Origin of the sequence: Streptomyces sp. NBC_01017 (genome assembly GCF_045162795.1) — a bacterium.
GTDB lineage: Bacteria > Actinomycetota > Actinomycetes > Streptomycetales > Streptomycetaceae > Streptomyces > Streptomyces machairae.
The window spans coordinates 3,273,931-3,504,616 of the sequence record NZ_CP108683.1 but is presented as its reverse complement, the minus strand read 5'-3'; the positions used below and the strand labels follow the sequence as shown (position 1 = coordinate 3,504,616).

Below are 230,686 nucleotides of genomic sequence, written 5' to 3'. Positions count from 1 at the left end.
CCAGGACCACGTCCGCCCGCGAGGTGACACGCGCCACCGCTTCCTCGCCGGATTCGACGACGACGAGCTCGAAAGCTTCCGGATTCGCCTCGGCAACCCTGACGCCGTCGGCGGCGACTGAGACGTGGTGACCCGTGCCGAGATGCCGGAGGAGGTGCCCGTTCTCGTGCGGTTCCAAGCGGAACGTCTCCTGGACGACCCAGCCTCCGGGCTGGTCGGCGGAGGCGCGCAGGCAGCCGTCCCCGGCGACGGAGAGATAGCGGCCGTCGGGGGCACGCAGCGTCAGCACGCCCTCGCCCCAGTCGACGAGCGCGAGTTCGGTGCCGGTCGGGCCGCAGGTCAGCGGGGGCAGGTCGGTACGGCCGGCGAGCAGGGCCGGGTCGAGGGCGCCCTCGGCGCCGCGCCCCTCGTCGTCGGCCTCGGCCTCGGGGACGCGCAGGAAGGTTCCGGCCGAGGTCTTCAGCAGGACGCGGTCGACGCCCTCCGCGAACTCCACCCGCTCCGCGCCGAACCGCTCGTACAGGCCCTCCAGCGGGGTGGAGCGGTGGATGAGCGTGCCGCTGTACCAGTCGAGCTTGCACTCGTCGGCGAGCAGGCCGACCACGGCGATCCGGGTGTCCGGTGCGAGCGGCAGCAGTCCGCCGCTGTTCTTGAGCAGGACGACCGACTGCTCGGCGGCCTCCTGGGCCAGGGCGCGGTGGGCCGGGGTGTCGAAGTCCCGGGTGAGCGCGTGCGGGTCGTACTCCGGGTCGAACTCACCGAGGCGGAAGCGGACCGAGAGCTGGCGGCGGACCGCCGTGTCGAGGTCCGCCTCGGTCAGCAGGCCCCGGTCCAGGGCCCCGCGGACCCGCGCCGTGATCTTCGAACTGTCGGTGCCGTGGTCGGTGAAGCTGTCCACACCGGCGAGGATCGCGGCCGCCGTGGCCTCCTCGTGGGTGTCGAAGTAGTGCTCGGAGTCGACCAGGTTGGACGGCGCACCGGCGTCCGAGCAGATCAGGAGGTCCTCGTCGGTCCAGGTGCGCAGGTGCTCGCGCAGGTACGGCGAGACATGGTTGGGGCGGCCGTTGACCAGGTTGTACGCCGGCATCACCCCGGCCGTCGCGCCCGCCTCGACCGTCTCGCGGAAGGCCCGCAGGTCGTATTCGTGCAGGACGCGGGGGCGCACCGACGAGGATGTGACGTCGCGGCCCGTCTCGTTGTTGTGGGCCAGCCAGTGCTTGAGGACGGGGGCGGTGCGCCAGTACGTCGGGTGGTCGCCGCGCAGCCCGCGGGTGTACGCGGTGGCGATGGCCGAGGTGAGCTTCGGGTCCTCGGAGTAGCCCTCCTCGTTCCGGCCCCACAGGGGGTGGCGCAGGAGATTGACGGTGGGGGACCAGACGTTGAGGCCGACCCGGTCGTCGCGGGCGCGCATGGCGCGGGTCTCCTTCGACACCGCTTCGCCGACCCGGCGTACGAGATCGGTGTTCCAGGTCGCGCCGAGGCCGACCGCCTGGGGAAAGACGGTGGCCGGGCCCATCCACGCCACGCCGTGCAGGGCCTCCTGCCCGGTGCGGAACGCGGCGATGCCGAGGCGCTCCACGGCGGGCGTGAACTGGTGCAGAAATCCGATCTTCTCGTCGAGGGTGAGCCGCGACAGGAGGTCGTCGATGCGCTTCGCGAACGGCAGTCGCCGATCACGGAAAGGTGGCGTAGGCGGCGTTTGTGCGGTCACGTGGGGTTCCCCTTGCGATGGAGCGGCGAGGCGCTTTCGAAGCGCTTCGATGCTCAATCGGCTCAGGGGCGAGTGTCAAGACATCGACACCCTTGCTTCAAGCAATGCATAAGGAAAGGTCCCTTCCTGCACCTCGTAGGAATCTTGGAAGCCACCCTTGTGCACCCCTGGGTGTTCACTTAACCTCGCAGCAACATCGAAGCGCTTCGACGACGAGGTCAGGTCGGATCTCGCCGGATCTCGTCGCAGTGGTCGGAGGACCGCTTCAGCTCAGCCAGTTCCACTTACGACACCGCAGCCGACGGCCCACCGCCGGGTGTCCAGGTGCGCCACGAAGGGTTGACGCAATGACGCCGAACGCCGACTCAGCCTCCTCCGGACCCAGCCGGAGAGGCTTCCTCGCCTCCACGGCGGTCGCCACCGCAGCGGTGGCCGGCGGGATGCCGCTGCTCGCCGCCTGCGGCGGTTCGGACAGCGGTTCGCGTGAGGGGGCCACGTCCGGCAAGGACGCGAAGAAGCTGCTGCCGACGTACGTGGCCGGCACGGTCGCCCAGCCGGACCTTCCGTCGAAGAACGGTTCGGCGGCCGGCTACACCGGCAAGGTCGACCTCGCTGCCCTTGCCACCTCGGTCCCGGAGAAGCTCGGCACCGGCGCCCCCTTCAAGGTCATGGCCCCGTTCTGGGGCTCCCCGCCGAAGCCCGGCAACCCCTACTACAAGGCGCTGGACGCCGCGGCGGGCACCAAGGTCACCTGGCAGAACCAGGACGGCAACACCTACGGCGAGAAGCTCGGCGCCGTCCTGGCCTCCAGCTCCATACCCGACATGGTGGTCGTGCCGAGCTGGGAACTGGTCGGCAAGATCTCGAACGCGGTCACCGCGAAGTTCATGGACCTCGGCCCCTACCTGGCGGGCGACAAGGTCAAGAAGTACCCGAACCTGGCGGCCATCCCCTCCGACGCCTGGCGCATGGGCATCTTCGGCGGCGCCCTGCGCGGCATCCCGATGCCGGCCGCGACTGCGTCCTTCATCGTGCCCTTCTACCGCAAGGACATCTTCGACAAGAAGGGCTACTCGGTCCCCAAGTCACCCGAAGAGTTCCTCAGTTGGGCCAAGGAGGCCACCAGCGCCAAGGCCAAGGTGTACGCCTGCGGTGACATGAACTGGACCGCATGGGGCATCTTCGGCGTCCGCCCCTCCGGGACGCTCGGCTGGGACATCGGGGACGACGGCAAGCTGACGTACCGCGTCGAGCAGCCCGAGTACCTGGAAGCCCTGGAGTGGACCCGCAAGCTGTTCGACGCGGGCGTGGTCCATCCCGACGACAAGGCGCGCTCGGGCGACGCGGGCAACCGTTTCACCGCCGGCCAGATCATCGTCTTCAACAACGACATGTCCTCCTGGTACGGGAAGACCACCGAACAGGCCGCGTCCAACCCGGACTTCGAGATCGAGGGCATGGACATCTTCGGCGCGGACGGTGGCAACCCGAAGCTGACCGCGGCCCAGCCCGCCGGCATCTGGTCGCTGATCCGCAAGGGCGCCTCGAGGACGACGATCGAGAACGCGCTGGCCGCCGCCGACTTCGCGGCAGCGCCCTACGGCACCAAGGAGCGGATGCTCGTCGACTACGGCGTCGAGGGCACCCACTACACGGTCAAGGACGGCGTCCCGGTCAAGAACGACCTGGGCAACTCCCAGGTGGTCAACGCCTGGGTGATGCTGGCCGCACCGGCCGCCTACTACGCCCACCCCGACTTCCCCGACGTCGCCCGCAAGCAGGTCGAGTGGCAGCAGCGGATGGGCGCCTTCATGAAGAAGACGTCCACGTACGGCATGAACATCGTCGAGCCGACCCGCTACGCCAGTCTCTCCAGCCAGTTCGAGCAGCTGGAGATCGACTACGTGCGCGGCAACCGGAAACTGTCGGACGTGCAGGCGGCCATCTCCACCTGGAAGTCCTCCGGCGGCGACAAGCTGCGCGACTGGTACAAGGAGCTCATCGACAAGAACGGCAGCGGCAACTGATGTCTCTCACGGCCGGGAGCAGGCCCGACGGGACTCGTCCTCCCGCGGCCGTCGAGGAGCCGACGGCCGCGGTCGCCACCGCCGTCGTCCTCCCGCGGCCGTCGAGGAGCCGACGGCCGCGGTCGCCACCGCCGCGGTGAAGGAGCGGGTGCCGCGCGGGGCGAGCAAGGCCGGCAAGGTTCCCTTCCGGATCCGGCTGCGCCGCGATCGCGCGCTCATCCTGATGACGCTGCCCGTCATCGTCCTGCTCCTGCTCTTCAACTACGTCCCGCTGCTGGGCAACGTCGTCGCCTTCCAGGACTACGACCCGTACGTCTCCGGCAACGGCGTCACGGCGATCTTCCACAGCCCCTGGGTCGGGGTGGAGCAGTTCTCGCGGATGGTCGACGACCCGCTGTTCTGGGACGCCACGAAGAACACCCTCGTCCTGTTCGTGCTCCAACTGGTGCTGTTCTTCCCGGTCCCGATCGCCCTCGCGCTGCTCATCAACAGCGTGGTGCGGCCCCGGGTGCGGGCCGTGGCGCAGGCGATCATGTATCTGCCGCACTTCTTCTCCTGGGTCCTCGTCGTCACCGTGTTCCAGCAGATCCTCGGCGGCGCGGGCATCATCGCGCAGACCCTTGAGGACCACGGGTGGAGCGGTTTCGACCTGATGACCGACGCGGATCTCTTCAAGTACCTGGTCACCGCGCAGGCCGTGTGGAAGGACGCCGGCTGGGGGATCATCGTCTTCCTCGCCGCCCTGTCCGCCGTCAGCACCGACCTGTACGAGGCCGCCGCCATGGACGGCGCCGGGCGCCGGCGGCGCATGTGGCACGTGACGCTGCCCGCGCTGCGTCCGGTGATCGCGCTGCTGCTGGTCCTGCGGGTGGGCGACGCGCTGAGCGTCGGCTTCGAGCAGTTCCTGCTCCAGCGCTACGCCGTCGGTGCGGGGGCCAGCGAGGTCCTGGACACGTACGTGTGGAACATGGGTATCCAGAACGGCGACTTCAGCTACGCGGCCGCGGTCGGCCTCGCCAAGGGAGTCATCGGAGTGTGCCTCGTCCTGGGCGCGAACAAGTTCGCGCACCTGCTGGGCGAGCAGGGGGTGTACAAGAAGTGAGCCTCAACACGCAGCTCATCCGCAGCCTCAGGGCTCCCGCCCGCCCCGTGTGGGAGGAGCCGCCCAGCAAGGCCGGACTCACCTTGAAGAGCGGCTTCCTCGCGCTGTGCTGCCTGGGGGTGCTCGGTCCGCTGTGGATCGTGATCGTCACCAGCCTCTCCCCGAAGCCGGTGATCGACCGGGTCGGCGGCCTCGTCGTGATCCCCCAGGGCATCACCTTCGTCAACTACACGGAGCTGCTCGGCGGTGGCCAGGTGAGCCGGGCCATCATGGTCTCGGTCGGTGTCACCCTCTTCGGCACGCTGTTCTCGATGACCGTGTCGGTGCTCGCGGCGTACGGTCTGTCGCGGCCAGGGAGTCTGGGTCATCGGTTCTTCCTGATGACCATGATGGCGACGATGTTCTTCGGGGCCGGGCTCATCCCGACGTATCTGCTGGTGCAGTCGCTGGGTCTCACGGACACCTATCTGTCGCTGGTCCTGCCGAGCGCGGTCAGCGTCTTCAACATCCTCGTCCTGCGGGCCTTCTTCATGGGGATCTCCCCCGAACTGACCGAGTCCGCCCGTATCGACGGGGCGAGTGATGTGCGGATTCTGCTGACCATCGTCCTGCCGCTGTCGCGGGCGGTGCTGGCCGTGATCTCGCTTTTCTACGCGGTCGGCTACTGGAGTGCCTGGTTCAACGCGTCCATCTACCTCAGCGACCCGCAGATGATGCCGCTGCAGAACGTGCTCATCCAGTTGGTCCAGAAGAACACCGAGGCTCCGACCGGCCTTCAGCAGGCGGTCCGCACCGGTGAACTCTCCGCCCTGGGACTGCAGATGGCCGTCATGGTCCTCGCGCTGATCCCCGTCGCCGTCGCGTCCCCGTTCGTCCAGCGCCACTTCAAGAAGGGCATGTTGACCGGCGCGGTCAAGGGCTGACGACCGCACCGCAAAGTCGTCGTGCCGCAGGACCACCGGTTGTTCGCTGTCCCTCAGGTAGGCGTCCCCGCCCCCTTTGCCAGAACGAGGTTTGCCATGCGCACGTCCCAGCCCAGCAGACGCACCGTCCTCGCCGGCACCGCGGCCGCCGCCGCGCTCACCGCCGTGCCGTCCATCGCCGTGCAGGCGTCCGCCGCCGAGCCCGACGCCGCTGCCGCCGGCCAGGCGTACCGCTGGCGCAACGCCGTCATGGGCGGCACCGGCTTCGTCACCGGCGTGCTCTTCCACCCCTCCGTCCGCGGCCTCGCCTACGCCCGCACCGACATCGGCGGCGCCTACCGCTGGGACGACCGCGCCGCCCGCTGGACCCCGCTGACCGACCACCTCGGCTGGGACGACTGGAACCTCCTCGGCGTCGAGGCCATCGCCGTCGACCCCGCCCACCCCGACCGCGTCTACCTCGCCCTGGGCACCTACGCCCAGTCCTGGGCCGGCAACGGGGCGGTGTTGCGCTCGGCGGACCGCGGGGCCACCTGGCAGCGCGCCGACCTCACCGTGAAGCTCGGCGCCAACGAGGACGGGCGGGGCACGGGGGAGCGGCTGCTCGTCGACCCGCGGGACAGTGACACCCTGTGGCTGGGCACCCGGCACGACGGGCTGCTCAAGTCCACCGACCGGGGCGCCACTTGGGCGGCCGTGACCGGATTCCCGGGTTCCCCGAGTGCCACCGGACAGGGCGTCACCCTCCTCGTCGCCGCCGGCCGCACCCTCTACGCCGGCTGGGGCGACGGCGACGGCACGGCGGCGACCAAGAACCTGTACCGGACCGCCGACGGCACCAAGTGGGAGGCCGTCCCCGGTCAGCCCACCGGCACCGCCGCCAAGGTCCCGATCCGCGCCGCGTACGACCGCCACACCCACGAGCTGTACGTGACGTACGCCGACGCGCCCGGCCCCAACGGTCAGTCCGACGGCAGCGCGCACAAGCTGTGCACGCTCAACGGGAAGTGGACCGACGTCACGCCCGTGAAGCCCGGCGGGACCACGGGTGACGGGTCGGCCGACACCTTCGGCTACGGCGGCGTCGCCGTCGACGCCCGGCGGCCCGACACGGTCGTGGTGTCCACCAACAACCGCTGGGCCGACATCGACACCGTGTACCGAACCACCGACGGCGGTCGCACATGGACGTCGTTGAAGGACACGGCCGTCCTGGACGTCTCCGAGACGCCGTACCTCAAGTGGGGTGCCGACAAGCCCAAGTTCGGCTGGTGGATCCAGACGGTCGCCGTCGACCCGTACGACGCGAAGCACATCGTCCACGGCACCGGCGCCACCCTCTACGGCACGCGCGACCTGGTGCACTGGGCCCCGCAGATCCGGGGACTGGAGGAGACGTCCGTCCGTCAGCTGATCTCGCCGCCGGCCGGGAGGGCGCACCTGATCAGCGGCAACGGGGACATCGGTGTGATGTACCACGAGTCCCTCGCCGCGTCCCCGTCGCGCGGCATGGCCGCCAATCCGGTGTTCGGGACCTCCACCGGGCTCGCGCAGGCCGCGGCCAGACCGTCGTACGTCGTCCGTACCGGCTGGGGCGACAACGGCAACGGCGCCCACTCGAACGACGGCGGGCAGACCTGGGCGCCCTTCAGGGCCCAGCCCGCCATCGCCAAGGACGCGCCGGGGCCGATCGCCGCCAACGCCGACGGCAGCGTGCTGCTGTGGTCCTTCGTGCACTGGGACGGCACCCCCTACCCGGCCCAGCGCTCCGCCGACAACGGCGCCACCTGGTCCGAGGTCATCTCCTTCCCGAAGGGGGCCACCCCGGTCGCGGACCCCGTCGACCCGACGGCCTTCTACGCCTTCGACACCGCCACCGGCACCCTCCACGCCAGCACCGACGGCGGCCTCACCTTCGCCGCGCGGGCCGGCGGGCTGAACTCGGGTGACAAGGAGTTCCAGCTGGCCGTGGCACCCGGCTGGTCCGGTGACCTGTGGCTGAGCCTCAAGTGGAACGGGTTGTACCGCTCCACCGACGGCGGCACGACCTTCACCAAGGCCGACAGCTGCCGGGCCTCGTACACCCTCGGCTTCGGCAAGGCCGCCCGAGGCGCCTCCTACCCGGCGCTCTACATGGTCGGCTCCACCGAGAGCGGCACCGCAGTGCACCGCTCCGACGACGAGGCGAAGACCTGGGTGCGGATCAACGACGACCTGCATCAATGGGGCTGGATCGGAGCGGCCGTCACCGGCGACCCGCGCCTCCACGGCCGCGTCTACCTCGCCACCAACGGGCGGGGCGTCCAGTACGGGGAGCCGGTCTGATGCCCGACCTGAACGACGCCACCCGCGGCCGCCTTCTCTTCGGCGGCGACTACAACCCGGAGCAGTGGCCCGAGGAGACCTGGCACGAGGACGTCCGCCTGATGAAGGACGCCGGCGTCAACTCGGTCACCCTCGGCGTCTTCTCCTGGGCCGAACTCGAACCACGCCCAGGGGCAAGGGAGTTCGGTCGGCTGGACCGGCTGATGGACCTGATGCACGAGGGCGGCATCGGCGTCGTCCTCGCCACCCCCACCTCCTCGCCCCCGCCCTGGATGGGCCGGCTGCACCCCGAGACCCTCCCGCGCGACGAGGACGGCCGGACCGAGTGGTGGGGCTCCCGCCAGCACTTCTCCCACTCCAGCGCGACGTACCGCCGCTACGCCGCCGCCATCACCGAGGACCTCGCCGCCCGCTACGCCGGCCACCCGGCCCTGCGGATGTGGCACATCAACAACGAGTACTGCACCTACGACTGGGGCCCCGAGGCCGAGGCCGCCTTCCGCCGCTGGCTCCAGGACGGATACGGCACGCTCGACGCCCTCAACGAGGCCTGGGGCACCGCCTTCTGGAGCCAGGGATACGGCGACTGGTACGAGGTGCTGCCGCCGCGCCACGCGCACTACATGAAGAACCCCACGCAGGTTCTCGACTTCAAGCGGTTCACGTCCGACGCGCTGCTGGAGTGCTACCTCGCCGAGCGCGACATCGTCGCCCGGCACAGCCCGGACATCCCGGTGACGACCAACTTCATGCCGTTCTGGCAGGGGCAGGACGCCTGGCTCTGGGCCGAGCGGGAGGACGTCGTCTCGGTCGACACCTACCCGGATCCGCGCGATCCGTTCGGCGGGCAGTACGGCGCGCTCATCCATGACATGACCCGCTCGCAGGCCCGCGGCGGCCCCTGGATGGTCATGGAGCAGGCGGCCGGACCGGTCAACTGGCGCGGCGTCAACCACCCCAAGCCCGCGGGCCTCAACCGCCTGTGGTCCCTCCAGGCCGTGGCCCGCGGCGCCGACGCCGTCTGCTACTTCCAGTGGCGGCAGTCCCGGCAGGGCTCGGAGAAGTTCCACTCCGGGATGGTCAGCCACGCGGGTGAGCACGGCCGTACCTACCAGGAGGTCAAGCGGATCGGCGCCGAGCTCGCCCGGCTCGGCGGGAAGGTGGCGGGCAATCGGGTCGACGCCGCGGACGTCGCCGTACTCCTCGACTGGAACGCCTGGTGGGCGAGCCGGCAGGACGGCCGGCTGTCCTGCGAGGTCGACTACCCGCAGGTCGTCCGCGCCTGGCACCGCGCCCTCTGGGAGGCCCACACCGTCACGGACTTCGCCCACCCCGAGCACGACCTGTCCGCCTACAAACTGGTCGTCGTCCCCCAGCTGTACCTGATGACGGACGTGGCCATCGACCACCTCGTCGCGTACGTCGAGAACGGCGGCACCCTCGTCGCCGGCTTCCTGACCGGCGTCGCCGACGAGGACGACCGCGTCCGCCCGGGCGGCATGGACGTACGGCTGCGCAAGCTGTTCGGCATCCGCACGCTGCACGAATGGTGGCCGCTCGACGCGGGGGAGAAGGCCGCTGTCGAGGGCTTCCACGGCACCCTGTGGTCCGAGGAGATCGAGGCGGCGGACGACGTGGCCGCCGTGACGCCCTACAAGGGGGGCGAGCTGGACGGACTGCCCGCCGTCCTGCGCAAGGGCCGTGCCTGGTACGTCTCCACCCTCCCCGAGCCGCACGCCCTGCGCACACTGCTCGCCGACATCGCGACGGGGGCGGGTGTACGACCGACCCTCGCCGGACTTCCGGCAGGTGTGGAGGCGGTACGGCGGGGCGGGCTGCTGTTCCTTCTGAACCACGGGCGCGACCCGGTCACCGTCCCCGTGCCCGGCCGCCACCACGACCTGCTGACCGGCGCGGACACCGCCGACTCGGTGGAGCTGGGGCGGTACGGGGTCGCCGTACTGGAGGCCGTCTCATGAGCGGACCCGTGGACGGCACCTGGGAGCCCGCCCCCGCCACCCGCTGGGAGGACGCCTTCCTGAGCGGGAACGGCCGACACGGCGTCATGGTGTTCGGCGATCCGAACGCCGACCGGGTCATCGTCAACCACCACACCCTGGTCCGCCCCAACGGCGGCGAACACGCCCGTCCCCCCGCCCTCGCCGCCGAGCTGCCGCACCTTCAGGACCGGCTGCTCGCCGGTGACGTCACCGCAGCCGAGCGCTTCACCGACGGGCGTGAGCTCCAATGGGTGCAGCCCTTCCACCCCGCGTTCCAGGTGCGGCTGCGCCGCCCGGCCGCCGAGGAGCGCGGGGACTACCGCCGCGAGGCCGACTTCACCACCGGCGTCTGCACGGCCGCGCACGGCGGTTGGCGGAGCCGGGTGTTCGTCTCCCGCGCCGACGACGTCATCGTCCAGTACGTCACCGAGCCCGGCCCCACGGTCGATGTCACCCTGGATCACCAACTTCCGGGTGTCCCATACGACTTGGCGGTCGGACACAGTGCCGTCCGCACTCCCGAGGGCGCGCTCCTCACCCTGCGCGCCCGCTATCCCGGAAGCGACCGCGCGTACACGGGCGTCACCCTCGCCGTGGTCACGGGCGGAAGCACCCGCACCTCGCTGCCGGGCCTGCGCATCGAGAAGGCCCGCTCCTTGCTGCTCCTCACCCGCGTCCGGCGCCACACCGGCGAGCTGGACGCGCTCGTCGAGACACACGCGCTGCGCGCCCTGCTGCCCGAAGGCGACGAGGACCCGTACGACCGGCTCCTCACCCGCCACGCCGACCTGCACCGCCCGGCCTACCTCCGCGCCGGCCTCGACCTCGGCGCCGACGCGGCCGAACGAGCCCTGCCCGGCTCGGACCTGGTGAGCCGCCCGAAGAGCCCCGCCCTCCTGGAGCGCCTCTTCGCGGCCGGCCGCTACCACCTGATGTCCGCCGCCGGAATGCTGCCGCCCCGGCTGACCGGCCTGTGGACCGGCGACTGGAACACGGCCTGGTCGGGCGCGTTCACCACCGACGCCAACCTCAATCTCCAGACCGCGTCGGCCGCCGCGGCAGCACTCCCCGAGGTGACCGAGGCCCATGCCGCCCTCGTCCACGGCCAGTTGGACCACTGGCGGGACAACGCCCGCGCGATCTTCGGCACCCGTGGCGTCATGGCTCCCGCCCACACCGACGGCGAGTCCGGCCACATCCACCACTTCAGCCGCGCATACCCCCTGCACCTGTGGACCGCGGGTGCCGACTGGCTGCTCAAGCCGCTCGTCGACCACGACGAGACCCACGGCGCACGCGACCCGCGCACCGCCGCCGCCCTCGCCGAAGTCGCCCGGTTCTACGAGGACTTCCTCACCCGCACCGACAGCGACGGCCACCTGATCGTCGTCCCCTCCTACTCACCCGAGAACCGCCCGGCGAACGCGAGCTGGGGCGCGATCAACGCGGCCATGGACCTCTCGGCAGCCCGGCACGCCCTGCGCACGGCCGCTCGCTACCACCCGGGCACCCCCGAGGCCGGCCGCTGGCGCGCCCTCGCCGACCGCCTCCCCCCGCACCGGATCAACGCCGACGGTGCCCTCGCCGAATGGGCCTGGCCGGGCCTGGAGGACTCGTACGACCACCGCCACCTCAGCCACCTCTACGGAGTCTGGCCCCTCGACGAGATCACCCCGTACGACACCCCGGACCTCGCGACGGCCGCCCACCGTGCCCTCCAACTGCGCGGCGCGGAGAACGACTCGGCGCACGGCCATCTCCACCACGCCCTCATCGCGGCCCGCCTCAGGGACGGCGAGCGGGTCGCCCACGCCCTCGACCAGGTCCTGGACGGCGACTTCTTCCACGCCTCCCTGATGAGCGCCCACTACCCGAACCGCAACGTGTACAACGCGGACGCCGCGCACACCCTGCCCGCCGTACTGATCGAGATGCTCGTGCAGTCGACCCCGAGCCGGCTGGTCCTGCTGCCGGCCCTGCCGGCCGCCCTCCCCGAGGGGCGACTTCGAGGCGTACGCACCCGGTTCGGCGCGGAGGTCGACCTGACCTGGGCGCCCGGCGGGGCGACCGCCGTCCTGAAACCGTCTCGCACCCTCCGCATCGAACTCCGGACTTCCTCCGGCGACGCCCAACCGCTCGACCTCGTCGCCGGAGAAGACCACGTCCTCGGCTTCGGGGCGTGGTAACCCCCGCAACTCCCCCCACCCATGGAAAGGGACACCATGGCAAAGAGCGCACTGCGCAAGATCACCATGGCCGTGCTGGCCCCGGCGATGGCCCTCGGCGCCACCGTCGGGCTCGCCTCCGCCCCCGCCTCGGCCGCCGTCTGGAACTCCTGCGACCAGTGGGGCAACACCAGCCTGAACGGCTACACGCTCTACAACAACATCTGGGGCTCCGGCGCCGGCAGCCAGTGCATCTGGGCCAACTCCGGTACCAACTGGGGCGTCTGGGCCAATCACCCGGGCACCGGCGGCATCAAGTCCTACCCCAACTCCAAGAAGGTGATCAACAAGACGATCGCCTCCCTCGGCTCGCTCACCAGCAGCTACAACGTCTCCGTCCCGTCGTCCGGCGCGTACAACACGTCGTACGACATCTGGGACACCGACTACGACTACGAGATCATGCTCTGGGTCAACTACAACGGCGCCGTCGGCCCGCTCGGCACCTCGCAGGGCAATGCCACGCTCGGCGGTCACACCTGGACCGTCTACAAGGGCAGCAACGGCGCGAACGAGGTCTTCTCGTTCCTGCGGACGTCCGACTCCACCTCGGGCAGCGTGGACATCAAGCCGATCCTCAGCTGGATCGCCAACACCAAGGGCTGGATGTCCAGCAGCGAGACCATCGGTGACGTCCAGTTCGGCTACGAGATCACCTCGTCGTCCGGCGGGCTCGACTTCGCCACGAACAACCTGACCGTCAGCAGCAGCTGACCCGTCAGCAGGGCCGGGGCCGGTCCGCGTCCCGCCTCAGGCGCGGTCGACCTCGGCCCGCAGCGCGTTGTAGTCCGCGAAGGCGTCCTCCACCTCGGCGCGGGTCAGGCCGTAGCGGGCCAGGTCGTAGCGGTGCGGTCGGGCGCCCTTCGGGCGGGCGACGGCGCCGGCCAGGCGGGCGGCCTCGGCGTCGGTCCAGCGTGCGCCGACGGCGTCGTAGAGCTTGGGGGCACCCGTGGCGGGCTCGGCGCCGAGCCAGGAGTACGGGGCGTCGACCACCGCCTCGCGGGGGAGGGCGGCACGGGCCGCGAGGCCGCGTCGCATGGCACGGCTCAGCAGACCGGACCAGGTGGCGCCGATGCCGTGCAGGTCGAGCGGGCGGGTGCTGACGGCCATGCCGTGCTCGATCAGGCTGCAGAAGGAGGCCACGGCGGTGACCGGATCGCGGTGGCACCACACGGTCGTGGCGTCCGGGAACACCGTGCGCAGCGCGTCGAGGTTGCCCAGGTGCAGCGGGGACTTGAGGATCCAGCGGCGCCGCGGACGGCCGTACTGCAGGACCTGGAACACCTGCTTGAGGTACCGGTAGTCGTCGGTGAAGTCCCGCGCGCGGTACCACTGCACGTACTCCGGTATCAGCACCTGTGACAGCGGCATCAGGGCGTGCGGCAGGGCGAAGGTGCACTCCTCGGGGCCCTCGGCGGCCATCGCGTGGATGTCGCGGAAGCGCGGTGCGAACAGGTTGGTTCCCTGGACCATGCGGCGGCCTGCCGTGACCGCCTTCCGGCGCTCACGGGGCGACGGCTCCAGGCCGGGGGCGAGGAGTTCCCACAGCAAGGGACCGCGGTGCTCGGCCGAGAGCGACAGCACGGAGTGCGTGACGGTGGTCGCGGTACGCGGCAGGCCCACGACGAACACCGGCTTCTCGATCGGCTCCCGCCCGATCTCCGGGTGCTCGGCGATCAGCCCCCGTACCCGCGCCCGATTCGCGAGATGCCGGCGCACGAAGACCTGAGCGGACTGCCAGCCGACCGGCGTGAGGTTCTCGGCCCTCGCCCACCAGCCCAGCAGCAGCCGGAAGTCGTCGACGAACTGCCGGTCCCCCTTGGCCTCTCCCGTCTCCACGACGATCCGGTCGAAGATCCGGTCGGGACCGCGACGGGATCCGAACCCCGGCCGCAGCAGCTGGTTGGCGAGAGTGAGGGCGAGGGGAGGCGAGGACACGCGGCGACTCTATCCCGCCGAACTGGCTTGCTGGACAGGGAAGTTGGTCAGGTGGCCAGGCGGCCGAGGGGCAAAGGGGGTGACCGGAAGACCTCCACCGTCCGGCCACCCCCTCCGACACGGCTACTGAGCCACAGGCAGCCGTGCCCCGTCCCGCTGGAACAGCGGGATGCGGTCCAGCGGGGCGTCGACCGTCACGGTCGCACCGCCCTCGTACGTCTCCCCGGTCCACGCATCCGTCCAGACCGCACCCGCCGGGAGATACGTCGTCCATGTCGTCGCGCCCGCCGTCAGCACCGGGGCGACCAGCAGATCGCGGCCGAAGAGATAGGCGTCGTCGACCGACCAGGCCGCCGGGTCGTCCGGGAACTCCAGGAACAGCGGCCGCATCACCGGCAGGCCCTCCTCGTGGGCCTCGCGCATGACCTCCAGGACGTACGGCTTCAGGCGCTCGCGCAGCCGCAGGTACTTCTCCAGGATCGGGCCGGCCTCCTCGCCGTACGACCACACCTCGTTCGGGCCGCCGGTCATCTCCGGGCCCAGCGGCGTGCCCGGGTCGCGGAAGCCGTGCAGACGCATCAGCGGGGACAGCGCGCCGAACTGGAACCAGCGGACCATGACCTCGCGGTACGCCGGGTCGTCCGGGTCGCCGCCATGGAAGCCGCCGATGTCCGTGTTCCACCAGGGGATGCCGGACAGCGCGGTGTTGAGTCCGGCCGCGAGCTGGCGGCGCAGGGTCGGGAAGTCGGTGCCGATGTCCCCCGACCACAGGGCGGCGCCGTAGCGCTGACTGCCCGCCCAGGCCGAACGGTTGAGGGTGATGACCTCCTCGCCCTGTGCCCGCAGGCCCTCGTGGAAGGTGCGGGAGTTCTCGGCCGGGTAGCTGTTGCCGACCTCCAGGCCCGGCCCCGTCCAGTAGCGCAGGTTCTCCTGGAAGCCCGGCTTCAGCTCCGGCTCGCAGGCGTCCAGCCAGAAGGCCGTGATGCCGTACGGGACGAGGTAGTTGTCGCGCACCTTCGACCACACGAACTCACGCGCGTCCGGGTTCGTGGCGTCGTAGAACGCCACCTGGACCGTGGAGGCCACCTCCTTGTCGGGCCAGTCGGCGTGTGCCATCGGGCCGTACTGGGTGCCGATGAAGTATCCGCGCTGCTCCATCAAGGCGTGGTTCTCGCTCAGCGGCGACACCGACGGCCAGACGCTGACCACCAACTTGACGCCCAGTTCGGCCAGTTCACGGACCATGGCCGCCGGGTCGGGCCACTCCGCGGGGTCGAACTTCCAGTCGCCGAGGTGCGTCCAGTGGAAGAAGTCGCAGACGATCGCCGACAGGGGCAGGCCCCGGCGCTTGTACTCCCGCGCCACCGCGAGGAGTTCGTCCTGCGTGCGATAGCGCAGCTTGCACTGCCAGAAGCCCGCCGCCCACTCGGGCAGCATCGGCGTACGGCCCGTCGCCGCGCTGTAGCGCCGCTGGCCGTCGGCCGGGCTGCCCGCGGTGATCCAGTAGTCGATCTGGCGGGCCGAGTCGGCGACCCACCGGGTGCCGTTGTGCGCGAGCTCCACGCGGCCGATCGCCGGGTTGTTCCACAGCAGGGTGTAGCCCCGGCTGGACGACAGCACCGGGATGCCGACCTCGGCGTTGCGCTGGACGAGGTCGAGGACCAGGCCCTTCTGGTCGAGGCGGCCGTGCTGGTGCTGGCCGAGGCCGTACAGCTTCTCGTCGTCGTACGCGGCGAAGCGCTGCTCCAGGCGGTGGTGGCCGTTGCCCACGGCGGTGTAGAGGCGCGGGCCGGGCCACCAGAAGTGGGCGCGCTCCTCGGCGAGCACCTCCTCGCCGTCCGAGGTGCGCAGGAACCGGACCAGGCCCTCGGCGTCGACCTCGACGGTCAGGGCGCCGACGGTCAGCGTGCCCAGCCCGTCCTCGATCTTGACGGCGGACTCGGTGGGCGGGGCGGACTCCAGGAGCGCGCCCGGCAGTCCTTCGAGGACCGGGCCGCCGAGCCGGGCACGCACCCGGACCGCGTCCGGACCCCACGGCTCGACGCGTACGGTCTCCTGGCGGCCGCTCCACTCCAGCGCGCCGTCCCGCTCGCGGAACGTGCCGACGGTCGGGGAGGACTGCGCGAGGCTGACCGTGCCTGGCTGGGGCTGGTTTTCGGCAGGCTGATTCACGAGGTGTGCTCCTCAGGAGGGCAGCGAATGCAGACATGGGGGTGCCCGGCGAGGGCACGGCGGTGCAGCGGTCGGTGGGGGTGGCGGCGGTGAGGTGTCAGTGGGCGGCGGCCGGCGCCGGGCCCGTGCTCGCCCGGACCGTCAACTCGGGCGCGATCAGCAGCACCTCGTCGCTGCCGCGTCCGTCGAGCTTGGCGACCAGCTGTTCCACGGCGTGCCGGCCCATCTCCTGCGCGGGGATGGAGACCGACGTCAGCCGCACCGAGGCCTGGGTGGCCACCTGGTCGGGACAGATGCCGACCACCGACACGTCCTCGGGCACGGCACGGCCCTGCTGGCGCAGCAGCGCGAGCAGCGGCTCGACCGCCGACTCGTTCTGCACGACGAACCCGGTGGTGCCCGGGCGTTCGTCGAGGATGCGGGCGAGGGTGACGGCCATCGCGTCGTACCCGCCGTCGCAGGGCCGGTGCAGCAGCCGCAGCCCCAACTCCTGGGAACGCAGCCGCAGTCCGTCGAGCGTGCGCTCCGCGAAACCGGTGTGCCGTTCATAGACGGCCGGCGCCTCGCCGATGACAGCGATGTCGCGGTGCCCCAGCTTCGCCAGATGCTCCACGCACAGCGCGCCGGTCGCCTTGAAGTCGAGGTCGACGCAGGTCAGCCCGGAGGTGTCGGCGGGCAGCCCGATCAGCACGGACGGCTGGTGGGTGCCGCGCAGCAGCGGCAGCCGCTCGTCGTCCAGCTGGACGTCCATCAGGATCATCGCGTCGGCGAGTCCGCTGCCGGTGACGCGGCGCACCGCGTCGGGGCCCTCCTCGCCGGTCAGCAAAAGGACGTCGTAGCCGTGCGTGCGGGCCGTGGTGGCCACCGCGATGGCGATCTCCATCATCACCGGCACATACATGTCGGTGCGCAGCGGGATCATCAGCGCGATGATGTTGGACCTGCTGCTGGCCAGGGCACGAGCGCCCGCGTTCGGGTGGTAGCCGAGTTCGCGGATGCTCTGCTCGACCCGGTGCCGGGTGGTCGTGGAGATGGACCGCTTGCCACTGAGGACATAGCTCACCGTGCTCGCCGAGACTCCGGCGTGCTGGGCGACCTCGGCGAGGGTGACCATCCAGCTCTCCAAGCTCTTGTGAAGCGCTTCGACAGTGCGCCGATGCGTGCAGGGGCGGGTGTGAGGGTGATTTGACACTAGCTCTGGCGAGGCCGGGTGTCCATAGGTTGTCGAAGCGCTTCGACAGCTTTTCTCTCCAGGGGCACCGTCCCCCGGACGGCCCTGCCGTCGCAACACCGCTGACCGCGCCCGTTCTCCGGGCGCCGACCGCCTGGACACCGAGGCGTACTCCGTCAACATCGGCTGAACGGACGCGCGCAGGGTGGTGGCCCCGCCCGTAATCGGGTACATACGATCGGGTAGCACCCGTCGGTAACCAATACGGCCCATGATCCCGATTCACGGCGAGGTGAGCCCCATGTCCGCAGCACCCACGAAGCCCACTGTCACTGAGCGTGAGGCACGTCAGGTGGCGGAGGAGGCCCGGCAGCAGGACTGGCGCAAGCCCAGCTTCGCCAAGGAACTGTTCCTGGGCCGCTTCCGCCTCGACCTCATCCACCCCCACCCCATGCCCACCGACGAGGCCGCCCAGCGCGGCGAGGAGTTCCTCGCCAAGCTCCGCGACTTCGTCGAGACGAAGGTCGACGGCGCCCTCATCGAGCGCGAGTCGCGCATCCCCGACGACGTGATCGACGGGCTGAAGGAAATCGGCGCCTTCGGCATGAAGATCGACACCAAGTACGGCGGGCTCGGCCTCGGCCAGGTCTACTACAACAAGGCCCTCACCCTGGCCGGCTCGGCGTCCCCCGCGATCGGCGTGCTGCTCTCCGCCCATCAGTCGATCGGCGTACCGCAGCCGCTCAAGTTGTTCGGCACCCCCGAACAGAAGGAGCGGTTCCTGCCGCGCTGCGCCCGCACCGACATCAGCGCCTTCCTGCTGACCGAGCCCGACGTGGGCTCCGACCCGGCGCGCCTGGCCACCTCCGCCGTTCCCGACGGGGACGACTACGTCCTCGACGGGGTCAAGCTGTGGACGACCAACGGCGTGGTCGCCGACCTCCTCGTCGTCATGGCCCGGGTGCCGAAGTCCGAGGGCCACAAGGGCGGCATCACCGCCTTCGTCGTGGAGACCAACTCGCCCGGCATCACCGTCGAGAACCGCAACGCCTTCATGGGCCTGCGCGGCATCGAGAACGGCGTCACCCGCTTCCACCAGGTCCGCGTCCCCGCCGCCAACCGCATCGGCCCCGAAGGCTCGGGCCTGAAGATCGCCCTCACGACCCTGAACACCGGGCGGCTCTCGCTCCCCGCGTCCTGCGTCGCCGCCGGCAAGTGGTGCCTGAAGATCGCCCGCGAGTGGTCCGCGGCCCGCGAGCAGTGGGGCAAGCCGCTCGCCCACCACGAGGCCGTCGGCTCGAAGATCTCCTTCATCGCGGCCACCACCTTCGCCCTGGAGGCCGTCACCGACCTGGCCTCGCAGATGGCCGACGAGGACCGCAACGACATCCGTATCGAAGGCGCCCTCGCCAAGCTCTACGCCTCCGAGATGGCCTGGACGATCGCCGACGAACTCATCCAGATCCGCGGCGGCCGCGGCTTCGAGACGGCCGAGTCGCTCAGGGCCCGCGGCGAGCGCCCGGTCGCGGCCGAGCAGGTCCTGCGCGACCTGCGCATCAACCGCATCTTCGAGGGCTCGACGGAGATCATGCACCTCCTGATCGCCCGCGAGGCCGTCGACGCCCACCTGTCGGTCGCCGGTGACCTCATCGACCCCGACAAGTCCCTCCAGGACAAGGCGAAGGCGGGTGCGAACGCCGGCGTCTTCTACGCCAAGTGGCTGCCGAAGCTGGTCGCCGGCCAGGGACAACTGCCGTATTCGTACGGTGAGTTCAAACGCGGCGTCGACCTCTCCCCGCACCTTCGCTACGTCGAACGCACGTCCCGCAAACTCGCCCGCTCCACCTTCTACGGCATGTCCCGCTGGCAGGGCCGCATGGAGACCAAGCAGGGCTTCCTGGGCCGTGTCGTCGACATCGGCGCCGAGCTGTTCGCCATGAGCGCGGTGTGCGTGCGTGCCGAGCACCTGCGCGGCCAGGGCGAGCACGGCCGGGAGGCCTACCAGCTCGCCGACGCCTTCTGCCAGCAGGCCCGCCTGCGGATCGAGGAGCTCTTCGGGCGCCTGTGGTCCAACACCGACGACCTGGACCGGAAGGTCGTCAAGGGCGTGATGTCGGGCACGTACGAGTGGCTGGAGCAGGGCATCGTCGACCCGTCGGACGACGGCGCCCCCTGGATCGCCGACGCGACGCCGGGCCCGAGCGAGCGGGAGAACGTGCACCGTCCGATCAGGTGACCGACGGCCCGAGAGGGCCCGGGAGTCCGTGAGGGGTCACTGCCCGCAGTGACCCCTCACCATCCTGTTACCTGCCGGATGGGGATGCCCTGTCCTCCCTGTCGGTCCTTCCGGCCACAATGGGGGAATGAGCGACAGTCCAGCCCCACTCGCCGACCCGCATCTGGTCTACGACCCCGTAGCGGGCGACGGCCCGAAGGACGTGGTGATCCTCGGCTCCACCGGCTCGATCGGCACCCAGGCCATCGACCTCGTGCTGCGCAACCCCGACCGGTTCCGGGTCACCGCCCTGTCCGCCAACGGCGGCCGGGTCGCCCTCCTCGCCGAGCAGGCGTACCGGCTGAAGGCGCGGACCGTCGCGGTAGCCCGCGAGGACGTCGTACCGGCGCTGCGGGAGGCCCTGCAGGCCCAGTACGGCACGGGGGAGCCGCTCCCCGAGATCCTCGCGGGCCCCGAGGCGGCCACCCAGGTCGCCGCCTCCGACTGCCACACCGTCCTGAACGGCATCACCGGCTCCATCGGCCTCGCCCCCACCCTCGCCGCCCTGGAGGCGGGCCGCACACTCGCGCTCGCCAACAAGGAGTCCCTGATCGTCGGCGGCCCGCTGGTCAAGGCGCTCGCCAAGCCCGGGCAGATCATCCCGGTCGACTCCGAGCACGCGGCCCTGTTCCAGGCGCTGGCGTCCGGGACGAGGGCAGACGTACGGAAGCTGGTCGTCACGGCGTCCGGGGGGCCGTTCCGGGGCCGCACGAAGGCGGACCTGGCTCAAGTGACCGTCGAGGACGCCCTCGCCCACCCCACCTGGGCCATGGGCCCGGTGATCACGATCAACTCCGCGACCCTCGTCAACAAGGGCCTGGAGGTCATCGAGGCGCACCTCCTCTACGACATTTCCTTCGACCGCATTGAGGTGGTCGTGCATCCCCAGTCGTATGTTCACTCGATGGTTGAGTTCACCGACGGATCCACGATCGCCCAGGCGACGCCCCCCGACATGCGCGGGCCGATCGCCATCGGCCTCGGCTGGCCGGAGCGCATCCCCGACGCCGCGCCGACGTTCGACTGGAGCAAGGCGTCGACGTGGGAGTTCTTCCCCCTCGACAACGACGCGTTCCCCTCGGTCAACCTGGCGCGTCAGGTGGGCGAGCTCGCGGGCACGGCACCGGCGGTGTTCAATGCGGCAAACGAGGAGTGCGTGGAGGCCTTCCGGGCCGGCGCGCTGCCGTTCAACGGGATCATGGAGACCGTGACCCGGGTGGTGGAGGAGCACGGCACCCCGCGCGCGGGAACTTCGCTCACCGTCGCGGACGTCCTCGAAGCGGAGACCTGGGCCCGCAGGCGGGCACAGGAACTGGCGGCACACACGGCGGAGGCCCGTGCATGACGACCCTGATGTTCATCCTCGGCATAGTGCTGTTCGCGGTCGGGCTGCTCGCCTCGATCGCCTGGCACGAGCTGGGCCACCTGTCCACGGCCAAGCTGTTCGGCATCCGCGTGCCGCAGTACATGGTCGGCTTCGGCCCCACCATCTGGTCGCGGAACAAGGGCGAGACCGAGTACGGCATCAAGGCGATCCCGTTCGGTGGCTACATCCGCATGATCGGCATGTTCCCGCCGGGACCGGACGGCCGCCTGGAGGCCCGCTCCACATCCCCCTGGCGCGGCATGATCGAGGACGCCCGCTCGGCCGCGTTCGAAGAGCTCAAGCCGGGTGACGAGAACCGCCTCTTCTACACGCGCAAGCCGTGGAAGCGGGTCATCGTGATGTTCGCGGGCCCCTTCATGAACCTCATCCTCGCGGTGGCCCTGTTCCTCACCGTGCTGATGGGCTTCGGCATCCAGCAGCAGACGACCACCGTGAGCTCGGTCTCCCCGTGCGTCATCGCCCAGACCCAGAACCGCGACGAGTGCAAGGCCTCCGACCCCAAGTCCCCGGCCGCCGCCGCGGGCATGAAGGCCGGCGACAAGATCGTCTCCTTCGGCGGGGTACCGACCGAGGAGTGGAACTCCCTCTCCGACCTCATCCGCAACAGCGCCGGCAAGGAGGTGCCGATCGTCGTCGACCGCAAGGGCGAGCAAGTGACCCTGCACGCGAAGATCGCCACCAACTGGGTCGTGAAGAAGGACGCGAGCGGGGCCTACGTCAAGGACGACTACGTCCAGGCCGGCTTCCTCGGCTTCAGCGCCGCCACCGGCGTCGTCAAACAGGACTTCGGCGACTCGGTGACCTGGATGTCCGACCGGGTCGGCGAGGCCGTCGACTCACTCATCGCCCTGCCCTCCAAGGTCCCCGCCCTGTGGGACGCGGCCTTCGGCGACGGCGAGCGCGAACCGGACTCCCCGATGGGCATCGTGGGCGCGGCGCGGGTGAGCGGCGAGATCGCGACGCTGGACATCCCGGCGTCGCAGCAGCTGGCCACGTTCGTCTTCCTCCTGGCCGGCTTCAACCTCTCCCTGTTCCTCTTCAACATGCTCCCGCTGCTGCCGCTCGACGGCGGCCACATCGCGGGCGCCCTGTGGGAGTCGCTGCGCCGCAACGCGGCCAAGGTGCTGCGCCGCCCGGACCCCGGTCCGTTCGATGTGGCGAAGCTGATGCCGGTGGCCTACGTGGTGGCCGGAATCTTCGTCTGCTTCACGCTGCTCGTGCTCGTGGCGGACGTGGTTAACCCAGTCAGAATCTCCTAGTCACATGGAGTTCGAGGCGGCCCGGGATCGTATGTCCCGGGCCGCCTTCCATTGAGTGGGTTTACGGGCCATGGGGGTCCCCCCGCCGAGTGCATTCGAGGTGGGGGAGTGCTGGGGTGAGGGGCGGTGCCGTAATCTCGAAGCCTGGAGCCCGCTGCTGACGGGACCGGATCTTGATCCACGACTTGGGGTTGCACAGCAGATGACTGCGATTTCTCTCGGCATGCCGTCCGTTCCGACCAGGCTCGCCGAGCGGCGGCGGAGCCGCCAGATCCAGGTCGGTACCGTGGCGGTCGGCGGAGACGCGCCGGTCTCGGTCCAGTCGATGACGACGACGCGTACGTCCGACATCGGCGCCACTCTCCAGCAGATCGCGGAGCTCACGGCCTCCGGCTGCCAGATCGTGCGCGTGGCCTGCCCGACGCAGGACGACGCGGACGCCCTCGCGACGATCGCCCGCAAGTCCCAGATCCCGGTGATCGCGGACATCCACTTCCAGCCGAAGTACGTGTTCGCGGCGATCGAGGCCGGCTGTGCGGCGGTCCGCGTGAACCCCGGCAACATCAAGCAGTTCGACGACAAGGTCAAGGAGATCGCGCGGGCCGCGAAGGACCACGGCACGCCGATCCGCATCGGCGTGAACGCCGGCTCGCTGGACCGCCGGCTGCTCCAGAAGTACGGCAAGGCGACGCCCGAGGCGCTCGCCGAGTCCGCCCTGTGGGAGGCGTCCCTCTTCGAGGAGCACGACTTCCGGGACATCAAGATCTCGGTGAAGCACAACGACCCGGTCGTGATGGTCGAGGCGTACCGGCAGCTGGCCGCCCAGTGCGACTACCCCCTCCACCTCGGCGTGACCGAGGCGGGCCCGGCGTTCCAGGGCACGATCAAGTCGGCCGTGGCCTTCGGCGCCCTGCTGTCCCAGGGCATCGGCGACACCATCCGCGTGTCCCTCTCGGCCCCGCCGGCCGAGGAGGTCAAGGTGGGCATCCAGATCCTGGAGTCCCTGAACCTCAAGCAGCGCGGCCTGGAGATCGTCTCCTGCCCGTCCTGCGGCCGCGCCCAGGTCGACGTCTACAAGCTCGCCGAGGAGGTCACGGCAGGCCTCACGGGCATGGACGTCCCGCTCCGCGTGGCCGTCATGGGCTGCGTCGTGAACGGCCCCGGCGAGGCCCGCGAGGCCGACCTCGGCGTCGCATCCGGCAACGGCAAGGGCCAGATCTTCGTCAAGGGCGAGGTCATCAAGACCGTCCCCGAGTCCAAGATCGTCGAGACCCTCATCGAGGAGGCCATGAAGCTGGCCGAACAGATGGAGGCGGACGGCGTGGCGAGCGGCGAGCCGTCGGTCGCGGTGGCGGGCTGAGAGGTTTCTCGCCCTGAACGGGCCTCGTCCTCAAACGCCGGACGGGCTTTTGGGGGCCGCAGGCCCCACGGGCGCGGGGAACTGCGCGGCCAGCCCCCACCCACCCGCAGTCGCCATTCTCCCCAGCGCCCCGAGCTCATAGGCGCCCGGCCCAGCGGCGCAGCCAAGCGGCGGCGCGGCAAAGCTTCCGCAGGTACAGTGCGGGGACCAGCAGAACCCCAGCGTGAGGCCCCGTACGTGTTGACCCAGACCACCTCACGGGTGCTCGAACCGAGCGACCTGGACGCCGCGCTCGCCGTCCTCGACCGCGAGCCGGTCGCGAACGCCTTTGTGACGTCCCGCGTCCAGATCGCCGGCCTCGACCCGTGGCGCCTCGGCGGCGAGATGTGGGGCTGGTACGAGGGCGGCATGCTCACCTCCCTGTGCTACGCGGGCGCCAACCTCGTCCCGATCTGCGCGGGTCCACGCGCGGTACGGGCCTTCGCCGACCGGGCCCGGCGGGCGGGCCGCCGCTGCTCCTCCATCGTCGGCCCCGCCGAGTCCACCGCCCAGCTGTGGCGCCTGCTGGAACCCAACTGGGGCCCGGCCCGGGACGTCCGTGCCCACCAGCCCCTCATGATCACCGACCGCTTGCCGACCGACATCACCCCGGATCCGTACGTCCGCCGCATCCGCAAGGACGAGATGGAGACGATCATGCCGGCGTGCGTGGCGATGTTCACCGAGGAGGTCGGCGTCTCCCCGATGGCCGGCGACGGCGGCCTCCTCTACCAGGCCCGGGTCGCCGAACTCGTCGGCTCCGGCCGCTCCTTCGCCCGCCTCGACCACACCGGCAAGGTCGTCTTCAAGGCCGAGATCGGCGCCGCCACGAACAGGGCCTGCCAGATCCAGGGCGTCTGGGTGGCCCCCGAGTACCGGGGCCAGGGCCTGGCGGCCCCCGGCATGGCAGCGGTACTGCGCTACGCCCTGGCCGACGTCGCCCCGGTGGTGAGCCTCTACGTGAACGACTTCAACACGGCGGCGAGACGGACGTACCACAGGGTGGGCTTCCAGGAGACCGGCGCCTTCATGAGCGTCCTGTTCTGACGACGTTCCCTTGCGGCGGAGGGCGCTGCAACGCCCCCAGGGGCGCGGGGCCCATCGATGTGCGGCTCCGCCGCGTGGGGGCGAGCAACCACGGATGCCGCACCCGGAATTCAGCGCGAAGCCCCCTGTAGGCTCCCCACATGCGCCTTCCCGGTCACGCACACCGCCGCCAACCAGACGACATCGTGATCGGCCCCCTGGACCTCGCCACCCACGTCGACGAAGCCCTCGCAGTCCAAGCCGTGGCGTTCGGCCTCGGCCCCGACGAGGTGGCCGTACGCCGCCAGATCGTCCTGCGCCACATGACCTACCCGGGCGCAAGGGCCCTCGGCGCCACCAGCGGCGGGCGCCTCATCGGATTCGTCTACGGCATGCCGAACGACCGCACCCACTGGTGGTCCACCATCGTGGAGCCCTACCTGCGGGCCACCGGCTACGACGACTGGCTCGACAACTCCTTCGTCATCACGGAACTCCACGTCCACCCGGGCTACCAGAACCGCGGCGTCGGCCGCCGCCTGATCACCACGATCACGGACGGCGCCCTCGAACCCCGCTCGATCCTCTCGGCGATCGACGTGGAAAGCCCCGCCCGCGGCCTCTACCGCTCCCTCGGCTATCAGGACCTCGCCCGCCAGGTCCTCTTCCCCAGCGCCCCGAAGCCGTACGCCGTGATGGGCGCCCCGCTCCCGCTCCGCCGCCGTTAACCGATTTCCACCGCCCCGTCCCGCCCGGCTAACCTCCTGCCATAACCCTTACCCAGCAGGAGTACGGAAACCATGGCGAACGCACCGGTCCAGCGCATGTCCCAGTTGATGGCGAAGACGCTGCGCGACGACCCGGCGGACGCCGAGGTCCTCAGTCACAAGCTGCTCGTCCGCGCCGGCTACGTCCGCCGCACCGCGGCCGGCATCTGGTCGTGGCTGCCCCTCGGCAAGCGGGTCCTCGCCAACGTGGAGCGCATCGTCCGCGAGGAGATGGACGCCATCGGCGCCCAGGAAGTGCTGCTCCCCGCCCTGCTGCCGCGTGAGCCGTACGACGCGACGGGCCGCTGGGACGAGTACGGCCAGGAGCTGTTCCGTCTGAAGGACCGCAAGGGCGGCGACTACCTGCTCGGTCCGACCCACGAGGAGATCTTCACCCTGCTGGTGAAGGACCAGGCGTCCTCCTACAAGGACCTGCCGGTCATCCTCTACCAGATCCAGCACAAGTACCGCGACGAGGCCCGCCCGCGGGCCGGCATCCTGCGCGGCCGTGAGTTCCTGATGAAGGACTCGTACTCCTTCGACACCGACGACGAGGGCCTCGGCCAGTCCTACGCCCTGCACCGCCAGGCCTACCAGCGCGTCTTCGAGCGCCTCGGCCTCGACTACCGCATCTGCGCCGCCACCGCCGGCGCCATGGGCGGCTCGAAGTCCGAGGAGTTCCTCGCCCCGGCCGAGGCCGGCGAGGACACCTTCGCCGACTGCCCGAACTGCGACTTCGCGGCGAACACCGAGGCCATCACGTACGCGCTGAAGCCCGTGGACGCCGAAGGCGTGCCCGCCCTCGAAGAGATCCCGACCCCCGACACCCCCACCATCGAGACCCTCGCCGCCCACCTCGGCGTCCAGGCCGCCGACACCCTGAAGAACCTTCTCGTGAAGGTCGACGGCGAGATCGTCGCCGTCGGTGTCCCCGGTCACCGCGAGGTCGACATGGGCAAGGTCGAGGCGCACTTCGCCCCGGCCGTCGTCGAGATGGTCACCGAGGCGGACTTCGCCGGGCGCCCGGACCTGGTCCGCGGCTACGTCGGCCCGCAGGGCCTGGGCGAGAAGGTCAAGTACCTCGCCGACCCGCGCGTGGCCCCCGGTACCTCCTGGATCACCGGCGCCAACAAGGAGGGCACGCACGCGAAGAACGTCGTCGCGGGCCGTGACTTCGAGGTCGACGAGTACGTCGACGTCGTGGTCGTCCAGGAGGGCGACCCCTGCCCGAACTGCGGCACCGGCCTCAAGCTCGACCGCGCCATCGAGATCGGCCACATCTTCCAGCTGGGCCGCAAGTACGCGGACGCGCTGAAGCTCGACGTCCTCGGCCAGAACGGCAAGCCGGTCCGCGTGACCATGGGCTCCTACGGCATCGGCGTCTCCCGCGCCGTCGCGGCCCTCGCCGAGCAGACCGCCGACGACAAGGGGCTGTGCTGGCCCGCCGAGGTCGCCCCGGCCGACGTGCACGTGGTCGCCGCCGGCAAGGCCCTGCAGACCGAACTCGCCCTCGACGTCTCCGAGAAGCTGTCCGCGGCCGGCCTGCGTGTCCTGTGCGACGACCGCGCGGGCGTCTCGCCGGGCGTGAAGTTCACGGACTCGGAGCTGATCGGCGTACCGCAGATCCTGGTCGCCGGCCGGCGCGCGGCCGAGGGCGTCGTCGAGCTCAAGGACCGCAGGACCGGCGAGCGCGAGGAACTGACGGTCGACGAGGCGATCGCCCGCCTCACCGCGTAAGGGCTCTCCGCGGCAGTCCTCCGTGCGGCTCAAGGCGCCGCACGGAGGACGGTGCGCCCTGCCTGGCGTACCCGGGCCGGCTCAGAGCCAGCCGGCGAACTCCAGCAACAACTCCGCGTCCTGGGCCCGCCCGACCCGCCGAGCCCGCACGCCCGACTCCACGGCCCGGAACAACGTCCACCCCCGCAGCCGCTCCTGATCCACGTCCAGCGACTCCGCAAGCCGCTTGACCCGCCGCCGGGTCGTCGCGGCCCCCGACGGCGAGGCGATCAGATCCTCCACCCGGTCCCGCACCAACCGCGCCAGATCGAACGCACACTCACCGATCACCGGGTCCGGCCCCACCGCAAGCCACGGCATCCGCTCCCCGGCCAGCACCTTGCTCTGCCGGAACGTCCCGTGCAGCAACCGCCGCTCGGGCGGCGCGGCCAGCAACTCCTCGCGGGCGGCGAGCGCGGCGTCGACCAGCGGAATCACCTCGGCATCGGCGGCCGCGGTCGCCCGCATCGCGTCGGCCTGCCGGCCGGTCCGCTCGGCGACCGTCTCGAAGGGGTGATCGCCGGGTGGCTCGACCCACAGCCGCCGCAGCGTACCCGCCGCCTCCAGCAGCGCCTTCGCCTCGGGCAACGACCGCACCGACACATCCGGATGCAGCCGCTCCAGCAACAGCACACCCTCGACAGCGGGCTCGTCGAGCAGGTGCACGGCCCCCACGCCTCCCCAGTGCGCCAGCGCCGCCCGCTCGCTCCGCGGACGGGCCCGCGGCGGGGCCAGCTTCAGCACGGCGGGGGTTCCGTCAGCGCGCCGCACCAGCACCACCAGGCTGCTGCGCCCGCCCGGCATCTGCACCCGCTCAACGGTCAACTCGCGTAGCGCGACGGCCTGGTGGGCCGCCTCCGGCAGCTTCACCAACCAGTCGTCACCGTCCGGTGCCGTCTCACCGAGCGCCTTGACCAGACGCTGCGGCGGTTCGAAAGCCATGCGCGAGTAGTTCCCTTCAGATGCGGGTCATGCCGAGGGCATCGGCGAGGCGGACGTCGTGGCCGCCCGCTCGGCGAGCCCAGGGAAGGCTACGCTCTCGCCCCGCCAGCGCACCGCCCGCACCGCCGCCTCCCGCAGCGCCTCGGCCGCGGTACCCCGCAGCTCACCCTCGGCCGCCCGCACCAGGTCGGAGTACACCGCGGCCATCCGGTCCTCCAGCCCGGCGGCGAACCGCACGGCCGCGGGTGCGTCCGACACCGGGAACGGCAGCGCGTACGCGGGGCTCGCCGCGACCGGCTCGGAACCGAGGTCGCGCACCTCGCGCGCCAGCGCGTCCCGCCGCGCCCGGTGCGCGTCGTAGGCCGCGCGGGCCTGAGAACGCTGCTCCTGGCTGATCCGGCCGCCGACGACGCCGTACCCGTACACCGCCGCGTGCTCGGCGGCGAGCGCCGCCTGCAGGGCCTTCAGCTGCTCCTTCTTGCCGGACTCGCTCACTTGGCCCCCTCGTTCAGCAGATACGCGTGTGCCGCCCCCGCCGCGGCCACCGAGGCCAGCAGCCGCGCCAGTTCGCCCGGTACGTCCAGCAACGCCTTGGCCCGCCGGTCCGCGAGCGCCCGTTCCGCGGCGGCGAGCTCGGCGAGGGCCGCCCTCTCGTCGAGGGGGACGACGGCCGACGGCGACCCGGAAGGCGACGGCGAAGCGGAAGATGCCGGCGACCCGGAGGGCGACGCGCTGTCCGATGCCTTTCGGCCACCCCCGAACGCCTCCGCGTGCCGTACGGCCGCCGCCCGCAACGGCCCCAGCAGTTCCGTGAGCACGGGATGGGCGGCGAGCACCGCGTCGTAGCGCTCGACCAGCCCCGCGCTGTCCCCGGCCGCACGCGCGCGTGCCCGCTCGGCGACCGACGGGCTGCCGCTGGTGCCGCCGTCCGAGTCGTCGGAGCCGGGGGAGCAGCCCACCAGCAGCGCGGCTCCGGCGGCCGAGGCGAGCAGGGTTCTTCTGCGCGGTCCTGAGGCGGAGCGCGGCGGCGGGGGGTACGGCACGGCAGACGTCCTCGGGGAACTCGTACGGAAGGCGGCTGTGAAAGCGGTTACAGAAGTCAGCGGGCCGCAGGCCCGTGATCACCGTACCCGCGCAAGCGGACGGCACCACTCATCGGCACCGCTCGTTCGCAGGTGGACGGCAACAGTCCTCGCGACCCGATACCCTTTGACCAGACACGCGCCCCATCCCACAACAGCACACGCGGCCGAGGAGTCACCCGGATGAGCACCACCCAGAGCGAGAGGCTGCGAGAACTACTGGAACCGCTCGTCAGCTCTCAGGGCCTGGACCTCGAAGAGATCGCAGTGGACTCCGTCGGACGCAAGCGTGTGCTGCGCGTCGTCGTGGACTCTGACACCGGTGCCGACCTGGACCGGATCGCCGATGTGAGCCGCGCGCTCTCGGCGAAGCTCGACGAGACGGACGCGATGGGCGAGGGGGAGTACACCCTCGAGGTCGGAACCCCCGGCGCGGAGCGCCCCCTCACGGAACACCGGCACTACGTGCGCGCCGTCGACCGGCTCGTGAAGTTCCAACTGGCCGAGGGCGGCGAGCTGGTGGCCCGGATCCTGGACGTCGACGACGAGGGCCTCGACCTCGAAGTGCCGGGAGTGAAGGGCCGCAAGGCCACCTCCCGCAGACTCGGCTTCGCGGACATCGACAAGGCGCGCGTGCAGGTCGAGTTCAATCGCAAGGACAGCAAGGACGAGAAGGAAGAGGAGGCGTAGCCGTGGACATCGACATGAGCGCCCTGCGGGGCTTGGTACGGGAGAAGGAGATCTCCTTCGACCTGCTGGTCGAGGCGATCGAGTCGGCCCTCCTCATCGCCTACCACCGCACCGATGGAAGCCGCCGCCACGCGCGCGTGGAGCTGAACCGGGAGACCGGCCATGTGACCGTGTGGGCGAAGGAGGACCCCGAGGACCTCGAGGAGGGCCAGGAGGCCCGCGAGTTCGACGACACCCCGTCCGGCTTCGGCCGTATCGCCGCCACCACCGCCAAGCAGGTCATCCTGCAGCGGCTGCGCGACGCCGAGGACGACGCGACGCTCGGCGAGTACGCCGGCCGCGAGGGCGACATCGTCACCGGCGTGGTCCAGCAGGGCCGCGACCCGAAGAACGTCCTCGTGGACATCGGCAAGCTGGAGGCCATCCTGCCGGTGCAGGAGCAGGTCCCGGGCGAGACGTATCCGCACGGCATGCGCATCCGGTCGTACGTCGTACGAGTGGCCAAGGGCGTCCGCGGCCCGTCCGTGACCCTCTCGCGCACGCACCCGAACCTGGTGAAGAAGCTCTTCGCCCTGGAGGTGCCGGAGATCGCCGACGGATCCGTCGAGATCGCCGCCATCGCCCGCGAGGCCGGTCACCGCACGAAGATCGCCGTCCGGTCCACCCGCAGCGGCCTGAACGCCAAGGGTGCCTGCATCGGCCCCATGGGCGGCCGGGTGCGCAATGTGATGGGCGAGCTGAACGGCGAGAAGATCGACATCGTCGACTGGTCGGACGACCCGGCCGAGATGGTGGCGAACGCGCTGTCGCCGGCCCGGGTCTCCAAGGTGGAGGTCGTGGACATGGCGGCCCGCTCCGCGCGCGTGACGGTGCCCGACTACCAGCTGTCACTGGCGATCGGCAAGGAAGGGCAGAACGCCCGGCTGGCGGCCCGGCTGACCGGCTGGCGGATCGACATCCGGCCGGACACCGAGCAGGCCGGGGAATAGATCCAGGCCGCAGGTCGCTCAGATCACGTCACGTTATCGCCCGGCAACTGTTCGAATCCTGCCCCAAAGGGGTGAGGTCGCTACGGGGAGGTAGACTTAAGAGTGTCTGGCCGGACACGCGTCCGCGCATGCCCTGAACGCACCTGTGTGGGGTGCCGGGAGCGAGCGGCCAAGGCTGATCTGCTGCGGATCGTGGCGATCAAGGGCGAGTGCGCCCCTGATCCTCGCGGTACGCTGCCCGGCCGGGGTGCGTACGTACACCCCGCTCTGGTCTGTCTTGACCAGGCGGTGCGCCGCCGGGCGTTCACGCGGGCGTTGCGCGCCCCGGGAGCGCTCGACACAAAGGCGTTGCGCCAGTACGTCGAGCAGACAACAGTTGCTGAGCAGGCAACACCGTAAGAAGCGTCGTGCGGGACCCCCGCGCGGCCCAGGTACCCCGCGAGTTGGAAGTAGGTCGAGATTGCGATGAGCACTCGATGAGCACGCGATGAGTACGCCCATGAAGTAGCGACGGTCCGGACGCAACCCGGACCTAAAAGGAGCGAAGTGGCTAAGGTCCGGGTATACGAACTCGCCAAGGAGTTCGGGGTTGAGAGCAAGGTCGTCATGGCCAAGCTCCAAGAACTCGGTGAATTCGTCCGTTCGGCGTCTTCGACCATCGAAGCGCCCGTTGTCCGCAAACTGACGGACGCCCTCCAGCAGGGCAACGGAGGCGGCAAGTCCGCCCCCGCCCGCAAGGCTGCCCCGGCGAAGCCGGCAGCCCCCTCTCCCGCGCAGGCCGCCCGTCCGGCCGCCCCGCGCCCGCCGGCCCCCAAGCCGGCCGCCGCCGAGAAGCCCGCGGCTCCCGCCGCCCCGGCTGCTCCCGGCCCCCGTCCCACCCCGGGCCCGAAGCCCGCGCCGCGGCCCGCCCCGGCGTCCCCGGCTCCGACCGCGCCCGAGTTCACGGCGCCTCCGGCGGCTCCTGCCGCCCCCGCCGCCTCTCAGGGCCAGGGCCAGGCCCAGGCCCAGGGTTCCGGCCCGCGTCCGGGCGCCCCGCGTCCGGCCGGCCAGGCGCCGCGCCCCGGCGCTCCGCGTCCGGCCGGCCAGGGCCAGGGTGGCCAGGGCCGTGGTGAGCGCGGCGACCGCGGCGACCGTCCGGGCGCTCCGCGTCCGGGTGGTGGCGCCCAGCGTCCCGGCGGTCGTCCGGCCGGTCCCCGTCCGGGCAACAACCCGTTCACCTCTGGTGGCTCCACCGGCATGGCGCGCCCGCAGGCGCCCCGTCCGGGCGGTGCCCCGCGTCCGGGCGGCCCCGGTGCCCCCGGCGGTGCCCCGCGTCCGCAGGGCCAGGGCCAGGGCGGTCCCCGTCCCCAGGCTCCGGGCGGCGCACGTCCCACGCCGGGCGGCATGCCCCGTCCGCAGGGCGGCGGCGCGCGTCCCGGCGGCGGTCCCGGCGGTCCTCGTCCCGGTGGCGGCGGTCCCGGCGGTCCGCGTCCCAACCCCGGCATGATGCCGCAGCGTCCTGCTGCCGGCCCGCGTCCCGGCGGCGGTGGCCCCGGTGGCCGCGGTCCCGGTGGCGGCGGTCGTCCCGGTGGCGGTGGCGGCGGTCGTCCGGGTGGCGGCGGCGGCTTCGCCGGTCGTCCCGGTGGCGGCGGTGGCGGCGGCTTCGCCGGTCGTCCCGGCGGTCCCGGTGGCGGCGGTGGCGGTTTCGCCGGTCGTCCCGGTGGTCCCGGCGGTGGCGGCGGTGGCCGTCCCGGCTTCGGTGGCCGTCCCGGCGGTCCCGGTGGCCGTGGTGGCACGCAGGGCGCCTTCGGTCGTCCCGGCGGTCCCGCTCGTCGTGGCCGTAAGTCGAAGCGGCAGAGGCGCCAGGAGTACGAGGCCATGCAGGCCCCGTCGGTCGGCGGCGTGATGCTGCCTCGCGGCAACGGACAGTCCGTCCGCCTGTCGCGCGGTGCGTCCCTCACCGACTTCGCGGAGAAGATCAACGCCAACCCGGCGTCGCTCGTCGCCGTGATGATGAACCTCGGCGAGATGGTCACTGCCACGCAGTCCGTCTCCGACGAGACCCTCCAGCTGCTCGCCGGCGAGATGAACTACGTCATCGAGATCGTCAGCCCGGAGGAGGAGGACCGCGAGCTGCTCGAGTCCTTCGACATCGAGTTCGGCGAGGACGAGGGCGGCGAGGAATTCCTCATGCCGCGTCCGCCGGTCGTGACCGTCATGGGTCACGTCGACCACGGTAAGACCCGACTGCTGGACACGATCCGCAAGACGAACGTCGTCGCGGGCGAGGCCGGCGGTATCACGCAGCACATCGGTGCGTACCAGGTCGCCACCCAGGTCAACGACGAAGAGCGCAGGATCACCTTCATCGACACCCCGGGTCACGAGGCGTTCACCGCCATGCGTGCCCGTGGTGCGAAGTCGACCGACATCGCGATCCTGGTCGTCGCGGCCAACGACGGCGTCATGCCGCAGACGGTCGAGGCGCTCAACCACGCCAAGGCGGCCGACGTCCCGATCGTCGTCGCGGTCAACAAGATCGACGTCGAGGGCGCGGACCCGACCAAGGTGCGCGGTCAGCTGACCGAGTACGGCCTGGTGGCCGAGGAGTACGGCGGCGACACGATGTTCGTCGACATCTCCGCCAAGCAGGGCCTCAACATCGAGAGCCTGCTGGAGGCCGTGGTCCTCACCGCGGACGCCTCGCTCGACCTGCGGGCCAACCCGGAGCAGGACGCGCAGGGTATTGCGATCGAGTCCCACCTCGACCGCGGCCGCGGTGCCGTCTCGACGGTCCTGGTCCAGCGCGGCACGCTGCGCATCGGCGACACGATGGTCGTCGGCGACGCGTACGGCCGTGTCCGGGCGATGCTCGACGACAACGGCAACAACGTCGAGGAAGCGGGTCCGTCGACCCCCGTCCTGGTCCTGGGTCTCACCAACGTCCCGGGCGCCGGCGACAACTTCCTCGTCGTCGACGAGGACCGCACGGCGCGTCAGATCGCCGAGAAGCGCGCGGCGCGTGAGCGCAACGCCAACTTCGCCCGCCGGGGTGTCCGGTTCTCCCTGGAGAACCTGGACGAGGCCCTCAAGGCCGGTCTGGTGCAGGAACTCAACCTCATCATCAAGGGCGACGCGTCCGGTTCGGTGGAGGCTCTCGAGTCCTCGCTGCTCCAGCTCGACGTCGGCGAAGAGGTCGACATCCGCGTCCTGCACCGCGGTGTGGGTGCGGTCACCGAGTCCGACATCGACCTGGCGACCGGCTCCGACGCCATCGTCATCGGCTTCAACGTCCGCGCTGCGGGCCGCGCGGCGCAGATGGCGGAGCGCGAGGGCGTCGACGTCCGGTACTACTCGGTGATCTACCAGGCCATCGAGGAGATCGAGGCGGCCCTCAAGGGCATGCTCAAGCCGGAGTACGAGGAGGTCGAGCTCGGCACGGCGGAGATCCGCGAGGTCTTCAAGTCGTCCAAGCTGGGCAACATCGCCGGTGTCCTGGTCCGCTCGGGCGAGGTCAAGCGCAACACCAAGGCGCGCCTCGTCCGCGACGGCAAGGTCATCGCGGAGAGCCTCAACATCTCCGGTCTGCGTCGCTTCAAGGACGACGTCACCGAGATCCGCGAAGGGTTCGAGGGCGGTATCAACCTCGGCAACTTCAACGACATCAAGGTCGACGACGTCATCGCGACGTACGAGATGCGCGAGAAGCCGCGGGCGTAACAGCCGACGGTTTGTGCTGGCCGGCGGGACTTCGGTTCCGTCGGCCAGCGCGCCGTTTGCCGACCGGCATCGAAGGCGGACGGCGACGGTCTACGGAGCGTAATATCCGTCGATCGTCCCGGCCCCTTCGTTGTACGGTTCTGATGTCCCTGCCCCACGGATGGCAGGGCCATCGATCCCGTACCGGCGGGTGAACCGGTTACACACATGTATGTGGGGACGCTGTCCTTCGACCTCCTCCTCGGCGACGTACGTTCGCTGAAGGAGAAGCGCTCCGTCGTCCGCCCGATCGTCGCCGAACTCCAGCGCAAGTACGCGGTGAGTGCGGCCGAGGCGGACCACATGGACCTCCATCGGCGGGCCGGAATCGGCCTCGCCATGGTGTCCGGCGACGCCGGGCATCTCGCCGACGTACTGGACCGGTGTGAACGGCTGGTCGCCGGCCGTCCGGAAGTGGAACTGCTGTCGGTACGGCGGCGTTTCCACGGTGACCACGACGACTGACGACCATCAGCCAAAGAACGCAGAAGAAGAAAGAACGGGAGACGGACCAGTGGCCGACAACGCGCGGGCGAAAAAGCTGGCGGACCTCATCCGAGAGGTGGTGGCCCAGAAGCTGCAGCGCGGGATCAAGGACCCGCGGCTCGGTTCGCACGTCACCATCACGGACACCCGCGTCACGGGTGACCTGCGGGAGGCGACGGTCTTCTACACGGTGTACGGCGACGACGAGGAGCGGGCCGCCGCGGCCGCCGGACTGGAGAGCGCCAAGGGCGTCCTCCGCTCGGCCGTCGGAGCGGCCGCGGGCGTGAAGTTCACGCCGACCCTCACCTTCGTCGCCGACGCCCTCCCGGACACCGCCCGGACCATCGAGGACCTCCTCGACAAGGCCCGGCAGTCCGACGAGAAGGTGCGTGAGGTGTCCGCGGGCGCGAAGTACGCCGGTGAGGCCGACCCGTACCGCAAGCCGGGTGCCGACGACGAGTCGGACGCTGCCGAGACGGACGGCGACACCGCGGAATGACGCAGAAGCACACCACGCCCGACGGCCTTGTCATCGTCGACAAGCCGTCGGGCTTCACTTCGCACGACGTGGTCGCCAAGATGCGCGGCATCGCCCGCACCCGCCGCGTCGGGCACGCCGGCACCCTCGACCCCATGGCGACGGGTGTCCTCGTCCTCGGCGTCGAGAAGGCGACCAAGCTGCTCGGTCATCTGGCCCTGACCGAGAAGGAGTACCTCGGCACCGTCCGCCTCGGCCAGACCACGATCACCGACGACGCCGAGGGCGAGATCACGGCCTCGGTCGACGCCTCGAAGGTCACCCGCGAGGGCATCGACGCCGGGATCGCCAAGCTGAGCGGCGACATCATGCAGGTCCCCTCCAAGGTCAGCGCCATCAAGATCGACGGCGTGCGCTCCTACAAGCGGGCGCGTGACGGCGAGGACTTCGAGATTCCGGCGCGGCCGGTCACCGTCTCGTCCTTCTCGGTCCACGACGTGCGCGACGCCGTCGCCGACGACGGCACCGCCGTCCTCGACCTGATCGTGTCGGTTGTCTGCTCCTCGGGCACCTACATCCGCGCCCTGGCCCGCGACCTCGGCGCCGGCCTGGGCGTCGGCGGCCACCTCACGGCACTGCGCCGCACCCGCGTCGGCCCGTACAAGCTGGACTCCGCCAAGACGCTGGAGCAGCTGCAGCAGGAGCTGACGGTGATGCCGATCGCCGAGGCCGCCACGGCCGCGTTCCCGCGTTGGGACGTCGACGCCAGGCGTGCCCGGCTGCTGACGAACGGGGTCCGCCTCGACATGCCCGACGAGTACGCGGGCGCCGGCCCCGTCGCCGTCTTCGCCCCCGAGGGCCGCTTCCTCGCGCTCGTGGAGCATCACAAGGGCAAGGCCAAGAGCCTGGCCGTCTTCGGCTGAGGCGCCCGGCTCACGGGCGCCGCCTGCCGGTGTCTGCCCGTGGAGCGGCGGTCACGGGGTAGTCCTCTGCCCGCCGCTCCACGGTCCCCCTCGGTTCCCCCACCCCTAGGGTGTATCCAACGACCCCTGCCTGTTCACCCGTCCGTGCAGGCGCTCGGAGTGAACCGAGGGAGCGGAAGGGGGCGCGTTCGCCGAGCGATCTTTCCCGCTGATCACTTCGCGCCTACCGTCGAAAAAACAGGGCGTGGGCGCATGGGCGTGTGGACGCACGGGCGGGGAGGTTCGACGATGGCGGGACGAGGCCCGGCGGCGGGCGGCGACCGCCGGACGGCGGAGGGGACGCGGACGGCGGGAGACGCGTGGGACACGCGTCAGGCGCGCGGCGTTCGGGACCTGGGGGAGGCATCGGGTCCCTGGAGCACCTCGGACGACTTGCCCGGCATCGGCCTGACCGGGACGGACACCGGCACACAAGGCCCGGACGGCAGCGGGTCCTGCTCCGGCGAACGCCAGGACGGTGCCGGGTTGGGCGCCCGCCCCCGTGACGAAGCCCTGGTCCGCATTCACGACGCGGCCGGCCGGCCCCGCGGCCTCGGGTTCGTGGCCGACCACCACGGCACGGTCGTCACCAGCCACGAGGTCGTCGACGGTTCGGCCGGGCTGGTCCTGTACTCCGCCGAGGGCGACCGAAGCTGTGCGGTGGATACGACCGCGGTGACCCTGTTGCCCGCCCTGGACCTGGCTCTCGTACGCACCGCCGGGCTGGGCGTGGAGCCGTTGCCGGTGACCGTGCGGGAGCAGATCGAGACCGGCGCGTACGTCCGGATCGCCGCCGGGGGCTGGCGGGAAGCCAGGGTGCTGGGCGCCGTGGCAGTGACGTACACGGCGACGGACCGTCTCCATCTCCTCGACGGCGCCCTGGAGTTGGCGATCGGCACGGCCGGCCGGGACGCGTTGAGGCTGGGCGGAGGGGCGGCCGGAGGGCCTGTGCTCGACGCCGGGACCGGCGCCGTCGTGGGCGTTCTCGGCGCGGCACTGCAGTCCGGCCACCGCGACGCCGTCTTCGCGGTACCGCTGCTCCCGCAGGCCGGCGGCCGCGCGTGGGCAGGGGTGACCGGCGTCCCGTCCGACGGCGCGCTGGCCGAGCTGCTCGCGGAGAACGCGGCGACGGTGCCGGCGTACGGGGCCGACCTCAACCTGGCGGGCGTACTGGAGCTGACGGCCACATCGGTCGGGCAGGACGGTCCGGCCGGGGCGCCGGCGGGCCATGTGGGCCGGGAGGGCGCCGGGGGAGCGGGGGCGGTGGCCCCGGTCGAACGGGCCTCGACGGCGAGGGAGTTCAGCGCCTTCGCCGAGAGCCGGGCCTCCGTACTGGGCCTGGTCGGGCGTCCCGGCAGCGGCCGTACGACGGAACTCGCGGCCCTGGCCGCCCGCCGCAGCCGCGGACCGCAACCGGCTCCCACGCTGTGGCTGCGCGGCGCCGACCTGAGGCACGACGACACCTCGGTGGCCGACGCCGCGCGGCGAGCGCTGAACCGGGCAGCCCGGATCGTGGCGGCGTCGGTGTCGGTATCGGGATCTGCATCGGTATGGGCATCGGTGTCGGTGTCGGCGCCCGCGGCCGGCCAGTACTCCGCCGACCCCGGCATCCTGGGCGACACGAGCCCCGAACGGCTGGCCCAGCTCGCCCGCGCCACCGGCCGCCCCCTCCTGCTCCTCCTGGACAGCCCCGAGGAGATGCCCCCCGTCCTCGCCCACGGCCTCACGGAGTGGACCGAGGGCACGGCGGAGTGGCTGCGGGAGACGGGGGCTCGGCTGGTGGTGGCGTGCCGGGCGGAGTACTGGGAGGGGGCTGGTGCCGAGTTCCCGGAGGAGCTGCTGTACGGCTCCGGTGAGCGGTCGGAGCGCGGGACCTCCGGGCGGTTTCCGCCGTGCGTACGGCTCGACGACCTCACCCCTGACGAGGCCCACCGGGCCCGCGCCGGCTACGGCATCCCGGACGGCGTTCTCGCCCCACCCGATGCCCGACACCCCCTCACGCTCCGCCTCCTCTCCGAGGTGCGCGCCGCCCTGCCCGACGCCCCCGCCGTCCCGGTCGACCGCGACGACGTCCTCTCCGCCCACCTCGACCTCATGTGCCTGCGCATCGCCGTCCGCCTAGCCGTCGAGAACGGGCTGCGCGGCACCGCCGTACGCCGCCTGGCCGCCAAGGTCTCCGGCCAGGTCCACGAGGCCGCCCGCCGCAGCCTCGGGCCGGGCCAGGGGGAGCTGGACCGGGAGTCGTTCGAGGCGGTGTTCCCCTGGGGGCAAGCCCCCGCGCGGCTCGGCGGCGCCACCGGCTGGGCCTCGGCCGTCCTCACCGAAGGCCTCCTCGTCCCGGCCGGCAACGGCTATCGCTTCGCCCACGAGGAAGTCGCCGACTGGATCCAGGGCATGCACCTCGACCTGGACGAGGCCCTGTACGCCCTGGTCCACCGGAGCCGAACCCACCCCGACGCCGCGCACCCCCTCCCCGTACCGCACCACCGCATCGGCCCCGTCGTCCAAGCCCTCCTGCTGCTCCCACGGCACCACGGACACCGTCAACTAGCCCTCCGGCTGGAGGAGTTGGCCGATGCGCTGGATGCCGACCGGCACTGCTGGTGGGCCGCCCGGCTCATCACCGAGACCCTGCTGCGCGTCCCGGACGCGACGCCTTACCAGGACGTACTGCGCCTCCTCACCAACCGGATCGTCGCCCGGCGCGGGCGCGACCTCGCCGTGCCGCCCGAGTTCGGCCCCGACTTCTGGACCGCGCTGCCCCTCCCGGACGGGGAGCGTCTCGACCTCTTGCGCCGCCTCGTCCTCGCCGACGGCCCGCCGAGCGACTCCGAGGAGGCGCTCGACCCCGCGCAACCCCGGCATCCCCGGTACCTGGACGCGGTGGCCCGGCTCCTCGCCGCCGACCCCGCCGCCGTGCAACCCCACCTCACCCGCTGGTTCGACGACGACCGTCCGCTGCCCGCGACCCCCCACGCGACCGTCGCCCACGCCGCCCAGGCCCTGTTGCACACGCACCGCCACCGCGCCCTCGACGACCTCACCGAGACGCTCGTCGACAGCGCGCACCGCAAAGCCGACGAACTGCTCGCCGTACTGTCCGAGGAGGAACCGTCCGCGATCTGCCGGGCCGTCGACCGCTGGGCGCACGACGAGCGGCCCGCGCGACGCGTCGCGGCGGCGGCGTACGGACTGCGCGTCGCTCCTCACGTGCGCACCGAGGCCGACCGCGAGCTGCTCCGCTATGCCGCCCTCGCCCTGCTCACCCGGCCGGACGACTGCACCTTGCACGGCAGCGCGCTCGCCGTCCTCGTCCGGGACCCACGCACGCGTGCCCTCCACCTGCCGCAGGCGCTGGCGCACTTCGCGGCAGCCGACCCGCAGTTCCCGCCGGGCGCCCTGGTCGCCGCCCTCGCGACCCACCCCGAACAGGTCCTCGAAGCCTTCCGGGCGCGGCTGTGCCGACCCGATGCCGAAGAGGCGCTGCGCACCCTCGCCGACGTCACCACCCCGGACCTCGCCCGCCGGGTCGCCGCCCTCGTACGGGAAGCGGTCCAGTGGTGCCCCGAGACCGCCGCGGACGTGGCCGCGTACGTCGACCGGCGCCTCGAGGACGGCCCCAGTGCCCGCACCGTCCTCTTCCCGCTGGTCACCGGCCTGCTGGACGGCGGCACGGAACAGGTGCGGGTCGCCCTGGCCGCCGTACTCGCCACTCCGGGCACGCCCGACTCGCGGACCCTGCGGCGCGAGTTCCTGGACTTCCTCCTCGCCAACGAACACGCCCCCGCCGTCCTCGACGCCCTCCTGCACGCCACCGTCCGGTGCCGCGGCGACCGCCCGGGCGACGGCCTGCGCGACCTCGTCCACCACATCGGCATGCTGCTGGTCCGGACCCAGGACGGCGCAGCCCGTTTCGACCGGGGCCTGGTCGACCTGGGCCGCCGCGTCCCCGGCTTCGCCGCCCAGGTCGCGGCCTGGCTGACCGACACCCCGCAGGACTGGACGGCGGTGGTGGGCCCGAGCACCCGCCGGATGATCGAGAACCTGGCAGGCGTCCGAGTCCCCGCATGAATCCCGGGTTGTCACGTGCAGCCGGTCACAGCACCCATGCCGATGCGGGCCGGAAGGGCCCGGCATGGCACCCTTAGACCTGCGTAAGACCGTATGAGCGAAGACGGACACGGGTTCGACGACTTTGCGACAAGGAGCAGGCACAGTGCAGCGCTGGCGTGGCTTGGAGGACATCCCCCAGGACTGGGGGCGCAGCGTCGTCACCATCGGCTCCTATGACGGAGTCCACCGCGGGCACCAGCTGATCATCCGGCATGCCGTGGACCGCGCGCGTGAGCTGGGCGTCCCCGCGGTCGTCGTCACCTTCGACCCGCACCCCAGCGAGGTCGTCCGCCCCGGCAGCCACCCGCCCCTGCTCGCCCCGCACCACCGCCGCGCCGACCTGATGGCCGAGCTGGGCGTGGACGCGGTGCTGATCCTCCCCTTCACCACCGAGTTCTCGAAGCTGTCGCCGGCCGACTTCGTCGTCAAGGTCCTGGTCGACAAGCTGCACGCCAAGGCGGTCGTCGAGGGCCCGAACTTCCGCTTCGGACACCGTGCCGCGGGCAACGTCGAGTTCCTCGCCGAGCAGGGCAAGATCTACGACTACGAGGTCGAGGTCGTCGACCTGTACGTGACCGGCGAGGCCGGCGGCGGCGAGCCCTTCTCCTCCACTCTGACCCGGCGGCTGGTCGCCCAGGGCGACGTCGAGGGCGCCGCCGAGATCCTGGGCCGCCCGCACCGCGTCGAGGGCGTGGTCGTGCGCGGGGCACAGCGCGGCCGGGAGCTGGGCTTCCCCACCGCCAACGTGGAGACGCTGCCGCACACCGCCATCCCCGCCGACGGCGTCTACGCGGGCTGGCTGCACGCCCAGGGCGAGGTGATGCCGGCGGCGATCTCCGTCGGCACGAACCCGCAGTTCGACGGGACCGAGCGCACGGTGGAGGCGTACGCGATCGACCGCGTCGGCCTGGACCTGTACGGCCTGCACGTGGCCGTCGACTTCCTCGCCTTCGTCCGCGGCCAGGCGAAGTTCGAGTCACTGGACGGCCTGCTGGAGCAGATGGCCGAGGACGTCAAGCGCTGCCGCGAGCTGGTGGCTGCCGCCGAGTAGCCACGCCTGCGACGCCGAAGGGCGGCCGGTACCTCAGGGGTACCGGCCGCCCTTCGTCGTGCACGGGCTACTGCTGCGTCCAGCCGGGCGGTACGGCGCCCTGCTGCGGCTGCTGACCCTGCTGGCCCTGCTGCGGGTCCTGCGGCGGCGGCGCCTGCTGCTGCCACCCCTGGCCCGGCTCGGGCTGCTGCGGGTGCTGCCCCCAGCCCTGACCCGGCTGCGGGGCACCGCCCTGCTGGGGGTACGGCTGCTGGGGCTGCTGCTGCGGGGGCGGGTAGCCGCCCTGCTGCGGGTGCTGCTGGTGCTGCTGGTACTGCATGTTCGGGTTGCCGAAGCCCTGCTGCGTGCGCGCGATGTCCTCGGCGATGAGCGCGGCGAGGTCGAAGTAGGCCTCGCGGGTCTTGGGACGCATCATGTCGAGGTCCACCTCGGCGCCCGCCGACAGGTGCTCGTCGAAGGGGATCACGACGACACCGCGGCAGCGGGTCTCGAAGTGCGCGACGATGTCCTCCACCTTGATCATCTTGCCCGTCTCGCGGACACCCGAGATCACGGTGACCGACCGCTGGACGAGATCGGCGAACCCGTTGGCCGACAGCCAGTCGAGCGTGGTCGAGGCGCTGCTCGCGCCGTCCACCGAGGGCGTGGAGATGATGATCAACTGGTCGGCCAGGTCCAGCACGCCGCGCATCGCGCTGTAGAGCAGACCGGTACCCGAGTCCGTGAGGATGATCGGGTACTGCCGCCCCAGCACGTCCAGCGCGCTGCGGTAGTCCTGGTCGTTGAAGGTGGTGGAGACCGCCGGGTCCACGTCGTTGGCGATGATCTCCAGGCCCGAGGGCGCCTGCGAGGTGAAGCGGCGGATGTCCATGTAACTGTTGAGCTGCGGGATCGCCTGCACCAGGTCACGGATCGTCGCGCCCGTCTCGCGCCGCACGCGACGCCCGAGGGTGCCGGCGTCCGGGTTGGCGTCGATCGCCAGGATCTTGTCCTGCCGCTCGGTGGCGAGGGTGGCGCCCAGCGACATGGTCGTCGTGGTCTTGCCGACACCGCCCTTGAGGCTGATCACCGCGATCCGGTAGCAGGACATCACCGGCGTACGGATCAGACCCAGCTTCCGCTCCCGCTCCGCCTGCTCCTTCTTCGCGCCGAGCTTGAAGCGGGACGGGCCCTGGTTGTTCTTGCGCGCCTTGGGCTGGTTGCGCAGCAGTCGGTCCGACGACAGCTCCACTGCGGCGTTGTAGCCGAGCGGGGTGCCGGGCGCGGCTTGCTGCTGCTGCGGAGCGCCGGGGCCGGCCTGGGGGCCGGGTGGGGCGGTCCAGCCCTGGTTGCCCTGGTTGCCCGGCTGGCCGTAGGCGGCGGGGTTCTGCTGCGGCTGCGGTTGCGGCTGCTGCGGGGCCTGCTGCTGAGGCTGGGCCGGGGGCTGCTGCTGCGGCGCGGGCTGCTGCGGCGCGGGCTGTTGGGGCTGGGGCGCCTGCGGGTAGCCGTAGCCGCCTTGCTGGGGCGGGTAGCCGTAGCCGGGCTGCGCGGGGTGTTGCGGCTGCTGCGGGTAGCCGTATCCGTCGGCCTGCGGTTGCGGCTGCTGCTGCGGCTGCGCGGGCTGCGGCTGCCCCGGCTGCGGCTGGCCTGCGTGCGGGGGCTGCTGCGGGTAGCCGTAACCGGCGGCCTGCGGGTGTCCGGGATGCGGCTGTCCGGGCTGGTGCGCCTGCCGCGGGTCGGCGGGGGCGGGCTGTCCGCCCTGCGCCGGGTATCCGGGCTGGGCCTGCGGCTGGGCCGGGCCGAACGAGCCCTGCGCGGGGGGCTGGTGCGGGGGCTGACCGGGGTGGCCGGGCTGACCGGGATGGCCGGCCTGGTCCGGGAGCGGCTGGGCGGCCGGGGCCTGCTGCGGGTAGCCGTAACCGGCGGCCTGCGCGGCGGCGGCGGCCTGCTGGTCCGGCTGTCCGGCCTGCGGCGGCATTCCCGGGGCGTGCTGCGCGGGCGTGAAGCCCTGGGGCAGCGGAGGGAGCGCCTGGTTGGCGTGGGGCTGGGCCTGCGGCTGCTCCGCGGCCTGGCCCGTGGGCTGGGCCTGCGGCGGCATGGGGGGCTGGCCGGTCGGCTGCGCCTGGGGCTGCTGTACCTGAGGCTGCTGTACCTGAGCCGCGGGCGGCTGTTCGGGTGCGGTGGGCGCGGATGCGGCGGCCTGTGCCTCGGCCTCTGCGTCCGGCTCCGCTTCCGGCGTCGCCGGGGGCTCGTGCTGGGGCGCGGCCTGGGTGGGGGAGTCGGCGTCGGCCTGGACGTGCTCCGGCTCGTCGTCCTCCGCGGCGGGCGCGGATCCGGTGGAGTCCGCCGACTCCGCCTCGTCGGTCCGCTCCTCGTCCGCCTCTACGTCGTCGTCGGCATCGCCGAACAGGCGCGCGGCCTCGGCGTCCGCGGCGGCGTGGTTGAGCTCTGCCTCCGGCTCCGCCACGGGCTCCGCCACCGGCTGTGCGGGAGCGGGCTGCTCGGGTGCGGGCGCCGCCGGGACGCCGGCCGCCGGGGTGGCCGTCGAGGACGGTCCGCCCTGGGCGTCGGTGTCGACCGGCCGCAGCACGGGGAAGCCGGGGGCGCCGGGGGGCGGGGCGGGCGTGTGCTGCGGGGGTGCGGTGGGCGGCTGGGCAGGCGTCGAGGGCTGAGGCGCGGCGGGGGGCTGGGCAGGCGTGTGCTGTTGGGGCACGCCGAAGCCGCCGGACGTGTCCTGGCCTTGCTGCGGGACGCCGAAGCCACCCGAGGTGTCCTGACTCTGACCCTGCTGGGGTACGCCGAATCCGCCGGACGGGTCGTGACCTTGCTGCGGGACGCCGAAGCCACCCGAGGTGTCCTGACTCTGACCCTGCTGGGGTACGCCGAATCCGCCGGAGGTGTCCTGGCCTTGGCCCTGCTGGGGCGCACCGGCGCCCGTCTGCTGGGGGTAGCCGTATCCGCCGGCTGCGGGGTCACCCGGTGCCGACTGCTGTGGGGGCACACCGAATCCGCCGGAGGTGTCCTGGCCTTGGCCCTGCTGGGGCGCACCGGCGCCCGTCTGCTGGGGGTAGCCGTATCCGCCGGCTGCGGGGTCACCCGGTGCCGACTGCTGTGGGGGCACGCCGAAGCCACCCGACGGGTCCTGCCCCTGACCCTGCTGCGGATAGCCGTATCCGCCGGCCGCGGGGCCACCCGGCGCGGACTGCTGCTGCGGAAAGCCGTAGCCACCCGTGGCGGGGCCGCCCTGCTGGTGCGGGTCGGGCGTGCCCTGAGCCGGAGTCTGCTGGGCGGGCTGGGCCGGCTGCGCGGGCGGCTGAGGGGTGCCCTGGGCCGGTGGCTGCGCCGGTCCGGGAGCGTAGGGAGCGGGACCGCCGGGCGGACCCGCGGGCGATCCGACGGGCGCACCGGTCGGCGGTGGTGGCGATGGCGGACCGGAATCCTGCTGGCCACCGGCCGAGGAACCGCTTTGCGTACTTTGGGCGTACCAGGCGGGAGGTGTGTAGACGATTTCGAACTCGCCGGTGAGATCCACCTCGTGATCGTCCCCGTCCGAGGAAGGGCTCCCGCCGTTGTACTCGGACCGATCCCTGTTCACTGCTTGCCTCCTGGTCAGCCACTGCTGCTGAGCTGGTCGTCGTCGCGGCCGGGCGGACCGAGTGGCGAGTCCCACTCGACTGCGATCGTCACCGCACCACCAGAAGCCTAATCACTCGCATGGCGGGACGGAAAAGCCCCCATGGGCGCGGACGCTATAGCGCCGGGTGCGTGGGCGGAAGAGCCTCATGGGTGCGGACGGAAACCCCCCTGGGCGTAGCCCTGTTGGGCCCCGCCCAGGGGACGACGACCTGTCAGTCCATACGGCGGGCCACGCCGAGCAGGCCCGTCTCCGCGTCGGTGGGGTCGGTCATGACGAACTTCTGGTGCTTACGAGTGCACCACAGAGCGACGCCGTCGTGCAGGGTCGGCAGGTGCTGGAGCTGGTCCTCCGGGATCCCCAGCGTGTCCCGCACGGCCTCGGTCTCGTACGGCGAGATGCGCTGGATCCCGACCAGATGGGCCTGGGACAGCCAGCGCGGCGCGTGCTCACTGACGAAGGGCAGCACCGTCACCACGGCCTGCCACGGCACGGACGTCACACGACCGCGAGGCGGACGAATGCCGCAGTCCCGGAACAACACGACCGGACTGGACACCGACGGCCCTTGCGCGGGGACCCGGCCCACCGGATACACCGTCACACACTGCTGGCCGCCGCCCGCCGCCTGGGCCAACTGCTGCCAGGCCTGCGGACGTCCGGTCTCCACGCCCACCCGCGCTCCCGTCGCGGCGGCGCGCAGCGCCAGCACCTGGGCGAGCCACAGGCCACCCACGAGCACGACGTCGAAGGGAGTCGGACGGGACAGCCCGAGAACGGCCGGCTGCGACTCCGGGTCGGTGCCGATGATCACGCCGTCGTCACCGAGCGGCATGCTGATCGCCGCGAGTTCGTCGGCGCTGACGACATGGCGGTTGCGGCGCGGCCCGCGCAGCCCGAAACCGGGGCTGAAGATGCGCCGCTGCTGCTGTGTCTCCGGCTGCCGGATGATCGGGATCAGACCGGTGTCGGTGGGGGAGGCCACGTGTGCCGGAGTGCGTACGGGGGCCCGGCCCTGCTGCCCCGGGGGCATGGTCGCGGGGTGGGACATCAGTACGTACCTCCGAGCGGCAGAGTGGCGAGGGCTCCGGGGACCTGCTCCCGGTCGAGACGGACCAGACCGACCTTCGCGGTACTGGCGGCCCGCTCCAACTCGCGCCCCACCTGGCCGAGTTCACTGTCACCGCGGGCGGTGACACGGACGTGCCCGGTGAGGGAGACGCCCCGGTTGCCGGCCTTGCTGAGGGTCATGCTGAACGTCGTGGCGAGCAGGGGCAGCGAAGTGAGCCGCGTGACCAGCTCGGGCAGCGCCACACCGCCGCTCCCCAACTGCGGCCAGCGGGACACCCAGTACGTGGTGTGCCACCGGTCGTCGACCCGCCAGGTACGGACCGCCTCGACCGTACGGCGCTGGGAGGCCCGCCCGTCCTGCCCGTGCTGCGCGTTGGCGCGCGGGTTCAGGCAGCTGGACGTCGCGAGCGCCTGCACCAGCTCGGTCTCGTCCAGGATCGTCGCCTTGAAGCCGGCCCCGGCCAGCCGGCTCGCCAGCTGGTCCGCCACGCGCAGCAGCGAGCGCTGCGCACCGGGAACGCCGTCGCCGCGGGCCTGAACGGCCTCCGGGCACAGCTCCGGGTCGAGCTTGAGGGCGACCCAGGTGAGCCGGAGCGCGGGGGAACCGGCCTGTGCCTGGAGGGGGCCGTAGGAGCGCGCGGCGAGCGACTGCTGCGGCAGGTGCGGCGCGGGCGCCGGCTGGGTGTGCTGCACGACCTGCACGGAGGCGAGCCGGATCCCGTCGACCTCCAGGGCGTCCTGGATCAGCCGCAGCGGCAGCTGCCGTCCGGCGGCTGCGGGGCGCAGCGGTTCGTCGGCCGGCTGCACGAAGAGGACGGCGGTCAGGAAGGTCCCGTCGCCGATCATGCCGATGGAACGGTCGTCACGGGACACGAACGAATACGTCCGCAGGGCGGGGTCGCACTCCACGACCGGCGCCAGCATGGCGTCCGTCCCGGGCGGCACGGGCTGCTTGGCGTCGCGCCGACGCTGCCTGAGCGCGCGAGTCGTCTCGTACCACTCGGGCAGCGGACGGCGGCCCCGGCGCAGCACGGCCAGAAGTAGCAACAGCGCCGCAACGGCACCGGCCGGAGCCAGCAGCCAGGACGCGTCGGCGGCCCAGGCGGCCAGCATGACCGCCGCCGCGAGCTCCACCAGGATGAGCTGCTGCAGCCGTACCGGACCGAGGCCGCCCGGGCGGGGCAGCGTGCGCGGCGACGCGGCGACGGGCGCGGCCGGAGCAGCGGACGTACGTCTGCCGCCCGGACCTCCCTGTTGCTGCGGTGCGCGGCGTCCGCGCCGAGTGCTCGTAGCGCTGGTCATCCCCCGGGACATCCCTTTCGCGAAGTAGTGGCCGTCGGTCGGGCGGGATCCGCTGTCCGGGATCCCCGCGACGGGCCAAGGGCACCGATGGCCCACACCATCCATGCGGGTGGCTCACGGTACCCGCTGCACAACACCAGGCGACACAGGGGACACCCAAACCCCAGGTGGTCAGCCTGTCATGGACCGGCCCCGCATGGTGGAGCGCTGTGGTGAAGCTCTGTGAAGATGCGGGGGCGGCCGTACACCTGATGGATCGGGGTCGCGTGGCGCAAGGCATAGTAGGTGCCTGCGCGGGTGCCTGCGTGGCTGAACGGGCCTTGCGAGGCGGCCGAATCGGCCTTGCAGGACAGCCGAACCGGCCTTGTGGGACCGGCCTTTCGAGCGCGATCGAGCACCACTGACGCGCTTGAGCACACAACCGCGATCGAATCTCACATCACGATCAAGCATCACAAACGGGAGAAACGGGGACCATGGCAAAGCAGCGTCGGGATGAGCTCGCCGCCTACACGTTCGCTCGCAAGCGCACCGTCGCAGCGTTCCTGGCGCCGTCGCCGGGCGGATCCGAAGAGGGCGCACCGCGTCCCGTTCGTACCGTGATGCCCTCTCTCGCGGTGGGCGTGGTGCTGGTGATCGGCTTCATCGCGTGGGGCGTCATCAAGCCCGCGGCACCCAAGGGCTGGGACACGCCGGGCGAGTACATCATCGTCGACAGCGACTCCACCACGCGCTACGTCGTGCTGAACGACGAGGCGTCGAACGGCGACAAGACCAAGACGCTGCACCCGGTCCTCAACTACGCCTCCGCCAAGCTCCTTCTCGACAAGGGCAAGGGCAGCGTCATCGAGGTCCCCGGCAAGGAGATCGACAAGAGCGGCATCCCGCACGGCGCGACCCTCGGTATCCCGTACGCCCCCGACCGGCTGCCCGCCAAGGACGACGCGGAGCAGGAGAAGACCTGGGCGGTGTGCGAGCGGCCGGCCCCGGGGTCGGCCGATGCCATCGACCGCGCGGTCTTCGTCCTCGACGCCGACGACGCCAAGTCGGTCAACGACGCGGGGAAGGTAGGCACCGGCAAGGCCCTGTACGTCGTCGACTCCAGGACCAAGCAGGAATACCTGATCGACGGCAAGGGGACCCGCTTCCTGCTGGGCCGCCCGGGCCTCGACCAACCGACCATGGAGAAGCTGCGCGCCGCGGTCATCGGTGGTGAGGCAGAGCCGCAGTCGGTGAGCCAGGAGTGGCTGAGCACCTTCAACGACGGCGGTGTCCTCACGTTCCCGACGGTCCCCGGCGCCGGGAACGCCACCTCGGTCCAAGGGCTCCCCGCGGAGGCGAACATGGTGGGCAGCGTGCTCAAGGCGAACGACGCGGGAGGCGAGCGGTACTACGTCGTCCTCAAGGACGAGATCGCGGCCATCACGCCCCTCGTGGCCGACCTGCTCAAGCTGGCGACCGGGGCGGACGCCCGCGAGGACATCGTGGTCAGCACCTCGGACATCATCGATGCCAACGGCGGCCGGGCGGACACCTTCTACCAGGACAAGGGCTGGCCCCAGACCGTTCTGCGGCAGGCCAACGCCACCGACGCGGCGAGCGGCGAGGCCCGCACCACCTCGTGCAGCGTCTACAAGGGCGGCATCGGCGCGGACAAGAAGCCGCAACTCGCGGCCTGGGCCGGAACGGCGTACCCGAAGAAGGTCGTCGCCGACTCGCTGGGCGCCTACGTCTCGTCCGGCTCGGGCCTCCTCTTCCAGGAGGTCAAGGTTACGGCGGCCGGCGGCGGCGCGGTGTACCTGCTGACCGACACGGGCCTTCGGTACTCACTGCCGGCGAACAACGACAGCGGCGCGAAGGCAAGCGGCAGCGGTGCGTCCGCGGCGGCGGCGAGCGGGGCGTCGCAGGGCGATGCGAGCGAGACGGACAAGGCGCGCACGCGGTTGGGCTACGAGGACGTCTCCAACATGGCGATCGTGCCGCAGACGTGGGCGACGTTCATCCCGAAGGGGCCGATGCTGGACACGGGGAGTGCGGCGCAGCCGCAGAGCCAGTGACGGGGCCGGGGGGTCCCGATGCTTGAGGTCCCGGGTGCTTGAGGTCCCCCGGCTTGAGATCCCGGGGGGCTTGAGATCCCCAGGGCTTGGGTGCTTGAGATCCCGGGGGCTTGGGTGCTTGAGGGCCGTCTGCCGACGGCCCTCGGGCGGACGGCCAACGGGCCAGCGGGCAAACGCACTTGAGAGTAAGACGGTGTGACGGTCACGAGATGATCGCCCAAGTGTGTGAGCCGTGTAACTGATTGGTCTTGCCTGTGGTTGAGTGACAGGCTGACGATAGAGTGTTTGCAGCGCTCAAGCGTGCGAAGCTCCTCCGGGTACCCGTGCTGGTTTCCCGGATAAACGACGACATGGGGGAAGGTTCATCATGGCCGGCCAGTTCCGGGTAACAGAGGACGAACTCACCAAGCTCTCCGGCGACATCAGCACCGCGAACGGTCAGCTGCAGGGCGAGATCCGCCGCCTCAACGGAGTGATCGACCAGATCGCCGGCGGCTGGAAGGGCCAGGCGGCCCAGTCCTACCGCCAGCTGCAGGATCGTTGGAATGCGGACGCGAAGAGGATGAGTGACATCCTCAACGACATCAAGGAAGCCGTGGACTCCACGCGGAGCAACTACTCCGCCTCGGAAGAGCAGCAGAACGCGGAGATCAGCAAGATCATGTCCGACTTCGGCTGATAGAGCCGTTTCAGTCGGTCCATCTCTGCTGTTCAAGACTCCACAGACTTCCTCCGATTCTTCCTGAAAGGGAATGACGATGTCGATCCTCGTCAATTACGCAACCATCACCAATGCGTCCACCGACGTGAAGTCCACCGCCGGTCGCATCAAGCAGCAGCTCGACGACCTCGAGGCCGCGGTCAAGCGTGTCGCCAGCACCTGGGAAGGTGAGGCGCAGGAGGGCTACCAGCGCAAGCAGCGCGAGTGGGACAAGACCGCCCAGGACCTGCACGCGACCCTGCTGAAGATCTCGACGGCCCTGCAGAGCGCCGCCGAGAGCTACCAGGCCACCGAGAAGAGCAACGCCAACACGTGGGGCTGAGCCCGGCGGCGGCCCAAGGGGCATGAGGTGAAGAGAATCGGCCCAGCCGACGCCACGGCGTTCGCTGGGCCGACCTCTGCTTCGGGGTCGTACACAGCTTCTCCGGAACCGGAAGAGCCGGCTGCCGGAAAGCACACAGCAAATCCCGCGAACATTCACATTTACGTTCACATTCACCGCAACACCCGTGACACACACATGACCCAGCTTCGAAGGAAGCAAGGAAGCCCTGGGGGCCTGAACATGAGGGGCCTGAACGTGGCGGACCGCACAGCCCGCACGCGTAGCCGCACCAGTGGAACCCGCGCACTGCAGCGGGTTTTCGGCGTGCTTGCGGTGACGGGGGTGTGCGTGGCGTCGGCGCCGCCCGCGCTGTCGGCACCGACGGACACGACGACGCCCACCCGCCTCGCGGACTCGCGAGACTCCGCCTCCGGCGGCTCCGGCTCCTCCGACGCCCCCGAGTTCGGCCTGTCGGCCAGCACGGAATGCGCCTTCGGCGGCAACGTCATCAAGTCCACGCCCTGGTCACTCCAGCGGATCCTCCTGGACCAGCTGTGGGAACAGGCGACGGGCAAGGACGTCAAGGTCGCGGTGATCGACACGGGCGTCGACAGCTCGAACAAGCAGCTGAGCAGTGCCGTATCAGGCGGCAAGTCCTACGTCGGCGGTTCCGCCACCAAGGACATCGAGGGCCACGGCACGCGGGTCGCCGGCATCATCGGCGCCCGCCCGCTCAAGGGCACGGGCTTCGTTGGTATCGCGCCGGAGGCCGAGATCCTCTCCTACCGCTACACGGGCGGAGAGGGGGAGAAGCAGGGCAACTCGGGGACGATGTCCCAGGCGATCGCCGCCGCGGTGACCGCGGGCGCGAAGATCATCAACATTTCCTCGGACACCGCGAACAAGGAAGACAACGACGGTCTGCGGCGCGCCGTGGCCAACGCGGTGAAAGCCGGAGCCCTGATCGTGGCAGCCGCCGGCAACGACGGAGCCGACGGCAAGCCCGCGAACACCTACCCGGCCGCCTACCCGGGCGTCCTGGCGGTGGCGGCCTCCGACCGCAACGACGAACGCGCCTTCTTCTCACAGGCGGGCGACATGGTAGACGTCGCGGCACCTGGCGTCGGCATGGTCTCCACGGTTCCGGAGGGCGGCCAGTGCACGGCCGACGGCACGAGCTTCGCGGCCCCGTACGTCGCGGGCGTCGCGGCCCTCCTGAAGCAGAAGAACCCGGACTGGACCGCGGCCCAGATCGCCACCCGCATCGAGGAAACGGCCCAGCGTCCGGGACGGGGTCCCAACCAGTACATCGGCTGGGGCGTGGTCGACCCGGTAGCGGCGTTGTCGGATACATCGACACCAGGGAACTCGCCGGAGCCGGATCCGCCGGTGCAGGCCGGGGCTGGTGGAGTCATCCCCATGGCTGTGACGATGGGTGAGAGCGAGGCGGAGCGCGAACGCCGGGTGGCGATTTACGTGTTGGGCACAGGGCTCGCTCTTGCGCTGGTGGTTGCGGGGAGCGGGGTTGCTGTGCGGGACTGGCGTAGTCGGAGGGTCGGACGGGCCGGTGCGTCGGCCGGCCGACTTGACCGACTTGGGCGATGACTGGGCACCGAGTGGGTGCTGACAACTTGAGGAACAGGGGAGAGGACAACGGGGTATGAGTAACGGGATGCGGGTTGACCTGAGCGCGATGGATGAGGTCATCCGGAAGCTCTGGACGTTGCTGGACGATATGGATAAGGCCGGGCAGACGTCTCGGTATAACACGGAGATCCCGATGGATGCGTTCGGGAACACGTGCCTCTTCAGGGAGGCCGGTGATCTGCACGCGGCCCACGGGACCATGAAGACCGATCTTGAAACTGCGATCAAGAGCCTGCATGGGCTGATCGACAAGTTCGGCACGAGTACCTCCAAGGTCAAGGACAAGTACACCGAGCAGGAGTACGCGAACAAGAACCAAATGGGTGGTGACACGGGGAGCTCGAGCGGCTCGTTTGCAAGGTAGTCCGATCGAGAATCACCTGTTAGAGGGAGGAGTTCAAAATGGCCGGTGAAAAAGACCTGCCCAAGCCCGAGATCGTGAATGACACCTGCGTTGCGGACCCTGAGCGACCTCAGACCAAGACTCAGTTCATCGACTACTCGTTGAAAGAACTCAAGCAGATGCTTGAGGGAACTAACCCCGGGGCTATCGAGGAGGTTGGCCGTCACTGGGGCAAGGTCAACGAAATTCTCTCCGGTGGCGAAGGCGGTGGCATCGCAGCGCTGCTCGACAAGGCAGTCGACAATGTTCTGGAGCACTGGGAGGGGGATGCTGCTCGGAGCTTTGAGAAGAAGGCTCGTGAAATCTCCCAGAGCATCAGGAATGCCGCCTGGCACGCTGATCTCAACAGCGGTCAGATGGCTGACGCCGGGTCGCAGCTGCGGAGGTTCAAGGCGCAGCTGGACGAGATTGAAGAGCCCAGTGGCTGGGCCAAGGTCGGTGACGCTCTCAGTGACTGGAAGTGGGACAACGGGGAAGCAGTAGCTGGCGATCTCCAGGACCGCAAGCTGACCACCAAGGAAGTTGCGGAGATCAACGAGGGCAAGATCGGAGCGAGCCGGGAGGCTCAACTCAACGGTGTTGCCGTCATGGAGAACCTTGCCGCTCAGTACATCCGGGTTAAGGGAAACCTGGATCGAAATCGAGTGGTTACCGACGACAAGGGCAACATCAAGGACCCTAACCGCGACGTGGAGTACCCGCCGCCTGTCACGCCCCCTACCGGCGGGGCATCGCGGCCAGGGGCGTCCGGCTCGGCTCCTAAGCCATGGAGCGCAGGTCCGACCGCTAATGTGAAGCCCGCTCCCGCGGTACCCCGCGACCAGGGCATCACGGGCGGTACGCAGCTCCCCACGGCTAAGACCAAGGTGGACAGCATCACTCCCGGCCTGACGGGGCCTGGTCCTTCCGGGAGCACGGGCGTAGGCGGTGGCGGTGGCGGTCTTGGCACCGGCGGCGCACAGGGTCCGGGCATCATGGCACCTGGCGGAGGCTCTGGCTTCGGCCGTGGATCCGCAGCCGGGCGTGGGGGCATCGGAGCCATGGGCGGTCGCGGTGGTATGACTGGAGGCGGCGCGGCAGCAGGTCGTGGCGCCGGTGGCCGAGCCGGTATGGGCGGTATGGGTGGCGGTGGTGCCGGTGCGGCCGGCCGGGGTGGCGCTGGTGCCGGCGGTCGTGGTGCTCTGGCGAAGGCCCGTGGCGGCGTTGTCGGCGCGGCCAAGGGAATTGCCGGCAAGGGTGCTGGCGGCGGCGCGGGCCTGCACGGCAGCCGCGGTGGAACCCAGCGTGGCGGCATGGCCGGCGGTATGGGTGGCATGGGCGGTCGCAATGGACGTCGGCCCGAGGACGAGAACAGCAGGGGTGACCGTCCCGACTATCTGGTCGAGGACGAGGAAACCTGGATCTCGGAAGAAGATCGAAACCGCAACGTACCGCGGACCATCGAGTAGGCACACGAGGCGAGCCGCACGGAGAGCGTGCGGCTCGCTTGTATGAAGACTGGCGTAACCAGTCGTGGTTGAGTGAGGAGCAAAGCAGTGAGTTTCAAGCGAGTCCGGTCTGCGGCGGGAGTCGTAGCGCTGACAGGAGCTTTGCTCCTCACTACCGCACCAACCGCGTCGGCGGACTACGTCAGAGACCAACAGTGGGTCTTGAACGCGTTCGCGGTAGAGGATGTTTGGGCTGAATCCCAGGGGCAGGGCGTTACCGTTGCGGTTGTCGACTCCGGAGTCGACGCCAGCCACCCTGACCTGACGGGCCAGGTCCTCGAAGGGAAAGACTTCACCGGCGGCGATAACGCTCAGGAGGACAAGCTCGGACACGGGACGGGTATGGCTAGCATTATTGCTGGCCACGGCCATGGTTCGGGAAACTCCTCCGGCATGGTAGGGCTCGCGCCAAAGGCGAAGATCCTACCCCTGCGCGCCCTCCAGACGGAGAAAGACCCACTCCATGACGAGACCTGGGCTGCAGCGGTTCGATATGCAGTGGACCAAGGTGCGAAGGTCATCAATCTCTCCTTCGCCAATGATGGCGGCAAGACACTGAGCGATGGTCGGGCAGCAATCGCTTATGCGCAAGCTCACGACGTTGTTGTTGTTGCGGGTGCAGGTAATGACGGATCCATCGCCGTTGACGAGCCAGCCGCGCTACCTGGTGTTGTCGCCGTTGGCGCTATCGATAAGGACGCTAATCGCTGGGACGGCTCAAACACTGGAAAGGGACTGGCCCTCATGGCCCCCGGTGTTGAGGTTCTCGCAGCAGATCCGACTCGGTCGCAGCAGTACAATTTGTCAAACGGTACTTCGGATGCCACAGCCTATGTATCTGCCGCAGCGGCCCTTGTCCGATCCAAGTACCCCGACCTCACGGCAGGCCAAGTAATCAACCGCCTGATCAAGACAGCCACCTTCGCACACCACAAGGGGTTGAAGGCACCCGACGAGGAGTACGGCTACGGGATCGTCCGCCCCTACTCGGCGCTCACGATGGACCTCCCCGCCGGCCCCAAGAAGAACCCCCTCGGCCAACTCACCTCCTCCACCTCGACCTCCAGCGAGGCGGCCAACGGGACCGACAAGTCGACGCAGGCCAAAAAGAAGAAGAAGTCCTCCTCCAGCAGCCTTCTCCTTGTCGCCGGTGGCGTCGCAGTCGTCGTGGTCATCGGCGCCATCGCCTTCGTGGTACTCCGCAACCGTCGCAACGGAGGCAACGGAGGCCCCGGCTCTGGCGGTGGAGGGTCGCAGTACCCCGGCTACCCGTCAGCCCAGCAGCCGTACCCGGGTCCCGCTTCGAACCAGGGATACCCTGCCTCGCCGGAGCAGGCCCCGCAGCATCCCGGCCCCTACAGTCAGCAGCCCCCGCAGCAGGGGCATTGAGAGGCAAGCCTTCCTCGTCTGTGGCAGCCAGAGGCGCATCCGGTTTTCCCAAGAGGCTGCGCCTACCGCAGGGGTGGAACCTCGGCACCCACGTGGGAATTCTGCTGAACCTGCTGGGGTACCGTGACGAAGACCGTGCATCGAAATGGTTGGGGCGCGGTGAGGTATGCCCGGACTCTGCGGCTGTGTGTCGCGTCGGCATGTCGATTCCGCAGTGACCTGGTTGTCAAGAAGGAGAAGGGGTTCCCATCGATGGGTGCCATCGTCGTCGTAGTTGGCGTTCTCGGCCTTGGAGCCGTAGTCGGCGCCGTAGTCGTCTTCGTAGTGCTACGCAGTCGCCGCCACTCGGGTCCTGGCCAGGTGAACCACGGCGTCGGAGCTTCACCCCAGCACATGGGATACCCGCCGCAGCAGCCGGCCTACCCGCCTGCTCAGCCGCCTTACCCCTCGGCTCCCCAGCAGGGGCAGCCCACTCCTCCTGGGCAGGCGCCTCAGTACCCCAACCCCTACACGCAACAACCCCCGCATCACGGGCAGTAGACAGGGCGGAGCCCGTCCTCATTTGACAAGGGCTGCGGCCGAGCTGACTCAGCAGTAGGCCCTGGCCCTGACGCGAGGACGCCGCCGCACTCGGCCGAGTTGCTTTTCACCGCGCGTACCAATGATGTTCGGTTCGTTCTCCAAGAGCCCTCCAAGAGCCCAACAGTCCCCGCCTGTTCGACAGCGGCCGGGCCCGCTGTGCGCAGGCCTGGGCACGTAGCGGGTCCTCTCTCTGAGTGCGCGGGGTGCGCGAGTACCATCAGCGCCCCGATCCGCAGAGTCTCCGTGAGCGTACGGACGTGACTCCTTCGAGTGCGACAAGGACAGTAAGGGACGATTTCGGGTGAGCAGGACCGAGCGCGGCCGGGAGACGGTTGAGCGGGCGAGAGCGCTGGTGCCGGCGGGTGAGGTACTACGTGCCGATCACGGGGTCTCATTGGCCGAGAGAGCACCGATGCCCGGCTGCTTCCGCCGCCCGCGCGCTCTGCGATCCGAGCGCCGCACGCTCGGGAGCTGGGCCATGCTCCCCGTGTTCTGGTTCGCACGACTCTACGAGATCACCTGGAACCCGATCGAGGCGGTCGTCGAAGCGTTCACGGAGCGTGAGCCGAAGAAGCCGGGCAAACCGTTTCACGGCGGCTGGAACAGCATGGCCGGCCATCTGGCCCGCGCCGTGCTGCCTCGGACCAAGAACAGCAGGGCTGTGATGTTGCAGGTCACTGACCGCCGGCTGCAGATTGTCTACGTGTCACAGGCCCGTTCCTTCACTGGCAATCCCGGTCCGGCCGAGGTGGGATGGGCCACGGATCTTCACAACGTGACCTGCATCCGTGACCGGAGCGATGTGGTGGGCGGCGACCACGAGATCGGCTTTGTCGACGGTTCGTGGTGCTCGATCCACTTCGGCGGCAAGGGCTGGAGCCGGATGTCGGACGCGTTCCCGCTCAGATTGAGTCACCTCGACCCGCTTCCGTATCAGAGATGAGCGGACCGTTGTGGGCTGTGACGTGAAGTGAACCCGCCCGGGACCGGCTCGATCGGTCCCGGGCGGTGCTGTCCTCGACGGGTGAGGGAGCGTCAGGAAGGCGGGCCCGCGATCCGGATTGCTATCCGAAGTCCGCCCTCACGTGATCGACAGCGCTACGTCCCCGCTCGTCGCTGTCGCCCGGGGATGGGACGGCCCCGGCTCCGCTGGACACCGTCAGATCGTGTGCGGTCTTCGACAACAACGAGACGTAGAAGGGGAGATCGGGCAGGGAGGGTGTGGTGAGGCTCAGGACGAGGAGTCGTTGCATCCGGGGGAGCGGGAGGTACACGTCCGCCCTGGCCAGTGGCAGGGAGGGAGCCGTTGCATCGGAGGGGTCAGACTGCCACTCGATGCCGCACAGGACGAGAACACCTGGCCCGGCCGGGACCCGGAACTCCTCGACCGTGTTGTTGTCGTTCACGGAGAGCGCCTCGAACAGGCCTCGCACCGACAGTTCCGCGTCAGGTTCGTCCAGCGGGTCGAGGCGGGCCAGCAGTGACGCGGTGGTGAGGCGGCCGTCCGGGGCCTCGTCCAGGCAGAAGCCGGCGTAGAAGGAGTTCTCGGCGAGCGCGTGGTCGGCCATCTCGCGGTAGGAGTGGAAGGTGACCTCGCGCTGAAAGTCGGTGCCGTGCGGCCAGACCTCCTCGGCGATGGACCAGAGTTGCTCCTGGCGCTCCTCGTCGTCCAGGTCGAGTCCCAGTGAGTGAAACCCACCGGGAACGTCCAAGTGCAGCTCGGTGGTGAGGGCGGACATCAAAGCGTCTTCCTGTGGGCTGGCCGCAGACTCACACCGCGACGCAGATCGGTAGATACGTCCAGGGCGAGGTGGTGCCTGTGTGCCAGGCGGGTCAGCACACTGACCGGGGTCCCCCGGAACTCACGGGGATGCAGTGCGACGCCCTTCAGGCGTGCGCCGTCAGGCATGGGGGCCAGTGTGACGAAGTGGTAGATCGTCGTGCGCCAGCCGAATTGCTGTCGCTCGATCTCCCCGGCGAGCCGGGCGAACTCCCGGTCCAGGTGCGCCTCGTGCCTGGCTGAGTTGCGAGAGAGGCGGAGCGCCAGCTTGCCGGGCGAGAGGAACCGGGCGGGAGCGTTGAGCAGCCGCATCAGATCGTCCTCATGGCCATCTCCGAAGATGACCATGAGCAGCCAGACGAGTTTGGCAACGAATTCCACCGGGATGAGCACCCACTGCAGCACGAACCACAGCAGAAGTCCCAGTCTCGAAGGGAACGGAAGGACCGGGTCCGCGACCGACTCGGAGTGCGGCGTGGCTGCCATGGCTATTCTCCCGTCACGCTGTCGTAAATGCCGCTGACAGTGCCCGGCACCTGCATCGCAAGCTGTGGGCCCTTCGACCACCACGACGTCGGGTCCACGGTTCCGTCGGCACGTATCGCTGCTTGCAGGGAATCAAGGTTCCTGAGCCCTGGAGTGTTGGCGACGATGGTGTTCAGCCCGGTCTCGCCCATCGAGGCACCCATGTTCTTGGCCACCGAGTTCTCCCAGGCGAGCTTCACCTTGTTCGCGGCGCCTTGTGCCTCGAAGATCTGGCCCTCGGCGCCGCGGAGGATGCGGTTCCCCGCTCGGCCGAAGTCTTCCGCTGTTGCGACTCCGTCATCCACGAGCTTGCCCAGCCGAGCGGCCCTTGCCGCGCCGTCGACGGACGTCACCAGCTCTCCCGCCTTCTCCGCGCGCACCACGACCTTCGCCGTGCCGGTGATGGCTGTCTTGGCGAAACCGGCGCCCGGAACGATGCCTAGGGCGTCGCCCGCCAGGTCCATCAGCCCAATATCCGCACCGCCGATCTTGGCTGCACCATGAGCCAGGAGCGCACCCGCCGAAAAGCCCGCACTCGCCAGCGCGAGAGCCCCGGACAGCGGCGGACACCACAGGGTCAGCAGTGCCAGGACACCGAGGACGGCGGAGATGTTGCTCAGCCAGTCACCGATGCTCTTCAGGAGGTCCTTGTGCCGGGCGCACCACTCCTGGATGGCGTGTCCGAGCTTCTGGAACTGGTCGCCAAGTCGCTCCCAGAACCCCGGATCGGGGGCGTTCTCGGTCGCCTTGCGTAGCTGACCCGCGACGCCCCGGGCCTGGGACTGGTGCTCCTCGAGCAGCCGCTCAGCGCTTTTGATGATTTCCTCGAGCTCGCGCTCGGCCTGGTCAAGTCGTACGGAGGCTGTCGACAGGTCGCCATCGGCCTGCTGCAGCCGGGCGCTCGCCGCGTCGATCTTTGCTTGGGCGTCCTGCAGAGCGGGGCCGGTGAAGTACTGGCCACTGAGGCGGAACGCGGGATCGGAGGCTGCCTGGTTGTAGCGGCTCGTCGCCGTGTCCTTGGCCTTTTCCGCGGAGCCGACCTGCCCCTTGGCCTCCTTGGCCTGCGACTCGTACGTTCGGGCTGTGTTCTGGTAGTCGGCCAGCGCCGCACGCCACTTCGTCAGCTCCGACGACGCCGTACTCATCGCCTCTTGGCTGTCCTTCAGATAGCGGGGGAGTTCCCCGACCTTCTTCGAGAACGCGGAGGCCGCATCTCCAGCCCAAGTGACGTTCCCCGTCAGGCGCTTGATGCTGTTCTGCGCGTTGTCGAGTGCGGCTGCCGCCTTCTTGGTGCGGGCGGCCAGCGAATCCACGTTGCCGGGGTTGCCCGGTGCCGGATCGAACCCGAGGGCGGGGTACGAGTCACTGCTCACTGCGCGCCACCCTTCCCGGCGAAGCCGTCACGCAGGGCCGTCTCGACGTCCCGGTAGGTGTCGCGGGTCTTCTTCAGTCCGTCCTCGATGGACTGCGTACCCTCGGCGATCTTCGTGATCGCGTCGTCCCAGCTGTCGTGGAACTCGTCGCAGCCGTTGTCGAGTTCCTTGCTCCCCGTGGTCTTCGGACCGGTGTCACGCAGAGCGTTGAGCGCGGAACGCATCTCGTCCTGACTCCGGTGGAGTTCCCTGACCAATGTGTCCAGCTCGGATATGTCTACTTTGAAGCCCGCTCCCATGGCGCCGGCATCCCCCTGTCTTGCAAAGGTGCAGGTCAACTGCTGTCCACCACAAGCTATCCAACGGGTCTGTGAGAGCAGGACGGGGGTTTGCCCGTTCGCAGAACCTTCACGACCCCATGTGAACGGGTACGAGAGTCGCGGCCGAAGCGGACAACTACCTATGCAGCACTGCAACGTTGCACCTCGCCGCCGCAGGACCCGCAGGACCCGCAGGGCGGTGCGCCTCTGCGTTAGCGAACGCCACACGGTGTCTCGTGATTGAACGGAGAAGGTGCTTGAGGGGGCGGGAGTTGCTCCTCAATAGCCACAGCAACAGCGGTGGGAGGGTGCGACGTACGGTCCAAACTCACGTCACACGAAGAACATCACCAACAAGCTGACGACAAACCCCACCACCCCCACCGCGATCATCACGAACACGGTGCCGAGCAGGCGCCGGCTCGCGGCCTCCCGCGCGCGGCGGAAGTCGGAGGGGCCGCCGAAGGCGAAGCCGGTGGTGATGCCGAGGATTCCCATGCCGAGGGGGACGAGGGCGCCGAACCACCATGCGCATCCGACGGCGATGGCGCCGACCCAGCCGTGGTCCTGCTGGTAGGAGGTGTCGCCGGTCTTGAGGGCGTCGAGGACGTCGCCGCGCTGGTACAGGGCGTCGCTTCTGAGTTCGGCGTTGAGGTCCTTGGTGGTGCCGTCGGCGGTGGTGAAAGTGCCGTAGCACCACTTGGTCTTGGTCCGCTTCCGCGAACTGCTGGAGGTGCTCGACGAGCTCGAGCGGTACTTGTAGTCGACGGTGCAGGTCTCGACGGTGAGCTTGCCCTGTGTGGAGGTGGCGTACGAGTACGGGCCGAGGTAGGCGCCGAGGGCCAGGAGGACGACGCTTACGAGGATGAGGACCGCGCCGATGAGGCGGCCGAGGCCCGCGCGCCCTTCCGGGGCGGCGTTCGTCGGTGCGTTCCCGTGCAGCTGTGCCATTGGGGGTGACTCCTCAGAGTGCGGAAGAGTGCGGAAGGGTGCGAGTGCGGGCATCACAGGGCGAATGCGCACACGAGTGCTGTAAGGACGCCCAGGGCGAACAGACCGCCCAGGAGGGGACCGGTGATGGTCCGGGCCGGCAAGGAGCTCCATGAGGCCGCGAAGCCGGGGCCGTTGCGGGAGCCGAAGCCGGTGAGGAGGCAGTGGATGCCGAATGACAGCAAGGAGAGGCAGAGCGCGAGAATCGCGGCGTCGTCTCCGGGGTCCCGGTCCTGCGGCTGCTCGAAAGTGCCGTCCACTTGTACGACCGGGATTTTCGCACCGGATTCGAAACGCGACGAAGTGTCCACTTCTACATTTTGGTAAGTGGACCCATCTTGTTGAGCCGTCCAGTTTCCGGTGCAGTTGAACCGGAGTTCTGTCGAACGTCGATGCGTGCCGTAGTGGGTCTCCGTGTGTGTCTCACATGAAGAAATCGTGAGGGTCCCCTCAGTGCCGTCACCGGCCAGTTCACTGCGCAGTTCCGGAATGGTCACCGCGGCGACGGCCACGGCCGCGAGAAGCAGTCCCAATCCGAGGAGCCTTCCCGCCCACTGGGCCCCTGTACTGCTGTAACGCGGCTGAGCTGTCACCACTTTGGGCGTCCCTTTGAATTCCTTGACGATCTCTTGACCGGTCGACTTTCGGGTCGTGCGCGAGGAGTCTAAGCTATCCGTCTGTCGTGCAATATGACGTACAGCAAGGGGAGTTCGGGGGAGCGTCATGACGTTCGAAACCTTTGGCGTGGACACGGATGTGCTCCGGCAACAAGGGCAGCGATTCGCCACTCTCGGGGGTGATTTCGCGACCGCGTCCAAGCGGCTTCAGGGTGCCCTTGAAGGCATCGGGGAGCCTTGGGCGGATGCGGATTTCGGAGAAATCTTCGGGCAGGTCTACACGCCGATTCGTGACGGAATCTTCACGTCGATGGACAGCCTCGCGGAGCGGCTTCACCAGATCGGGCAGAACCTGCAGGACAACGCACGTGACTACGACGCATCGGACGCGTCGAACAGCGGCCTGCTGGACAGGATCTCCGGTCAACTCTAGGCGCATTCGGGACTATTGACATGTCGCTCACACTTCCCGGCGAGCTCGTCTGGGTGCTCGACCTCCTCGGCTACAGCTGGCCCGAGGCCGATGAGGAAGCGCTGCATCAGGTCGCCGAGGCCTGGCGGGCTTTCGGCAAGGAGCTGGAAGAGATCCAGGCGCAGGGCGAGGGCTTCGCCCGCACCGTCGTCTCCAGCAGTTTCGGTACCGCGATCGAGGGGTTCAGCAAGGACTGGGGCGCGTACACGGGAGCGAACGGCGAGGATCGCTACATCCCTGACGCGAGAACCGCGTGCGACGTGATCGCCCTGGCCTTCGACGTGGCCGCGGTGGCGGTCCTCACGGCGAAGTTGGCCGTGATCGTGCAGCTCATCGCCCTCGCGATGGAGATCATCGCCGCGCAGGCGGCGGCCCCCTTCACCTTCGGGCTGTCGGAGGTCGGCGCGCTGGGCGCCACGCAGGCCACGCGATTGATCGTCCGGGAGCTGCTGGACCGCCTCAAGAAGGAGGTCATGGAGGCGATCACCAAGGCCATGGAGCACGCCACCATGGACGCCCTCAAGAAGGTGGCCAAGAAGGTCGTCAAGGAGCAGGTCAAGCAGTTCGTCCAGGAGCGGGTGGTCGACGCCGCCAAGGACAAGGCCCGCGAGGCCGCCGTCGGAATGGCGCAGAACCTCGGTCAGCAGGGCATCGAGGCCTACTTCGACGCACGGTCCGGCATCGATCTCGGAGAGACGGCGGACGTCGCCAAGACGGCGGTCGGCGACTATGTGGACGGCCTCAAGAACGAGGTCACCGGAGGAGAGGGGTCGGCACTCGCCGGCTACGCGGATCCGGCCACGTATGTGGACCACGCGAAGGAGACCGTCAGCGGGGCGGTCGGGGATCGGGCGCAGCACGGGGTCGATGCGTTGGCCCGGCATGGGGCCGGCGCCGGGGACGCCGACACCACGTCGGTGTCCGATGGGGCGGCGGCCAGTACCGTTGCGATCAGTACCGCCGCGGCGGGCTCCGCTTCCACTGGTGCTTCCGGTTCCACCGGTACTTCTGCTGCCACCGGTACTTCAGGGTCCCCCAACCCGTCGGGGCATGCGGATGACTGGGCTCGCAACGAGTTCGGATGACGTGTCGCGGACATCACCGCTCGTAGCGAGCGGCGACCACGAGATCGGCTTCGTCGACGGCTCGTGGTGCTCGGTCCGCTTCGGCGGCCAGGGCTGGAGCCGTATGGCCTCGGCGTTCCCGGTCCGGTTGAGCCACCTCGAATCGGTTCCGCGCCGAGGATGAGCAAAGAAATGATCGTGAACCGGTGCCGCATCTGCGAAAACTACGAAGCGGGCACGGCGCAGAGGCAGGATGAATTCGGCGAATTGGCGAATTCGGGGCATAGGTAATCGATCCATGGTGAATGATCAAGTTCGTAAACCCAGTAGCCTCTCGAAGACCAACAAGCTCCCGCTCTCGTCGAGTTGAAACCGAACACCAGGTTGCTGCGCCGACCGTGTGTTGAAGCGTTCGCAGATGCGTTGGTAGGTTCACGCCGGTCGAGACACGCCGACCCTCCCCGATGAGGTATCCCTTGGACAGCGCCGCGAACAATTCCGACAAGCGCGTAGATGACTCCGAGTTTCTGGAGATGACCCAGCAGGACGCCGCGCAGGCCAAGATCCTGCGGCAGTCCCTGGAACATCTCGCCTCGGGGCTGGGAGGCGCTGCGCTCAAGGAGATGGCTCAGGAGGTCCTCTCCGGACGTATGGGGCTGCGCGAGGCGGCCGATGTGTCGGCGTACGCCGAGGAGGCGGTGCAGCAGTCGGCGCCGCTGGCCGAGAAGTGGGCCTCCATGTCCGACAGTGAGCGTGAGGCGCTCGCCGCTGACGGGGAGCGCCGGCTCGAGGAGGAACGGCGGCAGCTCGATGACGAGCGGCGTACGGAGTCGGAGAACCGTTCGGGCACGAAATCGCGTCACGACGGGCGCGGCTGGTCCTTGTACTGATGGTCCTTGTACCGATCCTTGTACTGATCGGTCCTGGCGTTGAGCGGTCGTACTGATGGCGACCGGCCGTGCCCGGCGGCCGGACCGTCGATCCATGAGCTGATGCAGGCGATGGGGGAGATGTGAGCTTTCGAGTAGAACCCGGTGCGATCGACGGCTTCTCGAAGCTGGTGGGACGCGCCGCGGACGGCAGTGCGCAGGCTGTCTCGTACACCGGCACCCATGCGCAGATCGAGAAGTCGGTCGGCGGTGAGGCCTGGGATCTGGTCGCGGGTGACCACGATCAGTATGTGAGCGAGGCCAAGAAGGCTCTGGAGAAGGTCAAGAGCCTGCTGGAGTCGTCGGAGAAGGAGCTGACCGGCACCGCCAAGTACTACCGGGAAACGGACAGCGGCGAGGCGGCCAAACTTGACGCCACCTACCCCGGTTCCAAGGTGTCGGACGGCGGTTCCGGGGGTGACCCACAGGACTTCTCCGACGCCAGCGATGCCGCGGACACGCTGAAGCCGCCCGGTGATCCCAGTAACCCCATCGTCAAGTACGCGTCGGGCCACGCGGACGAGTACAAGATGAACCCCGTGCAGAAGACGCTCGGCAGCGTCCTCGACCTGGGCAGCCCCTCGGCGATGGCCGTGGAGGCGTCCAAGCTGCTGTTCGACTTCGACCCCTTCGGCGTCTGCACGAACTGGGTTTTCGGGGACTGGAACAAGTACAACGACTGTTCCGACGTATGGGGCAACCTCGCGTCCTTCTGCGACTCGGTGTCCGCGAATGTGCGCAAGGGCACCCAGAACGTGGGTCTGAGTTGGGACGGCAATGCCGCGAACGCCGCCAGCGTGTATTTCGACGAGTTCACCAAGAAGCTCGACGAGATCAAGGAGACCTTCAAGTCCCTGCAGCAGTGTTATGCGCAGGCGGCGCAGATGGCGTTCCAGTTCGCGGAGTTCCTGAAGTCGTTCCTGGTGATGTTCTGCGATCTGCTCGTCATCTGGCTGGTCAACCTGCTCGCGGCGCAGGCAGTCAACGCCATTCCCGTCGGCGGACAGGCCGCATCGATCGCCATGTTCGCCCTGGCCGCGGCACAGGCCATCCGGCTCATGCAGATGTGGGCTGAGGCGGCCAAGACGTTCGACACCTTCGCGTCGGCGTTGGCCGCGCTCGGGGTGGTCATGTCGGCGGCCGTCAACGGGTTCTCGGCGGCGGACGGGTTTCCGCAGGTGGGTACCGGTGGTTACGACCATGCCGCGGTATGAGGGGTATGAGGGGTATGAGCGGCATGGGCGCCAGGAGCAGCAGGAATAGCAGGAGTAGCAGGAGTAGAAGGAGAGAGCGGTCCTCGTCATGAGTTTCTTCGGTGGGAGCAGCGACCTCGAACTCTTCCTCTCTCGGAGCCAGGTCCTGAGCGTCAGTTCGGTGCCCGTCTGCCTGGGCGCCATGGTCTTCTTCATCACGGAGGAGGGCTGGCACTTCAGCCTGCTCCTGTGTTGTGTCCTGCCGCTGATCGCCGCCTATTTGGGCGTCCGGGGCAAGCGGGAGATCCGCGCGGGCCTGGCCGCGGCAGGGCTCGCTCTCGCCGTCGCCACGCTGCCGTTGTCGTTCGTATTGGCCTCGCTTGAGGGGGCGTAGCGCGAACTCTTCGGCGTCTGGGGTGGGTTGATGCCCTGTCACGTCATCCCGTTGGACCACTCCGGCGGGCCACCGGTCGTCACCGCTAAGCTGCACTGCCATGACTACGGGTAGTGGTGGAGCGGCCAACGGGCCTGAAGGGACGGGCGGGCAGCCGCTTTCCAGCGGTTCTTCCGGGGTGAGCGCGGACGACCTGCGGGCGCAGTTCGATGCCCAGGGCCGATCGGGGCTCGTGGAGGAGCGGCGGCGTGACGCGCGGCAGGCGCGAGGGATGTACGCGGTGTTCGCCGGGTTGGTTGCCGTCGTCTGCCTTGCCCTGATGGTCGTACGCCTCGGTCAGGGTGACGCGTTGGGAGTCTGGGTCGCCACGTACGGCGTGGGAGTGGCCCTCGGCGGATGGGGCTTCGTGCTCGCGCGGGCGGGTCATACGCGCTGGGCGATGATGGTCGCGTGCATCGGAGCAGCGCTCGCGGGCCTCGGCGACAGCCCGGCGTTTCGCTGAGGCAGATAGGCCGGCGTGAGTCGACATCGGCTCGCGCCAGGACCGGACCAGGCTACCGACCGGGGCCGGGGCACCAGGTGATGGCCCGGACCGGTGCCTGATGCGATGTCACACCTGGCGGCGCCTGCTGCCGATGAGGTAGGCGAGGCCCCAGGCGGCGGCCGCGGCGAGCAGCAGGCCGAGCGGGGAGAACCAGTCGACTCCGTCGGTGGCTTCGTCCGTCCACCAGGCTTTGGCCGGCCAGAAGGGCTCGTACCTCACCAGGTCCCAGACAGCACCGGGCGACTCCGCGTCGGCGAAGACGAGCGGGATGGCGTTGGTGTAGCCGAAGAACGCGCCGAGCGCGGCGATGATGGCACCACTGATCCAAGCGCCGTTGTTGCGGTGAGCCACCGTGCCGATCAGAAAGCCGACTATCGCTCCGTTGATCAGCGCGTGACCCAGGTAGAGGGTGTTGGCCGTCGTGACCGACTGGTCTTTGTACGTGGCCAGGATGAGACCGCTGTAGAGCATCGACACGATGACCGACACGAAGAAGCCGAGGAAGACCGCGCCCACCGGATGACCGCCTGCGTTCGGCCGCCGCCCGAAGGGGGGCGCTGCCTGGAACTGCGGTGCCTGGTGCATCGGATACGCGGATTGCATCGGTTGCATCGGCTGCATCGACGGCTGTCCCGGAGCCGGGGGAGCCCCGGGGTACATCGGTGCCTGGCCGGGGGCGGGCGGCGGTCCGAACCCCTGAGGCTGCTGCTGCGGGGGCGGCGGGGCGGGCTGAGCGTATGGGTTGGTGGAGTCCTGAGGGGGTTGCGGCGGCTGCGGTGGCGGCTGGAACGGTGGCTGGCTCATTGAAATCCCACTGAGTGAATAGGCAAGAACAGCAAGTTATCAGTGAGATCAGGAGGGGGCCGTCGGGGCTGGGGAGGGCGGCGTGAAGGGCGCTCGAGGAGCAGCACGGAGAGCGGCGAGCTGCTGCCAGAACGCTCCCTGCAGGGTGTTACCAGTCCCCGCTGCATTCGCTGAGCTCGTAGGCGTTCTCCTGATCCAAACACCGGTGCGGGGTATAGGCGAGCGGTTCATGCAGTTTGACCTGCACGAACCGACCTTCATTTAGTGCTCGCCCCGACTGCCTCCGAAAATCTTGGCGACTGGGCATCCTTGTCTTCCTCTTCGGCCTGATCCTCGTAGGTGTGGGCTATGCGGAAGGCCCCGACAAGGTGTCCGGCGGCACGGAAGGGACAATCACCTTCGAGCGCTGCCGCAAGGACACCTACGAGGATGACGTGGAGTGCTTCGGCAGCTTCCGTTCCGATGAGGGCAAGGTCCGCTACGGCGTGGAGGACTTCGAGCCCGGTGCGGACGTCGGCAAGGGCGAGAAGGTCGAGGCAGTGGCATACGACTCGGCGTGGTTTGCTCGGGGTTCCTTCGCGTCGTTCTACGTCGAGGCCGCGAAGAGCTGGTGCGTGGCTGCGTCGATGTTCGGCATCGCGACGTTTCCGCTGAGCAGCGCCTTCCGCTCCGGGCAACGGCTCATGCGGCGCGGGACGCTCATCACAGGCCTCAGCCTGCTCTTCGGCGGGCTGCTGGGCTGCGGTCTCTGTGCCCTCGTGAACTCCTGGCTCTTTTAGCGACCGCGGTGCGCGACCACATCGCCGCTACCGATGGCAGGCCGAGCGGATCCCGAAGGCCGAGCCCGGGATGTCGTGGCGAACGGTGTGGGTGTGGGTGGCGGTGGCCAACTGGTCCTGGTAGTCCGCTCCGGCTCGACGCGGAATCGGACCGGAGGGTGCGGGTCCAGGACGAAGAAGCGCCGGGAGAAGCGCCCTTGCCGGCGGGGGCTTTGCATACGCTCGAGTTGTACGACTGGGACCCGGCGGCCCGGCAAAGCGGGGAAGGCGCCGCAGCGTTCGCCGCGGAGCGTTTTGCCGGACCTGATCGCCTTCGGCACGTGCAGCTTCGGTGAGCTGCGGTCAATCGAAGTCGTGGAGGCTGCTTGTCCAGAGGCCACCAGCCGCACCTGCCTCATCGATGCCGGACAAGGCGATCTCCAAGTACTCCCGGACAGCTTCTCGTTCAAGTCGGCTGGCCGCGCTGGCGAGCATGCACCTGCTCACGAGATAGACCTGGAGCAGATCGATGAAGGTGGTAAGGCTGCTTGCAACGAGTCCGGGCTCAACCTCCGCCTCGTCCTCGTAGTCATCCTCGTCGTATTCAGCGGCTGGAAATTCGTAGTCCTCGGAGAGCCAGAACACCCGGCCTGTGTCTCCGTGGAGGCAGAGGTGGCCGCCCATCCACATACCGATCTCGTAGTAGGCCCCCGGAAGTGCTTCTGCGGGGAGGTCGTGAGCGACTTCGGGCAGACCCTGCTCGTCCAGTGCTACGAGTCTGAACTCGGCCCCGTCGAAGGCGGGCAGTCCGACCTCGGTGAGGACGCGGCGGGCGTCGGCGTCCTCCATGCCGTCGGGCAGTTGTTCGGCCGGGAGACGTCGCACGACACCTGGCTCGAAGAGCTCTGGATCAAATGGATCGGGTGTCACCCGCCTCAGACTTTCCACAGCGCAGACAGGGCTGGTGTCGAGAAACATGGGCTCGCCGTGAACCTTGCTGAGCCCCTCGAAGGTTGACGGGGCGCTGGGACGGACCGCGAACAACCCGCCCAGGCCGGCGACCACCACGTCCTCGCCGACGGTGATCTGCCCCGAGATGAACGGGGGTTCCACGTCGTTGTACTCCGCCATCTCGGTCCAGGACGGAGTGACACCACGCTCCTGGTCCGGAAGCCACAGCGGCTCCCGCTCTCCGTCTGCGGGTACTTCGCTGGGCCAGGGCCCGGCGACGGGCCGGCCTGTCTCTGCGTCCCATACCCGATACCTTCGGTCCCACAGGCCCTGCGCGATCACCACGTTCTCGCACTGCCAGGCGTCCCCGGGGGCAAGACGCAGCGACTCCAGGGGCCCGGGCCGGACGAACGACGCCCGCGTCCCGCCGGGCGGGCGCCAGTGCGTCCATCGGACCCGCCAGGGCATTTCCTGCCCCGAACGTTCAATGGCATCGGCTGTTTCCATGTCACCCCGGGCTGTGCACACCAGGTGCAACCACGAGGCCCATTCCCCCTGCGGCAGGGAATCGACGCCGCACATCCAGAGATTGGCGGCATCGCCGGCCGGACAGTTCTCGTCGATCCAATGATTCGAATCGGTGCACATGGCTGCGTCGATGAGAGCCATCTGGTCGAGGTGTGCCGCGAGCGCGCCGTCCCTCTGAATCTCGCTGAACACGCCGGCTTGCACCGCGTGCATGGCCAGACCATGCGCTACGAACTTCGCGACCGACTCGACCGTGTCCGTGGCTCTGCCCACGCGATCCGTCAACCAGTTCCGCAGCCATTCCACGAGCCGACTGCTCACCACACGCAGAGTCTCGGCCTCGGTGCTCCGGCGAAAGGCTTCCGCGACGCGCTCGTCGCGGAAGGACACCATGCCGTCGTCGACGACGACCGCGTCGCCTGAGGTCTCCAACAGTGAGGCTGGTCCAGCCGTGCGCCCCTGCAATGAGGCGAGGATTCGATGGAGTTCACCCCACACCGCAACGGGGGTGCGACGGGTTTCTGCCAATGCAAGGGAGTGAAGGGCGATATCAGTCGTGTCCACGACTTGAGGCGTAGCGTGTTCGAGGACGATGATCGAGTTGTAGGTCCACTCCACGTCGTCCGGATCCCGTTCGATGAGGACCTTCATCCCGCCCCCGACGGCAATGTCGCTTGCCAGGTGCTTCACGATCCTCTCGACCTGGGCGGATCGGCGGGTTCTCCCCGCCCTCTGGGCGTTACTGACAATGAGCAGACCGCCACTCGCACTGGACTCCTCCAGGGCAAGGCCCCAGTCGGCTCGGCGTTCCGCGGGCATCCCCACACCCGCAGCCGCCATCACCTGCACCACGAGTTCCTCGGCGGTGAGCCCCGCGGCATCCACGAGGAGCGATCCGGGCACGGCTTCCCGAATCCGCAGCAAGACTTCCGTCCGTCCGGAACCGGCCGGACCGACAAGCTCCGCCACCCTCTGCGTTCCGGTGTCCCACCAGGAGAGCAGGTCAGCGAAGGCCTGCTCACGAGAGACCGGCTCAGGGAGAGGCATCTGATTCATGATGACTGACCTTCACTTGCGGCTGCAGATGCATTTTGATTATTTATCTGCTTGGCGACGGTTGCCCAGAGCTTTTCTGCGTTTTGAACTCGTGCCCTTATTTCCTGGTCGCGTTCCTTCTCGGGATCTGTTTTAGGGAACTTCCTGTTGACTTTGGACTGGATTGCCCGTTTTTCTTGCTCACTCAGTGCGTCTTTCTGATCCAGCCCGAGTTCGTTACGTCGTGCCGCTTGGAGTTGCTCCCTGTGGTTGGCTCGCAGGGTGTCGACGGGCTGGTCCGCCCGGTAGGTGGTGCTGTAGTAGACAGGTACTCCGGCAAGGCGTTGGCCGAGCAGATTTGAACAGTTTCCGCTCCTGAGTCCGCCCTTCTTGTCGCCGCACGGCTCGCGTTCAGTGTACAAGGCTGTGATCTTGTACTGCGGGCCATGTGCTTTCTTCACATCGTCGATCCAGTCGGCGAGGTGACTTTCTGAGTGCTTGCCTGCGGCTCCTGATTTGGGAGGGTATGAAGAGTCGACCACGTATTCGGTTCCGTGGGGGCCTTCTATTTCCACCACGGCGTAGTTGCGTTGGCTGAAGTCGGGAATATGCTCTGGTGGATGATCGAGCTTGAGCCTTTTCATCACGGCCTTGGCGCGAGCGCCGATTTCCTTGTGCTTCGCCAGCCCTTCAGATTCTTTGCCATTGCTCACCGGGCTGCTGTTCACGCCGTACTGTTCGTGGGCCGAGTGGCTAAGTCGTGCCAGGGTGGATATGACCAACATCTGTTCCCCGCGGTTCAGCGACGAGAAGCCGGGCAGGGCCGTGTTCAAGCCGTCCGCCGTGAAAACCCTGGGTCGGTGAGCGGCTGCATGGGAGTCGGTGGTCTCTCCAGCGGCGACCCGTAGGACTTGTGCAAGTTGTCCGTTGTCGGCCCACTGCCGCAACTGTTGGTCGACTGCGCCGTGCTGCAGTCGGAAGACGGGGTTGGTTTCACGCACTCGCGCCTGTGCGTCATCCGGTGGGAGAGTGCTGCGCGCTGTCGTGGGGGACTCACGTTCAAGGCGCGGATGTCCGTCGTCCTCGTGCGGAGTGAGAGCCGGGGACGGTCCGGCCGGGTCCGCGGCCGGACGCCGGGGTGTCTCTGTCGACGTGTCAGAGCCGGTTGGCGGGGGTCCACTGCTGTCGCTGCGAGAGGGATTACTCGGCGTGACGGGCTGGCGATTGGCGTCCAGCGGGATCGCGAAGACGCCCTTGCTCCCGTTGTGCAGGGGGTTCGGGCTCGTGCGCCCTGTTTGGGCGTCGACGTAGGTGACGCGGCCGTTGTGGTTGACGGCGTTCCAGGCGTGGGGGCGGCCGTTGGCGTCCTGGGTGATGATGACGGCCTGGGAGCCGTGGCCGCTGTTGCGGAGGGTGTTCTCCAGGCGGTTGAAGGCGTCGCGGCCGTTGCCGAGGTCGGTGAAGCGGGCGCCGAGGGTGTTCTCGATGCGGTCCCGGCCGGCCTTCTCACCGCGGTCCGACGGGGTGCCGTCGGGGTTTGGGTCAGGGGTGCGGGCAGCGGCGGCCGTGGGGTTGCCGGCGTAGGTGTCGACCGTGGACAGGGCTACATCTACGCAGTTGTTGTTGCGGCCGGGGCTGTCGGCGCCGTCGCCGTTGATGTGCTGGACCCAAGGGCCGTCCGTCGGGTTCGGGGGCCGGCTGGGGTCGCCGTTCTCGTCCCGGGGGACCGAGTTCTCCAGCGCGTCCTGCTCGGCGGGGGTGGGGTGCGTGACGCCACCGGGTGGGGTGGTGTCACGGGTTGCCGTGGCCGGGAGCGGGTCCGGTCGTGACGGGTCCTGGGGAGAACTGTCGTCGGGGTTCTGGGTGGTCGTGGGGTCGGGGCTTTCCGAGGTGCCGGGATCCGACTTCTCGGATGGGCCGGAGTCCGGGTTCTCGGTCTGGGTGGGGTCCTCGTCCTTGGAGTGGGTGGGGTCTGCGGTGTCGGACTGGTGGGTGTCCGGGTTCTCGGACGGGCTTGGGTCCGCGTTGTCGGACGGGGTGCCGTCCGTCGTCTCGGCGGTGGAGTCCGACTCGGTGGTCTGGTGGTCCTGGTTTCCCTCGGGGGAGTCGTGTGTCTCTTGCTGGGCGGAGTTGGTCCCGTCCTGGGAGGTCTGCGCGTCCTGCTGAGTCGTCTCAGGGCTGGGCTGCGCGTTCTCGGGGCTCTGGTCGGAGTTGTCCGTCCCCTCCTGAGAGGTGTCGGTTCCCTGGTCGGAGTCCGTCGCGCCCGGCTGGCTGGTGTCGATCGGGTTCCGGTCGGCGTCCAGCGGGATGTGCCAGACGTGCTCCGCCTGGTCGATGTGGAGGGGCTGGTCGCTGACCTCACCGCTCTGAGTGTCGATCCAGACGATGTTGCCGTCGTGGTTGACGACGTTGAATGCGTGGCCGCCGCCGCCCGGCCAGTCGACCTGGACGATGGCCGCTGAGCCGGGTCCGGCCTGCTGGAGGGTGGAGGCGATGTTGTTGGCGGTGTTGGGGTCACCGCCGGCGCCCGCGTAGGTGTGGGCGGCGCCGGTCCAGCGGATCTGGTTGTCGTTCGCGTTGTCCTCGGGCGTGAACGGGTTGTGGTTGCCGTTCTCGTCGAGGTCGACGGTTCGCGGCGCCGAGACCTGGGGGTTTCCGTACCAGGTCTCCAGGAACGAGCGTGAGCAGTCAGCGCAGTTGTTGCTGCGACCCGGGACCGTGTTGCCGCCGTCGTTCTGGAGCTGAGTCCAGGGGCCGAAGGGGTCGGGGAAGCGTTCCGGGGTGCCGTCCTCGCTGTGCGGGACCGCGTCGGCCAGGGCCTGCTGATCGGCGGGATCGGGCTGAGACAGGCCACCCGGGTGGTGGTCCAGGTCGGCTCGGATGTCGTCCAGGCTGTCCTGCTGCGGGTGTTGGTTCTGGGAGTCGCCGGGGTTGGCCTGGGGCGAGCCCGGGGGCTGGGGTGTGGCGGAGTCCGCGTGCGACGGTGAGTCGGAGGCGGGCGGCGTAGTGACGACGGTGTGGATCGGGACCGCTGTCACGTCCTGATCGTTCTGCTTTTGCTGCTGCGAGTCGGGAGGTGTGTTCTCCGACTTGTGCGGTTGCGCGGCAGGCTGCTGCGGAGTGCTGGGGGTGTTCGGCGTGTTCCCCGCCGGCTGGTGAGGCGGCCTGGAGGGCGTGGCGGGCGAACCGGTACCCGGCTGGTTCTGAGTGCCGGGCGTGCCAGGAGTGGCGTGGCCCGGCTGCGTCGAGGAGTTCGGGTTGCTGTTGCTCGGCGTCGAGGAACCCGGACTGCCGCTGCTCGGTGTGGAGGTGTGCGGCGTACTGCTGCTCGGCGTCGACGAGCGCTCGGGCCCGCCGCCGGTTGACGTGGACGGCGTCGTCGTGGGCGTGCCGGTGGACGGCGATGCGGCCCTGGGGGGCGTCGACTGGGCCGGGTTCTGGTTCGGCGTCGTCGTGCTCGGGTTGTGGCCCGGAGTTTGGGTACGGGTGCCGCTGTTCGAGTCGGCGTTGCTGCGAGGTGTGCTGCCGTCGCTCGGGTTGGTGTTCGCGGGGTTGTTGCGGGGAGGAGTGCGGTCGCCCGGAGTCGTGTTCGTGGGGTTGTTGCGGGACGTGTTGCCGTCGCCCGGAGTCGTGTTCCCGGAGTTGCTGCGAGGTGTGCTGCCGTCGCCCGGAGAGGTGTTCCCGGGGCCGCCGCGCGGTGGAGTACGGTCGCCCGGCGTCGTACCGGGAGTGTTCCGCGGCGTGCTGCCCTCGCCCGGGGTCGTGTTCCCGGAGTTGCTGCGAGGTGTGCTGCCGTCGCCCGGAGAGGTGTTCCCGGGGCCGCTGCGCGGTGGAGTACGGTCGCCCGGCGTCGTACCGGGAGTGTTCCGCGGCGTGCTGCCCTCGCCCGAGGTCGTACTCCCGGGGCGCTGGGCCGGTATTCGACCATCCGGCGTGCCCTGGGTACCCGGCGTACGCCCGTCACCCGCGCCCGGAACACGTCCGTCCGGCGTTGAGGCAGGCCTACTCCCCGGCGTTGCGGCAGACGCACTCCCCGGCGTTGCGGTAGACGTACTGCCCGGCGTTGCGGCAGACGCACTCCCCGGCGTTGCGGCAGGCGTACCGCCCGGCGTCGCAGCAGGCGTACTCCGAGGCGCCGTGGAAGGCGTGGCGCTCGGAGTGGAGGCAGGCCCCGTCCCCGTGGCGGAAGGTGTGCCAGGTGTGCCGGCGGAGGGAGTCCTCGCCGGGGCGGAGTTGGCGTTCGGGCTTGTGGCGGACGGCGTGCTGGTGCCGCCGGAGGCGCCCGGGCTGTGGTGCCCACCCGGAGACGCACCCCCGGTGGAAGGCGCCGTGGGCGACGTCGGCATGGCCGAGCCGCCGTCCGAACGGCTGCCGGAACTGGAGGGAGACGAGTCGGCTGCCGGCGCCGGTGCGGCGTTGGACTGGGTGGGAGCGGTGGCGGCCAGGCCGTCGATCTGGGTGCCGATCGAGCCGCTCCCCGGCGAGGAGGACGCACCGCTGGACGAAGGGGAACCGGACGAGGGCGTGGACTGCGGGCTCGGCGACGACAGGCCGGATACGCCGGAACCGCCGCCGGAGTGGGAAGGCCCGGACGTGCTCGGCGTGCCGGACGAACCGTTGGAGCCGGGGGAGTTGGACGACGCCCCGCTGGGCGAGGGGTCGTCGAAGTCCGACAGGGACGACCCGGACGGAGACACCGTCGGCCGCGAGTACGGCGTGTCCGAGGAGGACGGATTCTGCCCGGGGCCGGAGTTGGAATCGGATCCCGAGCCGGAGTCGGGGCCCGGCCCCACATTCGGTCCGCCGATGTCGTTGCCGCCGGTGTCGGCCGATATCCCGCTGCCTATGTTCGTACCCGGCCCGTTGCCGTTGCTCGAACGCGACGACGTCGAGGAGTCCGACGAGCCGGAATCCGACGAAGAGTTGGAGTTGGAGTTGGAGCTCCCCGAGCCGGAGTCCCCGTTCCCGCTGCTGCCGGCCCCGTTCCCGCTGCTGCCGTCACCACTCCCGTCGGCACCGGCACCGCTGTTGCTGCCCGGCGTCCCGGACGGCCCGTTGTACCCGTCGATACGGCTGTCGATCGCGTGGTGGAAGCGATCGCCCGCCTTCTTGCCCATGCTGTCGCGCACGCCCTCGGCGAACGTCTGCGGGCTCTGCTTCAGGGCGTCGAGGCCCGCAGTGCCGCCGGCCTTGAGGGTGGCGCCGACGTCGTAGCCCTCCTGGGCGCCGAAGCCGACGTTCACCGTCTGGCGGATGAGGTCGGTGATGATCGCCTCGATCGCAGAGATCGCCGGCTCTTTCATGGTCTCGATGAGAGCCTCGAGCAGCGCCTTTTTGAGCTCGTCGAGGATACGGCGCACGAGGAGGCGGGCCGCCTGGGTGGCGCCCAGCGCAGCGACCTGGGACAGACCGAAGGTGAAGGGAGTGGCGACCTGTGCGGCGATGATCTGGATGGCAAGGGCGATCAGCTGGGCGATCACCGCCCACTTGGCGAACTCGACGAGGTAGGCGCAGGTCTCCATCACGTTCGCGATGAGGAAGGCGGCCTCGCCGGCGTTCCGGAGGTAGCCGTCGCCGCCCCCGCCGTCGAACTTCTCGTACGTCTTCGTGAACTTGTCGATGGACTCGCCGGCGTTGTTGGCGGTCACCGTGCGGGCGCTGGTGTTCGCCTTGGTGTGCAGGTCGGTGACGTCCTCACCGAACTTGCGCCACAGAGCGGCTGAGTCTCTGAGCTTGTCCTCGTCTGCCGTAGGCCAGTTGTAGCCCAGCATCTGGAGAACCCACTCGAGTTCGTCCGGCAGCATCATCGACACAGCAGTAAGCACCCCCGTCAGACAACACGGCCGTACAACTCCCTCACCCGTGAGGGAAAATCACACAGGAGTACAGCCGTCCGCAAAGTTTACGGACTCACCGGCCGGCAACTTCAGGGGGTTGCTGTCACAAGTCCGTTTCAGGTCGCCGCTGTTGCCGGAAGCGAGCGGCAGGGCGGCTGACGGTTCATTGCGTACGGCCCTGGGTGCGCTGTCGGTGTCCCTTGACGTCCGGTCGGCCGACGTGGCCCTCGGCGCGTTCGGACTCGCCGAGCCAGATGTGCGGGACGTACCGCTGGACCGCCGAGACGAGTTCCTGTCGGCAGGGAGCGGGGAAGGGGAGGCGGTGGCGCAGGCGGGGCAGGTCGGGGTGCAAAGGCTCCTCGTCGCGGACGAGGGTCCACAGGACGGGGTCGTCCCGGTCGATCGGGCCGGTGGGGAACAGCTCGAGGGAGTAGACCTTCTGGCTTCGGCCGAACCTGCTCCAGTACAGGCCGACTCCGGCGAGGCCCTGCCAGGGGATGACGTTGCGGAGCTTTCCGTTCTCGACCCACAGGCCTGTGGCGTCGACGAGGATCCGGCTGCGACGGTTCGCCCAGTTGGCGATGAACAGGAATACGCCGAGCGCACCGAGCAGCAGCATGAACACGAGGCCCACGTAACCCGCCGGGTTGGACTCCCCCTTCTGGTTCCCGGTAGCAACCACGACCGCGCCGACGACGCCGACCGCGCCCATCGCGATGAGCAGGACGGAGCACGGGAGGCCGGTCATGGCGCCGCGACGGCCGGTCCGTACGACCATGGCGTCGGGCGCGGGGGAGGGCGTGTGCGAAGGCAACATGGTGCGTGAGCTTAGCGAATTGACCTACGCTGCCTCCCCATGACGACGCACGGCCGGGAACTCGGCGGGGAACAGGTACAGACGCAGCTGCGAGGCGACGAGGGCGATCCGGTCCCGCCCGGGGTGGACGAGTTTCCGGCGAGCTTCCAGAGGCAGGCGGATCCGGGGGTCGCGAGCCAGCGGTCGCAACAGGCGCGGAGCGCTCGCGGTGGGCTCATGGCCGCCGGGGCGCTGGTGGCGCTGGTCTGTCTCTTCGTGATCCTGGGACGCCTCAACAGCGGTACACAGGCGGGTGTGGGGACCGTGGTGTACGCCGTGAGCCTCGCTTCCGCCGGCCTCAGTGTGGAGTTGGCACGGCGCGCCCGCACCCGCCTGGCCATGATGGCGATCATTCTGGCGGCGGCGGGCGCGTCGCTGGCGGACGCGATGCCCTGACTCGCTGGACATGCCGGTCAGCGAGCTGCGGGGCCGACTCAGGCCGTACGGACCAGTCGGATCGGACCTCGGTGAATCACCATCAGACCTTGGTGAAACACAACGTGTAGTCGAAGCCCCGGCTGTTGCGGTACTGGATGCCGTAGTCGTACTTCGCCGAGCACTCCTGGTCCTGTCCGGGGAGCAGGGCCCCCGTCTTGTACTCGGCCTCGGGCGAGCCACAGTCGACGACTGTCGGCAGCGGTTCGCCCTGAGGGTCCGCGACCTTCACGCAGTCGCCGATCTCGGGGTCGTGCGTCTTGTCCTCCTCGGCGGCCGCGGATGCCGAAGCCTCCGCCTTCGCCTTGCCGCCGGTGGGGCTGGTGTTGTAGTCCCAGACGTAGTAGCCCAGCCCACCGAAGATCGCTATGACGACGACGGCAGCCTTTACCATCCGCAGCACACCTCCCGGCTGCGGGCGCTGAGGCCCGCGCGGCGGCTGCGGCTGCTGCGGCGGATAGCCGTACGGCTGCTGAGGCTGACCGTATGGCTGCTGCGGTTGTCCGTACGGCTGTTGCGGCTGGCCGTACGGCTGATTCGGATACTGCGGTGGAGGCGTCGACATGCCCGGATACCCCGTAGTTGACTGAACGTTGAATGAACTGGTGAAGATCAACATGAAGTTGACCGGGCGCAGGCTATCCCCCGGCGTCGGCCCGGCCGCCACCGGGTCAGAAGTAACTGATCAGGAAAGTCACCCCGGTGCCGACGAGCCCCACTCCGATCATCCCGAGCACGGCCGACCGCGTCACTCCCCGCCCCGCCGCCTCCCAAGCGGCGTCGAACGAGATACGGCTCGCCCCGAACGGAGCGAACCCGGTGGCGAGGCAGAACACCCCGAGCCCGGTGAACACCCAGCCGCCGAAGGACGCGGCGAACCAGCGCCAAGCCCGGTCCATCCCGGCCTGGACGTAGTCGGCACCCGTCCCGCCATCCGAAACCGGCGGCTCCGTCTGCTGCACGGACAACTTGGTGCCCTGCGCGTACCGTTGCCTGACCTGCACCGCCGCGTTGGTGTCCGTGCTCCTGCCGCCCTCGGCGACGAACGTGCCCTCGCAGCGGACGGGACGGCGGTTCTTACGGCTGCTGCGGGAGGCGTTGTTCGGGTAGCTCGCCTCGCATTGCTGCACCGTGAGGGTGCCCTGGGTGCCCGCCCAACCGGCCGCGTACGCCCCCTCGTACGCACCGAATCCGCTCAGGCCGAGACCCGCGATCAGAAACACCAGGCCGCCCGCGCGCCCGAGGCGCCCGAAGGCTCTGCCGACGAGGCCGGCGAGGGAACGGTCGACGCCGGTGCCGCTTCCTGTGCCTTGCGTCCGAGCCATGACAATGCGGTCCTTCCGATGCGGTCCTTCTTCTCTACGGCCGATGGGGGCCCCAGCATGGCATCCCTGTGTGACGGGAGATACTTCAGGTGTCGAGAGGCGACGAGAGGCAGCGACATGACGAGGCAACCCGAGAACTCACCCGACCCGCAGGGCTCTTCGCAGGAGCGCGGCGTGCTCGACGAGGCACTCGAACCCGAACAGATCCGTTCCCTGAACTCCGCCCTGCGCAAGCTGTCCGAGACTGACGCCGGCGGCAAGGACCTGCAGGAGGCGGCCAAGAAGCTACTCTCCGGCCGCCTCGCCCTGCGCGACGCCATGGACGACCCCGCGGTGTCACGAGCCCTGGGCGGAGGCATGGCCTCCCTGCGCGGTCAGTGGGAGTCGCTCTCGGAGGACGAGCGCGACCAGATCAGGCACGGCGAGCCGCTCACCGGCGGTGACCCCGCCGCCGGGCCGTCGGAGCCGAAGCGGGCGCAGGGCGAGGATTCCCAGTCCGGGAAGAAGAACCAGGGGCGGCACAGCGGCGGGTTCTCGCTGTACTGATCACGCCCGAGACGTACGTTCACGCCCGGGCCGTACGTGTCATGCCTGGCGCTGCTTCCGGTACAGCGCGATGGCCGCCTCAGTCGGATAGTTGGGCACGGTGACGGTCTCACCGGTCTCCTTGGAGACCACGATCTTGCTGCCGCCGGGCGGAGCCGGCTGAGGCCGCCCGGCGGCGTCCGTGACGGGCGGGAACACCGCGTACACCAGGTAGCCGATGTCGAACTCCTCGACGCGCAGCTCGGCGGGACTGCCATCCGGCAGCTTGGGCTGCGCATAGCGGCCGCGCACGATGGCGAGGGCCTGGTCGGAGGTGGTGGGCGCTGCCGGGTGGTCCGAAGTCACGGTCGCTCTCCTTGTTGTCTCGTTTGCCGCGGTGGGGATCTGCCAAGAGGACCGGGCCGGTCAGAACAGCCCGTGCCACATCTGCTCGACGATCAGCGACCACCAGGTGTCCGCGTTGCCCAGCGCGGACGCGTCCACCGCCGCCAACTGCTCCTGCAGCGCCGCCACTTCCGCGCCGGCCGCGACCGGGTCCAGACCCTGCAGCCGCTGCCGTGCGTCGGTGAGCAGCGCCAGGGAGCGCGCGAAGGCGGCAACCGAGACGTTGACGTAGCGAGCCGCGGCGGTGACCGGGTCCACCGCCCAGAGCGCGCCGAGGCCGTCCGGCTGCCCCGAGCCCGGCAGGACCTGCACGGCGATGACCGCGACACCGTCGAAGCCGATCCGGACCAGGTGCGCCAGGGCGCCGATCTTCTCCTCGCCGGCCGGGCTGCGCCGCTCGCGCAGATTCGTGGCGACGTCGGTGAACAGGCCGCCGGCCGGAGGGGCGTCGGACCGGTCGGCGGTGAAGAACAGCGGCAGGTCGGCGGGCAGCCCGGCCCAGGTCAGCGTCGCCCCGGCAGCCTCGGGAAGCGCGCTGGCGGTGACGTCGTCGGCGTCGAAGCGACGGACGCCGTCCTCGCCGAAGACCTCCACGAGATGGCGGCCCAGAGCCACGTCACGCATCGGCTCCGCGGGCGTCACCTGCGCGGGAACCGGCAGGCGGTGCGGACGGGGCGGCGGCTGCTGGCCGGCGATCCGATGCATCGTCTCGACCTGCTCGACCAACGCCGCGATGCCCTCCGCACGTGCCTCGGTGCGAGCCCCGTAGCTCTGTGAGCAGGAGAGCTGGGCGTTGCGGAAGGTGTTGAGGAGCTCGGCCGTGTAGCCGCCCGGGAGCAGGCTGGGACGCAAATCGGTATGGATGGCCACGACGTTCTCGGCGGGTACGTTCATCCGCCGCAGCTCGCCCCACGCCTGGTACTCCGCGGGGGGCAGGCCCGGGGCGGAGGTGCGGAAGAGTGTGGTCTCCTCGCCGTTCGCCGGGTCGGTGTACGTGAAGACAGCGGTGTTTCCGGGACCGGTCACCGGACGGGCACCGTCCCCGGACGCGCCCGCGCCCTGTCCCGCCGCTCCGTGCTTCTGCCGGTACATCTGCACAACCTCGTCGACCGGCACCGACGGCCAGATCGTCAGTTCGCCGGTACGACGGTCCACGACCCCGCACGCGTTGCCGATGTCGGCTGGCGGCCGCCGCTCCCCGGTCTCCGGGTCACGCTCGGGCTCCGCAGGCGCCGCCCACACGACCCAGCCAAGGTCGAACTCCTGCGTCCGGACCTCGCGGCGCGGCTCCGCGGGGCCTTCCGGGTTGAGCCAACGGTCGGCGATGGCGAGCGCCTGCTCCTGGCTGGTCACGGGAGGCTCCTTCGAAGTCATCGGTTGTGGCTGCCTACGAGGCTATCCCCGCGCCCGCCGCGCGAATACGGAGGGCCTTCGCCCCGTGCCCGGTGGCGAGGACCAGGATGCCGTCGGGCGACAGGTCGGCTGCGGTGAAGGGCGTGTCGGCGATCAGCGCGGCCACGACGGAACGATCCGCCCGGTCCCAGACCCGCAGGTAGTCGGTGCCGCGGCTCAGGCCCAGCGGGGTAGCGGCACGATCATCCTCCGACGGGCGAAGAATCTGCTCGGGATCGGCGTCACCGAGGTGATCAGACCGTACGAGGTCATGGACCAGCACCGCGGAACCGGACTCATCGCCGGGCGCACCGACCGGCCGCGCTCCAGGTGTCCCCGCGGGTACGACCAGTACGGCGACCGGGGCGGCAGATCCGTCAGGGCGAGGCAGGCTGCCTACGGTCACGGCGCTGACGCCGGGCAGAGACAGGCTCCACAGCGTCTGCCACGGCAGTTCCAGCCCGAGCCGCTGGTGTATCGCCTCGGCGTACTCGGGCAGGCCGTCCTCGACGAACGCGGTCTCCAGCAGGGCTGCGCGCAGCATGGCGGGCGCCTCGGTGCGGGTCAGAAGGGGTGCCGTACGCAGGTACGTGCGGGCGGGGGCGCCCAGCTCCTCGGTCGGTACCGCCTCGATGGCGGCGCGCAGCGGCACCGGATCGGCGTGGACGAACAGCCCCGGGTCGGTGAGGAGCTGAGGCAGGAGACCCGCTTCCAGCGTGTGGCCCGCGATGTTGTCGCGTACGTAGGGGTCGGCCTTCCCCCAGTCCTGCTCGGGCACGGCCTCCAGCAGAGCCATCGCGATCTGGCTCTGGGCGGCGGCAACGTTCGGCAGGCCGGCGCGGATCTCGTCGCTGATGGCCGGGTGCAGCAGCCGTAGCAACGTACGCCCGTCCACCTGCTCGTCGTCCGCCGCGTCCGCGTCCTGTTCCTCGGGCTGCACGAACGGCCCGGCGAGCAGCATCCCGCCCGCGATGGCCTGGCTCATGTCCTGCCCGGCGACCGCGCTCGCCAGCCGCGCCCACAGTTGGATCGGCAGACCGTCGGCCTCGGCCAGGGCCAGCGGTGCCAGCAGGAGCCGCAGCGTCCGCGAGTCGGTGCCGAGCCGCCTGGCGTGCAGGTCCAGGGCCTCACCGACAGACGTCGGCAGGAACCTCTCGTCGGCCGGGTCGAAGCCCTCCGGAGCCATCAGGATGCAGTTGACGGCGAGTTGGACGACCAGCGGACTGGTCCCGGCCCGGCGGCCGATGGCCGCTCCCAGGGCGAGACGGGCGGCGGGATCCACGGTGAACGGAAGCTCGGGTGCTCCGAACTCCGGGCTCAGCGCCGCCTGTGCGTGCCGCAGCAGGCCCTCGGGGTCGGCCCACTCCGGCTCGTCGAGATCGATGATCTGCACGGTGCCGGACGGCAGGCCCTCGGCCAGCTCGGCGGCCAGCGGACGCGGCACCTCGGCCAGCAGCCGGACCGTCTCCGTGGCGGCCAGGGGGGAGAGCACCTCCCGTACCAGTCGTGCGGGTTCGCCCGCCGTCCGCACCGGACCGGCACGGTCGACGTCCGGTACGACGACGGTCACCGGCTCGTCGAGTGCGGCCAGTTCGGCGTACGCGCCCTCGACACTGGTGGCGTTCAGCTCGAAGTGATCGGCGAGCAGCCACAGGACCTGGGCCGCGGTCAACCCCTCGGGGGCCGGTACGGCCGGGGCCGGCAGGTCCGGCGGCACCGTCGACGGGTCCATGTCGTCGAGCGGCAGCCGCTTGCGGTACTCCGGCTCGCACAGCATCAGGAACCCGGTGAGCAGCCGCGAACGCCCGCTTCCGGAGCCGCCCGTGAGCAGGACCACGCGCGGAGCGCCGGGCGCGGCACCGCGCCAGGAGGTGAGCGCGCGCAACGCGGCGGTCCGGCCGCCTATGTGGGGGTGTGGTGCGTGGTGCTCGGTCGTGCCGGTCATGGGTCCCCGTCCTCCGTCGTCGCGGACGCATTTTCGTAGGACCTTGATCTTAGGCGCCGGGCCGGTCCCACGGTCGGGCCCGTTCTCGACCGCCAACGCAGGCGGCGTACCCCCCGAAGCCGACCTACTCCGCCGCCACCCCACCATTACGCGGCGTGGCCTCCAGATCGAACTCCCCGTCCCGCGCCCCCAGCACGAACGCCCGCCACTCCGCCTCGGTGTACCGCAGCACGGTGCCGGGGTCCAGGGACGAGCGCATGGCCACCGCGCCCGCCGGCAGGTACGCGATCTCGACCCGCTCCTCGTGCGCCTCGGTACCGGGCGCGCACTGCCACTCGGCCCCGGAGATGTCGAGGGCGTACAGCTCGTCCCGCTCCCGCTCCTTGCGCGCCTTGACGTCCTCGGACTGAGTCCCGACCTCGTTGTTGCGTGCCTCGGTCATGCCGCTGGGCCTCTTCCTGACGTGCGAACGACGTACGTGACTCAGCCTACTTGCGTCGGAGGCCCCGCACGTGCCTGTCGAGGATCAGAGGTCCTGGCGGGGCCGCAGGTTGCTGTGCACGACACCGGTCGGCACCTGCACCTGACCGTCGTACTCGGACATCGTCCGCTGCCAGATGGCGTCCTGCTCGGCCTCGTTCTTCTCGTGCGCCACGCCCATCTTGGTGAAGGCGACGCCCATGCCGGCGATGCGCTCCGCCAGGCTGGCCATCGACTCGTACATGCCGTCGCGCAGGCCCTCGTAGACGACGCCGAACTTCTCGCCGATGTCGTCGTCACCCCACGGCGGGGTGTCGCCCTTCTCGAGCGCGGTCAGCCCGGTCTGCAGGGACTTGACGGCCTTGGCGAAGTCCACGCCGACGCCGAACATGTGAAAGCCCTCGGTCTTGAGGACCTCAGGGTCGGAGTCCATGTAGTCCGACGACACAACTGCCCCCCGTGGCTCGTCTTTTCTGTCGCAACGCCACTCTAACGGGGACACCCGTCCGAGACCCAGCCCTCACGTGGGCAACGGAGAGGGGCGGCACCCACATGGGTACCGCCCCTCCCGATCGACCGACCGTCCCTCAGAACCGGTTCGGCACCCACCCCGTCTGAATCAGCTGCCCACCCCGACGGCGCGTGTGGAAGTGCCCACGCCCGGGCGGCAGTTGTGTCGCGGTGATGTTGCCGAGCAGTGCGCCCTCCGCACGGTCGCCGGAGAGCACGACGCCCTGGGCGCCGAGTTCGCGCATCCGCTGCATCACGGGCTCGTACAGCGACCGGCTCGCACCGCCCGAGGAGCGCGCGATGATGACGCGCAGGCCGATGTCACGGGCGAACGGCAGGTACTCCAGGAGCGGGGCCAGCGGGTTCACGCCGGTCGCCACCAGGTCGTAGTCGTCGACGATGACGAACGCGTCCGGGCTGTTGTACCAACTGCGGTTGCGCAGCTGCTCGGGTGTGACGTCCGGGCCGGGCATACGGCGGTGCATCGAGCCGGCCAGGCCCTCCAGCGTCTCCGTCAGGGCCGGCGCCGAGGCGCAGTACCGCGACAGGTGCGAGTCGGGCACGCCTTCCAGGTGGGCGCGCCGGTAGTCACCCATGACGATCTTCGCCTTGTCCGGCGAGTAGCGCTCGGTGATCTGCTTGACGAGCATTCGGAGCAGCGCGGACTTACCGGACTCGCTCTCACCGAACACGATGAACAGCGGGTCCGTCTCGAAGTCGACGAAGACCGGCGACAGCGACGACTCGTCGATGCCGATGGCGACACCGCGGTCCGGGTGCTCGAAGCCCTTGGGCAGCCCGTCCGCCGGCATCATCGTGGGCAGCAGACGGACGGACGGGGCCTGCTGGCCCTGCCAGTTGTCGTTGATGCCGCGCACGAGGATCGACGTCGCCTCCGACAGGTCCTCCGTCTCCGAGGAGCCGTCGACACGGGGCAGGCCCGCCATGAAGTGCAGCTTGTCCGAGGTCAGACCGCGGCCCGGCACGGTGGCGGGGACGTTCTGCGCGACCTTGCGGTCGATCTCGGACTCCGTCGGGTCACCGAGCCGCAGCTCGATGCGGTTCTGCAGCATGTCCTTGAGCGCGGGCCGCACCTCGGTGTAGCGGCTCGCCGTCAGGATCACGTGCACACCGAAGCCGAGGCCACGCGTGGCGATCTCGGTGACGGTCGCCTCGAGCATCTCGTAGTCGGTCTTGAAGGTGGCCCAGCCGTCGATGACGAGGAAGACGTCGCCCCAGATCTGGTCCGGCAGCTGGCCCGAGTTCCGGCGCTGACGGTAGGTCTGGATCGAGTCGACGTTGTTGGTGCGGAAGTACTCCTCACGCGCGTTGAGGATGCCCTCGACCTCGCTGACCGTACGGCGCACCTTCTCGGCGTCGAGACGGTTGGCGACGCCGCCGACATGCGCCAGCTCCTCCATCGAGATCAGACCGCCACCACCGAAGTCCAGGCAGTAGAACTGCACTTCGGACGGCGTGTGGGTGAGGGCGAACGACGAGATGAGCGAGCGCAGCAGCGTCGACTTGCCGGACTGCGGACCGCCGACGAACAGACCGTGACCGGCACCGCCCGCGAAGTCCCGGTACAGCACGTCACGCCGCTGCTCGAACGGCTTGTCCACCAGGCCGACCGGCACGTTGAGGCGGCCGAGCGCCGTGTAGTCGGGCGCGGTGAGGCCGCGGTCCTGGGTGACGGCGAGCTGCGGGAGCAGCTGCTCCAGTGAGGGCGCCTCGTCGAGCGGGGGCAGCCACACCTGGTGGGCGGGCGGCCCCTGGTTGATCATCCGGCTGACGAGGACGTCCAGCACGGTGTCGGCGAGCGCGTCGTCCACCCGGTTGTCGGGCTCCGGCTCCTCGATCACCGGCTGCGGGGGCAGCGCCACGTGCTCCGCCGAGAACAGCGCGGGACGCAGCTGCGTCGAGCGGTGCACGCGGGACGGGCCCTCACCGTGGTACGCCCCCGACACGTACGCCGCCTTGAAGCGGACCATGGTGTCGGTGTCGTACCGCAGATAGCCGGAGCCGGGGATCGACGGCAGGTGGTAGGCGTCCGGAACACCGATCGCCGTACGGGACTCGGCGGCGGAGAAGGTCCGCAGACCGATCCGGTACGACAGGTAGGTGTCCAGGCCGCGCAGCTTGCCCTCCTCCAGGCGCTGCGAGGCCAGCAGCAGGTGCACGCCCAGCGAACGGCCGATGCGGCCGATCTGGATGAACATGTCGATGAAGTCCGGCTTGGCCGTCAGGAGTTCGGAGAACTCGTCGAGCACGATGACCAGCGAGGCCATCGGCTCCAGCGCGGCGCCCGCAGCCCGGGCCTTCTCGTAGTCGTGCAGGTTGGCGTAGTTGCCCGCCGAGCGCAGCAGTTCCTGGCGGCGCTGCGTCTCACCCATGATCGAGTCGCGCATACGGTCGACGAGGGTGAGGTCGTCCGCGAGGTTGGTGATCACGGCCGCGGTGTGCGGCATGTCCGCCATACCGGCGAAGGTGGCGCCACCCTTGAAGTCCGCGAGGATGAAGTTCAGCGTCTCCGAGGAGTGCGTCACCGCGAGACCGAGCACCAGCGTACGCAGCACCTCGGACTTGCCGGAGCCGGTCGCTCCGACGCACAGGCCGTGCGGGCCCATGCCCTCCTGCGAGGCCTCCTTGAGGTCCAGCATGACCGGCTCGCCGTTCTCGCCGACACCGATCGGCACACGCAGCCGCTCGTGCAGCGTGCGGGGCCGCCAGGTGCGGGAGACGTCGACGGTGCCCGCGTCGCCGATGCCCATGAGGTCCGTGAAGTCCAGGTTGGACAGCAGCGGTTCGCCCTCTTCCGCGGAACCGACCCGGAACGGGGCCAGCTGCCGCGACAGGGACTCGGCCTGCGCCGGGTTGAGCAGGTCGGGCTTGCCGGTGTACGCGGACTCGTGGCCGACGAACAGCCGCATCCGCTCCGGCTTCACATAGACCGTCAGACCGGCGCGCAGCTCCTCCTCCAGCTCGCCGGGAGCGATCTCCAGGAAGGTGACGCCCTGGAGGCCCTCGCTGCTGGCGAGTTCGGAGTCCGGCGGGACGGTGCCGCCGTCGAGCACCACGATCAGGTGCGGCTGGTCGTAGACCGGGGTCGCCTCACGGTTCCAGCGGGGCCTGTCGTCCAGCTGGTCCGCGAGCGCCTCCTCCAGCTCACCGAGGTCGTCGAAGAGGAGCCGGGACGAGCCCGCGCCGTCCTTGCTCTTCGGGTGCTGGCTGTGCGGCAGCCACTTGATCCAGTCCCAGTCGGCCGCCGCGGAGGGATGCGCCACCACGGCGATCATCAGGTCCTCGGGCGAGTGCAGCGTCGCCAGCTGCGACAGGGACGCGCGGGCGTTGCCGTAGACCGTGTCCGTCTCACCGCAGACCGTCACGTGGTAGAAGGCACGCAGCGAGATGGCGACCGGCAGGTCCGACAGGCTGCCGTGCGCGTCGAGGAAGGCCTTCATGGCCGCCGCGGTCAGCGGCTCCAGCTCCTCCTTGGGAGCCGTCTCCGGCGCCACGAGCGGGGTGTTCAGCTGCTGGATGCCGCGACCGATCCGCACGGAGGCGAAGTCCGCGTCCGTCGGGCGCCGCTCCCACAGCCGCTTGCCGTCCGCCGCGACCGCCCACAGCTGCTCCGGGTCGGGGTGCTGGAAGAGCTGGCTCTGGCGCTGCAGCTCCGCGGTCTTGTGTACGTCCTTGCGGACCTGCTCCAGGTAGCGGAAGTAGTCACGCCGGTCCTGAGCCATCCCCGCGCCGCCGCCCTGCTGACGGGACTTGGCGAACTGGGCGATGGCCATGGCCAGCGTCGAGGCGAGCATCAGCCCGCCGACGACCCTCATGTACGAGGGGAGACCCGGCATGAAGAAGAAGCCGACCGAACCCACCATGCCCATCATGGGCAGCAGGTTCATCAGCATGCTCTCGTCGCCCTCGCGAGGGATCTCAGGAGGCGTCTCGAGTTTGACCTCGCCCTCCGGGACGGCCGGGGGCACTATCCGCGGTGGTCGTTTGATGATGACGACGCTCACCGAATGCACTCATCCTTCGCGATTGATACGTGATACGTCCTGGCACCGACGCCCCCGTGTACCGCGACGTGTTCTCGTTCGCGTAGGCGTCGTTCGCGTAGACAGCGATCCTACTGATGCGCCGCGTGCCCGAGGGAGGGAGGCGGATGGAGATGCGGCGCAGGTCCTGGGAGGAATGGGGGAGGTAGGTCCTTCCCCGGGTACCGCAACGGATATGGTGGCGCTCCGCGTCGTACGAGCGGCGCGAGGAAGCCTTGTCTAGCAGGGGGAACACCAGGTGAGCACGGGGACTTCGACAGGTTTCTGCCGAATCACCATCGCAGCGCCGGACAGCCGTGTAGATGTCGCGCTGCCGGAGGACCTGCCGATCCAGGACCTCTTTCCTGAGATCATCAGGCTCTCGGGCCTGGTCCAGTCCGATACCAGTCCATCTGGTTACCACCTTGTGACCCGCGAGGGTCAAGTGCTCGACGCGAGCCGTTCATTGCTCGAGCACCGGGTCAGGGACGGTGAGGTGCTGCTGCTGCGGACCTTCGCCGACTCGCTGCCGCCGGCCGTGCACGACGACGTGGTGGACGCGATCGCCGCCGCGGTCAAGCAGGACCTGCGCAGCTGGAACGACAACCTGATGCGCCTCGCCGGTCTGGTCGCCGGATCGCTGCTGCTGGTCATGCTCGGCTTCGTCTTCTGGTTCGCGGACCCGATCCGGCACGACATGCACGGCCTGCAGGGCATCCTCGCCGGCGTGACCGCGCTCGCCCTGACGGCTCTCGCCGGCGTACGGGCCCGGGTCTACGAGGACCGCGGTTCCGCCGTCGCACTCGGTATCTCGGCGCTGCCGCACGCGCTCATCGCGGGCTCCGGCGTCCTTCCGCAGGACGCGGGTGAGGGCCCCGGAAGGCTCCAGTTCCTCGTCGGCTGCGTCGCCGTGCTGCTGTTCTCCGTCGTACTGATCATGCTGCTGCCGCAGGGCGACGCCCCGTTCGTGGCCGCCGCGCTCGCCTCCGCGATCGGCACGCTCGCCGTGTTCTGCGGCGTGCTCACAGAGTCCCAGCCGCGGGAGATCGCCGCCGGTACAGCAGTCGTCGCCCTGGCAGTCGTCGGCTTCCTGCCCGGCTGGTCGGCCCGCTTCGCCAAGCTGCCGATCGGTTTCCGCAACCCCGAGGACCTCGCCCGGTCCCGTCGCGAGGGCCACGAGGGCGACCTCGAGGCCGTGGACGTCCAGCGCATCGTCGCCCAGACCAGCCGTGGCCACGAACTGCTGCTCGGCCTGGTCGGCGGCTGCGCCGCGGTCATCATCGGCGCCGGCGGTGCGGTGCTCGGCTTCAGTGACAGCGGCTGGGCCCAGCTGCTGGCCCTGTGCGCCGGCCTCGCCGCGATGCTGCGGGCCCGTCTGTTCCGCTACACCGCCCAGGTCACCTGCCTCTTCGTGGCCGGTGTCGTCACGCTCGGACTGTTGGTCCTCGGCCTCGCGATCTCGCCGCCGGCCGACGTCATCATGGAGCTGCTCCAGGGCAACTCCGGCCCGGTCGACGTCCGCACCCTGTGGCTCGGCGCCTCCGTCGGCGCGGGTGTGCTGCTGCTGATCGCGATCGCCCTGATCGTTCCGCAGAAGGGGCTCTCCCCCTTCTGGGGCCGCATGCTGGACCTCGCCGACTCACTGGTGCTGCTCTCCCTGGTCCCGATCTGCCTGGCCGTCCTCGACGTCTACGGCAAGGTCCGCGGCGGCGTCTGACCGGCAGCGGGGCCGGGAGGCCGCCTGTCAGGAGCGTGCCCGTGTGCTGGTACGCTGTGTGACGGCCGTTTGTGTACGCGCCTCCGGGTCCACCTGGGGGACGCGCCCAGCGGATCCCCGCCTCCCGAGTCACGGAAGCTCCCCTGAGAAGTGGACCAGGGGCACTCGGTGGCAATCAGAGACTACGAGGAGTACACGTGTCGCTCGACACCGCCACGAAGAAGCAGATCATCGCCGAGTTCGGTACCAAGGAGGGCGACACCGGCTCCCCCGAGGTCCAGGTCGCCATGCTCTCGCGTCGCATCTCGGACCTGACCGAGCACCTCAAGACCCACAAGCACGACCACCACTCCCGCCGTGGCCTGCTGATCCTCGTCGGTCAGCGCCGCCGCCTTCTCCAGTACCTGGCGAAGAAGGACATCCAGCGCTTCCGTACGCTGGTCGACCGCCTGGGCATCCGCCGCGGTGCGGCGGGCGCCAAGTAAGACGCCGTGAAGGGAGCGGTTCCCACTCTTAGGGGGCCGCTCCCTTTGCTGTACGTGCGGAGTGTCACCGCCCCTTTGTAGTGTGGTAGCACAACGCAATACCACGAGGAGAAGTGCGCCTCGCCGCCGCCGGTCCTCGGTAGTGGCCCCCGGGCAATGCGAACCCCGGGTGCTTCGATCGAAGACCGGCCCGCACTAGATGGAGCGCTTCTCCGCGCACGTCCCCTCGCCACACGGGCGAATCGGGACAAAAGACGCAACGTAGACGAAAAGTAACGGAGAAAACGCTAGTGGAGAACGAGACCCACTACGCCGAGGCCGTCATCGACAACGGCTCCTTCGGCACCCGCACCATCCGCTTCGAGACGGGCCGCCTGGCCAAGCAGGCCGCCGGCTCCGCCGTGGCGTACCTGGACGACGACACCATGGTGCTGTCGGCCACCACCGCCTCCAAGAACCCCAAGGACCAGCTCGACTTCTTCCCCCTGACGGTGGACGTCGAGGAGCGGATGTACGCCGCCGGCAAGATCCCCGGCAGCTTCTTCCGCCGTGAGGGCCGTCCCTCCGAGGACGCCATCCTCACCTGCCGCCTCATCGACCGCCCGCTGCGCCCGTCCTTCAAGAAGGGCCTTCGCAACGAGATCCAGGTCGTCGCCACGATCATGGCGCTCAACCCCGACCACCTGTACGACGTCGTGGCGATCAACGCCGCGTCCGCGTCCACGCAGCTGGCCGGCCTGCCCTTCTCCGGCCCGATCGGCGGCGTCCGCGTCGCGCTGATCCGCGGCCAGTGGGTGGCGTTCCCGACGCACAGCGAGCTCGAGGACGCCGTCTTCGACATGGTCGTCGCGGGCCGCACCCTGGAGGACGGCGACGTCGCGATCATGATGGTCGAGGCCGAGGCCACCGAGGGGACCATCAAGCTGGTCCAGGGTGGCGCCGAGGCCCCGACCGAGGAGGTCGTCGCCGCCGGTCTGGACGCCGCGAAGCCCTTCATCAAGGTGCTCTGCAAGGCCCAGGCCGACCTCGCCTCCAAGGCCGCCAAGCCGACCGGCGAGTTCCCGATCTTCCTCGACCACCAGGACGACGTCCTGGAGGCGCTCTCCGCCGCCGTCCGCCCGGAGCTCGCCTCCGCGCTGACCATCGCCGGCAAGCAGGAGCGCGAGTCCGAGCTGGACCGCGTCAAGGCGCTCGCCGCCGAGAAGCTCCTGCCGGAGTTCGAGGGCCGCGAGAAGGAGATCTCCGCCGCGTACCGCTCGCTCACCAAGCAGCTGGTCCGCGAGCGCGTGATCAAGGAGAAGAAGCGCATCGACGGCCGCGGTGTCACCGACATCCGCACGCTGGCCGCCGAGGTCGAGGCCATCCCGCGCGTGCACGGCTCCGCCGTGTTCGAGCGTGGCGAGACCCAGATCCTGGGCGTCACCACGCTGAACATGCTCCGTATGGAGCAGCAGCTGGACACGCTGTCGCCGGTGACGCGCAAGCGCTACATGCACAACTACAACTTCCCGCCGTACTCCACCGGCGAGACCGGCCGCGTCGGCTCCCCGAAGCGCCGGGAGATCGGCCACGGTGCGCTCGCCGAGCGCGCCCTCGTGCCGGTCCTGCCGACGCGCGAGGAGTTCCCCTACGCGATCCGCCAGGTCTCCGAGGCGCTGAGCTCCAACGGCTCGACGTCCATGGGCTCGGTCTGCGCCTCCACCATGTCGCTGCTGAACGCCGGTGTGCCGCTGAAGGCCCCCGTCGCCGGTATCGCCATGGGCCTGATCTCCCAGGAGATCGAGGGCGAGACGCACTACGTCACCCTCACCGACATCCTCGGTGCGGAGGACGCCTTCGGCGACATGGACTTCAAGGTCGCCGGCACCAAGGAGTTCGTGACCGCCCTCCAGCTCGACACCAAGCTGGACGGCATCCCCGCCTCCGTCCTGGCCGCCGCCCTCAAGCAGGCCCGTGACGCCCGCCTCCACATCCTCGACGTGATGATGGAAGCGATCGACACGCCGGACGAGATGTCCCCGAACGCCCCGCGGATCATCACCGTCAAGATCCCCGTGGACAAGATCGGCGAGGTCATCGGCCCCAAGGGCAAGATGATCAACCAGATCCAGGAGGACACCGGCGCCGACATCACGATCGAGGACGACGGCACCATCTACATCGGCGCGGTCGACGGCCCCTCCGCCGAGGCCGCCCGCACCACGATCAACTCGATCGCCAACCCGACCATGCCGGAGGTCGGCGAGCGCTACCTGGGCACGGTCGTGAAGACGACCACCTTCGGTGCGTTCGTGTCGCTGCTCCCGGGCAAGGACGGTCTGCTGCACATCTCGCAGATCCGCAAGCTGGCCGGCGGCAAGCGCGTGGAGAACGTCGAAGACGTGCTCGGCGTGGGCGCCAAGGTCCAGGTCGAGATCGCCGAGATCGACTCCCGCGGCAAGCTGTCGCTCGTCCCGGTCATCGAGGGCGAAGAAGGCTCCGACGAGGACAAGAAGGACGACACCGACCAGTGACGTCGAGTAGCTCCACGGCGACGGCCCGCACCTCTTCGGAGGCGCGGGCCGTCGCCCGTACCCAAACCCTGATCAAGGGCACCAACGGCATCGGCACGGTCCGCAAGACCACCCTCCCGGGCGGCCTGCGCATCGTCACCGAGACCCTGCCCTCGGTCCGCTCGGCGACCTTCGGCATCTGGGCGCACGTCGGCTCCCGCGACGAGACCCCGGCTCTGAACGGCGCCACGCACTACCTGGAGCACCTGCTCTTCAAGGGCACCACCCGCAGGTCGGCCCTGGACATCTCCTCCGCCATCGACGCCGTCGGCGGCGAGATGAACGCCTTCACGGCGAAGGAGTACACGTGCTACTACGCGCGCGTGCTCGACACCGACCTGCCGCTCGCCATGGACGTCGTCTGCGACATGCTGACGGGCTCCCTCATCGTCGAAGAGGACGTCAACGTCGAGCGGGGCGCGATCCTCGAAGAGATCGCCATGACCGAGGACGACCCGGGCGACTGTGTGCACGACCTGTTCGCGCACACCATGTTCGGCGACAACCCCCTCGGCCGCCCGGTCCTCGGCACGGTCGACACGGTCAACGCCCTCACCGCCGACCGCATCCGCCGCTTCTACAAGAAGCACTACGACCCGACCCACCTGGTCGTGGCGGCCGCGGGCAACATCGACCACAACAAGGTCGTACGACAGGTCCGCGCGGCCTTCGAGAAGGCCGGCGCCTTCAAGAACGGTGACGCCGCGCCCATCGGCCCGCGCGACGGACGGCGCACCATCCGCGCCGCGGGCCGGGTCGGCCTGATCGGCCGCAAGACCGAACAGGCCCATGTCGTCCTCGGCATGCCCGGCCTGGCCCGCACGGACGAGCGCCGCTGGGCGCTGGGCGTCCTCAACACCGCCCTCGGCGGCGGCATGTCGTCCCGCCTGTTCCAGGAGGTCCGCGAGAAGCGCGGCCTGGCCTACAGCGTGTACTCGTACACCTCGGGCTTCGCCGACTGCGGCCTGTTCGGCGTGTACGCGGGCTGCCGGCCCTCGCAGGTCCACGACGTGCTGAAGATCTGCCGCGACGAACTCGACCAGGTCGCCGAACACGGCCTGTCCGACGACGAGATCGACCGTGCCATCGGCCAGCTCCGCGGCTCCACCGTCCTCGGCCTGGAGGACACCGGTGCGCTGATGAACCGCATCGGCAAGAGCGAGCTGTGCTGGGGCGAGCAGATGTCCGTCGACGACATGCTGTCCCGGATCGCGGCCGTGACGCCGGACGACGTCCGCGCGGTTGCCCGCGAGGTCCTCGGACAGCGGCCCTCGCTGTCGGTCATCGGCCCGCTGAAGGACAAACAGGCGACCCGGCTGAACGACGCCGTCGCCTGACCGTCCGCCCACGGAACATCCGACGCGGAACATCCGACGTAAGGAAGCAAGAAAGATGAGCAAGCTGCGCGTGGCGGTCCTCGGTGCCAAGGGCCGCATCGGGTCCGAGGCGGTACGGGCGGTGGAGGCCGCCGAGGACATGGAGCTGGTCGCGGCCCTGAGCCGGGGCGACAAGCTGGAGGCGCTGGCGGAGAGCGGAGCCCAGGTCGCCGTCGAACTGACCACGCCGGACTCGGTGATGGACAACCTCGACTACTGCGTACGGCACGGCATCCACGCCGTCGTCGGTACGACGGGCTGGACCGACGAGCGTCTCGCGCAGCTGAAGGCCTGGCTGGCCGAGTCCCCGCAGACCGGCGTGCTCATCGCGCCGAACTTCTCCATCGGGGCCGTCCTGACGATGAAGTTCGCGCAGATCGCCGCGCCCTACTTCGAGTCGGTCGAGGTCGTCGAGCTGCACCACCCGAAGAAGGTCGACGCCCCGAGCGGTACGGCCACGCGCACGGCCCAGCTCATCGCCGAGGCCCGCCGCGCCGCCGGCACGGCCCCCGCGCCGGACGCCACGGAGACGGCCCTCGACGGCGCGCGAGGTGCCAGCGTCGACGGGATCCCGGTGCACGCGGTCCGCCTGCGCGGCCTGCTGGCCCACCAGGAGGTCCTGCTCGGCGGCGAGGGCGAGACCCTGACCGTCCGCCACGACTCCCTCCACCACAGCAGCTTCATGCCGGGCATCCTGCTCGGCGCCCGCCGCGTGGTGACCACTCCGGGCCTGACTTTCGGCCTGGAGCACTTCCTGGACCTGGGCTGAGGCTCGCAGATGCGCGCGAAGATCTCCTACGTCATAACGGCCGCCGTCCTGGTCGTCTACTTCGTCCTGGTCGGCAGCCGTGGCGTGCTGCTCATCCAGTCCGGCACGGTCCTCACCGTCACCTTCGGTGTGGCGGTGCTGATCCTGCCGGTGATCGGCCTGTGGTTCCTGTGGAAGAACACCCAGTTCGTCCGCCGGGCCAACGCGCTGGCCGCCGAACTCGACGCCGAAGGCGCCCTGCCCGTCGACGAACTGAAGCGCACCCCCAGCGGCCGTATCGACCGTGACTCGGCCGACGAGGTCTTCGCCAGGCGCAGGGCCGAGACGGAAGCCGCCCCCAACGACTGGCGCAGCTGGTTCCGTCTCGCCGTGGCCTACCACGACGCCCGCGACACTCCGCGCGCCCGCAAGGCGATGCAACGCGCCATCGCCCTTCACGACGGCAGGACCGTCGAGGCCTGAGTCCTACGACGACCGCTCGGCCGTAAGCCGAAGGGGCCGGTCCGCACTGCTTGCGGACCGGCCCCTTCGCGTACCCGGCTCGATCAGCCGTGCGTGTTCTCCGCGGCCCAGGCCTCCACGGCGTCCGTGGCCCGGTTGAACGCCGCGACCCGGGCCATGAAGTCCGCGTTGTGCGTGGTCATCAGCGTCGGCATGTCATCCGCCGCACGGTCCCGCCGTACGAGCATCAGTGCCTGTCCCTGCACCGTGCGCGGCAGCCCCAGCCAGCGCACCGGCTGCTGCACCGTCCGCACGGCGACGACCTGCTGCCAGGGCACCGTACGCGTGGCGAAGAACCTCACCTGGCGCAGCCCGCTCGCGCTCACCCACACGCCCATCCGCAGCAGCCTCAGGGCACCCGCGATGACGGCCAGCGCGATGCCGAAGACGACCGCGGCCCCGGTCACCGTGCCCGTCAGGGCGATGATGACCGCGGCGAACAGCACGTACGAGGCGAGCAGCAGCCACAGCGCGGCCACGCCCACGCGCCACGGCCCGGGCCGGTAGGGGCGCCGCCAGCGGTCGAGGTCGTCGAACGGCAGCGCGACATCGTCGGCTGTCTCGAATGCGCGGTCGGCCGTCAGGAAGGGCAGGGGCACGGCTGGTCCTCACTCGTTCCATGCATGGGCTGTGCCCGGTGAGGCTATCGACCTGTGTCCCCACTCACCACCCTTGGGGGTCCGATGGAGTCAGCGCCCCTGGGAGGCCTGGGACTGCTGAGTCTGCGCCCCGGTATCGGTGGACAGCGCGGGCGTGCCCACCACCAGCGAGCCGGCGAGCCCGGCGACGATGGTGAGCCCCAGCAGCCATCGCCCGGCCATCTGGCCGACGGACGCCCGCTCACGGGGTGGGGGAGTGACATTGCTGCGGAACCTGTCGGCCTCGGCGAGAAAGGCGAACGGAACGGGCTCACGCCGACGGAACATGGAGGGTGCGTCCCCCTTCGGGATCGAACGAATCACTTTCATCAACACAGACGAGCGAGTGCCCCAAAAGGTGCCCGGTTTCACCGACTTCCTTCCGTCACGACCTTCCTTCGGTCACGACGGCGAACGTCCCGTTTGATGGGACGTAGAGTGGCGTCGCCAAGAGACGAGATGGGAAGGACCCTCCGAACCGTGACCCCCACCCCCGACGACGATTTCAAGATCGATCTGCGCAGCGATGTCACCGTCGAACTGGTCAAACACAGCGCGGCCGACTCCGACGTGCTGTTCGCGGCCCGGGTGTCGACCGTCGGGGAGCAGTCCCTGGATGAGTTGAACAAGGACCCGGAGCGTTCGAAGGGCCTGATCAACTACCTCATGCGGGACCGGCACGGCAGCCCGTTCGAGCACAACTCCATGACGTTCTTCATCAGCGCCCCGATCTTCGTCTTCCGCGAGTTCATGCGGCACCGCGTCGGGTGGTCGTACAACGAGGAGTCCGGCCGCTACAGGGAGCTGCAGCCGGTGTTCTACGTGCCGGGCACCTCGCGCAAGCTCGTGCAGCAGGGCCGCCCGGGCAAGTACGTCTTCGTCGAGGGCACCCCGGAGCAGCACGACTTCGTGCAGCACGCCATGGAGGAGTCGTACCGCGAGGCGTACCGCACCTACCAGGAGATGCTCGCCCAGGGCGTCGCCCGTGAGGTCGCCCGCGCGGTCCTCCCGGTCGGTCTGTTCTCCTCGATGTACGCCACCTGCAACGCCCGCTCGCTGATGCACTTCCTCGGCCTGCGCACCCAGCACGAGCTGGCCAAGGTCCCGTCCTTCCCGCAGCGGGAGATCGAGATGGTCGGCGAGAAGATGGAGGCGGCGTGGGCCGAGCTCATGCCGCTCACCCACGCGGCGTTCAATGCGAACGGCCGTGTGGCGCCGTAAGGCACTGTCCGTATTGCGGCATTTAGAGATGTTCATCTAGCCTGATCAAACGGACCCGGCACTGCTTGAACCCCCGAGCAGGCAGTGCCGGGCTCCTTATTTGTCCTGACTTTCCCGTACCCCCCTAGGGCAGACCAGGCCGTGCGCAACGAGTAGCGTGTAACCCATGGCTCCGACCTCCACTCCGCAGACCCCCTTCGGGCGGGTCCTCACCGCCATGATCACGCCCTTCACGGCGGACGGCGCACTTGATCTCGACGGCGCGCAGCGGCTCGCCACGCACCTGGTGGACGCAGGCAACGACGGCCTGATCATCAACGGCACCACCGGCGAGTCGCCCACCACCAGCAACGCGGAGAAATCGGACCTGGTACGAGCGGTAGTGGAGGCCGTCGGCGACCGAGCCCACGTCGTGGCCGGCGTCGGCACCAACGACACCCGCCACAGCCTCGAGCTGGCCCGAGCGGCGGAGAAGGTGGGCGCACACGGCCTCCTGGTCGTCACGCCCTACTACAACAAGCCCCCGCAGGAGGGCCTGTACCGGCACTTCAAGGCCATCGCCGACGTCACCGAGCTGCCCGTCATGCTCTACGACATCCCCGGCCGCAGCGGCGTCCCGATCAGCACCGAGACGATCGTCCGCCTCGCCGAGCACCCGCGGATCGTCGCCAACAAGGACGCCAAGGGTGACCTCGGCCGCGCGAGCTGGGCCATCGCGCGCTCCGGCCTCGCCTGGTACTCGGGCGACGACATGCTGAACCTGCCGCTGCTCTCCGTGGGCGCGGTCGGCTTCGTGTCCGTCGTCGGCCATGTGGTCACCCCCGACCTGCGCGCGCTCGTAGAGGCGTACATCTCGGGCGACGTCCAGAAGGCCACGGAGATCCACCAGAAGCTGCTCCCGGTCTACACCGGCATGTTCCGCACCCAGGGCGTCATGACCACCAAGGCCGCGCTCACCCTCCAGGGCCTGCCCGCGGGGCCGCTGCGCGCACCGATGGCCGAGTGCTCACCCGAGGAGATCGAACAGCTCAAGATCGATCTTGCCGCGGGCGGGGTACAGCTCTAACACCAGACTTCGCGCTCCAGGCGCGCACAACAGACTCCACAACTGAATACGCAGGCCACCGGTGCCTGCACCCCACAACGACAACTGCTTCTGCACGAACGTCACGCGCGCCACGTGCCCAACCGGTACGTGGCGTGCGTGGTGAGGAGAGTCTTTTGAGTCATCCGCATCCTGAACTCGGCACGCCCCCGCCGCTCCCCGAGGGTGGCCTGCGCGTCACCCCACTCGGCGGCCTCGGCGAGATCGGCCGAAACATGACGGTCTTCGAATACGGCGGCCGCCTACTGATCGTCGACTGCGGAGTGCTCTTCCCTGAGGAGGAGCAGCCCGGAATCGACCTGATCCTGCCGGACTTCTCGTCCATCCGGGACCGCCTCGACGACATCGAGGGCATCGTCCTCACGCACGGTCACGAGGACCACATCGGCGGCGTCCCGTTCCTGCTCCGCGAGAAGCCGGACATCCCGCTGATCGGCTCCAAGCTGACCCTCGCGCTCATCGAGGCGAAGCTCCAGGAGCACCGCATCCGCCCGTACACCCTTGAGGTGGTGGAGGGGAACCGCGAACGCATCGGTCCCTTCGACTGCGAGTTCGTCGCGGTCAACCACTCCATTCCGGACGCCCTCGCGGTCGCCATCCGCACGCCTGCCGGTATGGCGGTCCACACGGGCGACTTCAAGATGGACCAGCTCCCGCTGGACAACCGTCTGACCGACCTGCACGCGTTCGCACGGCTGAGCGAGGAAGGCATCGACCTCCTCCTCTCCGACTCCACGAACGCGGAGGTCCCGGGCTTCGTCCCGCCGGAGCGGGACATCTCCAACGTCCTGCGCCAGGTCTTCGCGAACGCCCGCAAGCGGATCATCGTGGCGAGCTTCGCCAGCCACATCCACCGCATCCAGCAGATCCTGGACGCGGCCCACGAGTACGGCCGCAGGGTCGCCTTCGTCGGCCGCTCGATGGTCCGCAACATGGGCATCGCCAGGGACCTCGGCTACCTGAAGGTCCCCCCGGGCCTGGTGGTGGACATCAAGACACTGGACGACCTCCCCGACCACGAGGTCGTGCTGGTCTGCACGGGTTCCCAGGGCGAACCGATGGCGGCCCTGTCCCGCATGGCCAACCGGGACCACCAGATCCGGATCGTCCAGGGCGACACGGTGATCCTGGCGTCCTCCCTGATCCCCGGCAACGAGAACGCGGTCTACCGCGTGATCAACGGCCTGACCCGCTGGGGCGCCAACGTCGTCCACAAGGGCAACGCCAAGGTGCACGTCTCGGGCCACGCGTCCGCCGGCGAGCTCCTGTACTTCTACAACATCTGCCGCCCGAAGAACCTGATGCCGGTGCACGGCGAATGGCGCCACCTGCGCGCCAACGCCGAACTGGGCGCCCTGACCGGTGTCCCGCACGACCGCATCGTCATCGCCGAGGACGGCATCGCCGTCGACCTCATCGAGGGCAAGGCGAAGATCTCCGGCAAGGTCCAGGCCGGGTACGTGTACGTCGACGGCCTCTCGGTCGGCGACGTGGGCGAGCCGGCGCTCAAGGACCGCAAGATCCTGGGTGACGAGGGCATCATCTCCGTCTTCGTGGTGATGGACTCGTCCACCGGCAAGATCACGGGTGGCCCGCACATCCAGGCCCGCGGCTCCGGCATCGAGGACTCCGCCTTCGGCGAGGTCATCCCGAAGATCACGGAGACGCTGGAGCGGTCGGCCCAGGACGGCGTGGTCGAACCCCACCAGCTGCAGCAGCTCGTGCGCCGCACCCTGGGCAAGTGGGTCTCCGACACCTACCGTCGCAGGCCGATGATCCTCCCTGTCGTCGTGGAGGTCTGACGGTCCGTCGGACGCTGAACGGTGCGAACCCGGAGCGGGGCGCCTCGATTTGCATCGGGGCGCCCCGCTCCAGTACGTTTACGGCTCCGCCCGAACGGGAACCCGGCCACTTCGTGTCCCGGAACCAGTCCCCGGAGGGGGCGGGAATTCCGACTCAGAACTTCTGATAAAGTCGGAGTCGCCGGAAAGGGAAACGCGAGAGCGGAAACCTGGAAAGCACCGAGGAGATCGGATCGAGAAAAGGTCTGATAGAGTCGGAAACGCAAGACCGAAGGGAAGCGCCCGGAGGAAAGCCCGAGAGGGTGAGTACAAAGGAAGCGTCCGTTCCTTGAGAACTCAACAGCGTGCCAAAAATCAACGCCAGATATGTTGATACCCCGTCTACCGGAAACATTAGTTCCCGGTGGCGAGGTTCCTTTGAAATAAACACAGCGAGGACGCTGTGAACGGTCGGGCTTATTCCGCCTGGCTGTTCCGCTCTCGTGTGTGTCGTCCCGATTACGGGAAAACATTCACGGAGAGTTTGATCCTGGCTCAGGACGAACGCTGGCGGCGTGCTTAACACATGCAAGTCGAACGATGAACCACTTCGGTGGGGATTAGTGGCGAACGGGTGAGTAACACGTGGGCAATCTGCCCTTCACTCTGGGACAAGCCCTGGAAACGGGGTCTAATACCGGATACCACCTTCACTGGCATCTGTGAAGGTTGAAAGCTCCGGCGGTGAAGGATGAGCCCGCGGCCTATCAGCTTGTTGGTGAGGTAATGGCTCACCAAGGCGACGACGGGTAGCCGGCCTGAGAGGGCGACCGGCCACACTGGGACTGAGACACGGCCCAGACTCCTACGGGAGGCAGCAGTGGGGAATATTGCACAATGGGCGAAAGCCTGATGCAGCGACGCCGCGTGAGGGATGACGGCCTTCGGGTTGTAAACCTCTTTCAGCAGGGAAGAAGCGAAAGTGACGGTACCTGCAGAAGAAGCGCCGGCTAACTACGTGCCAGCAGCCGCGGTAATACGTAGGGCGCAAGCGTTGTCCGGAATTATTGGGCGTAAAGAGCTCGTAGGCGGCTTGTCACGTCGGGTGTGAAAGCCCGGGGCTTAACCCCGGGTCTGCATTCGATACGGGCTAGCTAGAGTGTGGTAGGGGAGATCGGAATTCCTGGTGTAGCGGTGAAATGCGCAGATATCAGGAGGAACACCGGTGGCGAAGGCGGATCTCTGGGCCATTACTGACGCTGAGGAGCGAAAGCGTGGGGAGCGAACAGGATTAGATACCCTGGTAGTCCACGCCGTAAACGGTGGGAACTAGGTGTTGGCGACATTCCACGTCGTCGGTGCCGCAGCTAACGCATTAAGTTCCCCGCCTGGGGAGTACGGCCGCAAGGCTAAAACTCAAAGGAATTGACGGGGGCCCGCACAAGCAGCGGAGCATGTGGCTTAATTCGACGCAACGCGAAGAACCTTACCAAGGCTTGACATACACCGGAAAGCATTAGAGATAGTGCCCCCCTTGTGGTCGGTGTACAGGTGGTGCATGGCTGTCGTCAGCTCGTGTCGTGAGATGTTGGGTTAAGTCCCGCAACGAGCGCAACCCTTGTTCTGTGTTGCCAGCATGCCCTTCGGGGTGATGGGGACTCACAGGAGACCGCCGGGGTCAACTCGGAGGAAGGTGGGGACGACGTCAAGTCATCATGCCCCTTATGTCTTGGGCTGCACACGTGCTACAATGGCAGGTACAATGAGCTGCGATACCGTGAGGTGGAGCGAATCTCAAAAAGCCTGTCTCAGTTCGGATTGGGGTCTGCAACTCGACCCCATGAAGTCGGAGTTGCTAGTAATCGCAGATCAGCATTGCTGCGGTGAATACGTTCCCGGGCCTTGTACACACCGCCCGTCACGTCACGAAAGTCGGTAACACCCGAAGCCGGTGGCCCAACCCCTTGTGGGAGGGAGCTGTCGAAGGTGGGACTGGCGATTGGGACGAAGTCGTAACAAGGTAGCCGTACCGGAAGGTGCGGCTGGATCACCTCCTTTCTAAGGAGCACTTCTTACCGAGTCCTTCGGGACGAGGTCAGAGGCCACTACGCAGGCAAACGTTCTGCGGTGGTTGCTCATGGGTGGAACGTTGATTATTCGGCCGGGTTTCCGGGTCGGAGGCTGCAAGTACTGCTCGCAAGAGCGTGGAAAGCATGATCTCCGGACGGGATCTGGTCGGGCACGCTGTTGGGTGTCTGAAGTAACGGCCGCAAGGTTGTGCTTCGGTTGCCGGCGCCGGTGAAGCACCACTGAGGTGGTGTGTGACGGTGTACTGGTCGTTGTTTGAGAACTGCACAGTGGACGCGAGCATCTGTGGCCAAGTTTTTAAGGGCGCACGGTGGATGCCTTGGCACCAGGAACCGATGAAGGACGTGGGAGGCCACGATAGTCCCCGGGGAGTCGTCAACCAGGCTTTGATCCGGGGGTTTCCGAATGGGGAAACCCGGCAGTCGTCATGGGCTGTCACCCGCTGCTGAACACATAGGCAGTGTGGAGGGAACGCGGGGAAGTGAAACATCTCAGTACCCGCAGGAAGAGAAAACAACCGTGATTCCGGGAGTAGTGGCGAGCGAAACTGGATGAGGCTAAACCGTATACGTGTGAGACCCGGCAGGGGTTGCGTATACGGGGTTGTGGGATCTCTCTTCTGTTGTCTGCCGGCGACAGGACGAGTCAGAAACCGTTGATGTAGGCGAAGGACATGCGAAAGGTCCGGCGTAGAGGGTAAGACCCCCGTAGTCGAAACATCAGCGGCTCGTTTGAGAGACACCCAAGTAGCACGGGGCCCGAGAAATCCCGTGTGAATCTGGCGGGACCACCCGCTAAGCCTAAATATTCCCTGGTGACCGATAGCGGATAGTACCGTGAGGGAATGGTGAAAAGTACCCCGGGAGGGGAGTGAAATAGTACCTGAAACCGTGTGCCTACAAGCCGTGGGAGCGTCGGAATGTGCTTGCACATTCTCGTGACTGCGTGCCTTTTGAAGAATGAGCCTGCGAGTTTGCGGTGTGTTGCGAGGTTAACCCGTGTGGGGAAGCCGTAGCGAAAGCGAGTCCGAATAGGGCGATTCAGTAGCGCGCTCAAGACCCGAAGCGGAGTGATCTAGCCATGGGCAGGTTGAAGCGGAGGTAAGACTTCGTGGAGGACCGAACCCACCAGGGTTGAAAACCTGGGGGATGACCTGTGGTTAGGGGTGAAAGGCCAATCAAACTCCGTGATAGCTGGTTCTCCCCGAAATGCATTTAGGTGCAGCGTCGTGTGTTTCTTGCCGGAGGTAGAGCACTGGATAGGCGATGGGCCCTACCGGGTTACTGACCTTAGCCAAACTCCGAATGCCGGTAAGTGAGAGCGCGGCAGTGAGACTGTGGGGGATAAGCTCCATGGTCGAGAGGGAAACAGCCCAGAGCATCGACTAAGGCCCCTAAGCGTACGCTAAGTGGGAAAGGATGTGGAGTCGCAGAGACAACCAGGAGGTTGGCTTAGAAGCAGCCACCCTTGAAAGAGTGCGTAATAGCTCACTGGTCTAGTGATTCCGCGCCGACAATGTAGCGGGGCTCAAGCGTACCGCCGAAGTCGTGTCATTGCAGCAAATAGCCCCAACGGGTGCTGTGATGGGTAGGGGAGCGTCGTGTGCCGGGTGAAGCCGCGCCGGAAGGCAGTGGTGGACGGTTCACGAGTGAGAATGCAGGCATGAGTAGCGATTCACACGTGAGAAACGTGTGCGCCGATTGACTAAGGGTTCCTGGGTCAAGCTGATCTGCCCAGGGTAAGTCGGGACCTAAGGCGAGGCCGACAGGCGTAGTCGATGGATAACCGGTTGATATTCCGGTACCCGCTGTGAAGCGTCAAACATTGAACCAGGCGATGCTAAGTCCGTGAAGCCGCCCTGGAGCCTTCGGGCAAAGGGGAGTGGTGGAGCCGACGGACCAGACCTGTAGTAGGTGAGTGATGGGGTGACGCAGGAAGGTAGTCCAGCCCGGGCGGTGGTTGTCCCGGGGTAAGGGTGTAGGCCGTGCGGTAGGTAAATCCGTCGCACACAAGGCTGAGACCTGATGCCGAGCCGATTGTGGTGAAGTGGATGATCCTATGCTGTCGAGAAAAGCCTCTAGCGAGTTTCATGGCGGCCCGTACCCTAAACCGACTCAGGTGGTCAGGTAGAGAATACCGAGGCGTTCGGGTGAACTATGGTTAAGGAACTCGGCAAAATGCCCCCGTAACTTCGGGAGAAGGGGGGCCATCACTGGTGAGGGAACTTGCTTCCTGAGCTGGGGGTGGCCGCAGAGACCAGCGAGAAGCGACTGTTTACTAAAAACACAGGTCCGTGCGAAGCCGTAAGGCGATGTATACGGACTGACGCCTGCCCGGTGCTGGAACGTTAAGGGGACCGGTTAGTCAGGATTCGTCCTGGCGAAGCTGAGAACTTAAGCGCCAGTAAACGGCGGTGGTAACTATAACCATCCTAAGGTAGCGAAATTCCTTGTCGGGTAAGTTCCGACCTGCACGAATGGCGTAACGACTTCTCGACTGTCTCAACCATAGGCCCGGTGAAATTGCACTACGAGTAAAGATGCTCGTTTCGCGCAGCAGGACGGAAAGACCCCGGGACCTTTACTACAGTTTGATATTGGTGTTCGGTTCGGCTTGTGTAGGATAGGTGGGAGACTGTGAACTCTGGACGCCAGTTCAGGGGGAGTCATCGTTGAAATACCACTCTGGTCGTGCTGGATGTCTAACCTGGGTCCGTGATCCGGATCAGGGACAGTGTCTGATGGGTAGTTTAACTGGGGCGGTTGCCTCCTAAAGAGTAACGGAGGCGCCCAAAGGTTCCCTCAGCCTGGTTGGCAATCAGGTGTTGAGTGTAAGTGCACAAGGGAGCTTGACTGTGAGACCGACGGGTCGAGCAGGGACGAAAGTCGGGACTAGTGATCCGGCGGTGGCTTGTGGAAGCGCCGTCGCTCAACGGATAAAAGGTACCCCGGGGATAACAGGCTGATCTTCCCCAAGAGTCCATATCGACGGGATGGTTTGGCACCTCGATGTCGGCTCGTCGCATCCTGGGGCTGGAGTCGGTCCCAAGGGTTGGGCTGTTCGCCCATTAAAGCGGTACGCGAGCTGGGTTTAGAACGTCGTGAGACAGTTCGGTCCCTATCCGCTGCGCGCGCAGGAATATTGAGAAGGGCTGTCCCTAGTACGAGAGGACCGGGACGGACGAACCTCTGGTGTGCCAGTTGTTCTGCCAAGGGCATGGCTGGTTGGCTACGTTCGGGAGGGATAACCGCTGAAAGCATCTAAGCGGGAAGCCTGCTTCGAGATGAGTATTCCCACCCACTTGATGGGGTAAGGCTCCCAGTAGACGACTGGGTTGATAGGCCGGATCTGGAAGCACGGTAACGTGTGGAGGTGACCGGTACTAATAGGCCGAGGGCTTGTCCATAGATGCTCGCGTCCACTGTGTTGGTTCTGAAACCACGAACAGCCCCGTATGGCCACATGCGGTGCGGCTGACAGTTTCATAGTGTTTCGGTGGTTATAGCGTGAGGGAAACGCCCGGTTACATTTCGAACCCGGAAGCTAAGCCTTACAGCGCCGATGGTACTGCAGGGGGGACCCTGTGGGAGAGTAGGACGCCGCCGAACTCCTTTTAATAGGGTTGGACCCGGAACTTCGGTTCTGGGTCCAACCCTTTTTTGTTGCGCGTCACCTGAAGTTCACGTTTCGCAACCAACATCCCACACATGGGTACTGCTGCAATGCTCAGGGCCGCCGGCGTCGGAGTCGGCGACGAGGTTGTCGTACCGGCGTTCGGGAACGTCGAAGTCGCCGAGGCCGTGGTCCTGGCGGGGGCGCTGCCAGTGTTCGCCGACATAGATCCGGTGACGTACTGCCTGGACGCCGGCGCTGTCGAGGCGGTCGTCACCTCGCGGACGGCTGCTGTCGTCGCCGTACATCGTTTTGGCCGGTGGGCCGACATCGCGCGGCTGCACGAGATCGGGCAGCGGCATGGGCTGCTGGTGCTGGAGCAGGGGGAGTCCGAGGTTCCGTACGACGAGATCGCTCAGCGTCGGCAGCGGGCCGCTTACCTGGACGCGAAGTTGAAGGGTGTTCAGACGCCCGATGGCGGTGACGGACACACCTATCAGCAGTACGTCGTGCGTGTGCCGGGGAACGGGCGGCCGGACCGCGACGCATTCGCCCGGGCAGTGCGGGCCAGGGGAGTTGAGTGCCGGGTGCCGGTGAAGACGGCCGTGCACAGGCTGCCGGAGTACCGGCGGTGTGTGTCTCTGCCGGAGACCGAGCGGGCCGCTGACGAAACGTTGGCCCTGCCCGTCGACGCGTCTCTGACCAAGAAGGACATGCAGCGGATCGTGTCCGCCTGCAATGCGCTCGGCGGACTTCTCCAGCCCGCCTTCTGAGCGGGTTGGGAGCACGGGTGTGTTCGGGGTATGATCTATTCCGTTGCCGCGAGGGAAACTTCGCAAATGGTGACAGGCCCCTATAGCTCAGTCGGTAGAGCGTCTCCATGGTAAGGAGAAGGTCAACGGTTCGATTCCGTTTGGGGGCTCAAGACTGAAGGCCCCGCCCAATTGGGCGGGGCCTTTTGCATGTCCTTTCCCGTGTCCTCCTCGGTCCCTAGTCCTTGTGAAGGCCAGGGACGCGCATGGCAAGGATGGCCATGTCGTCGGACGGGGCGTCAGAGGCGAAGCGTTCGACCGCGCGCATGATGCGGGCCGCCACCGCGCCGGCCGTCAGGCCCGTGCAGGTGGTGAGGACGTCGGTGAGGCCGTCGTCGCCCAGCATGCGGCTGCCCTCGCGGCGTTCGGTGACGCCGTCCGTGACGCACAGGAGGACGTCACCGGGATCGAGGGTGACCGTCTGCTCGTAGAGCTCCAGGTCGTCCATGACACCGAGGAGCGGCTGTGGTTCGGCCGCCGGCTCTACCGTGCCGTCCTGGCGCAGGCGGAGGGGGAGCGGGTGGCCGGCGCAGACCACCTTCAGCTCGGCGCTGCCGTCCTCCTGCGGCCTCAACTCGCCGTAGAGGAGCGTCAGGAAGCGGCTGCGGGCGCCCTCGTCGAGGATCGCGGAGTTCAGGCGCTCCAGCACCGCCGGGCCGCTGAGGCCCTCGCGGGCAAGAAGTCGTAGGGCGTGCCGGGCCAGGCCTGTGACCGCCGCCGCGTTCGGGCCCGTACCGCAGACGTCGCCGATGGCGAAGCCGTAGGCGCCATCGCTGATCGGGAAGAGGTCGTAGAAGTCGCCGCCGACCTCGTTGCCCTCGCCGGCCGCGCGGTAGATGACCTCGACCTCGACGCCGTCGATCTCAGGCAGCTCGGGCGGCAGGAGGCTGCGCTGGAGGGACTGGCTGATGGCGGTGCGCTCGGAGTAGAGGCGGGCGTTGTCCAGGGCCAGCGCGGCCCTTCGCGAGAGGTCCTCCGCCAACTCCAGGATTTCCTGGCGGAAGTGCTCGTCCGTCGGCTTGCCGAGCGTCAGCATGCCGATGACCCGGTTGCGGGCCACCAGCGGTAGTACGACCGTCTCGCCGCCCACCGCGGAGGCCGTGGCCAAGGTGGGGCCGATGCCGATGCCCGAGCTGACCCGGTGCGGGGGCTCGCCGAGGCCCAGGCTGCGCATGGAGGTGCGCAGGGCCGCCTGGTGGGCCGCCTGGGCAGGGGCCGACCAGACGCGGGCGCCTGGGGTGGGGACGGGGTCGGGAGGGGAGATCTTCGACAGCAGTGACTTAATGCCGTCGATGAGCTCCTCGTCCTCGTGCAGGACGTATGACAGGTACGGCTCCGAGGCCTGGTCGGCGATCGTGTAGACCGCGCACCAGGTGGCGAGGGTGGGGACCGTCATCTGGGCCATCAGGGCCAGGGTCTGGTCGCGGTCCAGGGTTCCGGCGAGCAGGTCGGAGGCCTCGACGAGGAAGCTGAGCGAGCCGCGGCGCAGGCGTTCCAGTTCGCCCAGCCGGGCCGACTCCACGGCCAGGGCGATGCGGTCGGCGGCGAACTGGAGGCGCAGTGCCTCCTCGTTGGAGTATCTCGCGGGGGCCTCGGCGGCGACGCCGAGGGAGCCGGTGAGGCGGCCCTCGACCTTCAGGGGCACGGTGACGACCGAGCGCATGCCGGTGCCCCTGAGCAGCGGGACGGCGCCGGGGACCATCGTGAGGTCCTCGTGGACCGCCGGCATGCGGGCCGAGCCGTAGCGGCCGGGGCCCGCCTCGACGGGCACGCGCGCGAAGCGCTGGCGGGCGGAGGGCAGGCCGGTGGAGGCGCGGACCTCCAACTCCGTTTCGTCGTCCGTCGCCAGGAGCAGGAACGCGGAGTCGCCGTCGAGCATGTCGCGGGCGCGCTCCACCGTGCGCTGGAGGAGGCCGTCGAGGTCGTCCGGGGCGGGTGAGCCGATGAACACCTCGAACGGGTCGGTGCTCTGGGCGTCGTTGCCGGTGTCGGAGGCCGGGATGCGCAACGGCGTCTGCAGAACAGCCCGTTCGTGGTCCCGGACGAGGAGGCAGACCGTTGACGGTTCGCCTCCCGTGTCACGGACGCGGAGGTGCGAGGCGTACACCGGCGTGACGCGGCCGTTGGCGCCCCTTATGCCGTAGCTGCCCTCCCAGCGGGAGAGTTGGAGTGCTTCGGCGATGCCGGTGCTCGTGCCCGGTGTGTGCGGCCAGGCGGCGAGGTCGGTGAGGGGCTTTCCGGTGACCTGCTCGGCCGCATAGCCGAAGAGGTCCTCGGCGTCCTCGTTCCAGGACGCGATGGCGCCCGTACGGTCGATCTGGACCACCGCGACGCGGACGCGGCCGTCGGCGAGGGGGAGGAGGTCGGAGGGCAGGGACGGGCCCGCCGCGCGGGTGCCCACCGGGCGCTCGGGGAGGTCCAGTTGGAACCAGACCTGCTTGTGCGTGGGCGTGTACTCGACGCCCCAGTGGCCGGCCAGGGCCGCGCACAGCTGGAGGCCCCGGCCACCCTCGCGGTCGGGGCTGCCCATGTTGACGGGCGAACCCTGGAGGGGGATCTCCCGCTCCGGATACCGGTCGGCCACCTCGACGCGTACGCCGTCGTCACTGCGCAGACACAGAACGTCCGCGGACGTGCCCGCGTGCACGACGGCGTTCGTCACCAATTCACTGGTGAGGACTACGGCGTCGTCGACGATGTCGGCGAAGCCCCAGCCCTGGAGTGTGTCGCGGACGAAGGAGCGGGCGCTCGCCACCGATCGCCCGACGGGGTCGAAGCTGGCTGCCGCGCGCGCGGTGATCACAGAACTCCTCGTCCGGTTGTCGACGTGCAAGGCCCCGTGGCCGGCCGGCTCGCGCCGCTGATGCGGCATCTGCGCGCCCGTCGGCCGCTCCGGGGATTGTCCCCCCGGGATCAGTCCGGTGGTCATGTCCGGCTGCCCCTCCGATGCCCGCTCGTTGCTCCTCCTGCCACCGCCCAGGCCGGACGGACCGGCGCGGCTGGACAGCCGCATGCAAGGTTACTTACCTTCGCCGTCCATGCGGATGCCGGTCTGCAGTGTTTCCGTCCGGAGGGTGTGCGGACGATGTGCGAAGCTGCCGAACTGTTATGGCCGGGTTCGGCGGGGGTGAAACACTGGGCAAGCTTCTTGTGAAGGTCCGGGCAGGCCGAGTGTCGTTCGCGTATCGCGGGCAGCAGCACGTGGTGTGGCCTGGTATATCCGGCAGGAGTACCCAGCAGTAACGAGAACGCCGAACAGTAGAACCCGAGCACAGCAGTAACGGTCGACCCCTGCGGGAGGGACACAGTGGAGTCTGGCGCAGCGACGCGGGGCACTAAGACGCGCGCGAAAGGCGGACAGTCCCTGAGGAACGAGCGCAAAACGCGAGGCGGGACCACTGCGGTGGACACGGCTGCCCTGAACCGGCTGCTGACGGCCCTTGTGTCGATGCGCGACGGGAACTTCCGAAAGCGGCTCACGGTGTCCGGGGACGGCGTGATGTCGGAGATTGCGGCTGTCTTCAACGAGGTGGCCGACCGCAATCTCCATCTGACGGGTGAGTTGGCGCGGGTGCGGCGCATGGTCGGCCGCGAGGGCAAGCTCACGGAACGGCTGGAGACGGGCGCCTGTGAGGGCTCCTGGGCGGCCGCCGTCGACAACTCCAACGCCTTGGTCGACGACCTCGTACGGCCCGTCTCCGAGGTCGGGCGGGTGCTGTCCGCGGTGGCCGACGGTGATCTGTCGCCGCGTATGGAGCTGCGGACGCAGGCCCAGGACGGGACCGGGCACCCCCTGCGGGGTGAGTTCCTCAAGGTCGGACGGACTGTAAACAACCTTGTCGATCAGCTGTCGACGTTCACCGACGAGGTCACTCGCGTGGCCAGCGAGGTGGGCACCGAGGGCAAGCTCGGCGGGCAGGCACGCGTGCGTGGCATGTCGGGTTCGTGGAAGGACCTCACGGACTCCGTCAACACCATGGCGTACCGGCTGACGGCCCAGGTGAGGGACATCGCGCTGGTGACCACCGCGGTCGCCAAGGGGGATCTGTCCCGTAAGGTCACGGTTCACGTGGCCGGCGAGATGCTCGAACTGAAGAACACCGTCAACACGATGGTGGACCAGCTGTCGTCGTTCTCCTCCGAGGTGACGCGAGTCGCGCGCGAGGTGGGCACCGAGGGTGAGCTGGGCGGTCAGGCGCAGGTGCCTGGTGTGGCCGGTGTGTGGAAGGACCTCACCGATTCGGTGAATCTCATGGCCGGCAACCTGACGGCGCAGGTGCGAGGAATCGCACAGGTGACGACGGCGGTCGCCAACGGTGATCTGTCGCAGAAGGTGACCGTGTCGGCACGCGGCGAGGTCGCGCAGCTCGCTGACACGATCAACCAGATGACCGAGACGCTGCGGATCTTCGCGGACGAGGTCACGCGCGTGGCGAACGAGGTCGGCGCCGAGGGCCGGCTGGGCGGCCAGGCGAACGTGCCGGGTGCGGCGGGCACCTGGAAGGACCTCACGGACTCCGTCAACACCGTGTTCCGGAATCTGACCATTCAGGTGAGGGACATTGCGGCGGTCACCACGGCTGTGGCCAACGGTGACCTGTCGCAGAAGGTCACCGTCGACGTGGCCGGCGAGATGCTCGAGCTGAAGAACACCGTCAACGGCATGGTCGACCAGCTGTCGTCGTTCGGTTCCGAGGTCACGCGTGTCGCGCGTGAGGTCGGCGTGGAGGGTGAGCTCGGCGGTCAGGCCCAGGTGCCAGGGGCCGCGGGGACCTGGAAGGACCTGACTGACTCCGTCAACACGGCGTTCCGCAACCTCACCGGACAGGTGAGGAACATCGCTCAGGTGACCACGGCTGTGGCCAACGGTGACCTGTCGCAGAAGGTCACCGTGGACGTCTCCGGCGAGATGCTCCAGCTGAAGAACACCGTGAACACGATGGTGGACCAGCTGTCGTCCTTCGCCGACCAGGTCACGCGTATGGCCCGGGACGTGGGCACCGAGGGCCGGCTGGGCGGCCAGGCGGTCGTACCTGGGGTGGCCGGTACGTGGAAGGAGCTCACGGACTCCGTCAACGGAATGGCAGGAAACCTGACAGCCCAGGTGCGCAACATCGCCCAGGTGACCACGGCGGTGGCCCGGGGCGACCTGTCCCAGAAGATCGACGTCGACGCGCGCGGCGAGATCCTGGAGCTGAAGAACACCATCAACACGATGGTCGACCAGCTGTCGTCCTTCGCCGACCAGGTGACCCTGGTCGCGCGCGAGGTGGGCACCGAGGGCCGGCTGGGCGGACAGGCACAGGTGCCCGGCGTCGCCGGTGTGTGGCGTGACCTCACCGACTCCGTGAACGGCATGGCCTCCAACCTGACCGGCCAGGTGCGCAACATCGCGCAGGTCGCCACGGCGGTGGCCCGGGGTGACCTGTCCCAGAAGATCACCGTGGACGCGCGCGGGGAGATTCTGGAGCTGAAGAACACCCTGAACACGATGGTGGACCAGCTGTCGTCCTTCGCCGAAGAGGTCACGCGTGTGGCCCGTGAGGTGGGCACAGAGGGCATCCTCGGAGGTCAGGCCGAGGTGCAGGGTGTCTCCGGCACCTGGAAGGACCTCACGCAGTCCGTGAACTTCATGGCGAACAACCTGACGATCCAGGTGCGCAACATCGCCGAGGTCACGACCGCGGTCGCCAAGGGCGACCTGTCGAAGAAGATCACCGTCGATGCCAAGGGCGAGATCCTCGAGCTCGTCACCACCGTGAACACGATGGTGGACCAGCTGTCGTCCTTCGCCGAGCAGGTCACGCGTGTGGCCCGTGAGGTGGGCACGGACGGCATCCTCGGAGGCCAGGCGCACGTGCCGGGCGCCACGGGCATCTGGAAGGACCTCAGCAACAACGTCAACCTGATGGCGAACAACCTGACCGTCCAGGTGCGGAACATCTCCCAGGTCGCGGCGGCTGTCGCCAACGGTGACCTGACGCGGACGGTGACCATCGAGGCGCGCGGTGAGGTCGCACAGCTCGCGGACACCTTCAACACCATGGTGAAGACGCTGAGTTCGTTCGCCGACCAGGTCACCAAGGTGGCCCGTGAGGTGGGCACGGACGGCATCCTCGGTGGTCAGGCGCATGTGCCGGGTGTGGCCGGTACCTGGAAGGACCTCACCGAGTCCGTGAACCAGATGGCGTCCAACCTGACCGGGCAGGTGCGCAACATCGCCATGGTCACGACCGCCATCGCCAAGGGTGACCTGACCAAGAAGATCGACATTGATGCCCGAGGCGAGATCCTCGAGCTCAAGACGACCATCAACACGATGGTCGACCAGCTGTCGTCCTTCGCCGAGGAGGTCACCCGAGTCGCCCGCGAGGTGGGCACCGAAGGACAGCTCGGCGGCCAGGCACGCGTGCGTGACGTCGACGGCACCTGGCGGGACCTCACCGAGTCCGTGAACGAAATGGCAGGAAACCTTACTCGGCAGGTGCGTGCCATCGCGCGCGTGGCGACCGCGGTGACCCGCGGTGACCTGAACCTGAAGATCGACGTCGACGCGTCCGGCGAGATCCAGGAACTCCAGGACTACATCAACAAGATGATCGCCAACCTGCGCGACACCACGATCGCCAACAAGGAGCAGGACTGGCTCAAGGGCAACCTCGCCCGGATCTCGGCACTGATGCAGGGCCGCCGCGATCTGGCGGACGTCGCCTCGCTGATCATGAGCGAGCTGACGCCGGTGGTGACTGCGCAGCACGGTGCGTTCTTCGTCGCCATGCCGCTGCTCGACGGCAAGGACCTGGCGGCCGAGAACGACGACCAGTACGAGCTGCGGATGCTCGGGTCCTACGGCTACTCGATGGGTTCCATGCCGACGTCCTTCCGGCCGGGTGAGGCGCTCATCGGGACGGCCGCCGAGGAGAAGCGCACGATCCTGGTGGAGAACGCGCCCAGCGGCTATCTGAAGATCTCCTCCGGGCTCGGCGAGGCGCCGCCCGCGCAGGTGATCGTCCTTCCGGTGCTGTTCGAGGGCAAGGTGCTCGGCGTGATCGAGCTGGCCTCCTTCACGCCGTTCACGCAGATCCAGAAGGACTTCCTCAACCAGATCGCCGAGATGATCGCGACCAGCGTCAACACCATCTCCGTCAACACCAAGACCGAGGTGCTGCTCAAGCAGTCCCAGGAGCTGACCGAGCAGCTCCGTGAGCGGTCGGAAGAGTTGGAGAACCGGCAGAAGGCGCTCCAGGCGTCCAACGCCGAGCTGGAGGAGAAGGCCGAGCTGCTGGCTCAGCAGAACCGCGACATCGAGGTGAAGAACACCGAGATCGAGGAGGCGCGTCAGGTCCTGGAGGAGCGCGCCGAGCAGCTCGCGGTCTCCATGCGCTACAAGAGCGAGTTCCTCGCCAACATGTCGCACGAGCTGCGTACGCCGCTCAACTCGCTGCTGATCCTGGCCAAGCTGCTCGCCGACAACGCGGAGGGCAACCTCTCGCCGAAGCAGGTCGAGTTCGCCGAGACCATTCACGGCGCCGGCTCCGACCTGCTTCAGCTGATCAACGACATCCTGGACCTGTCGAAGGTCGAGGCGGGCAAGATGGACGTCTCTCCGACGCGTATCGCGCTCGTGCAGCTCGTCGACTACGTGGAGGCCACCTTCCGGCCGCTGACCGCGGAGAAGGGCCTGGACCTGTCCGTACGGGTCTCGCCGGAGCTGCCCGCCACCCTGCACACCGACGAGCAGCGGCTGCTGCAGGTGCTGCGCAACCTGCTGTCCAACGCGGTGAAGTTCACCGACTCCGGGTCGGTCGAGCTGGTCATCCGGCCCGCCGGGATGGATGTGCCTCAGAAGATCCGGGAGCAGCTGCTGGAGACCGGCTCGCTGACCGAGGCGGACGCGCCACTGATCGCGTTCTCGGTGACCGACACCGGAATCGGGATCGCGGCGAGCAAGATGCGGGTGATCTTCGAGGCGTTCAAGCAGGCGGACGGCACGACCAGCCGCAAGTACGGCGGTACGGGGCTGGGGCTGTCGATCTCGCGGGAGATCGCGCAGTTGCTCGGCGGTGAGATTTACGCGCAGAGCGAGCCGGGACGGGGCTCGACGTTCACGCTGTATTTGCCGCTGCACCCGAGCGAACTGCCCCCGCACGGCTACCAGCAGCAGTTGCCCTCTCTCGACGCGGGCGATCTGGTGGCCTCGGCGGCCGAACTGGCGGAGATGGCCGACGTGGAGATCGAGACGCCGGCCGAGGTGCGGTCGTACCGGGAGACGCAGAACGGCGCCGCAGCGCTCTTCAGGCGCCGCCGCAGGGCCGCCAGCGAGCTGGAGCAGCGGCCGGCGCAGCTGGAGCAGTGGTCGGCGCCTGAGCAGGCCAGGGCGCCGCAGTCACTCCGGGGCATCCGCTTCGGTGGCGAGAAGGTGCTGATCGTCGACGACGACATCCGCAACGTCTTCGCGCTGACCAGTGTCCTGGAGCAGCACGGCCTGTCCGTGCTGTACGCGGAGAACGGCCGTGAGGGCATCGAGGTCCTGGAGCAGCACGACGACGTGGCGGTCGTCCTGATGGACATCATGATGCCCGAGATGGATGGATACGCGACGACGACGGCGATCCGTAGGATGCCGCAGTTCGCCGGACTCCCGATCATCGCGCTGACCGCCAAGGCTATGAAGGGCGACCGGGAGAAGGCGATCGAGTCGGGCGCCTCCGACTACGTGACGAAGCCGGTCGACCCCGATCATCTGCTGGCGGTGATGGATCAGTGGATGACCGAGCAGTGACGGCAGCTGACAGTGTTCACGCGGAGTTGCTGACTCAGTGTGCTCGAAGCCGTGTAGAAGTGCGGGATTCGGGGAACCTTCTGGTCTCCCGCTACGTTTCTGCTACGTGCACAGTGACATCGCGGTGACAGGGTGTGGCGACAGGCGGGGTGCGGCTACCATGACCGGCACGAGGGCGGGCGGCGTAACGGAGTCGTCCCCTGGGGCGGAGCCCGGTGCACTGCCGGGGCGAGGAGGGCGGGCCATGGTGCAGAAGGCCAAGATCCTCCTGGTCGATGACCGGCCGGAGAATCTGCTGGCGCTGGAGGCGATCCTCTCTGCGCTCGATCAGACCCTGGTGCGGGCATCGTCCGGGGAGGAAGCGCTCAAAGCACTGCTGACGGACGACTTCGCGGTCATTCTGCTGGACGTCCAGATGCCGGGAATGGACGGTTTCGAAACCGCGGCGCACATCAAGCGCCGAGAACGGACCCGCGACATCCCGATCATCTTCCTCACCGCGATCAACCACGGCCCGCATCACACCTTCCGTGGCTATGCGGCGGGTGCGGTGGACTACATCTCCAAGCCGTTCGACCCGTGGGTGCTGCGGGCGAAGGTCTCGGTGTTCGTCGAGCTGTACATGAAGAACTGCCAGCTGCGTGAGCAGGCGGCGCTGCTGCGGCTCCAGTTGGAGGGCGGCGGCAAGACCTCGGGTGCGGAGCCGAAGGAGCCGGCGGGGCTGCTGGCCGAGCTGTCGGCGCGGCTGGCTGCGGTCGAGGAGCAGGCCGAGGCGCTGTCCAAGCAGCTTGACGACGACTCGGCGGATGCGGCCGCGGTGGCCACGGCGGCTCATCTCGAACGCAAACTCACGGGGTTGCGGCGGGCGCTCGACGCGCTGGAGCCGGGCACCGGGAGTGCGTCGTCGGTTCCCTCACAGAACTGACGTCGCGGTGGCGCGTGTTGACGCGCGCACGTATCCGGGCCGTCCGGCGCGTGACCGGCTTGTGAACCGGCGTCAGTTCACCGCCCCCGCAAGGGCGACACGAACGGGTGAAGCAGTGGGCACACGTGTCCGCTGTCTTCTCCACCGGTAACCTCACACCCATGGCCTCACGTCCCTCCGCAGCCAAGAAGCCGCCCGCAAAGAAGGCGGCCGCTTCGGCGAAGGCTCCGGCGAAGAAGGCCGCCGCCAAGAAAGCCCCCGCGAAGAAGGCGCCGGCCAAGAAGGGCGCGGCGAAGAAAGCCGCGCCCGCGCCCAAGCCGGCGCCCAACCCCACCGGGGGCATCTACCGCCTCGTACGCGCCGTCTGGCTCGGGCTCGCACACGCGGTCGGCGCGGTCTTCCGCGGCATAGGGCAGGGCGCGAAGAACCTCGACCCCGCCCATCGCAAGGACGGCATCGCGCTGTTGCTCCTCGGGCTCGCGCTGATCGTCGCCGCCGGCACCTGGTCCAACCTGCGCGGCCCCGTCGGCGACCTCGTCGAGATCATCGTGACCGGCGCCTTCGGCCGGCTCGACCTGCTGGTGCCGATACTGCTCGCGGTCATCGCCGTACGGTTCATCCGGCACCCCGAGCAGCCCGAGGCCAACGGCCGTATCGTCATCGGCCTGTCCGCGCTCGTCATCGGCGTGCTCGGCCAGGTCCACGTCGCCGTCGGCTCGCCCGCCCGCAGCGACGGCATGCAGGCCATAAGGGACGCCGGCGGGCTGATCGGCTGGGGCTCGGCGACTCCGCTGACGTACACCATGGGCGAGGTCCTCGCCGTACCGCTGCTCGTGCTGCTCACGATCTTCGGTCTGCTGGTCGTCACGGCCACCCCGGTCAACGCCATCCCGCAGCGGCTGCGACTGCTCGGCGTGAAGCTCGGGATCCTGCCCGACCCCGAAGAGGACGACGAGTACACCGACGACGAGCGCTACGACGACCAGTGGCGCGAGTCGCTGCCCGCTGCCCGCGGTCGCAGGCGCCGTCCGGCCCCTGAGGCGTACGACCCCGACAGCGCCGAGCAGGAGGCCCTCTCGCGGCGTCGCGGCCGTCCGAGGCGCTCCGCGGTGCCGCAGCCCGAGATGGAACGTCCCATGGACGCTGTGGACGTCGCCGCGGCCGCCGCTGCCGCGCTCGACGGCGCTGTCCTGCACGGGATGCCGCCCTCGCCGATCGTCGCCGACCTCACCCAGGGCGTGAGCGTGGGCGACCGCGCGGAGACCACCCCGGTGCCGACGCCGGTCCCGGCTGCGCGGCCCAAGCAGGAGAAGCTCCCCAAGTCCGAGGTGACGAACCTCGGCAAGTCCGAGGTCCCGGACCTCACCAAGGCCGCGCCCGAGCAGATGAGCGACCTGCCCACGCGCGCCGAACAGCTCCAGCTGTCCGGTGACATCACGTATTCGCTCCCGTCGCTCGACCTGCTCGAGCGCGGCGGCCCCGGCAAGTCGCGCAGCGCCGCCAACGACGCCATCGTCGAGTCGCTCACCACCGTCTTCACCGAGTTCAAGGTCGACGCCCGCGTCACCGGCTTCACGCGCGGACCGACGGTCACGCGCTACGAGGTCGAGCTCGGGCCGGCCGTGAAGGTCGAGCGGATCACCGCGCTGACGAAGAACATCGCGTACGCGGTCGCCAGCCCGGACGTGCGGATCATCAGCCCGATCCCCGGCAAGTCCGCGGTCGGCATCGAGATCCCCAACACCGACCGCGAGATGGTCAACCTCGGTGACGTGCTGCGCCTCGCGGCCGCCGCCGAGGACGACCACCCGATGCTGGTCGCGCTCGGCAAGGACGTCGAGGGCGGCTACGTGATGGCCAACATCGCGAAGATGCCGCATGTGCTGGTCGCCGGTGCGACCGGTTCCGGTAAGTCGTCCTGCATTAACTGCTTGATCACTTCGGTGATGATGCGGGCGACCCCGGAGGACGTCCGCATGGTCCTGGTCGACCCCAAGCGCGTCGAGCTGACCGCGTACGAGGGCATCCCGCACCTGATCACGCCGATCATCACCAACCCGAAGCGGGCCGCCGAGGCGCTCCAGTGGGTCGTACGGGAGATGGACCTCCGGTACGACGACCTGGCTGCGTACGGCTACCGGCACATCGACGACTTCAACGAAGCCGTTCGCAACGGCAAGGTGAAATCGCCCGAGGGCAGTGAGCGCGAGCTTCAGCCGTACCCGTACCTGCTGGTCATCGTGGATGAGCTCGCCGACCTGATGATGGTCGCGCCGCGCGACGTCGAGGACGCGATCGTGCGCATCACGCAGCTCGCGCGCGCGGCCGGCATCCACCTGGTGCTCGCCACGCAGCGGCCTTCGGTCGACGTCGTCACCGGTCTCATCAAGGCGAACGTCCCCTCACGGCTCGCGTTCGCCACGTCCTCGCTCGCGGACTCGCGCGTCATCCTCGATCAGCCCGGCGCGGAGAAGCTGATCGGCAAGGGTGACGGGCTGTTCCTGCCGATGGGTGCCAACAAGCCCACGCGTATGCAGGGCGCGTTCGTGACCGAGGAGGAGGTCGCGGTCGTCGTCCAGCACTGCAAGGACCAGATGGCTCCGGTCTTCCGGGACGACGTCGTCGTAGGGACGAAGCAGAAGAAGGAGATCGACGAGGACATCGGCGACGACCTCGACCTGCTGTGCCAGGCGGCCGAGCTGGTGGTCTCCACGCAGTTCGGTTCGACGTCGATGCTCCAGCGCAAGCTGCGGGTCGGTTTCGCCAAGGCGGGGCGGCTGATGGACCTCATGGAGTCCCGCAACATCGTCGGACCGAGCGAGGGCTCCAAGGCTCGTGACGTTCTTGTGAAACCTGATGAGCTGGACGGAGTGCTGGCCCTGATCCGCGGGGAGGCTTAAAAGAGTCCGGGGCGGAAAAGCGACACAGTGATGGCCTCCGACGGGTGAGTGATGAGTCGACGTCCGATCGTGACTCACCCGTAAGGGATCATTGAGCAACCGTTCCCCTTCGGCGTACGTCAAGTTGAGGGAAGCGCGACAATCTCGTAACCCCACCATCGGCGTGTCCGGCCATTCCGATGGCGTACAAAGTCCTACCGCCCGGTTGCCCCACCCTTTCGTACCCCCCCTAGACTGAACCTGCAGCACAGGTGGCTTAAACGCTCGAAAGGCGCCCCCGTGTCCATCGGCAACTCCCCTGAAGACGAGCGTCCGTTCGAAGACGTGTCCGAGGAAGCCCACCCCTCGATCGGCCGTGCCCTCCAGCAGGCCCGTATCGATGCCGGGCTGACTGTCGACGACGTCACCAACGCCACCCGGGTCCGTATCGCCATCGTGCATGCCATCGAAGCGGACAACTTCGCCGCCTGCGGCGGCGACGTGTACGCCCGTGGTCACATCCGGACCCTGGCCAAAGCCGTCCACCTCGATCCTGCCCCGCTTCTCGCCCAGTACGACGACTCGCACGGCGGACGACCGGCGCCGACCCCGGCTGCCCCCCTGTTCGAGGCGGAGCGGATCCGCCCCGAGCGGCGCGGGCCCAACTGGACCGCGGCCATGGTCGCGGCGATCGTCGCCGTGATCGGGTTCGTCGGGTTCACCGCGTTCAAGGGCGAGGACGAGGGTGGCAAGTCAGCGGTCGCCGAGGGTGGCTCGACGCCGACGGCCGACAAGACCACACCCACGCCGAAGACCGACAAGCCCAAGGACCCGAAGCCGTCGGACAGCGCCATCGCCGCCGTCCCCCAGGACAAGGTGACCGTCCAGGTCAGCGCCGCCGACGGAAGGAGCTGGGTCGCCATCAAGGACCACAACGGCCGGCTCCTCTTCGACGGCCTCCTCAAGCAGGGCGACTCCAAGACGTTCCAGGACAGCGAGAAGATCAACCTCGTCCTCGGTGACGCCGGCGCGATCGACCTCTACGTCAACGGCAAGAAGATCGAGGACGACTGGCAGCCGGGCGCCGTGGAGCGCCTCACGTACACGAAGGGCGACCCGCAGGCCGGATAAGTCTGGCTCAAGGGTTTGGTTGTGGACGGGGTTGGCCAAGATCGGCCAACCCCGTCGACGTGGGCTGTCAGTGAGACAAAGTAGTCTTGAGCCCATGCCTGAACGCCGTACCGTCGCACTCGTCACTCTTGGCTGCGCCCGTAACGAGGTGGACTCGGAGGAGCTCGCAGGCCGCTTGGAGGCGGACGGCTGGGACCTCGTGGAGGACGCCGGGGACGCGGATGTCGCCGTCGTCAACACGTGTGGCTTCGTCGACGCCGCCAAGAAGGACTCCGTCGACGCCCTCCTGGAGGCCAATGACCTCAAGGGGCATGGGAGAACCCAGGCCGTCGTGGCGGTGGGCTGTATGGCCGAGCGGTACGGCAAGGAGCTCGCCGAGGCCCTCCCCGAGGCCGACGGCGTGCTCGGCTTCGACGACTACTCCAACATCTCGGACCGCCTGCAGACCATCCTGAACGGCGGCATCCACGCCGCGCACACCCCGCGCGACCGGCGCAAGCTGCTGCCGATCAGCCCGGCCGAGCGGCAGGAGTCCGCGGCCGAGGTCGCGCTCCCCGGGCACGCGCCCGTCGACCTTCCGGACGGGCTCGCTCCGGCCTCCGGTCCGCGCGCGCCCCTGCGCCGCCGCCTCGACGGCGCCCCGGTCGCCTCGGTGAAGCTCGCCTCCGGCTGCGACCGACGCTGCTCCTTCTGCGCCATCCCGTCCTTCCGAGGCTCCTTCATCTCGCGCCGACCCAGCGACGTGCTGAACGAGACCCGCTGGCTGGCCGAACAGGGTGTGAAGGAGATCATGCTGGTCTCCGAGAACAACACCTCGTACGGCAAGGACCTGGGCGACATCCGCCTGCTGGAGTCCCTCCTGCCGGAACTCGCCGAGGTCGACGGCATCGAGCGTGTCCGCGTCAGCTACCTCCAGCCGGCCGAGATGCGGCCCGGCCTCATCGACGTGCTGACCTCGACGCCGAAGATCGCCCCGTACTTCGACCTGTCCTTCCAGCACTCCGCTCCCGACGTACTGCGCTCGATGCGCCGCTTCGGGGACACCGACCGCTTCCTGGAGCTGCTCGACACCATCCGCGGCAAGGCGCCGCAGGCCGGTGTGCGCTCCAACTTCATCGTCGGCTTCCCCGGCGAGACCGAGGCCGACCTGGCCGAGCTGGAGCGGTTCCTGAACGGCGCGCGGCTGGACGCCATCGGCGTCTTCGGCTACTCCGACGAGGACGGCACCGAGGCCGCGACCTACGAGAACAAGCTCGACGAGGACGTCGTCGCCGAGCGGTTGGCACGTGTCTCCCGGCTCGCGGAGGAGCTCGTCTCGCAGCGGGCCGAGGAGCGCCTCGGGGAGACGCTGCACGTGCTCGTCGAGTCGGTGGACTCCGAGGACGGGGACGGTACGTACGGCCGTGCGGCCCATCAGGCACCGGAGACGGACGGCCAGGTACTGCTCACGAGCGGCGAGGGACTGAGCATCGGTCGTATGGTCGAGGCGAAGGTGGTCGGTACGGAAGGTGTCGACCTGGTGGCCGAGCCGCTGCAGGGCACGCTCGCGTGTAGTGAGGAGGCTGGCAGATGACCGGAGTTCCGGCGTCCGCCGCGGGTGGCTCCTCCCCGGCGGGTGCGGCAGGCAGAGCGAGTGCGGTGGGTTCGTCCAAGGCCGGTGGCTCGAAGACGGGCGGTTCGAAGGCGGTCGGCGGCTCGAGGACGGGCGGCGCCGAATCGGGTGTCCCCGGCGGTTCGAAGCCCGCGCGCGGCGGGAAGATCGCGGCCGCGGCCGTCAATCAGGCAAGCGTCTGGAACGTCGCCAACCTCCTGACCATGCTCCGGCTGGTGCTGGTGCCCGCGTTCGTGGCACTGATGCTGGCCGACGGCGGATACGACCCGGCGTGGCGCTCGCTGGCCTGGGCGGCCTTCGCCATCGCCATGATCACCGACCTCTTCGACGGTCACCTGGCGCGCACGTACAACCTCGTCACCGACTTCGGGAAGATCGCCGACCCCATCGCCGACAAGGCGATCATGGGGGCGGCGCTGATCTGTCTGTCCTCGCTGGGCGATCTGCCGTGGTGGGTGACGGGCGTCATCCTCGGCCGGGAACTCGGGATCACGCTGCTTCGTTTCATCGTCATCCGGTACGGCGTGATTCCGGCGAGCCGCGGCGGCAAGCTCAAGACCCTGACGCAGGGCGTGGCCGTCGGGATGTACATCCTGGCGCTGACGGGGTGGCTGGCCACCCTGCGGTGGTGGGTGATGGCCGCGGCGGTCGTCCTGACCGTGGTGACCGGGCTCGACTATGTGAGACAAGCCATTGTGCTGCGCAGGCAAGGAATCGCAGAGCGCAAGGCCGCGTTGGAGGAGACGGAAGCGTGAGTTCTCCGGCCGCCGACGTGGTGCGACTACTCGCAGTGAACGGCGAGACGCTCGCTGTCGCCGAGTCGCTGACCGGCGGACTGGTCGCGGCGGAAATCACAGCCGCCCCTGGGGCATCCGCGGCCTTCCGGGGATCGGTGACCGCCTACGCCACCGAACTGAAGCATGAGCTGCTCGGCGTCGACGCCACATTGCTGGCACGGCACGGGGCCGTGAATCCGCAGGTCGCGGCCCAGATGGCAGCCGGTGTGCGGAAGGCGCTGGGAGCCGACTGGGGCATTGCCACGACCGGCGTAGCGGGACCCGAGAAGCAGGACGGACAGCCCGTGGGGACCGTCTTCGTGGCTGTGGACGGACCCGCCGGCCACGGTTCCGGTTCCGCCGGTGGCGGAAAAGTGGAGGCCCTGCGGTTGAACGGCGACCGCGCGGAAATTCGTATGGAGAGTGTACGGAGCGTACTCGCGCTCCTCCTGAAGGAGCTTGCGAGCGAACACAGTGGGAATGAGCGGGCACAGGATACGGAACAGAACGGGGGGTTTTGATGTTTGCAGCCCTGAGTGAACACGACATCGCTCCCCGCACGGCCGCGGCGCAAGGCGGTACGGTGGGGCGTGAAGGATGCGGCTACGCGGTCCGAGGAGGGAGCCACCGATGATTCTGCTCCGTCGCCTGCTGGGTGACGTGCTGCGTCGGCAGCGCCAGCGCCAGGGCCGTACTCTGCGCGAAGTCTCCTCGTCCGCCCGAGTCTCGCTCGGCTATCTCTCCGAGGTGGAGCGGGGGCAGAAGGAGGCTTCCTCCGAGCTGCTTTCCGCGATCTGCGACGCGCTTGACGTACGGATGTCCGAGCTCATGCGCGAAGTGAGCGACGAGCTCGCCCTCGCCGAGCTGGCCCAGTCTGCTGCGGCCACCCCGAGTGAACCTGTACCCACGTCGGTCCGCCCGATGCTGGGTTCCGTGTCGGTGACCGGTGTGCCACCGGAACGGGTGACCATCAAGGCGCCTTCCGAGGCGGTCGACGTGGTCGCCGCCTGACGGTGACCATCGCGCGCGTGTCCTGACCGTGCGCTGAGATGTGTGTGGGGCCCCGGCCGGGCCTTCTCCAGGGAGACCTGGGGGAGTGCGGTCGGGGTTTCGTGCTGTCTGGGGGCTTTTGCGCTGCGCGGGAGCCCGGCGCGGCCTCATGGCGCCTTGCGGTGTCCGTTTGCCGGTGTGGGGCCCGGCGGTCATGGTGGAGGGTGTGATCGGCGCATGACGCGCTGTGATGTCGTTGGCCCGCGCTGCATCCGTGTGCCGCCGGTGCGCCCTCCCGGCGGGTGAACGGACGCCTAGCCTCGGGCTGGAGGTGAGCGGATGGCACGGCCGATAGCGCGCTGGGGGGTGACCCTCGGGTTCGGGGCGCTGTGGTGGTGGGCCGTGCTGCGGCTCGCCCTGGCGCCCGGCGCGGGGGTGCTGGAGGGCGCCGTCGCCGCGGGAGGGTGGGGGCTGAGCCTGTTGCCGGTGCACTGTGTACCGAAGGGACGGGCCGCGGGAGCCGTCGACTCACGGCGGTGGGCTCAGGCCTGGCAGGCCGGGCGGGCTACCACGGCATCGCCACACCACCGTTCGGACGCAGGATCTGCCCCGTCGTGAAGGACGAGGCGTCGGACGCCAGGTGCAGCACCGCGTGCGCGATGTCCTCCGCTTCACCGACCCGACCGAGCGGCGACATACGGGCCATGAGCGCCTCGGTGTGTGTCTGGGCCGCGCTGTCGTGACGGTCGGTCATGGGGGTGCGGATCCAGCCCGGGGCGACCGCGTTGACGCGGATGCCGTGCGGGCCCATCTCCGTCGCCAGTGTCTTGGTCAGCTGCACGACGGCCGCCTTGGCCGCCCCGTAGCAGAGCAGGCCCGGGCCGCCGGTGTCCACGGCGCCGGAGGCCATGGTGACGATGCTGCCTCTGATGCCCTGGGCGAGCATCGCGCGGGCCGCTTCCTGGCAGGCGTACAGCACTCCCTTGAAGTTGACGTTCAGTACCCGGTCGAGGTCCTCGTCGCGGGTCTCCAGGACCGGGCTGCTGTGCATGATGCCGGCGACCGCGGCCATCACGTCGAGTCGTTCGCAGGATGCGACGGCCTGGCGGAGCTGCTCGCGGTCGGTCACGTCGAGGTGATGGGTGCGGGCGGCGCCGCCGCTCGTCTTGATCAGGGTCGCCGTGTCGTGCAGGCCCTGTGCGTCGCGGTCGGCGCAGTGCACGGTTGCGCCGGCCTCGGCGAGGAGGACGGCCGAGGCGCGGCCGATGCCGCTGGCGGCGCCGGTGACGAATGCGGTGCGTCCGGTGAGGTCGTACGCCTTGACGGCCATGAAAGGACGGTACGAGTAATTCTGACGGGTCGTCAATTAGTGGTACGGGGCGGAGTGCTGGGCCGGTCCTGGGAGCGGGGCCCTCGGGCGGTGCGTGGCGCCCTGCGCGCAGCGGTTGCGCTCGGGTCCGGGCCCGCCTGGCAGTTGGGGCACCAGTAGGTGGGGCGCTCGCGGGAGCCGTCGCCCTGGTCGGCTGCGCGGATGGGGGTGCCGCAGCGCAGACAGGGACGCTTCGCACGGCCGTATACGAAGAGGTCCTGGCCGCGGCGGCCGGTCGTACTGCGGATCGGGCGGTCGCGGTTGGCTTCCAGGAGCTTCTTGGCGAGTACGGGCAGTTGGGCCGCGTGCACGGTCGGGAGTGCGCCGACGGGGAGCCAGGGGGTGACTCGGAGCAGGAAGCAGAGCTCGCTCTTGTAGACATTGCCGATGCCGGCGAGGTTGCGCTGGTCCAGCAGGGCCTCGCCGAGGGGGCGGGCGGGGTCGGCCAGGAGGTTGGCGAGGGCGCCGTCAGGTGCCCAGTCCGGGCCCAGGAGGTCGGGGCCGAGGTGGCCCACTGCGCGGTGTTCGTCGGTGGTGCGCAGGAGGTCGAGGACGGGGAGGCGGTAGCCGACGGCCGTGCGGCCGGGGCGTGCGTCGGCGGCGGCGAGAACCACACGGATCTGGTGGGCGGGGCCGCCCGTCCAGCGTTCCTGGTCGGCGAACACCTTCCAGGAACCTTCCATCCCGAGATGCGTGTGGACCGTCAGGCCGCCCTCGATGCGGGTGAGGAGGTGTTTGCCCCGCGGGGTGACGTCCAGGACGGTGCGGCCCGTGAGGTCGACCGTGGCGTACCTAGGTACCCGGAAGTCGCTGACGGTCAGCATCTCGCCCGCGAGGGCCGTGTGCAGCCGCTTCGCTGTCTGCCAGACCGTGTCTCCTTCAGGCATGGGTCAAGGGTGGCATGGGCGCGGGTTGTGGGGTGCGGGTGTGTGGGGTGGGTCGGATCGCAGGGTTGGTGGTGCTGGTGCTGGTGGGGGGCTGGGGCTCGCGCTGGTGGTACGGGTGTGAGCTGGTCGTACGGGCTCGGGGTGGGCCGGGTCGAGCGGCCGGGCCGCCTCGTCTGACAGCTCGGGTCAGGCGCGTAGGCGTAGGCCTCGAGGTGTTGCGATGAAGCCCGCTCCTTCCAGGAGGGTGCCTATGGCGGAAGTCAGGGCCGCGGCGCCGTTCACGCGCTCGACCGTGACGGTGCCGAGGGAGCCCGCGCGGGCGGCTGCGGCGAGGGCCTCTGCTGCCGTGTGCAGGCGGGGGTCGTCGGTGGGCTCGGTGTCCGGGGCCGACGGCCAGGCCAGCAGGGTCTTGCCGCCGCGCTCCATGTAGAGGGTCAGCTCGCCGTCGACGAGTACGACGAGGGAGCCCGCCTTGCGGCCCGGTTTGTGTCCGGCGCCGGTCGGCGGTTCGGGCCAGGCGAGGGCGGCGCCGTACGCGTTCGCCGGGTCGGCTGCGGCGAGGACGACGGCCCGGGTGTCGGCGGCGGGGCGGGAGTGGCGGGCAGCGGAGCCTGGGCGGCCGGGGCCGAATGGGGGGCCGCCGTTGTGCCGCGTGGGGCCTTGTGGGGTGCTGCGGTTGCCCTGGGCAGCGAGATCGCGCGGCGAGACGTAGTCGCCCGGACCGAGGTGGGCGTCCAGGAAGTCGTGGTCGAGGTCGGGGATGTCGTACGCGGGCGTGCCGTCGGGCTTGTCCCACGCGGCGTTGTCCCACGCTGCGGTGTTGCCCTGGCCGGCGCCAGGGATGCCGAAGCCGTCGAGGGTGCCGTGCGTGTCAGGTCCGCCGTAACCAAAGGGGGCGCCGTCGCTGTCGGGAGTGCTGGGGCCGGGCAGGGCTTCGCCGCGGTCGCGGGCGTTGGCGACCGCACGCAGGCGGTCCACCGCGCCGTCCATGGCGAACTGCGCGGCGCCGAGTCCCTCGACCACATAGCCGCGCCGCGCCTGCCCGCTCTCCTCGAAGGCGGACAGGATGCGGTACATCGCCGAGAAGCCGCCCTCGACGCCCTCGGCGGCGACCGCTCCCCGGGTCACCACGCCGTGCCGGTCGAGGAGCGCGCGGGCCAGGGCGTGGGCCCGCACTGTGGGGTCCGGCTCGTGGGCCGGGAGCAGGGACCAGCGGCCGGCGACGGTCGGTGGGCCGGTGCGGGACGCGGGGCGGGCGGCGGACGTGAGCGAGCCGTAGCGTCCGCGTGGGACGGTGCGCTTGGCGCGGTGGGCCGTGGAGCCCGCGGTGCGGCCCGAGCCCAGCAGGGAGCGCATGGGTGCGAGCGTGTCGTTCGTCAGGCGGCCCGACCAGGCCAGCTCCCAGAGGGCGTCGGCGAGTTGGGGGTCGGTGACGTCGGGGTGCGTGGTGGCGCGGACCTGGTCCGTGATCTGGCGGAAGAACAGGCCGTAACCGCCGGACAGGGCGTCCAGGACGGACTGGTGCAGTGCCGTCAGCTCCAGGGGGTGGGGCTGCGCCAGGAGCAGGGGGGCCGCGTCCGCCATGTAGAGGGACACCCAGCCGTCCTTGCCGGGCAGTGAGCCCGCTCCGGCCCAGACGACCTCGCCGGCAGCCGTGAGTTCGTCGAGCATCGCGGGGGTGTAGTTCGCGACGCGGGACGGCAGGACGAGCTTCTCCAGGGCGGACGCGGGCACGGACGCGCCCTGCAACTGCTCGATGGCGCGGACCAGTCCATCGATGCCGCGCAGCCCATGGCCCTTGCCGATGTGCTGCCACTGCGGCAGGAACTGCGCGAGCGCGGCCGGTGGCACCGGCTCCAGCTCATGACGCAGGGCAGCGAGGGAGCGGCGGCGCAGGCGACGCAGGACCGTGGCGTCGCACCACTCCTGGCCGATGCCGGCCGGGTGGAACTCGCCTTGCACGACCCGTCCGCTCGCCGCCAGCCGCTGGAGGGCGCCGTCGGTGATCGCGGCGCCCAGGCCGAAGCGGGCCGCCGCTGTGGCCGACGTGAACGGGCCGTGGGTGCGGGCATAGCGCGCGAGGAGGTCGCCGAGCGGGTCCTTGACCGGTTCGGTGAAGGCCTCGGGGACGCCGACCGGCAGTGCCGTGCCGAGCGCGTCGCGCAGGCGGCCCGAGTCCTCGATCGCCGCCCAGTGGTCCGTGCCGGCGATGCGGACTTTGATGGCGCGGCGGGCGCCGGCCAACTCCTGGGCCCACTGCGGCTCGGCGCCGCGCTCGACCAGCTCGGCGTCTGTGAGCGGGCCGAGGAGGCGAAGGACGTCCGCGACGCCTTCGACGTCCTTGACGCGGCGGTCCTCGGTGAGCCACTGGAGCTCTTGCTCCAGCTCGGTCAGCACCTCGGAGTCGAGCAGTTCCCGCAGCTCCGCCTGGCCCAGCAGCTCGGCCAGGAGACGCGAGTCCAGCGACAGGGCGGCGGCGCGGCGCTCGGCGAGCGGGGAGTCTCCCTCGTACAGGAACTGGGCGACATACCCGAAGAGGAGGGAGCGCGCGAACGGGGAGGGCTCGGGGGTGGTGACCTCGACGAGGCGTACCTTGCGGGCCTCGAGGTCGCCCATCAGCTCGGTCAGGCCGGGGACGTCGAAGACGTCCTGGAGGCATTCGCGGACCGCCTCCAGCACGATCGGGAACGAGCCGAACTCGCCGGCGACCTGGAGCAGTTGGGCGGCGCGCTGGCGCTGTTGCCACAGCGGGGTGCGCTTGCCGGGGCTGCGGCGCGGCAGCAGCAGCGCGCGGGCGGCGCACTCGCGGAAGCGGGACGCGAACAGGGCCGAGCCGCCTACCTGGTCGGTGACGATCTGGTCGACGTCGCCCTTGTCGAAGACGACGTCCGCCGCGCCGACGGGCGCCTGGTCGGCGTCGTACTCCGTGCCCGCCTTTCGCGGCTCCTGGTCCAGCAGGTCCAGGCCCATGAGGTCGGCGTCGGGCAGGCGCAGCACGATGCCGTCGTCGGCGTGCATGACCTGCGCGTCCATGCCGTACCGCTCGGAGAGCTTCGCGCCCAGGGCGAGTGCCCAGGGGGCGTGCACCTGGGCGCCGAAGGGTGAGTGCACGACGACGCGCCAGTCGCCGAGTTCGTCGCGGAAGCGTTCGACGACGATCGTGCGGTCGTCCGGGATGTGGCCGCAGGCCTCGCGCTGCTCGTCCAGGTAGGACAGGACGTTTTCCGCCGCCCAGACGTCCAGGCCTGCGGTGAGGAGGCGCAGGCGGGCGTCCTCCTTGGGCAGCGAACCGACCTCGCGCAGGAACGCGCCCACCGCACGGCCCAGTTCGAGGGGGCGGCCCAGCTGGTCGCCCTTCCAGAAGGGGAGGCGGCCCGGTACGCCCGGTGCGGGGGAGACCAGGACGCGGTCGCGGGTGATGTCCTCGATGCGCCAGGAACTCGTGCCGAGCGTGAAGACGTCCCCGACGCGGGACTCGTAGACCATCTCCTCGTCGAGCTCGCCGACACGGCCGCCGCCCTTCTTGGGGTCCGCCCCCGCGAGGAAGACACCGAACAGGCCGCGGTCCGGGATGGTGCCTCCGGACGTGACGGCCAGGCGCTGTGCGCCGGGGCGGCCGGTGATCGTACCGGCGACCCGGTCCCAGACCACGCGCGGGCGGAGCTCGGCGAACGCGTCGGACGGGTAGCGGCCGGCGAGCATGTCGAGGACCGCGGTGAACGCGGATTCGGGGAGGGACGCGAAGGGGGCGGCTCGGCGGACCATGGTGAGGAGGTCGTCGACCTGCCAGGTGTCCATCGCCGTCATGGCGACGAGTTGCTGGGCGAGGACATCCAGGGGATTGGCCGGGACCTTCAGGGACTCGATGGACCCGGTGCGCATCCTCTCGGTGACCACGGCTGCCTGGACGAGGTCGCCGCGGTACTTCGGGAAGACCACGCCGGTGGAGACGGCGCCCACCTGGTGACCTGCGCGGCCCACGCGCTGGAGGCCGGAGGCCACGGAGGGCGGAGACTCGACCTGGACGACGAGGTCGACGGCGCCCATGTCGATGCCCAGTTCGAGGCTGGAGGTGGCTACGACTGCGGGAAGGCGGCCTGCCTTGAGGTCCTCCTCGACCAGGGCGCGCTGCTCCTTGGAGACCGAGCCGTGGTGGGCGCGGGCGATGACCGGGGGCGCGCCCTGGGCGGCGCCCGAGCCGCCCATGAGCTCGGCCGGGGCGTGGTGCTCGTCCAGGGGTTCGCCGGTGGCCCGCTCGTAGGCGATCTCGTTGAGACGGTTGCACAGGCGCTCGGCCAGGCGGCGGGAGTTGGCGAAGACGATGGTGGAGCGGTGCGCCTGGACCAGGTCGGTGATCCGCTCCTCCACGTGGGGCCAGATCGAGGGGCGTTCCGCGCCCTCGGAGCCGTCGGCGACCGGGGAGCCGCCCAGCTCGCCGAGGTCCTCGACGGGGACCACGACCGAGAGGTCGAACTCCTTGCCCGACTTCGGCTGGACGATCTCCACCTTGCGGCGGGGGGAGAGGTAGCGGGCGATCTCGTCGACCGGGCGGACGGTCGCGGAGAGGCCGATGCGGCGGGCCGGCTTCGGGAGCAGCTCGTCCAGGCGCTCCAGGGTGAGCGCCAGGTGGGCACCCCGCTTGGTGCCCGCCACCGCATGGACCTCGTCCAGGATCACCGTCTCGATGCCGGTCAGGGCGTCGCGTGTCGCTGACGTCAGCATCAGGAAGAGGGACTCGGGGGTCGTGATGAGGATGTCCGGGGGGCGGGTCGACAGGGCTCGGCGCTCTGCGGCGGGGGTGTCGCCGGAACGGATGCCGACCTTTACCTCGGGCTCGGGCAGGCCCAGGCGCACGGATTCCTGGCGGATGCCGGTCAGGGGGCTGCGGAGGTTGCGCTCGACGTCGACCGCAAGGGCCTTGAGGGGGGAGACGTAGAGGACTCGGCAGCGCTTCTTGGGGTCTGCCGGTGGGGGTGTGGCGGCCAGCTGGTCCAGGGCGGCGAGGAAGGCGGCCAGGGTTTTGCCGGAGCCGGTGGGGGCTACGACCAGCACGTCCGAGCCCTCGTGGATGGCCTGCCACGCGCCTGCCTGGGCTGCGGTGGGCGCGGAGAATGCGCCCGTGAACCAGCCTCGGGTGGCGGGGGAGAAGCCGGCTAGGGCTTGGTGCGGGTTGCTGACCATGCGTCCATCCTGCACCCGGGGACTGACAACGTGGCTGAGCTGGGGAAATGTGTTCGGGGGCGGCAGTGCGTCTTGCCTCCGGCGGTTGGGCGCCGGGTGCCTGCGGCGGCCGGTGCGGGTTCGGTGGGGGTTCGGGTAGCGCCTGCGGGTTCGTTGTGGGGCGGGGCCGTGCCGGGGGGTGTCCGTCCTCGGTCGGGCGGTTGCCGAGCCTTTAAGAGGTGCCGTTTCTTGACGCCCGCCGCTGCGGGCGGACACCCCCCGACACGTCCCCTTGCCGCCGTACGCGGGTGCTGCGCCGCGGGGGTGCGCCGCTGGGCAGTTCGTCGGCGTCGCGGAGAATGGGGGCATGGCAGGTTCGGGTGAGCGGGCGCGGCATTGGCAGTACGCCGACTTGCCCGGTGTTGATCTGCTGCGGGCCAGGTATGTGCGGAAGACGTTTGTGCGGCATACCCATGAGAACTTTGTGATCGCCGCCATTGCCGATGGGGTGGAGGTCTTTCACTGTCGGGGCGCTGATCAGTACGCGGGGGCCGGTGCGCTTGCGTTGGTCAATCCGGATACGCCGCATACCGGGCGGGCCGGGGTTCCTGAGGGGTGGCGGTACGGGGCCGTTTATCCGTCGCCCGAGGTGGTCGCCGAGATTGCGAGGGAGACCACTGCTATTCGGGGGACGCCGGGGTTTGTGAGGCCGGTGCTCGATGATGCGTATGCCGTGGGGCTGGTGCATCAGGTGTTGCGGGCGGCGGATGAAGGGAATGCGCTGGCCGCCGACACGTTGCTTCGGGTGGCCGTGACCCGGTTGCTGCGGTTGAACGGTGGGGCTCTGCCGCAGCGGGAGGTGCGGACGGCCGGGGCTCGGGTCGCCGTACGCGCGCGTGAGGTGCTGGAGGGGCGGATGGCTGAGCCGCCGAGTCTGGAGAGGCTGGCTGTTGATCTCGGTACCGGTCCGTTTGCCTTGCTGCGGGCGTTTCGGGATCTGTACGGGATGCCGCCGCATACGTGGCTGACCGATGCGCGCGTGCGGCGGGCTCGGCGGATGCTGGATGCGGGGGTCTCGCCGGCGGAGGCGGCCGTTGCTGTGGGGTTCACCGATCAGCCGCATCTGAATCGGCACTTCAGCCGGATCGTCGGCGTTCCGCCGGGGGCCTATCAGCGGGAGCGCAAGAACGTACAAGACGTGGGTGAGTGGCTGTCCTAGCGTCGCGGGTGTGTCAGAACAGAAAGCTCTTGAAGACCTCCGTGTCGACGGAGGCAAGGCCGACAGGGTCGTTGTACGGGACGCCCTGGGCGTTGGAGTCGCCGTTGGTTTGTCCGGGTTCGCCTTTGGGGTGACGTCGGCCGGTGGTGGGCTCACGCTCTTGCAGACCTGTGCGCTCAGCCTGCTGGTGTTCACGGGGGCGTCGCAGTTCGCGCTGGTCGGGGCGCTAGCTGCCGGAGGTGGTCCGTGGACCGCGGCCGCCGGTGCGTTCTTCCTTGGCGTGCGTAATGCCTTCTATGGGTTGCGGTTGTCGCAGTTGCTGAGCCTCACGCGCGCGGTGCGGCCGTTCGCGGCGCAGTGGGTGATCGACGAGACGGCGGCAGTAGCGCTGGCGCAGCCGACTCGGCGCAGTGCGCGGATCGGGTTCGTGGTGACGGGGCTCAGTCTGTACGTGCTGTGGAACCTCACCACGTTGCTCGGTGCGCTCGGGGCGGAGGCCATGGGGGACACCGACGCCTGGGGGCTGGATGCGGCCGGGCCTGCCGTCTTTCTGGCGTTGCTCGCCCCGATGCTGAAGTCCGCGACCGAGCGGGCTGTCGCCGGCCTGGCTGTGGTGCTGGGGCTCGGGTTGTTGCCTGTTCTGCCTGCAGGCGTGCCCGTGCTGGTTGCCGCCCTTGCGGCGCCGGTCGTGGTGTGGGCGCAGGGGCGGCGTCGGGGAGACGTGCAGGAGGGGGAGCTGTGAACACCTGGATTGCGATCGGCGTCACCGCCCTCGGCTGCTACGGCGTCAAGCTCGTCGGGCTGCTCGTGCCGGCGGGTGCTCTGGAGAGGCCTCTCGTACGGCGTCTTGCCGCCCTGTTGCCCGTCGCCCTCCTTGCCGCCCTCACGGCTCAGCAGACGTTCGGTGACGGGCAGGCGCTGGTACTGGACGCGAGGGTGGCCGGAGTCGCAGCGGCGGCTGTGGCGCTCGTCCTGCGGGCTCCGTTCCTGCTTGTCGTCGCGGCGGCCGTGCTGGTGACGGCAGGGGTGCGCGCCATGGGAGGGTGAGGCTCGTCAGCCGATGTGGCGGCCGTATGCCCTGAGCGTGCGCAAGGCCTCCAGCGTCACCATGGGACGGGCCTCGGAGGCGATGCCGGGCGCCCACTGACGCCGGTGGATCGGCCAGCCGCCGTCCTCCTGCTGCTCGCCGGCGAGGTGGTCGAGGGAGCGGCTCATCTCGTCGTCGGTGAACCACGCGCGCGCGAAGGAGCGCGGTGTCCGCGCGTAGTCGTGCGGGAAGCGGTGCTCGCCGGGGGCGTAGTCGGGGGAGGGCGGGTACGCGTCGAGGCTGTTCGGCTCCAGTGCCACCAGGCGCTGTTCGCGCACAAGGCGGCCCAAGCGGTCGGCGGCCGCCTGCGCGCGCGGGCGGTCGGGAACGGAGTCCAGGAAGGCCACGGCAGCCTCGATCTCGTACGGATGGGACTTCTCCAGGGATTCGACCGCCTGCCAGCAGAAGTCCGTGGCCCGGAACAGCCAGGCGTGCCACACCTCGTTGCGGTGCAGCAGTCCGACGACCGGTCCGGTGGCCAGGAGCGAGCTGCGAGCATCGTCCACGATCGGCATGAAGGGAGCCGCGGGGTAGCCGCGCTGGCCGGGATGGATCGCCGGGAGGGCGCCGTCCGGCGTGGAGACCGAGGTGAGGTAGCGGCAGACGCGATCCACGCGCTGTCCGCCGCAGCGCTCGATGGCGTCCAGGATGTGCAGGGCGTGACCGGTGTGCAGCGGCTGGCTGACCGGGCCGCGCAGATCGGGCTCCAGCGCGTGGCCGTACCCGCCGTCCTCGTTGCGATAGGCGTCCAGCGCGGTCTCCACCGGGTCGGCGGCACCGTTCAGGAAGTGGTGCGCGAAGAGACGCTGCTCGAGCACGCGCGCGCTGAGCCAGACGAACTGCTCGGCGCGGAAGAGCGGGGAGCGCGTCGAGGGCGTCGGGGGGAGTGCGGAAGCTCCTGTTTCGGGCATGCGTCAGACCGTAGGGCGGAAAGCGGTCTCGACAAGTGGTCCCGGCGCAGGCCCACTCTCAGGGGCGGGATACTGGACGCATGCGGTTGACGGTCTTCTGGGAGCGGATGGCGGATCACTTCGGTCCGGGATACGCCGACACCTTCGCGCGCGACCACGTGATGACGGAGCTCGGCGGGCGCACGGTGCACGAGGCGCTGAACACCGGCTGGGAGGCGAAGGACGTGTGGCGTGTGGTGTGTACCGTCATGAACGTTCCGGGTGAGAAGCGCTGACCGGCCACGAAGATCGCAGGACCGAAGCCGTTTGTCGGTGGCGTGGGCGACACTTGCTCCGTGGCACGCACTGACGAGACCGGGCAGCTCGCCCGGCACGGATCCCCGTTCGGCACGACGCCGCCGACCTCCCCACCGGGCGAGGGCGGCACCGAATCGAACGCCCGTATGCCTCGTTGGCTGCCGCGTGCCATGGTGCTCGCACTGGCGCTCGTCGGCGCGTTCCAGCTGGGCAGCTGGGCGTTTCACCAGCTCACCGGACTGTTGATCAACGTCCTCATCGCGTTCTTCCTGGCTCTCGCCATCGAGCCCGCAGTGAGTTGGATGGCCGCGCGCGGCATGCGCCGCGGACTGGCCACCGGCATCGTCTTCCTCGCTGTGATCATCGTGTCCGCCGGGTTCGTGACGCTGCTGGGTTCCATGCTCGCGGGCCAGATCATCAAGATCGTCGAGGATTTCCCGAACTACCTCGACTCCGTCATCAACTGGATCAACGCGCACTTCAACACCGACCTGCGCCGCGTGGACGTCCAGGAGGGCCTGCTCCGTTCCGACTGGCTGCGCAACTACGTACAGAACAGCGCCACGGGCGTCCTGGACGTGTCCGCCCAGGTCCTCGGCGGTCTCTTCCAGCTGCTGACGATCACGCTGTTCTCGTTCTACTTCGCCGCGGACGGCCCGCGACTGCGCCGCGCGCTGTGCTCCGTACTGCCGCCCGCCAGGCAGGCCGAGGTGCTGCGCGCGTGGGAGATCGCCGTCACCAAGACCGGCGGTTACCTGTACTCGCGCGGCCTTATGGCGCTCGTCTCCGGCGTAGCCCACTACATCCTGCTGGCGAGCCTGGACGTGCCGTACGCGCCCGTGCTCGCGGTCTGGGTCGGCCTGGTCTCGCAGTTCATCCCCACCATCGGCACGTATCTCGCGGGCGCCCTGCCCATGCTGATCGCCTTCACGGTCGATCCCTGGTACGCGCTGTGGGTGCTGATCTTCGTCGTGGTCTACCAGCAGTTCGAGAACTATGTGCTGCAGCCCAAGCTGACCTCGAAGACCGTCGACATCCACCCGGCGGTCGCCTTCGGCTCGGTCGTCGCGGGTACCGCCCTCCTCGGCGCGGTCGGCGCGCTGATCGCTATCCCGGCGGTCGCCACTCTGCAGGCGTTCTTGGGGGCGTACGTGAAGCGGTACGACGTCACCGACGACCCCCGGGTGCACGGGCACCACTGGGGGCGGGGAGCGGGGCGGGGTCTGGTCGCCCGCGCACAGGCGCTGTGGGCCCCGCGGCCGGGAGCGGCCGAGCCAGGGGCGAAGACGGAGGACCCCGGGGAGAACTCCTCCTGAGGAGGAGCTGACGCCCGCGGCGTCCTCGCGGGGCCGCCGTCGCCAGGCGCGGTAGGCAGGAGCATGGGCCGTGTCGCCGGGACGGCGGCCGGGCCATCCGCCCCGGGGAGCGGGCTGCCCGCCGGGAATCCGGGGCGGTGTCAGGCCGCGGACGTAGTCTCGTAGGTGCCGTGTGGTGCGCTTGACACGAAAATCGAACATCCATTCTGATGGAGGCATCGGAGAGGCGCTCGGCGGGCATTTCGCCAGGGTTTCGGTGGAGAAGTGACCGAGTTATCCACAGGCCGGACGGGCGTCGGGGCCCATTGTCAGTGGCAGGCGTTAGCGTCTTTGACGTGAAGCGATCGACTCAAGCAAATCGGGTGGAACCCATGGCAGGAACCGACCGCGAGAAGGCCCTGGACGCCGCGCTCGCACAGATTGAACGACAGTTCGGCAAGGGCGCGGTCATGCGCCTGGGCGAGCGGCCGAACGAGCCCATCGAGGTCATCCCCACCGGGTCGACCGCGCTCGACGTCGCCCTCGGCGTCGGTGGCCTGCCGCGCGGCCGCGTGGTGGAGGTGTACGGACCGGAATCCTCCGGTAAGACCACGCTGACCCTGCACGCGGTGGCCAACGCGCAGAAGGCCGGCGGTCAGGTCGCCTTCGTGGACGCGGAGCACGCCCTCGACCCCGAGTACGCGAAGAAGCTCGGCGTCGACATCGACAACCTGATCCTCTCGCAGCCCGACAACGGCGAGCAGGCCCTGGAGATCGTGGACATGCTGGTCCGCTCCGGCGCCCTCGACCTCATCGTCATCGACTCCGTCGCCGCGCTCGTCCCCCGCGCGGAGATCGAGGGCGAGATGGGCGACAGTCACGTCGGTCTGCAGGCCCGACTGATGAGCCAGGCCCTACGGAAGATCACCAGCGCGCTCAACCAGTCGAAGACCACCGCGATCTTCATCAACCAGCTCCGCGAGAAGATCGGCGTGATGTTCGGCTCCCCGGAGACCACGACCGGTGGCCGGGCACTGAAGTTCTACGCCTCGGTGCGACTCGACATCCGCCGCATCGAGACCCTGAAGGACGGCACGGACGCGGTCGGCAACCGCACCCGTGTCAAGGTCGTCAAGAACAAGGTCGCCCCGCCCTTCAAGCAGGCCGAGTTCGACATCCTCTACGGCCAGGGCATCAGCCGCGAGGGCGGCCTGATCGACATGGGCGTGGAGAACGGCTTCGTCCGCAAGGCCGGCGCCTGGTACACGTACGAGGGCGACCAGCTCGGCCAGGGCAAGGAGAACGCGCGTAACTTCCTGAAGGACAACCCCGACCTGGCCAACGAGATCGAGAAGAAGATCAAGGAGAAGCTGGGCGTCGGCGTGCGGCCCGAGGAGCCGGCCGCCGAGCCGGGCGCGGACGCCGCGGTTGCCGCCACCCCGGACGACGCCGCGAAGACGGTGCCCGCTCCGGCGGCGGCCAAGACGGCCAAGACCAAGGCCGCGGCAGCCAAGAGCTGATCCGTACGGTGCCTGATTCAAAAGCGTGGCGAACCGACTGTGCCGAGTCCGCCCACCCCGACGTTCCGCATGAGCGGGGGAGGGGCGGCGACGGCCACGGGGGAGACATGGACCGGGGTAGCTACGACGGAGAAAGCGCTCGGGGCGGTTTCGGGGGATACGGCAGTGCGTCGTCGTACGGCACGAAGAGGCCGTACGACGGGCCGAGCGAGGGCATGCCGGGCGGTGGTGACTGGCCGGGAGACGGCATCCAGGGCAGCAGCGAGCGGCCGGAGGGCGGCTCGGCGGACGGCGGTGGATACGCCGGTGGCGGCTCGCGCCGGGGTGGCCGCAGGATGCGTGGTGAGGGCGGCTCAGCCGGAGGGCGTGGGCGCCGTCGGCGCGGCTTCGGGGAGTCGCCCGGTGAAGACGGAGGCGCCCCCTCCTCGTCGAGGGCCGAGAAGGGGGACCTCCCGGCGGACCCGGTGGAGCGGGCGCGGGCGATCTGCCTACGCCTGCTCACCGGGACCCCGCGGACGCGGAAGCAACTCGCGGACGCCCTGCGCAAGCGGGAGATCCCGGACGAGGCCGCAGAGGAGGTGCTCTCGCGGTTCGAGGAGGTCGGCCTCATCAACGACAGTGCGTTCGCGGATGCCTGGGTGGAGTCCCGGCATCACGGCCGGGGTCTCGCCAGACGCGCGCTCGCCCAGGAACTGCGCACCAAGGGCGTCGACTCCACACTGATCGACGCGGCCGTTTCCCAGCTCGACTCCGAGCAGGAAGAGACGACCGCACGCGAACTCGTCGCCCGCAAGCTGCGTTCCACGCGCGGGCTCGACCGCGACAAACGCCTGCGCCGCCTCGCGGGCATGCTCGCTCGCAAGGGCTATCCCGAGGGCATGGCCCTCCGGGTGGTCCGGCAGGCGCTGGAGGCGGAGGGCGAGGACACGGAGTTCCTCGAGGGTGAGGGGTTCTGACCCCGGCAGAGGACCCGGACGTGGGCGAGGGTCCGCGACCGCGGGATTCCGGCGCCGGACACGGTGGACGCGCGGGGGCGCCCATCGCGTTCGGGCCGGGACCGCCGACCTAGACGTCCGCCCCTGGCCCCGACGTCACCGGAAGCCCAGCCGCCCGCCACGCCTGGAACCCGCCGACCAGGTCGGTGGCCCGGCTCAGCCCCAGTCGCCGTAGCGACTCGGCCGCCAGGCTGGACGCGTAGCCCTCGTTGCAGATCACCACGACCCGCAGGTCGTGACCGGTGGCCTCGGGGGCGCGGTGGCTGCCCTGCGGGTCGAGCCGCCACTCCAGTTCGTTGCGCTCGACGACCAGGGCGCCGGGGATCAGACCGTCCCGCTCCCGCAGGGCCGCGTACCGTATGTCGACCAGCAGAGCCTCGCCGCCCTGAGCAGCCTCGTACGCCTCCCGAGGCTCGGTCCGCTCGTAGCCCGCGCGCACCCGCTCCAGCAACTCGTCGATGCCCAGGGGCCGTTCGTCCACGCCGCGTCCAACCACGTCACTCACGCCTGTCTCCCACTCGCCCCCACCGACCGGGAACTCACTCACACCGCCCGCGGCTCTTGCCTTCAACTCACCGCTGCCAACCTGCCGTTCGCTCGAACCGTGCACCACAGGTTCGCTTCCGGCCACTCCGCTCACTGCCAGTCCTCCGGGCGTTCCACCTGCTCCAGGCGCAGGATCGGCCCGCTGCGGCTGAAGCGGCGGATCTGCGGCAGGGGTGGGTGGTAGGCGTGAACCGAGATCGCATGCTGGTCGGGGGACTCGTTGAGCACCTCGTGCACATGGTGGTGGCCGAAGGAGCGGCCCTTTCCGGCGGGCAGCCGCCGTTCCCGGTCGACGTCGTCCGTCAGTTCCAGCGTCTTCCAGCCGTCGGCGGGCAGCCGGACGGCGAGCGAGTTCTCCTTGAGCTCACCGGCCGCCGTCACGAAGGCCCCTGCCGAGTCGGCGTGGTCGTGCCAGCCGGTACCCGTCCCGGGCGGCCAGCCGATCAACCAGGCCTCGCTGCCGCCTGGACCCTCGAGCCGTACCCAGGTACGGCCCTCGGGGTCGAGCGGGAGCGAGGCGACCAACTCGGTGTCGGCCGCCGTACGCCGTACGAAGTCGAGAAGGTCCGCCTGGGTCGGCGCGGAGCCCGGCGCGGAAACCTGCGCAGGAGCCGACGCGGATTTTGGCTTGGCGCCGGGCTCGGACGCGGCGACGGCGGTGGGGGAGGCGGCAGAGGGTACGGACACGGGCACCGTCCTGAAGAGAGTTCGCGAAGAGCGCGCGACAGCACAGGCGAGAGAGTCAGCAGTGGCGCGCGCGGGAAAGGGGATGCGAGTTCAGCAGGACGGGCGACACACGCAGCCCGCATAGCGGACGAGGTCCATATGGACCCTCCGCCACAGGCGTACACAGGTGTCGGTCACGATCCGGAGTACACCACGCCGGTGCGGACCGGTCAACTCACTGTCACTATGCGGACCGCACAGTGACAGTGAGTGCTGCCTTCCGGCGAGGTCGGTTCTCTACGGCCGGGTCAAGCGAGTTCTCTTCGACGTCAGCGCGAGCCGGCCGTAGCCCCGGCTTCCGCCGCCGCGGTCCCGGCTTCCGCCTCCGCCGCCCCGGCCGGTGCCTTGACCGGTCCGCCCAGCGCTGCCTCGGCCGCCGCGTACAGATCGGTCGGTCGCACCCCGCTCAATGCCGTCACCAGATGACCGTCGGGCCGCACCAGCAGGACCGAGTGCGCGGCCGCTCCCGGATAGGCCTCCGCGACCAGCAACTCGGCTCGGTACGGCAGTGCCGTCACCGCGGCCGCCAGCCGAGGCATGATCCCGGCGGTCGCCCAGTGCTTGCGCTCCCAGACGCCCGTGCCCGGCGCGATCAGCAGGACCAGCAGCGCGCCGCGCCCGAGTCGGTCGCGCAGTTGTACGAAGGAACCGTCCTCCGCCGTGACGCGCACGTCCACGACCGGTGCACCGCGCGGCGTGTCCACCGGGACCTCGCCCTCCAGGGGCCCGGGCGCGAGCGGCGACCCGGCGTACGTCCCCAGCGCACCGATGGAGCCGTGCCCCAGGTGGCCGTCCATCAGCAGCGCGTCATGACCCCGGGCCGAGCCGGGGACGTAGGCACGCAGCCCACCGCCGCCACGCAGCAGCGGCAGCGCCTGGTCCGCGGCACGCAACCGGGCGGCGACGACGGCGCGCCGCTCCGCCTGGTAGCTGTCGAGCAGTGCCTCGTGCGGCCCGTGGTGCCAGGCCGGTGCCAGCTTCCAGGCGAGGTTGTCGGCGTCCCGCAGCCCCTCGTCGAGACCATGGGTGCCGAGCGTGCCGAGGCAGTGCGCCGCGTCCCCGGCGAGAAAGACGCGACCCACGCGCCAGCGGCGGGCCAGCCGGTGGTGGACCGTGTGAACTCCGGTGTCGAGGAGCTCGTACGGCGGTGTCGGCCCGCCGGTCCAGCCGGCGAGCGTCTCCCGGATGCGAGCCACCAACAGCTCGGGCGTGACCAGGTCCTTGCCCGGCGGCAGCAGCCAGTCCAGGCGCCACACCCCGTCCGGGAGCGGGCGTCCGGTGACCTCCCCGGCCGAAGGTCCGGACATCCGCCACGGCGGCATCCGATGAAGCAACGCCTGACCGTCCCACGGAAGTTCCGCGCGCATTGCAGCCACGGCGTGTCGCTCCACGGCCGTACGGCCGGGAAAGCGGATGTCCTGGAGTTTGCGCACGGTCGAGCGCGGGCCGTCGCAGCCGACCAGGTAACTGCCCCGCCACCAAGTGCCCTTCGGGCCGCGCGTGTGGGCGGTGACGCCCGACGGCTCCTGCTCGACGGCGTCCAGGCGGCTGTCCACGGCGATCTTGACGAGCGGTTCGCCTTCGAGGGCCGTGCGCAGGGCACCGGTCAGCACGTGCTGGGCGATGTGCAGGGGGGCGGGGTTCGTGACGCCCTCGGGCCCGTTCGCCGCGTCGTCGAACGTGACCTCGCGCATCACCTGCTTGCGCCGCATCGCCCGCCATCCGGCCCAGCGGGTGCCGGCCTCGCCGATGGGCACCCCCGTCAGGCGCTCCACGAGGGCGGTGGTGTCCTCGCGCAGGACGACTGACCGCGCGAGGCGGGGTTCGTCCTTGCCGGGCCCCTCGTCGAGGACGACGGACGGCACTTCCTGACGGGCCAGCGCCAGGGCGAGCGTGAGCCCCACGGGCCCCGCTCCGACGATGATCACCGGGTCCACGGCGCGGCGCCCCCTGCCCGCAGCGGTGTCCCGAGGGACGCAAGTGAACAGAAAGTTGGAGCAGGGTGCACGATCACAGAACGTATGCAACCCATTGCCGGTGCTTGCGTCAAGTGACGGAGGGCAGTGGCGATCATGCCACTGCCCTCCGTGCTGTTCGTGCTATTTGATTGTTCGTCAGGTGTAGGTCCTGCCGCCCGGGAGGCCGCCGCCTTCGGCGCCGGTCCCGAAGGAGCCGCCGACCGCCGCCGGGTTGAGCTCCTCCATGTCCTCAGCACTGAGGACCGCGCCCGTGCTCTTCTTGCTGCGCCGCAGCCTCTTCTCCAGCCAGCTCGCGAAGCTGGTGAGGATGAAGTTGAGGACGATGTAGATGATCGCCACCACGATGAAGCTGGCGATCGGGTTGGCATAGAAGGATGCCAGGGTCGCACGCGAGTTCAGTAGTTCGGTGAACCCGATCATCACGCCGCCCAGCGCGGTGTCCTTCACGATGACCACGAGCTGGCTGACGATGGCCGGCAGCATGGCGGTGACGGCCTGCGGCAGCAGGATGGTCCTCATCGTCTGGCCCTTGCGGAGGCCGACCGCCATGGCGGCTTCCGACTGGCCCTTGGGCAGGGAGAGGATGCCGGCCCGTACGACCTCGGCGAGGACGGACGCGTTGTAAAGCACCAGGCCGGTGACGACCGCGTAGAGGGGCCGCTGTTCACTGGTGACGTTCGTCCAGCGGTCGTAGAACTCGTTGGCGAACAACATCAGCAGCAGGACCGGGATCGCCCGGAAGAACTCGACCACCCAGGCGGCCGGAAGCCGCACCCACCGGTGGTCGGAGAGGCGCGCGATACCGAAGAAGGCGCCCAGCGGAAGGGCGATCACCATGGCCAGTGCCGCGGCCTTCAGCGTGTCGGCGAGACCTGGCAGCAGATACGTGGTCCAGGCCTGCGACTCGGTGAACGGCTTCCACAGGGCCCACTCCAGCTGACCCTTTTCGTCCATGGCGTCCCAGAGGAACCACACCAGCAGGGCGAGCAGGGCGAAGAAGACCACCGAGATGAGCACATTGCGGCGCTTGGCGCGGGGGCCTGGTGCGTCGTAGAGAACGGAGGTCATCGCTTCACCGCCAGTCGCTTGCTCAGCCAACCGAAGAAGAGGCCGGTGGGCAGGGTCAGTACCACGAAACCGAAGGCGAAGACCGCGCCGATGAGCAGCGTCTGAGCCTCGTTCTCGATCATTTCCTTCATCAGGTAGGCGGCCTCGGCCACGCCGATCGCGGCCGCCACGGTGGTGTTCTTGGTCAGGGCGATCAACACGTTGGCCAGCGGGCCGATGACCGAGCGGAAGGCCTGCGGCAGAATGACCAACCGGAGGGTCTGGCTGAAGGTGAGCCCGATGGCACGGGCCGCCTCGGCCTGGCCGAGCGGCACAGTGTTGATGCCGGAACGAATCGCCTCGCAGACGAAGGCCGCGGTGTAGGCGACGAGACCGAGGATCGCCAGGCGGAAGCCCTGGACCTTGAAGTCGGTGGCGCCCATCGTCACGCCGAAGATGTCGGCGAGGCCGAGCGAGGTGAAGATGATGATGACCGTCAGGGGGATGTTCCGGACGATGTTGACGTAGGCCGTGCCGAACCCGCGCATGAGCGGGACCGGGCTGACCCGCATCGCGGCCAGGAGCGTGCCCCAGATCAGGGAGCCCAGGCCGGAGATGAGGGTGAGCTTCACCGTCATCCAGAAGGCACCCAGCAGGGTCGGGTCGTTGTAGTCAGAAAGAAAATCGAACACGATCTCCCGCGCTTCCGGGTGGGTGGCGTACGTGGATAGCGCGGCGCGCCGCCGCCCTGATCGCGGTGGACGGCGGCGTGCCGGTGGACCCTTGCGCTACTGGACGATGACGCCGATCTTCGGCGCCGGCTCGTTCTTGTAGTTGGCCGGACCGAAGTTGTCCGCGACCGCCTTGTCCCAGGACTTGTCGCTGACCATCTTCTCGAGGGCGGCGTTGACCTTGTTGACGGTCTCGGTGTCGCCCTTCTTCACACCGATGCCGTAGTTCTCGTTGCTCAGCTTCAGGCCGGCGAGCTTGAACTTGCCCTTGTACTGCTCCTGCGCGGCGTAGCCGGCGAGGATCGAGTCGTCAGTGGTCAGGGCGTCCACGGCGCCGCTCTGCAGGCCGGCGATGCACTCCGAGTAGGTGCCGTTCTCCTTGAGGTTGGCCTTCGGGGCGAAGTCCTTCTTGACGTTCTGCGCCGAGGTCGAGCCGACCACCGAGCACAGGTTCTCGCCGTTGAGGTCGGTGGCCTCGGTGATCTTCGAGTCGGACTTGACCAGCAGGTCCTGGTGGGCCAGCAGGTACGGGCCGGCGAAGTCGACCTTCTGCTTGCGCTCGTCGGTGATCGAGTAGGTGGCCGCGATGAGCTTCACGTCGCCACGGGCGAGCGCGTTCTCACGGTCGGCGCTCTTCGTCTCGACGAACTCGATCTGGTCGGGCTCGTAGCCGAGCTCCTTCGCCACGTACGTCGCGACGTCGACGTCGAAGCCGGAGAAGGAACCGTCGGGCTCCTTCAGACCGAGACCCGGCTGGTCGTACTTAATGCCGATCTTGATCTTGTCGCCGCCCCCGGAACCCGACCCGCTGTCGCTGTCGCCGTCACCACCACAAGCGGTGGCGGTGAGAGCGAGGACGACGGCAGCGGCGGCCGCGGCGGAGGCCTTGCGGAGCTTCATGGTGAACATCCTTTGCGTGATGAAGAGATGCGTGCCGTCAGGTGCGGCGGTTGACGCAGGTCGTCGGCTGCGTGACGCAGTCCGTCAGTGGGGCGGGATCCGTCAGTGGTGCAGGATCTTGGACAGGAAGTCCTTGGCGCGGTCGCTGCGCGGGTTGCTGAAGAACTGGTCCGGCACAGCTTCTTCGACGATCTTGCCGTCTGCCATGAACACCACTCGATTGGCGGCCGAACGGGCGAAGCCCATCTCATGGGTGACGACGATCATGGTCATGCCGTCCCGGGCGAGCTGCTGCATGACCTCCAGGACCTCGTTGATCATCTCCGGGTCGAGAGCCGACGTCGGCTCGTCGAAGAGCATGACCTTGGGGTCCATCGCCAGCGCTCGGGCGATGGCCACACGCTGCTGCTGGCCGCCGGAGAGCTGGGCTGGGTACTTGTCCGCCTGGCTGGCCACACCCACCCGGTCGAGCAGGGCGCGGGCCTTCTCCTCGGCGGCCTTCTTGTCGGTCTTACGGACCTTGATCTGTCCCAGCATCACGTTCTCGAGCACGGTCTTGTGCGCGAAAAGGTTGAAGGACTGGAAGACCATTCCGACGTCGGCACGCAGCTTGGCAAGCGCCTTGCCCTCAGCGGGCAGCGGCTTGCCGTCGATGGCGATCGCGCCGGAGTCGATCGTCTCGAGGCGGTTGATGGTGCGGCACAGGGTGGACTTGCCGGACCCGGAGGGTCCGATGACCACGACGACCTCACCGCGGGCGATCGTCAGGTCGATGTCCTGGAGCACGTGCAACGCGCCAAAGTGCTTGTTCACGTTCTTCAGGACGACCAGGTCGCCGGTCGCGGCCGCATCTTCCTTGGCCACCGATACTTCGGTCATCGCTCTCAGGCTCCGTCCTCCTCGGTTTCGGAGGACAGTAGTAACCGTATCCGACCTGCGTCATTAGTTCTGAGGTGAATCTGAGCATCACGATCCGATAGCAATCGGACACGTGTCGTAGCACTTGCGACCTGGGCGCGTACCGGCTGGATAACGGAAGCCGCGAGCAACCGGAACCCACTTGACGGCGTCATCGTCCATCAGCGTGACTTCCTTGGTGCACTCGCGCGCGTGCACGCACTGTGTACCTGTCCGAATCGTACGTCCGATGAACCGAAGGAGGCCGGGATGAGACTGCTCCTCGTCGAGGACGACAACCACGTCGCCGCCGCGCTGTCCGCGGTCCTGGCACGTCACGGTTTCGACGTCACTCACGCGCGTAGCGGCGAGGAGGCCCTCCAGGCGCTCGTTCCCGAGGGCAACGGCTTCGGTGTCGTCCTCCTCGACCTCGGCCTGCCCGACCAGGACGGTTACGAGGTCTGCGGCAAGATCCGCAAGCGCACCAGCACCCCGGTGATCATGGTCACCGCGCGCTCGGACGTGCGTTCCCGTATTCATGGCCTCAACCTCGGTGCCGACGATTATGTAGTGAAGCCGTACGACACGGGAGAGCTGCTCGCCCGGATCCACGCCGTCAGCCGGCGCACCGTCCAAGAGGACACCGGGACGGGCGGCGACGGCGTGCTGCGCATGGGTGCCGTGCACATCGAGCTGAACACCCGCCAGGTGAGCGTCGACGGTTCGGTAATCCAACTGACCCGCAAGGAGTTCGATCTCCTCGCCCTGCTCGCCCAGCGCCCCGGCGTGGTCTTCCGTCGGGAGCAGATCATCAGCGAAGTGTGGCGCACGAGTTGGGAGGGGACCGGGCGCACTCTTGAGGTGCATGTGGCGTCCCTGCGCGCCAAGCTGCGCATGCCGGCGCTGATCGAGACCGTACGCGGCGTCGGCTATCGACTCGTCGCCCCGGCCTCGTAGCGGGCAAGGGTGCGCACTCGTCTTCTCCCGCTGCTCATCATCCTGATGGCGGCCGTCCTGCTTGCCCTCGGCGTACCGCTCGCCGTCAGCCTGGCCGCGGCCCAGCAGCAGAAGCTGGTCGTCGACCGTATCGACGACACCGCGTACTTCGCGGCCATCGCACGGCCCGCCGCCGACACCGCCAGCTCCGGGTCCCGCGACGAGCTGCGCATCCTCAGCCGGGAACTCGAGAGCTACTACGAGGTCTACGGCATCCGGGCCGGCGTCTTCCTGCCCAACGACACGCCCCTGGCCAACGGGCCGACGACGTGGTTCCTGCCCGAGACCGGTGAGGAGCGCGAGGCCTTCGAGGAGTCGCTGCTGAGCCGGCGCAGTCACGACCCCAAGCAGGTGTGGCCCTGGCAGCGCAACCGCCTCGTCATCGCCTCGCCGGTCATCCGGGACGGTGACGTCGTCGCGGTCGTGGTCACCGACTCGCCCACCGGACAGATGCGTTCGCGGATCCTGCACGGCTGGCTGATCATCGGCGCGGGCCTGACGGCCGCGATGCTGGTGGCCGTCGGGGCCGCTCTCCGGCTGACCGGCTGGGTGCTCAGGCCGGTGCGCGTGCTGGACGTGACCACGCACGAGATCGCGAGCGGCCGCCTGAAGTCCCGCGTCGCGGTCGCCAGCGGCCCGCCGGAACTTCGGCGGCTGGCCCGGTCGTTCAACGAGATGGCGGACAACGTCGAGGACGTGCTGGAGCAGCAGCGCGCCTTCGTAGCCGACGCCTCGCACCAGCTGCGCAACCCGCTCGCGGCGCTGCTGCTGCGCATCGAACTGCTCGCTTTCGAACTACCGGAGGGCAATGAGGAGATCGCTTCGGTGCAGGCCGAGGGCAAGCGCCTGGCGCAGGTCCTGGACGACCTGCTCGACCTGGCCCTGGCCGAGCACACCGCGGCCGACCTCCGGCTGACCGACGTCGGCGCGCTGACCGCCGAGCGCGTCGCGGCCTGGGCGCCGACCGCCGAGGCCAAGGGCGTGCAGCTGGTGGGGACCTGCCCACCCACCACCGCCTGGGCCGACCCGGTGGCGCTGTCCAGCGCACTCGACGCGGTGATCGACAACGCGGTCAAGTTCACGCCCGAGGACGAGCGCGTCGAGGTGACCGTCACGTCCAACGGCAGTACGTCGACGATCGAGGTGACCGACAACGGCCCCGGCCTCACCGACGAGGAACTCGCCCGCATCGGCGACCGCTTCTGGCGCAGTGGACGGCACCAGAACATCAAGGGCTCGGGCCTGGGCCTGTCGATCTCGCGGGCGCTGCTCGCTGCGGGCGGCGGCTCGATTTCGTACGGCGGTCACGAGCCGCACGGACTGCGGGTGACGGTGGCGGTGCCCAGGTCGGGCCCGACGCCTTAGCGCGCCCTGACGGGCTGACAGCCGTAGCGCGCCCCGGCGGGCCGACATGGGCCGGTCCGGCTATTGGACGGTTCTGTGGACCGTTTCTGCGGTTCCGCAGAGCCCTACGGCTTCACCGAGCGGTAGTAGTTCCGGGCCCCGGTGTGCAGGGTCAGGGGGTTGGTGTAGATCGCCGTGCGCAGGTCGACGAGTTGCGCCGAGTGGACGTGGGCGCCGATGCCGTCGCGACTCTTGATCACCGTCCGGGTCAGCCATTCGGTGAGCCGGGGATCCATGTCCTTGCGGGTGATCAGCAGGTTGGAGACGGCGATCGTGGGCACCGTGTCGCCGTTCTGGATGGTCGGATAGGCCGACTCCGGCATGTTGGTCGCGCGGTAGAAGTGGGCCGCGTCGCCCTGGGCGTGCACCTTGGCGACGAGGCCGGCATCGATCGGCACGAACCGGAACGCGGAGGTCTCGGCGATCTGCTCCAGCCCGCCCGTGGGCAGCCCGCCCGACCAGAAGAACGCGTCGAGCTCCTGCCCCAGCCGCTTGGGCCCGGTGTCGATGCCGTCCGACCTGGGCGTGATGTCCTTCTCCGGGTCGATGCCGGCGGCCTCCAGCACGCGCGTGGCGATCAGCCGCACGCCGGAGTTGGGCAGCCCTATGGCCACCCGCTTGCCCTTGAGGTCCGCGACGGAGCGGATGTCCGAGTCCGGCGGGACGACGAGCTGCACGTAGTCGTCGTACAGGCGGGCGACGCCGCGCAGCCGGTCCATGACGGGCTTGCCGTCGATCCGGTACGTGTCCACCGCGTCGGCGGCGGCGATCGTGAAGTCGGCCTTGCCGGTCGCCACACGCTCGACGTTCTCCTGCGACCCGGCACTGGTCAGCAGCCGCACCTTCAGTTGTGGCATGTCCTTGGCGAGCTCCTCGCGCAGCAGCTCGCCGTACTCCTGGTAGACCCCCGCGCGCGTGCCCGTGCTGAACGTGATCGTCCCGCTCGGCGTCTCCTCACCGAGGGGCAGCAGCCACCACAGCAGCAACCCGAGGGTCACGAATCCGGCGGCCGCGCCCTGCAGGGCCCGGCGCCTGCTGATGCGGGTGAGTGCCTTGGACATGCCTGCGATCCTGCCAGCCGGAACGCGGTGCTGACCAGGGCAGGGGTCACAGGCGGGCGGTGCGGAGGGGGCGGGGAGGGCCGGCGACCGGCAGCGATCGAAGTCCGCCGGCGGCCCGCGGCAGCACCGTGGGCGGCGGTCGCATCCGCGGTTACGACGGTCGGACCCGGCTGCCGTATCCACGGCGAGGCTCGTCGGGACCCGACTGTCGGACCGGATTGCCAGACCGGACTGTCGGACCCGGCCGATAAAGTCGCCGCATGAGTTCCTCTCCCGCCGACCTGGTCCGTGAATTCCACCTCGCCTTCGGTCTCGATGCCCGCAGTACACCGACCGAGGTCTCCGTGGAACTTGCCGCCCACCGTGGGGAACTGCTCGCCGAGGAAGCCGCTGAGGTCGCCGAGGTCGCCGTCGCCGGCCCGCTCGACAAGCTTGCGCACGAGTTGGCCGACGTGGTCTACGTCGCGTACGGCACGGCCCTGGTCCACGGCATCGACCTCGACGCCGTCCTGGCCGAGATCCACCGCTCCAACATGACCAAGCTGGGCCCGGACGGCCGGGTCGCCCGCCGGGCCGACGGCAAGGTCCTCAAGGGCGAGCACTACGAGGTGCCGGACGTGTCGAGCGTGCTGCGCCGCCAGGGGTGGGGCGGCGACGGGGCCTGACCGGCGCGGCGACGGACGGTCGGGCGCTGACGGCGTGACCGTCTCGGGCCGGGGCAACGGGCTTTCACGACCGCATACCCTTGTCCCATGAGCAGCAGCGACCGGAGCCAGGCAGTGGGCGTGAAGACATACGAGGTGCGCACCTACGGGTGCCAGATGAACGTCCACGATTCCGAGCGATTGTCCGGGCTGCTCGAAGACGCCGGTTACGTACGCGCGCCCGAGGGCTCGGACGGGGACGCGGACGTCGTCGTCTTCAACACCTGTGCGGTCCGCGAGAACGCCGACAACAAGCTGTACGGCAACCTCGGCCACCTCGCGCCGAAGAAGACCCAGCGGCCCGGCATGCAGATCGCGGTCGGCGGCTGCCTGGCGCAGAAGGACCGCGACACCATCGTGAAGCGGGCGCCCTGGGTGGACGTCGTCTTCGGCACGCACAACATCGGCAAGCTGCCCGTCCTGCTGGAACGCGCGCGCGTACAGGAGGAGGCGCAGGTCGAGATCGCCGAGTCGCTGGAGGCGTTCCCGTCGACGCTGCCGACCCGGCGCGAGAGCGCCTACGCGGCCTGGGTGTCGATCTCCGTCGGCTGCAACAACACCTGCACCTTCTGCATCGTCCCAGCCCTGCGCGGCAAGGAGAAGGACCGCCGGCCCGGCGACATCCTCGCCGAGGTCGAGGCACTGGTCGCCGAGGGCGTCAGCGAGATCACGCTGCTCGGCCAGAACGTCAACGCCTACGGCTCCGACATCGGCGACCGCGAGGCGTTCAGCAAGCTGCTGCGGGCCTGCGGGACCATCGACGGCCTGGAGCGCGTCCGCTTCACGTCCCCGCACCCGCGTGACTTCACCGACGACGTCATCGCCGCCATGGCCGAGACGCCGAACGCGATGCCGCAGCTGCACATGCCGCTCCAGTCCGGCTCGGACACGGTCCTGAAGGCGATGCGCCGCTCCTACCGTCAGGAGCGCTACCTGGGGATCATCGAGAAGGTCCGCGCCGCCATCCCGCACGCCGCGATCACGACCGACATCATCGTGGGCTTCCCCGGCGAGACCGAGGAGGACTTCGAACAGACGCTGCACGTGGTCCGCGAGGCCCGCTTCGCGCAGGCGTTCACCTTCCAGTACTCCAAGCGTCCCGGCACCCCCGCGGCCACCATGGAGAACCAGATCCCCAAGGAGGTCGTCCAGGCGCGCTACGAGCGTCTCGTGGCCCTCCAGGAGGAGATCTCCTGGGAGGAGAACAAGAAGCAGGTCGGCCGGACGTTCGAGCTGATGGTCGCCGAGGGCGAGGGCCGCAAGGACGGCGCCACCCACCGCCTGTCCGGGCGCGCCCCCGACAACCGCCTGGTCCACTTCGCCAAGCCGGAGCAGGAGGTCCGCCCCGGCGACGTGGTCACCGTCGAGATCACGTACGCCGCCCCGCACCACCTCCTCGCCGAGGGGCCCGTCCTGGACGTGCGTCGCACACGCGCGGGTGACGCCTGGGAGAAGCGCAACGCCGCCGAGGTCGCCAAGCCGGCGGGCGTGATGCTCGGCCTCCCGAAGATCGGCGTCCCGGCTCCGCTGCCGGTGGCGACGGGGAGCGGCTGCGGCTGCGACTGAGGTGCTCGCGCTCCTCGACCTGACCCGCGTGGTCGTCGGGGAGTGACACCCGGCCGACCCGCGGGGATACCCTGCCGATCATGCTTGTCGCTGCCGCAGTCTGCCCCTGCCCGCCTCTCCTCGTCCCGCAGGTCGCCGCGGGCGCCGCGCCCGAGCTGGACGCCGCGCGGGCGGCGTGCACGGACGCACTCGGCGTCCTCGCAGCCGCCCGGCCCGACCTTCTCGTGGTGGTCGGCCCCGCCGAGGAGGGCGGGCACGGGACTTACGCCGAAGGTACGCCGGGCTCGTTCCGGGGGTTCGGCGTCGACGCCGACGTATGTCTGGGGGCGGAGTCGGCTGAGGAGCCTCAGCGTGCGCTGCCGACCTCGCTCGCCGTCGCGGCGTGGCTGCTGGAGCGAACCGCGTGGTCGGACGCCCCGATCGAGGGACTCGGTGTGGGGGAACCTCTCGACGCCGAGCGGTGTATTGATATCGGAAGGGACATCGCCGCCCGGGCCGACCGGGTGGCGTTGCTGGTGATGGGCGACGCCAGCGCATGCCGCACGCTCAAGGCTCCCGGCTACCTCGACGAGCGGGCGGCGCCTTTCGACGCGTCCGTCGCGCGTGCCCTGGGCAAGGCCGACGTGGCCGCCCTCAAGGAGCTGGACACTGAGCTCGCACGCGAGCTGAAGGCCTCCGGCCGAGCCTCCTGGCAGGTCCTCGCGGGCGCTGCCGAAGAGGCGGGCCTTGCGGGCGCCTTGCTGTACGAGGACGCGCCTTACGGCGTGGGGTACTTGGTCGCGACCTGGTCGTAGCCCACGCCGGCCTGGTCGTGGCGCCCATCGGCGTCGCTCGCCGGCGCATGCCGACGTTGTCCGGAAACGGCGGACGGCCGGGAGCGGTCAAGCTCCGCGGCCGTCCGGCGATGTGCCGTTCAGGTGGTCGGCGGGGGTGCGTCCGGCGGCGGTGTGCTGCCGGTCGCCGTGTCGTCGTCCTTGTGCGCGATTCGGCCCATGGCACCCTTTGCCTTGCCCGTGCCCGTGTGGATCTTGTCGCTGTACTTGCCCTTGGTCCGCTGGTCGACGGCCCTAGCGGCCTTGTCGAGGCCGTGATGGACCTGCTCCTCATGCCGCTGCGCGAAGTCGGAGACCTTGTCCTTGGCCGGGGCGAGTTTGGCTTTCAAATTGTGCATCAGACCCATGCTTCACCTTCCCGCGCGGGGCAGTTACGTGCGGGCGCTCTCGCCGGCCTCACTGTCGGCCGCCTCGTCGGCGGACTGCTGCTTCGGGATCTCGACACCGTCGTCGGCATCGGCATCGGTTTCGACGGCCTCCGCCGCCGTCGACTCGGCCGCGTTCTCAACCTTTGTCTCGGCCGACCCCTTCGCCTCCGCCGCCTCTTCCGCCGCCGGCTCGGCCGTTGGTGTGTCGGCCTGGGCCTCGGCGGTTGACGCCTCGTCCGTAGCCTTCGACCTCCGGAAAAGTCGTGCGAAAACGCCCATATCCACTCCATACATTACTAGTGCGGGCGAAATCCCGCGTCGTCCGGTGCGTCCATTTGCGCCCCCGGGCCGCCGCCTCCGCGAAACCGGCGGTGAGAACCTCGCAACAGGCAACGACCCCGCGGGTGTGCCGTCACGTAACTCGTTCGAGGCCACCCCGTGAGGTTTGCGAGACTGGGGCGGTGAGCAGTGCACCCCTCGCCCCCCGTGTCATCGCCGTAGTCGGACCCACCGCGGCCGGAAAGTCCGATCTGGGCGTCTTTCTCGCCCAGCAGCTCGGGGGTGAGGTCGTCAACGCCGACTCCATGCAGCTCTACCGAGGGATGGACATCGGCACCGCCAAGCTGACGCCCGAGGAGCGTGCGGGCGTGCCGCACCACCTCCTGGACATCTGGGACGTCACCGTCGCGGCGTCCGTCGCCGAGTACCAGCGGCTCGCGCGGGAGCGGATCGACGCACTGCTCGCCGAGGGGCGCTGGCCGGTCCTGGTCGGCGGCTCGGGGCTGTACGTCCGTGGCGCCGTCGACAACCTGGAGTTCCCCGGCACCGACCCCGAGGTCAGGGCCCGGCTCGAGGAGGAGCTCGCGCTGCGCGGATCCGGCGCGCTGCACGCCCGCCTCGCCGCCACCGACCCCGACGCCGGGCAGGCGATCCTGCCCAGCAATGGCCGCCGCATCGTCCGTGCTCTCGAGGTGATCGAGATCACCGGCCAGCCCTTCACGGCCAACCTCCCCGGCCATGACTCGATCTACGACACGGTCCAGATCGGTGTCGACGTGGCCCGGCCCGAGCTGGACGAGCGCATCGCGCGCCGGGTCGACCGGATGTGGGACGCCGGGCTCGTGGACGAGGTCCGCGAGCTGGAGGCGCAGGGGTTGCGCGAGGGGCGTACGGCCTCGCGCGCGCTCGGGTACCAGCAGGTCCTCGCGGCGCTCGCCGGGGAGTGCACGCTGGAAGAAGCACGGAACGAGACCGTACGTGCCACCAAGCGCTTCGCGCGCCGCCAGGATTCATGGTTCAGGCGCGACCCGCGGGTGCACTGGCTCAGTGGGGCTGCGGCAGATCTCACAGAACTTCCGCATCTCGCACTGGCGTTGGTCGAACGACCGGTTACAGCCTGATCACGTGATGGCATCGGGACGCTCCGGCCGTCATCCCGGCCTCCGGCGCCGTGCCATCATCGAGCTTCGATCGACCAAGTGGAGTCCGAGTTGGGAGGGCGCGTGGCGATGGAGGCCAGCCCTCGCGACACCGCACAAGGCACCGAGAACGGCACCGCCGACCGGGGCGAACCGGAGCGGGACGGCGACCGTCTGAGCCCGGACCTGGCCGATGAGGCCGAGGGCGGCGTCACCGACGACGGCCCCGAGCCCGAGGAGATGTACGCCGGCGGCCCGGAGGTCGAGGTCGAGCTGCGCCCGCAGCGCCGACTGCGCATCTGGCAGCTTGCACCCATCGTGTCGCTGGCCGCGGTCGGCTCCCTGATGTTCGCTTTCCCGCTGGCCTTCGACTTCGGCGACAGTGGGGCTGTGATCGCCATGCTGGGGCTGCTGATCTGCTCCTGCGCGGCCGGCTGGGGCATGATGGCCGCCCGCCGGGTCGGCTACACCTGGCCCGGGCTGCCGCAGCGGGGCTCCGGGCGCAGACCCGACTGGCGGGTCGTGATCGCCTATGCCCTGGTCGTCGCCGCGATCGTCGTTCTGGCCGTGTGGCGAGTGGCTCGCCTGCGCTGACGCAGTCGCCGGACGGGCTCCCTTTTCGGCTCTGTCACAGCGGCACCGTACGATCGAGGAATGAGCACGCGGATCGCCTTCCTCAAGGGGCACGGCACCGAGAACGACTTCGTGATCGTCCCGGACCCCGAGAACGCCGTCGACCTGCCCCCGACCGCCGTCGCCGCCCTGTGTGACCGCCGCGCGGGCATCGGTGGTGACGGACTGCTGCACATCGTGCGGTCTGCGGCGCACCCCGAAGCCAAGGACATGGCGGCCGAGGCCGAGTGGTTCATGGACTACCGCAACGGCGACGGCTCGATCGCGGAGATGTGCGGCAACGGCGTGCGCGTCTTCGCGCGCTACCTCCAGTACGCCGGGCACGTCACCGAGGGCGACCTCGCGGTCGCCACGCGCGGGGGCGTGAAGTCCGTACACATCGCCAAGGACGGTGACGTGACGGTCGGCATGGGCAAGGCGCTGCTGCCCGAAGGTGACGTCACGGTCAGCGTCGGTGAGCGCAGCTGGCCCGCGCGGAACGTGAACATGGGCAACCCGCACGCGGTCGCCTTCGTGGACGACCTCGCGCACGCCGGCGACCTGTTCTCCCCGCCGCCGTTCAGCCCGGCCTCGGCCTACCCGGACGGTGTCAACGTCGAGTTCGTCGTCGACCGGGCGCCCCGGCACGTCGCGCTGCGCGTACATGAGCGCGGTGCCGGCGAGACCCGGTCGTGCGGCACGGGCGCGTGCGCCGTCGCCGTGGCCGCCGCGCGGCGGGACGGGGCCGACCCGGCGGTCACCGGCGCCGCCGTGACGTACACCGTCGATGTGCCCGGCGGCACCCTGGTGATCACCGAACGGCCCGATGGTGAGATCGAGATGACCGGCCCCGCGGTGATCGTGGCCGAAGGTGAGATCGACGTGGAGTGGCTGGAAACGGTCGCTCGTTGAGCGGTTTTCGACTCGGCATCAGAGCGGCACAGTCGGGCCGTGACCCGAGAACACGGGCGCGGGGGTGCTGGGTGCGTTCGAGATCGCGAACGGCGGCTGGCCGTATGGCGCAAAAACGTAAACCCATCAATCCTCGCTCGAATGGGTGATCCGTTTCACGCTCGGCGAGAGGCGGTCCGTCGCACGTGATGGGCTCGGTAGCATCAAGCACCGGCCCGGACGGGGGAGATGTCGTCGTCCCCTGAGCCGTGTCCGCCATGGGGCACCCCGTTCGCCGGTCCACGCAGCCGGAGGTGCCCATGAGTGCGGAGGCCACGAATCCCGCGACGCCAGGCCCGGTAGCAGGCCCTGTGACGCCTGCCGTGCCTCGCAGGAAGGCCCGCGCACGCATCGACCTGCGCCGCCTCGGCCGGGCTGCGCTGCTCGGCCCTGCCTCGCGCGGCCGACTGCCCGACGCGATCGGCCATGTCGTCGAGGCCCACCGGGCCCACCACCCCGACGCCGCCCTCGAACCCCTGCGCCGCGCCTATGTGCTGGCCGAGTCCTCGCACCGCGGCCAGATGCGCAAGAGCGGCGAGCCGTACATCACTCACCCGCTCGCGGTGACCCTGATTCTCGCCGAACTCGGCGCCGAGACCACGACCTTGACGGCGTCTCTGCTCCACGACACGGTCGAGGACACCGACGTGACACTCGATCAGGTCGGTGAGCAGTTCGGCGCGGAGGTCCGCTTCCTCGTCGACGGCGTGACCAAGCTGGAGAAGGTCGACTACGGCGCCGCCGCCGAGCCCGAGACCTTCCGCAAGATGCTCGTCGCGACCGGCAACGACGTCCGCGTGATGTCGATCAAACTCGCCGACCGGCTGCACAACATGCGCACCCTCGGCGTGATGCGCCCCGAGAAACAGGCCCGCATCGCGAAGGTGACCCGCGACGTCCTCATCCCGCTCGCCGAGCGGCTCGGCGTCCAGGCGCTCAAGACGGAGCTGGAAGACCTGGTCTTCGCGATCCTGCACCCCGAGGAGTACGAGCACACACGGGAGTTGATCGTCGGCAACGTCGCACGTGCCGACGATCCGCTGGCGGAGATGGCCGACGAGATGCGCAAGGTGCTGCGCGAGGCCGACATCCAGGCCGAAGTCCTCATCCGACCCCGGCACTTCGTCTCCGTGCACCGGGTGTCCCGCAAGCGCGGCCGGCTGCGCGGCTCCGACTTCGGGCGGCTGCTGGTCCTGGTGAACGAGGACGCGGACTGTTACGGCGTCCTGGGCGAGCTGCACACCTGTATGACGCCGGTCGTCTCGGAGTTCAAGGACTTCATCGCCGTCCCCAAGTTCAACCTGTACCAGTCGCTGCACACGGCCGTCGCCCGCGCGGACGGCCAGGTCGCCGAAGTCCTCATCCGGACCCACCAGATGCACAAGGTCGCCGAGGCCGGCGTCGTGGCGCTCGGCAATCCCTACGCGACCCCCGCGGAGGAGCAGGCCGCGTCGAGCGACGGCGAGCGCGCCGACCCCACGCGCCCCGGCTGGCTGTCCCGCCTCCTCGACTGGCAGGAGGCCGCCCCCGACCCGGACACCTTCTGGTCCACGCTGCGTGAGGACCTCGCCCAGGACCGCGAGATCACCGTCTTCCGGCCCGACGGCGGCACCCTCGGCCTGCCCGAGGGGGCTTCCTGTGTGGACGCCGCCTACGCCCAGTACGGCGAGGACGCGCACGCGTGCATCGGTGCCCGCGTCAACGGCCGCCTGGCGACGCTCAGCACGGTGCTGCGGGACGGCGACACCGTCCAGCTCCTCATGGGCCAGGATCCGGCCTCGGAGCCCTCCAGGGAGTGGCTGGAGCACGCCCACACGCCCGCCGCGCGGATCGCCATCCAGCGGTGGCTGACCACCCATCCACCGCAGGGCGACGCCGCCGAGGAGCCTGTGACGCAGTTCCGGCCCTCGGCGGAGGAAGCGGCGAGCCCGTCGGCCGACGCGGACGGTCCGGCCGTACGCCTGGCCGCGGAGGGGCCACTCGGGCGGCCCGCCGCCAGCGTCCTCGTCGACCGGCCCGGTGCGACCGTACGCCTTGCCGGTTGCTGCACCCCCGTACCGCCCGACGAGGTCACCGGGTTCTCCGTGCGCGGAGGAGTGGTGACGGTTCATCGCGTCTTGTGTCCCGCGGTGGCGCGTATGAAGAGCGCCGGGCGCGCGGAGGTCGACGTGCGCTGGGGTGACACCACCGAGTGCAGGGTCACCCTGGTCGCCGAATCGTTCGTTCGCCCTCACCTCCTGGCGGACCTCACCGAAGCCATGGCCATGGAGGGCGCGGAGATCGTCTCGGCGACGGTCGAGCCCCCGACCCAGCAGCGCGTACGCCACACGTACACGGTCCAACTGCCGGACGCGGCGCTGCTGCCGGGGCTCATGCGGGCGATGCGGAACGTGGCTGGCGTGTTCGACGTGACGAGGGCGCAGCCGCAGACGCAGGGGGTGTGAGGGGGTGCGCCAGGGGCGCAGGGCGGGTCGGGCGATGTTGGCTTTCGCGCCGGGCCGTCCCCCGGGCAGCCGTTCACCGGCCGTTCGCTTGGCAATTCCCCAACGACTTGCAATTCCCCAAAGGTTTGCACCCGCTTGACATACCCGTTCGAGTGGGCCGGTCGCGCGTCGTCAACGCCGCGCACGCGCGCGCTGATAGCCGTGGTGCATGCTGCTCACTCCCCGCACCGAGGCTCAGCGACCAGTCCCTGGCGCTCCTCGCACCCGTCCCGGATCCCCGAGGCGACACAAGGCGCTCGCGCTGTTCGCCGCAACGGCCTCCTTCGGTCTCCTCGCCGCCAGCGCCCCCGTCACGCCGCTGGGCATCGGTGACCGCCTCTTCCCGAACCTGGGCAACCCCGGCTACGACGTGGCGTCGTACGACCTGTCCTTCCGCTACTCCGGCTCCAACGACAAGCCCCTCCAGGCCGTCACCACGATCGACGCCTGGACGACCAAGGACCTGGAGCGCGTCAACCTGGACTTCGCCCACGGCAAGGTCGAGTCCGTCGAGGTCGACGGGGAGCCGGCGACGTTCCGCAGCGCCGGTGAGGACCTCGTCGTCACGCCCGAGGAGCCGTTGTCCGACGGCAGCTGGACGCAGATCACGGTGCGCCACACCAGCGATCCCGTGTCCGCAAAGGGCCGGGACGGCGGGTGGGTGCAGACCTCGGACGGCCTCGCCATGGCCAACCAGGCCGACGCCGCCCACGTCGTGTTCCCGTGCAACGACCACCCGTCCGACAAGGCGATGTTCACCATCCGGGTCACCGCGCCCAAGGGCTACACCGCCGTCGCCAACGGCCTGCCGACCGGCGTGGACCGCGCGGGCGGCGCGACGACATGGACGTACCGCACCCGGCACCCCATGGCGACCGAGCTCGCCCAGGTGTCCATCGGCCGCTCCACGGTGGTGCACCGCACCGGCCCGCACGGGCTGGCCCTGCGGGACGTGGTGCCCACCAAGGACCGCAAGCAGCTCGAACCCTGGCTGAAGAAGACCCCCGGCCAGATCGCCTGGATGGAGAGCAAGATCGGGCGGTACCCCCTCGAGACGTACGGCCTGCTCATGGCCGACGCCGCCACCGGCTTCGAACTCGAGACCCAGACGCTCTCCCTCTTCGAGAGGGACCTGTTCACCGAGGCCGCCTACCCGAAGTGGTACATCGAGTCGATCATGGTGCACGAGCTGGCGCACCAGTGGTTCGGCGACAGCGTCAGCCCGCGCACCTGGTCCGACCTGTGGCTGAGCGAAGGGCACGCCACCTGGTACGAGGCCCTCTACGCAGCGGAGAAGGCGGACAGGCCGATGGAGGCGCGCATGAAGGCCGCATACGCCGCCTCCGACCGCTGGCGTACGGCCGGCGGACCGCCCGCGGCACCCAAGGCGGCAGGCGCCGGCAAGAAGAACGGCATCTTCCGGCCGAACGTCTATGACGGCGCGGCCCTGGTCCTGTACGCCCTCCGTCAGGAGATCGGCGCCTCGGACTTCGAGCAACTGGAGCGCGCCTGGGTGAAGCGCCACAAGGACCGCTCCGCCACCACAGGGGACTTCGTCGCGCTCGCGGAGGACATCTCCGGACGCCGGCTCGACGGCTTCATGCACGCCTGGCTGTACGGCAAGAAGACCCCGCCCATGCCCGGGCAGCCGGAGTGGGAGTCCGCGGACCCCGAGCAGGCGGCCTCCGGAAAGGCGGCCAAGAAGGTGACCTCCGGGAAGACGGCCAAGAAATCGGGCGCCGGGAAGGTGGCCAAGAAGGCTGGTCCCAAGAAGGCGGCCAACAAATAAGGCGGTGACGAGACGGGCCGTGCCGTGCGACCATTTTCCGGTCGGCACGGCACGGCCCGCGGGAATCTCCCGGGGCGCTCGTGCGTTGTGCACAGTGACGGAAAGTTTCGGGGCGCGACGGACCTCGGTCCGGGACGTCACCACCGCCACTGTTGCCGCACGCGGATTCCCATCGACGTAAGGACCCAATGACCTCCTCTTCTTCCTCTTCCCAGGACACGCAGCGCGCCGCGCACACTTATCCCGAAGGTCTTCGGGCCGATGCCCTGATGGAAGAGGACGTCGCCTGGAGCCACGAGATCGACGGAGAGCGGGACGGCGACCAGTTCGACCGCTCCGACCGCGCGGCTCTGCGCCGCGTGGCAGGCCTCTCCACCGAGCTCGAGGACGTCACCGAGGTCGAGTACCGCCAGCTCCGCCTGGAGCGCGTCGTGCTCGTCGGTGTCTGGACCTCGGGAACCGTGCAGGACGCGGACAACTCCCTCGCGGAGCTCGCCGCCCTCGCGGAGACCGCCGGCGCGCTGGTGCTCGACGGCGTGACCCAGCGCCGCGACAAGCCCGACGCGGCCACCTACATCGGCTCCGGCAAGGCCGAGGAGCTGCGGGACATCGTGCTGGAAACCGGCGCCGACACCGTCATCTGCGACGGTGAGCTCAGCCCGGGCCAGCTCATCCATCTCGAAGACGTCGTCAAGGTCAAGGTCATCGACCGTACGGCCCTGATCCTGGACATCTTCGCCCAGCACGCCAAGTCCCGAGAGGGCAAGGCGCAGGTCGCGCTCGCGCAGATGCAGTACATGCTGCCGAGGCTGCGAGGCTGGGGTCAGTCGCTGTCCCGGCAGATGGGCGGCGGCAAGGGCGGCGGGCTCGCGACCCGTGGTCCCGGTGAGACCAAGATCGAGACGGACCGGCGACGGATCCGCGAGAAGATGGCGAAGATGCGCCGTGAGATCGCGGAGATGAAGACCGGCCGCGAAATCCAGCGCCAGGTGCGCCGGCGCAACAAGGTGCCGTCGGTCGCCATCGCGGGCTACACCAACGCGGGCAAGTCCTCGCTGCTCAACCGCCTCACGGGCGCGGGCGTGCTGGTCGAGAACGCCCTCTTCGCGACCCTCGACCCGACCGTGCGCCGGGCCGAGACCCCGGGCGGAAGGCTCTACACGCTGGCCGACACCGTCGGCTTCGTACGACACCTGCCGCACCACCTGGTCGAGGCGTTCCGCTCCACGATGGAGGAGGTCGGCGCGTCCGACCTGATCCTGCACGTGGTGGACGGTTCGCACCCGAACCCGGAGGAGCAGCTGGCCGCCGTGCGCGAGGTGATCAGGGACGTCGGCGCCACCGGCGTACCGGAGATCGTCGTGATCAACAAGGCGGACGCGGCCGACCCGCTGACGCTGCAGCGGCTGCTGCGGATCGAGACGCGTTCCATCGCGGTCTCGGCCCGCACCGGCAAGGGCATCGACGAGCTGCTCGCGCTGATCGACAACGAGCTGCCCCGCCCGTCCGTCGAGATCGAGGCGCTCGTGCCGTACACGCACGGCAAGCTGGTCGCCCGCGCCCACACGGAGGGCGAGGTGATCTCCGAGGAGCACACCCCGGAGGGCACGCTGCTCAAGGTGCGGGTGCACGAGGAGCTTGCGGCGGATCTCGCGCCGTACGTTCCGGCGCCGACCGCCTGAGCCGTCGTACGTCGACCGCTGGAGCCGCCGTGGAACGGCGGCCGTGGTTGACCTGACAACGCCGAAGGCCCGCCCCCTGTCGCAGGGGAGCGGGCCTTCAGTACGTGTCCGTGCCTGCCGTCACCGACCGCCGTACGTCCTGCTCATGTGCTGGTACACCGCCTCGGCGCCCGCACCCAGCTGCGGGCCCGCGAGCCAGGTGTTGTCCTCGGGGCCGATCGAGGTGTTCGACACCAGCTTCGTCTCGCCGTTCACGACACGGAACCAGCCGCCGCCCGACGAACCGCCGGTCATGGTGCAGCCGATGCGGTACATCGTCGGCAGGGCCGGGCTGAGCGAGAACCGGCCGGGCTGGTCGAGGCACTTGAACATCTGCAGACCGTTGTACGGAGGCGCCGCCGGGTAGCCCCAGGCGCCCATCGTGCCCGCCTCGGTCGCCGCCGGGGCCGAGAAGTCCACGTCGAGTGCGGCGCCGACCGTCTCCTCGAGCGACTTGGATCCCTGCTCCGGCTTCACATGCAGCACGGAGTAGTCGTACGCGGCACCCGCACCGCCCGTCTCCGAGCCGCCCTGGATCCACTCGTTCGAGGTCGAGACCCAGTCGGCCCACCAGTTGCCGTACGGGGCGACCTCCGCAGGCGCGGCGTTGCCCAGCTGCGCCTCCGACTTGCCGAGGTCGTTGTAGGACGGGACGAAGACGATGTTGCGGTACCAGCCGCCGTTGCCGCCGGCGTGCACGCAGTGACCGGCCGTCCAGACCAGGTTGGATCTGCCGGGGTGGTTCACGTCCTTGACGACCGTGCCGGAGCAGACGGCCGGGCCGTCGGGGGAGTCGAAGAAGACCTTGCCGACGGGGGCCGCGTTGTCGTGGTACGGCGTCTTCTCGGCCGTGGCCTGGACGGGCGTCGGCTCCGGGTCGCTCACGCCCGGGTCGGCCGAGGCGTCCTGCGTCGTGACCGTCTTGTTGGCCTCCTTCGCGGACTGCATCCGCTCAGGCTTCCAGAGGCCCTCGATCACCGGGTTGACGAAGTCCTTGGCCTCGCGGAGCCACTTGTCCTTGTCCCAGTCCTTCCAGCCACCGCTGGTCCACTTGTCGACATCGATGCCGTGCTTCTCGAGCTTGTCCGCGATGTCGGCCGGGATCTGGATCTTGCCGTCGCCGAGGCCGGCTGCCTGGGACGCGGCAGCGTCGGCCTGGTCGCTCGCCGCGCCCTCCTCCGAACCGTCACAGGCGGTCGCAGTGAGCGCCAGGACAGCCACGAGGCCGGTGGCGGCGAGGACGGAACGCCGTCCTCTGCGTGGATCTGCGGACGTAGGTGTGGAATGCATGGTGCGGTAAACCCCCGTTGGAACGTGCTGTGCCGTGGTGCCGTAGTGCCTGATGGCAGGTGCGGGTCGCGTTGGCCCGTGCACTGCACGCTCTCGTGCGGGCCCTCGGACGCGACACACCACTATGCCCGGGGAGTTGAGGGCGTACGGAGGTGAGGCGGTGAAGGTTTCCTCCCACCGCCCCACTGCTCCGCCGCCCCACCGCCGTCGGTGCCTACGGTGCCGTCACTGCCCGACTTCCGGCCGACATCACTGACCGGTGAACTTGTCGCTCATCCTGTCGAAGATGCCCTTGGCCTCCTTGCCCAGCCGCGGACCCGCCAGCCAGCCCGAATCCACCGGGCCGATGGAGGTGTTGGAGACGAGCGCCGGCTTGCCGTCCGAGCCCGTCGCGATCCAGCCGCCACCGGACGAGCCGCCGGTCATGGTGCAGCCGATGCGGTACATCGTCGGGTCCGACGCCTTGAGCGACAGCCGGCCCGGCTTGTCCTGGCACTGGTACAGCTTCTCGCCGTCGAACGGCGCGGCGGCCGGATAGCCGATCGCCTTGATGCTGTCCACCTCGGGGACGGCCGGAGCGTTGAAGTCCACCGGCAGGGCCGAACCGACCGTCTCCTCCAGGGACTTGCCGTTGCTGCCCTCCTCCGGCTTCACATGCAGCACCGCGAAGTCGTACGAGGCGCCGTCGCCGCCCGTCGCACCGCCCTGCGCGATCCACTGGTCGGAGGTCTGTGCCCAGTCGGCCCACCAGACGCCGAACGGAGCGACCTGCTCCCGCGTTGCGCCCTTGCGCTCGGTGGCCGACATGTCGTCGTTGTTGTACGACGGCACGAACGCGATGTTGCGGTACCAGCCACCGGTCTTGCCCGCGTGCACACAGTGGCCGGCCGTCCACACCATGTTGGACTTGCCGGGGTTGGCCGGGTCCTTCACGACCGTCGCCGAGCAGACCATCGTGCCTTCGGGGGAGTCGAAGAACACCTTGCCCGCCTCAGGCGCGTTGGCGTGGTACGCGGGCGGCACGGCCTGAGCCTCCACGGGCTCCGGCGTCGGGTCGGTCACACCCTGGTCACCGGAAAGGTCACTTTCGTCGACGCCCCGGTCCGGGTCCTGGGCGTCCCGCATACGGTCCGGGTCCCACAAGCCCTCGATGATCGGGTTGATGTAGTCCTGCGCCTCGCGGAGCCAGTCGTCCCTGTCCCACTTCTTCCAGGCGCCGTCCTTCCACTTGTCGATGTCGATCCCGTGCTCTTTGAGCTTGTCCTTGATGTCGTCCGGGATCGTGATCTCGCCTTCGCCCCCGGCCGCAGCGGACGCGGTGGCACCGCCGCCTGCCTCGGTGTCGCCCGAGTCGCAGGCCGTGGCGGTGAGGGCCAGCGCAGCGGCGAGCGCGACCACGGGCAGCGGGGAGGTTATGCGGCGCGTGTTCCTCCCTCGGCGAGCGGTGAACGACGGCCGTATCGATCGCATGATCTGACTCCCCCTGGGGTGACGGTACTTGGTGCTGCCGCCGTGAACTTCCGCTGATCACTTGCTGTTCCGGCGTGGTGTCACGGCGCGTTGGGACGGCACCACACACTATGCGCTCGCTGTGGGGGACTTCCGACGGAACGGCAACGGTTCCGTCACGGCAAGGATCTTGAAGCAACCCGTAACCCGGTGAACGGTCCGCGGTTGGTAGCCGTGGGGACCTGCTGTCTGTAAGCGGTCCCCTTTGCTCGGTTCCCCGGAGTTTCGAGTGGACGCTCGCGGGGCTTCGTATGTCGGGTCGGGCGAGGATGCGACAGACCTGCTCGCCCTGGACAGCGGGAGGACAGGGAGCCATGGCCGTGACCGAATCTGTGCGCGGGGGTACGTCCGACTCGGCGGGGGCATCCGCCGTGCACGAGGGGATCCTGCGGCGACAGTCGGCGCGCGAGTCGTCGGCGCGCACCTACGCTCGCGCCCTGCCGATCGTGCCGGTGCGGGCGCGCGGGCTGACCATCGAGGGGGCGGACGGCCGCCGTTATCTGGACTGCCTCTCCGGCGCCGGGACGCTGGCGCTCGGACACAACCACCCCGTGGTGCTGGAAGCCATCCGCAAGGTCCTGGACTCGGGCGCACCACTGCACGTCCTCGACCTGGCTACGCCCGTCAAGGACGCCTTCATCACCGAGCTGTTCCGAACCCTGCCGCCCGGTCTCGCCGACCACGCACGCGTGCAGTTCTGCGGACCGGCCGGAACCGACGCGGTGGAGGCCGCCTTCAAGCTCGTCCGGGCCGCGACCGGACGGACGGGGATGCTGGCCTTCAGCGGCGCATACCACGGGATGACCGCCGGAGCGCTCGAAGCATCCGGAGGCGCCTGCGACGTACGCGTCGCGCGCCTGCCGTACCCCCAGGACTACCGCTGCCCCTTCGGCGTCGGCGGCGAACACGGTGCCGAACTCGCCGCCCGCTGGACCGAGTCCGTCCTCGACGACCCCAAGTCGGGCGTACCGCGCCCTGCCGGGATGATTCTCGAACCAGTGCAGGGCGAGGGCGGAGTCATCCCCGCCCCTGACGCGTGGCTGCGGCGCATGAGGCAGATCACCGCCGACCGTTCCATCCCGCTGATCGCCGACGAGGTCCAGACCGGCGTCGGGCGCACCGGTTCCTTCTGGGCCGTGGAGCACAGCGGTGTCACCCCCGACGTCATGGTCCTCTCCAAGGCCATCGGCGGCAGCCTGCCCTTGGCCGTCATCGTCTACCGCGACGAACTCGACGCCTGGCAACCCGGCGCTCACGCCGGTACGTTCCGCGGCAACCAACTCGCCATGGCCGCCGGAACAGCGACACTCGCCTACGTCCGCGAAAACCGTCTCGCCGAGCGCGCGGCTGAACTGGGCTCGCGGATGCTGCAGCAACTCCAGGGACTCGCAGCGGAGTTCGCGTGCATCGGGGACGTGCGGGGCAGGGGGCTCATGATCGGGGTCGAGGTCGTGGAACCACAGGGCGAACCCCCGGTGGACGAGGGGCGGTCGGCGATCCTGGCGGCACTTGAGGGGGCTGGTGTGGCCGCGGGTGAGCCAGGGGGCCTGGCTGCTCTCGACGGGCATGGGGGTGGTGTCGGCCAGGCCGAGGTGAGTGCTTCGGTCCAAGCGGGTGCGCGGAACGATCTCGGCTGGACTGGCGGTGGGGCAGGCGGTCTCGCGGGTCTCGACCCTGCCCGGAACGCGGGCGGTTTCCCGGAGGGCGTCGCCCTTGGCGGCGGACGAGCAGGGGCGGCGGCACTGCGGGACCAGAGCCGCCATCCCCGTCCCGCCGCCCCTGAACTCGCTGCCGCCATCCAACAGGAGTGCCTGCGCCGTGGCCTGATCGTCGAACTCGGCGGCCGCCACTCCAGCGTCGTACGGCTCCTTCCACCCCTGACCATCAGCGACGAGCAGGCGGCCGCGGTGCTGGATCGGTTGGCCGACGCGGTGGAGGCGGTATCCCGCGGTCCCATCGGGCTTGCCGGCCGCCACCGTGGTTACACCGGTCACGCCGGTCACACCGACCGTGATCGGACGCATCAGCCGCACTCGGGCCACCGGCAGCACGGTGACCGGGGCGACCGCGCCGGGTAGCGCGGCCGGGGTTATGGGCACGCCGGCTTCTTCCAGGGCCCATGCTCTCGCCTCAGTGACCCTCGAAGGACCCACTCCCGAGCGAGCCGTCACTTCCCGTCGGAACCTCGCCGCCATCTGACACACCCCCTCCAACCGCACCCGTTGGAAACGCAGACCTTCCACGCCGCGCCCAACCTCACTACAAGAACACGGCCGTCGCCGCACAGCCGGAACCACTTCAAGAGGACCAACCTTGACCACCACCCCCGCACCTGACGGCCACACGGATACCGGCAAGCGAGGCCCCTCCGCCTCACCGTTCTCCCAGCAAGTGCCGCCCCCGTCGCATGTGGGAGGTGCCCGGCAAGGAGGGGGCGGGGGCGCACCGCAGGAACGGGTGTCGGCACGGGCAGTTCGCGAGGGGCGGGCACCACTGTGTGCGCCGATGGAGGGAGGTGCCTCGGACGCCGAGTGGCTGCATGGCGACGGCACCCCTGACCTCCTTGAGCATCCCGACCCGCACATCGCAGCCCAGGCCGCCGCCGTGGAGAACCTGCTCCGCTGCTGGGTGCGTGAGACAAACCTCCTGGCACCCGACACGGGGACCCTCCGTATCCCCTTGCCTGCCACTGGCACAGCCCTGCTGGTCCCCGTCGGCTACTGGTCGCCCACGGGGTGGCACCGCTTCGGCCTCCCGTACCTGGCCGACGCACCGGCCCAGTGCCCGCCGACGGACGCGGTCACCCTCGCCGCACTGCTCACGAGGGAGACGCTCGGGGGGCCGAGTCCTGCGGCCGTGGCTTCGGACGCCGGCCCGTCAGGGCCTTTCGCCGTGCCCCCGTCGGCCCACCCCGCCTCCAAGTCCTCCGCCTCTCCACCGCCCACAGCCCTGACCGGCCCCGCGATCTCCGCCGCGACTGACCTCGGCGCCCGTGTCGCCGACTCTGTCCGGCGAACCGTCACCTTCATCAGTGAGCGTCGTGCAAACCCCGCCGACACCCCGGACCTGTTCCTCGCGGCCGAGCAGGCTCTCCTGCTCGGACACCCGCTCCACCCGACGCCGAAGAGCCGAGAGGGTCTCTCCGAAGCGGAAACGCACCGGTACTCACCCGAGTTGCGCGGCTCCTTCCCTTTGCACTGGCTTGCTGTCGCTCCCTCCCTGCTCGCCGCCGACTCGGCCTGGACCGAACGCGGCCGTGTTGTCCCCGCCGCCCAGCTCACGTGCCTACTCGCCGGCCCTGAGCTGTCATTGCCCGACGGCTACGCGGCTCTGCCCCTGCACCCTTGGCAGCTGCGCGAGGTCCGGCACCGCCCCGAGACCGCGGCGCTGCTCGATGCCGGACTGCTCCAGGACCTCGGCGTCGGCGGTGCCCGGTGGCATCCCACCTCCTCCGTACGAACCGTCTACAGACCCGGTGCCCCCGCCATGCTCAAGCTGTCGCTCGGCCTACGGATCACCAACTCCCGCCGTGAGAACCTCCGCAAGGAACTGCACCGCGGCGTCGAGGTCCACCGACTCCTGCGCAGTGGTCTCTCCACGCAATGGCAGGCTGAGCACCCAGGCTTTGACATCGTTCGCGACCCGGCATGGATCGCCGTCGACGGACCGGACGGCGTCCCGGTGGCCGGTCTCGACGTGATGATCCGGCACAACCCGTTCCGACCTTCCGACGACGTGTCCTGTGTAGCCGGACTCGTCTCACCCCGGTACGCAGGGCCCGGCACCGCGACAGGCCGACCCTCCTCGGACAGGAAGCCGCTGCGATCCCGATTGGCTGAGATCGTCACGCGTCTCGCCGGCCGAACAGGCCGCCCTAGTGGTGCCGTTGCCGCCGAGTGGTTCCTGCGCTACCTCGAACAGGCTGTCCGCCCCGTGCTGTGGCTGGACTCGGAGGCCGGAGTCGCACTGGAAGCACATCAGCAGAACACGCTGCTCGTGCTGGACGCTGACGGCTGGCCGTCGGGCGGCCGGTACCGCGACAACCAGGGTTACTACTTCCGTGAGTCCCGGCGCGCGGAACTCGATGCCCGGCTGTCCGGCATCGGCGAGAACAGCGACACCTTCGTCTCGGACGAAGTGACCAACGAGCGCTTCGCGTACTACCTCGCGATCAACAACGTGTTCGGCCTCATCGGAGCGTTCGGTTCCCAGCGTCTCGCCGACGAGCGGCTGTTGCTCGCCGCCTTCCGCCGCTTCCTTCGCGAAGTGGCCTCCGGCCCTGCCCGACTCACAACCTCACTACCTGCCCACCTGCTCGACTCACCGGTTCTGCGCTGCAAGGCCAATCTGCTGACCCGGCTGCACGGTCTCGACGAACTCGTCGGCCCGGTCGACACCCAGTCCGTCTATGTCTCCATCGCCAACCCCCTGCATTCCTGACCACTGACCTTGCCCCAGCCTCTCGCCGCACTGCATTTCCGAGTCCGACCTCACCTCCGATCACGGTCCCCCTGCCTCGCTCGGCTTCTCTACCCCCGACATCGCCTCCGGCTGTCACCAACACCTTTCATCCCTGAGGAACGTGCCCCACCCCACCTCCTGAGAGGAGCGTCGCCGTGCCTCCCACCGACGCGAGTGCCGACGCCGGTACTGCCCCCATCACTGACATCGGCACCGCCATGAGCCTGGGTGCCCGCAACGGCCGTATCGCTGAGGCGAGCTTGAGCGCAGACAGTGAGGACACGCTGGACATGCGCCTGCCCGACGAGCTCGTCGCTCTCTTCGTGGACGACCCCGGTGCCGTGGGGGAGCGGATGCCGAGCGCAGGCGCGGTCCCCCTCGCCTCTGATCCAGATCTCCCGAGCGCCGACGATCTGCTGGACCACGTTGCCGAATGGGGGCCGATCAGCACACCCGCAGGAGTGCTTCACCTTGTCCCCGTGCGGATCGAGCGCGACCTCCCGATCATTGATCGGTGGATGAACGACCCCGCCATTGCCGCGTTCTGGGGGCTGGCCGGGTCTCAGAACGCGACCGAGGAGCACCTGCGGTCCCATCTCTCCGGTGACGGCCGCAGCGTTCCGTGTCTAGGCCTGCTCGATGGCACGCCGATGAGCTATTGGGAGCTCTACCGAGCCGACCTCGACCCGCTCGCCCTGCACTATCCGGCTCGACCCCACGACACCGGACTCCATCTCCTCATCGGTGCCGTCGGCGACCGCGGGCGAGGGCTGGGCGGCACCCTCCTCCGAGCCGTCGCCGACCTGGTCCTCGACATGCGGCCCGCCTGCGCTCGCATCGTCGCCGAACCCGACATTCGCAACACCCCTTCCATCGCCGCGTTCCTGAGCGCCGGGTTTCGGTTCTCAGCCGAGATCGATCTGCCCGTCAAGCGGGCTGCCCTCATGGTGAGAGACCGGAGCCTGCGCCATCTGCTGTGACGCCGTGTCGCAGCGTCATCACAATTGGTACACCGGCCGAGTCGATCTGGTTCCCACTCGGCTCTGACTCGCAGCCGAACCGCCAGCCCCTCGAAAACTCGGGTCCGTTTCGCGGAGCGATGGGCTGCGGCATTCCTGGCCAGCGACTCTGCTTCCGACCCGGTCGCGGTCGAACGAGCCTGCCCTGAGCCGATCCGGGGCCGAAAGGCCCCGCCGTGTCAGGTCGGCCTGAGCGCAATCGAAGCGTCCTGACCGCAATCGAATCGCTCCGGTCGCAAACGAGTCGCGCGGGTCGCAACCGAACCATTCTGACCACGGCCGAACCGACCACACCCCGATACGCACAGCACCTGACCGCAATCGAACCAATCCCACACCAACCCGAACCGATCCGATCCCCACCTAAGAACCCCCGGTCTTGATCCCGCCCCCGGCCCCCAGCGTGATCGCCCGTTTGTCAGTGCCTGGCCGTAGGGTGGTCACGCTATGACGAAGCCCCCACTCCCCGAACTCCTGCATGCTGCCGTCACTGCCGTCGGCGGTACGGAGCGCCCCGGCCAGGTGACCATGGCCGAATCCGTCGCGGAGGCGATCGACGGCGGTTCCCATCTGCTGGTCCAGGCCGGCACCGGTACCGGAAAGTCGCTCGGCTATCTCGTGCCCGCGCTCGCGCAGGGGGAGCGCGTCGTCGTGGCGACGGCCACCCTGGCCCTGCAACGCCAGCTCGTGGAGCGGGACCTGCCGCGCACCGTCGACGCACTGCACCCGCTGCTGCGCCGTCGCCCCGAGTTCGCGATGCTCAAGGGCAGGTCGAACTACCTCTGCCTGCACCGCTTGCACGAGGGCGTTCCGCAGGAGGAGGACGAAGGCCTCTTCGACCAGTTCGAGGCGGCCGCGCCCACCAGCAAGCTGGGACAGGACCTGCTGCGGTTGCGCGACTGGGCGGACGAGACGGAGACGGGTGATCGCGACGATCTGACGCCCGGTGTGTCCGACCGGGCCTGGGGCCAGGTGTCTGTGTCGTCGCGGGAGTGTCTGGGCGCATCGAAGTGCGCGTACGGCGCCGAGTGCTTCGCCGAGATGGCCCGTGAGCGGGCCAAGCTCTCGGAGGTCGTGGTCACCAACCACGCGCTGCTCGCGATCGACGCCATCGAGGGCGCCCCCGTCCTCCCGCAGCACGAGGTCCTGATCGTCGACGAGGCACACGAGCTGGTCTCCCGGGTCACTGGAGTCGCCACCGGCGAGCTCACGCCAGGCCAGGTCAACCGCGCGGTGCGCCGCGCCGCAAAGCTCGCCAACGAGAAGGCCGCCGACCAGCTCCAGACTGCTGCCGAGGGCTTCGAGCGGCTGATGGAGCTCGCCCTGCCGGGCCGCCTGGAGGAGATCCCGGAGGACCTCGCCTACGCCCTCATGGCGTTGCGGGACGCCTGCCGTACCGTCATCTCCGCGATCGGCGCGACCCGCGACAAATCCGTGCAGGACGAGGACGCGGTCCGCAAGCAGGCGCTGGCCTCGGTCGAATCCGTGCACGACGTCGCGGAGCGGATCACGAACGGCTCCGAATGGGACGTCGTCTGGTACGAGCGCCACGATCGTTTCGGTGCGTCCCTGCGTGTGGCCCCGATGTCCGTGTCGGGCCTGCTGCGGGAGAAGCTCTTCGCGGACCGTTCCGTCGTCCTGACCTCAGCGACTCTGAAGCTGGGCGGCGACTTCAACGGCGTCGGCGCCTCACTGGGCCTCGCTCCCGAGGGCACGGAGGGAGATGAGCTTCCGCAGTGGAAGGGGGTGGATGTCGGCTCGCCCTTCGAGTACCGCAAGCAGGGCATTCTGTATGTCGCCAAGCACCTGTCGCGCCCCGCTCGGGACGGCGACCGCGTGGACATGCTCGACGAGCTGACGGAACTGATCCAGGCGGCCGGCGGTCGCACGCTGGGCCTGTTCTCCTCGATGCGTGCCGCCCAGCTGGCCGCCGAGGAGCTTCGCTCCCGCATCCCCGAGATCCCGATCCTCCTGCAGGGCGAGGAGACGCTCGGTGAGCTGATCAAGAACTTCGCGGCCGACCCGCAGACCTGCCTCTTCGGCACGCTGTCCCTCTGGCAGGGCGTCGATGTCCCCGGCCCCAGTTGTCAGCTGGTCGTCATGGACAAGATCCCGTTCCCGCGCCCGGACGACCCGCTGATGAGCGCGCGCCAGAAGGCGGTGGAGGACGCCGGCGGCAATGGCTTCATGGCGGTCGCCGCCACTCACGCGGCGCTGCTGATGGCCCAGGGCGCCGGCCGTCTCGTACGGGCATCGGGGGACCGAGGCGTGGTCGCGGTACTGGACCAGCGGCTGGCCACGGCCCGGTACGGGAGCTACCTGAAGGCGTCACTGCCCGACTTCTGGTACACCACGGACCGTAACCAGGTTCGAAAGTCGCTGGCCGCGATCGATGCCGTGGCGAAGAAGGCAGAGGCAGAAAACAGCCGCAGTGATGGCGAAACAGCCCGGGGTGATGATCGGGGGTAGCCTGTCGCGGCGCGCGACAGGCTACCCCCGATCAAGAGCCCGCTGACGGCGGGGTTCCCACACCGCAGAGGATGAGGCAGCGGCAGTGGGTCTGAAGCGGTGCGCAGGGCGTCACGGGACAGCACAGGGCCCCGGAACCGGCGCAGGGGTCCCGGGGCCCGGTCAGGGGGCGCCGCCTTCGGCTTCGCCCGCCGCAGCCGTCACACGCGCCGCAGCACTGCCACCACCTTGCCCAGGATGGTCGCGTCGTCGCCGGGAATCGGCTCGTACGCAGCGTTGTGCGGGAGGAGCCAGACGTGGCCGTCCTCGCGCTTGAAGCGCTTGACGGTGGCCTCGCCGTCGAGCATGGCCGCGACGATGTCGCCGTTCTCCGCAACCGGCTGGCGCCTGACGGTGACCCAGTCGCCGTCGCAGATGGCGGCCTCGATCATCGAGTCACCGACGACCTTCAGGACGAAGAGCTCGCCGTCGCCGACCAGCTGTCGGGGGAGAGGGAAGACGTCCTCGACCGACTCCTCAGCGAGGATCGGTCCACCGGCGGCGATGCGGCCGACCAGCGGCACGTACGACGCGGCGGGCTTGCCTGTGGTGTCCGTGGGCTGCACGGAGGCGGCCTGGTCGGAGCCTCGCACTTCATACGCGCGCGGGCGGTGCGGGTCGCGGCGCAGGAATCCCTTGCGCTCCAGTGCCATCAGCTGGTGGGCGACCGAGGACGTGCTGGACAGGCCGACCGCCTGGCCGATCTCCCGCATCGACGGCGGGTAGCCACGCCGCTGCACGGAATCCCTGATGACTTCGATCACGCGGCGCTGCCGGTCGGTGAGCCCTGAACTGTCCGCCCGGATGCCGGGGGGTCGGCCCGGCAGGGAGCGCTTGTGTCCCTCGGGACTCATGGCTTCGTTCATCGCATGCACCGGCTCGAGTCGGCCCTGGGAGCGGTCCTGGGCAGTGATGGTGGCACTGTCTGCGGTGGTGGTCACGTCGGCCCCTCTCGATGGTCTCCCTGCTGCACAACGGTAGTTGCTTTCGAAAGGTTGCGCCAAACACACGTTCGAGTGAAAAATCGCGAATCACCTGACGTGATCGTGTGCCTGGGTGTATGGCTGACGTTCTGCCCGACGGGCAAAAGGGGCCATTGTTGTATCCTTCACCGCCGGGGTGACGACCTCGTAGGTTGTTGCCCCAGTCTGCCATCCGGGATCGGATCAACCTGGGACCGACCCTCATCTGTGCGGGAGTCCCACGTCCCCTCCGTGTGGCGCTCACGGTATCTCCGTATGTGTCGTGGGGATACGGCCGTGCGCCAAGTGCGCGGCGCGCCGGTCCGTCTCTGCGGGACCTGGCAATGTCTGAGCGACACGCGCGTGTGGCGTCGATGTATGAGCCAATCCCCACATCTAGTGGTTGGATTGCAGCAGCAGCCCAGAAGTTGTGGTCCCCCCGGTCTTCGACCGCTCGGAGATCGCCTATGCTTGGGGCTGCTTCGCGGGGCCCATGAGGTCCAGCGAGGCTATTGAGTCTGCTGTGAGGAGGGTTGGGAGTTATGCACTGCCCCTTCTGCAGGCACCCCGACAGTCGCGTCGTCGACAGCCGTACGACCGACGACGGCACGTCGATCCGCAGGCGCCGCCAGTGTCCTGACTGCTCCCGTCGTTTCACGACCGTGGAGACCTGCTCGCTGATGGTGATCAAGCGGTCCGGAGTCACCGAGCCATTCAGCCGTACCAAGGTCATCAACGGCGTGCGCAAGGCATGCCAGGGACGGCCTGTCACCGAGGACGCACTCGCCCAGCTCGGCCAACGGGTCGAGGAGGCGGTGCGGGCCACCGGAAGCGCCGAGCTGACCACCCACGACGTGGGGCTGGCCATACTCGGCCCGTTGCAGGAGCTCGACCTCGTCGCCTATCTGCGATTCGCCTCCGTCTACCGGGCGTTCGACTCGCTCGAGGACTTCGAGGCCGCGATCGCGGAACTCAGGCTGGCGACGGGACGCACCGCCGCGGACGACGACGACCGCGAGGACGACGCACGCGCAGTCACGGGGGGCCAGGAGGACGACCGCGGGTCCGGAGGGACTGCACAAGTCCCCGTGCCCGCCAACGCCGCGGACTGAGGGCGAGCCGGACCCGGTCCTCGGACCTCCGGATCCGGCCGCGAGGCGGCGACAGAAGACCTGCTGCGGGTGGCAATCCGACGGTGCCCGCAGCACCAGACAGAACACCGTGCCACGGGGAACATCGGGGCACTTCAGGGCGTTTTAGCCCGTACAGGGAGGCGGCATGACAGAGACGGCGAGCGGTCCGGCACGGAGTACCCGCGCCAAGGGCACCAAGGCGACCAAGGGACTGCGTATCGAGCGCATCCACACCACCCCCGGCGTGCACCCGTACGACGAGGTGGCCTGGGAGCGCCGTGACGTCGTCATGACCAACTGGCGCGACGGCTCGGTCAACTTCGAGCAGCGCGGCGTGGAGTTCCCCGACTTCTGGTCGGTGAACGCGGTCAACATCGTCACCAGCAAGTACTTCCGGGGTGCCGTCGGCACCCCGCAGCGTGAGGTCAGCCTCAAGCAGCTGATCGACCGCATCGTGAAGACGTATCGGAAGGCCGGCGAGGACTACAAGTACTTCGCCTCGCCCGCCGACGCCGAGATCTTCGAGCACGAGCTGGCGTACGCCCTCCTGCACCAGATCTTCAGCTTCAACAGCCCCGTCTGGTTCAACGTGGGCACCCCGCAGCCCCAGCAGGTCTCCGCCTGCTTCATCCTGTCCGTCGACGACTCCATGGAGTCGATCCTCGACTGGTACAAGGAAGAGGGCATGATCTTCAAGGGCGGCTCCGGCGCCGGCCTGAACCTCTCCCGCATCCGCTCCTCCAAGGAGCTGCTCTCCTCCGGCGGCAACGCCTCCGGTCCGGTCTCCTTCATGCGCGGCGCCGACGCCTCCGCAGGAACGATCAAGTCGGGCGGCGCCACCCGCCGCGCCGCCAAGATGGTCATCCTCGACGTCGACCACCCCGACATCGAGGACTTCATCCAGACCAAGGTCAAGGAAGAAGAGAAGATCCGCGCGCTCCGTGACGCGGGCTTCGACATGGACCTGGGCGGCGACGACATCACGTCGGTCCAGTACCAGAACGCCAACAACTCGGTCCGTGTGAACGACACGTTCATGAAGGCCGTAGAGACGGGCGGCAAGTTCGGCCTCACCTCCCGCATGACCGGTGAGGTCATCGAAGAGGTCGACGCCAAGGCCCTGTTCCGCAAGATGGCCGAGGCCGCCTGGGCCTGCGCCGACCCCGGCATCCAGTACGACGACACCATCAACCACTGGCACACGTGCCCGGAGTCCGGCCGTATCAACGGTTCGAACCCCTGCAGCGAGTACATGCACCTGGACAACACGTCCTGCAACCTCGCCTCGCTGAACCTGATGAAGTTCCTGAAGGACGACGGCAAGGGCAACCAGTCCTTCGAGGTCGAGCGCTTCGCGAAGGTCGTCGAGCTGGTCATCACCGCGATGGACATCTCCATCTGCTTCGCGGACTTCCCGACGCAGAAGATTGGTGAGAACACGCGCGCGTTCCGCCAGCTCGGCATCGGCTACGCCAACCTCGGCGCCCTGCTGATGGCGACCGGCCACGCGTACGACTCGGACGGCGGCCGTGCGCTCGCCGGTGCCATCACCTCGCTGATGACCGGCACGTCGTACAAGCGCTCCGCCGAACTCGCCGCGGTCGTCGGCCCGTACGACGGCTACGCCCGCAACGCCCAGCCGCACCTGCGCGTCATGAAGCAGCACGCCGACGCCAACACCGCGGCCGTCCGCACTGACGACCTGGACACGCCGGTCTGGGCCGCGGCCACGGAAGCCTGGCAGGACGTGCAGCGCCTTGGTGAGAAGAACGGATTCCGTAACTCCCAGGCATCCGTCATCGCCCCGACCGGCACCATCGGTCTGGCGATGTCCTGCGACACCACCGGTCTTGAGCCCGACCTCGCCCTGGTCAAGTTCAAGAAGCTGGTCGGCGGCGGCTCGATGCAGATCGTCAACGGCACCGTCCCGCAGGCCCTGCGCCGCCTGGGCTACCAGGAGGAGCAGATCGAGGCGATCGTCGCCCACATCGCCGACCACGGCAATGTCGTCGACGCCCCGGGCCTCAAGCACGAGCACTACGAGGTGTTCGACTGCGCCATGGGCGAGCGCTCCATCTCCGCGATGGGCCACGTCCGCATGATGGCTGCGATCCAGCCGTGGATCTCCGGCGCCCTGTCCAAGACGGTCAACATGCCGGAGTCGGCGACCGTCGAGGAGGTCGAGGAGATCTACTTCGAGGCCTGGAAGTTGGGCGTCAAGGCGCTCGCCATCTACCGCGACAACTGCAAGGTCGGCCAGCCGCTCTCCGCCAAGACCAAGGAGAAGGAAAAGACCGAGATCACGGAGAAGGCCGAGGCCACCATCCGTGAGACGGTCGAGAAGGTCGTCGAGTACCGCCCGGTCCGCAAGCGCCTCCCGAAGGGCCGTCCCGGCATCACGACGTCCTTCACCGTCGGTGGTGCCGAGGGCTACATGACCGCCAACTCCTACCCGGACGACGGTCTCGGTGAGGTCTTCCTGAAGATGTCCAAGCAGGGTTCGACTCTCGCGGGCATGATGGACGCCTTCTCTATCGCCGTCTCGGTGGGTCTGCAGTACGGCGTGCCGCTGGAGACGTACGTCTCGAAGTTCACGAACATGCGGTTCGAGCCGGCCGGCATGACGGACGACCCGGACGTGCGGATGGCGCAGTCGATCGTCGACTACATCTTCCGCCGCCTGGCGCTCGACTTCCTGCCGTTCGAGACGCGCTCCGCGCTCGGCATCCACTCCGCCGAGGAGCGTCAGCGTCACCTGGAGACCGGTTCGTACGAGGCCGGCGATGACGAGGTGGACGTCGAGGGCCTGGCCCAGTCGGCGCCGCGTGCACAGGAGCTGAAGGCCGTCGCCACGCCGAAGGCCGAGGTCGAAGCGGCCAAGCCCGCTCCGCAGCAGGCGCACACCAGCGCCGAGTTGGTGGAGATGCAGCTGGGCATCCAGGCCGACGCCCCGCTTTGCTTCTCCTGCGGCACCAAGATGCAGCGGGCCGGCTCGTGCTACATCTGCGAGGGCTGCGGCTCGACCAGCGGCTGCAGCTGACGCCGAGCGCCTTTAGGGCGTGAAGTAGCTGGTCAGGGCGGTGGAGCCGGTCTCGCGGCTCCACCGCCCTGACGCGCGTGACGCCTGGCTGTTGCGTTTGATGCAACGCGCCGCTGCGTCGAGGGCTTGTCGCGGCGACGGCTGTCGTGGCAGGCTCCTGGTCATGATCAAGAGAATCGAGTCCTCCGCCCGCCGATGAGTGAGACGACCGGCACGGGACTGTCCGGATCGCCGACATCGCTGTTCGATCACGCACTTCAGCTGCATCAGTTGGCTCCAGGGGAGCCGCTTCCGCGCGACGGGGAACCGTATCCCGACGACGAGTTGCACCGTTGTCGACGAGGCCCGGAGGCGCCTGAGGACCGGCACTCGGTCGGCAAGGACGTTGCCCTCATCCTGGACAGGCACTTCGCGAGGGCCTCTGCTCTGCCCAGCGAACTGGCGAATGCCTTCCACAACGTCTACGTCCCGATTCACCACAACGAGCACATCGCCGCCGCTGCTGAGCGGGCGGCCAGAGAAAGCGTTCGCCGAACGGCCCGCTGGTTGGTCCGATACGGGACCGATCGATGCGCGGTCACTGTCGGGCTCGCCCTGCTGGCTGCCGTGGGAACAGTCGACGACATCCCGCTGATTCAAACGATCGGGCTGCTCTCCGACCGCTTCGGGCCACTGGCGGCGCACGCATTCGAGCGGCAGACGGAGGGAGTCGAGGCCCTGCTCTGGCTGGCCGAGCGCGTTACCGGCTGGGGACGCGTCTATGTCGTTGAAGCTCTCTGCAGACTCGACGACCCGGCTGCCCGACCTTGGCTGCTTCGCAGAGCCTGCGACGGTGACTTCCTGAATGGATACTTCGCCGGCAAGGTCGCTACAGTCACCCAACTCCACGAGGCGCTTGCCGACTTCGATCCCGACAGCGAGCTGGTCGACCATGTCGGTCGACTGCTTCATCAGATGAGCGACTGCGGAGGGATGGGACTCACTCTCGCTCACTACCCCCATGCGGCAGTGGTTCTGGAAGCCCACGCCCGCCACGTGGGTTTGCTCGCCCCGACCATCGAGCGCTACTTCACGATCGCGGTGCTCACCCAGCACCTCACTACAGAGCCGTCCGAGGCCGCGGGATGTACCGCGGCTCAGCAGCAAGCCCTCCGGGCGGCCTACCTCGAGCTGCTCGACCGAGAAGAGTGGACTCAGGCCGCACGCGCCGGACTCGCAGAGGACGACAACCGGATGCGATGGCTCGCCGATCATCGGGCGCCCCAGTTGAGGCTGCGTGCGTTCCCCGACCGCGAGCCAGATTCGGAGGAATAGTGCACGCCGAGAATGAGTGGTCTCCGCCAGTAGGCCGATCAGAGGTGTGGCCCCGATGAGTCGGGCAGCCTCCGAGGTGCCTTGACGAGAGTCCCATGAGAGGGGCGCCGACCATGTGTCGGCGCCCCTCTTCCCTTGGGACTCTCTTCGCCGGATGCACCGACGAGCGACGCTCAGGGCCGGCGGGCCTTGCCCATCGCCTCCGTGAACGTCGCCGGGTCGTCCTCGAAACCGTGGATGCCGGAGCGGAACTCCCACGCGCTCGATCCCTCGCGTACGAACTCCGCGACCGTGGCGGCCGTCGACCCGAGGACGCCGCCGAAGTCGTCCTCGGCCATGACGGTGTAGCCCTCACGGATGCGCAGGGCCGGATTGATGACGCTGACGAAGGTGCGCTGCGCGGGGCGCTGCTGGATCGCGACACCGACCATCACGCGCGCGTACCGGCCGTCGAGCCTGTCCAGCTCCACGGTCAGGACCTCGTCCCAGCCGAAGCCCTTGCCGTCCTGGCTGTCCCGATTGAGATAGATGGTGCCGTCGGGAGAGCGGCTGTCGAAGTGCACCACATAGGCGGGATCGCCGTACGGATCGCTCGCCAGATAGGTCGCGGCGACGAGATCCAGGTCGGTGGGCGGATCACCCGCCGGACTCGGATCCCACTTGAGCGAGATCTCGACTTTCCGGATCCCCTTGTTGATGGCGTTCACCGGGCTTCCCCTTCCCCGTTGCGCTTGTGGCTCAGCCTGAACTGCCCAGCAGGCAAGGCCGGTTGTCCATCCTGCCACGCGCGCGGCAACGTACGCCGAAGAGCTCTCTTGTCGAGCGTGACCGGCGCCACGCTCCGTGGCCTTACCATGGCGCGGTGCTGGTCAAGTGGATTCGCTGCACCGTGGTGGACCGCCGCGGCTTCGAGCGGGGGCAGCGAAAGTGGGCGGGGCTTCCGGGGGAGCCGGGATTTCGGGGACAGGGTGGGGGTTGGAGCCGGGGACGGCAGGGGGTCGCGCATGTCTTCTCGTTCTGGGAGAGCCGTTCCTTCTACGACTCCTTCATGGCGCGCTCCCACGACAGACTGGCCGCGTCCCAGTCGGGCACCTACAAGGACATGCAGGTCAAACTCTTCGACTACCGCTTCGACGTGAAGACCGGCTTCGAGCCGCGCTTCACCGACGCGGACCTGGTCCGAGTGGCTCACTGTCGTGTCCACGAAGACCGAGCCGAGCACTTCACGCTCATGCAGGAGAAGGTCTGGAACCCGGCGATGGCCGGCTCCCCGGGCATGATCCGTGGGCTTTTCGGTGAGGCGCCGGGCCATGAGTTCCTGGTGCTGTCGATGTGGCGGTCGGCCGCGGAGCACGGCAAGTACCGCACGGAACGTGTGGAGCGACTGGCGCTGCGTGCCCAGACGGAGGCCGACGTCGCGGCCCTCACGGGCGACATCGTCCAGCTCGAATCGACCTGGACGGTTTGAATTCCGGACCCGCTATTGGTGCCTCACGGTGTGGCCGTCGGCGCAGGAAATGTGTGACCTACGCCTTATGAGGCCCGCCCGAGTCCACGATCGGCCCTCAACCGATCTAGGGTTTCGGCATGGCACGACCACGGCGCATCGTCCTTGTCCGGCACGGCGAGTCAACGGGCAATGTTGATGACACCGTGTACGAGCGTGAGCCCGACCATGCTCTGGCCCTGACCGAGCGCGGCTGGCGCCAGGCCGAGGAGACGGGCAAACGGCTGCGGGAGGTGTTCGGCCGTGAGCGGGTCAGCGTCTACGTCTCGCCCTACCGCCGCACGCACGAAACGCTGCGCGCCTTCCACCTGGATCCCGAGGTGATACGCGTGCGCGAGGAGCCCCGGCTGCGTGAGCAGGACTGGGGAAACTGGCAGGACTGCGACGACGTACGCCTCCAGAAGTCCTACCGGGACGCCTACGGCCACTTCTTCTACCGCTTCGCCCAGGGGGAGTCCGGCGCCGACGTGTACGACCGGGTCGGCGGATTCCTGGAGAGCCTGTTCCGCAGTTTCGAGGCGCCCGACCATCCACCGAACGTACTGCTGGTGACCCACGGGCTGGCGATGCGCTTGTTCTGCATGCGCTGGTTCCACTGGACGGTCGCGGAATTCGAGTCGCTGTCCAACCCGGGGAACGCGGAGATGCGGATGCTCGTTCTCGGGGACGACGGCAAGTACACGCTTGACCGGCCTTTCGAACGCTGGCGAGATCCGGAACCGTACGGGATCACCGGATAGAGTGGCAGAGCGATGACCGCTGATTCCTCCCCCGAAGGGCGCCTGGACCGCGCCCTCGCCAGCCTGCGCGGACTCGCGGTGGGAGACGCGCTGGGCTCGCAGTTCTTCGTTCCGGTGAACTACCCGCTGCTGAAGCGCCGTGAGCTGCCGTCCGGCCCCTGGCAGTGGACCGACGACACGGAGATGGCCTGCTCCGTGGTCGCAGTCCTGTCCGCCCACCACCGCATCGACCAGGACGCTCTGGCCCGGTCCTTCGCCGAGCACCATGACTTCGACCGGGGCTACGGCCCCGCGGTCAACCGACTGCTGCGCCTGGTCCGGGAGGGCGGTGACTGGCGCGAGCTGTCGGCCGCGCTCTTCAACGGGCAGGGTTCCTGGGGCAACGGCGCCGCGATGCGGATCGCACCGCTGGGTGCCTGGTACGCGGATGACCCGGAGCAGGCGACACACCAGGCCGAGATCTCGGCCTACCCCACGCACCAGCACCGCGAGGCCGTCGTCGGCGCCATGGCAGTTGCCGCGGCTGCCGCACTGGCCGCCGCTCCCGGCGGCCCGCCCAGCCCCGAATCGCTCCTCGATGACGTCATCGCTCTCATCCCGAAGAGCGCGGTCGGAGCAGGCCTACGGCGGGCGCGGGACATGCTCGACTACGCCGACGCGGCCACCGTCGCGGCTGTACTGGGCTGCGGACGACGTACGACGGCCCACGACACTGTGCCCTTCGCCCTCTGGTCGGCCGCGCGTGCCCTCGGCGATTATGAGCGGGCCTTCTGGACGACCGCGCAGGTCGGCGGCGACGTGGACACCACGTGCGCGATCGTGGGCGGTGTGATCGGTTCCGGGAAGGCTGGGGCGGTGCCTGCCGAGTGGGCGGAGCGGACCGAGGCACTCCCGGATTGGGCGCCGACGGCGGCTTAGCCCCGTTCAGCTGCCCTGGTAGGAACCTTGCTGGTCACGGTCGCGGACTTTCAATGACTTTCTGTGCTTGACGGGAACTCTGCGTGACCATCGGTCCGTTGTCGTGGCAGTTGATGTGCGACCGCTGGGGTCGGACACGCAGGTGTCACGCGAGGGGCGCAGGGGGTGGAGCGATGGGGTTCATGTCGGTGTTGGGCATGCTGTTCGTCTCGGTGGCTGCCGCGTGGGGCGGGCTTCGACCCTCCCGCCCCAGCGGCGCCGGCCGGACGCGGGGCGCCGTGAGGGTGGTGCGGATGGCCGGCTGGTCGTCCTTGCCGTTGGTCCCCCGGACCTTGTCCGGCCATCCGCGGCCCTTCGAGGGCCCCGCCGGGCCAACCGGTTCAGCCGGCCATCGGACCCGCCGTCCCCGCGAGGGCGTCCAGGTCGCTCTTGCGGACCCGGATCACGAACCAAGCGGTGGCCAGGGCGAGTACGGCCATCGCGGCGGCGGCCACGAAGCCCGTCGAGATGCCCTGGGCGAGCACTTCGTGTCCCCACGGTCCGGGCAACTGCTGCGTCTTGGCGAACTCCGCCTTCTGCTCGGCCGATCCCTCCGCCAGGAACTTCGGCAGCTGCTGCTCCGCCTCGTCCTTGCTGGCCGATCCGAACACCGTCGTCAGGATGGACAGACCGAGCGAACCGCCCACCTGCTGAGTGGCGTTGAGGAGCCCGGACGCGGCGCCGGCCTCATGCTGGGCGACACCGGAGACCGCGGTGACCGTCAGGGTCACGAAGTTCAGGCCCATGCCGAAGCCGAACAGCAGCATCGGGCCGAGGACTCCGCCGACGTACGAGCTGTCGGCGCTGAGGAGCGTCTGCCAGGCCAGCCCGGTCGCCGTGAGCGCCGAGCCCACGAGCATGAACGGCTTCGGGCCGAGCACCGGCAGGAAGCGCTGCGAGAGGCCCGCGCCGACGGCGATCACGACCGTCACCGGCAGGAAGGCGAGTCCGGCCTCGATCGGGCTGTATTGCAGCACGTTCTGCACGAACAGCACGATGTAGAAGAACATGCCGAACATCGCCGCGGCCAGGCTGAGCATGATCACGTAAGTGCCCGAGCGGTTGCGATCGGCGAACATCCTGAGCGGGGTGATCGGCTCCTTGGCCCGCGACTCGATGAAGGCGAAGGCCACCAGCAGGACCACCGCGGCGACGAAGGACCCGATGGTCAGGCTGTCCCGCCAGCCTTCGTCCGCCGCGCGGATGAAGCCGTACACCAGGGAGGCCATGCCCGCGGTCGAGGTCAGTGCACCCGCGATGTCGAAGCGTCCGGTGTGCCGCTGGGACTCGCTGATGTACAGCGGCGTGAGCACCGCGATCAGGACGCCTATCGGCACGTTGACGAAGAGCACCCAGCGCCAGTCGAGCCATTCGGTGAGCATGCCGCCGGCGAGCAGTCCGATGGCGCCACCGCCTGCGGAGACGGCGGCGAAGACGCCGAACGCCCGGTTGCGCTCCGGGCCTTCGGGGAACGTCGTGGTGATGAGCGCCAGCGAGGTTGGCGACGCGATCGCGCCCCCCACGCCCTGGAGCACGCGGGCGGCCAGCAACTGCCAGGGCTCCTGCGCGAATCCGCCGAGCAGCGAAGCGAAGGTGAACAGCAGGATGCCGGCCATGAAGACCCGGCGACGGCCCAGAATGTCACCCGCGCGACCGCCGAGAAGCAGCAGGCCACCGAAGGTGAGCGTGTAGGCGCTGACGACCCACGTGAGGTCGGTGGTGCTGAAGTTGAGGGCATTTTGAATGTGCGGCAGAGCGATGTTCACAATCGTCGCGTCGAGTACCACCATGAGTTGGCAGGCCGCGATGACGGTGAGCGCGATACCGGGATGCCCTTCCCGGCGGGCCGCACCTGGTTTCTGATCCTTGATCAACTGAGAGGTTGTCACTATGGGTCCCCCACAAGTGCCTTAGTGAACGCTCGCGTTCACTGTCGCGTCAACCGTAGTGAGTCCCCAGTAGTGAACGCAAGCGTTCACTTATGTTGTTGTCGCGCGGTCTGTCCCCCCGTAGTTGCCGCGCAGAGCTCCCGTATCCCCGAAATCCCCGCCTCGCTTGTTCGTTGGAGACGCTCAGATGGTTACCTCGCGCTGGACGGCCGCCTCCGCTCGGACGGCCTCTCCCCGCCGCCGTGGCGCCGCGCTCGAACGCGCGATCCTCGATGCCGCGCTGGAGCAGCTCAGTACGGTCGGTTGGAACGGCCTCACGATGGAGGGCGTCGCCGCCGGCGCCCAGACGGGGAAGGCCGCCGTCTATCGGCGCTGGCCCTCCAAGGAGGATCTCGTCGCCGATGCGCTGCGGGCCGGGCTGCCGAACTTCGCGTCGGCTCCCGACCTGGGGGGTGTGCGCGAAGATCTGCTCGAGCTGTGTCGGCAGGCGCGGGACGCGATGTTCTCCCGGCCTGGTTTCGCGCTGCGGTCAGTGATTCACGAATGCGACAGCCTTCAGGCCGAGCGCTTTCATGGTGTGATCTTCGAGGGTGTCGTGGAGCCGACGATCGCCTTGCTCCGAGAGGTCATCAACCGTGGCATTGAGCGGGGGGAGGTGCGGGCCGACGCGGCGAACGGCTACGTCTTCGACGCCATTCCGGCCATGATGATGTACCGGTCAAAGATGTGCACGAGCGAATGGAATGATCGAGATCTCGAGGAGATGGTCGATCAGTTGATGCTTCCGCTGCTCCGCCCGACCGCTCACTGAACCGTGGCTGGACCGGCCCGGAGGTGGCCTCGGTGAACCAGGGTGTCGAAGCTGGTTCCGGTCGGCGTACGCTAAGGGCGCCATGCCGTACGAACCGCCTACTCACACCGTCGAGCGCTCCCTCCGAGCCACGACCGGAGCGAAGATCATTGCCGGTGTCGACGAGGTGGGGCGCGGTGCGTGGGCCGGCCCTGTCAGCGTCTGCGCCGCGATCACCGGACTGCGCCGACCCCCCGAAGGCCTCACCGACTCCAAGCTGCTCACCGTCAAGCGGCGCACCGAGCTCGCCGTCCTGCTGCGGACGTGGGTGACCTCGTACGCCCTGGGACACGCCTCTCCGGAGGAGATTGACGCCCTGGGGATGACTGCCGCGTTGCGGCTCGCCGCGGTGCGTGCCCTGGAGGCCCTGCCGGTCCGGCCCGACGCGGTGATCCTCGACGGGAAGCATGACTATCTCGGGAACCCCTGGAGGGTCCGGACGGTCATCAAGGGTGACCAGTCATGTGTGGCGGTCGCGGCGGCCTCGGTGATCGCCAAGGTGCAGCGCGACAAAATGATGGCCGAACTGGGTATCGACCATGCAGACTTCGGTTTTGCGGACAACGCCGGGTACCCGTCGCCCGTGCACAAGGCCGCACTGGCGGAGCGGGGGCCCACCCCGTACCACCGGTTGTCGTGGGCGTATCTTGATGCGCTGCCCCAGTGGCGGCACCTCAAGAAGGTCCGCAGCTGGGTGGAAGGAAGCGTTCCGGAGATCGAGGGGCAGCTCGGCTTCGACTTCTGACGATTCCGCTCGCACTTGTGTGCCACCCGGCCATGCGAGCCGCACCAGCGTTTGATAAAAATCAGCTCATGCCTCTCATTCCCGAGGAGCCTCAGATTCACGAGAGTGCCCAGGGTCCCCGCGCCACGCCGGCCAGCGGCCGCACCGCGCCGACCCCTCGTCCCGTACCCGGCCCCCGCCCCGCGGCTCCGTCGCGTCCCGGCCGACCCGGGCCTGTGCGGCCCGCGCCGCCGGTGCAACGTTCGCCGCGTGACGTGGCCGTGGCCAAGCCCGGACCGTCGGGTCCGGCTGCTCCCGCCGCCTCCGCTCCGGCCGCGGCGACCCCGCAGATCCAGCTGATCCCGGCCTCGCTCGAGGGCGCGCTCGACGCTGCCGAGGAAGCCGTCGACCTGCTCCTGGAGTCGGGCCGCGCCCCCAGCGACGTGCTGGTGATCACCACCGGCGAACAGCACCCGTGGGCCGCCCACGAGCTGTCCTTCGGTGAAGCGTCCTACTGGGCGCAGCATGACGCCGGTGACGACGTCTTCTACGCCGATGCCTCCGTCGCGGGTCGTGCCGCGTCGCGTCCCGTGGTCGTGGTGGCCGTCAACGGCGGTCCCGAGACCGCTGCCGCCAACGCCCTGCCTCTGGCCCTCGGCCGGGCCGGCGCCCTGCTGATCGTCTGCGGTGACCCGCAGCGGATCAACTCCGTGCTGGGCGTGGGCGTCTGAGTCGTTCCGGCTCGTCCTGGGGGACACTCCGCAGGACACCGGGGGGATGGGGCGTCGATCTGGCGGCGTCTGCACGGCGGGCATTCCGGCGTGCACGGATGACCGGAAGGGCGCGCTGGGTGCAGGCCTGTCGGGTCGGGACCGGGACGTGAGTCCACGCCGTACCGATGAGTCGGCGTGGAGCGTCTCGCCGCGAGGGTCGGCCGAGCGCCGGGCGCATGTTGCTGCCGGGGAGCCAGTGCGGGAAAGCCCTGACTGGTTCACGGCGTGAGCTGAGCGGGCTTTCGTTCGACGGCTACTCGCTGGCTGCTCGGTGGCGCTCGCAGCGGCTTGGCGGTCCGCACCGGGTCGTCGTGTCCCTTGGCCGTCGTACCTGATGCGTCCTGTCGCGTGGCAGCCTGCGGCTCGACAGTGTCGTCAGCCGAGGACTCCTGTCGCTGTCCTCAGCGAGCCGCTGCGCGCCGTAGGACCTCCGAGGCCGCGCCGCCGGTGCGTGGCAGCGGGAGCGGTGACTCGGACGTGGCGAAGGGCTCCGGCGCCGAGTCCGTGCTGGGGCGGCGGCCGCCACGGCCCTCGCCGAGGACCTGCCAGCCGTCACGGGTCAGCGTGATGTACGCGCCGCATCGCAGGCCGTGCAGGGTGCAGGCGTCACGCAGGCCCCACATCCATGCGCCGTCCTCCTCCGTCCAGCGAGCGTCGCCGTCGCGGCAGTAGAGCAGGACGGCGGTCCGCGCGGGGGTGCGGCGCCTCAGGTCGTGCGGGATGACACGGCGGAGCTGCGCGAGCAGCGCGTTGCGGAACATCCAGCCGTCCGCCGGGGAAGGGCGGCGCGTGAACGAGGCACTCGCCCGTACGCGCTCGTCTACGTCGAGGACGGCCACGATCGCGGTAGTCGGCCCTGGGCGGTGCCGGGAGTGCAGTCCACTGACGACCTCGCGGGGACTACGCAGCAGCGGGATGCCCGCGGCGGCCCACTCCGCTGGTTCGAGCATGCGGGCCAGAGGGTTGGCGGATGCGGCGGACAGGTCGGCTGACGTCGACACGGATGCCGCAGAGGACGGAGCGAATCCGAAGGTCACGGTCCTCCCTTCGGCTACGCGCCCACACTGCGGGCGAGGTCGGAATCGGGGAGCGCACACCGCAGCAGAGCCCTACCGGATCACGGACGAGCCGTGCGGGGAGCGGACTTCAATTCTTCCTGTCGAACCTGAATGCGGCAACGAGCAATTGGGGCCACCGACCGTTATCTGGTGGTGCGAGGGTTATATCCCTACCCAGTGCGTCACTGGGCGACGCATGGGGCGACCTGCACCACCAGGTCATTGATGCTCGCCGCACTCCGTCCACGGTCCGTGAGCGCCTGTTGCGCCGGGTGAGGTGGCTGATTGTCAGTGGCATCGGGTTGCATGGAGACATGGACGATCTGGAGCTCCGTACCGAAGCCGATGCCATCCTCGCCGAGCTCGTCGGCGACCCGGGCGGTTCGGCCCGGCTGCGGGAGGACCAGTGGCAGGCGGTGGCGGCCCTGGTGGAGGACCGCCGACGTGCCCTGGTGGTGCAGCGCACGGGCTGGGGCAAGTCGGCGGTGTACTTCGTCGCCACCGCTCTGCTGCGCCGACGTGGTGCCGGCCCGACCGTGATCGTCTCGCCCCTGCTCGCGTTGATGCGCAACCAGGTCGAGTCGGCGGCGCGAGCCGGTATCCAGGCCCGGACGATCAACTCCGCCAATCCCGAGGAATGGGACACCATCTACGAGGAGGTCGAGCGCGGTGAGACCGACGTACTCCTCGTGAGCCCGGAGCGCCTCAATTCCGTGGACTTCCGTGAGCAGTTGCTGCCCAAGCTCGCTGCCACGACCGGCCTGCTGGTGGTCGACGAGGCGCACTGCATCTCCGACTGGGGCCACGACTTCCGGCCCGACTACCGCCGGCTCCGGGCGATGCTCGCCGCGCTCGCCCCCGGGGTTCCGGTGCTGGCGACGACGGCGACTGCCAATGCCCGCGTGACCGCGGACGTCGCCGAGCAGCTGGGTACCGGCGTTGGTGAGGCCCTGGTGCTGCGCGGCTCGCTGGAGAGGGAGAGCCTGCGGCTGGGTGTGGTGCAGCTGCCGGACGCGGCCCACCGTCTGGCCTGGCTGGCCGAGCACCTGGACGAGCTGCAGGGTTCCGGGATCATTTACGTGCTCACGGTGGCCGCGGCCGAGGAGGCCACCGCGTTCCTGCGGCAGCGCGGCTTCCAGGTGTCCTCTTACACGGGGCGCACGGAGAACGCGGACCGGCTGCAGGCCGAGTCCGACCTGCTGGCGAACCGGGTCAAGGCGCTGGTCGCGACGTCGGCGCTGGGCATGGGGTTCGACAAGCCGGATCTGGGCTTCGTGGTTCACCTCGGCTCGCCTTCCTCGCCGATCGCCTACTACCAGCAGGTCGGCCGCGCCGGCCGCGGCGTCGAACACGCGGACGTGCTGCTGTTGCCCGGCAAGGAGGACGAGGCCATCTGGCGCTACTTCGCCGATACGGCCTTCCCGCCCGAGGCGCAGGTCCGCCAGACCCTCTCGGCACTTGCGGAGGCGGGACGCCCGCTGTCGGTACCGGCCCTGGAGGCGGCGGTGGATCTTCGGCGTACCCGGCTGGAGACCATGCTCAAGGTCCTCGACGTGGACGGGGCGGTCAAGCGGGTCAAGGGCGGCTGGATCTCCACCGGTGAGCGATGGGTGTATGACGCCGAGCGGTACGCGTGGGTGGCACGGCAGCGAACGGCCGAGCAGCAGGCCATGCGCGAGTACGTGAACACGACGCAGTGCCGGATGGAGTTCCTGCGCCGGCAGCTGGACGACGAGGGGGCCATCCCGTGCGGCCGCTGCGACAACTGCGCGGGCACCTGGATCGCTTCGTCGGTCTCGGCCGAGGCTCTGACGGGTGCGGCGAAGGAGCTGGATCGCCCGGGGACGGAGGTCGAGCCGCGCCGGATGTGGCCGACAGGGATGCCCGCGCTGGGCATCGACCTCAAGGGCCGTATCCCGGCCAAGGAGCAGTGCTCCACCGGGCGGGCGCTGGGCCGGCTCTCGGACATCGGCTGGGGCAACCGCCTGCGGCCCCTGCTGGCCGAGAACGCGCCCGACGGTCCGGTTCCCGACGACGTCCTGCAGGCCGCGGTCGCGGTCCTCGCCGACTGGGCGCGCTCACCGGGTGGCTGGGCGCCGAACGTGCCGGACGCCTCTGCCCGGCCGGTGGGAGTCGTCGCCGTGCCGTCCCTGGCCCGGCCGCAACTGGTCGGTTCCCTCGCCCAGGGCATCGCGACCATCGGCCGCCTCCCGTATCTGGGAGACCTGACGTACACGGGGCCGGGTGGCGCGCATGCTGCTCGGCGCAGCAACTCCGCTCAACGCCTGCGGACGCTGGCCGACACGTTCACCGTCTCCGAGGAACTGGCCGCTGCCCTGGCAGGCTCGCCGGGCCCCGTCCTGCTCGTGGACGACTACACGGACTCGGGCTGGACCCTTGCCGTCGCCGCCCGTCTCCTGCGTCGGGCCGGCAGCGAAGTGGTTCTTCCTCTGGTCCTCGCTGCGGCGGGTTGAGCTGCCCTGGGGGTTGTGGTGGAGACAGACGGTGATGGGCGGCGCCGAGCGGCTCGGCCGTGGCAAGGGCTTTGCCGGCGCGCGCTGCCGGTGACGTTCGCCTGAGAGAAGCCGGTGACGGTCGCCTGACGGCGAGCGCGGGCCGCCGTGGTGGTCGGGGCTCGGTCAGGAGCCGGTGCGTGTGTGAAGCGTGGCGATTCGGTCCCGCAATTCAGGTGGCGTTGGAGTACATCGGCCAGTGCCCGCTGTGCGGAACCTGTGCCAACTGGCCATTCGCCGTGAGTTTCGGCAGGTAGGGCAGGGACGCCTGCTGCGCGCCGTACACGAACATGCGCGGAAAGGGCAGCGAGAGGAACTCGGGCAGCACGTCGCCGTGGGCGGCCTGCTCGCCCATCGACTCGGAATCCCGCGTACCGCGGCGGGGCGCACCTTGTGCCGCAGCGAGGCTGCGTACAGGGCCCTCGCGTACTTGGGAGAGCGCAGGGCGCGCGCGACGAGACCTTCCAGGCGTCGCTCGTGGCCGTTCGCGGGATGCATGACGATCTGCGGGCTCAGAAAGCACTGCTCGGGCGCGAGGTTGCCCTCGACCAGGATCGAGATCTTCGTCTACACCCTGGTCTCGCATCCGGAGTGAACGGCGCCGCGCGTCCCGTGAATGACGCCGCGCACCAGTGAATGACGCCGCGCACCAGCGCACGGCATTGCGCACATCCGAGCGGATTGTCGTGTCCCTGGTCGGACTTATCCACAGGGTCAAGCGGAACATTGTGATCCGGGAGATCGTCTGTCGCATGACGAATCACAGCGAAGCGACTGGCTTTTCCGAGAACGACGACGCCGGGCGCGGCGAACAGCCCCTCGCCCCTGGGTCAACCGACCCCAACGGAGGGGGACTGCCCGAGCATCAGGTCACTCTGCGCACCCCGGCCGAACTCGCCGATGCGCTGCCGTATCTCCTTGGCTACCGCCCCGAGGACAGCATCGTCCTCGTCGCCCTGCACGACAGGGCAGGCCGGGGACGGTTCGGTGGCCGAGCGCGGCTCGGCATTCCCGCGAGTGCGGACGACTGGGACTCCGCGGCCGGGCAGTTGGCCCACGGCCTCGTGACGGGCAGTGAGCGCAGGGGAGTCCGGCCGGAGCAAATGGTGGCCTTCCTCTGCCAGGAACCGGCCAAGGGCGAGACGGGCCGCCAGGTCATGGAACGGCTGCGACCGCTGGCCCAGAAGATGCGTGTCGCCTGCGGCAATCTGGACGTGCCGGTGATCGAGGCCCTGTGCATCTCGGACGGCCGCTTCTGGTCGTACTGCTGCGACCGCGCCGAGTGCTGCCCGCCCGAGGGCCGTCCGATGGGCCTGCCCGGTACGTCCGTGCTGGCCGCCGCGGCCACGTACGCCGGAGTGCAGGTGCGCGGCACGCTGCGCGAGTTGCGGGCCAGGTTGCTGCCTTGGGAGACCGCGGGCGTCCCGGAGCAGGAGGCGGCCCTGGACAGGGTCGGCGTGGAACTGGTCACCAGGATCCTGGACGACACGAAACGCGCGGGCGTGGCAGAGGAGACGCTGGAGCTGGCGGAGCGGCTCAGGTGCCGGTTCGCCGAGGCTCCACCTGTGTCCGGAACCCTCACCTCGGATCTCCGTGATGACGGGCTGCTCGGTCACGACGAAGCCGCGAGGCTCGTTCTGGGTCTTCAGGACCGTGCGACCCGCGACCGCGCGGCCGAGTGGATGGAGGGCGACGATGCCGCTCCCGCGCTCCGACTCTGGCGGGCACTGGCCCGCCGCTGTGTCGGACCGTACAGCGAGCACGCGGCGGCGCCCCTCACCCTCGCCGGCTGGGTCGCCTGGTCCACCGGCGATGAGCTGGAGGCCCGAGAGGCCCTCGCCATGGCACTGGGTGTCGACCGCGACTACCTCTTCGCCCGTCTGCTGCATCAAGCCTGCAACGAGGGGCTGGACCCCGAGTCGATCCGCCGCTGCCTGCGCGCAGAACGCGTGAGCCGTGAGCAGGAGGACACGGGGCAGCTCGACCAGCCGGAGCACGTCGAAGAGCCGGTGCGGGGTGACGGGGCGGTGTGCTCGCCGAAGTCCGGGGAGGGTGGCGGTCGCCGATCTCGGCAGACGACGGGTGCTGCCGGCAGCCTGCCTCGGTCAGCCAGGGGCACCGGGCGGAACCCGGGGGAGCGGGGCGCGAGGGGGTCGCGTGTCGCGCGTCCTCGTGCGTCGGCGGGAAGCCGTCCCGGTGCCGTGCAGCCGGGCGGCACGGCACCGGGGAACTCGAAGGGTTCGGCTCCGCGTACGTCGAGGAAGGGCGCCGCTCGCCGGAGTGGACCCCGTCCGGACGGCCTGAGCCCTGGAGGAGCCGGCGGGGAGGGGGACGCGTGAGGCGTCGAGGGCGTAGCGCCGACCGAGATCGTGGAAGCGTTGGCAACTACTTGCGAGGCCGCTTGGGCGGGGGTGTGCGGAGCCTCAGCTGCGTGGGTGGGGATGCCGTGGAGGGGCTCAGCTGCGTGAGCGGGGACGCCGTGGAAGGGCTCAGCTGCGTGAGCGGAGACGCCGTGGAAGGGCTCAACGGCCCGGGCCGGAACGCGTGGAGGTCCCCAGCTGCGTCGGCCAGCCCGGCCAGCCGGCCAGCCCGGCCAGCCGGCCAGCCTGGCCAACGCGGAGACGCTCCAGCGGAGTTACCCGGTCACGGGCGTGACCTGGAGGGATCTGCCCCCGTTCACCTGAGTGGCGGAACGCCTGAACCGGCCGTGCCGCCGCACCGCCCCTGTCACTCCGGGTCCCCCAGCCGGCGCCGCACACGCCTGCGGCGCACAGAGCGCAGAGGAAGCCGCCCCATGCCACAGTCGACTCCGGTGCCGGCGCCTATCCCGGTGCCCCCGCCGACGCCGATGCCACCGTCGACTCCGGCCTCCAGGGCCGTTGACGATCGCCCGACCCCTGGCGGACTGGTGCCGTCCCAACGGCTGGGTACGGGGCGGCCTCCGGCCGGGGACGATTCGGTGCGGCGCACGCCCAGGAACCCGAGCGATACGCCTCGACGCGATGCCTCTCGGAGCGGCGAGTTAGGCGGTGCAACTCAAAGCGCCCATGGCGGCGACGCCTCTCGGACCGCGGAGCGCGGCAGCGCACCTCGGACCGCCGATTACGCCGACGCACCTCGGACCGCCGATTACGCCGACGCACCTCGGACCGCCGATTACGCCGATGCCCCTCGCAGCGCCGACTACGGCAACACCCCTCGACGCTCCGAGCCCTCCAACCGGCCGACGACCCAAACCCCCTCGCCCACGACGCCCACACACCAAAGCCCGGCATGGCCGCCAACTCCCGACCACGCACGGCGCGCGTCCCGGCCTCCAGGCATCCCCTCGTCGGCTCAGCCGCCAACGACACCAACCACACCAATCCCACGTCGGTCAGACCTGCCTCCCACCCACAACGCCCTCATCTGCGTAGCACTGCCTGGCCTCGCCATGTCGACGGATCAAGGGCAGTTGACGGGCCGAGGTCTCGACGGTTTCTACCGTGCAGGTCGTCGCATGCTCTCGCGCTGTCAGATCCGTGTGGCCGGGCGTGAGCCGCTCGCCGTACAGGCCCGGATGACCGGGGCCGACCGCGCCCGGTTCGTGGGCACACTGCGCAGTTCCCCGCAGGCGGGCCCCGACCCTGACGTCGTAGTCGAGCGAACCCGTCACGCGGACGGCACCGAGCGGATCACGCTGCACAGCGCGGCAGCCCGCCCCCTGCGTCTGCCGGTCGAGGTCGCCCTGGGCACGGACCTGGCCGACCTCGGTGCGATCGCGAGCGGCACGGCGGGACCGGAACTCCCCGCCACCGTCCACGACTGCGGCCTGCGCTGGTCGTCCGCCAAGGGGAGCTCGGCAGTGACGGCCGACCCCCCGCCCGCCGACGCGCTGGCCTCGGCCGGGCTGCTGCGCTGGGAGTTCGTACTGCCCCCGGGCGGCAGCGCGATCATCGAGCTCCGGGTGCGGCCGGACGGTGCCGGACCCGTGCGTGCCGTGGGCAGAGCAGCGACCAGTCCGCTGGCGCCGGCGCGTGCTGCAGGCGACGACCCCGCGGTGGAGGCGCTGCTGCGGACGAGCATTGAGGACCTCCAGGCCCTCCTGCTGCGCGACCCGGCCCACCCCTCCGACATCCACCTGGCCGCGGGGGCGCCGTGGCGCTGTGGCCTGGCCCCGGCCGAGGCCCTCGCAGCGGCCCGGATGACGCTGCCTCTGGGCGCCCGGCTCGCCGCAGGCACGCTGCGCACTCTCGCCCGTACCCAACTCCGGGGCCAGGGAGCGCAGTCCGGCATGATCCCCGCGCCGTTGAGGGACGCCGGCACCCATCTGCCACCCGGCTGCACAGGCACGGAGGCCACGCTGCTCTTCCCCGCACTGCTCGCGGAGGCCCGACGCTGGGGGCTGCCCGAGCCCGAGACCGAGGAACTCCTCCCGGCGGCCGAGCGGTGTCTGACCTGGCTGCGGAGCAGCGTGGGCGACGGCATGTATCTGCCCGACCCGCAGCCCGGCGGTCCCGTCCGCTGCGAGACCCAGGCCCACGCCCATCGTGCGGCACTGCTCGGTGCCGATCTGCTCGACGCCTTCGGCAGACCGGGCGGTGCCGAGCTGCGGCACTGGGCCGCGGCGCTGCGGCAGGCGTTCCGTGCGGACTTCTGGATCGACGACCTGGGCGGCGGCCGGCCCGCGGCAGCCCGGGCGCCGGACGGACGCCTCGTGCCGCATCTGGGCGCCGCCGCCGTCCATCTGCTCGACACCGGCCTGCTGGGCGGAGGTGAACAGGCGCCCGGCCTGCTCGACAGGGTGCAGACCGAGCAGCTCGCCCGGCTGCTAGGCGGTCCGGCCATGGACTCGGGCTGGGGCCTGCGCGGGCTGGGCGTGAAGGAGGCGGGACACAACCCGTTCGGTCACCGAAGTGGCGCGGTGCGGGTCCACGAGACGGCGCTCGCCGTCGCGGGCCTCGCCACGGCCGACTACGAGAAGGAGGCGAGCGCACTGCTGCGAGGCGTCCTGGCCGCCGCTGCCGTGTTCGGCCACAGGCTGCCCGACATGTACGCGGGGGAGCGGCGCACCGACGGGAGTGCACCCCTCCCGCATCCGGCGGCCTGCCGCCCTGCGGCCACGGCGGCGGCAGCCGGAGTGGTGCTGCTGACCACGCTCGCGGGCATCCGCCCGGATGCTCCGGCGGGGACGGTCACAGTGCGCCCCGTGCGCAGTGCGCCGCTGGGCGAGATCGTCCTGACCGGCCTCCGGGTCGCCGGGGCGCCGTTCTCCGTACGTGTCGGCCGCCTGGGTCTCGCCATGGTCGAGGAGGCCGCCGACGGGCTGCAACTGAGGGCCTGACCTCGCACGACGCCCGGCGGCACGACATGGGGAGGGGCGGTGAGGCCCACACCGGGACCGAATTGGATCAGTCATCGATGAGGCCGACGAAGGGAGTGTTTATCGTCAAGCAGACGACTATGATCGCCGCATGCCCTACGACCCGTCAGCGTTTCCGCCCTTTGCCGTCACCGTGGACCTGGTCGTGCTGACCGTGCGCCGCCATGCCCTGTGCGCGCTGGCGGTGCGCAGGGGCGAGCCGCCGTTCCAGGGGCGCTGGGCACTGCCGGGTGGGTTCGTACGGGCCGACGAGGACTTGGCGCAGGCAGCCGCGCGCGAGTTGGCCGAGGAGACCGGGCTGAGGGCCCACGACCCGGCTGTCCCGGCGCAGGACAACGGCGCCCACCTGGAGCAGCTCGCGACCTACGGTGACCCCAAGCGGGATCCGCGGATGAGGGTGGTCAGCGTTGCCCACCTGGCGCTGGCCCCCGACCTCCCGGCCCCCCGCGCGGGCGGCGACGCCAGCAACGCCCGCTGGGCGCCGGTCGACGAACTCCTGCAGCAGGGCGGTTACGGCCGCGACAGCGAACCGGTCGCACCGCTCGCCTTCGACCACGCCCAGATCCTGTCCGACGGAGTGGAGCGTGCCCGCTCCAAGATCGAGTACTCGTCGCTGGCCACGGCGTTCTGCCCCACGGAGTTCACCGTCGGTGAACTGCGCCGGGTCTACGAGGCCGTGTGGGGCGTGGCGCTCGACCCGCGCAACTTCCACCGCAAGGTGACGGGCACGCCGGGCTTCCTCGTCCCGACCGGCGGTACCACCACGCGCCAGGGCGGCCGTCCCGCCCAGCTTTTCCGCGCCGGCGGAGCCACGCTGCTCAACCCCCCGATGCTGCGGCCCGAGGTCTGACGCGGACCAGAAGCGCGGCGTGGACCGGGACGCACCCTCGACGCCGAGGCGGGCTCGGGATCGACGTCATGGGATCCGAACGGGGCTCAGGGGCAAGGATCACGGCATGCGACCGGGCTCAGGAGCAAGGGTCACGTGATCCGAACGCGGCTCGGGAACCGGGGCGACGGGTCCCGAACGCGGCTTGGGAACATGCGCCACACGTCCCGAACGCGGCTCAGGAACGTGGGCCACGGGTCCCGGACAGTGGTCGAGAACGAGGGCCACAGGCCCCGAACAGCGCTCGGAAACGAGGACCTCGAAATCCCTCCAAGCCGAATCCCGCCTGCGCAGCGGGCCTTGCCCTACCCGAAAAAACGGACATAGCGCGCTATCTTGCTGCGAGTGATCCAGGCCATCGGACTGACCAGCGACCCGCGCAAGGAGCTTCCTCCTGCCGTCGACGACGTCTCCTTCGAGGCCCACGCGGGCCGCGTCACCGCGCTGCTCGGGGCGTCGGGAGCGGGCAAGACGACGGTGCTCAGACTCATGCTCGAACTCCAACGGGGCCGTGGAATCACCTACTTCAGGGGCCGCCCCCTGCACCGCATCGCCCATCCTTCGCGCGAAGTCGGCGTGCTGCTGGGCGACCTCCCCGGGCACCCGGCGCGCACGGTCCGTGGGTATCTGCGCATGCTGTGCGCCGCCGCGGGCGTTCCGGCCCGGCGCGCCGACGAAGTCCTGGAGGTGGTCGGGCTCGTCAGCCTGCGCGAGGAACGCCTCGGCACCCTCTCGCGCGGCATGGACCGTCGCCTCGGCCTGGCCTGCGCGCTGCTGGCCGACCCGCACACCCTCGTCCTCGACGGCCCCGCCGCGGGGCTCTCGGGCCGCGAGAGCCGCTGGCTGCACGGCATGCTGCGGGCGCACGCGGCTCAGGGCGGCACGGTCCTGCTGACCACGGCCGACCCGAAGGAGGCCGCGCGCACCGCCGACCGGGTCGTCACGCTGAAGCGAGGCCGACTCGTCGCCGATCAGGATGCCGCCGACTTCGCCCGTACCCGGCTGCGCCCCCGCGTCGCCGTCCGCACCCCCCACGCCTCCCGCTTCGCCTCCCTGCTCACCAAGGAGGCGCGCACCGCACACCGTTCCGTCGAGGTCGTACGCGAGAGCGGCAATCGTCTGTCCGTGTACGGCAGTACGTGCGCCGATGTCGGCGAGACCGCGTTTCGCCACGGCATCCTCGTCCACCAACTCGCCGACGAGATCGGGGACATGGGCCCCGGCGCCGGGGTGGGCCCCCAGCCGACCGAACCGCGAACCGGCGAGGTGCCGCACACGTCGGACGTCGAATTGGCCGCTGCCGGTGGCCGTGGGCGCAGGACCACGGCGCCGCAGGCGCCGGACGCAGGGTCGGCCCCAGCCACCGCGCAGGAGGCGTCGGCATCAGCCTCGAGCGCATCCGCGGAGGTTCCGCAGGCACGGGCAGGCGTTCCGCGACCGGCCGACGCAGCCACCGCCGGGGCGTCCGCGCAGGCCGCCGCATCGTCGCGTCCGCCGGGTTCCGCTGCCGTCGCTCTCCCCGATCTCCCGCCCCCCATCTCCGTCCGCCCCGCCCCCAGCCCCCTCCGCCCCCTCCGCTACGAGCTCCGGCGTGCCCTCGGTGTCGGTACCAGCTTCGTCACCGGCGCCGCCGTGCTCGTGGTGTCAGCCCTCACCGCAGTACTGCTGGCACGCGTCGGGCACACGCCGCAGGCGCGGCTGATGGCCGGGTGGCCGCAGCAGTTCCCGCTGCCGCCCGCGGCGCTCGGCGCCGGGCTCCTCGGCGCGATCGCGTTCGGCGACGAGTTCCGCCACCCCGCCCTGGCGGCGGATCGCGGCACCGTGCCCCGTCGGCTGGGGCTGCTGGCCGCGAAACTCCTCGTCGCCACCGTCACCGCGCTGGTGCTGGCCGTCCTCACCGTGGGCTGTGACACCGAAGTGCTCTATCTCGTATACGGACCGGAGCTCGCGGAGGTTCCCGCGGACTGGCTTTCGCTGAGCGTGAGTTGGATCGGCCTCATGATCGGCTGCGCATGGGCCGGAGTCCTCGCGGCGGGCCTCTTCCGGTCCACCACGGCCGGGCTCGCGGCGGTGGTCGCCGTGCCCATCGTCGTCGTACCCCTCGTACAGAAGGTCCTCGAAGGACCGTCTGTACGGACGGCGGCCGGGTTTCCGCTGCGGCTGCGGGAGCTGGTCCTGTCGCAGTGGCCGTTCGGGGGAGAGCGCTATCTGGAAGCCGTCGCGCGTGTCGTCGCCCAACCCGTCGGCGGCGCCCTGACGTTGTCGCTCACCGCCCTGCTCTGCGCCTACCTGCTCACGACCCTGCGTGGCAGGGTCCGATGACGACCATCCGTGCCGCTACCGTTCCTGTCGTGCGCACAACTCCCCGGGGGAAGCCCATTTCTTTCCGATAAGGCGTCAATTGCGACGGGGTGAGCGATCACCCTTTCGTGTGCTTTTCACCAAAGACCTCAAGGGAGTTGAGGACGGCGCCGACAAAGGATGCGTGAGTACCCTTGCGCACACCATGATGACCGCCGCCCGCTCCGCAGACTCCGGCCTCGCCGGCCCGGGCGAACTCGACCGCTACCCCTACGCCGAGGCCCCCGTCGCCGACCGCGTCGGCGCCCCCGTCTGGGACGGCGGGGACCCGGAGCTGGGCCGCGTGGGCCGGCGCGCCGCCGGCAGCCGCGGACGCGGGCTGCACGGCCAACTCGTCCAACAGCTCGGCCAGATGATCGTCTCCGGCGACCTGGGCGCCGACCGTCCGCTCGTGCCCGAGGAGATCGGCCAGCGGTTCGAGGTCTCCCGCACCGTCGTCCGAGAGTCGCTCCGTGTCCTGGAGGCCAAGGGCCTGGTCAGTGCCCGTCCGAACGTCGGCACGCGCGTGCGTCCCGTCAGTGACTGGAACCTCCTCGACCCGGACATCATCGAATGGCGGGCCTTCGGACCGCAGCGCGACGACCAGCGCCGGGAGCTCAGCGAGCTGCGCTGGACGATCGAGCCGCTGGCCGCCCGCCTCGCCGCCGGGCACGGGCGCGATGACGTCCAGCAGCGGCTCGGTGACATGGTCGAGATCATGGGCCACGCGATGGGGCAGGGTGACGTGCTCACGTTCTCCCGCGCCGACGCCGAGTACCACTCGTTGCTCATCCAGGTCGCGGGCAACCGCATGCTGGAGCACCTTTCGGGGATCGTCTCGGCCGCCCTCCAGGTCTCCGGCGGGCCCGTGACGGGCTGCGACCGGCCGAATGAGGCGTCGCTGGCGCAGCACGGCAGGATCGTCGACGCCCTTGCCGCCGGTGACGGCGCGGCCGCCGAGGCGGCCATGCGCCAGCTGCTCACCGTCCACCCCGAGGTCGAGCGCGTGGTGCCCGCGCCCCGCGAGCACTGACCGCGCCACCGGGTGGCGCGGCCGGGATGCCTCCCCCTCCTGTGGCATCTCCCGGTCTGCGCTCCCACCCCCGTCGGACCCGCAGGATCCAGTACGGATCCTGCGGGTCCGACGGTGCGACGAGGCCGTGAAATCGCCGTACAGTGCATGGTTCGGGCCGTGGGCGACCTGTTATGTCTGCGTCTGTCTGCTTTTGATCGGTTACGGGATGTGACTCGGGCCACGCAGAATGGGCGTAACGCTTGGGGAAACAGCGCGATGACCTAAGAGGTGACTGCCGAGGAGGGAATACGGACGCCGCTCCAGGCGCTGTGATTCTTCCCGGCCCCCGCCCGCACCGTCGGCCCAATCCCCAAGCCGGTGGTCGGCTCCTGTCCGCCGTGGACGGGGCCGGAAGCCGTTTTCCAACGTTCCGAGAGGTTGTTCGTGTCGGCCAGCACATCCCGTACGCTCCCGCCGGAGATCGCCGAGTCCGTCTCTGTCATGGCTCTTATCGAGCGGGGAAAGGCTGAGGGGCAGATCGCCGGCGACGATGTGCGTCGGGCCTTCGAAGCTGACCAGATTCCGGCCACTCAGTGGAAGAACGTACTGCGCAGCCTCAACCAGATCCTCGAGGAAGAGGGTGTGACGCTGATGGTCAGTGCCGCGGAGCCCAAGCGCACCCGTAAGAGCGTCGCAGCGAAGAGTCCGGTCAAGCGCACCGCAACGAAGACGGTCGCGGCGAAGACGGCGACCGCCAAGAAGGCCACCGCCACCGCCACGCCCGAGGCGTCCGCCGACGAGCCCGCCGTCGAGGACGACGCCCCCGCCAAGAAGGCCGCTGCCAAGAAGACGACCGCCAAGAAGGCGGCTGCGAAGAAGACCGTCGCCAAGAAGACGGCGGCCAAGAAGACCACCGCAGGCAAGAAGGACGACGCCGAGCTCGTCGAGGAAGAGGCCCTCGAGGACGCCCCCAAGAGCGGCGACGAGCCTGAGGGCACCGAGAGCGCCGGCTTCGTACTGTCCGACGAGGACGAGGACGACGCGCCCGCGCAGCAGGTCGCGGCCGCCGGTGCCACCGCCGACCCGGTCAAGGACTACCTCAAGCAGATCGGTAAGGTCCCGCTGCTCAACGCCGAGCAGGAGGTCGAGCTCGCCAAGCGCATCGAGGCCGGTCTGTTCGCCGAGGACAAGCTGGCCAACGCCGACAAGCTCGCCCCGAAGCTCAAGCGCGAGCTGGAGATCATCGCCGAGGACGGCCGCCGCGCCAAGAACCACCTCCTGGAGGCCAACCTCCGTCTGGTGGTCTCCCTGGCCAAGCGCTACACCGGCCGCGGCATGCTCTTCCTGGACCTCATCCAGGAGGGCAACCTCGGTCTGATCCGCGCGGTCGAGAAGTTCGACTACACCAAGGGCTACAAGTTCTCCACGTACGCCACCTGGTGGATCCGTCAGGCGATCACCCGCGCCATGGCCGACCAGGCCCGCACCATCCGTATCCCGGTGCACATGGTCGAGGTCATCAACAAGCTCGCGCGCGTCCAGCGCCAGATGCTCCAGGACCTGGGCCGCGAGCCCACCCCGGAGGAGCTTGCCAAGGAACTCGACATGACCCCCGAGAAGGTCATCGAGGTCCAGAAGTACGGCCGCGAGCCCATCTCCCTGCACACCCCGCTCGGCGAGGACGGCGACAGCGAGTTCGGTGACCTCATCGAGGACTCCGAGGCCGTCGTCCCGGCCGACGCGGTCAGCTTCACGCTTCTGCAGGAGCAGCTGCACTCGGTCCTCGACACCCTGTCCGAGCGCGAGGCGGGCGTCGTCTCCATGCGCTTCGGCCTCACCGACGGTCAGCCGAAGACCCTCGACGAGATCGGCAAGGTCTACGGCGTGACGCGCGAGCGGATCCGCCAGATCGAGTCCAAGACCATGTCGAAGCTGCGCCACCCGTCGCGGTCCCAGGTGCTGCGCGACTACCTCGACTAGGTCGCATCCGTCGCATCCGTACGACACACAAGGCCCGGCCCCCGAGTGGGGACCGGGCCTTCGTGCTGTCGGGGGCCGCTCTTCGGGCCGGCGCGCGGGTGCGGGGTCGGGCGGGCTGAATCACTCTGGGTGTCCCACGACCACTCCAGAGTGAGGAGCGTGCATGCGACGTCCCATTATCCGGGCCCTCGCCCGGCCGCTGGTCCTGGCGGCCGTGGCGGCTGCCATACCGTTGGCGTCCGCCGCCCCCGCGGCTGCCGACAGTGTCGTCGTCGGCGGCTTCCCGGTCGATGTGTCCGACAGTCCCTGGACCGTGGCGCTGTCCAGCCGTGACCGGTTCGGGGGTACGCGGGCGGGCCAGTTCTGCGTCGGTGTGGCGGTCGGCCGGACCACCGTGCTCACCGCGGCCCACTGCCTCAGCGAGGAGGTCATGGGGGCCCCGCCCCGCCAGGTACGCGACTTCACCGTCATCACGGGCCGTACGGACCTCGTGTCCGGCCGGGGCCAGGAGATCCGGGTCCGCGACAGCTGGGTGAACCCGGCCTACGACGATGTCAGCAACGCCGGCGACTTCGCAGTGCTCTCCCTCGCCCAGCCCCTTCCCGCGAGCTCGGTCATCAGGATGGCTCGCGCCGGCGATCCCGCCTACGTGCCCGGGACACCGGCCCTGGTCTACGGGTGGGGAGACGTCACGGGGGCGGGCGACTACCCGCGGAGCCTGCGGGCGGCACGCGTGCACGTGCTGCCCGACACCCTGTGCAAGCAGGCGTACCCGGGCGGTGGTGACGGCAGATACCAGGCCGCCAGCATGGTCTGCGCCGGGGAACGGGAAGGCGGCCGGGATGCCTGTCAGGGGGACAGCGGAGGGCCCCTGGTCGCCCAGGGGAAGCTGATCGGGCTCGTGTCCTGGGGTACCGGCTGCGGCCGCGCGGGCAGTCCCGGTGTCTACACGCGGGTGTCCGAGGTCGTGCGGAGCCTGGGGTGGCGGGCCGCGGGAGCCGAGCGCCATGCCGACGGCTGACAGGGCCTGAGGGCTCGCGGGGCATGAGCGCGGGCGGCCGCCCCTGCTTCTCAGGGGCGGCCGCCCGTCAACCGGCCTGTGCCGGAGCTGGCTCGTCGTTAATGCGAGGTTCAGCGCTCTTCTTCGGACGCCGATGCGGGAACGGCCGTCAGCCGCTCCGTCTCGTCCTGTATCTCAGCGGCGATCTTCTTGAGTTCCGGCTCGAACTTGCGGCCGTGATGGGCGCAGAAGAGCAGTTCTCCGCCGCTCAGCAGGACGACACGCACGTACGCCTGGGCGCCGCAACGGTCGCAGCGGTCAGCGGCCGTCAGCGGGCTCGCGGGGGTCAGAACAGTAGTCACGTCGCCTCTTCTCTAGCTCGACGAGCTGTCGTACCAGGGTCAACATCCAACCAGCCCCAAAACGTTCCCGCTCGCGGCTTCTCTCAGAGAGAAATTCTTTCCGGGGCGGCTGGCTGCTGCCGGTTTGGCGGCGAATGTGCCGTAGTGCGTCTTTGTCTTGCTTACGGTTTCGCGCTGTCGGTCAAGGTCGGGTCCCTCCGGCTGGGTTGCCGGTTGTTCATGAGGACGTGCCCGGAGCCTAAATGGTTCATGCCTGGAAGGGAACGTGATATGTGCTTCACTCCAACGAGGGATCGAACACGCATGCGACTCTGGTCTAGTCTGGGTTTCACACGAGGGTGGCGTTACAACGGCTCTACCAGGCCTCGGTACCCTCTTGACGGCGACCGAAGCCGCGCCCTTACCCACAAGGGCCTCATCTGAAATTCAGCGAGGAGCGAACCGCGTGACCGCCGAGACGTCCGTGCCGTCCACAGCGCTGCTGGCAGGAGCAGACCTGGACGGTTCCAACTACACCGCGCGGCACCTGCTCGTCCTCGAGGGCCTCGAGGCCGTGCGCAAGCGCCCGGGCATGTACATCGGGTCGACCGACAGCCGTGGTCTCATGCACTGCCTCTGGGAGATCATCGACAACTCCGTCGACGAGGCTCTCGGTGGCTACTGCGACCACATCGACGTGATCCTCCACGACGACGGGTCCGTGGAGGTCAGGGACAACGGCCGGGGCATCCCGGTCGACGTCGAGCCCAAAACCGGCCTGTCCGGCGTCGAGGTCGTGATGACCAAGCTTCACGCCGGCGGCAAGTTCGGCGGCGGCTCCTACGCCGCCTCCGGCGGTCTGCACGGCGTGGGCGCCTCCGTGGTGAACGCCCTGTCCGCGCGACTGGACGTCGAGGTGGACCGCAGCGGCCACACGCACGCCATCAGTTTCCGCCGTGGTGTCCCCGGAGCCTTCGCCGCGGACGGCCCGAACGCCAAGTTCGAGACCGGCGGCCTGCGCAAGACCAAGAAGATCCCCAAGACCCGCAACGGCACGCGCGTGCGGTACTGGGCCGACCGCCAGATCTTCCTCAAGGACGCCAAGCTGTCCCTGGACACGCTGCACCAGCGCGCCCGCCAGACCGCGTTCCTGGTGCCCGGCCTGACCATCGTCGTCCGCGACGAGCTCGGCCTGGGCGACGGTGGCAGCAAGGGCGAGGAGTCCTTCCGCTTCGACGGCGGCATCAGCGAGTTCTGCGAGTACCTGGCCAGCGACAAGCCGGTGTGCGACGTCCTCCGCTTCTCGGGCCAGGGCACCTTCAAGGAGACCGTCCCGGTCCTGGACGAGCACGGCCAGATGACGCCCACCCAGGTCACGCGTGAGCTCGACGTCGACGTCGCGATGCGGTGGGGCACGGGCTACGACACGACCCTGAAGTCGTTCGTGAACATCATCGCCACCCCCAAGGGCGGCACCCACGTCGCGGGCTTCGAGACGGCCGTGGCGAGCACCATGAACGAGGTGCTGCGCACCAAGAAGATGCTGCGCGTCGCCGAGGACGACATCGTCAAGGACGACGCCCTGGAGGGCCTCACCGCGGTCGTCACGGTCCGCCTCGCCGAGCCGCAGTTCGAGGGCCAGACCAAGGAGGTCCTCGGCACCTCGGCGGCCCGGCGCATCGTGAACACCGTGATCTCCAAGGAGCTCAAGGCGTTCCTGACGTCCACGAAGCGGGACGCCGCGGCCCAGGCCCGGGTCGTCATGGAGAAGGCCGTCGCCGCCGCCCGTACGCGCATCGCGGCCCGCCAGCACAAGGACGCGCAGCGCCGTAAGACGGCCCTGGAGTCCTCCTCGCTGCCGGCCAAGCTCGCCGACTGCCGCAGCGACGACGTCGACCGCAGCGAGCTGTTCATCGTCGAGGGAGACTCCGCGCTCGGCACCGCCAAGCTCGCCCGGAACTCCGAGTTCCAGGCGCTGCTGCCGATCCGCGGCAAGATCCTCAACGTCCAGAAGTCGTCCGTCACCGACATGCTCAAGAACGCCGAGTGCGGCGCGATCATCCAGGTCATAGGAGCGGGGTCGGGCCGGACCTTCGACATCGACGCCGCCCGCTACGGCAAGATCATCATGATGACCGACGCCGACGTCGACGGCTCCCACATCAGGACGCTGCTGCTGACGCTGTTCCAGCGCTACATGCGGCCGATGATCGAGGCGGGCCGGGTGTTCGCGGCCGTGCCGCCGCTGCACCGGATCGAGATCGTCCAGCCCAAGAAGGGGCAGGACAAGTACGTGTACACGTACTCGGACCGTGAACTGCGCGACAAGCTCATGGAGTTCCAGAGCAAGGGCATCCGCTACAAGGACTCCATCCAGCGGTACAAGGGTCTCGGCGAGATGGACGCCGACCAGCTGGCCGAGACGACGATGGACCCGCGTCACCGGACCCTGCGCCGGATCAGCCTCACCGATCTGGAGGCCGCCGAGCGGGTCTTCGATCTGCTGATGGGGAACGACGTGGCGCCGCGCAAGGAGTTCATCTCCAACTCGGCGGCCACGTTGGACCGGTCGCGCATCGACGCGTAGTCGCTGCACAGCGCTGCCCCGGCCCAAGCCGGCACAGCGCTGTGCAGGCTTGGGCCGGGGCCGGCCTCGGCTTCGCCTTTGGCCGGCTTGGGATCTCACCCGCACCGCCCGTGCGGCATCGCCGTCGGGTGCGGGTGGCCCCTGTGGGGCTTTTCACCATTGGCGGCTGCCGCACTCCCGCGGTCACCTGATGGGGTGAAGCCCCCGGAGAAGGCGATCCGGGGATCTTTCCGTTCTGTCCATGCTTGGGCATGCACTCAAGCCGCGATCCCTGGTACGACGCCCTCGCCTCCGGATGGGGGGAGTCGGGCGCCGTGGACGTCCCGGAGACTGTTTCGCCGGGCGCGGCCGATGTGTACCTCGAGGTGCAGCGGAGCGCGGCTTTCCAGGAGGTGCGCAGTCGGTACCGGCGGTTTGTGGTGCCGGCTGTTGTGATCTTCCTCTCGTGGTACGTGGCGTACGTCGTGGCCGCCACGACCGCGCCGGAGCTGATGGCCCGGCCCGTGGCGGGCGCCGTGAACGTGGCGATGCTGGCCGGCCTCGGACAGTTCTTCACCACCTTCCTGCTCACCTGGGCCTATGCCCGTCACGCGCGACTGCGCCGGGACCGGGCGGCGCTCGAACTGCGCTGGGACACGCAAGAGTTGGCCCGCCTCACCAGGGGAGGTGCCGCGTGACGCACGACCACCAGACGCCGGCGCTGATTCTGTTCAGCTTGTTCGTCGCGATCACGCTGGCGATCACGACCTGGGTGAGCCGCAACCGGCGTGGTTCCGCAGAGGAGTTCTACGCGGGCGGCCGGCTCTTCTCGCCCATGGAGAATGGTTTTGCCATCGCGGGTGACTACATGTCGGCCGCCTCCTTCCTCGGCATCTCGGGGCTCATCGCCCTCTTCGGCTACGACGGGATGCTGTACTCGGTGGGCTTCCTCGTGGCCTGGCTGGTGGTGCTGTTCCTCGTCGCCGAACTCGTGCGCAACTGCGGGCGGTTCACGCTCGCCGACGTGGTCGCCGCACGGATGCGGGAGCGCCCCGTGCGGATCGCGCTGGGAACTTCCTCGGTCACCGTGTCCGTTCTGTATCTGGTGGCGCAGATGGTGGGCGCGGGCACCCTGGTCGCGCTGCTGCTCGGGGGCAAGGGCGAGGCGGCGCAGGCCTGGACCGTCATCGGCGTCGGTGCGCTCATGGTGATCTATGTGTCGTGGGGAGGGATGCGGGCCACCACGTGGATTCAGATCGTCAAGTCGGTCCTGCTGCTCGGCGGCACCGTGGCGTTGACCGTGCTCGTCCTGCTGCGCTTCCACGGCGACTTCGACCGGCTGCTGGTCACGGCGGCCGAGCGCAGTGGTCACGGCGCGGCGTTCCTGGCACCCGGGCTGAAGTACGGCGTTGACTGGACGGCCCGGTTCGACTTCATCAGTCTCGGCCTCGCGCTGGTGCTGGGCACGGCGGGGCTGCCGCACATCCTGTCCCGCTTCTACACCGTGCCCACCGCTCGCGCGGCTCGGCGGTCGGTGGTGTGGGCGATCGGGCTCATCGGCGGCTTCTACCTGATGACGATCGTGCTGGGCTTCGGCGCGGCCGCGATCGTCGGGCCCGAGGCCGTACGCGGGTCGAACGCGGCCGGGAACACGGCAGTTCCGCTGCTCGCCCTCGATCTCGGCGGCGGCGCGGACTCCACGGGAGGAACGGTTCTCTTTGCCGTCGTGGCCGCCATCGCCTTCGCCACGATCCTCGCCGTGGTCGCCGGAATCACGCTCGCCTCCTCGGCGTCCGTGGCCCACGACCTGTACGCCTCGCTACGACCGCGGCGCGCCAAGCCCCGCAGCGAAGTTGCCGTGGCGCGTGTCGCGGCGGTCGGCATCGGCGTGGTCGCGATCGCCCTCGGACTGCTGGCCCGCGACCTCAACGTCGCCTTCCTCGTGGGACTCGCCTTCGCCGTCGCCGCGTCCGCCAATCTGCCGGTGCTGCTCTACTCCTTGTTCTGGCGGGACTTCACCACGCGGGGCGCCGTATGGGCCGTCTACGGCGGCCTGATCCCGGCCGTGGTGCTGGTGGTGCTCTCGCCGGTCGTGTCGGGCAGCCCCGAATCGCTGTTCCCCGGCGTCGACTTCCAGTACTTCCCCCTGCAGAACCCGGGCCTCGTCTCGATCCCGCTGGGCTTTGTCGCGGGCTGGCTCGGCACGCTCATCTCGTCCGAGGCACCCGACGAGGCCAAGCACGCGGAGGTCGAGGTGCGGTCGCTGACGGGGGCGGGGGCCGTATAGGCGCGATGGTCGAAGCGGGCGGGGACGCCCGCACCGTCATGGCAATGCGGCGAGCGGTCGGGTGATACGTTGCGCGGCCCGCATCCGTATGAAGAAGGGGCACGGTTCCTTCCCCCGCCCCCACGGGCCGTGCCTCAGGCGCGGGTCGCCCACACGTAACGGTGTTCCGGGCGACCCGCGTCACCGTACTTGAGGGTGAGCCGGGCCCGCCCCGTGCGCTCCAGGAGCTTGAGATAGCGCTGGGCGGTCTGACGGCTCACTCCGGTCCGCTCGGCGATCTCCTGGGCCGACAGCGGGCCTTCGGCGTTCATCAGGGCGCGGCGTACGAGTTCCGCGGTGGTGGGGGAGTGGCCCTTGGGCAGGTCGGGCTCCGAAGACGCCGACAGGGCGCCGAAGATGCGGTCCACCTCGGCCTGCTCCGCCTCACCGCCCCCGTCCAGGGTGCGGCGCAGTTCGCCGTACGCCTCCAGCTTGGCGCGCAGGCCCGCGAAGGCGAACGGCTTGACCAGGTACTGCAGCGCCCCGTGCCGCATCGCCGCCTGCACGGTCGACACGTCCCGCGCCGCCGTCACCATGATCACGTCGGCCTGGTGGCCGCGCCGGCGCATCTCCTGGACGACTGAGAGGCCCGTCCCGTCGGGCAGATAGTGATCCATGAGGACCAGGTCCACGCGGGGCAGCTCCTCCACCTGGCGAAGCGCCTCGGCCGCGCTGTGCGCCTCGCCGGCCACGTGGAATCCCGGCACCTTCTCGACGTAGGCGGCGTTGACCCGCGCCACGCGCGTGTCGTCGTCCACGACCAGGACCTCGATCATCGCGACTCCTCCTCGGCGACGGTCTGCGCATCTGACGGCACGGCGAGGGCAGGCTCCAGATCCGGCTCGGCGAGTGCTTCGGGCAGGACGACGGTGAACTCCGCGCCGCCGCCGGCCGCCTCGCCCACCGTTGCGGTGCCACCCTGCCGTTCGGCGAACCTGCGCACCAGGGAGAGGCCGATGCCGCGCTCACGGTGGGCCGGGGGCTTCTTGGTGGACCACCCCTCGGTGAAGATCAACTCGCGCTGCTCCTCGGGGATTCCCGGCCCCGTGTCGCGTACCCGGAGGGTCGCCGTCCGCCCCTCGGCACGCAGTTCGACCTCCACGTGCGCGTGCGCGGTGCCCGCGGCGGCGTCCAGAGCGTTGTCCACGAGGTTGCCGACGATCGTGACGAGCCCCCGGGGGTCGATCAGCCGGTCCGGGAGCCCGGTGCGGTCCGAGAGACGCAGCGCGACGCCCCGCTCGGCCGCGACGGTCGCCTTGCCCACCAACAGGGCGGCGAGCAGCGGGTCCTGGATCTTCTCGGCGACCTGCTCGGCGGTGTCACGGTGGTCGCCGACCACCTCGCCGACGAACTCCACGGCGTCGTCGTACATCTCCAGTTCGAGCAGTCCGAGGAGCGTGTGCATGCGGTTGGCGTGCTCGTGGTCCTGGGCGCGCATGGCGTCGATCAGGCCGCGCGTGGAGTCGAGTTCCCGGCCGAGCTGCTCCAGCTCGGTGCGGTCGCGCAGGGTGGCGACGGCGCCGCCGTCGTCGGTGGGCATGCGGTTGGCGACCAGGACACGCTGACCGCGGACCGTGAGCAGATCGGTGCCCGTCACCCGGCCGGCCAGCACGTCGGTCGTACGGCCCCCGCCGAGCGCCTCGTCGAGGGACCGGCCGACGGCCTCGTCGCCGAGGCCCAGCAGGCGCCGCGCCTCGTCGTTGAGGAGGCGGATGCGGCCGGTGCGGTCCAGGGCGACGACACCCTCCCGGATGCCGTGCAGCATCGCCTCGCGCTCCGCGAGCAGCGCCGAGATGTCGGAGAAGGCCAGGTCGCGGGTCTGCCGCTGGACCCGGCGGGAGATGAGCCAGGCGGCCAGCGCGCCGACCGCCAGGGCGCCGCCCGCGTAGGCGAGCAGCCCCGGGATCGCGTGCAGCAGACGGGCCCGCACGCTGTCGTAGGCGATACCGACCGAGACGGCTCCGATGATCCTTCCGTCGTCGTCGCGCAGCGGCACCTTGCCGCGGGCGGTGCGGCCCAGGGTGCCGTCGTCGATCTGCATGACCTCGTGGCCCGCGAGGGCCTGGCCCGGGTCGGTCGAGACGATTCTGCCGACCTCGCCCGGGGTGGGGTGGGACCAGCGCACCCCGCGCCGGTCCATCACGACGACGTACTCGGCCTTGGTGGCCTCGCGGATCCGCTCCGCCTCCCGCTGGACCGGCCCGCCGGTCGTCGCGGGGGTGCTCGCCAGATCCTCGGCGATATCCGGCTGTGCCGCGGTGGTCTGCGCGATCGACAGCGCGCGCCGCATCGCCTGGTCGTCCAGCTGGTCGCTGAGCGGGGCGAGGAACAGACCGGTCGCGAGCACCGCGACTCCCGCGGCGATCGCCACCTGCATCAGCAGCACCTGCGCGAACATCCGCCGGGGCAGAGCGAGGCGCAGGCGACGTGCGGGGGTAGTGCGGCTCATACCCATGACGGTACGTGGGCCTTTCGGCGCTCCTGGAGGGGTGTGGCGTGGATCTCTTGATCAATGTCGGGCAGCCGGTCCACCCGACGGTGGGCCGGCGCCCCTGATCAGCCGGCGACTGCCGTTGTCACCGTGCGCTCACGCACCGCCACGACGTCCATCCGCGCGGGTGAGCCGAGCACCGAACCGCAGCTCTCGGGCCGCGGCGGCACGGACGCCCCCTGTGCGACGACGACCCGCCAGTGGCGCCCGTCCACGTGCGCGACCGTCACTTCCCACCGCGGGGCCGCGCCGTCCGTGCGTACGACACTCAGGGCTTCGGCGGCGTACTCGCCCACGGCCGAGCGCACGGCCAGCTCGGCCGCCTGGCCCGGTCGCTCCCAGGCCGAGTTCCCGCGGCACCCCGCCACGACGATCCGGCCCTCCTGGACGCTGTGCAGGACATCCTTGACGGCGTGGGCCTGCGCCCGGCCGTAGGCATAGCCGTACGGCAGCACGAGCAACGTCGGTGAGAACCGGTGTCCGCCCAGATGGGTGACCTCCCAGACGCCGTCCACGCCGGAGGCGGCGAGCTCGGCAGCGAGAGGGCGGCCGAGGAGCGCGCAGCAGCGGTCGCGCTTGCCGTTGGTGCAGACGAGCGCGAGCGGGTCGCCGGTGTGGGGCTGCCCCTGGAGCGCCGAGCCGAAGGAGCGGTGGTCGCCCTTGCCGAGCGCGGCGAAGTCCAGGTCGAGCAGCTGCCGGGGGTCGCGGGTGGTGGCGGAGTGCAGCCATACGTTGCCGGGTGCGGTGTGGGCCGCGTAGACCCGGCGCTCGGCCAGGGTCCCGCAGTCGGCGTGCCGACCGGGGCGGCGGATCAGCGCGACCCGCACGCCCGTGCCCTGCGCGGCCGCCTCCAGGGCGCGACCCAGAGCGGGATCCAGGTGGCTCTGCGTGAGCGCCTTGGCACCCCACGGGCCGGGCTGCTCGAGCAGCAGCCAGGTCGTCGCGGTCGCCGCGGTCCCCGCGATGGGCTCGTCGAGGTCCTGCGAGACGGTTGAGCACGTACTCACAGAGGTGAGCCTAACCTGACTTGCGTGGTGGTGGCGGCTCGAGGGGCGAGTGCGCACCCCGGTAATGCGCCCCTCCCGCGCCGTAATGCGCTCCCGTGCTTCTCTTCCTGTGGACGGCCGTCCTGCTCCCGGTAGTGCCTGTGGTGGTTTCGGACCTGTGTACCCGCTCGGTCGCATACGCAGCGGTTGGTCATGGAACTCTGCGTGCTGCCACGCGAGAGGTTCACACCGACGTTCGCCGGCTGCGCGGTATGTGGGGCCGGAGGCGCATGTGGCGGTGCCTGCCAGAGACTGACGGCGTCTCGCCTCACGGGGTCGGAGGTGAGCCCTGCCGGCGCGACTCGTGGATCGCCTGCTCGAAGATCCTGAACAGGCGTCCTTCGTCGCTGTCGGCCGGGAGGATCTCCTTTGCGCTGCGTGAAGCCCTCCAATATCGATCGAAGGCCGGGCTCTGGACGAGGGTTTGAACGCGAGCCACCAATTCCGCCTCGGTGATGTTTCCCCACTTGTAGAGCAGCAGGTAGTGGCTGAAGGTCAGGTTGGCGAAGAGGTTCTGCCGAAGTGTCTGAGGCGGCTCACCAGGGAAGTCGTTCCACACCTCGGCCAGCGTGGGATCGTCCATCGCCAGCTGGGTCAGCTGCACATGCAGAGCGCGCAGGTCCGACTCCGCGCTCCGGTGCAGTTCGGCACGCGAAGAGGCGAGTTCCTCACGCTGCAGGGCGAGTTCGTGACGCTGCATGCGTATCTCGCGTTGCTGCATGAGGAGGGTGGCCACGAGCAGGATGAGCGCGAGCCCGGAGAAGACCGCGCTCACTCCGCCGAAATAGTCCCCCAGGGCGCTGCGTTCCATCGCGGTGGGTCTGTCGCCGTTGGCTTTCTCGACGCCGCTGACGAGCCAGCCGCTCACGACGATGGAAGCGGCACCCACCAAGGCCGTGCCGGCGATCGCCGCCGTACCCCAAGCGCACATGGTCATCGCCGAGCGCCAGAACTCGCGGCGTGTCGCCATCGGCCCCTCCCGCGGATCTGCGGAAGTCTTCCCATGGCTCACAGGGGGAAACGGCTCTTGCCCAGGGCGGCTGAAAAGGGTGGGGATGCCTGCCCCAGGGGACCGGTGCAGGCATCCGACTGTCAGCCCACCTCGAGGTGAGCGATGGCGCACGCGAGGGTGTAGGGGTCTACGACCACGACGATCTCGGTGTGGGCCAGCGGCCGCATCGCCGGATACGCCTCGCGGATCTCAGCTGTCCGCTCTGTGCCGATCACTGCGATGCGGTGGTCTGAGAGCTCGAAGACATCTGGGCAGTTCGCACCGCAGGTGCTGCCCCGCAGGCGCGGAGGCAGCCCGATGCGTCTCTGTATGCGGAGGTGTGTGGGGGGCAGCCGGCAAGCGGTCTTGCGCCCGAGACGGATGGCCATCCTGGTCCCTTCAGGGGTCGTGACTAGGGAGGACTAACCGGTGTGTGGACGGCATGGGAGGGGAGGGCCGCCTCCTGTGAAGTACGGGTGTCGGCGGGCTCCCTGAGCGGTCAGGCTTCCGGGATGTCGGCCTTGGCCCTGACGAGGGTCTCCCGGGTGATGACGACGATTCGCTCGTAGTCGGCTCGGGACGCGTCGGAGGGGAGCTCCCCGTCGAGCTTGTCCGTGATGTCCGTACCGATCACGGCGAAGTTCCCGTCGGCCAACTCGAAGATGTCGGGGCAGTTCCCTCCACCCACGCTTCCTCGAGCGCGCGGAGATACACCGATCCGACGGATGATCTGACTCACTGTTGTTCCCTTTTGTCCATGGCTGAAGAACTGAGTGACGGCGGCTGCGGGGTGCGGGCAGCCCTGTGGGGGTGCACTCGTCATCCGGCGGCATGAGCAACGCTCTTGTGGGGTTGCTCGACGCGATCAGGCGTGAGTCAACCCCAGCGGTCTTTGGGACAACTGAAGACTTGACCCGTTTGTTATCGCCCGCGGGTGTGATTCTCGACTTGGGCCTTGCCTGCGAGCCCGATGTCAGCTCGGCGGTTCGCCGACCACCCACCACTCGTCGGAATCCGCGTCTTCAAGCTGGTGCAGCAAGTCGTCGATCATCTTCCCGATCTCGGCTTCGTCTGAGCCTTCCGCGAGCGTGGCCCGCTGCCCCTGGGTCGCGTACCAGTACTCCCTGACGACCGGGTTCTGCAGAAGACCCCGGACGTAGCCGAAGAGCTCGTCCCGGCTGATGTTGCCGATGCGGTAGTAGAAGAGGGCGTTCGTATAGAGAGCGTTGGCGAAGAGGTACTGGCGACGCTTCTGCGGCGATGTGGGAACTTCGAAGATGTCGAGTACCTCGGCCAGCTCCGGGCTGTCGATCGCCTTGCTCAGCAGCTCCCAGTGCAGATGCTGTTGATTGGCCAGGTTGATGTGGCGCTGGTCGTGCGCGACCTGCTCCAGGTGACCCGTGCGCGTGCGTAACGAATCGATCGCATGGCGTTGCGCAGCCAGGACCGCGAGGGCGCCGGTGGCCAGGCCGATCCCGGCTGCCGCAGCGGCGCGCAGCACGCCTGCCCGAGTTTTCCGTGTGGCCATGTCAATTACCCCCGATCAAACGGCCGTCCGCCGGTCGTCGGGGTGCGGGTCGACTGGAGGGAACCGGCGAGCCGTGGGCGGCGCTTGCCATCTCCCAGAGTGCCGAGCGGCTCTGATCGGCGGGGAGGCGGAGAGGCGGCGCACGGAGGGAAGCGAGGGTCGCACGCTCCAGCGCCTTGCCCAACGTCTGCCCGGCAAGTGCTGCTAACAATCGTTCACTTCGCAGTGATTCTTCCGGCTCGTATCCTGGGTCGGCATTCAATCTTCGTACGCGCGCCGACCCGCGAGCCGGTGCACCCGTCGGCGTGAGAAAGGTCGCACGTTGAGCCAGCCGAACCCCGGTCCGCAGCAGATTCCGGTCGTCGTCCTCGCCGGATTCCTCGGTTCCGGCAAGACGACTCTGCTCAACCACCTCCTCCACCGCAGCGGCGGCACCCGCATCGGCGCCATCGTCAACGACTTCGGTGCCATCGAGATCGACGCCATGGCCGTCGCCGGCGCGCTCGGCGACTCCACCGTCTCTCTCGGGAACGGCTGCCTGTGCTGTGCCGTCGACTCCAGTGAGCTGGACGTCTACCTGGAGCGGCTCGCCCGGCCCGCCACCGGCATCGACGTCATCGTCATCGAGGCCAGCGGGCTCGCCGAGCCCCAGGAACTCGTGCGCATGGTGCTCGCCAGCGAGCATCCGGGCATCGTGTACGGCGGACTCGTCGAGGTCGTCGACGCTGCCGAGTTCGAGGACACGCGCGCCAAGCACCCCGAGATCGACCGGCATCTCGCCCTCGCCGACCTGGTCGTCGTCAACAAGCTCGACCGTGCGGTGGACGGGGAGCACGTCCTCGGGCTGGTCCGCGAGCTCACCGACGGCGCCGCCGTGGTCCCCGCCGCCCATGCCCGTATCGACCCCGAGTTCCTCTTCGACTGCCGGCCCGGCGAGGAGCGCATCGGGCAGCTGTCCTTCGACGACCTGCACGGGCACCATGAGCCTGATCAGGACCACACCGGCCACCTGCACACCGGCTACGACAGCCTCTCCTTCACCTCCGAGACCCCCCTCGACCCGCGCCGGCTGATCGCCTTCCTCGACAGCAGGCCGGAGGGGCTGTACCGGATCAAGGGGTACGTCGACTTCGGGCCGCACGACACCGTGAACCGCTACGCCGTGCACGCTGTCGGGCCGTTCCTGCGCTTCTACCCGGAGCCCTGGCCGGCCGCCGACGCCCGCCTCACCCAGCTCGTGCTCATCGGCTCCGGCATCGATACCGCTGCCCTGGCCAAGGAGCTGGAGGCGTGCAAGAGCGACGCCCCACACGCCGACGAGCACGGCATGTGGGGCGTTCTGCGCTACGTACAGGACCCGGAGGACGGGGCCTTCGAGGAGGCCTAGACCGGGCCGGCCACCACCGCCACCGTCTTCGGCAGCGACAGCCCCGAGCCGTCACGGCGCGGGTCGATCTCCGGGAGCTCGGCCGGCGTGCCGTTCTTCTGCGCGGCCCGTGCCGGGACGGCGCCCGCCCAGGCCAGGGCCAGGCAGTCCTCGCCCTTGAGGAACCGCTGGCAGCGCACGCCTCCGGTGGCGCGGCCCTTGCGGGGGTACTGGTCGAACGGGGTCAGCTTGGCCGTCGTCTGGACCGAGTCGTCCAGCGTGCCGCGCGAGCCCGCGACCGTGAACACCACCGCGTCGACCGCCGGGTCCACGGCCGTGAAGGAGATCACCTTCGCGCCCTCGGTGAGCTTGATGCCCGCCATACCGCCCGCGGCGCGGCCCTGCGGGCGGACCTGCGAGGCCTGGTAGCGCAGCAGCTGTGCGTCGTCCGTGATGAAGACCAGGTCCTCCTCACCCGTGCGCAGCTCGATCGCGCCGACGATCCGGTCGCCCTCCTTCAGGGTGATGACCTCCAACTCGTCCTTGTTGGTCGGGTAGTCGGGCACCACGCGCTTGACGACGCCTTGTTCCGTGCCGATCGCCAGGCCGGGGGAGGACTCGTCGAGCGTGGTCAGGCAGACCAGGGTCTCGTCGCCCTCCAGGGAGACGAACTCCGACAGGGGCGCGCCGCCCGAGAGGTTCGGCCGCGACGCGGTCTCCGGCAGCTGCGGCAGGTCGACGACGTTGATCCGCAGCAGTCGGCCCGTGGACGTCACCGCGCCCACCTCGCCGCGGGCCGTGGCCGGCACCGCCGAGATGATCACGTCGTGCTTGGAGCGCTTCGCCTCGCCGTCCTCCGCGAACGGGCCGCCGTTCGCCGTACGGGCCAGCAGACCCGTCGAGGACAGCAGCACCCGGCACGGGTCGTCCGCCACCTGAAGCGACACGGTGGGGATCTGCGAACCCGCCGACTCCAGCAGGACCGTACGCCGCTCGGTACCGAACTTCTTGGCGACCGACGCCAGTTCCGCGGAGACCAGCTTGCGCAGCTCCGCGTCCGAGTCGAGGATCCGCGTCAGCTCGGCGATCTCCCCGTTCAGCCGCTCCTTCTCCGCCTCCAGCTCGATGCGGTCGTACTTGGTGAGACGGCGCAGCGGCGTGTCGAGGATGTACTGGGTCTGGACCTCGCTCAGCGAGAAGCGCTCCATCAGGCGCTCCTTCGCCTGCGCGGAGTTCTCGCTGGAGCGGATCAGGCGGATGACCTCGTCGATGTCCAGCAGCGCCGTGAGCAGGCCCTCGACCAGGTGCAGGCGGTCGCGGCGCTTGGTGCGGCGGAACTCGCTGCGGCGCCGGACGACCTCGAAGCGGTGGTCGAGGTAGACCTCCAGCAGCTCCTTCAGGCCCAGGGTGAGGGGCTGGCCGTCGACCAGCGCGACATTGTTGATGCCGAAGGACTCCTCCATCGGCGTCAGCTTGTACAGCTGCTCCAGGACCGCCTCCGGCACGAAGCCGTTCTTGATCTCGATGACCAGGCGCAGGCCGTGCTCGCGGTCGGTGAGGTCCTTGACGTCGGCGATGCCCTGCAGCTTCTTCGAGCCGACCAGGTCCTTGATCTTGGCGATCACCTTCTCCGGGCCGACCGTGAAGGGCAGTTCGGTGACGACGAGACCCTTGCGGCGGGCCGTCACGGTCTCGATCTCGACCGTGGCGCGGATCTTGAAGGTGCCGCGGCCCGTCTCGTACGCGTCCCGGATGCCCGCCAGGCCGACGATCCGGCCGCCGGTGGGCAGGTCGGGGCCCGGGACGTGCTTCATCAGGGTTTCCAGATCCGCGTTCGGGTGGCGGATCAGGTGGCGGGCGGCCGCGATGACCTCGGAGAGGTTGTGCGGCGGCATGTTCGTGGCCATGCCGACAGCGATGCCCGAGGCGCCGTTGACCAGGAGGTTCGGGAAGGCGGCCGGCAGCGCCACCGGCTCCCGCTCCTGGCCGTCGTAGTTGGGCGTGAAGTTGACCGTGTCCTCGTCGATCGACTCGGTCATCAGGCTGGTCGCGTCGGCCTGCCGGCACTCGGTGTACCGCATGGCGGCCGGCGGGTCGTCGTTGCCCAGTGACCCGAAGTTGCCGTGGCCGTCGACCAGTGGGACGCGCATCGAGAAGGGCTGGGCCATGCGCACCAGGGCGTCGTAGATCGACGCGTCGCCGTGCGGGTGCAACTTACCCATGACCTCGCCGATGACGCGGGCGCACTTCACATAGCCGCGGTCGGGGCGCAGGCCCATCTCGTTCATCTGGTAGACGATGCGACGGTGCACCGGCTTGAGGCCGTCGCGGGCGTCCGGCAGGGCGCGGGAGTAGATGACCGAGTACGCGTACTCGAGGAAGGAGCCCTGCATCTCGTCGACGACGTCGATGTCGAGGATCTTCTCCTCGTACGAGTCCTCGGGCGGCGGGTTCTTCGTGCTGCGGCGGGCCATCGCTGCCGGCTCCTCTGTTTCTGGTCGCTCGAGCGTTTGCGGATCTGACGCGGACCATTGTGGACCGCGGCACTGACAACCACCGACCAGGACCCGATGTTGGGCTCCGACCCGGCATCGCAGAAGTGTCGCCGACGCCGGGCCTCCACCGCGACACAGGGGCGGGGCGAGGCGCGAACATCACTGTCCGGGACCGCGCTTGCGACCGGACGGGCCGAAGGCAAGCGCGCGCCGCGAGACCGTTCACCCGCCGGAGTGATCGGCGGGCACCGTGCCAGGTCGCGGGGTGTGCGGGCCCGCCTGAGGCCCCCGGGCACGGTCGGCGCGTGCCGGGCCTGCCCCGTTCGGCAGGGCCGCCGGACGGGACGACGAGCTGTGCTTGAGGGCCGTCGCGCGTGTCGTCGCGGGCCCGCACGCACCCGCATACCGGCACGGCGTTCTGACCGGGAACTTCGCCGACCCTTCGGACGCTGCATACAGTGGCAGGAACTGAGCACGAACCGCTCGACACAACGCAGTGCACGCGACCGGAAGGACACCTTGCCCATGGGTCACACGGCCACACCGGAGGCACAATCCGGCGGCCTCACCGCCACGGAGCACCGCCTGGCAAACGGCCTGCGCGTGGTGCTCTCCGAGGACCACCTCACGCCGGTCGCCGCGGTCTGCCTCTGGTACGACGTCGGCTCCCGCCACGAGGTCAAGGGCCGTACCGGACTCGCCCACCTCTTCGAGCACCTGATGTTCCAGGGCTCGAGCAGCGTGAAGGGCACGGGCCACTTCGAGCTCGTCCAGGGCGCGGGCGGCTCGCCGAACGGCACCACGAGCTTCGAGCGCACCAACTACTTCGAGACCATGCCCGCCCACCAGCTGGAGCTCGCGCTCTGGCTGGAGGCCGACCGCATGGGCAGCCTCCTGGTGGCGCTCGACGAGGAGGGCCTGGAGAACCAGCGCGATGTCGTCAAGAACGAGCGCCGGCAGCGCTACGACAACGTCCCGTACGGCACGGCGTTCGAGAAGCTGACCGCCCTGTCGTACCCCGACGGGCACCCCTACCACCACACGCCGATCGGCTCGATGGCCGACCTGGACGCGGCCAGCCTGGAGGACGCCCGCGCGTTCTTCCGCACCTACTACGCGCCCAACAACGCCGTCCTGTCGATCGTCGGCGACATCGACCCGGCGCAGACGCTCGCCTGGGTCGAGAAGTACTTCGGCTCCATCCAGTCCCACGACGGCAAGCCCGCCCCCCGCGACGGCTCGCTGCCCGACACCATCGGCGAGCAGCTGCGCGAGGTCGTCGAGGAGAACGTCCCCGCGCGCGCGATGATGGCCGCCTACCGGCTCCCGACGGACGGCACGCGCGAGTGCGACGCGGTCGACCTGGCGCTGACCGTCCTCGGCGGCGGCGAGTCCTCCCGCCTCTACAACCGGCTCGTACGCCGCGACCGTACGGCCGTGGCTGCCGGGTTCGGCCTGCTGCGCCTGGCCGGGGCGCCCTCCCTGGGCTGGCTGGACGTGAAGACGTCCGGCGACGTCGAGGTGCCGGTCATCGAGGCGGCCGTCGACGAGGAGCTCGCCCGCTTTGCGCAGGAGGGCCCCACCGCCGAGGAGATGGAGCGCGCGCAGGCCCAGCTGGAGCGCGAGTGGCTGGACCGGCTCGGCACGGTCGCGGGCCGCGCCGACGAACTGTGCCGGTACGCCGTCCTGTTCGGCGACCCGCAGCTCGCCTTCACCGCCGTGCAGCGCGTCCTCGACGTCACAGCGGAGGAGGTCCAGGCGGTCGCCCAGGCCCGTCTGCGTCCCGACAACCGCGCGGTGCTGGTGTACGAGCCGGTCGCCGATGCGGCCGAGGACCTGGAAGCCGCCGCCGACGGGGCCGCACCCGCCGGGACCACTGACGAGAACGAGGAGTCGGCGCAGTGACCGAGCTCGCCAGCATGGAGTTCCACCCGCAGCCCCAGGCGGGCCAGGCCCGGCCCTGGGCGTTCCCGGCACCGGAGCGCGGCAAGCTGGACAACGGCCTGACGGTCCTGCGCTGCCACCGCCCCGGCCAGCGCGTCGTCGCCGTCGAGGTCCTCCTGGACACGCCCCTGGAGGCCGAGCCGAAGGGCCTGGACGGCATCGCCACGATCATGGCGCGTGCCTTCTCGGAGGGCACCGACAAGCACACCGCCGAGGAGTTCGCCGCCGAGCTGGAGCGCTGCGGCGCCACGCTCGACGCGTACGCCGACCACCCCGGCGTCCGCGTCAGCCTCGAGGTGCCCGTCTCCCGGCTGCCGAAGGCTCTCGGTCTGCTCGCCGACGCGCTCAGGGCGCCCGGGTTCGAGGACGCCGAGGTCGAGCGCCTGGTGCGCAACCGCCTCGACGAGATCCCGCACGAGCTGGCCAACCCCTCGCGCCGCGCCGCCAAGGAGCTGTCCAGGCAGCTGTTCCCGGCGACCTCGCGCATGTCCCGCCCGCGCCAGGGCACCGAGGACACGGTCGCCGGCATCGACTCCGCGGGCGTACGCGCCTTCTACGAGCGGCATGTGCGCCCGGCGACGTCCACCGTCGTGGTCGTCGGCGACCTCACCGGCGTCGACCTCGACGCCCTGCTCGGCGACACCCTGGGCGCCTGGACCGGCTCCCCGGCCCAGCCCCGGCCGGTCCCGCCGGTGACTGCGGACGACACCGGGCGCGTCGTCATCGTGGACCGTCCCGGCGCCGTCCAGACGCAGCTGCTGATGGGGCGCGTGGGCCCCGACCGGCACGACCGCGTCTGGCCCGCGCAGGTGCTCGGCACGTACTGCCTGGGCGGCACCCTCACCTCCCGCCTGGACAAGGTCCTGCGCGAGGAGAAGGGCTACACCTACGGTGTGCGCGCGTTCGGGCAGGTCCTGCTCTCCGCCCCGGACGGCTCGGGTGCGGCGATGCTCGCCATCAGCGGCTCCGTGGACACGCCGAACACCGGTCCCGCCCTGGACGACCTCTGGAAGGTCCTGCGCGGTGTCGCCGACGGGGGACTCACCGACGCCGAGCGGGACTTCGCCGTGCAGAACCTCGTCGGGGTGGCGCCGCTGAAGTACGAGACCGCCGCCGCCGTGGCGAGCACGCTGGCCGACCAGGTCGAGCAGAACCTGCCCGACGACTTCCAGGCGACGCTGTACCAGCGGCTCGCCGCCACCGGCACCGTCGAGGCCACCGCCGCGGCCGTGAGCGCCTTCCCGGTCGACCGCCTGGTGACGATCCTCGTCGGCGACGCGGCCGAGATCCGGGAGCCCGTCGAGGCCCTCGGTATCGGCGAAGTCAGCGTCGTGGCGGCCGAGTAGGGGACTGGCGCGGAGCCGGAGACGGCACGCACGCGTAGGGGCCCTGGTGACTGAAGAGTCACCAGGGCCCCTTTATGCCCGAATTGAGGGAGAGGTTGCCTGTCTGACCTGTGGGATGCACTACAAAAGGCAGGATCCGTTTGGGGATTGAAAGATGCCCCGTTTAGCGTCTTCCGGGCTGTCCGTCAGGCACTGCGCCGCGCCCGCGGCACCGGACAGCCATCGCCGAGTCCCCGTACGGCGCGAGCCAGGGGAGCCGGGGACCCATCGAAGTCCCTGGGGTGAATCGGACGCCCGCGCAGCCGCGAGGGGGTCCGTAGGAGACCTTCCTGCTCCGAACCCGTCAGCTAACCCGGTAGGCGAGAAGGAAGGAAAGGATCAGCCACTTCATGGCGTTCACCTGCGCCACCGGGAAGCGTCCCGCGGGGAAGCACCGTCGCCCCAGCCGCTTCGAGCGCACCACCGCCCGCGCCGCGGGCGTCGCCGCACTCACCGCCACCGGCGTGATCGGCACCCTGGCCGCCCCGGCGCTCGCCGCCGAACCGGCCGTCGAACAGACCGGCCTCATCCCCGTCGTCTCCGTCGAGAACTCGATCGCCGACCAGATCGACGCCCAGGCCGCCGCCCAGGAGCAGGCCGCCAAGGAGGCCGCGGCCCGCAAGAAGGCCGCCGAGGAGGCCGCACGCAAGAAGGCCGCCGCGAAGGCGAAGAAGGAGCGCGAGGCCAAGGAGCGCGCCGCCCGCGAGGCCGAGCGCAAGCGCCTGCTGTCCTACGTCGCCCCGATCTCCGGCTCGTACGTCTCCACGGGCTACAAGACCGGCGGCGCCCTCTGGTCCTCCGGCAGCCACACCGGCGTCGACTTCCATGCCGCCAGCGGCACCTCGGTCCACTCGGTGGCCTCCGGCACCGTCGTGGAGGCCGGCTGGGGCGGGTCGTACGGCAACCAGGTCGTGATCAAGATGAACGACGGCACGTACACCCAGTACGGCCACATGTCGTCCATAGCCGTCTCGGTGGGCCAGACCGTCACCCCCGGTCAGCAGATCGGCCTGTCCGGCGCCACCGGCAACGTCACCGGGCCGCACCTGCACTTCGAGGCCCGCACGACGCAGGAGTACGGCTCCGACATCGACCCCGTCGCGTACCTGCGCTCGCACGGCGTGAACCTCTGACGCCCCACCTCTGACGCTCACACCGCGCCTTCCGAAAGCCCCGGCTCCCCGAGCCGGGGCTTTCGGCGTTTCGAACGGCCCGCTGTCCAAAAAATATCCATGGATTCCGGCCCCCCGTCGGAAATTCCGGCCGGTTGCAATAGAGTCACTGAACACACGTCATTCGTCGACGTTTCACGGGGATTAAGGCGGAGGTCGGTCATGCGTATTCCGGCGCACTCGGTATGCACCGCGATCCGGGACGACATCGTCGCCGGGGTCCACGCGCGCGGCGGCAGGCTCACCGAAGAACTCCTCGCCCGCCGTTACGGCGTCTCCCGAGTCCCCGTGCGCGAGGCCCTGCGCACCCTGGAGGCGGAGGGCTTCGTGGTGACCCGGCGGCACGCGGGCGCGTGCGTCGCCGAACCGAGCGAGCAGGAGGCCGCCGACCTGCTGGAGATGCGCACCCTCCTGGAGCCGCTCGGCGCCTCCCGGGCCGCCCAGCGGCGCACCGAGGCCCATCTGAAGGTCCTGCGCGGCCTGGTCAGGCTGGGCCAGGAGCGGGCCAGGCGGGGAAACAGCGAGGACCTGCGCTCCCTGGGCGGCTGGTTCCACGAGACGCTGGCCCAGGCCTCCGGCAGCCCCGCCCTGACCTCGATGCTGACCCAGCTGCGCCACAAGATCGCCTGGATGTACGCCGTCGAGGCGCCGGTCAACCCCGTGGAGTCCTGGACCGAGCACGGCGCGATCGTGGACGCGGTGGCGCGTGGCGACGGCGAGCGCGCCCGCGCGATCACGGCGCTGCACACCGAGCGCTCGATCTCCGGGCACCGGCTGCGCTTCGGCTCCCGCGGTGACCGCACGGAGCGTGTGAGGAATTCGCAACATCCCGTAAACATGCCGAGCCTGCGGCATTAACACGGGCGCCGTATACAAAGAGGAGATATTCGGAGGCGGCGAATTTCCGCTGCCCTTTTTCGGATGTGCGGGAAATTCTCGGGCCCGCCGATCTCGAAAGAGGGACCGCCTGCCCGAAAACAGGAAGCCAGCGCCGAAAACAGTGAAGCCGCGCCCGCCGGAAAGGCGAGCGCGGCTTCACCGCTTGCTGCGGGAGTCCCGCTCAGGTCCTTCAGACCGTCTCGGGCAGCTCCTCGAGGCCCTCGGAGACCAGCTTCGCCAGCCGGTCGAGGGCGGCGTCCGCACCCTCGGCGTCGGAGGCGAGGACGATCTCCTCGCCACCCTGGGCACCCAGGCCCAGGACGGCCAGCATGGAGGCCGCGTTGACGGGGTTGCCGTCGGCCTTGGCGATCGTCACCGGGACGCCTGTGGCCGTGGCGGCTCGGACGAAGATGGAGGCGGGGCGGGCGTGGAGGCCCTCGGCCCAGCCGACGTTGACGCGGCGCTCAGCCATGTGATGCTGCCCTTCGGTTCTCAGGGTTGTCTAGACCAGTTTCCCACACCCGTGAAGCACGACGGAACTGGACGAACGTCTGACGAACGTCCCCTCCCGAGGTGACCGTGGGGTCGCGGCCTCGACCCCACGTACGTCCTGAACAGACTGCCTCGCGCCGTTGTCGTACGCGAGCCGTACTCTGGGCCCCATGCAGAGCGCCTCGGACAGGCACGCGTACCCCGCCCACTGGGAAGCCGACGTGGTGCTGCGCGACGGCGGCACCGCGCGCATCCGCCCCATCACCGTTGATGACGCCGAGCGCCTGGTCAGCTTCTACGAGCAGGTGTCGGACGAGTCGAAGTACTACCGCTTCTTCGCGCCCTACCCGCGGCTGTCCGCAAAGGACGTCCACCGCTTCACGCACCACGACTTTGTGGACCGGGTGGGACTCGCGGCCACGGTGGGCGGCGAGTTCATCGCCACCGTACGCTACGACCGGATCGGCACCGACGGAATGCCCGCCTCCGCCCCCGCCGACGAGGCCGAGGTCGCCTTCCTCGTCCAGGACGCCCATCAGGGCCGCGGCGTCGCCTCCGCTCTGCTCGAACACATCGGCGCCGTCGCGCGCGAGCGCGACATCCGCCGCTTCGCGGCCGAGGTGCTGCCCGCCAACAACAAGATGATCAAGGTGTTCACGGACGCCGGGTACACGCAGAAACGCAGCTTCGAGGACGGCGTCGTCCGCCTGGAGTTCGACCTGGAGCCGACGGACCGCTCGCTCGCCGTGCAGTACGCGCGCGAACAGCGCGCCGAGGCCCGGTCCGTGCAGCGGCTGCTGGTGCCCGGCTCGGTCGCCGTCATCGGCGTCGGCCGCACCCCGGGCGGAGTGGGCCGCAGCGTCCTGGGCAACATCGGCGACGCCGGGTTCACGGGACGGCTGTACGCGCTGAACAGGGCGTTCCCGGAGGACCTCAAGGAACTCGACGGCGTGCCCGCGCACCGCTCCATGCGCGACATCGAGGAGCAGGTCGACCTCGCGGTGGTCGCCGTGCCGGCCGCGTACGTCCCCGACGTGGTCGCCGAATGCGGCGAGCACGGCGTGCAGGGGCTGGTCGTGCTCTCCGCCGGGTACGCCGAGAGCGGGCCCGACGGCCGCGAGCGGCAGCGTGAACTCGTACGGCAGGCACGCGCGTACGGCATGCGCATCATCGGCCCGAATGCCTTCGGGATCATCAACACCTCCGCCGACGTACGGCTGAACGCCTCCCTGGCCCCCGAGATGCCCCGCCCGGGCCGCATCGGCCTGTTCGCGCAGTCCGGCGCGATCGGCATCGCGCTGCTGTCCCGGCTCCACCGGCGCGGCGGCGGTGTGACCGGGGTCACCGGGGTGTCGACCTTCGTCTCGTCCGGCAACCGGGCCGACGTGTCCGGCAACGACGTCCTTCAGTACTGGTACGACGACCCGGACACCGACGTCGCCCTGATGTACCTGGAGTCCATCGGCAACCCGCGCAAGTTCAACCGCCTCGCCCGGCGTACGGCGGCGGCCAAGCCGTTGGTCGTGGTGCAGGGCGCGCGCCACGGCGGCGCGGCGCCGCAGGGCCATGCGGTGCGCGCCACGCGGCTGCCGCACGCCACGGTGTCCGCGCTGCTGCGGCAGGCCGGGGTGATCCGGGTGGACACGATCACCGAGCTGGTGGACGCGGGCCTGCTGCTCGCGCGCCAGCCGCTGCCGACCGGCCCGCGGGTCGCGATCCTCGGCAACTCCGAGTCGCTGGGGCTGCTGACGTACGACGCGTGTCTCTCCGAGGGGCTACGGCCGCTGCCGCCGCTGGATCTGACGACGGGGGCATCGGCGGGGGACTTTCACGAGGCGCTGTCGCACGCGCTCGCCGACGAGACGTGCGACGCGGTCGTCGTCACCGCCATACCCGCGATCGGCGACGCGTCGACCGGCGACGCCGAGCTGGCACAGGCCCTGCGGTCGGCGGCCGAGCAGGTGCCGGGGAAGCCGGTGCTGGTGGTCCACGTCGAGCTGGGCGGCCTCGCCGAAGCCCTGTCGGCCGCGGCGAGCACCGCACCGCAGGCGGACCGCAAGGCGCCCGGCGCCATGGTCCGCCCCCACCCGTTCCGCCCCCTGGACTTCCGGGCCGGGAACCCGGCCGAGCAGCCGGACACCCCGCAGAGCCCGACGACCCTCATCCCCGCCTACCCCGCCGCCGAGCGCGCCGTCCGCGCCCTCGCCGAAGCCGTCAACTACGCGCAGTGGCGGCGCGACGCGACCGACCCCGGCAAGGTGCCCGAGTACGAGGACATCGACGAGAAGGGCGCCGCCCAGCTGATCGGCGGGCTGCTCGCGCGCGGGCAGGGGCTCACGCTCGGCACGGACGAGACCTGCGACCTGCTCGGGAAGTACGGCATCGACGTGCACCGAGCCCTGCACGCGCCCACCCCGGACGCCGCCGCCGACGCCGCCCGCACTCTCGGCTACCCCGTCGCCCTCAAGGCCACCGCCCCGCACCTGCGGCACCGCGCCGACCTCGGCGGCGTGCGGCTCGATCTCGCCGACGAGGAGCAACTGCGGCGGGCGTACGCCGAGTTGACCGAACTGTTCGGCAGGCCGGAGGAGCTGCGGCCGGTCGTGCAGAGCATGGCACCACGCGGCGTCGACACCGTCGTACGGGCCGTGATCGACCCGGCGGCCGGTGCCGTGCTGTCCTTCGGTCTCGCCGGTGCGGCCTCGCAGCTGCTCGGGGACATGGCGCACCGGCTGATCCCGGTCACCGACCGCGAGGCGACCTCGATCGTCCGCTCCATCCGGACGGCACCGCTCCTCTTCGGCTGGCGCGGCTCCACTCCCGTCGACACGCCTGCGCTGGAGGAGCTGCTGCTGCGGGTGTCGCGGCTGGTCGACGACCACCCCGAGGTCGTCGCGGTCACCCTGGAACCGGTCGTCGTCGCCACCCACGGCCTGAGCGTGCTCGGCGCCTCCGTCCGCCTCGCGCCGCCACCCGCGCGGGACGACCTCGGGCCGAGGACCCTGCCGACGTACTGAGAGCGCCCGCAGCGGTGCCTCGCAGTCAGTGCGCCCCCGTAGGATGGGCGTCATGGCCAAGACCAGTACGACGACCCAGGGGCTGCGTGCGGCGATCGAGCGCAGCGGCTACTACCCGGCCCTCGTGGCCGAGGCGGTGGAGGCCGCTGTGGGCGGCGAGCCCATCCGGTCGTACCTGGTCCATCAGGAGACGACGTTCGACCAGAACGAGGTGCGGCGGCACGTGACCGTGCTCGTCCTCACCCACAACCGCTTCATCGTCAGCCACACCGACGAGCAGGCCGCCGACAGCACCTCCCCGACGCCGTACGCCACGACGTCCACCGAGTCCGTGAAGCTCGGCCGGATCTCCTCGGTCGTCGTCAGCCGCGTCGTCGCCAACCCGGAGTCGTACACGCCGGGCACGCTGCCCCGCGAGATCGTGCTCACCATCGGGTGGGGCGCGGTCGCCCGGCTCGACCTGGAGCCCGCCGCCTGCGGGGACCCCAACTGCGAGGCCGACCACGGCTACACGGGCAGCTCCACGGCGGACGACCTCAGCCTGCGGGTCAGCGAGGCCGGCGACGGACCGGAGACCGTGCGCCAGGCGCTCACCTTCGCTCAGTCGCTCTCCGAGGCGACCGCGGACATCGCCCGCTGAGATGATCCAGCCCACCGCCTGGGACTCCTACCCGGAACCCCTCGCCGTCGACTCCGCGCCCGTCCCCGAGTACGGCAGCGGCTCGCTCGCCGATCTGCTGCCCACGCTGGCCGCCGGCATGGCCGTACCGGACATGACCGCCGCGATCCCCGAGCTGGCCGCCGCCGACCGCGCCTGCGTGTTCCTGATCGACGGCCTCGGCTGGGAGCAGCTCAAGGCGCACCCCGAGGAAGCGCCGTTCATGACGTCGCTCCTGAGCAGCTCGCGCGGCGGCACCGGACACCCGATCACCACCGGCTACCCCGCGACCACCGCGACCTCCCTCGCCTCCGTCGGCACCGGCCTGCCGCCGGGCGCGCACGGCCTGCCCGGGTACACCGTGCGCAACCCCCAGACCGACGAGCTGATGAACCAGCTGCGCTGGCAGCCGTGGACGTCACCGCGCGTCTGGCAGCCGTACCCCACGGTCTTCCAGCTGGCGCAGCAGGCGGGCGTGCACGCGGCGCAAGTGTCGTCGCCCACCTTCCAGAACACCCCGCTGACCAAGGTCGCGCTCAGTGGCGGAACGTTCCTGGGGCGGCTGACCGGCGAGGACCGTATGGACCTCGCGGCCGAGCAACTGGCCGCGGGCGACCGCTCCCTGGTCTACACGTACTACGCCGAACTCGACGGCGCCGGCCACCGCTACGGCGTCGACTCCGACACCTGGCGCGGCCAGCTCATGTACGTCGACCGGCTCGTCCAGCGCCTCGCCGAGCAGTTGCCGCCGCGCACCGCGCTGTACGTCACCGCCGACCACGGCATGATCGACGTGCCCTTCGACGAGCAGCACCGCATCGACTTCGACGAGGACTGGGAACTGCGCGCCGGCGTCGCCCTGCTCGGCGGCGAGGGCCGCGCGCGGCACGTGTACGCGGTGCCCGGCGCCGCGAACGACGTCCTGACCTGCTGGCGCGAGGTGCTCGGCGAACAGTTCTGGGTGGCCTCCCGGGACGAGGCGATCGCGGCGGGCTGGTTCGGGCCACGGATCGACGAGCGGGTGTACGGAAGGATCGGCGACGTGATCGCGGCCGCGCGGGACGACGTCCTGATCATCGCGTCCGAGCGGGAGCCGAAGGAGTCGGCGATGGTCGGCAACCACGGTTCGATGACCCCCGCGGAGCAGTTGGTCCCCCTGCTCGAAGTACGCTCCTGAAACCTCCGCAGCCCGCCGTAGCCGACTCTCTCCGCCGAAAGGTGCTCAACTCAACATGCCCGAGCTGGTGTTCTTCTCCGGAACGATGGACTGCGGGAAGTCGACGCTGGCTCTCCAGATCGAGCACAACCGTTCGGCGCGCGGGCTCGCGGGCATGATCTTCACGCGTGACGACCGCGCGGGCGAGGGCAAGCTGTCATCGCGGCTCGGCCTGGTCACCGACGCGGTGGAGGTCGAGGACGGCGTGGACCTGTACGGGTACGTCGTCGACCACCTCTCCCGGGGCGGCCGCGCGGACTACGTCATCGCCGACGAGGCCCAGTTCCTCGCGCCCGACCAGATCGACCAACTCGCCCGCGTGGTCGACGACCTGGGCCTCGACGTCTACGCCTTCGGCATCACGACCGACTTCCGCAGCAAGCTGTTCCCTGGCTCGCAGCGCCTGGTGGAACTGGCCGACGGGTCGAGGTGCTCCAGGTGGAGGCCCTGTGCTGGTGCGGGGCCCGCGCCACGCACAACGCCCGCACGATAGGGGGCGAGATGGTCGTCGAGGGCGCCCAGGTGGTCGTCGGTGACGTCAACCAGGCGGACGCCGTCGGCTACGAGGTCCTGTGCCGCCGTCACCACCGACGCCGTATGACGGCCGCGAGCGCACGGGCGGCGGCGCTGTCCCCGGACGTCCTGCCGGTGCAGTCGGTCTGAGCCGAGGTCCCGTTCGGCGGCCCTGCTCCCGAGCCCGTCAGCGCGGGTCCTGGATCAGGGCGAACCGGGCCCCCTCGGGGTCCGCCACCGTCGCCACGCGGCCGTGGGCGCTGTCGTGGGCCGGCTTGAGGACGTGGCCGCCGAGGTCGACGACCCGGGCCAGCGCCTCGTCCGTGTCTGCGACCTCGAAGTACGTCACCCAGTGCGGGCCCCGGTCGCGCGGCAGGGAGGTGCCGACGCCGTGGATGCCGGCGACCGGGCGGCCGTCGATGAGCAGGGTGACGTAGTCGAAGTCGGCGGAGACCCGCGGCTCCTCCTCGTAGGCGAACACGGTCTCGTAGAACTTGGCCACGTTCACGGACTCGAAGGTCAGCAGCTCGTTCCAGGCCGGGGTGCCGGGCACGCCCGTGACGGCCGTGCCGCGGTGTTCGGCCCCCTGCCAGATGCCGAAGACGGCGCCGGACGGGTCGGAGCAGATCGCCAGCCGGCCGGCCTCGGCGGCGTCCAGCGGGCCCACGCCGACCGTGCCGCCGCACAGCCGTACCGTGTCGGCGGTCAGGCCGACGTTGTTCGAGGCGAGGTAGGGCGTCCAGGCGATGGGGAGGTGGCGGTCGGGCGGCAGTTGGCCGATGCCGGCCACCTCACGGCCGTTCAGCAGGGCCCGCACGTAGGGGCCGAGTTGCTGGGGGCCGGGCTGGAACTCCCAGCCGAACAACGCTCCGTAGAAGTCCTGGGTCGCGGCCAGTCCGTGCACCATCAGACTCACCCAGCAGGGCGTGCCGGGCGCGTGCCGAGCGTGCGTCTCGCCGTTCGGGCCGGCCGACCCCCGTGCCTCGGTCATCGTCACTCTCTCCTCGACCCCTCGCGGTGGCCGTGTCGCTTCCGCTGTCCGGACCCCCGTGCCGATGCTCGCACCACCCGTGGCCACGCGCGCTGCGGGCGCGCCGCGCACGGCGGCCGGTGCCCGGAGGATGCCCGGTGTGCGATTTACCGCCCGTTTCCGTGCGATTGCCGTCGGATGTCGATCGGCTGTACAGCATGTGCCTGATCCCGTACGCCTCGTGATCGGGCCTGTCCGGCGGGCAGAGTAACCGGACCGCGACGATGGGGCCACCCCGTGCGCAAGGATGGTGGCCATGAACGCCATCATCTCCGCATCAGAACTCGCCGGCGAACTGACGGGCGACAACCCCCCGGTACTGCTTGACGTCCGCTGGCAGTTGTCCCTGGCCAAGGCGTCCGGTGAGCCTCCGTTCGACGGCCGCGCCGAGTACGAGGCCGGGCACATCCCGGGCGCGGTCTACGTCGATCTGGACCGGGAACTGGCCTCCGCGCCCGGTTCGCGAGGGCGTCATCCGCTGCCGGACTTGGCCGAATTCGGTACGGCGATGCGTCATGCGGGCGTGACGTCG

Annotated in this window: 175 protein-coding genes, 1 tRNA gene, 3 rRNA genes, 1 pseudogene and 1 riboswitch (2 of these 181 running past the window's edge); of the genes and pseudogenes, 116 read left to right on the top strand and 64 right to left on the bottom strand. The window is 69.6% G+C overall.

The window, feature by feature from the left end:
- Positions 1–1,711 carry the 5' portion of a glycoside hydrolase family 3 C-terminal domain-containing protein gene (locus OG331_RS15880; RefSeq protein ID WP_406196548.1) on the bottom strand. 1,127 nt of this gene lie to the left of the window's left edge, so 1,711 of the gene's 2,838 nt are visible here — the first part of the coding sequence; the start codon lies at positions 1,709–1,711; its stop codon lies off the left edge, out of view.
- 347 nt (positions 1,712–2,058) lie between these two features.
- Here OG331_RS15880 and OG331_RS15875 point away from each other — a divergent pair, with 347 nt between their 5' ends.
- The 7 genes from OG331_RS15875 (at position 2,059) to OG331_RS15845 (ending at position 13,027) form a co-directional block, all read left to right on the top strand.
- Positions 2,059–3,738: an extracellular solute-binding protein gene (locus tag OG331_RS15875; protein ID WP_406196546.1), complete on the top strand. Its 1,680-nt coding sequence runs from the start codon at positions 2,059–2,061 to the stop codon at positions 3,736–3,738.
- Positions 3,739–3,874: 136 nt separating this feature from the next.
- Entirely contained in the window at positions 3,875–4,840 is a 966-nt protein-coding gene (locus OG331_RS15870) for an ABC transporter permease (protein ID WP_406196543.1), read from the top strand.
- On the top strand, positions 4,837–5,763 hold the full coding sequence (locus OG331_RS15865; protein ID WP_406196540.1) for a carbohydrate ABC transporter permease: 927 nt from the start codon (positions 4,837–4,839) through the stop codon (positions 5,761–5,763). The genes OG331_RS15870 and OG331_RS15865 overlap by 4 nt, the downstream gene beginning before the upstream one ends.
- Positions 5,764–5,859: 96 nt before the next feature.
- The gene (locus OG331_RS15860) at positions 5,860–8,088 is read left to right on the top strand and encodes a 1,4-beta-glucanase (RefSeq protein WP_406196538.1); all 2,229 of its coding nucleotides are present in this window, start codon (positions 5,860–5,862) and stop codon (positions 8,086–8,088) included.
- The gene (locus OG331_RS15855) at positions 8,088–10,067 is read left to right on the top strand and encodes a beta-galactosidase (protein ID WP_406196536.1); all 1,980 of its coding nucleotides are present in this window, start codon (positions 8,088–8,090) and stop codon (positions 10,065–10,067) included. The genes OG331_RS15860 and OG331_RS15855 overlap by 1 nt, the downstream gene beginning before the upstream one ends.
- Positions 10,064–12,274: a glycosyl hydrolase family 95 catalytic domain-containing protein gene (locus OG331_RS15850; protein ID WP_406196534.1), complete on the top strand. Its 2,211-nt coding sequence runs from the start codon at positions 10,064–10,066 to the stop codon at positions 12,272–12,274. The genes OG331_RS15855 and OG331_RS15850 overlap by 4 nt, the downstream gene beginning before the upstream one ends.
- 36 nt (positions 12,275–12,310) lie before the next feature.
- Positions 12,311–13,027, top strand: coding sequence for a glycoside hydrolase family 12 protein (locus OG331_RS15845; RefSeq protein WP_406196532.1), 717 nt, complete (start codon positions 12,311–12,313; stop codon positions 13,025–13,027).
- Between the two features lie 36 nt (positions 13,028–13,063).
- Here OG331_RS15845 and OG331_RS15840 read toward each other — a convergent pair whose 3' ends face one another.
- The 3 genes from OG331_RS15840 to OG331_RS15830 all read right to left on the bottom strand — a co-directional run bounded on the left by OG331_RS15840 (position 13,064) and on the right by OG331_RS15830 (position 17,537).
- The gene (locus OG331_RS15840; RefSeq protein WP_406196529.1) at positions 13,064–14,251 is read right to left on the bottom strand and encodes a sulfotransferase family protein; all 1,188 of its coding nucleotides are present in this window, start codon (positions 14,249–14,251) and stop codon (positions 13,064–13,066) included.
- Positions 14,252–14,374: 123 nt separating this feature from the next.
- Entirely contained in the window at positions 14,375–16,423 is a 2,049-nt protein-coding gene (locus OG331_RS15835) for a TIM-barrel domain-containing protein (protein WP_406196526.1), read from the bottom strand.
- 97 nt (positions 16,424–16,520) lie between these two features.
- Entirely contained in the window at positions 16,521–17,537 is a 1,017-nt protein-coding gene (locus tag OG331_RS15830; protein WP_406196522.1) for a LacI family DNA-binding transcriptional regulator, read from the bottom strand.
- Between the two features lie 358 nt (positions 17,538–17,895).
- Here OG331_RS15830 and OG331_RS15825 point away from each other — a divergent pair, with 358 nt between their 5' ends.
- The 7 genes from OG331_RS15825 to OG331_RS15795 all read left to right on the top strand — a co-directional run bounded on the left by OG331_RS15825 (position 17,896) and on the right by OG331_RS15795 (position 27,444).
- Positions 17,896–19,830, top strand: coding sequence for an acyl-CoA dehydrogenase family protein (locus OG331_RS15825; RefSeq protein WP_406196519.1), 1,935 nt, complete (start codon positions 17,896–17,898; stop codon positions 19,828–19,830).
- A 127-nt stretch (positions 19,831–19,957) separates the two neighbouring features.
- Positions 19,958–21,214 carry a 1-deoxy-D-xylulose-5-phosphate reductoisomerase gene (gene dxr, locus OG331_RS15820; protein ID WP_406196516.1) on the top strand — a complete coding sequence of 419 codons (1,257 nt, stop codon included), beginning with the start codon at positions 19,958–19,960 and terminating at the stop codon, positions 21,212–21,214.
- Between the two features lie 8 nt (positions 21,215–21,222).
- Positions 21,223–22,515: a M50 family metallopeptidase gene (locus OG331_RS15815; protein WP_406210052.1), complete on the top strand. Its 1,293-nt coding sequence runs from the start codon at positions 21,223–21,225 to the stop codon at positions 22,513–22,515.
- A gap of 202 nt (positions 22,516–22,717) precedes the next feature.
- The gene (gene ispG, locus OG331_RS15810; RefSeq protein WP_406196513.1) at positions 22,718–23,875 is read left to right on the top strand and encodes a flavodoxin-dependent (E)-4-hydroxy-3-methylbut-2-enyl-diphosphate synthase; all 1,158 of its coding nucleotides are present in this window, start codon (positions 22,718–22,720) and stop codon (positions 23,873–23,875) included.
- Between the two features lie 237 nt (positions 23,876–24,112).
- Positions 24,113–24,961, top strand: a complete 849-nt coding sequence (locus OG331_RS15805) for a GNAT family N-acetyltransferase (protein WP_406196511.1) — start codon at positions 24,113–24,115, stop codon at positions 24,959–24,961.
- Positions 24,962–25,101: 140 nt separating this feature from the next.
- Positions 25,102–25,668: a GNAT family N-acetyltransferase gene (locus OG331_RS15800; protein ID WP_406196509.1), complete on the top strand. Its 567-nt coding sequence runs from the start codon at positions 25,102–25,104 to the stop codon at positions 25,666–25,668.
- Between the two features lie 72 nt (positions 25,669–25,740).
- A complete protein-coding gene (locus OG331_RS15795) occupies positions 25,741–27,444 on the top strand; it encodes a proline--tRNA ligase (RefSeq protein WP_406196506.1) in 1,704 nt (567 codons plus the stop codon).
- Between the two features lie 81 nt (positions 27,445–27,525).
- On the opposite strand, the gene OG331_RS15790 is transcribed toward OG331_RS15795, so the two are convergent.
- From OG331_RS15790 to OG331_RS15780, 3 genes are read right to left on the bottom strand one after another with little or no spacing between them, the layout of a single operon-like run.
- A complete protein-coding gene (locus tag OG331_RS15790) occupies positions 27,526–28,425 on the bottom strand; it encodes an aminoglycoside phosphotransferase family protein (RefSeq protein ID WP_406196503.1) in 900 nt (299 codons plus the stop codon).
- A gap of 27 nt (positions 28,426–28,452) precedes the next feature.
- On the bottom strand, positions 28,453–28,920 hold the full coding sequence (locus OG331_RS15785; RefSeq protein WP_363048893.1) for a ferritin-like domain-containing protein: 468 nt from the start codon (positions 28,918–28,920) through the stop codon (positions 28,453–28,455).
- Positions 28,917–29,468: a hypothetical protein gene (locus tag OG331_RS15780; RefSeq protein WP_406196500.1), complete on the bottom strand. Its 552-nt coding sequence runs from the start codon at positions 29,466–29,468 to the stop codon at positions 28,917–28,919. Before OG331_RS15780 ends, OG331_RS15785 begins: the two co-directional genes overlap by 4 nt.
- A 222-nt stretch (positions 29,469–29,690) precedes the next feature.
- On the opposite strand from OG331_RS15780, the gene rimP reads away from it, so the two are divergent.
- The 9 genes from rimP (at position 29,691) to OG331_RS15735 (ending at position 42,014) form a co-directional block, all read left to right on the top strand.
- A complete protein-coding gene (rimP, locus tag OG331_RS15775; protein ID WP_406196497.1) occupies positions 29,691–30,197 on the top strand; it encodes a ribosome maturation factor RimP in 507 nt (168 codons plus the stop codon).
- A gap of 2 nt (positions 30,198–30,199) precedes the next feature.
- The gene (gene nusA / locus OG331_RS15770; protein ID WP_328878874.1) at positions 30,200–31,186 is read left to right on the top strand and encodes a transcription termination factor NusA; all 987 of its coding nucleotides are present in this window, start codon (positions 30,200–30,202) and stop codon (positions 31,184–31,186) included.
- 102 nt (positions 31,187–31,288) lie between these two features.
- Positions 31,289–31,585, top strand: coding sequence for a YlxR family protein (locus OG331_RS15765; RefSeq protein WP_328878873.1), 297 nt, complete (start codon positions 31,289–31,291; stop codon positions 31,583–31,585).
- Positions 31,586–31,732: 147 nt separating this feature from the next.
- Positions 31,733–34,885 (top strand): translation initiation factor IF-2, encoded by a 3,153-nt coding sequence (infB, locus tag OG331_RS15760; RefSeq protein WP_406196493.1) that lies wholly within the window; start codon positions 31,733–31,735, stop codon positions 34,883–34,885.
- 207 nt (positions 34,886–35,092) lie between these two features.
- Complete coding sequence (locus OG331_RS15755) at positions 35,093–35,389, top strand: DUF503 domain-containing protein (protein ID WP_406196491.1); 297 nt, start codon at positions 35,093–35,095, stop codon at positions 35,387–35,389.
- Between the two features lie 49 nt (positions 35,390–35,438).
- Positions 35,439–35,909 carry a 30S ribosome-binding factor RbfA gene (gene rbfA / locus OG331_RS15750; protein WP_328878870.1) on the top strand — a complete coding sequence of 157 codons (471 nt, stop codon included), beginning with the start codon at positions 35,439–35,441 and terminating at the stop codon, positions 35,907–35,909.
- A complete protein-coding gene (gene truB, locus OG331_RS15745) occupies positions 35,906–36,811 on the top strand; it encodes a tRNA pseudouridine(55) synthase TruB (RefSeq protein ID WP_406196488.1) in 906 nt (301 codons plus the stop codon). Before rbfA ends, truB begins: the two co-directional genes overlap by 4 nt.
- 288 nt (positions 36,812–37,099) lie before the next feature.
- Positions 37,100–40,921, top strand: coding sequence for a trypsin-like peptidase domain-containing protein (locus OG331_RS15740; RefSeq protein ID WP_406196486.1), 3,822 nt, complete (start codon positions 37,100–37,102; stop codon positions 40,919–40,921).
- Positions 40,922–41,066: 145 nt separating this feature from the next.
- Positions 41,067–42,014, top strand: a complete 948-nt coding sequence (locus OG331_RS15735; protein ID WP_362388979.1) for a bifunctional riboflavin kinase/FAD synthetase — start codon at positions 41,067–41,069, stop codon at positions 42,012–42,014.
- Positions 42,015–42,081: 67 nt separating this feature from the next.
- Here OG331_RS15735 and OG331_RS15730 read toward each other — a convergent pair whose 3' ends face one another.
- The 3 genes from OG331_RS15730 to eccE form a co-directional block, all read right to left on the bottom strand.
- Positions 42,082–45,588, bottom strand: a complete 3,507-nt coding sequence (locus tag OG331_RS15730) for an SCO5717 family growth-regulating ATPase (protein WP_406196484.1) — start codon at positions 45,586–45,588, stop codon at positions 42,082–42,084.
- A gap of 253 nt (positions 45,589–45,841) precedes the next feature.
- Positions 45,842–46,678, bottom strand: a complete 837-nt coding sequence (locus OG331_RS15725) for a hypothetical protein (protein ID WP_406196481.1) — start codon at positions 46,676–46,678, stop codon at positions 45,842–45,844.
- Entirely contained in the window at positions 46,678–48,000 is a 1,323-nt protein-coding gene (gene eccE / locus OG331_RS15720) for a type VII secretion protein EccE (protein WP_406196479.1), read from the bottom strand. Before eccE ends, OG331_RS15725 begins: the two co-directional genes overlap by 1 nt.
- Before the next feature lie 476 nt (positions 48,001–48,476).
- On the opposite strand from eccE, the gene eccB reads away from it, so the two are divergent.
- From eccB to OG331_RS15680, 8 genes are all read left to right on the top strand, one after another.
- Positions 48,477–50,057: a type VII secretion protein EccB gene (gene eccB / locus OG331_RS15715; RefSeq protein ID WP_406196476.1), complete on the top strand. Its 1,581-nt coding sequence runs from the start codon at positions 48,477–48,479 to the stop codon at positions 50,055–50,057.
- 367 nt (positions 50,058–50,424) lie between these two features.
- On the top strand, positions 50,425–50,736 hold the full coding sequence (locus OG331_RS15710) for a WXG100 family type VII secretion target (RefSeq protein WP_328422753.1): 312 nt from the start codon (positions 50,425–50,427) through the stop codon (positions 50,734–50,736).
- Between the two features lie 73 nt (positions 50,737–50,809).
- Positions 50,810–51,100, top strand: a complete 291-nt coding sequence (locus OG331_RS15705) for a WXG100 family type VII secretion target (protein ID WP_328422751.1) — start codon at positions 50,810–50,812, stop codon at positions 51,098–51,100.
- 258 nt (positions 51,101–51,358) lie between these two features.
- Entirely contained in the window at positions 51,359–52,708 is a 1,350-nt protein-coding gene (gene mycP, locus OG331_RS15700; protein WP_406196473.1) for a type VII secretion-associated serine protease mycosin, read from the top strand.
- 55 nt (positions 52,709–52,763) lie between these two features.
- Positions 52,764–53,114: a hypothetical protein gene (locus OG331_RS15695; RefSeq protein WP_406196470.1), complete on the top strand. Its 351-nt coding sequence runs from the start codon at positions 52,764–52,766 to the stop codon at positions 53,112–53,114.
- Positions 53,115–53,152: 38 nt separating this feature from the next.
- Complete coding sequence (locus OG331_RS15690; RefSeq protein ID WP_406196468.1) at positions 53,153–54,601, top strand: hypothetical protein; 1,449 nt, start codon at positions 53,153–53,155, stop codon at positions 54,599–54,601.
- 87 nt (positions 54,602–54,688) lie between these two features.
- Complete coding sequence (gene mycP, locus OG331_RS15685) at positions 54,689–56,029, top strand: type VII secretion-associated serine protease mycosin (RefSeq protein WP_406196465.1); 1,341 nt, start codon at positions 54,689–54,691, stop codon at positions 56,027–56,029.
- A gap of 1,060 nt (positions 56,030–57,089) precedes the next feature.
- Entirely contained in the window at positions 57,090–57,554 is a 465-nt protein-coding gene (locus OG331_RS15680; RefSeq protein ID WP_406196463.1) for a hypothetical protein, read from the top strand.
- A 121-nt stretch (positions 57,555–57,675) separates the two neighbouring features.
- Here OG331_RS15680 and OG331_RS15675 read toward each other — a convergent pair whose 3' ends face one another.
- The 6 genes from OG331_RS15675 to OG331_RS15650 form a co-directional block, all read right to left on the bottom strand.
- Positions 57,676–58,350, bottom strand: coding sequence for a hypothetical protein (locus tag OG331_RS15675; protein WP_406196460.1), 675 nt, complete (start codon positions 58,348–58,350; stop codon positions 57,676–57,678).
- Positions 58,350–58,796: a hypothetical protein gene (locus OG331_RS15670; protein ID WP_406196458.1), complete on the bottom strand. Its 447-nt coding sequence runs from the start codon at positions 58,794–58,796 to the stop codon at positions 58,350–58,352. The genes OG331_RS15675 and OG331_RS15670 overlap by 1 nt, the downstream gene beginning before the upstream one ends.
- 83 nt (positions 58,797–58,879) lie before the next feature.
- Complete coding sequence (locus tag OG331_RS15665; RefSeq protein ID WP_406196455.1) at positions 58,880–60,289, bottom strand: putative T7SS-secreted protein; 1,410 nt, start codon at positions 60,287–60,289, stop codon at positions 58,880–58,882.
- Entirely contained in the window at positions 60,286–60,513 is a 228-nt protein-coding gene (locus OG331_RS15660; protein WP_406196453.1) for a WXG100 family type VII secretion target, read from the bottom strand. Before OG331_RS15660 ends, OG331_RS15665 begins: the two co-directional genes overlap by 4 nt.
- Positions 60,514–60,942: 429 nt before the next feature.
- Positions 60,943–61,560, bottom strand: a complete 618-nt coding sequence (locus tag OG331_RS15655; protein WP_406196451.1) for a hypothetical protein — start codon at positions 61,558–61,560, stop codon at positions 60,943–60,945.
- A gap of 53 nt (positions 61,561–61,613) precedes the next feature.
- A complete protein-coding gene (locus OG331_RS15650; protein WP_406196448.1) occupies positions 61,614–62,132 on the bottom strand; it encodes a hypothetical protein in 519 nt (172 codons plus the stop codon).
- Between the two features lie 190 nt (positions 62,133–62,322).
- On the opposite strand from OG331_RS15650, the gene OG331_RS15645 reads away from it, so the two are divergent.
- From OG331_RS15645 to OG331_RS15615, 7 genes are all read left to right on the top strand, one after another.
- Positions 62,323–62,649 carry a WXG100 family type VII secretion target gene (locus tag OG331_RS15645; RefSeq protein WP_406196446.1) on the top strand — a complete coding sequence of 109 codons (327 nt, stop codon included), beginning with the start codon at positions 62,323–62,325 and terminating at the stop codon, positions 62,647–62,649.
- 20 nt (positions 62,650–62,669) lie between these two features.
- Complete coding sequence (locus OG331_RS15640) at positions 62,670–63,773, top strand: PE-PGRS family protein (protein ID WP_406196443.1); 1,104 nt, start codon at positions 62,670–62,672, stop codon at positions 63,771–63,773.
- A gap of 1 nt (position 63,774) precedes the next feature.
- Positions 63,775–63,936, top strand: a complete 162-nt coding sequence (locus tag OG331_RS15635) for a hypothetical protein (protein ID WP_406196441.1) — start codon at positions 63,775–63,777, stop codon at positions 63,934–63,936.
- A gap of 292 nt (positions 63,937–64,228) precedes the next feature.
- A complete protein-coding gene (locus tag OG331_RS15630; protein WP_362388950.1) occupies positions 64,229–64,642 on the top strand; it encodes a hypothetical protein in 414 nt (137 codons plus the stop codon).
- A 122-nt stretch (positions 64,643–64,764) separates the two neighbouring features.
- Complete coding sequence (locus OG331_RS15625; protein ID WP_406196439.1) at positions 64,765–65,895, top strand: hypothetical protein; 1,131 nt, start codon at positions 64,765–64,767, stop codon at positions 65,893–65,895.
- A gap of 88 nt (positions 65,896–65,983) precedes the next feature.
- Positions 65,984–66,268: a hypothetical protein gene (locus OG331_RS15620; protein WP_406196436.1), complete on the top strand. Its 285-nt coding sequence runs from the start codon at positions 65,984–65,986 to the stop codon at positions 66,266–66,268.
- A 100-nt stretch (positions 66,269–66,368) separates the two neighbouring features.
- Positions 66,369–66,770, top strand: coding sequence for a hypothetical protein (locus OG331_RS15615; RefSeq protein ID WP_406196434.1), 402 nt, complete (start codon positions 66,369–66,371; stop codon positions 66,768–66,770).
- A 108-nt stretch (positions 66,771–66,878) separates the two neighbouring features.
- On the opposite strand, the gene OG331_RS15610 is transcribed toward OG331_RS15615, so the two are convergent.
- Complete coding sequence (locus OG331_RS15610) at positions 66,879–67,424, bottom strand: hypothetical protein (RefSeq protein ID WP_406196432.1); 546 nt, start codon at positions 67,422–67,424, stop codon at positions 66,879–66,881.
- A 533-nt stretch (positions 67,425–67,957) separates the two neighbouring features.
- On the opposite strand from OG331_RS15610, the gene OG331_RS15605 reads away from it, so the two are divergent.
- A complete protein-coding gene (locus tag OG331_RS15605) occupies positions 67,958–68,395 on the top strand; it encodes a hypothetical protein (RefSeq protein ID WP_406196430.1) in 438 nt (145 codons plus the stop codon).
- A 342-nt stretch (positions 68,396–68,737) separates the two neighbouring features.
- Here OG331_RS15605 and OG331_RS15600 read toward each other — a convergent pair whose 3' ends face one another.
- The 3 genes from OG331_RS15600 to OG331_RS15590 all read right to left on the bottom strand — a co-directional run bounded on the left by OG331_RS15600 (position 68,738) and on the right by OG331_RS15590 (position 77,542).
- On the bottom strand, positions 68,738–70,909 hold the full coding sequence (locus OG331_RS15600) for an SUKH-4 family immunity protein (RefSeq protein WP_406196428.1): 2,172 nt from the start codon (positions 70,907–70,909) through the stop codon (positions 68,738–68,740).
- A complete protein-coding gene (locus OG331_RS15595; RefSeq protein WP_406210049.1) occupies positions 70,906–76,695 on the bottom strand; it encodes a toxin glutamine deamidase domain-containing protein in 5,790 nt (1,929 codons plus the stop codon). Before OG331_RS15595 ends, OG331_RS15600 begins: the two co-directional genes overlap by 4 nt.
- 193 nt (positions 76,696–76,888) lie before the next feature.
- Positions 76,889–77,542 (bottom strand): hypothetical protein, encoded by a 654-nt coding sequence (locus OG331_RS15590; RefSeq protein WP_406196426.1) that lies wholly within the window; start codon positions 77,540–77,542, stop codon positions 76,889–76,891.
- Positions 77,543–77,581: 39 nt separating this feature from the next.
- Here OG331_RS15590 and OG331_RS15585 point away from each other — a divergent pair, with 39 nt between their 5' ends.
- Positions 77,582–77,977, top strand: coding sequence for a hypothetical protein (locus OG331_RS15585; RefSeq protein ID WP_406196423.1), 396 nt, complete (start codon positions 77,582–77,584; stop codon positions 77,975–77,977).
- An 82-nt stretch (positions 77,978–78,059) separates the two neighbouring features.
- Here the strand turns inward: OG331_RS15585 and OG331_RS15580 are convergent, their stop codons facing one another.
- Entirely contained in the window at positions 78,060–78,419 is a 360-nt protein-coding gene (locus OG331_RS15580) for a hypothetical protein (protein ID WP_406196420.1), read from the bottom strand.
- A gap of 268 nt (positions 78,420–78,687) precedes the next feature.
- Positions 78,688–79,341, bottom strand: a complete 654-nt coding sequence (locus OG331_RS15575; protein WP_406196417.1) for a hypothetical protein — start codon at positions 79,339–79,341, stop codon at positions 78,688–78,690.
- Positions 79,342–79,458: 117 nt separating this feature from the next.
- Between OG331_RS15575 and OG331_RS15570 the strand changes: the two genes are divergently transcribed.
- Positions 79,459–79,887 carry a hypothetical protein gene (locus OG331_RS15570; protein ID WP_406196414.1) on the top strand — a complete coding sequence of 143 codons (429 nt, stop codon included), beginning with the start codon at positions 79,459–79,461 and terminating at the stop codon, positions 79,885–79,887.
- Positions 79,888–79,926: 39 nt separating this feature from the next.
- On the opposite strand, the gene OG331_RS15565 is transcribed toward OG331_RS15570, so the two are convergent.
- The 6 genes from OG331_RS15565 to eccCa form a co-directional block, all read right to left on the bottom strand.
- Positions 79,927–80,232, bottom strand: coding sequence for a hypothetical protein (locus OG331_RS15565; protein ID WP_406196411.1), 306 nt, complete (start codon positions 80,230–80,232; stop codon positions 79,927–79,929).
- Positions 80,233–80,292: 60 nt separating this feature from the next.
- Positions 80,293–81,624, bottom strand: a complete 1,332-nt coding sequence (locus OG331_RS15560; protein ID WP_406196408.1) for an SUKH-4 family immunity protein — start codon at positions 81,622–81,624, stop codon at positions 80,293–80,295.
- A 34-nt stretch (positions 81,625–81,658) separates the two neighbouring features.
- Positions 81,659–83,608 carry an ATP-binding protein gene (locus OG331_RS15555; protein ID WP_406196405.1) on the bottom strand — a complete coding sequence of 650 codons (1,950 nt, stop codon included), beginning with the start codon at positions 83,606–83,608 and terminating at the stop codon, positions 81,659–81,661.
- 124 nt (positions 83,609–83,732) lie between these two features.
- A complete protein-coding gene (locus OG331_RS15550) occupies positions 83,733–84,050 on the bottom strand; it encodes a DUF397 domain-containing protein (RefSeq protein WP_406196402.1) in 318 nt (105 codons plus the stop codon).
- Positions 84,051–84,134: 84 nt separating this feature from the next.
- On the bottom strand, positions 84,135–84,521 hold the full coding sequence (locus OG331_RS15545; RefSeq protein WP_406196400.1) for a hypothetical protein: 387 nt from the start codon (positions 84,519–84,521) through the stop codon (positions 84,135–84,137).
- Positions 84,522–84,675: 154 nt separating this feature from the next.
- On the bottom strand, positions 84,676–88,623 hold the full coding sequence (gene eccCa / locus OG331_RS15540) for a type VII secretion protein EccCa (RefSeq protein ID WP_406196397.1): 3,948 nt from the start codon (positions 88,621–88,623) through the stop codon (positions 84,676–84,678).
- A gap of 277 nt (positions 88,624–88,900) precedes the next feature.
- Here eccCa and eccD point away from each other — a divergent pair, with 277 nt between their 5' ends.
- The 6 genes from eccD to OG331_RS15510 all read left to right on the top strand — a co-directional run bounded on the left by eccD (position 88,901) and on the right by OG331_RS15510 (position 96,002).
- The gene (gene eccD, locus OG331_RS15535) at positions 88,901–90,358 is read left to right on the top strand and encodes a type VII secretion integral membrane protein EccD (RefSeq protein ID WP_406196394.1); all 1,458 of its coding nucleotides are present in this window, start codon (positions 88,901–88,903) and stop codon (positions 90,356–90,358) included.
- Positions 90,359–90,555: 197 nt separating this feature from the next.
- The gene (gene rpsO / locus OG331_RS15530; RefSeq protein ID WP_190076129.1) at positions 90,556–90,843 is read left to right on the top strand and encodes a 30S ribosomal protein S15; all 288 of its coding nucleotides are present in this window, start codon (positions 90,556–90,558) and stop codon (positions 90,841–90,843) included.
- Positions 90,844–91,133: 290 nt separating this feature from the next.
- A complete protein-coding gene (locus OG331_RS15525; RefSeq protein WP_406196390.1) occupies positions 91,134–93,356 on the top strand; it encodes a polyribonucleotide nucleotidyltransferase in 2,223 nt (740 codons plus the stop codon).
- Positions 93,353–94,732 carry a M16 family metallopeptidase gene (locus tag OG331_RS15520; protein ID WP_406196388.1) on the top strand — a complete coding sequence of 460 codons (1,380 nt, stop codon included), beginning with the start codon at positions 93,353–93,355 and terminating at the stop codon, positions 94,730–94,732. The genes OG331_RS15525 and OG331_RS15520 overlap by 4 nt, the downstream gene beginning before the upstream one ends.
- A gap of 55 nt (positions 94,733–94,787) precedes the next feature.
- Positions 94,788–95,540 (top strand): 4-hydroxy-tetrahydrodipicolinate reductase, encoded by a 753-nt coding sequence (dapB, locus tag OG331_RS15515; RefSeq protein ID WP_406196386.1) that lies wholly within the window; start codon positions 94,788–94,790, stop codon positions 95,538–95,540.
- Between the two features lie 9 nt (positions 95,541–95,549).
- Positions 95,550–96,002 (top strand): hypothetical protein, encoded by a 453-nt coding sequence (locus OG331_RS15510; RefSeq protein ID WP_406196384.1) that lies wholly within the window; start codon positions 95,550–95,552, stop codon positions 96,000–96,002.
- A gap of 83 nt (positions 96,003–96,085) precedes the next feature.
- Here OG331_RS15510 and OG331_RS15505 read toward each other — a convergent pair whose 3' ends face one another.
- Together OG331_RS15505 and OG331_RS15500 are read right to left on the bottom strand one after the other, a co-directional pair.
- Positions 96,086–96,640 (bottom strand): PH domain-containing protein, encoded by a 555-nt coding sequence (locus tag OG331_RS15505; protein ID WP_406196382.1) that lies wholly within the window; start codon positions 96,638–96,640, stop codon positions 96,086–96,088.
- Between the two features lie 90 nt (positions 96,641–96,730).
- Positions 96,731–96,967 (bottom strand): hypothetical protein, encoded by a 237-nt coding sequence (locus OG331_RS15500; RefSeq protein WP_383607273.1) that lies wholly within the window; start codon positions 96,965–96,967, stop codon positions 96,731–96,733.
- Between the two features lie 192 nt (positions 96,968–97,159).
- On the opposite strand from OG331_RS15500, the gene thyX reads away from it, so the two are divergent.
- The 8 genes from thyX (at position 97,160) to OG331_RS15460 (ending at position 107,408) form a co-directional block, all read left to right on the top strand.
- The gene (gene thyX / locus OG331_RS15495; RefSeq protein WP_391397303.1) at positions 97,160–97,900 is read left to right on the top strand and encodes an FAD-dependent thymidylate synthase; all 741 of its coding nucleotides are present in this window, start codon (positions 97,160–97,162) and stop codon (positions 97,898–97,900) included.
- Positions 97,901–98,066: 166 nt separating this feature from the next.
- Positions 98,067–98,966: a 4-hydroxy-tetrahydrodipicolinate synthase gene (gene dapA, locus OG331_RS15490; protein WP_363032241.1), complete on the top strand. Its 900-nt coding sequence runs from the start codon at positions 98,067–98,069 to the stop codon at positions 98,964–98,966.
- Positions 98,967–99,121: 155 nt separating this feature from the next.
- Complete coding sequence (locus OG331_RS15485; protein ID WP_406196379.1) at positions 99,122–100,807, top strand: ribonuclease J; 1,686 nt, start codon at positions 99,122–99,124, stop codon at positions 100,805–100,807.
- 511 nt (positions 100,808–101,318) lie between these two features.
- Positions 101,319–102,844, top strand: a 16S ribosomal RNA gene (locus OG331_RS15480).
- A 317-nt stretch (positions 102,845–103,161) separates the two neighbouring features.
- Positions 103,162–106,280, top strand: a 23S ribosomal RNA gene (locus OG331_RS15475).
- An 85-nt stretch (positions 106,281–106,365) separates the two neighbouring features.
- Positions 106,366–106,482: ribosomal RNA gene (gene rrf / locus OG331_RS15470) — 5S ribosomal RNA — on the top strand.
- The 16S, 23S and 5S rRNA genes sit together here, the layout of an rRNA operon.
- Before the next feature lie 114 nt (positions 106,483–106,596).
- The gene (locus tag OG331_RS15465; protein ID WP_406210046.1) at positions 106,597–107,259 is read left to right on the top strand and encodes a DegT/DnrJ/EryC1/StrS family aminotransferase; all 663 of its coding nucleotides are present in this window, start codon (positions 106,597–106,599) and stop codon (positions 107,257–107,259) included.
- A gap of 76 nt (positions 107,260–107,335) precedes the next feature.
- Positions 107,336–107,408 (top strand) — tRNA-Thr (locus OG331_RS15460).
- A 68-nt stretch (positions 107,409–107,476) separates the two neighbouring features.
- Here the strand turns inward: OG331_RS15460 and OG331_RS15455 are convergent.
- Entirely contained in the window at positions 107,477–110,227 is a 2,751-nt protein-coding gene (locus tag OG331_RS15455; protein ID WP_406196377.1) for a SpoIIE family protein phosphatase, read from the bottom strand.
- 378 nt (positions 110,228–110,605) lie between these two features.
- Between OG331_RS15455 and OG331_RS15450 the strand changes: the two genes are divergently transcribed.
- From OG331_RS15450 to OG331_RS15410, 9 genes are all read left to right on the top strand, one after another.
- Entirely contained in the window at positions 110,606–116,080 is a 5,475-nt protein-coding gene (locus OG331_RS15450) for a HAMP domain-containing protein (RefSeq protein WP_406196374.1), read from the top strand.
- Between the two features lie 244 nt (positions 116,081–116,324).
- Positions 116,325–117,005, top strand: coding sequence for a two-component system response regulator (locus tag OG331_RS15445; protein WP_406196372.1), 681 nt, complete (start codon positions 116,325–116,327; stop codon positions 117,003–117,005).
- A 161-nt stretch (positions 117,006–117,166) separates the two neighbouring features.
- A complete protein-coding gene (locus OG331_RS15440; protein WP_406196369.1) occupies positions 117,167–119,905 on the top strand; it encodes a DNA translocase FtsK in 2,739 nt (912 codons plus the stop codon).
- A 279-nt stretch (positions 119,906–120,184) separates the two neighbouring features.
- The gene (locus tag OG331_RS15435) at positions 120,185–121,015 is read left to right on the top strand and encodes a helix-turn-helix domain-containing protein (protein WP_406196367.1); all 831 of its coding nucleotides are present in this window, start codon (positions 120,185–120,187) and stop codon (positions 121,013–121,015) included.
- A gap of 94 nt (positions 121,016–121,109) precedes the next feature.
- The gene (rimO, locus tag OG331_RS15430; RefSeq protein WP_406196365.1) at positions 121,110–122,588 is read left to right on the top strand and encodes a 30S ribosomal protein S12 methylthiotransferase RimO; all 1,479 of its coding nucleotides are present in this window, start codon (positions 121,110–121,112) and stop codon (positions 122,586–122,588) included.
- Entirely contained in the window at positions 122,585–123,382 is a 798-nt protein-coding gene (gene pgsA, locus OG331_RS15425) for a CDP-diacylglycerol--glycerol-3-phosphate 3-phosphatidyltransferase (RefSeq protein WP_406196363.1), read from the top strand. The genes rimO and pgsA overlap by 4 nt, the downstream gene beginning before the upstream one ends.
- Positions 123,379–123,924, top strand: coding sequence for a CinA family protein (locus OG331_RS15420; RefSeq protein ID WP_406196360.1), 546 nt, complete (start codon positions 123,379–123,381; stop codon positions 123,922–123,924). Before pgsA ends, OG331_RS15420 begins: the two co-directional genes overlap by 4 nt.
- 109 nt (positions 123,925–124,033) lie before the next feature.
- A complete protein-coding gene (locus tag OG331_RS15415; protein ID WP_062700236.1) occupies positions 124,034–124,414 on the top strand; it encodes a helix-turn-helix domain-containing protein in 381 nt (126 codons plus the stop codon).
- Positions 124,415–124,732: 318 nt separating this feature from the next.
- On the top strand, positions 124,733–125,011 hold the full coding sequence (locus tag OG331_RS15410) for a hypothetical protein (protein ID WP_406196357.1): 279 nt from the start codon (positions 124,733–124,735) through the stop codon (positions 125,009–125,011).
- Here the strand turns inward: OG331_RS15410 and OG331_RS15405 are convergent.
- From OG331_RS15405 to OG331_RS15395, 3 genes are all read right to left on the bottom strand, one after another.
- Positions 124,959–125,723, bottom strand: a complete 765-nt coding sequence (locus tag OG331_RS15405) for an SDR family NAD(P)-dependent oxidoreductase (protein WP_406196355.1) — start codon at positions 125,721–125,723, stop codon at positions 124,959–124,961. The genes OG331_RS15410 and OG331_RS15405 overlap by 53 nt on opposite strands.
- A gap of 32 nt (positions 125,724–125,755) precedes the next feature.
- Positions 125,756–126,649, bottom strand: coding sequence for an Fpg/Nei family DNA glycosylase (locus tag OG331_RS15400; protein ID WP_406196352.1), 894 nt, complete (start codon positions 126,647–126,649; stop codon positions 125,756–125,758).
- A 186-nt stretch (positions 126,650–126,835) separates the two neighbouring features.
- Positions 126,836–131,830, bottom strand: coding sequence for an ATP-dependent helicase (locus OG331_RS15395; RefSeq protein ID WP_406196349.1), 4,995 nt, complete (start codon positions 131,828–131,830; stop codon positions 126,836–126,838).
- A gap of 346 nt (positions 131,831–132,176) precedes the next feature.
- Here OG331_RS15395 and OG331_RS15390 point away from each other — a divergent pair, with 346 nt between their 5' ends.
- From OG331_RS15390 to OG331_RS15380, 3 genes are read left to right on the top strand one after another with little or no spacing between them, the layout of a single operon-like run.
- Positions 132,177–133,028, top strand: coding sequence for an AraC family transcriptional regulator (locus OG331_RS15390; protein ID WP_406196347.1), 852 nt, complete (start codon positions 132,177–132,179; stop codon positions 133,026–133,028).
- A 10-nt stretch (positions 133,029–133,038) separates the two neighbouring features.
- The gene (locus OG331_RS15385; RefSeq protein ID WP_406196345.1) at positions 133,039–133,770 is read left to right on the top strand and encodes an AzlC family ABC transporter permease; all 732 of its coding nucleotides are present in this window, start codon (positions 133,039–133,041) and stop codon (positions 133,768–133,770) included.
- Complete coding sequence (locus OG331_RS15380) at positions 133,767–134,075, top strand: AzlD domain-containing protein (RefSeq protein WP_328878800.1); 309 nt, start codon at positions 133,767–133,769, stop codon at positions 134,073–134,075. The genes OG331_RS15385 and OG331_RS15380 overlap by 4 nt, the downstream gene beginning before the upstream one ends.
- Before the next feature lie 6 nt (positions 134,076–134,081).
- Here the strand turns inward: OG331_RS15380 and OG331_RS15375 are convergent, their stop codons facing one another.
- Positions 134,082–135,026, bottom strand: a complete 945-nt coding sequence (locus OG331_RS15375) for a hypothetical protein (RefSeq protein WP_406196343.1) — start codon at positions 135,024–135,026, stop codon at positions 134,082–134,084.
- 80 nt (positions 135,027–135,106) lie between these two features.
- On the opposite strand from OG331_RS15375, the gene OG331_RS15370 reads away from it, so the two are divergent.
- The 4 genes from OG331_RS15370 to recX all read left to right on the top strand — a co-directional run bounded on the left by OG331_RS15370 (position 135,107) and on the right by recX (position 139,094).
- Positions 135,107–135,301, top strand: a complete 195-nt coding sequence (locus tag OG331_RS15370; RefSeq protein WP_406196340.1) for a DUF3046 domain-containing protein — start codon at positions 135,107–135,109, stop codon at positions 135,299–135,301.
- A 60-nt stretch (positions 135,302–135,361) separates the two neighbouring features.
- Positions 135,362–136,639 carry an AI-2E family transporter gene (locus OG331_RS15365; RefSeq protein ID WP_406196337.1) on the top strand — a complete coding sequence of 426 codons (1,278 nt, stop codon included), beginning with the start codon at positions 135,362–135,364 and terminating at the stop codon, positions 136,637–136,639.
- A 371-nt stretch (positions 136,640–137,010) separates the two neighbouring features.
- Positions 137,011–138,138 (top strand): recombinase RecA, encoded by a 1,128-nt coding sequence (gene recA, locus OG331_RS15360; RefSeq protein ID WP_406196335.1) that lies wholly within the window; start codon positions 137,011–137,013, stop codon positions 138,136–138,138.
- A 215-nt stretch (positions 138,139–138,353) separates the two neighbouring features.
- The gene (gene recX / locus OG331_RS15355) at positions 138,354–139,094 is read left to right on the top strand and encodes a recombination regulator RecX (RefSeq protein WP_406210044.1); all 741 of its coding nucleotides are present in this window, start codon (positions 138,354–138,356) and stop codon (positions 139,092–139,094) included.
- A 109-nt stretch (positions 139,095–139,203) separates the two neighbouring features.
- On the opposite strand, the gene OG331_RS15350 is transcribed toward recX, so the two are convergent.
- From OG331_RS15350 to OG331_RS15315, 8 genes are all read right to left on the bottom strand, one after another.
- On the bottom strand, positions 139,204–139,638 hold the full coding sequence (locus OG331_RS15350; protein ID WP_406196332.1) for a rhodanese-like domain-containing protein: 435 nt from the start codon (positions 139,636–139,638) through the stop codon (positions 139,204–139,206).
- A gap of 131 nt (positions 139,639–139,769) precedes the next feature.
- Entirely contained in the window at positions 139,770–140,366 is a 597-nt protein-coding gene (locus OG331_RS15345) for a cysteine dioxygenase (RefSeq protein WP_406196330.1), read from the bottom strand.
- A 90-nt stretch (positions 140,367–140,456) separates the two neighbouring features.
- Complete coding sequence (locus OG331_RS15340; RefSeq protein ID WP_313960178.1) at positions 140,457–140,543, bottom strand: putative leader peptide; 87 nt, start codon at positions 140,541–140,543, stop codon at positions 140,457–140,459.
- 131 nt (positions 140,544–140,674) lie between these two features.
- Positions 140,675–142,342 carry an FAD-dependent monooxygenase gene (locus OG331_RS15335; protein ID WP_406196328.1) on the bottom strand — a complete coding sequence of 556 codons (1,668 nt, stop codon included), beginning with the start codon at positions 142,340–142,342 and terminating at the stop codon, positions 140,675–140,677.
- Positions 142,343–142,519: 177 nt separating this feature from the next.
- Positions 142,520–143,452, bottom strand: coding sequence for an amino acid ABC transporter permease (locus OG331_RS15330; RefSeq protein ID WP_406196326.1), 933 nt, complete (start codon positions 143,450–143,452; stop codon positions 142,520–142,522).
- Positions 143,449–144,123, bottom strand: coding sequence for an amino acid ABC transporter permease (locus tag OG331_RS15325; RefSeq protein ID WP_406196324.1), 675 nt, complete (start codon positions 144,121–144,123; stop codon positions 143,449–143,451). The genes OG331_RS15330 and OG331_RS15325 overlap by 4 nt, the downstream gene beginning before the upstream one ends.
- A gap of 96 nt (positions 144,124–144,219) precedes the next feature.
- Positions 144,220–145,062 (bottom strand): glutamate ABC transporter substrate-binding protein, encoded by an 843-nt coding sequence (locus OG331_RS15320; RefSeq protein WP_406196321.1) that lies wholly within the window; start codon positions 145,060–145,062, stop codon positions 144,220–144,222.
- A 102-nt stretch (positions 145,063–145,164) separates the two neighbouring features.
- The gene (locus OG331_RS15315; RefSeq protein WP_406196318.1) at positions 145,165–145,941 is read right to left on the bottom strand and encodes an amino acid ABC transporter ATP-binding protein; all 777 of its coding nucleotides are present in this window, start codon (positions 145,939–145,941) and stop codon (positions 145,165–145,167) included.
- Between the two features lie 288 nt (positions 145,942–146,229).
- On the opposite strand from OG331_RS15315, the gene OG331_RS15310 reads away from it, so the two are divergent.
- Both OG331_RS15310 and OG331_RS15305 read left to right on the top strand, forming a co-directional pair.
- Complete coding sequence (locus tag OG331_RS15310; protein WP_406196316.1) at positions 146,230–146,916, top strand: response regulator transcription factor; 687 nt, start codon at positions 146,230–146,232, stop codon at positions 146,914–146,916.
- 9 nt (positions 146,917–146,925) lie between these two features.
- On the top strand, positions 146,926–148,320 hold the full coding sequence (locus OG331_RS15305) for an ATP-binding protein (protein ID WP_406196314.1): 1,395 nt from the start codon (positions 146,926–146,928) through the stop codon (positions 148,318–148,320).
- A 104-nt stretch (positions 148,321–148,424) separates the two neighbouring features.
- Here the strand turns inward: OG331_RS15305 and OG331_RS15300 are convergent, their stop codons facing one another.
- Entirely contained in the window at positions 148,425–149,420 is a 996-nt protein-coding gene (locus OG331_RS15300; RefSeq protein WP_406196311.1) for a TAXI family TRAP transporter solute-binding subunit, read from the bottom strand.
- A 260-nt stretch (positions 149,421–149,680) separates the two neighbouring features.
- Between OG331_RS15300 and OG331_RS15295 the strand changes: the two genes are divergently transcribed.
- From OG331_RS15295 to OG331_RS15285, 3 genes are all read left to right on the top strand, one after another.
- Positions 149,681–150,085 (top strand): MazG nucleotide pyrophosphohydrolase domain-containing protein, encoded by a 405-nt coding sequence (locus tag OG331_RS15295; RefSeq protein ID WP_406196308.1) that lies wholly within the window; start codon positions 149,681–149,683, stop codon positions 150,083–150,085.
- A gap of 87 nt (positions 150,086–150,172) precedes the next feature.
- A complete protein-coding gene (gene miaB / locus OG331_RS15290; RefSeq protein WP_406196306.1) occupies positions 150,173–151,690 on the top strand; it encodes a tRNA (N6-isopentenyl adenosine(37)-C2)-methylthiotransferase MiaB in 1,518 nt (505 codons plus the stop codon).
- 80 nt (positions 151,691–151,770) lie between these two features.
- On the top strand, positions 151,771–152,484 hold the full coding sequence (locus tag OG331_RS15285) for a class III extradiol dioxygenase subunit B-like domain-containing protein (RefSeq protein ID WP_406196304.1): 714 nt from the start codon (positions 151,771–151,773) through the stop codon (positions 152,482–152,484).
- A gap of 119 nt (positions 152,485–152,603) precedes the next feature.
- On the opposite strand, the gene OG331_RS15280 is transcribed toward OG331_RS15285, so the two are convergent.
- Positions 152,604–152,870, bottom strand: coding sequence for an antitoxin (locus OG331_RS15280; RefSeq protein WP_406196302.1), 267 nt, complete (start codon positions 152,868–152,870; stop codon positions 152,604–152,606).
- Between the two features lie 24 nt (positions 152,871–152,894).
- Positions 152,895–153,170, bottom strand: a complete 276-nt coding sequence (locus OG331_RS15275; protein WP_406196300.1) for a hypothetical protein — start codon at positions 153,168–153,170, stop codon at positions 152,895–152,897.
- A 182-nt stretch (positions 153,171–153,352) separates the two neighbouring features.
- On the opposite strand from OG331_RS15275, the gene miaA reads away from it, so the two are divergent.
- The 6 genes from miaA (at position 153,353) to hflX (ending at position 161,826) form a co-directional block, all read left to right on the top strand.
- Positions 153,353–154,291: a tRNA (adenosine(37)-N6)-dimethylallyltransferase MiaA gene (gene miaA, locus OG331_RS15270; protein WP_406196297.1), complete on the top strand. Its 939-nt coding sequence runs from the start codon at positions 153,353–153,355 to the stop codon at positions 154,289–154,291.
- 108 nt (positions 154,292–154,399) lie between these two features.
- A complete protein-coding gene (locus tag OG331_RS15265; RefSeq protein ID WP_406210040.1) occupies positions 154,400–154,903 on the top strand; it encodes a hypothetical protein in 504 nt (167 codons plus the stop codon).
- Between the two features lie 60 nt (positions 154,904–154,963).
- Complete coding sequence (gene dapF / locus OG331_RS15260) at positions 154,964–155,833, top strand: diaminopimelate epimerase (RefSeq protein ID WP_406196295.1); 870 nt, start codon at positions 154,964–154,966, stop codon at positions 155,831–155,833.
- Positions 155,834–156,132: 299 nt separating this feature from the next.
- Positions 156,133–158,316, top strand: a complete 2,184-nt coding sequence (locus OG331_RS15255) for a RelA/SpoT family protein (protein WP_406196292.1) — start codon at positions 156,133–156,135, stop codon at positions 158,314–158,316.
- Between the two features lie 208 nt (positions 158,317–158,524).
- Positions 158,525–160,144, top strand: a complete 1,620-nt coding sequence (locus tag OG331_RS15250) for a M1 family metallopeptidase (RefSeq protein ID WP_406196290.1) — start codon at positions 158,525–158,527, stop codon at positions 160,142–160,144.
- Between the two features lie 188 nt (positions 160,145–160,332).
- On the top strand, positions 160,333–161,826 hold the full coding sequence (gene hflX / locus OG331_RS15245) for a GTPase HflX (protein ID WP_406196287.1): 1,494 nt from the start codon (positions 160,333–160,335) through the stop codon (positions 161,824–161,826).
- A 120-nt stretch (positions 161,827–161,946) separates the two neighbouring features.
- On the opposite strand, the gene OG331_RS15240 is transcribed toward hflX, so the two are convergent.
- Positions 161,947–163,155, bottom strand: a complete 1,209-nt coding sequence (locus OG331_RS15240; protein WP_406196284.1) for a trypsin-like serine peptidase — start codon at positions 163,153–163,155, stop codon at positions 161,947–161,949.
- Positions 163,156–163,404: 249 nt separating this feature from the next.
- On the bottom strand, positions 163,405–164,625 hold the full coding sequence (locus tag OG331_RS15235; RefSeq protein WP_406196281.1) for a trypsin-like serine peptidase: 1,221 nt from the start codon (positions 164,623–164,625) through the stop codon (positions 163,405–163,407).
- Positions 164,626–164,978: 353 nt separating this feature from the next.
- On the opposite strand from OG331_RS15235, the gene OG331_RS15230 reads away from it, so the two are divergent.
- The 4 genes from OG331_RS15230 to OG331_RS15215 all read left to right on the top strand — a co-directional run bounded on the left by OG331_RS15230 (position 164,979) and on the right by OG331_RS15215 (position 172,613).
- Positions 164,979–166,742 (top strand): diaminobutyrate--2-oxoglutarate transaminase family protein, encoded by a 1,764-nt coding sequence (locus tag OG331_RS15230; protein WP_406196278.1) that lies wholly within the window; start codon positions 164,979–164,981, stop codon positions 166,740–166,742.
- A gap of 427 nt (positions 166,743–167,169) precedes the next feature.
- The gene (locus OG331_RS15225; protein ID WP_406196276.1) at positions 167,170–169,104 is read left to right on the top strand and encodes an IucA/IucC family protein; all 1,935 of its coding nucleotides are present in this window, start codon (positions 167,170–167,172) and stop codon (positions 169,102–169,104) included.
- 176 nt (positions 169,105–169,280) lie between these two features.
- A complete protein-coding gene (locus OG331_RS15220) occupies positions 169,281–170,105 on the top strand; it encodes a GNAT family N-acetyltransferase (protein WP_406196274.1) in 825 nt (274 codons plus the stop codon).
- Positions 170,106–170,591: 486 nt separating this feature from the next.
- A complete protein-coding gene (locus OG331_RS15215) occupies positions 170,592–172,613 on the top strand; it encodes an ATP-dependent DNA helicase (RefSeq protein WP_406196272.1) in 2,022 nt (673 codons plus the stop codon).
- A 200-nt stretch (positions 172,614–172,813) separates the two neighbouring features.
- Here the strand turns inward: OG331_RS15215 and lexA are convergent, their stop codons facing one another.
- Positions 172,814–173,593, bottom strand: a complete 780-nt coding sequence (lexA, locus tag OG331_RS15210) for a transcriptional repressor LexA (RefSeq protein WP_328878695.1) — start codon at positions 173,591–173,593, stop codon at positions 172,814–172,816.
- Between the two features lie 563 nt (positions 173,594–174,156).
- Between lexA and nrdR the strand changes: the two genes are divergently transcribed.
- The 3 genes from nrdR (at position 174,157) to OG331_RS15195 (ending at position 179,101) form a co-directional block, all read left to right on the top strand.
- The gene (gene nrdR, locus OG331_RS15205; protein WP_383248438.1) at positions 174,157–174,726 is read left to right on the top strand and encodes a transcriptional regulator NrdR; all 570 of its coding nucleotides are present in this window, start codon (positions 174,157–174,159) and stop codon (positions 174,724–174,726) included.
- 166 nt (positions 174,727–174,892) lie between these two features.
- Positions 174,893–177,787: a vitamin B12-dependent ribonucleotide reductase gene (locus OG331_RS15200; RefSeq protein WP_406196270.1), complete on the top strand. Its 2,895-nt coding sequence runs from the start codon at positions 174,893–174,895 to the stop codon at positions 177,785–177,787.
- A gap of 195 nt (positions 177,788–177,982) precedes the next feature.
- The gene (locus OG331_RS15195) at positions 177,983–179,101 is read left to right on the top strand and encodes a hypothetical protein (protein WP_406196267.1); all 1,119 of its coding nucleotides are present in this window, start codon (positions 177,983–177,985) and stop codon (positions 179,099–179,101) included.
- Between the two features lie 173 nt (positions 179,102–179,274).
- Here the strand turns inward: OG331_RS15195 and OG331_RS15190 are convergent, their stop codons facing one another.
- Positions 179,275–179,886, bottom strand: a complete 612-nt coding sequence (locus OG331_RS15190) for a TerD family protein (protein ID WP_406196265.1) — start codon at positions 179,884–179,886, stop codon at positions 179,275–179,277.
- Positions 179,887–179,963: 77 nt separating this feature from the next.
- Here OG331_RS15190 and OG331_RS15185 point away from each other — a divergent pair, with 77 nt between their 5' ends.
- The 3 genes from OG331_RS15185 to OG331_RS15175 all read left to right on the top strand — a co-directional run bounded on the left by OG331_RS15185 (position 179,964) and on the right by OG331_RS15175 (position 182,266).
- A complete protein-coding gene (locus OG331_RS15185; protein ID WP_406196263.1) occupies positions 179,964–180,569 on the top strand; it encodes a YdbC family protein in 606 nt (201 codons plus the stop codon).
- 119 nt (positions 180,570–180,688) lie between these two features.
- The gene (locus tag OG331_RS15180) at positions 180,689–181,348 is read left to right on the top strand and encodes a histidine phosphatase family protein (RefSeq protein WP_328878692.1); all 660 of its coding nucleotides are present in this window, start codon (positions 180,689–180,691) and stop codon (positions 181,346–181,348) included.
- Between the two features lie 12 nt (positions 181,349–181,360).
- The gene (locus tag OG331_RS15175) at positions 181,361–182,266 is read left to right on the top strand and encodes an ADP-ribosylglycohydrolase family protein (protein WP_406196260.1); all 906 of its coding nucleotides are present in this window, start codon (positions 181,361–181,363) and stop codon (positions 182,264–182,266) included.
- 380 nt (positions 182,267–182,646) lie between these two features.
- Here the strand turns inward: OG331_RS15175 and OG331_RS15170 are convergent, their stop codons facing one another.
- On the bottom strand, positions 182,647–184,194 hold the full coding sequence (locus OG331_RS15170) for an MFS transporter (protein WP_406196257.1): 1,548 nt from the start codon (positions 184,192–184,194) through the stop codon (positions 182,647–182,649).
- A 187-nt stretch (positions 184,195–184,381) separates the two neighbouring features.
- Here OG331_RS15170 and OG331_RS15165 point away from each other — a divergent pair, with 187 nt between their 5' ends.
- From OG331_RS15165 to OG331_RS15155, 3 genes are all read left to right on the top strand, one after another.
- The gene (locus tag OG331_RS15165) at positions 184,382–185,005 is read left to right on the top strand and encodes a TetR/AcrR family transcriptional regulator (protein ID WP_406196254.1); all 624 of its coding nucleotides are present in this window, start codon (positions 184,382–184,384) and stop codon (positions 185,003–185,005) included.
- 82 nt (positions 185,006–185,087) lie between these two features.
- Positions 185,088–185,789, top strand: a complete 702-nt coding sequence (locus OG331_RS15160; protein ID WP_406196251.1) for a ribonuclease HII — start codon at positions 185,088–185,090, stop codon at positions 185,787–185,789.
- 68 nt (positions 185,790–185,857) lie between these two features.
- A complete protein-coding gene (locus tag OG331_RS15155; RefSeq protein WP_406196249.1) occupies positions 185,858–186,499 on the top strand; it encodes a hypothetical protein in 642 nt (213 codons plus the stop codon).
- Positions 186,500–186,942: 443 nt separating this feature from the next.
- Here OG331_RS15155 and OG331_RS15150 read toward each other — a convergent pair whose 3' ends face one another.
- Complete coding sequence (locus tag OG331_RS15150) at positions 186,943–187,578, bottom strand: hypothetical protein (RefSeq protein WP_406196246.1); 636 nt, start codon at positions 187,576–187,578, stop codon at positions 186,943–186,945.
- Between the two features lie 335 nt (positions 187,579–187,913).
- Between OG331_RS15150 and OG331_RS15145 the strand changes: the two genes are divergently transcribed.
- Complete coding sequence (locus OG331_RS15145; protein ID WP_406196244.1) at positions 187,914–190,073, top strand: RecQ family ATP-dependent DNA helicase; 2,160 nt, start codon at positions 187,914–187,916, stop codon at positions 190,071–190,073.
- A gap of 211 nt (positions 190,074–190,284) precedes the next feature.
- On the opposite strand, the gene OG331_RS15140 is transcribed toward OG331_RS15145, so the two are convergent.
- Complete coding sequence (locus OG331_RS15140) at positions 190,285–190,467, bottom strand: hypothetical protein (protein WP_406196242.1); 183 nt, start codon at positions 190,465–190,467, stop codon at positions 190,285–190,287.
- A gap of 397 nt (positions 190,468–190,864) precedes the next feature.
- Between OG331_RS15140 and OG331_RS15135 the strand changes: the two genes are divergently transcribed.
- From OG331_RS15135 to OG331_RS15105, 7 genes are all read left to right on the top strand, one after another.
- Positions 190,865–192,451, top strand: coding sequence for a DUF4192 domain-containing protein (locus OG331_RS15135; protein ID WP_406196239.1), 1,587 nt, complete (start codon positions 190,865–190,867; stop codon positions 192,449–192,451).
- 1,094 nt (positions 192,452–193,545) lie between these two features.
- Positions 193,546–195,435, top strand: a complete 1,890-nt coding sequence (locus OG331_RS15130) for a glycogen debranching N-terminal domain-containing protein (protein WP_406196236.1) — start codon at positions 193,546–193,548, stop codon at positions 195,433–195,435.
- A 130-nt stretch (positions 195,436–195,565) separates the two neighbouring features.
- Positions 195,566–196,324: an NUDIX domain-containing protein gene (locus tag OG331_RS15125; RefSeq protein WP_406196233.1), complete on the top strand. Its 759-nt coding sequence runs from the start codon at positions 195,566–195,568 to the stop codon at positions 196,322–196,324.
- Between the two features lie 384 nt (positions 196,325–196,708).
- Entirely contained in the window at positions 196,709–198,685 is a 1,977-nt protein-coding gene (locus OG331_RS15120) for an ATP-binding cassette domain-containing protein (protein ID WP_406196231.1), read from the top strand.
- A 163-nt stretch (positions 198,686–198,848) separates the two neighbouring features.
- Complete coding sequence (locus OG331_RS15115) at positions 198,849–199,736, top strand: FadR/GntR family transcriptional regulator (RefSeq protein WP_406196228.1); 888 nt, start codon at positions 198,849–198,851, stop codon at positions 199,734–199,736.
- 426 nt (positions 199,737–200,162) lie between these two features.
- Positions 200,163–201,698 (top strand): RNA polymerase sigma factor, encoded by a 1,536-nt coding sequence (locus OG331_RS15110; protein ID WP_406196225.1) that lies wholly within the window; start codon positions 200,163–200,165, stop codon positions 201,696–201,698.
- Between the two features lie 163 nt (positions 201,699–201,861).
- Complete coding sequence (locus tag OG331_RS15105) at positions 201,862–202,719, top strand: S1 family serine peptidase (RefSeq protein ID WP_406196223.1); 858 nt, start codon at positions 201,862–201,864, stop codon at positions 202,717–202,719.
- A 110-nt stretch (positions 202,720–202,829) separates the two neighbouring features.
- On the opposite strand, the gene OG331_RS15100 is transcribed toward OG331_RS15105, so the two are convergent.
- The gene (locus OG331_RS15100) at positions 202,830–203,060 is read right to left on the bottom strand and encodes a hypothetical protein (RefSeq protein WP_053848812.1); all 231 of its coding nucleotides are present in this window, start codon (positions 203,058–203,060) and stop codon (positions 202,830–202,832) included.
- Positions 203,061–203,505: 445 nt separating this feature from the next.
- On the opposite strand from OG331_RS15100, the gene OG331_RS15095 reads away from it, so the two are divergent.
- The 3 genes from OG331_RS15095 to OG331_RS15085 all read left to right on the top strand — a co-directional run bounded on the left by OG331_RS15095 (position 203,506) and on the right by OG331_RS15085 (position 207,892).
- A complete protein-coding gene (locus OG331_RS15095; RefSeq protein WP_406196220.1) occupies positions 203,506–205,626 on the top strand; it encodes a type IIA DNA topoisomerase subunit B in 2,121 nt (706 codons plus the stop codon).
- 251 nt (positions 205,627–205,877) lie between these two features.
- Positions 205,878–206,303: a DUF485 domain-containing protein gene (locus OG331_RS15090; protein ID WP_406196218.1), complete on the top strand. Its 426-nt coding sequence runs from the start codon at positions 205,878–205,880 to the stop codon at positions 206,301–206,303.
- Positions 206,300–207,892, top strand: a complete 1,593-nt coding sequence (locus tag OG331_RS15085) for a cation acetate symporter (protein ID WP_406196216.1) — start codon at positions 206,300–206,302, stop codon at positions 207,890–207,892. Before OG331_RS15090 ends, OG331_RS15085 begins: the two co-directional genes overlap by 4 nt.
- A gap of 134 nt (positions 207,893–208,026) precedes the next feature.
- Here OG331_RS15085 and OG331_RS15080 read toward each other — a convergent pair whose 3' ends face one another.
- The 7 genes from OG331_RS15080 to OG331_RS15050 form a co-directional block, all read right to left on the bottom strand.
- The gene (locus tag OG331_RS15080; RefSeq protein WP_406196213.1) at positions 208,027–208,707 is read right to left on the bottom strand and encodes a response regulator; all 681 of its coding nucleotides are present in this window, start codon (positions 208,705–208,707) and stop codon (positions 208,027–208,029) included.
- Complete coding sequence (locus OG331_RS15075; protein ID WP_406196209.1) at positions 208,704–210,380, bottom strand: ATP-binding protein; 1,677 nt, start codon at positions 210,378–210,380, stop codon at positions 208,704–208,706. Before OG331_RS15075 ends, OG331_RS15080 begins: the two co-directional genes overlap by 4 nt.
- Before the next feature lie 107 nt (positions 210,381–210,487).
- A complete protein-coding gene (locus OG331_RS15070) occupies positions 210,488–211,429 on the bottom strand; it encodes a sucrase ferredoxin (protein ID WP_406196206.1) in 942 nt (313 codons plus the stop codon).
- Positions 211,430–211,736: 307 nt separating this feature from the next.
- Positions 211,737–212,438 carry a DUF6082 family protein gene (locus OG331_RS15065; protein ID WP_406196203.1) on the bottom strand — a complete coding sequence of 234 codons (702 nt, stop codon included), beginning with the start codon at positions 212,436–212,438 and terminating at the stop codon, positions 211,737–211,739.
- 122 nt (positions 212,439–212,560) lie between these two features.
- Complete coding sequence (locus OG331_RS15060) at positions 212,561–212,695, bottom strand: hypothetical protein (RefSeq protein WP_406196200.1); 135 nt, start codon at positions 212,693–212,695, stop codon at positions 212,561–212,563.
- A gap of 263 nt (positions 212,696–212,958) precedes the next feature.
- A complete protein-coding gene (locus OG331_RS15055; protein WP_406196197.1) occupies positions 212,959–213,198 on the bottom strand; it encodes a hypothetical protein in 240 nt (79 codons plus the stop codon).
- Between the two features lie 234 nt (positions 213,199–213,432).
- On the bottom strand, positions 213,433–213,987 hold the full coding sequence (locus tag OG331_RS15050) for a DUF6082 family protein (RefSeq protein WP_406196195.1): 555 nt from the start codon (positions 213,985–213,987) through the stop codon (positions 213,433–213,435).
- Between the two features lie 322 nt (positions 213,988–214,309).
- Between OG331_RS15050 and OG331_RS15045 the strand changes: the two genes are divergently transcribed.
- Positions 214,310–215,374: a CobW family GTP-binding protein gene (locus tag OG331_RS15045; RefSeq protein ID WP_406196192.1), complete on the top strand. Its 1,065-nt coding sequence runs from the start codon at positions 214,310–214,312 to the stop codon at positions 215,372–215,374.
- On the opposite strand, the gene OG331_RS15040 is transcribed toward OG331_RS15045, so the two are convergent.
- Positions 215,371–217,827: a DNA topoisomerase (ATP-hydrolyzing) subunit A gene (locus tag OG331_RS15040; RefSeq protein WP_406196189.1), complete on the bottom strand. Its 2,457-nt coding sequence runs from the start codon at positions 217,825–217,827 to the stop codon at positions 215,371–215,373. The two genes, OG331_RS15045 and OG331_RS15040, sit on opposite strands and share 4 nt — an antisense overlap.
- 546 nt (positions 217,828–218,373) lie before the next feature.
- Here OG331_RS15040 and OG331_RS15035 point away from each other — a divergent pair.
- The 4 genes from OG331_RS15035 to OG331_RS15020 all read left to right on the top strand — a co-directional run bounded on the left by OG331_RS15035 (position 218,374) and on the right by OG331_RS15020 (position 223,207).
- On the top strand, positions 218,374–219,753 hold the full coding sequence (locus OG331_RS15035) for a M16 family metallopeptidase (protein WP_406196186.1): 1,380 nt from the start codon (positions 218,374–218,376) through the stop codon (positions 219,751–219,753).
- Positions 219,750–221,138 (top strand): M16 family metallopeptidase, encoded by a 1,389-nt coding sequence (locus OG331_RS15030; RefSeq protein ID WP_406196184.1) that lies wholly within the window; start codon positions 219,750–219,752, stop codon positions 221,136–221,138. The genes OG331_RS15035 and OG331_RS15030 overlap by 4 nt, the downstream gene beginning before the upstream one ends.
- Positions 221,139–221,351: 213 nt before the next feature.
- Positions 221,352–221,514: riboswitch (cyclic di-AMP (ydaO/yuaA leader) on the top strand.
- Between the two features lie 13 nt (positions 221,515–221,527).
- A complete protein-coding gene (locus OG331_RS15025) occupies positions 221,528–222,310 on the top strand; it encodes a M23 family metallopeptidase (RefSeq protein WP_406196181.1) in 783 nt (260 codons plus the stop codon).
- Between the two features lie 201 nt (positions 222,311–222,511).
- Entirely contained in the window at positions 222,512–223,207 is a 696-nt protein-coding gene (locus tag OG331_RS15020) for a GntR family transcriptional regulator (RefSeq protein WP_406196179.1), read from the top strand.
- A gap of 211 nt (positions 223,208–223,418) precedes the next feature.
- Here OG331_RS15020 and OG331_RS15015 read toward each other — a convergent pair whose 3' ends face one another.
- Positions 223,419–223,700, bottom strand: a complete 282-nt coding sequence (locus tag OG331_RS15015) for an HPr family phosphocarrier protein (protein ID WP_019755624.1) — start codon at positions 223,698–223,700, stop codon at positions 223,419–223,421.
- 190 nt (positions 223,701–223,890) lie between these two features.
- On the opposite strand from OG331_RS15015, the gene OG331_RS15010 reads away from it, so the two are divergent.
- From OG331_RS15010 to OG331_RS14995, 4 genes and pseudogenes are all read left to right on the top strand, one after another.
- On the top strand, positions 223,891–226,737 hold the full coding sequence (locus OG331_RS15010) for a GNAT family N-acetyltransferase (RefSeq protein WP_406196177.1): 2,847 nt from the start codon (positions 223,891–223,893) through the stop codon (positions 226,735–226,737).
- Positions 226,738–226,789: 52 nt separating this feature from the next.
- Complete coding sequence (locus OG331_RS15005; protein WP_328422510.1) at positions 226,790–227,377, top strand: DUF5998 family protein; 588 nt, start codon at positions 226,790–226,792, stop codon at positions 227,375–227,377.
- A gap of 1 nt (position 227,378) precedes the next feature.
- Complete coding sequence (locus OG331_RS15000) at positions 227,379–228,572, top strand: alkaline phosphatase family protein (protein ID WP_406196174.1); 1,194 nt, start codon at positions 227,379–227,381, stop codon at positions 228,570–228,572.
- Between the two features lie 55 nt (positions 228,573–228,627).
- Positions 228,628–229,274 (top strand): annotated as a pseudogene (locus OG331_RS14995) (thymidine kinase).
- Between the two features lie 37 nt (positions 229,275–229,311).
- Here the strand turns inward: OG331_RS14995 and OG331_RS14990 are convergent.
- Positions 229,312–230,115: a VOC family protein gene (locus OG331_RS14990; protein WP_406196171.1), complete on the bottom strand. Its 804-nt coding sequence runs from the start codon at positions 230,113–230,115 to the stop codon at positions 229,312–229,314.
- Between the two features lie 295 nt (positions 230,116–230,410).
- On the opposite strand from OG331_RS14990, the gene OG331_RS14985 reads away from it, so the two are divergent.
- Positions 230,411–230,686 carry the beginning of a sulfurtransferase gene (locus tag OG331_RS14985; protein WP_406196169.1) on the top strand. The gene runs 576 nt beyond the window's last position, so the window shows 276 of its 852 coding nt (coding positions 1–276); its start codon is at positions 230,411–230,413; its stop codon lies beyond the right edge, outside the window.

Coding starts and splice junctions, on each gene's coding strand:
- OG331_RS15200 (WP_406196270.1), top strand. CDS start 174,893: ATGACAGAGACGGCGAGCGGTCCGGCACGGAGTACCCGCGCCAAGGGC.
- OG331_RS15620 (WP_406196436.1), top strand. CDS start 65,984: ATGAGTTTCTTCGGTGGGAGCAGCGACCTCGAACTCTTCCTCTCTCGG.
- OG331_RS15740 (WP_406196486.1), top strand. CDS start 37,100: ATGGCGGGACGAGGCCCGGCGGCGGGCGGCGACCGCCGGACGGCGGAG.
- nrdR (WP_383248438.1), top strand. CDS start 174,157: ATGCACTGCCCCTTCTGCAGGCACCCCGACAGTCGCGTCGTCGACAGC.
- dapA (WP_363032241.1), top strand. CDS start 98,067: ATGGCTCCGACCTCCACTCCGCAGACCCCCTTCGGGCGGGTCCTCACC.
- OG331_RS15375 (WP_406196343.1), bottom strand. CDS start 135,026: ATGCCCGAAACAGGAGCTTCCGCACTCCCCCCGACGCCCTCGACGCGC.
- OG331_RS15660 (WP_406196453.1), bottom strand. CDS start 60,513: ATGCGTTCCGCGCTCAACGCTCTGCGTGACACCGGTCCGAAGACCACG.
- OG331_RS15195 (WP_406196267.1), top strand. CDS start 177,983: ATGAGTGAGACGACCGGCACGGGACTGTCCGGATCGCCGACATCGCTG.
- OG331_RS15160 (WP_406196251.1), top strand. CDS start 185,088: ATGCCGTACGAACCGCCTACTCACACCGTCGAGCGCTCCCTCCGAGCC.
- OG331_RS15555 (WP_406196405.1), bottom strand. CDS start 83,608: ATGACCGGCACGACCGAGCACCACGCACCACACCCCCACATAGGCGGC.
- OG331_RS15235 (WP_406196281.1), bottom strand. CDS start 164,625: ATGCGATCGATACGGCCGTCGTTCACCGCTCGCCGAGGGAGGAACACG.
- OG331_RS15725 (WP_406196481.1), bottom strand. CDS start 46,678: ATGTCCCACCCCGCGACCATGCCCCCGGGGCAGCAGGGCCGGGCCCCC.
- OG331_RS15400 (WP_406196352.1), bottom strand. CDS start 126,649: ATGCCTGAAGGAGACACGGTCTGGCAGACAGCGAAGCGGCTGCACACG.
- OG331_RS15615 (WP_406196434.1), top strand. CDS start 66,369: ATGACTACGGGTAGTGGTGGAGCGGCCAACGGGCCTGAAGGGACGGGC.
- OG331_RS15850 (WP_406196534.1), top strand. CDS start 10,064: ATGAGCGGACCCGTGGACGGCACCTGGGAGCCCGCCCCCGCCACCCGC.
- OG331_RS15025 (WP_406196181.1), top strand. CDS start 221,528: ATGGCGTTCACCTGCGCCACCGGGAAGCGTCCCGCGGGGAAGCACCGT.
- OG331_RS15875 (WP_406196546.1), top strand. CDS start 2,059: ATGACGCCGAACGCCGACTCAGCCTCCTCCGGACCCAGCCGGAGAGGC.
- OG331_RS15310 (WP_406196316.1), top strand. CDS start 146,230: ATGAGACTGCTCCTCGTCGAGGACGACAACCACGTCGCCGCCGCGCTG.
- OG331_RS15825 (WP_406196519.1), top strand. CDS start 17,896: ATGTCCGCAGCACCCACGAAGCCCACTGTCACTGAGCGTGAGGCACGT.
- OG331_RS15500 (WP_383607273.1), bottom strand. CDS start 96,967: ATGTTCCGTCGGCGTGAGCCCGTTCCGTTCGCCTTTCTCGCCGAGGCC.
- hflX (WP_406196287.1), top strand. CDS start 160,333: ATGACCTCCTCTTCTTCCTCTTCCCAGGACACGCAGCGCGCCGCGCAC.
- recA (WP_406196335.1), top strand. CDS start 137,011: ATGGCAGGAACCGACCGCGAGAAGGCCCTGGACGCCGCGCTCGCACAG.
- OG331_RS15035 (WP_406196186.1), top strand. CDS start 218,374: ATGGGTCACACGGCCACACCGGAGGCACAATCCGGCGGCCTCACCGCC.
- recX (WP_406210044.1), top strand. CDS start 138,354: ATGCCGGGCGGTGGTGACTGGCCGGGAGACGGCATCCAGGGCAGCAGC.
- OG331_RS15545 (WP_406196400.1), bottom strand. CDS start 84,521: ATGGACTCCGACCCTGAGGTCCTCAAGACCGAGGGCTTTCACATGTTC.
- OG331_RS15125 (WP_406196233.1), top strand. CDS start 195,566: ATGCCCTACGACCCGTCAGCGTTTCCGCCCTTTGCCGTCACCGTGGAC.
- OG331_RS15550 (WP_406196402.1), bottom strand. CDS start 84,050: ATGACCGAGGCACGCAACAACGAGGTCGGGACTCAGTCCGAGGACGTC.
- OG331_RS15695 (WP_406196470.1), top strand. CDS start 52,764: ATGAGTAACGGGATGCGGGTTGACCTGAGCGCGATGGATGAGGTCATC.
- OG331_RS15570 (WP_406196414.1), top strand. CDS start 79,459: ATGACGAGGCAACCCGAGAACTCACCCGACCCGCAGGGCTCTTCGCAG.
- OG331_RS15800 (WP_406196509.1), top strand. CDS start 25,102: ATGCGCCTTCCCGGTCACGCACACCGCCGCCAACCAGACGACATCGTG.
- OG331_RS14990 (WP_406196171.1), bottom strand. CDS start 230,115: ATGACCGAGGCACGGGGGTCGGCCGGCCCGAACGGCGAGACGCACGCT.
- truB (WP_406196488.1), top strand. CDS start 35,906: ATGACGCAGAAGCACACCACGCCCGACGGCCTTGTCATCGTCGACAAG.
- OG331_RS15855 (WP_406196536.1), top strand. CDS start 8,088: ATGCCCGACCTGAACGACGCCACCCGCGGCCGCCTTCTCTTCGGCGGC.
- OG331_RS15175 (WP_406196260.1), top strand. CDS start 181,361: ATGACCGCTGATTCCTCCCCCGAAGGGCGCCTGGACCGCGCCCTCGCC.
- OG331_RS15445 (WP_406196372.1), top strand. CDS start 116,325: ATGGTGCAGAAGGCCAAGATCCTCCTGGTCGATGACCGGCCGGAGAAT.
- OG331_RS15255 (WP_406196292.1), top strand. CDS start 156,133: ATGAGTGCGGAGGCCACGAATCCCGCGACGCCAGGCCCGGTAGCAGGC.
- OG331_RS15165 (WP_406196254.1), top strand. CDS start 184,382: ATGGTTACCTCGCGCTGGACGGCCGCCTCCGCTCGGACGGCCTCTCCC.
- OG331_RS15575 (WP_406196417.1), bottom strand. CDS start 79,341: ATGGCTCGGACGCAAGGCACAGGAAGCGGCACCGGCGTCGACCGTTCC.
- OG331_RS15655 (WP_406196451.1), bottom strand. CDS start 61,560: ATGGCACAGCTGCACGGGAACGCACCGACGAACGCCGCCCCGGAAGGG.
- OG331_RS15280 (WP_406196302.1), bottom strand. CDS start 152,870: ATGGGTCTGATGCACAATTTGAAAGCCAAACTCGCCCCGGCCAAGGAC.
- OG331_RS15285 (WP_406196304.1), top strand. CDS start 151,771: ATGCTTGTCGCTGCCGCAGTCTGCCCCTGCCCGCCTCTCCTCGTCCCG.
- rimP (WP_406196497.1), top strand. CDS start 29,691: ATGAGCACCACCCAGAGCGAGAGGCTGCGAGAACTACTGGAACCGCTC.
- OG331_RS15585 (WP_406196423.1), top strand. CDS start 77,582: ATGACGACGCACGGCCGGGAACTCGGCGGGGAACAGGTACAGACGCAG.
- OG331_RS15610 (WP_406196432.1), bottom strand. CDS start 67,424: ATGCAACCGATGCAATCCGCGTATCCGATGCACCAGGCACCGCAGTTC.
- OG331_RS15130 (WP_406196236.1), top strand. CDS start 193,546: ATGTCGACGGATCAAGGGCAGTTGACGGGCCGAGGTCTCGACGGTTTC.
- OG331_RS15010 (WP_406196177.1), top strand. CDS start 223,891: ATGCAGAGCGCCTCGGACAGGCACGCGTACCCCGCCCACTGGGAAGCC.
- OG331_RS15230 (WP_406196278.1), top strand. CDS start 164,979: ATGGCCGTGACCGAATCTGTGCGCGGGGGTACGTCCGACTCGGCGGGG.
- OG331_RS15710 (WP_328422753.1), top strand. CDS start 50,425: ATGGCCGGCCAGTTCCGGGTAACAGAGGACGAACTCACCAAGCTCTCC.
- OG331_RS15795 (WP_406196506.1), top strand. CDS start 25,741: ATGGCGAACGCACCGGTCCAGCGCATGTCCCAGTTGATGGCGAAGACG.
- OG331_RS15215 (WP_406196272.1), top strand. CDS start 170,592: ATGACGAAGCCCCCACTCCCCGAACTCCTGCATGCTGCCGTCACTGCC.
- OG331_RS15405 (WP_406196355.1), bottom strand. CDS start 125,723: ATGGCCGTCAAGGCGTACGACCTCACCGGACGCACCGCATTCGTCACC.
- pgsA (WP_406196363.1), top strand. CDS start 122,585: ATGACCGGAGTTCCGGCGTCCGCCGCGGGTGGCTCCTCCCCGGCGGGT.
- OG331_RS15320 (WP_406196321.1), bottom strand. CDS start 145,062: ATGAAGCTCCGCAAGGCCTCCGCCGCGGCCGCCGCTGCCGTCGTCCTC.
- OG331_RS15040 (WP_406196189.1), bottom strand. CDS start 217,827: ATGGCCCGCCGCAGCACGAAGAACCCGCCGCCCGAGGACTCGTACGAG.
- OG331_RS15005 (WP_328422510.1), top strand. CDS start 226,790: ATGGCCAAGACCAGTACGACGACCCAGGGGCTGCGTGCGGCGATCGAG.
- miaB (WP_406196306.1), top strand. CDS start 150,173: ATGAGCAGCAGCGACCGGAGCCAGGCAGTGGGCGTGAAGACATACGAG.
- OG331_RS15690 (WP_406196468.1), top strand. CDS start 53,153: ATGGCCGGTGAAAAAGACCTGCCCAAGCCCGAGATCGTGAATGACACC.
- eccE (WP_406196479.1), bottom strand. CDS start 48,000: ATGACCAGCGCTACGAGCACTCGGCGCGGACGCCGCGCACCGCAGCAA.
- OG331_RS15790 (WP_406196503.1), bottom strand. CDS start 28,425: ATGGCTTTCGAACCGCCGCAGCGTCTGGTCAAGGCGCTCGGTGAGACG.
- OG331_RS15295 (WP_406196308.1), top strand. CDS start 149,681: ATGAGTTCCTCTCCCGCCGACCTGGTCCGTGAATTCCACCTCGCCTTC.
- OG331_RS15050 (WP_406196195.1), bottom strand. CDS start 213,987: ATGGCCACACGGAAAACTCGGGCAGGCGTGCTGCGCGCCGCTGCGGCA.
- OG331_RS15465 (WP_406210046.1), top strand. CDS start 106,597: ATGCTCAGGGCCGCCGGCGTCGGAGTCGGCGACGAGGTTGTCGTACCG.
- OG331_RS15135 (WP_406196239.1), top strand. CDS start 190,865: ATGACGAATCACAGCGAAGCGACTGGCTTTTCCGAGAACGACGACGCC.
- OG331_RS15510 (WP_406196384.1), top strand. CDS start 95,550: ATGCGCGCGAAGATCTCCTACGTCATAACGGCCGCCGTCCTGGTCGTC.
- OG331_RS15105 (WP_406196223.1), top strand. CDS start 201,862: ATGCGACGTCCCATTATCCGGGCCCTCGCCCGGCCGCTGGTCCTGGCG.
- OG331_RS15155 (WP_406196249.1), top strand. CDS start 185,858: ATGCCTCTCATTCCCGAGGAGCCTCAGATTCACGAGAGTGCCCAGGGT.
- OG331_RS15600 (WP_406196428.1), bottom strand. CDS start 70,909: ATGAATCAGATGCCTCTCCCTGAGCCGGTCTCTCGTGAGCAGGCCTTC.
- OG331_RS15145 (WP_406196244.1), top strand. CDS start 187,914: ATGGACGATCTGGAGCTCCGTACCGAAGCCGATGCCATCCTCGCCGAG.
- OG331_RS15640 (WP_406196443.1), top strand. CDS start 62,670: ATGTCGCTCACACTTCCCGGCGAGCTCGTCTGGGTGCTCGACCTCCTC.
- OG331_RS15080 (WP_406196213.1), bottom strand. CDS start 208,707: ATGATCGAGGTCCTGGTCGTGGACGACGACACGCGCGTGGCGCGGGTC.
- OG331_RS15300 (WP_406196311.1), bottom strand. CDS start 149,420: ATGTCCAAGGCACTCACCCGCATCAGCAGGCGCCGGGCCCTGCAGGGC.
- OG331_RS15830 (WP_406196522.1), bottom strand. CDS start 17,537: ATGGTCACCCTCGCCGAGGTCGCCCAGCACGCCGGAGTCTCGGCGAGC.
- OG331_RS15595 (WP_406210049.1), bottom strand. CDS start 76,695: ATGATGCTGCCGGACGAACTCGAGTGGGTTCTCCAGATGCTGGGCTAC.
- OG331_RS15455 (WP_406196377.1), bottom strand. CDS start 110,227: ATGACCACCGGACTGATCCCGGGGGGACAATCCCCGGAGCGGCCGACG.
- OG331_RS15240 (WP_406196284.1), bottom strand. CDS start 163,155: ATGCATTCCACACCTACGTCCGCAGATCCACGCAGAGGACGGCGTTCC.
- dapB (WP_406196386.1), top strand. CDS start 94,788: ATGAGCAAGCTGCGCGTGGCGGTCCTCGGTGCCAAGGGCCGCATCGGG.
- OG331_RS15140 (WP_406196242.1), bottom strand. CDS start 190,467: ATGGGCGAGCAGGCCGCCCACGGCGACGTGCTGCCCGAGTTCCTCTCG.
- rimO (WP_406196365.1), top strand. CDS start 121,110: ATGCCTGAACGCCGTACCGTCGCACTCGTCACTCTTGGCTGCGCCCGT.
- OG331_RS15415 (WP_062700236.1), top strand. CDS start 124,034: ATGATTCTGCTCCGTCGCCTGCTGGGTGACGTGCTGCGTCGGCAGCGC.
- OG331_RS15815 (WP_406210052.1), top strand. CDS start 21,223: ATGTTCATCCTCGGCATAGTGCTGTTCGCGGTCGGGCTGCTCGCCTCG.
- OG331_RS15645 (WP_406196446.1), top strand. CDS start 62,323: ATGACGTTCGAAACCTTTGGCGTGGACACGGATGTGCTCCGGCAACAA.
- OG331_RS15275 (WP_406196300.1), bottom strand. CDS start 153,170: ATGGGCGTTTTCGCACGACTTTTCCGGAGGTCGAAGGCTACGGACGAG.
- OG331_RS15000 (WP_406196174.1), top strand. CDS start 227,379: ATGATCCAGCCCACCGCCTGGGACTCCTACCCGGAACCCCTCGCCGTC.
- OG331_RS15250 (WP_406196290.1), top strand. CDS start 158,525: ATGCTGCTCACTCCCCGCACCGAGGCTCAGCGACCAGTCCCTGGCGCT.
- OG331_RS15675 (WP_406196460.1), bottom strand. CDS start 58,350: ATGTCCGCCCTCACCACCGAGCTGCACTTGGACGTTCCCGGTGGGTTT.
- OG331_RS15705 (WP_328422751.1), top strand. CDS start 50,810: ATGACGATGTCGATCCTCGTCAATTACGCAACCATCACCAATGCGTCC.
- OG331_RS15860 (WP_406196538.1), top strand. CDS start 5,860: ATGCGCACGTCCCAGCCCAGCAGACGCACCGTCCTCGCCGGCACCGCG.
- dxr (WP_406196516.1), top strand. CDS start 19,958: ATGAGCGACAGTCCAGCCCCACTCGCCGACCCGCATCTGGTCTACGAC.
- OG331_RS15090 (WP_406196218.1), top strand. CDS start 205,878: ATGCACTCAAGCCGCGATCCCTGGTACGACGCCCTCGCCTCCGGATGG.
- OG331_RS15590 (WP_406196426.1), bottom strand. CDS start 77,542: ATGTTGCCTTCGCACACGCCCTCCCCCGCGCCCGACGCCATGGTCGTA.
- OG331_RS15020 (WP_406196179.1), top strand. CDS start 222,512: ATGCGTATTCCGGCGCACTCGGTATGCACCGCGATCCGGGACGACATC.
- OG331_RS15180 (WP_328878692.1), top strand. CDS start 180,689: ATGGCACGACCACGGCGCATCGTCCTTGTCCGGCACGGCGAGTCAACG.
- OG331_RS15330 (WP_406196326.1), bottom strand. CDS start 143,452: ATGACCTCCGTTCTCTACGACGCACCAGGCCCCCGCGCCAAGCGCCGC.
- OG331_RS15680 (WP_406196463.1), top strand. CDS start 57,090: ATGCTCCCCGTGTTCTGGTTCGCACGACTCTACGAGATCACCTGGAAC.
- OG331_RS15265 (WP_406210040.1), top strand. CDS start 154,400: ATGGAGGCCAGCCCTCGCGACACCGCACAAGGCACCGAGAACGGCACC.
- OG331_RS15015 (WP_019755624.1), bottom strand. CDS start 223,700: ATGGCTGAGCGCCGCGTCAACGTCGGCTGGGCCGAGGGCCTCCACGCC.
- OG331_RS15755 (WP_406196491.1), top strand. CDS start 35,093: ATGTATGTGGGGACGCTGTCCTTCGACCTCCTCCTCGGCGACGTACGT.
- OG331_RS15315 (WP_406196318.1), bottom strand. CDS start 145,941: ATGACCGAAGTATCGGTGGCCAAGGAAGATGCGGCCGCGACCGGCGAC.
- OG331_RS15065 (WP_406196203.1), bottom strand. CDS start 212,438: ATGGCGACACGCCGCGAGTTCTGGCGCTCGGCGATGACCATGTGCGCT.
- dapF (WP_406196295.1), top strand. CDS start 154,964: ATGAGCACGCGGATCGCCTTCCTCAAGGGGCACGGCACCGAGAACGAC.
- OG331_RS15395 (WP_406196349.1), bottom strand. CDS start 131,830: ATGGTCAGCAACCCGCACCAAGCCCTAGCCGGCTTCTCCCCCGCCACC.
- OG331_RS15225 (WP_406196276.1), top strand. CDS start 167,170: ATGGAGGGAGGTGCCTCGGACGCCGAGTGGCTGCATGGCGACGGCACC.
- OG331_RS15845 (WP_406196532.1), top strand. CDS start 12,311: ATGGCAAAGAGCGCACTGCGCAAGATCACCATGGCCGTGCTGGCCCCG.
- OG331_RS15390 (WP_406196347.1), top strand. CDS start 132,177: ATGGCAGGTTCGGGTGAGCGGGCGCGGCATTGGCAGTACGCCGACTTG.
- eccB (WP_406196476.1), top strand. CDS start 48,477: ATGGCAAAGCAGCGTCGGGATGAGCTCGCCGCCTACACGTTCGCTCGC.
- OG331_RS15075 (WP_406196209.1), bottom strand. CDS start 210,380: ATGAGCCGCACTACCCCCGCACGTCGCCTGCGCCTCGCTCTGCCCCGG.
- OG331_RS15440 (WP_406196369.1), top strand. CDS start 117,167: ATGGCCTCACGTCCCTCCGCAGCCAAGAAGCCGCCCGCAAAGAAGGCG.
- OG331_RS15410 (WP_406196357.1), top strand. CDS start 124,733: ATGGCACGGCCGATAGCGCGCTGGGGGGTGACCCTCGGGTTCGGGGCG.
- ispG (WP_406196513.1), top strand. CDS start 22,718: ATGACTGCGATTTCTCTCGGCATGCCGTCCGTTCCGACCAGGCTCGCC.
- OG331_RS15370 (WP_406196340.1), top strand. CDS start 135,107: ATGCGGTTGACGGTCTTCTGGGAGCGGATGGCGGATCACTTCGGTCCG.